Raw genomic sequence first — 224,725 nt, forward strand, 5'->3', positions numbered from 1 at the left:
GCGCGGTGGGCTCAGATGGTCGGATCGGCCGCAGGATTTTCGCGTCGAGGTTCTCGGTCTCGTCAAGGCACAGCAGGTGAAGAACGCGGTTATCGTGCCGGTTGGAGCGAAAGGTGGCTTCTTTCCAAGGTTGCTGCCCTCGGAGGGTAGCCGTGAGGAAATCTTCGAAGCGGGGCGCGACGCTTATGTCGCCTTCGTCGATCGGATGCTTGCGCTCACCGACGATCTTGAGGGTGACGAGGTCATTCCGCCCGAAGACGTCGTGCGTCATGACGAGGACGATCCCTATCTTGTCGTTGCCGCCGACAAGGGCACGGCAACCTTCTCGGACACCGCCAATGCCGTCTCCGAAGCGCATGGCTTTTGGCTCGGCGATGCCTTTGCCTCAGGCGGTTCGGCTGGTTACGATCACAAGGAAATGGGGATTACCGCCCGCGGCGCGTGGGAGGCGGTGAAGCGACATTTCCGCGAGATTGACCACGATATCCAGAGCGAGCCTTTCACGGTTGCGGGCGTTGGCGACATGTCGGGGGATGTCTTCGGCAATGGCATGCTTTTGTCGCCGGCAATTCGCCTCGTTGCCGCTTTCGACCACCGTGACATCTTCATCGATCCCGATCCGGACCTTGAGGTGAGCTTCAAGGAGCGTCAACGGCTGTTCGAAATGCCGCGTTCTTCTTGGAAGGATTACAACGAGAGCCTTATCTCCAAGGGGGGTGGCGTTTTCTCGCGCCACGACAAAACTGTGCCGCTATCCCCTGAGATCTGCGCACTTCTTGGGCTTTCGGGCACATCCGCAAGGCCCAACGAGGTGATCCGGGCGATCTTGAAGGCTCCGGTGGATCTTCTCTGGTTCGGCGGCATTGGCACTTATGTGCGGGCGCCGCACGAGAGCGATGCCGACGTGGGCGACAAGGCGAACGATCAGATTCGTGTCACCTCCGCAGAGCTTGGTGCAAGGGCCGTCGGGGAAGGTGCCAATCTCGGTATGACACCGCAGGCGCGTGTCGATTACGGCCTGCGTGGCGGACGCTGCAATTCCGACGCGATCGACAATTCCGGCGGCGTCAACTCCTCCGACCTTGAGGTCAATATCAAGATCGCGCTGGCACCCTCACTGAGGTCGGGCAAGCTGGAGCTGGAGGAGCGCAACCGCTGCCTTTCCGCGATGACCGACCAGGTCGCCGACCTCGTCCTGCGCAACAATATCCAACAGACACTGGCCATCAGTCTAGAACAGATGCGTGGCCTCGACGCCCTCGCCAATCAGGCGCGTTTCATGAACGAACTTGAAGCGGCGGGTCGGCTCGACCGGGCGGTGGAAGTCTTGCCGGACAATTCCACGCTGTCGGAGCGGCAGGCACAGCGCCAGCCGCTGACCCGGGCGGAGATTGGCGTCCTCTTGTCCTATGCTAAGATCGTTCTCTTCGATGAGCTCGTGGCAAGCGACATCCCCGACGATGAATATCTTGCGCGCGAACTCTTTCGGTATTTCCCGGAGAACATGCAGGAGCGGTTCGGCGATGAGATTGCCGGCCATCGACTGAGGCGGGAGATCATCGCCACCCAGCTCGCCAATTCGCTCATCAACCGCGGCGGGCCCACCGCGATCGTTCGGCTGCGTGACCGCACCGGCGCGACGCCAGCGGACATCACCCGCGCTTACACGGCCGTTCGCGATGCCTTCTCCATGCAGCGTCTGCATGCGGAGCTCGAAGCCCTCGATAATAAGATCGGCGGCCAGCTGCAGCTTGAGCTCTATCTGCGGGTGCAGGATGTTCTTCTCGACCGCATCGGCTGGTTCCTGCGCAATGTCGATCTCCGGTCCGGCATTGGTGCAGTGGTCGAGCGTTTTCAGGAGACGCTGGAGGCGCTGCGGCAATTGCTGCCCGACCTCCTGCCGGAATTCGCCGCAAATGCGGTCAAATCGCGCAAAGCCTGGCTCGTCGAGGCGCAGGTCCCCGACGAGCTTGCCGAGGAGCTCGCCATCCTTCCCGAACTTGCCAATGCGATCGATGTGGCACTTATCGCGGAGCGCTGCGGACGGCCGATCGAGGCGGCCGCGGCGGCCTATTTCGAGGTTGCCGATCGCTTCTGCTTCTCCAGGCTTGAGGCGATGATCCTCGCTGTCGAAAGCCCTGATTATTACGAGAATCTGGCGACTGAGAAGGCGCGCGATCAGCTCGCCTCTGCGCATCGGGTGCTCGCCCTCGACGTTCTCTCCTATGCTAATGGCGGGTTCCCGGACGTCTCCGCCTGGGAAGAGGAATATGGCCGCAATGTCAGCGCGACCGCAAACCGTGTTGCCGCGATCCTCGCCGATGGCCGTGCGACGACGGCCAAGGCCACCGTCGCGGCGAGCCTCCTTGCCGAGCTTGCGGAACAACAGATGTCGAAGACATCAGGTTTTGCCGAAAGCCACTGATGGGGGGCAGCGCGGCACGTCTTGCCGCGCTGCCTCCGCTAATTTCAGATTGAGGCTACACCGTTTCCGACAGAGCGAGCTGCGCGACCGCGAGGTCCTGAACCGCAATTCCGGTGCTGTCGAAAATCGTCCGCTCGTCTTCGCTTTCGCGTCCCACGGCCTTGCCGGCCAGGACGTCGAGAAGTGATGAGGCAGTGCCGGATTTCAGGTCGATACGCTGGAACTCGCCGAGCGTTGCAGACTGAACGAGGTCGTCGTAGAAGAGGCGCGATCGAGCGAGCAAGGACACGGGAAGCTCCTGCTTGCCGGCCGTGTCGGCGCCCATGGCGTTGATATGCTGACCGGCGGGTGACCAGTCTTCTGGAAACAGCTCGGCTTGTGACGGCGTGACGGTGATCAAAATGTCGGAGCTGCGCACGGTGTCTTCGCGTTCAGCAACGATGATCTCGATTTGCGGATGAGCCTCGGAAAGAACCTCTGCGAGGGCGTTTGCCTGACGATCTTCGGGTCCCCAGATGCGCACCTTTTTGATGTTGCGTACCGTCATGGCGGCTTCGATCTGGCTTCGGGCCTGCATGCCGGTGCCGAGAATGCCAAGATCCGTGCTGTTGGGGCGTGACAAGGCCCGGATCGCTACAGCGCCGGCTGCGGCGGTGCGAGCCTCCGTCAGCCAATTGGCTTCCACGCAGGCGAGGGCTTTGCCGCTTGCAGCATCGAACAAGAGTGTCGTCGATTGATGGTTCGTCAAATCGCTCTTGGCTGCGTTGCCCGGCCAATAGCCGCCGGCCTTTAGCCCCACCAGCGCGAACCTGTCGATCTCGCCGGATTTTACGCCGAAGGTGCCGAGCCCACTCGCCAGTCGCTCCCGCACGACAGGCAGATTTCGCGCAGAGCCCTCCGCCACATCACGGAAGGCCGCTGCGACGGCTTCAATGGCGTTCTCCAGGGTGACGCAGGTGCGCGCCTGCGTTTCGTTGACGAGACGCATGTGTCTTCCTTGCTTGTTTGGTTTGCCAGTCAGGCGACGAGGGCGAGCTTTCGGAGGCGTTCGAAGAGGAGTTCGCGCTCGTTGTTGTATCTCTCCATGATGGAGAAGTGATTTGCGCCCGGCTCGACGTGGAATTCGGCGCTGGCACCAGCCTTCTGACAATGTTCGGCGAACAGTGCCGATTGTGCGATCCAGCCCGGGCTCTCAGCGCTTCCGACGATGATGTCGAGGGCGACATCTGTCCTTGGCCGCATTCTTAGCGGGCTGACCGATGCGACCTGTTCGGGGCGCAGCCGGATCGCCTCGTTGACGGTGATCTCAAGTACCGGTTGGAGTTCATAGATGCCGCTTATCAGCGCCGCCGCCGCAAGACCTCCGGGCGTAGGGCCTTCCGATGTGGCCAGCGCGCAGGCGAGAAGGTGGGCTCCGGCGCTGTGGCCTGAGGCGGTGATGCGGGTCTTGTCGGCGTCGACCTTCTCGGCAAGGGACGGCAGAGCCGCGAGGCATCTCGTCGTTTGTTCGACGATCTCCCGCAGCTCCACCCTTGGGCAGAGGCTGTAATTGGCGATGACGAGGGAGATGCCAGAGCGAACAAAGGGCTGTGCGAGAAAGCTGTAGTCGCGCTTGTCACGTCCGCGCCAATAGCCGCCGTGCAGGAAGAGGTGAAGAGGAGTACCTGGACCGGCCGGGAAGATGTCGACCGTTTCGTCATTCCCCTCGCCATAGGAAACGTCGGCGAGATAATCGGGCTGGCTGCTACGTGCCTCTTCGCTCAGAACTTCGGCGCGCGAATGGTAAGCCTCCACGTCCTCTGTCGAGACGCGGGGGTTGTATTGCCATTCGTGGTCTCGAACGATTGCGCTCTCCTGGGCTGTCGGCATCAGGCGGCTTCTTTCTTTTCCATGAGCAGATCCCAGAGCACACGTCTGTATTCAGCGAATTTGCGGCTTTCGCGGATCTCTTCGGCGCGTCCGGCACGCGGCCGTTCGATGTCGACGTGGATGACGTTTTCGATGCGACCCGGACGCGCCGACATGACGACGACCCTGTCAGCGAGCATGATTGCCTCGTCGATCGAATGCGTGACGAAGAGAACGGTCTTCTGCATCGTCTCAGACAAGGTCAGCATCTCTTCCTGAAGGACTTCGCGTGTCAGAGCATCCAGGGCGCCGAACGGTTCGTCGAGGAGGAGGATGTCGGGGTCGATCGCCAGCGCTCGGGCGATTCCGACGCGCTGCTGCATGCCTCCAGACATCTGACGAGGATAGTGATTGCGGAACTTCGAAAGGCCGACCGTTTGCAACGTGTTGGCGATCCGATCCTCGTGTTCATTGCGGGGAACGCCACGTGCGTCCAGGGCGAAGGCGATGTTCTGGCTTGCGGTCATCCACGGCAGGAGACCGTATTGCTGGAAGACAAAGCCGCGCTCCGGCCCCGGTCCGGTGATTTCGCGCTCGTCCAGCTTGATCGAGCCGCCGGAGCGGTCTTCCAGCCCCTGTACGATGCGCAGCATCGTCGTCTTTCCGCAGCCACTGGGGCCCACGACGGTGATGAACTCGCCAGGCTGTACGGTCAGATCGAAGCCGGACAGGGCTTCCACCTCGTTGCCGCGGCGGTCGAGAAAGGTTTTGGAGAGGTTCGCGATCGAAAGAACGGCCATTGAGTATATCTCCGTAGTCCCCGAAGGGCGGCTTGTTCCGCCCTTCGGGTATTCGGTGTTCAGCGCTCGTAGCGCCCAATGTCCTCGAGGACCTCTTGCGTCACCGATTGGTCGACGACGCGATCGGCCGGCAGCACTTCGGCTTGCAGGCCCGTGTCGACGTTCAGCTGCTGCATGTATTCGGCCGCATTGTCGCTGATCAGGCCGTTCGGATCCCAGATGCCCCCTTCAGTGTAGAATTTGTAGAAGGCATCAAGGTCTTCGTCGGAATAGTCAAAATGCTGCTTGGCGACGGCGAGCGCCTCATCCTTGTTGTCGAAGACGAAGCGGGCCGCGAGCAGTTCCGCCTTGATGAAGCGTTTGAGGACGTCGCGTCTGTTCTCGATCATGTCGTCGCTGGTGTCCCAAGGGATCATGACGTAATCGGGCAGATCTTTGCCGACGATGGAGAGAAGCTCGGCCTTGCCACTGCGTTCGACCTCGGGCGAAAACGAGGCGACGGTGGCGTCGACGGAGCCGGAAATCACGGCATTAAGTCGTGCGCTCGACCCTTTGAACGAGACCCAGTTGATGGTGTCGATCTGCTCATCGGTCACTCCTGCTTTGTGCAGCAAAGCGAGGGTCACGACGTGCGGCAGTGATCCGGGGCTCGAAATAGCAACGTTCTTGCCCGGAAGGTCTTTGATGCTCTCCACCCCGGCTCCCGGCCGGACCCAGAAGGCATAGTGAAGGCCATTGTGAACGCCCCCGACGGTTTTGACTTTGGCGCCCTTGGCCGCCGCAACGAGGGTCTCCGACATGCCGGCCTCGATGATGTCGGTCGATCCGGCGATCAGCGTGCGGATGGGGACGGAGCTGTCGGCGATATGTGTGAATTCCACATCGAGATCCTGGTCCGTGTAGAAGCCTTTATCCTGAGCGACGAATTCGACCAGGTTCAAGAACATCTTGGCGGGGAGGGTCAGCCGAACCGTGTCTGCTGCGTTTGCCGCCGTGGCTCCCATAAATCCCGCCGCGAGCGTTGCGGACAAGGCGAGTGACCTTGCCCAACCGAGCGTATATTTCATGCTGTCTGTTCCTCTTGTTGCTTGTGGCGCATTCGGCCCGGGCGCTACCGCCACGAGCCGAGACGCTCCTCCAGCCATTTGACGGCGAAGGTCAGGATGTTGCCGATAATGGCCAGGAGGAAGACCGGGACGAACGCCTTCGCCGTCTCGAACTGGTTGGTGTAGTTGATGATCAGACCGCCGAGCCCGGCGATCGACGTCAGAAACTCCGCAATGACCATCGCGATGATGCCGCGACTCACAGCGAGGCGCATTCCTGAGGCGATGTAGGGCACCGCGGAGGGCATGATGATTCGACGGAAGGTCATCCAGCGCCCCGCTCCAAACGCCTTGCCGATGTCGAGGTAACTCTTCTCGACGTTGCGCACGCCCGACAAGGTGTTGATGATCACGGGAAAAATCGAGAAGAGCGCGACGATCACCACTTTCGACAGAAAGCCGACGCCGACCCAGAGCATGAGCAAAGGAACGAGCGCGATGAGTGGCATCGAGTAGAGCGCGTTGATGTAAGGATCGAGGACGATCTCCGTCGTCCGATTCAGTCCCATTGCGACGCCAATCATCACGCCAAGCACAGCTGCGATCGTGAAGCCAACGGCAAAACTCGACATGGATTGCGCCGTGGCGGTGAATAGTTCGCCATCGGCTGCGAGTGCGTAGGTGGCGGCAAGAACGTCGCTGGGCACGGCGACCAAGAGGGGGTTGCCGTAGCGACCGAAAATTTCCCACGCACCAATCAGGATCACCGCGGTGATGATCCTGATCATCGTGTCCCGTGACAGCACCGATTTGCGCTGCCCGGACTTCGGCCGCGACTGCGTCGCTGCCGTTGAGGGGCTTGAGGGAGCCGAGCTCATCCTGTCATCCTCTAAGACGAGTTTTGTATCTTTTGTGCAAATGGAGACGATCTCAAATTGATTGTCAAACTGTTTGTCAGACAAGATGACATAACGTTCGATGACGTGTACTTTGCTGCACAGATTGCAAGCGAGGTGATGAAGTCGTGAGCAGAATCCAGCGCGTCGTCGCTCCCGTTCGGGGACAGGCGGAGGAGTTTCTCCGTCGAGCGATCGAAAAGGGTGACTTGCTGCCAGGTCATCGGCTGATCGAACGAGAGATCTGTGAAACCCTCGAAGTGAGCCGTCCGTTGGTTCGCGAAGCGCTCCGAGCGCTGGAGTCAGATGGACTTGTGCGCCCGCTCCCGCGCGGCGGGATTGCCGTAACCGTGCTGACGGCGGAAGAGGCGATGCAGATCTACGTGGTTCGACGAGAGGTCGAGGGGTTGGCGGCCTCGCTTTTTGCTTCAACTGCGGGCGAGAAAGAGCGCGTGGAACTGCAGCGCATCATCTCAGACCTGCACACCACATTCGCTGCGGACGATACCGAAGGGCTTCTCGACGCCAAGAACCGCTTCTATGCGGCACTCTCTGTAGGATCTGGAAACAAGGTGTTGCAGGAAATGCTACGCAACCTGCACGGCCGCATCCGGCTCTTGCGCGGGACGTCGCTGTCACGTCCGGGACGGACGGCACAGATGGTGGGCGAGCTTTCCGAAATTGCCGATGCGCTTTTGCAGAAGGATGCCGTGAGAGCCCGGCACCTTACGGAAGCGCATATCGACAACGCCTTGAGGGCGGCGCAAGAGGCACTCCAGGATACCGTCGCCGCCGCCGGATAGCATCAACTTGCCGTGCGGCGAGCCTGAGGCGGAGTCGATTTTCGCCGTTGCAGGCGGCTCGCGGGACCCGCCTGCTTTCTTTACGTTCTGCCTGCCGTTGTCGGTGATCAATGCCGGAAGTGGCGCAGCCCCGTGAACACCATAGCAAGGCCTGCCTCGTCGGCGGCGTCGATCACCTCCTGGTCGCGCAGTGATCCGCCCGGCTGAATCACGGCCGTTGCACCGGCTTCCGCGGCTGCGAGAAGGCCGTCAGCAAATGGGAAAAATGCATCCGAGGCGACGACGGAGCCGCGCGTCAAGGCATCTTCGAGCCCGGCGGCGCGGGTCGCTTCCTGCGCCTTCCAGGCGGCAATGCGGGCAGAATCGACGCGGCTCATCTGGCCGGCGCCGATGCCGACCGCGGCTCCGTCCTTCGCATAGACAATCGCATTCGACTTCACATGCTTGCAGATGCGGAAGGCGAAGATGAGATCGGCGAGTTCCTGTTCGGTCGGTTCGCGTTTCGTCACCACTTTGAGATCCGCCAGCTTGACCTGCGCGGCGTCGATCTCCTGGACCAAAAGACCGCCGGCAATCGACTTCACCATCATGCCTGTCGCCGGCATGGCGGAGCCCGTCAGGAGGACCCGGAGATTGGCCTTCGCCTTGAGGACTTTGAGCGCCTCCTCGTCGGCGTCAGGCGCGATGACAACCTCTGTAAAGAGAGCTGTGATGGCCTTGGCTGCCGCCTCGTCGAGCTGCCGGTTCGCGGCTACGACGCCGCCATAGGCGGAGACTGGGTCGCACATCAGCGCTTTGGCATGAGCTTCCGCCAGCGTGTCGGCGATGGCGACGCCACAGGGATTGGCGTGCTTGATGATGGCGATCGCCGGCCTTTCCGGGTCGAGATCGGCGGCGAGCTGGAAGGCAGCGTCAGCGTCGCTCAAATTGTTGTAGGAAAGCGGCTTGCCGTTGACGAGGCAGGCATTCGCAGCACCTGGCTTGCTCTTGTCGGTCGAATAAAGCGCCGCCTTCTGATGCGGGTTTTCGCCGTAGCGGAGCTCCGATGCGCGCGTCCCAGCAAACACCATCCGTTCCGGGAACTGCGTTTCCGACTGCTCGGCGAACCAGCTGGAGATGGCCGCGTCATAGGCGCCGGTGCGCGCAAAGGCTTTTGCGGCAAGCTCGCGGCGTAGTGTCTTGTCAACGCCGCCGGCGGCAACGGCTTCTGCGACGCGCCGATAATCGGCCGGGTCGGTCACGACAGCGACGAAAGCGGCGTTCTTGGCCGCGGCGCGGATCATTGCGGGTCCGCCGATGTCGATATTTTCGATGATCTCGAGCGGGTCGCTGCTCTTGGCAGCCGTCTCTTCGAACGGATAAAGGTTGATCGCGACGAGATCGATCGGCCCAATCCCATGTTCCTGCATTGCGGCCTGGTGCTCGGCGTCGTCGCGGATCGCAAGAATGCCGCCGTGGACTGCGGGATGCAGCGTCTTTACGCGCCCATCCATGATTTCCGGAAAACCGGTCACCTCGCTCACGTCCTTGACCGGCAGTCCAGCCTCTTTGAGCGCCCGGGCCGTGCCGCCGGTCGACAAGATTTCCGCGCCGGCTGCAACGAGCGCCTTGGCGAACTCGACCGCTCCGGTCTTATCGGACAGGGAAATAAGGGCGCGCTTGACGACAACGCGTTCAGGACCGGAAGAGCCCTTTTTGGAAGAAACCGACATGGTGAGCCTCGGGGACGTCGCGAAGAATGGAAGAGCGTCCGGTCTTAATCCCTCAGGCGAGGCGCGCAAGTCTCCAGGCAACGGCGCGTGCATCGCCCACCTCGCCGCTCACCACAATCTGCAGACTGCGGCCCGACCCTCTCGAAAGAGAAAAAATCGTGCTTTCTTCAAGAGCCAGCGGTTGATCGGCCGTGAAGCGCCACACGGCCCCATCGGAGAGGACGAGATCGATATGCGGCGGCATGTCCGAGTCTTCGGGCACTTCGACCCCGACGCTCGGCTCCAAATGAAAGCGGATGTCGAAGGGCGTTCGCTCCGAACCGTTGCCCTCAAAGAGGTCACGCCCTTCCAGAACAAGACCGCCGCCGGCCAAGACAAGTTGACGGCGATGCACGAAACCCAGCGTCTTTACGTAGCCGTCATGGGATAGTTCGAGAAGAATCGTGCCGTCTTTTTCCTGCCGACGGTTCCGCTCTACGCGCTTCGGACCGCTGACGAGGAGGACACGCTCGCCTTCAGCCTCTAGACGGCTCGAGGACATATCGGCGAGCGTTGCGGTGGAATGCGCCGCCGTCAGCCGTGCGGCGCGTCTCAGGGCCTCGTAGCGGGCGCGGGGTGCTCCGCAATTGATGATGAGGCGCTGGCCATTGTGGGAAAATTCGAAGGCGAGGGTGCCGGCATGTGCTTCGGCACTGAAGGCGAGCGGCGGTGGCGGACCCGCATCAACGATCAATGCCGCCTCGCCCGCTTCCAGACGTTCGAAGGCCGAATAGGGGGCGGAGGCGACGGGTTTGCCGAGCGCCTCGTCATAGGCGAGCACGGTGGAGAGCTGATCGCGACCGCCCGCCGAGGCGCCGTTGAACTGGGCAAAGGCACCGTCGGCATGGCGGAAGAAGCGCAGCATCGGCATGGCGCGGTCGATCGCGCCCAAGATCGCTTCTGGGGGGTGCTGGCCGCGCGCGACCACCGTCTGACGGAGTGGCAGAAGGTCGAGAAGCGCTTCAAGAATAGCGGCCGGAGAGCGGGAGATATGGCCGCCATCGGGCAGGAACTGCGCGCCAATCTCATGACTGACCCGCTCCAGGCCGCGTTTGGCGAGACGTTCCTGGCGCGACAGGCAAAGCCCGGCCATGGCAAGCGCAATCGCCACCTGCAGGCGCGGCAGGCCTGGCTCGGCGGCATAGAAGGATTTGCGCAGGAAATGCGCGTGGCGCAGCATGGAACGCACGTAAAGGCGGTAGAAATCGTGGTCCGCGCCTTCCAGAACCAATGCCGATTGCGACAGAAGCGACATGGTGCGCCGTGCTGCCACCGGAGGTTCCCAGGCGACGGCATGATGGCGCCTTTCGGCACTCATCCAATCATGCACGATGACTTGCGCATTGGAGCGGGCAACCGGCGTCGCGGCCGCCTTCAGGTGCCGCAGCCAGCCGAAACCGTGCAGCTCTTCGGCCCAGTCCGAACTTGGCGGGATCATTTCGAAGGGCGATTTCCCCTTCGTCTCAACCCATTGCCCTGCAAATGAAAATCGGCCTGAATAGACCTCCTCCGCGATCGTCGGATCGGCGGTTCTGAGGTCGGGCGGGGCAATCAAAAGCTGTGATCTGCCGCCGCCGCCAATGAAAGCGGGTGTTCCGATGAGCGTGCCCAAGCGGAGACGGCGGCTCACGCGTTCGGCGCGTGAGAGCGTCAGCCTCCATCGGTCGCTCGAGGCCAGGGGTGCCATATTATTGGCGCGTAACGGGGTTTGCGATTCTTGGCAAGCGAGGCGAGAGGCCCGGAAACCGCGCGCCCACTGCTTTTTCGCTCAATTTAGCCGCCGCCAGCGGGCGGCGAAGAAGCCGTCGACGCCGCGAGAATCGCCACCAAAGGCCATGCCGGGCAGTGAGCGGAAGAAACCCTCAGGCGTGCAAAAGTCCTGAAGCTCGGGGAATTCCGCGGCGTGAAGCGGCATCGGCTCGAACATGTCGTGGCTCTTGGTGAAGATGTGGGCCTGTTCCTCGCCTTCCTCGGGCTCCAGCGAGCACGTGGCGTAGACGAGAATCCCGCCTGGTTTCAGCCAGTTGGCGGCGCGCGCGAGCATATCTTGCTGCACCTTGCGCAGCATCACGATCTCGTCTTCGCGCTTCGTCCAAGGCAGATCCGGATGCCGGCGAATGGTGCCGGTCGCCGAGCATGGCGCGTCGAGAAGGATAAAATCGAAGGATTCCGCGGGCTGGAAGGAAAAAACGTCAGCCTCGGCGAATTCCGCCGAGAGACGCAATCTTTCAAGGTTGCCTTTGAGACGACGCATACGTGAGGAGGATTTCTCAACCGCGGTGACGATGGCACCGCCTGCGACAAGCTGCGCTGTCTTGCCGCCGGGGGCGGCACAGAGATCGGCGACGCGTTTGCCGGAGATATCCCCGAGGAGACGCGCGGGGATTGCGGCGGCGGCATCCTGCACCCACCAATCCCCGGTCTCATAGCCGGGGAGCTTGGAGACGGTGTGCAGGCGATCGAGACGCACGCTGCCATTCGGCAAAAGATCGCCTGACAGACGTTCGGCAAGTTCGGCGGGATCGGATTTCGGCGTCAGATCGAGCGGTGGCGCGTCGGCATGGGCGGCAAGGATCGCGGCGGTTCGCTCCGGACCCCAGTTTTTCTCCCAGCGCGCGATCAGCCAGTCGGGCGCGCCGTTCACTGAAGCCGCAGAGGCCAAAATCTCGCTGCGCTCGCGGGCGATGCGCCGGAGCACTGAATTGACGAGCCCCTTGGTCTTGGCGGTGCGCCGGTCGCGGCCGGCCGCCGTCACGGCGAGATTGATCGCCGCGTGATCGGGAACGTCGAGATAGAGGACCTGCGTGGCGCCGAGATGCAGAAGCGCGGACAGGCGGTGGGCTTTCTCGTCGAGGGGGCGTTCCAGACGCTTTCTGATCGCATCCTCGATGGCGCCGCGGTGGCGCAGCGCCGCATCGAGGATCGCCCGCACCAGCCCCTTGTCCTGCGCCGACAGGGCGCGGAAGCCCGGCGCGCCGCCGGCCTCCAGAAGCGGACCGAGAGGGCTGCCGTCGCGCACGACTTTGAGGAGAATGGCGGTTGCGGCGTCGCGTGCGGCAAGGCCCGGCGGGCCCGGCTGGGCCGTGCCCCTTCCACTCGCCTTGCCGCCCGTCTTGGGGCCGCCCGTCTTGGGGCCGCCCTTGCTTGGGCCCTTGCCGGCGCCTGAGCGATGCGGCCGCGCCCCTGAAGCGGCACGGCTTTCCTGCGTGTTGTGCGGTTCGCGAACATCGCGCCGCGCGCCTTCGTCAGCGCTCATGAGCGGCTCGCCGATTCTCTGTCGTCATTCTGTCTTCCTAACGGCGCGACCACCACTTGACCATCGCCGCATCGCAGCTCTGCGGCAAGGAGGCCGCAAAGCGACGGCGCCACCCTGGGATGGCGCCGTTCAAATCTTCATGCCGCATGTCGCATGCAGGAATGGTCAAAAGATGGTGGGAAGCGGCGTCCAGGCATCCGTCGCTACCGCTTCTCCTGCAAGCCGGTGCCATGACGCCCGCGTGGCTTCGGCGCCGGACGGACGCGGCACCTGAAGAACTCGGTGCTTGAAGAGCTCAGCTCCCGGGAGAAGCTCGGCCTGCCGGAAGAATTCAGCCCCAAGGGCCGCCGCGTTTGCGGCCGGTCTGCGGCACCGTGCCGGAGCTCGAGCGGCCGGTCCCAGCCGAGCCCCAGGGACCGGAAACGCCGCGTGCGGCCGGCGCCGGCTCCACCGCGGGGCGGGAGGATTGCCGCGAAATGGCCGGCCCGCTGCCGCCGGAGGCCATCTCCTGCAAGGCCGCGATACGGTTTTCGGTCGACGGGTGCGTGGAGAAGAGGTTGTCCATGCGTGCACCCGACAGGGGATTGATGATGAAGAGATGTGCGGAAGCGGGATTTTGCTCCGCGCTCATCATCGGGCGACGCTTGGCGGCACCGGCGATCTTGCCGAGCGCGGAGGCGAGCCAGAGCGGGTTGCCGGCGATCGCCGCCCCGTCGCGGTCGGCGGAATATTCGCGCGTACGCGAGATCGCCATTTGCACGAGCATCGCGGCGAAAGGCGCCGTCAGGGCGGCGAGAAGCACGCCCACGAAACCGAAAGGCGAGTTGTTGTCGCGCGAGCCGCCGAAGAAGAGGGCGAAATTGCCGAGCATCGAAATGGCACCGGCGAGCGTCGCCGTGATCGTCATCGTCAAGGTGTCACGGTTCTTCACATGGGCGAGCTCATGCGCCATCACGCCCGCCACCTCTTCGTGGCTGAGCTGCTGCAACAGCCCGGTCGTCGCCGCGACGGCCGCATTTTCGGGATTGCGGCCGGTGGCGAAGGCGTTCGGCTGGTCGCTGTCGATGAGATAGACTTTCGGCATGGGCAGGTTCGCGCGCTCCGCAAGCTGGCGGATCATGCCGAAGAAATCGGGCGCCGAACGCTCGTCGACCTCATGCGCATTGTGCATTTTGAGGACGAGCTTGTCGGCGTTCCAATAAGAAAAGAGGTTCATGCCGGCGGCGAAGAGAAAGGCGATGAAGGCACCTCCGGAACCGCCGACGAGATAGCCGACGCCCATGAAAAGGGCGGTCAGGGCGGCCAGCAACATGGCCGTCTTCATCATGTTCATCGTCTTGTTTGCTCCGACCCACAAATAGCGTCCGTGCATATTTTGGGTGCCGATGAGCCGGCTTCAATCCGCAACTCGACCAAGACCGAGAAAGCTCAATGGAATCCGGCGCTTGAGCGGTTGGCATGCGACCACTCGGTCGCCAGGTCGCGGATCCTGCAGATTTTCTGGGCAGTTTTTCAGCTTTCGACGAGCGCCCGATACGCTTCCGAGCCCCTGCGGCAAGATCTCTGACACGACACCATGCAAGCCCGGCACCAGTTAGCTTTCGAAGTTTGCCGGCGTTGCAATGTCGGTTTGGGGAAATTGGCAGGACGGGGCAGGTCTATCGGCGGATAGGCTGCAAGCGGACCTGACCCCGAAATCTTACGGACCGGCTCAATAGAGGCCTGCCGCTTCAACTGGATGGGGGTTACATGTCGAAGTTTCGGTCGATCGGGTTACGTCTCGCGCTGGCGAGCGTCGGCCTGATCGCTTTTCTTCTGATCGTCGGGATCGCCACGATCTCCACTTTCGTCACGAATTCCGTCAGCGAACTGGCGACGGAAAAGCTGGAGCAGACCGGCCTTGCTCAGGCCAAGAATGTGCGGGGGCTTTTGGGCGGGCTGATGCAGACGGCCAAGACCCTCGACAGCACCGTCGAGGGATTGATGGAGACGGGCTATCGCGCACGCCCCGGCGTGACGCGGCTTTTGCAGCAGATGATGACGAAGGATACGGGTCTCGCTGGCGCCTGGGTGGCCTTTGAGCCCAACGCCTTCGACGGTCGCGACGCGGAACTTGCCGGGCGCGCGGATATTCGGACGCAGACGGAGGGCGGCCGCTTCGTGCCGTTCTATTACAATTACGGCGACGGGGTGAGCGAGACCCATGCCACCGATATGGCTCTGCCCTGGTATCAGGTTCCGTTCAAGAGCGGCGAACCCTTCATGACGGATCCGACGATCTACACGATCGACGGCAGCGATATCATGCTGACTTCGGCCGCTTTTCCGCTCGAGTTGGATGGGAAGACGATCGGTGTCGCCGGCGTCGACATCGAGCTTTCGAGCCTCTCCAAGGAATTCGCCCAGATCCGCCCCTATGATGTCGGCCATGTTCGCCTCGTCTCGCATGGTGGGTTGTGGACGGCGACGGATGATGCGGAAAATCTCGGAAAGCCGGTCAGTGAGACGGCTCCGGAGTTGTTCCCCGCTGTCGAAAAGGCGCTGAGCGCGGGAACCCGCCAGCTCGTGCGCGACGAGGCCGGGGTGCTCAATGTCATCGTGCCGACCGGGATCCAGGATATCGACGGCAATTGGGCGGTCATCGTTTCCGTGCCTGAGGCCGTGATCTTGAGCCCGGCCCACCGGCTTTCGAGCTGGCTGGTGATCGGCGGCCTGGTTTTGCTCGCGCTTCTGGCGGCGGTGCTCGCCGTGCTCACGCATCGTATGATCCGACGCCCGCTGGCGCGCAGCGTCGGCACGATCCGCGCGCTGCAGGAGGGGCACCTCGATACGCCGATCGTCGATACCGATCGCGGCGATGAGATCGGCGACATCAACCGCGCCCTTTCCGATTTCAAGGCGAGCATGATCAAAGCCGAGGAGCTTGCCGCCGCGCAGGCCCGCGAGCGGGAGCTGCGCGAACAGCGGGCGAGCCGCATCGAGGCGCTCAACGGACGGTTCGATCAGGCGATTTCCGGGATTCTCGAAACGGTCGGCGCGTCCGCCACCACGCTCAAGCTGACCGCAGAGAGCATGTCGGCGATCGCCGAGGAGACGAGCAGCCAGGCGACGACCGTCGCCGCCGCCTCCGAACAAGCCTCGACGAATGTGCAGACCGTTTCGGCTGCGGCCGAGGAATTGTCGTCCTCCGTTCAGGAGATCGCCCGTCAGGTGCAGCAATCGACCGATATGGCGAAGACGGTGAGCGAAAGCGCCGAGCAGAGCCGCGGCGTGGTGCAGGGTCTTGCCGCCTCGGTGAAGAAGATCGACGAGGTCGTGCATCTGATCGCCGATATCGCCAACCAGACGAACCTGCTGGCGCTCAATGCGACGATCGAGGCGGCGAGAGCCGGCGAATCCGGCAAGGGCTTTGCGGTCGTTGCCGCCGAGGTGAAAAGCCTCGCCACGCAGACGGCGAAAGCGACCGAGGACATCAGCCGGCAGATCGGCGACGTGCAGATGGGAACGGGCAGCGCCGTGGAGGCGATCGAGAACATCGTGACCGCGATCCGGGAGGTGAGCCAGGTCACCGTCGCGATCGCCGGATCGGTGGAAGAGCAGAACGTCGCCACCCAGGAGATCGCCCGCAACGTCCATGAGGCGGCGTCCGGCACATCGGAAGTGTCGAGCACCATCGTCGGCGTGACGCAGGCGGCCGGCGAGACGGGCTCCGCCTCGGGCCAGGTGCTGTCGGCGGCCGAGGAACTCAACCAGCACGCAGGCGCGTTGCGCGCCATGGTGCGCGAATTCCTGGAGGATGTGCGCGCCGCCTGAGGGGCGGCGCGTCGTGCGCACGAAAAGATCTCCGAAGCTCTTCCGGTCGGTCGAAATGACCGGCCGGGATTGCTAGATATCGCTCAGTGACGAGGCGATCAGCCAGGGAGACGAGGATGAACGAGGCTTCGAACAAATCCTCCGAAGAGGACATTCAGGCCGAAACGGCGGTGACGCCGCGGCGCGAGCTTCCGGAGGCCGCCAAGCGCGCTCTCGCCGAGGCCGAAGAGCGCCGCAGACAAGAGGCCGAGGCACGTGCCGCCGCGGAGGCGGCCCGGGCAAAAGAGTTCAATGGGGTCGAAGGCCCCGAGCCGGTGCGCTTCGGCGATTGGGAGCGCAAAGGCCGCGCGATCGATTTTTGACGGGCTGATCAGGGGGAAGGCGGACCGGCGCGTTTGCCGGCTTCAAGGCCGCGACAGGCGAGCAGGCGTAATGAGGTTGATAGGGGAGGCATCTCTACGTTGCTCCCCCGGATTTCATTGCCTCATATCGATCAAGAATTTCTGGACTATCCAGATCGACTGTATATCTTAGATGGTGCCAAGTCGCTCCTGCGATCCGAACTGTCGCCGGATGGTGTGCGTGCCAGTCCCAAGGGATTGGATAGGACGCAGGAGCGCGAATTCACCTGAACTCCCATACGTTCTGCAGCTGACCATTGTCGTGGAGCATGTCGCGCCACCGGCTGGCTTCTTTGCGATCGTGTCGGTAGGACCGCGCGATCGCGCCGGCTGACATATCGGCAAGTTGTATCAAGGGGTCCCGGGTCGAGTCTTTCAGGTCCCATTTTCTGACAGAACCTGTTTCGATGTGTTGTCTCAGGTAAGCCCGCAATTGTTTCTTGAACAGCCGGTCGCCGGATCCATCGATCACGACTTTGGCGTCTCTCAGGACGCCGCCGTCGTTTTGCATCATCATTCTAACGAAGAACTTGTAAAAGCTCTCTTTGACAGTCCGAAGGGCCTCAGAGTGTATGAGGTGCTTCTGTACAACCACTGCCCGAACCGAAAATTCTTGCTTAGAAAGACCTTCAAAGAATGCGTCTCGTACCGACCCGCTGCACTTGTTGAACTTGAATTCAGGCTGGATCCTCAGCCGACTTCGTAGTGCCGCAATATGAAGGCCCGTCTCTTGCGCGTCAGAAGAGTTCTGAAACACAACCATTGATGTGACGAATATCGGTGTCGAGCCCCGTTCAAGCTTAAACCCTGGGTCGCCCGATTCGTCTATAAATACATACATGCCCGAATTTATAAAATTTTGCCGCTCCTAAGAAGAGGTGACGGCCTGTCGCTTATTCTGAAAAAGGATTGTGACGGCGACAGTCTGCCTTGTCACTTCCAATGCTTGAATAACTGCGTCCGTGCACCGAGACCCCTCGAGGCTTTGCCGTGCCTGCAGTGATCCGATCGAAATCGATCGTCTGACCGACCGGCGACTGAGCCAGCTGTTTTCACATTGTCAATTAACCGGCATCCGCTATTATAGGAACATGTTCCTATATCGATTCGCTCTCTCTCTTCTCACCTTCGCCGTGCCGGCTCTGCCGGCTGCGGCGGGTTCTGAGCTGCCGGGGCTCTACCGGGCGGTGGTTGAGCGCGTCGTCGACGGCGATACGCTGGCGGTGCGGGCGACGATCTGGCTCGACCAGGAGGTGCGGGTGCTGGTGCGGCTGCGTGGCATCGACGCGCCGGAGCTGCGTGCGCGTTGCCTGGCGGAAAAGTTGCAGGCTCTGGCGGCGACAGATGCGCTCGCCGCGCTCGTCACCGATCCGGCCGTCACCTTGAGCGAGGTGGAGGGCGACAAATATGGCGGGCGGGTCGTCGCCGATGTGCGCGATGCGAAGGGCCGCGATCTCGGCGCCCTGCTGCTGCAGGAGGGGCTGGTGCGGGCCTATGCCGGCGGCCACCGGGACGGATGGTGCGGAAAGCTGTCGCTCAAGGCGGATTGAAGACGTTTCAGCGCGGGTGTGCGATGGGGCGGCGGCCTGGGCCGGCCGCCCCGATCTCTGGCGTCGGGCTCAGACTTCGACGAGCTTGTCCGGCAATTCGTTCGGGTTTTCCTGGCCCGCCGGAATATGCTCTTCGAGGATTTTTCCGCAGGCGGTGATCGCCTTCACCAGGCCGTCGGCCAGGGCACCCTTGCGGCTGTCCTCGATGAGCTCGGCCACGATCTCGTCCCAGACGCTCTGGTCGACATGGGCGTCGATGCCCTGATCAGCGATGATCGCCGCATAGCGCTCCGCCAGCGACACGAAGATCAGGATGCCGGTGCGGCCTGCGGTTCCGTGGAGATTGTGCGCCATGAATTGCTGCATGGCATGACGCTCGGCGCGCTGGCGGCGGACGAATTCCGGCACCAGGAGGGGCCGGAGCGACGGCAGCGAGGCGAGGAGCCCGAGCAGGATCAGGAGCACGATCTCGCCGGCTGCCACGACGCGGGCATCGAGGGCGTCGCCCCAGAGGTCGTGCGATTGCGCGAGCCATTCATTGCCGGGCGCAGGCGCCGTGAGCCAGGCTTCGGCGAGCGGGTAGAGGAAGGCGACGGCAATGCCCGCAAAGAGCGTGGCAAGCGCCGCCCAGAGAAGCGGAATGAAGCGATAGCTGTCGCTGGTTTCCGCAGCGACGGCGAAAATCTCGCCGGAGGTGCCGCTTTCGGCCGTCCGGATCGCTTCGGCGATGCGGGCGTGTTCGGTGGGGTCGAGAATGGCCATGTCCGTCTCCTACCAGCTGCCCGACGAGCCGCCGCCGCCGAAGGAGCCGCCGCCACCGGAAAATCCGCCGCCGCCGCCACCGAAGCCGCCGCCGTAATTGTTGAGGCCCCCGACAAAGCCGCCGGTGCGGCGGCGGCCCTTTCCGCGCGGGCCGAAGAGGCCGGAGAACATGATGATGAAAAACACGGCCAGGAAGATCATCGTGAAGATGGTGGGACCGATGTCGCCTTCCGGCACGCGTTCCTTGGCGCGCTTGACCCAGGCTTCGCGGTCGCCGCCGAGGACGGCGACGATGTCTTCGACGCCGCGGGTGATGCCGCCTGGAAAATCGCCCGCCTTGAAGCGGGGGATGATGGAGCCTTCGATGATGAGTTTGGAGATCGCGTCGGTGAGCGTGGGCTCGAGCCCGTAGCCGACCTCGATCCTCACCTGACGCTCGTTGGGGGCGACGAGGAGAAGGACGCCGTTGTCCTTGTCCTTCTGGCCGATCTGCCAGGCGCGGCCGAGATCGACGCCGTATTCTTCGATGGAGCGGCCGCCGAGCGAGGGGACAGTCGCGACGACGAGCTGGTCGGAGGTCTTCTTTTCCAGATCGTCGGAGAGGGCGACGAGCTCCGCCTCTTCGGTGGGCGAGAGGAGATCGGCCGCATCGACGACGCGGCCGGTGAGTTTCGGGAAATCCTGGGCGGCGGCCGGCGCGATGAAGGCCGGCGCGACGAGGATCAGAACAGCAGCAAAAAGGGCGCGCAAAACGTCTCTCGTCTCAGATCAATTGCCGGTGCCGGTGGCGGGCTGGTCCGCCGGCTGGTTCTCGTTGGCCGGGGCGGTCTCGTTGGCGGGGGCATTGAAATTCACCCCCGGCGCATTGCTGCCGCCGAAATCGACCTGCGGGGCGTTGGCGTTTTCAGGTGCGGTTTCGAAATTCGCCATCGGCTCGTAGCCGGAATAAAGCGTCATCGCCCAGAGCCGGCCCGGGAAGGTCTTGAGCTCGGTGTTGTATTTGCGGACCGCCTCGATGTAGTCGCGACGTGCCACGGCGATGCGGTTTTCCGTGCCTTCGAGCTGCGATTGCAGCGCCAGGAAATTCTGGTTGGATTTGAGATCGGGATAATTCTCGGTGATGGCGAGAAGCCGGCCGAGGGCGGCGCCGAGCTCGCCTTGCGCTTCCTGGTAGCGGCGCATGGCTTCGGGATCCGTCGGATCGACGTTGAGATTGGTCTGCGTCGCCTTGGAGCGGGCCTCTACGACGGAGGTCAGGACGTCTTTTTCCTGACGGGCGAAGCCCTTCACGGTCTCCACGAGGTTCGGCACGAGATCGGCACGGCGCTGATACTGGTTCTCGACCTGGCTCCAGGCGGCCTTCGCCTGTTCTTCGTAGGTCGGAATGGTGTTGACGCCGCAAGAGGCGAGAAAGATGGCCACGAAGCCGATGAGAGCGACGCGAAGGCCGGTGAGCGGGCGCATGAAAACCTCCGGTGAATGCGGGCGAAAGGTAGTGCCGCGCGTTTGACGCGCAAGCGACAATCGTAGGCGATGTGGCCCGAAAGTGGGAATTTGCCGCGGATCGAACATGCCTAACCGCCGGCGTGGCGTCCTGCGAGAAGCCAATAGACGAAGGCTCCGACCGTGCCTGCGGCGGAGAAGATCGCGATGTCGGAAAATTCCGAGGCCGGCGGGCCGGCAATGCCGAGGATGGTCGCGGCCGAGCCGACCACCGCGCCGAAGACGAGATGCAGGATGAGCGAGCGCCAGCCGAAGCTTTCGGCAAACAGGATCATCAGGAAGGCCGGGATGCCGGCGACGGCGCCGACGACGAAGGCGGCGAAGAAGGACACGAGCGCCGCCTTGACGGCGTAATCCTGAAGCGCCTCACCTGGATGAAGCTCCGGCGGCACGGAAAAATAGAGAACCGCCGCCGCCGCCCAGCAGGCGGCGATGAAAGCGATCGGTATGAGGAGGATAATCCGCCAGACCCGGGCCATGCCGGTGGAGCTCAGCCTTCCGCTGCGAGCGCCGGCGCTGCTTCGCGCTCACGCTTCTTCATGCGCTCGCTGGCGCTCTTCAGCTGGCCGCAGGCGGCGAAGATGTCACGCCCGCGCGGCGTGCGAATCGGCGAGGCGTAGCCGGCACGGTTCACGACCTCGGCGAAGCGCTCGATCTGATCCCAGTCGGAGCATTGATAGGGGCTGCCGGGCCAGGGATTGAACGGGATGAGATTGATTTTCGCCGGAATGCCTTTGAGGAGCCGCACGAGCTCCTTCGCCTCTGCAAGCGAATCGTTGATGCCCTCGAGCATGACGTATTCGAAGGTGATGCGGCGGGCGTTCGACAGGCCCGGATAGGCCCGGCACGCATCGAGAAGCTCGGCGATCGGCCATTTGCGGTTGATCGGCACGATCTCGTCGCGAAGATCGTCGCGCACGGCGTGCAGCGAAATGGCCAACATGCAGCCGATTTCCCCGCCGGTGCGGAAAATGCCCGGAACGACGCCCGAGGTCGACAAGGTGATGCGCCGCTTCGACAAGGACAGGCCCTCGCCATCGGAGGCGATTAGAAGCGCGTCGCGCACATTCTCGAAATTATAAAGCGGCTCGCCCATGCCCATCATGACGATGTTGGAGACGAGGCGGCCTTCCGTCGGCACGATCGCGCCCTGCGGCGTGGCGAGATCGGGAAAATCGCCGATGCGCTCGCGCGCCACCAGGATCTGCGAGACGATCTCGCCGGGCGTCAGGTTGCGCACGAGCTTCTGCGTGCCGGTGTGGCAGAAGGTGCAGTTCAAGGTGCAGCCGACCTGGCTCGAGACGCAGAGCGTGCCGCGGCCCTCTTCGGGAATATAGACGGTCTCCACATCGACCGGGCGACCGGCGGTCGGGCCGGGACGGTCGGCGCCCTGCGCGGGAAACCGCATCAGCCATTTGCGCGTGCCGTCGACGGAGATCTGCTCGGAGATGATTTCCGGGCGGGCAATGGCGAAGTGGCCGTCGAGAGCGGCACGCAGCTCCTTGCCCATATTGGTCATGGCGTCGAAGGAGGTGGCGCCGCGCAGATAGAGCCAGTGCCAGAGCTGATTGACGCGCATACGGCGCTGCCGCTCCGGCACGCCGATCTCCCCCAGCGCATCGGCGAGCTCATCACGGCTCAGGCCGACGAGGGAGCGGCGGACGGCAGAAGCATTCGTGGAAAGCGGGTGCGCGGACGCGTCGAAGCGCGGCACAGCCGCGTGGTTGGCAAGGCTCATATCGTTCATGGCGGTATCGAAGGTGGGTCTTAGCACAGGCTCATGCAAACGAAAACGGACCGCCCGTAGGACGGTCCGCTTCGAAAATCGCGGCCTTTGGCCGTTATTTACATTCGGAAGCGACCTTGCTGCTCGCCGCCGTCACTCCTGAAAGGGAGAATTGATAGCTCGTCTCGTTGCCGCGGCGCGACGTCCCGGTCACCGTCATCTGGCGCCCGCTCTTCATCGCGGCATAGAGCTGCGGCTCCTCGGCTTCGTTCAGAAGCCAGGCGCTGTCGCCCTTGGTAAACATCGTGAACTTCTTGCCGTCGATGTCGACGGTCACCGTCGACTTGTCCTCAAAGGCGTAGCCGACAACGAAGTTCGCCTCATGGCCGATGTTTTCCGCCGGGCTTGAACGCACGAAGAAGGCGACTTTGCCGTGATTGAGATTCGCCGGCATCTCCTTCTTCGGAGTGGAGTGAATGAAGCAGACGGTGCCCTTGTCGCCGGGATAGCTCCAGGCCGTCCAATCGTTGAACTGACCCAGCGAATTCGGCGTCTGAGCAAAGGCTGCGGTCGCGACGATCAAGAATAGGCTCGTCAGAAATGTCCTTAGCATGCCTGTCCCGCAATCGATGGTTTCTACGAAGCCAAGCCGCATCGGCGAGGCGTCGGTCGTGATGGTCGCTCTAGAGATGCGTCATCGTGGTTACTAAATCATGAACCGAGCATGGGTCACAGGCGAAGCCTGCCGGCATCCGTTTGATCGGTTCGATGCCGGGCCATGGTTGTTTGGGAAAAAACGGCCAGATTTTGACGGAGGAGCGTTTCCTCAGGCTCCGGCGCCTATTTCTTCCTCGAGAGCCCGGCTTGCGGCGGTGCGATGTTCCTCGCGAATGGAGGAGGAGACGGCGGCAAGCGCTGCAGCCAGAACCGAGGCGTCATCGAGAAAACCGAGGCCGACGATGAAATCCGGCACGAGGTCGAAGGGGGACACGAAATAGGCGAGGGCTGCGACCACCGTCAGCTTGGCGCGCGTCGGCGTGCGCGGATCGAGCATGGCGTAATAGGCGGACACCACTTCGTGCATGAAGGGAATCGTGCGCAGCGCCTTCCTGACCGTCGGCCAGAACCGGTGCTTGATTTCCGCTTCCTTGTCGGCCGCATCCTCCGGGCCGAGAATCTCAATATCAGGTACCGTACGTGGCATCTGGCGCTCCCATCTGATGGTGTTCAATTGGGGCGCGAGTGGTCCTTTCGCAAGACGCGGGGCTTGGCTAAGAGGGAGCAGAGCGAGGGTCAGGGGCCCGCCTGGCGGGCTTTCAAGGGGAGGACAGAATGCAGCTCAATTCCGATATCGCAGCGATCGTGACCGGCGGGGCTTCAGGTCTCGGCGAGGCGACGGCACGCATGCTCGCCCATCAGGGCGTGCGGGTGACGATCTTCGACATGAACGAAGAGCGCGGACGGGTGACGGCCGGCGACATCGGCGGCACGTTCGTTCCGGTCGACGTCACCGATGCCGCGAGCGTTGAAGCGGGGGTCGAAAAAGCGCGCGCGGCGCATGGCGTGGAGCGCATCCTGGTCAATTGCGCCGGCATCGCGCTCGGGCGCAAGACGCTCGGCACCGACCGGAAGACGGGCGAGCTCAAAGCCCATGACATGGCCTCGTTCCGCAAGGTGGTGGAGGTCAACCTCATCGGCACCTATCAGATGATCGCGCAATCGGTTCCGGAGATGTCGCAGTTGAAGCCGATCACGTCGGACGGCTGCCGCGGCGTCATCGTCGTGACCTCGTCGGTGGCGGCGACCGACGGACAGATCGGCCAGGCGGCCTATGCCGCCTCCAAGGGGGGCGTCCTCGGCATGACGCTGCCGGTCGCGCGCGACCTCACCGAATACGGCATTCGCGTCTGCGCCATTCAGCCGGGCGTGTTCGAGACGCCGATGGTTTCCGGAATGCCGGAAAAAGTGCGCGAGAGCCTCGCCGCCGGCGTGCCGTTTCCGAAGCGCCTCGGCCAGGCGCACGAATACGCGCATGTCGTGAAGTTCATCTGCGAGAACGATTATATGAACGGCGAATCGATCCGCCTCGACGGGGCGATCCGTCTCGCGCCGCGGTGAGGGAGTGAGCGGCGATCTCGACAGGCCGGGCTCGGCCTGTCGGGAGCTTCTCAGTTTGCGGACTGATCTTCCTCGATGTGCTCGAGGATAACGTTCTTGTTGTCGTCGATCCTGAATATGACGACAAGAGGAGGTGCAAGAGGTGTGCGCTTGGTGCGAGCGTATCTGAATGAAACGAAGTCGCTCTCAAAATGCGGGAACCCATAAGGATTCCTATAGAGTCCTTCGACAATACCCTCCATCGCCTCGTCAACAGCGCGATATCCGCCAATCTCCTGGATAGCCTCCTCGAACGCGTCCGAAGCGATTATCTCGCGCATCAGGCAGAGCGCCAGCCCAGTCGCTCACCCATAGCGGCAAAGTGCTTGAGCCCTTCCGGTGGCAACGGCGCGTCTTCGAACAGAGCAGATTGGTACGGCATCGGGTCCCCGTTGTATCGGGTCTTCCAAGCAATCCCATGCGAAAGGTCACTCGATTCCGTGCCCGTCATATTCCAATAGTGCCATATTGACTCGTCGATGTAGTCGAGATCGTCTGGGCTGAAGAATTTTAACACCGGCTCGGATAAAGCTTTATGCCGGCGCTCCATGAATTGACCTGCACCCCTGCTTTCGATTTCGAGCAAGTTATCTCGTAGCATCTCTGCAATCAGTGGCGGCATCTCGACAGGTGCTGGTCCGAGTTCGAGACGTTGATATTGTCTGCCTGTGACCGGGATCCGACGTTCATAGAACGAACGGAAGTCCGCACGCCAAAGTATTTTGTTGAGCTTGATCGCGCCGAAACGAGGCATGTCCTCCGATTTTTGGCACACGTACAGGATTGCCTCTTTCAGTCGGCGCTGACCGCCCGGAAGAGGCACAACGTAAGCCACATTTCGTGCCGCTCGGTCTTTCCAATCCACGGCTGCTGCCCATCAATTCGCGCTGATGAAAGTTAGGTTATATCTATTGGGCGTTCAAGCAGTGAGAGCAAGCGGCGTGGCTACCTAAAAGTTGTTCGCTTTAGAAAATCTTCTTGGGTGAGTAGCTTTGGTTGTGCCTGAACGTTGATCATGTTGATTGATGCACAGCAGCGGGGATCCGGCGCCATCAATAAAAAAGGGGCGCCGGAGCGCCCCTGTCGTGAACTTTGATGTCGGCCGGCGTCAGTAGACGCGCTTCTTCGGCTCGATATAGGGCACGTCGTTCGACATCGTGTAGGTGTGCACCGGCCGGTCTTCGAGGCGCACCGTATGGGCGGCCTCGTCGATGAAGGCGAGGCTGTGCTTCATCCAGTTCTGGTCGTCGCGATCCGGGAAATCCTCGCGCGCATGGGCGCCGCGGCTTTCGTGCCGGTTGGCGGCCGCTTCCATCGTCACCACCGCCTGGGTGATGAGGTTCTGGAATTCCAGCGTCTCGACGAGATCGCTGTTCCAGATCAGGGAGCGGTCGGTGACGCCGATGTCTTCGGCGCCGCGCCAGACTTCGTCGATCAGCTTGCGGCCTTCTTCGAGCACCGGCCCGTCGCGGAAGACGGCGCAGTTCGACTGCATCACCTTCTGCATGCGGTCGCGCAGCGCCGCCGTCGGCGTGCCGCCCTTGGCGTAGCGGGCACGGTCGAGGCGGGAGAGCGCGAAATCGTCGGAGCCCGCCGGAAGATCCGGATGGCGCTCGCCGGGGCTCACCGTTTCGGCGCAGCGATCGCCGACGGCACGGCCGAAGACGACGAGGTCGATGAGCGAGTTGGAGCCGAGGCGGTTGGCGCCGTGAACGGAGACGCAGGCGGCCTCGCCGACAGCCATCAGGCCCGGAACGACGGTATCGGGATCGCCGCCGACCTTGGTCAAAACCTCGCCGTGATAATTCGTCGGCACGCCGCCCATATTGTAGTGGACGGTCGGCAGGACCGGGATCGGCTCCTTGGTGACGTCGACGCCGGCGAAGATTTTTGCGGTTTCCGAGATGCCCGGCAGGCGCTCGTGCAGGACGGCCGGATCGAGATGCTCAAGATGCAGCTCGATATGGTCCTTTTCCTTGCCGACGCCGCGGCCTTCGCGGATCTCGATGGTCATGGCGCGCGAGACGACGTCGCGGGAGGCGAGATCCTTCGCGGACGGGGCATAACGCTCCATGAAGCGCTCGCCTTCGGAGTTCGTCAGATAGCCGCCCTCGCCGCGCGAGCCCTCGGTGATGAGGCAGCCGGCGCCATAGATGCCGGTCGGGTGGAACTGCACGAATTCCATGTCCTGCAGGGGGAGGCCGGCACGCAGCACCATGCCGTTGCCGTCGCCGGTGCAGATATGCGCCGAGGTGCAGGAGAAATAGGCGCGGCCGTAACCGCCGGTCGCCAGAATCGTCTTATGGGCGCGGAAGCGGTGAATGGAGCCGTCTTCCAAGCAGAGCGCGATGACGCCGCGGCACTGACCCTCGTCCATGATCAGATCGATGGCGAAATATTCGATGTAGAATTCCGCCGAATGCTTCAGCGCCTGGCCGTACATGGTGTGCAGCATGGCGTGGCCGGTGCGGTCGGCGGCGGCGCAGGTGCGCTGCGCGGTGCCTTCGCCGAAGCGGGTGGTCATGCCGCCGAAGGGGCGCTGATAGATCTTGCCCTCCTCGGTGCGCGAGAAGGGCACGCCCCAATGTTCGAGCTCGTAGACGGCTTTGGGCGCGTTGCGGCAGAGATATTCGATGGCGTCCTGGTCGCCGAGCCAGTCCGACCCCTTGACGGTGTCGTACATGTGCCAGCGCCAGTCGTCCTCGCCCATATTGCCGAGGGCGGCCGAGATGCCGCCCTGGGCGGCCACCGTGTGGGAGCGGGTCGGGAAGACCTTGCTGATGCAGGCGGTCTTGAGGCCGGCCTGGGAGGCGCCGAGCGCCGCTCGGAGACCCGCGCCGCCCGCGCCGATGACGACCACGTCGAAGGCGTGGTCGATGATCGGATAGGCTTTGCCGTTTTGGTTGGGGGCGCCGGTCGCGCCGTTCGATTGTCCGTTCTGGCCGTTGGTCGCCAAGTCAGCCTCCAAGGGCGATGATCAGGATGGAAAGGATGCCGAGGATGGCCAGCGCGTAGGTGAAGAGCGTGTTGGCGAGATAGCTCAACACCTTCACACCTTCGTGGTGGATGTAATCCTCGATCACCGATTCCATGCCGATGCGCATGTGCAAAGAGAGATTGAAGGTGAAGCCGATGAGGATCGCCGCGATGAAGGGATTGGCGATGCGGTCATGGGCCGTCTGGTAATCCGCGCCGATGAGCGAGGCGAGGATCAAGAGGAAGGCGAGAACCAGCGGGATGTTGGCGAAGGCCGTGACCCGCTGCTGGATGAAATGGCCGGTGCCCTCCTTGGCGGAGCCGCGGCCGCGGGCTTTTGCAAGCGGTGTGCGCATGACGGGGCCTTTCTAGAGGGCGAGGAGGATGACGATCCACAAAAGCAGGGTGAGGCCGACGGAGCCGGCGAGCGAGGCCCAGGCGAGCTTCTGCGTCACCGGCTTTTCGTAGCCTGCGCCCGTATCCCAGATGAAGTGGCGGATGGCGCCCATCAGATGCTGCATGAGCACCCAGGTGTAGCCGAAGAGGACCAGCCAGCCGAGCGGCGAGCCGAAAAACCAGGTCGCCCAACCATAGGCTTCCGGCCCCGAAGCGAGGGCGACGATCCAGCCAATGAAGAAAAGCGAGCCGATATAAAGGCCGATGCCAGTGATGCGGTGCAAGATCGAGGTGACCATGGTGATCGGCCAGCGGTAGATCTGCGTGAAGGGCGACAGCGGTCGCTGTCGTTCAGTCAAATCTTTCATCGAACGCTCCTTGGCCCCTTCATAACGTGCCGATCGGGTGTTGCAAACGCGTCGGTTGGATAATGCTCATGCATGCCATGCATGCGACGATTGGCTTTGCACCGGCGCGCGCAAGCAAAGCGCCGGCGCGGAGAAAGCTGTGCTCTTTGTGCGGCGGTTCATCAATAGTCGCTCAAGCGAAAATTCTCAGCCGCACTTTCGACCTGCCAGTCGCCGTCGGCCTCCTTGACGATCGCCTGGGCGCAGACCGTGCGCTTCGCCTCCGTGTCGAAGGTGAGGGCGGGCGAGCCGTGCAATTGCCAGCCGGCGTTGAGGGCGGCGGAGACGCGCTTGCAGAAGGTGGCGTCGTCGGGGCCGGTGAGAAGACGGTAGAGCTTCATGCTTGATCTCTGTCGGCGATTGCACGTGCTCTGGCAAGCAGGCTTTCGGCGACATGTAAATGCAGCCTTTCGACCATGCGCCCCTCGATGCCGATCGCACCCTTGCCGGCATTTTCCGGGCGGGCGAAGGCTTCGACGATCGTCTCGGCTTCGGCGATCTCTTCAGCGCTCGGTGCAAAGATGCGGTTCGCCGTGTCGATCTGGCGGGGATGGATGAGGCTCTTGCCGTCGAAGCCGAGGGCGCGCGCGTGCTCGCATTCCGCTTCAAGGCGGGCGTCGTCGCCGAAATCGTTCAGGACGCCGTCGATGGCGACGAGCCCATAGGCGCGGGCGGCGGCGATGACGCTCATCATCCAGGGCAGGAAGGCGCCGCGGTCATGGGCCGGGCGCACGCCCGTCTCCTTGGCGAGATCGTTGAGGCCGAGGACGAAGCCTTTCAGCGGCAGTTTTTCGGAGGAGGCGGCGATTTCGGCGAGGTTGAGGAGCGCCTTCGGCGTCTCGATCATCGCCCAGAGCGAGATGCGGTCGAGTGCATCGGCCTGGTCGAGGGCGTCGGCGACGCGCTCCAGATCGGCCGCGCTTTCGACTTTCGGGACCAGCAGGCCCTCGGGGCGCGCGGCAAGCGCGGCGAGAAGATCCTCCGTCGCCCATTCGCTCGAAAGACCGTTGATGCGCACGAGGACGGGCGCGGAAAAAGGCTCGGCGAGAGCCTCGCGCAGCGCCTCGCGGGCGTCTTCCTTGCGGTCGGGGGCGACGGCGTCTTCGAGATCGACGATGATGGCGTCGGCGACAAGGCCGCGCGCCTTGGCGAGTGCCCGCGGCTTGTCGGCCGGAACGTAAATGAGCGAGCGGAAGACTGGCGGCATGGGTCGTCTCCGGGAAACTTGTCCGGTTCGGGTGGAGGCAGCAGTCCTGGCCAGGCGCGGCCCGCGATCAGTCCCGAGGCGAAAGCGAGATGACGGGCGTCAGCGGGTCGGGACCGGCTCGTCGCTGCGGTAATCGTAGAAGCCGCGGCCCGCTTTGCGGCCGAGCCAGCCGGCCTCGACATATTTCACCAGGAGCGGGCAGGGGCGGTATTTGGAATCGGCGAGACCCTCGTAGAGCATCTGCATGATCGACAGGCAGGTATCGAGACCGATGAAATCGGCGAGCTGCAAGGGGCCCATCGGATGGTGCGCGCCGAGCCGCATCGCCGTGTCGATCGCCTCCACATTGCCGACGCCCTCATAGAGCGTATAGATCGCCTCGTTGATCATCGGCATCAGGATGCGGTTGACCATGAAGGCGGGAAAATCTTCCGCCACGGCGATCTTCTTGCCGAGCGAGGTGACGAAGCGCTTCGCCTCTTCGAAGGTGGAATCTTCCGTCGCGATGCCGCGGACGAGCTCGGCGAGCTCCATCACCGGCACCGGATTCATGAAATGCATGCCGATGAAGCGTTCGGCGCGGTCGGTGGCGGCGGCGAGCCGGGTGATCGAAATCGACGAGGTGTTGGTGGCGATCATCGCCTCGGGATCGAGGATCGGGCAGACCTCTGCGAAGACCTTGCGTTTCACCGCCTCGTCTTCCGTCGCCGCCTCGATGAGAAGATCGGCCGGGGCCAATCCTTCGACGCCCTTGGCGGGCCGCACGCGGGCGAGCGCCGCCTGACGCTCTTCCTCGCTGATACGGCCGGAGGAGCGCTGGCGGGCGAGCGTGCCTTCCAGGGTGGCAAGCCCCGCCTGCAGCCGATCCGGGGAAATGTCGTGCAGGATCACATCGTAACCGGCCAAAGCGCAGACATGGGCAATGCCTGCGCCCATCTGGCCTGCCCCGACTATGGCGACCGTTTTGATCTCATCCGCCATGGATCATCTCTGTTGCTGGCGCTTGCGTTGAATATTGAACAAGCTTCGGGAAAGGGGAAGTGTGCGTCGCAACATTTTCCGCATTGCAACGGGCCCTTCTCGACGCAGGGAAGAGCCCGTCACTGAAGTTTACGCGGCGACGATTTAGATCACGCGCCGGCCTTGTCGAGCTCGGCGGTGAGTTCCGGCAGGGCCGTGAACAGATCTGCGACGAGGCCGTAATCGGCGACCTGGAAAATCGGCGCCTCCTCGTCCTTGTTGATCGCCACGATGACTTTGGAATCCTTCATGCCGGCCAGGTGCTGGATGGCACCGGAGATGCCGCAGGCGATGTAAAGATCCGGCGCCACGATCTTGCCGGTCTGGCCGACCTGCCAGTCGTTGGGGGCGTAGCCGGCATCGACCGCGGCACGGCTTGCGCCGACCGCCGCGCCGAGCTTGTCGGCGAAGGGGAGCATGACCTCGTCAAACTTTTCCTTGGAGCCGAGGGCACGTCCGCCGGAGACGATGATCTTGGCGGCGGCGAGTTCCGGGCGTTCGCTTTCCTGGATCTTGGCACTGACATAGCGCGATTTTCCGGGATCGGCCGGGGCCGACACCGTCTCGATCGGCGCTTCGCCGCCGGCTTCGGCCGCCTGGAAGGCGGATGTGCGCACCGTCACGACTTTCTTGGCGTCTTTCGCCTTCACCGTCTGGATGGCGTTGCCGGCATAGATCGGGCGCTTGAACGTGTCGGGCGCCACGACCTCGACGATGTCGGAGACCTGCATCACGTCGAGGAGGGCTGCGACGCGCGGCATGACGTTCTTGCCGCCGGTGGTGGCCGGCGCGAGGACGGCGTCGTAATCGCCGGCAAGGCCCTTGATCAGATCCGCCATCGGCTCGGCGAGATGATGGGCAAGCGCCTCGTCTTCAACGAGGAGCACCTTGGCCACGCCCGCAAGCTTCGCGGCCTCTTCGGCCGCCGGGCGCGCATCCTTGCCGGCCACGAGAATGTGAACGTCTCCGCCCATCTCCCTGGCGGCGGTGAGCGCCTTGGCGGTCGCCTCGTTGAGGCTCTGATTGTCGTGTTCTGCGACGAGTAGAATGGTCATTTCGCGATCCCTCAGAGTACGCCCGCTTCGTTTTTGAGTTTTTCGACGAGTTCGGCCGGGGAACCCACCATGACGCCGGCCTGGCGCTTCGCCGGCTCGCGCGTCTCCACGACTTCGAGGCGCGGCGTCAGGTCGACGCCGTAATCGTCGGCCGTCTTCGTCTCGATCGGCTTCTTCTTCGCTTTCATGATGTTGGGAAGCGAGGCGTAACGCGGCTGGTTGAGGCGCAGATCGGCCGTCACCACCGCCGGCAGAGAGATCGAGAGGGTTTCCAGACCGCCGTCGATTTCGCGGGTGACTTCCGCTTCCTCGCCCTTGATTTGAAGCTCCTTCAGGAAGGTGCCCTGCGACCAGCCGAGAAGGGCCGAGAGCATCTGGCCCGTCTGATTGCAATCGTCGTCGATCGCCTGTTTGCCCATGATGACGAGGCCGGGCGCCTCGGCCTCGACGATCGCCTTCAGAATCTTGGCGACGGCAAGCGGTTCGACGGTGCCGTCAGCCTGGACGAGAATGCCGCGATCGGCACCCATGGCGAGCGCCGTACGGATCGTCTCCTGCGACTGCGAGGGGCCGACGGAGACGATGACGATCTCCTCCGCGCTGCCCGCCTCCTTGAGGCGAATGGCTTCTTCGACCGCGATCTCGTCGAAGGGGTTCATCGACATCTTCACATTGGCGAGGTCGACGCCGGAGCCGTCGGCCTTGACGCGCGCCTTTACGTTGTAATCGAGCACCCGCTTAACCGGGACGAGAACTTTCATCAGGCAACCTCCGTTGTTTGCCTTCGGTTAGCGTTGCTCACCCACGGTGGCAAGAGAGCGCACCCCAAAGTTTCCGTTAACGTCAGCCGGTCGTTCTCGCGTCAAAGCCGCGTGAGGCGCCTCGTCGCAGGCATCGAGTTGCACCATATCGGTGCGAAGACGCTCGTGAGGTTCTGCCATGAAAGCCATTCTTGCTGCAGCCGCAGCTTTCGCCATGCTCGCCCTCGCAAGCGCCGCCGGGGCGCAAGAGAAGGCGGGCCAGGCGCCGGGGGGCCAAGACACCGCCATTTTCGCCGGTGGCTGTTTCTGGTGTGTGGAGGCTGACTTCGACAAGGTGCCGGGGGTCAAGGAGACGATTTCCGGCTTCACCGGCGGTGAGCTGCGCAACCCGACCTATCATCAAGTCTCGGCCGGCGGGACGGGCCACAAAGAGGCGGTGAAGATCACCTACGATCCAAGTGTCGTCAGCTACGAAAAGCTTCTCGACGTCTTCTGGCATTCCGTCGACCCGACCGATGCGGGCGGGCAGTTCTGCGACCGCGGCGACAGCTACACGACGGCGATCTTTGCGCTTAACGACAAACAGCTTGCCGCGGCAAAGGCCTCTAAGACGGCGACCGAAAAAGAGCTCGGCCAGAAAATCGTGACGGAGATCGAGAAGGCCGGAGAGTTCTGGCCGGCCGAGGCGTATCACCAGAATTATTATCGAAGTGAGGATCGCATCCTGTCGCGCTTCGGCTATGTCACCAAGGCCTATGCCTATAAGGGCTATCGGGAAGGCTGCGGCCGCGACCAGCGGCTGAAGCAATTGTGGGGCTCAGACTATCTGCGCGGGATCAAGCAGAGCTGACGGACGCAGGCCAGTTCTTCGCAGGGCGTCTTCTGGTGGGTTTAGGGCGTCCGGGGACCGAGTAGGATGACGGCCGTGCCGAGAAGGCAGATCGCGGCCCCCGTCACATCCCAACGGTCGGGTCTCAACCCTTCGACGCTCCACAGCCAGAGGAGCGAGGCGGCGATATAGACGCCGCCATAGGCGGCATAAGCGCGCCCGGCCGCATCCGTCTCAACAAAGGTCAGCGCCGAGGCGAAGACGAGCAAAGCGACGAGGCCCGGCGCCAGCCACCAGACCGATCGGTCGAGCCGAAGCCAGGCCCAGAAGGCGAAGCAGCCGGCTATCTCGGCAATCGCCGCGACGACATAGGCGAGAGCGGTTTGCAAACGGGGCTCCATTGCGAATGGCTGTCGCTGTGCCATAGCCGATCGCGGCGGACAGGCCCAACACTCGGATAAGATGGGCGTGATCGACGGTGCCCGGGCGCCGCGGTTCTGCTCAGCGCGGCAGGTCGCGGTCGAAGAGGGGGACGCCGCGGCGGCGGAGCGGCACGACGAGAAGGGCGCCGAGGGCGAAGCCGCCGATATGCGCCCACCAGCCGATATTGCTCGATTCCGGTGTCGACATTGCGAGATTGGCGATCTGAAAGACGAGCCAGGCGCCGAGCACGAGGAAAGCGGGAAGGCGAAGGGGAATGCGGCCGAAGGCCAGGACCCAGAGTTTGACCTTCGGATGCAGGATCAGATAGCCGCCGACGATGGCCGCCACCGCGCCCGATGCGCCGATGAGGGGCGCCTCAGAGGCGGGATTGGCGAGGGTGTAGATGTAGCCCGAGCCCGCCGCGCCGAGGAGATAGAAGACGAGATAGCGCAGATGGCCGAGCGCATCCTCGATGTTGTCGCCGAAGATCCACAAGAACAGCATGTTGCCGCCGAGGTGGATGATGTTGCCGTGCAGGAAGGCATAGGTGAGGAAGCTCAGCTCTTCCGGGATCAGCACGAAGCTCGGCGGCAATTCGGCGATGTCGTTGACGACGGAGGGGATGAGGCCGAGCGAGATCGCGGCCATCAGCACGCGCGCCGCATCAAAGCCGCCGGTCAGGACAAAGCATGCCGCCGTGACCGCGATGATCGACCAGTTGACATAGGGCCGACGGATATAGCCGAGTGGATTGGCGTCGTGGAGCGGCAGGAACATCGTTTACGTCAAGCCTTCCGCGTCACGCTTTCTGTGCCGGGTCGTCTATGTCGGGTCGGGCGGCGATGCCGTCAGCGGTTCTTCCCCGGCACCCAGAGGATGTCGGTCTCGCCCTTGCCGTTCACCCAGCGGCTCGCCACGAAGAGAAAATCGGACAGCCGGTTCAGATATTCGATCACCGGGGCGCCGACCTTTTGCGGCTCGTGGCTCGCCAGGGAGACGGCGAGGCGTTCGGCGCGTCTGACGACGGTGCGGGCGAGATGGAGATGCGCGCCCGCCGTCGTGCCGCCCGGCAGGATGAAGGAACGCAGCGGCGACAGCTCCTTGTTGAGCCGGTCGATATCGTGTTCCAGGCGCTCCACCTGGGAGTGGAGGATGCGCAGCGGCTCGTATTCAAGCGGCGTGCCATCATCCGGGCAGGCGAGATCGGCGCCGAGATCGAAGAGGTCGTTCTGGATGCGCGCGAGCATACCGTCGACGGCCTCGATCGGCTCGCCGAGCGCGAGATCGAGGCTCGAGCGCACGACGCCCAAAATGGCGTTCGCCTCGTCGACGGTGCCGTAGGCTTCGACGCGCAGATCGTATTTCGGGCGCCGCTCGCCGGTGCCGAGCGCGGTGGTACCGTCATCGCCCTGGCGCGTGTAAATTTTGTTCAGGACGACCATCGGCTTCTCCGTTTTTCAGGCGAAGCCAAAGACTAGGGCAATTCGGAGAAGTTTGAAGCGCTTTCGACGGGAGAGTGCCGCAGCGTTTCGCCGGGCGAAATCACACTCCCGTCCCACTGTTTTTCCGAATGCCTTTCCGCGGACGTCTATTTGCCCATGCTTCCGACGGTCTTTGCAGGCCGCCGGGCACCGGCGCGGCCATGGCGGCCGCGGCCCGGGAAGAGGCTAGAACTTGTATCCCACCATCACGCCGGCATGGGTGAGGCCGTCATTGTCGTCGCAGAGGCCGGCATTCGAGGAATGGTCGATGCGGGCGATGACGCGCAGATGCTGGGTGACGTTGACGCCGATGCCGGCGCTTTCACGAAACAGCGCCGAGCAGCCGAGGCGGGCGCCGGTTTCCACGTGATCGGTGTTGCCGTCGTGGATGGTGCCGCCGAAGGTGCCTTCCAGGAAAATCCGGTTGGTCAGATTGTAGTCCCAGGTGAGGCCGGCATAGACCTGATTGGTGCCGCCCGAGGTGGTGACGGTGCCGCCGATATGCGGGCGCGGGCGCAACAGGAAATCGACGAAACGGTTGTCGAAGGGCGTCATCGGATTGCCGAAGAGGACTTCGCCGTTGAGGAAGACGCCTTCTTCCTCGTCGGTGAGGCGATGGCGATCATCGAGGAAACCGGTGGCGCCGATGCGCACTTCGTCGAAGAAATGATAGGTGCTGACCGGCTCGGCCGCATAATAGACGGGGTCGGCAGGCGCGGCCGGCAGATCCGCTGCCAGTGCCGCAGATGTTCCGAAGAGCGCAACCAATCCTGCGCCAAAGCTCAATAACCGCATCACAGCCCCGTGAAATTATCCCTTCGGCTTTAGCTTTGCCGAGCGGGCGCGGCAACGCCCTTTGCCGGAAAGGCGGCGAAACGCGGCCAAAGCTTCAGCGATTGTTGCCCCAAAGGCACGCTCGTCTCAGCTGGTGCTCGGCCAGATTTCAGCGGGTGCTGAGCCAGAGGCCCGCCATCAAAACGATGACGGCGAGAAGCTGCAAGCCGACGCGCCAGCGCATCAGGCTTTGCGAGCGATTGGGGCTGCCGCCGCGCAGCATGTTCCACAATCCGAGTACAAGCACGACGAGAACGGCAAGGACGGCGACCGGACCAAGATATTCCATGGTTTTCCTGCCTTGGCTGAGGACAAGTCATCCGCATTAAGCCAGCCACAGACGAGACGCAAATCTGAGAGGTGGCGGAAGCGGGCTGTCGTTTTTCCTAATTGGTGGCGCGCGTCGCGGCTTTGTGCAGCAACCGGCGCGGCAGAAGCCTCCGGCCGAAGGCGGCGATCCTGGTCTGGCGGGTGACGGCATAATGGGTTGCCGGATTGGGCGCCTCGCAGGCCTCGATCAGAACTTCGAGGACCGCTTCGGGCCCGAGCTGACCAAAGGTGTTGCCGCCCTTTTCCATGGAGGCGAGGCGGCGGCGGTAATAGGCGGCATGGACGGAGGCGTCGATGTCGACGTTGCGATGAAAGGCGGCGACAGCGTTTTCCGTCATGCGGCTTTCAATGGGGCCGGGCTCGATCGCCACGACCTCGATGCCGGTGTGGGCAAGTTCGATGCGCAAGGTGTCGGTGTAGCCTTCGAGTGCGAATTTCGAGGCGTTGTAGGCGCCGCGGAAGCCGAGCGCGACGAGGCCGAGGACGGAGGAATTCATGACGATGCGGCCGGTGTTCTGGCGGCGCATCACCGGGATCACCTGCCGGGTCAGCTCGTGCCAGCCGAAGAAATTGGCATCGAACTGGGCGCGCAGGACGGCAGAGGAGAGGTCTTCAAGGGCGCCCGGCTGCGAATAGGCGCCGTTGTTGAAGAGGGCGTCGAGGCGGCCCTCCGTGGCGGCGAGCACGGAGTTCAGGGCGGCTTCAATCGAGGCCTCGTCGGCATAGTCGAGATAGATGGCTTCGAGACCGTAGCGGGCGCCGGCTCCGCGCAGGGCCGCGAGATCCGCCTCATTGCGCGCCGTGGCGAAGACGCGCCAGCCGCGCCGCGCCATGCCGAGAGCGCAATGGCGGCCGATGCCGGAAGAGCAACCGGTGATCAAGATGCTGCGGGCCATGTGCGCCTGTCCTTTGGTCCCCCATGTCCGGGGTTCGTGAAATCGGGCTTTTCTCGGTCCTTGTCCGCGCTTCCTCCTAGGCAATCAAGTGGCGGCGGCTTAAGGCGGGAGGAGATCCGAAATCCGCCGCCCACAGCCGCCCACAGTGGCCGAAGCCGCCGCAACCGCCGCCAACGCCGATGTCCGACACCGCCAGCATCGTCCTCACCATTTTCGGCCTCATCGGGATCGGCTATCTCGCGGCGCGCTTCAAGCTCCTGAAGATGGAGACCGGCGGGGCGCTCGCCGATTTCGTCTTCACCATCGCCATTCCGCTCCTTCTGTTTCGCACGCTGGCGCATGCCGATTTCCACGGCCTGTCGCCGTGGCGGATCTGGATTGCGTATTTTGCGGGCGTGCTCGTCACCTGGACGGTGGCGCATGTGCTGGTGCGGCGGCTGTTCAAGCGCGACACGCGCTCAGGCGTCGTCGCGGGCGTGTCGGCGGCCTTCGCCAATACGGTTCTGATCGGCATTCCGCTGGCGCGCGCCACCTATGGCGATCCCGGCACGGTGGTCGTCCTCATTCTCGTCTCGGTGCATCTGCCGGTGATGATGGCGGCAAGCCTCGCCCTCAACAGCTGGGCGCGGCGGCGCGACGGGCTGGTCGCCGAGGTGGAGAGCAGCCGCGCCATGTGGGGGGCGTTCGCGCTCGAACTCATCCGCCATCCGCTCATCATCGGCATCATTCTGGGCGGCATCTGGCACGTTTTCCATCTGCCGATCCCGGGGCTCGCCGAAAAACTGATCGACAGCCTCGCCGACGTGGCGGGACCGGTGGCGCTTTTCGCCTGCGGCATGGGGCTCGCCCGCTACGGCATCGCCCGCAACATTCCGGCGGGTGCGGTTCTTGCCGGCATCAAACTTTTCTTCATGCCGCTCGTGGTTCTGCCGGTGGCGCTTCTCGTCGGGCTCGGCCCGGTGCCGACCTCCGCCCTGGTGCTGGTGGCGGCCTGTCCGACCGGCGTCAACGCCTTCCTCATCGCCACCCGCTTCGGCACGGGCGAGGCACTCGCCTCCAATACGACCCTGATCTCGACGGCCTTCGGGGTCGGCGGTGTCGCCTTCTGGCTGATGGTTTTGCGCGCCTTGACGTGAAGATCAGGCAACGGACGCGGCCGCCGGTGGGGCAAAGCCCAGGCTAAGGCGAATCTCGTCCGGGGTGGCGCCGGCCTCGCGCAGGTCGCCCAGCGCGGTCGAGCCGGCGGATTTTGCGAGCTTGCGGCCCTCCTTGTCGAGGATCAGCCGGTGATGGTGGTAGAGGGGCGCGGGCAGGCCGAGCAGCACCTGCAGGAGGCGGTGGACCGAGGTCGCCGCTTCGAGATCGGCCCCGCGCACGACATGGGTGACGCCCTGATAGGCGTCGTCGAGGGTGACGGCGAGATGATAGCTCGCCGGCACGTCCTTGCGCGCCAGAATGACGTCGCCCCAAGTGCTCGGATGGGCGCTCACGCGTGTCGTTTCTCCGGTCTCAAGATCGAGCTCCTGCCAGGCGAGCGGCTCAAGGCCGGCGAGAGCCCGGCGCATATCGAGGCGGAGCGCATAGGGGGCGCCGGTCGCGATCCTGTCGGCGCGCATTTGGCTCGACCAGTCGCGTTCGAGGCCCGGATAATGCGGGGCGCCATCGGGATCGCGCGGCCAGGTGTGGCCGGTCTTTTCCTTTTCAGAGATGGCGCCACGGATTTCCGAGCGGCTCAAAAACGCCGGGTAGAGAAGGCCGAGCCGATCCAAGGCGGCCAGCGCGCCGGCATAGGCCGGAAAGCGGTGGCTCTGGCACAGAACCGGCTGTTCGAAGGCGATGCCGAGCCAGGAGAGATCATCGAAGATCGCCTGGGTGAATTCCAGACGGGCGCGGGTGTAATCGATGTCCTCCATGCGCAGGAGGAGGCGGCCGTCTGCGGCCCCGGCGGCGCGCTCGTTGAGGAGCGCGCTATAGGCATGGCCGAGATGCAGATAGCCGTTCGGGCTCGGCGCGAACCGGAAGACGGGTTTTTCAGGCGCGCGGTTCAATCGAGGGAGGCGTCCTGGTGCGCCGTTCGCGATAGAGAATGAAAAGGCCGCTCAAGATGATAATCGCACCTCCCAGAACCGTCGAACGCGGCGGGATATCGCCGAATATGACGAAGCCGAGAGCGGTGATCCAGAGAATCTCGCTGTAGACGAAAGGCGCAAGCAGGGTGGCGGGCGCGAGCTCGTGCGCCTTGATCAACAGCCAGTGGCCGAGGCCGCCGAAAAAGCCGGTGGCGATGAGGAGACCCCAGAGAAAGGTGCTGGGAACGGTCTCCCATTGGGCGATGCCGAGCGGCGCGATGGCGAAGCTTGCAAGGATCGCCGGCATGACGATCATGCTCTGCGCGGTTTCGCGCCCGGCCATCTGGCGCGTCAGGATGACGTAGAGCGCGTTCGAGGTCGCAGCCCCGACCGAGAGAAGCATCGCCGGCTCAAACGCCCCCGGCACCGGCTGGATGATGATGAGCGCGCCGAGGAAGCCGACGACGACCGCCGCCCAACGCTGCGGCCCCGCCCATTCGCCGAGCATCGGCCCGGCAAGGGCCGTGACGATGAAGGGGCCGATGAAGAAGATGCTGACCGTCTGGGCGAGCTGAAGATGGCGCACGGCCAGGAAGTTGAACAAGGTCGAGCCGACGAGGCAGCAGGCGCGCGCCACCTGGAGCTTCTTGTTGCGCGGCAGACAGAGCGCCATGTCGCGCCAGGGCCGGAAGATGAGGAGCGTCAGGAGAAAATGCGTGAGAAAGCGCACCCAGACGATCTGCATCGCCGGCAGCCACTGACCGAGATATTTCGCCGTCGTGTCGAGACAGGCGAAGCAGAGAAAGGCGAGCATGATGAGAAGAAGCGCACGCAGGCGCGCCGCGGCGGCGCCTGCGCCGGCGCCTGCGCCGGCGTCTTCGGAGAGAGAGACCATTTCGCATGCAAAGGGCCTTCCAGGCCGGAAAGCAAGCTCTCATCGTTCTCTCACCTCTGGCCCTCATCTCTCGCCCTCATCGGTGGCGGCAGCGCTCCCTTGCGCAAAAGGCGTTGCAGAGCGGGCGTATTTGCTTTTCACATGGATGTGAGACGCGTTGGAGAGGCTTCCCATGTTGCGCCTTTGGCAGGATCTGACGAGCCCCGAACTCGCCCGATGCGATCCGGCGCGCACCGTGGCGATCCTGCCGATCGCGGCCACCGAGCAGCACGGGCCGCATCTGCCGCTCGGCACCGATTGTCACATCGCCGAAGGGCTTGCGGGGGAGCTCGCGAAGACACTCGATCACGACGTCGAAGCGCTGCTTCTTCCGACGATCGGCGTTGGCGCCTCGCTCGAACACATGTCCTTTGCCGGTACGCTGTCGCTTTCGGCGGCGCAGATGACGCAGATGATCGTGGCCATGGGCGAAGGGGTGGCGACGGCCGGCCTCAAGAAGCTCATTCTGATCAGCTCGCATGGTGGCAACAGCCCCTCGGCGGCGGCGGCCGTGCTCGAGCTTCGGGCGCGCCATGGGCTTCTCGCGGTGACGACGAGCTGGCGGCGTTTCGGCCTGCCGGCAGAGTTTGCCGACGATTCGGAGCGCGCCGTCGGCATTCACGGCGGCTTCGTGGAGACCGCGCTGATGCTGCATTTCAAGCCCGATCTCGTCCGGCATCTTTCGCTCGCCGATTTCCCGTCCCGGCAAAGCGGGCTCGCCGAGCGCTTTCGCCGTCTTCGCGCCTATGGCGATGTCGGCTATGGCTGGCTCGCAGAGGATCTCAATGCCGAGGGCGTCGTCGGCAATGCCGCTGCGGCGAGCGCCGAAGCGGGAGCCGCGATCGCCCGGCATCAGGCGCGGGGCATGGCCGAACTCGTTCATGAGGTGGTGGCTGTCGACATGCGAGAGTGTCTTGCCGAAGGCTGAGGCGCGACAGGGCTTTACGGCGGCCCGCAGCTTTGATTCAACCAGCGCCGGGCGCGTTTAGAGACGCTTTGAGAGAGGCGACGAGGAGGACATTTGAAGGACGCATCGATCGCCATCATCGGAGCCGGTCTCGCCGGTCTCGCCGCTGCCAGGCGTCTGCGCGAGGCGGGGCTCGACCCCATCCTGTTCGAAGCGGCCGGAAAATCCGGAGGGCGGCTTTCTTCAGAAGAGGTCGCCGGCGTGCCGGTCGATGCGGGCGCGGTCTATGTGACGGCCCGCGAAGAGCCGTTCAAATCGTTCATGCAGGAGGCGGTCTTCGCCGGCAAGGCGACCGGCTGGGCGCCGACCGGACGCGAGAGCGACGAGCCCTGGCTCATCGGCCTTCCGAGCATGGACGGCCTCACCGATTTCGCCGGAAAAGGGCTCGATATCCGCACGCATACCGCGGTTGAACGGATCGGCCGGGCGAGCGAAGGCTATCTCCTGCAAAGCAATGCCGCGCCGATCGGGCCGTTCGATGCGGTGATCGTGGCGCTTCCCGCCTCGGCCGCCGAACCATTGCTTCATGCCCACGGCAAGCCTTTCGACCGCCTGTCGGAGGTGGTGATGCGCCCGGCGATCGCCGGGCTCTTCGTCTTCGACGGCGCCGTGCCGATCACGGCCGATTGGACGTCGCGGCGCGGCGATTTGAGCGCCGCCATCCGCAACAGCTCGAAAGCCGGCCGCGGCGACACGGAAAGTTTTGTCGTGCATGCGGCGGCGGATTTTTCCGATGCGCATTTCGGCGAGCGCGAAGACGAGCTGTCGGAGCGGCTGCTCGAGCTTCTCGGCGCCGAGGCCGACGGACCTCTGCCGCCCTTGATGGCCCGCAAAATCCGGCGCTGGCGCCAGGCGCTCGTCGCGGTGCCCGCCGGCGAAACCTGTCTCGTCGGGGCGAAAGGGCGGCTTGTCGCCTGCGGCGACTGGTGCATTGCCGCACGTTCGGAGGCGGCGTTCATCTCCGGCACCGCTGCGGCGGAAGCCGTCATCGCGTCATTGTCGGATTAGGGTTCCGACACCTCCCGCCGCGTCGGTGCGTCAGGCGGCCTGAGAGCGCCGCTTGACGGCGGTCAGCCGCTCTTCGGCAAGCCGATCGGCGATCGCGGCCGTCGTCGTCTTCTCTTCCGCGGCAAGCGCAAAGATCGCTGCAAGCGTTGCGCCGATCGCTTCCACCTTGTCGCGCATCTCCGTCTGCGAGCGGCCGGCGCCGGCCAGGGCAAGCGCCACGACGCCGCCGGCATTGATGGCGTAATCCGGCGCATAGAGAATGCCGCGCTCACGCAGGCGCCCGGCATCGTCCGACTCGGCGAGCTGGTTGTTGGCGGCGCCCGCCACGATGGCGGCGCGGATCTGCGGAATGGTGATGGCGTTGAGCCCGGCGCCGAGGGCGCAGGGGGCGAAGAGATCGACCGGCGCAGCATGGATTTCCGCCACTGGCACGGCAAGCGCGCCCCAGGCCTCTTCGGCGCGCGCCAGGGCTTTCGCATCAATGTCGGAGACGAGAAGATCGGCACCGGCCTCGTGCAGCTTTTCCGCGAGGTGCCAGCCGACATGGCCGAGCCCCTGGACCGCGACGCGGATGCCTTCCAGCGAGCTCGAGCCGAAACGGTATTCGACAGCGGCGAGAATGCCGTGAAAGACGCCGAGCGCCGTATAGGGCGAGGGATCGGCCACGCCCGAGGCCGGCGTGCCGCGGACATGCTTCGTCGCGCGCGCCACATCGGCCATGTCGGCGGGGGTGGTGCCGACATCTTCCGCCGTGATGTAGCGGCCGGCGAGCTCTTCGATCGCGGCGCCGAAGGCCTGAAAAAGCGCCGGGGTCTTGGGCGCGCCGGGGGCGAGAATGATGACGGCCTTGCCGCCGCCGAGATTGAGCCCCGCGAGCGCGTTCTTGTAGGTCATGCCGCGCGACAGGCGCAGAACATCCTCAAGGGCCGCGCCTTCGTCGGCGTAACGCCAGACGCGGCAGCCGCCGAGAGAGGGGCCGAGCGTGGTGTCGTGAATGGCGATGTAGCCGGCAAGGCCCGTCGCCTCGTCTTCTATGCGCACCACTTCTTCGTGTCCTTCGAAGGCGGGATGGCTTGCGAGCTCGGCTTCCGACAAGGCGATGACGGGCATGGCTCAGGTCCTCTTCCTCTTTGGGGTGTTTCCTCTTCGGGCAGAGATAGGCCGGAGGCGCGAAAGCTTCTGGCTGGAGGAGCGCTGAAAAGCCGCATCAGGAGGGGCAAATGACTTTCTGCCGCGACGTCGTGCGAAAGATTATTCCGCCGTGCTGTCGCCGCACTTGTGGGAGAAAGCGCCTTTGCGTCCGCCGAATCGGCCGGATGCGATGACCGGAGACTGCCCGATGGCGCGCCGATTGCTTCCGCTCTTCGTTCTGGCCCTCGCGCTCTTGCCAGGGGCGGCGCTGGCACATCCGCATGTGTGGGTGGATGTCGCCTCCGAAGTCTCCTTCGACAAAAGCGGGCGCATCGTCGGCATCCGCCACCATTGGCGCTTCGACGAGGCGTTTTCCGCCTATGCGACGCAGGGGCTCGACGCCGACGGCGACGGCAAATTGTCGGCCGAAGAGCTGAGGCCGCTCGCCGAGATCAACGTCACATCGCTTGCGGATTATGGCTTCTTCACTGAGCTCACGGCCGGCGGCGAGCCGGTCGCACTCGGCGATCCCGTCGATTACTGGCTGCAGCCGAGCGGCAAGCGGCTCATTCTGCACTTCACCCTGCCGCTCAAGGAGCCGATCGCGGCAACGGCGCCTGTCGAGCTCGTCGTCTCCGATCCGGAATATTTCGTCGCCTTTTCGCTGCCGTCGAAAGAGGCCGTGCGGCTTGCCGATGCGCCGGCCTCGTGCAAGCTCGAGGTAACGCTCGGCGAGGAACCGGACGCGACGGCGGCGGCGATGCTGGCGACGATCGGCGCGGATCAGCGCGAGCTTCCCGCGGAATTCAAGAGCCTGACGGCCGGCACCGAGAATGCCGCCATGATCACATGTCCCTGATGCGGCGGGAGGGGGGCGTTCGGCTTTGGACGCTTGTCGCGCTTCCGCTGCTTGCCGCCTTGTTTGTTCTCCTCGCTTGCGGTGCCGAGGCCGCGACATCGCCCTTCGGCGTCGGTCTGCCGGGCGAGGGCGGCGGGGCGGGGCTCGTGCCGATGATCGCCGCCTTGCAGAAGGGGTTCTACCGCGAATTGACGGCGACCTTGTCGCGGCTCGCCTCCGACGGGTCGGCCTTCTGGTGGCTCGGCAGCGTCTCCTTCATCTACGGCATCGTGCATGCGGCCGGACCCGGCCACGGCAAGGTGGTGATCTCGTCCTATATCCTCGCCAACGAGAAGACGGCGCGGCGCGGGGTTCTGATCGCCTTCCTGGCGGCGTTCCTGCAGGCGGTCGTGGCGGTGGCGCTGATCGGCGCGCTTGCGGCAGTTCTGGGGCTGACGAGCTTTGCCATCACCGATACGGCGCGCGCCTTTGAGATCGGCAGCTATGGGCTCGTTCTGGCGCTCGGTCTCTTCCTGCTGTGGCGCAAATCACGGCGGCTTTTCGCGCGGCTGCGGTTGCGTCCGGGCCTTCGTCACGCGGGCGCCGACCTCGCGCCGGCTGCGGCCGGGGCGCATGGGCATGACGTGCATCTGAGCGAGACGCATGTTCATGACGGGCATACGCATGCGCACGGGCACGATCATCATCATGACCATGGCGCGTGTTGCGGGCATGTGCCGGATGCGGCGCTGGTGGAGAAGAGCCGGGGACTTGCAGGCGCTGCCGCGGCAGTCGTCTCCGTCGGCCTCAGACCGTGTTCGGGCGCCCTCATCGTCCTCGTCTTCGCCCTGTCGCAGAAGATCTTCTGGGCCGGGGTCGCGGCGACGTTTTTGATGGCGCTCGGGACCGGGCTCACGGTCGCGGTCCTTGCTGCGCTCGCCGTCGGCGCCAAGGGCGTGGCGGCCAGGCTTCTTCGGACGCGGCCCGGCGCCGGCGCGGCCTTCGTCTCGCTGCTCGAATGGGGCGGGGCGCTCGCGATCACCGCGCTCGGCGGACTTCTGCTGGCGGGGGCTCTCGCCTAGGCTTCTGCCGCCGCCCGGTCAGGTATCCTGTTCGGCGGCGATTTTCGCCTTGGCTTCCTGATGCTGGCGGATCGCCTCCGAGAACGCGGCAAAGATCGCCCGCGAGGGCGGATCGCTCTCCGCCCAGTATTCCGGATGCCATTGCACACCGAAGGCGAAGCTCGCCGCATCGGAGACGCGCACGGCCTCGATGGTGCCGTCATCGGCGGTCGCTTCCACGACGAGGCCGCGGCCGAGCCGGTCGACGCCCTGGCGGTGGACGGAATTCACGCGGATGCGGTGGTTTCCGACGATCGCGGCGAGACGGCTGTCCTGCGCGAAGGTGACGTCGTGGGCGAGCGCGAAACGCTGATCCGGTTCGTCCGCCTGCGAGCGATGGTCGAAGCGGCCCTCGATCTCCTGGATTTCCGACAAGAGCGCTCCGCCGAGCGCGACATTCAGCTCCTGAAAACCGCGGCAGACGGCGAGAAGCGGCAGGCCGCGCTGCAGGACGAGGCGGATCAGGGGGAGCGTCGTCGCATCGCGCGAGGGATCGAACGGTCCGTGCTTCTCCTCCGGCGTCACGCCATAGCGATCCGGATGCACGTTGGAACGCGAGCCGGTGACGAGGACGCCGTCGGCCATCTCCACGGCGGCATCGAGATCGATGCGGTCGGCCATGGAGGGAAGGATGAGCGGCACCGCGCCGATGCTGGTGATGGCTCTCAGATAGGTTTCGGCCACGGAATGCCAGACATAGCCGTCGGCGGGACGGACATCGGCGGTGACGAGAATGATGGGGGTGTTTCTGCTGCGCATCGTGGCAGGCATCCTAATGCGGTCGGCGGGCAAAAGTCAGCCCGTCTTGTCGCGTCACGTGCAGCCTTTCTCAATCGGTTGATTGCCGCTTCGCCGCAGAGGGCCGCGCTGGACAGAGTTTGGCGAAAATGCAAGTTTTCCCGCCCGCTTAAGAAGACGACCCCAGGGAGGAAACAGAGCATGGATCGTCGCTCGTTTTTGAAGACGGCCGGGCTTGGCACCGGTGCGGCCGCGGCCACCAGCCTTGCCACGCCAGCGCTGTCGCAAAACCGTATCCAGATCACGTGCGTCACTTCCTGGCCGAAGAATTTTCCGGGCATCGGCGAGGCGCCGGAACGGTTCGCCACCCTGATCGAGGGGGCAACCGACGGGCGCATCACCATGAAGGTCTATGGCGGCGGCGAGCTCGTCCCGCCCTTGAAGTGCAACGACGCCGTGCAGGAAGGTACGGCGCAGATGTACCATTCGGCCGATTATTACTATCAAGGCAAGCTCACCGGCTATTCCTTCTTCTGCGCCGTGCCCTTCGGCTTCATGCCGGCGGAGATCGACGCCTGGATCCAGAAGGGCGGCGGCCAGGAATTGTGGGACGAGGTCGGCGGCCAGTTCGGCATCAAGCATCTGCCGGGCGGCAATTCCGGCTCCCAGATGGGCGGCTGGTTCAACAAAAAGATGCAGACCGTCGACGATTTCAAAGGCCTGAAGATGCGCATTCCGGGCTTCGGCGGCGACGTCATCACGGCGCTCGGCGGGACCTCGGTGACGCTTGCGGGCTCGGAAATCCTGCCGGCGCTGCAATCGGGCACGATCGACGCGACGGAATGGGTGGGGCCGTGGAACGACCTCGCCTTCGGGCTCTACAAGGTCGCCAAGAACTATCATTACCCGGGCTTCCACGAGCCGGGCTCGCTTTTGAGCTTCGGGATTTCGCGTCCGTTCTGGGACGGGCTTTCGGAAAGCGACCAGACGCTGATGACGGCGATCGCCTATGCCGTCAACAACGAGACTTTGTCCTCTTACAACACCAATAACGGCCAGGCGCTGAAGACGCTCGTCAACGATCACGGCGTGGAACTCGTCGAGTTCTCCGACGACATCTACCGCGAATTCGGCAAGGCGGCGAAAGACGTTCTCGACAAGGCCGGCAATTCCGACCCGCTGACCAAGAAGGTCTACGAGGCGTTCCTGGATTTCCGTGCCAAGGCGATCGACTGGACGAAGATTTCCGACCAGAGTTACGCCAACAAGCGGGCGCTGACGCCTTTCGTGTAAGTCTTCTGTCGCAAATGATGCGACCTGACGCCGAAGCGCGTTCGAACGCGTGATTTCTGGGGCGGGGTCACCCGCCCCTTTTCGGTTTTATGCGCAGGGCTTAGACGGATGCGGCGGCGCGCTTGCGGCGCCGATAGGGGAGAGAGCGTGAAAGCCATTATCGCCGTGATCGACGGTCTCAACTACCGCATCGGCCGCGCCGTCATGTGGCTCGCCGTCCTGACGGCGCTCGTGCAATTTGCGACCGTCATCCTGCGCTACGTCTTCTCCATCGGCTTCATCCCGATGCAGGAATCGATCTGGTACATGCATGCGATCCTGTTCATGACCGGAGCCGGCTTCACGCTCCTGCAGGACGGGCATGTGCGCGTCGACGTCCTCTACCGCGAGGCATCACCCCGCAAAAAGGCGCTCGTCGATCTCTTCGGCGCGCTGTTTCTGCTCCTGCCGGTGTGCGTGGCGGCCTTCTGGCTGTCGCTCGGCTATGTCAGCAATTCCTGGCGCATCCTGGAACGTTCGACCGAAGTGAGCGGCCTGCCGCTCATCTTCGCCTTGAAGACGTTTATCTGGGTTTTCGCCGTTCTCGTCGGGCTGCAGGGCGTGGCGATGGCGCTGCGGGCCGTCATCGCGCTCAAGGAGCATGACGACAACTATACGGCGGCCGGAATTGTGCGCGACAGCGTCCATTAATTCACGCAACCAAACGGGCCTCGTCCGCAGAACGGGCGATCGGCAAAGTTCATGATCGACCCGCTCCTTCTTTGTCTCTTGATGTTCGTGGCGGCCTGCGGGCTTTTGACGGCGGGCTTTCCCGTCGCCTTCACGCTCGCCGGAACGGCTCTCGGATTCGCCCTCATCGGCTCCGCCTTCGACGTCTTTTCGCTGTCGCTTCTGACGGCCTTCCCGCAGTCGATCTTCGGTACGATGACCAACGAAACCCTCGTTGCCGTGCCGCTCTTCGTCTTCATGGGGGTGATGCTGGAGCGATCGCGGATCGCGGAAGAGCTCCTCGACAATATGGGGCGGCTGTTCGGGTCGGTGCCGGGCGGTCTCGCATTTTCGGTGTGTATCGTCGGCGCGCTTCTCGCCGCCTCCACCGGCATCGTCGGCGCGACCGTCGTCACGATGGGGCTGATGTCGCTGCCGACGATGGTGAAGCGCGGCTACAACAAGCGCCTCGCCTGCGGCACGATCGCGGCGTCGGGCACGCTCGGGCAGATCATCCCGCCCTCGATCGTGCTCGTGCTTTTGGGCGACCAGCTCTCCGTCGCCTATCAGAACGCGCAGTTCTCGATGGGGATCTTCGCGCCCGACACGGTGTCGGTGAACGATCTCTTCGCCGGGGCGCTGCTGCCGGGGTTTATGCTCGTCGGCCTTTATATCGTCTATCAGATCATCTACGTCATTCTCCATCCGGCCGAAGCTCCTGCGATCCCGCATGAGGAGCTCGGCGAGCTTTCCGGCTTCGCCTTCTGGGGGCAGGTCATCCATGCGCTCGCCCCGCCGGTCCTGTTGATCGTCGCCGTGCTCGGCTCGATCCTGATCGGCCTTGCGTCTCCGACGGAGGCGGCGGGCGTCGGCGCGATCGGCGCGACGATGCTGGCCGGCTACAAGCGCGACGAGCGGCGCGCCGGGCCGATCCTGATCGGCGTTGTGTGCATGGCCGGACTTCTCATGCTCACCTTTCTCTACGATCTGCGCTCGCAAAGAAGCGTCGTCTCGGTGGAGGAATGGGTGGCGATCGGCGCGGCCGTCGTCCTCACCCTCGGCCTTGCCTGGGGCGTGGCGGTGGCGCTCTGGCGCACCTTCACCTGGCGCGATCAAAACCGCGAACGGGTGCTCGCGGCCGTGTGCCAGTCGACGATGGCGATTTCCGCGATGGTCTTCACCATCATCATCGGCGCGCGCATGTTCTCGATCGTCTTCATCGGTCTCGGCGGGGCCGATTTCATCGAGGAGTTCTTGACCGCGCTGCCGGGCGGCACGCTCGCGGCGATCCTTCTCGTCATGCTCGTCATGTTCCTGATGGGCTTCTTTCTGGATTTCCTGGAAATCGTCTTCATCGTCGTGCCGATCGTGGCGCCGATCCTCCTGCAGATGGAGATGCCGGGCGGCGGCACGATGAACCCGGTCTGGCTCGGCATCATGATGGCGGTCAATCTGCAGACATCGTTCCTGACGCCGCCCTTCGGCTTCGCGCTCTTCTATCTCAGAGGCGTGGCACCGCCCGATATCCGCACCACCGACATCTATCGCGGGATCGTGCCCTTCGTGATCATCCAGGTCTTCGCGCTCGTTCTGTTGTGGTTCCTGCCGGATGTGGCAACCTGGCTGCCGCTCAAGCTCTACGGGAATTAGAGCGCTCCATCGCTCAAGGGGGAACAGATGCGCGCGGCCGAGCTCTTCGATCTCAACGGACAGGTGGCGCTCGTCACCGGCGCCTCCTCAGGGCTTGGTCGGCGCTTTGCGCATGTGCTCGCGGCAAACGGCGCAAAGGTGGTGCTGGCGGCGCGGCGCAGGGAGAAGCTCGAAGAGCTGGTGCGTGAGATCGAAGGCGAGGGCGGCTCGGCGCTCGCCGTCGCCTCTGACGTCACGGATAAGGCGAGCGTGGCGGCCGCCTTCGATGCGGCCGAGGCGCGCTTCGGGACCGTCACGATCCTCATCAACAATGCCGGCATCGCGCCGGCGGGTCCCGCCATCTCGCTTCAGGACGATCTCTGGCGGCAGGTGATGGCGACCAATCTCGACGCGGCGTTCTTCGTGGCGCAGGCGGCCGCAGAGCGCATGGCGAAGGCGGAGACCGGCGGCGCCATCGTCAACATCGCCTCCGTCCTCGGCTTTGCCGTCTCGAAAGGGACGGCGCCTTATGCGACCTCGAAAGCAGCGCTCATCCATCTCACCAAGGCGCTGGCGCTCGAATGGGCGCGCTATCGGATTCGCGTCAATGCGATCGCGCCGGGCTGGTTTCTGACGGAGATCAACCGGGATTTCCTGGAGAGCACGGCGGGCGAGGCGATCGTCAAACACAATCCGATGCGCCGCTTCGGCGAGGAGGGCGATCTCGACGGGGCGCTGCTTTATCTCGCGTCACGGGCCAGCGCCTATGTGAGCGGCACGACGGTGACGGTCGATGGCGGGCAAGTGCTTGCGGGCGGAGGATAATTCGGTTTCGGCTGGGTGAACCATCGAGCCCGCATGAACGTTTCCTGGACAGCCTCGTCAGGAGATGCAGCCATGCCAGCCAAATCGAAAGCCCAGCAAAAGGCCGCCGGGGCGGCGCTTTCCGCCAAGCGCGGCGAGACCAGGAAATCCGATCTCAAAGGCGCCTCGAAGTCGATGTACGAGTCCATGGATGAAAAGGAGCTCGAGGATTTCGCCAAAGGCGGCCGCAAGGGCAAGCCGGAGCACGCATCCAAGAGCTGAGCGCCCGCGCCGGCCTGGCGCGGCGCCGATCACCGCCGTGCGGGTGCCGCGGGGTCGTGAGCCTGCGACGCGCGCAAGATTCAGAAGCGGCAAAGCTTTTTATGCGATATACACGCATAGATTGAAGAATCTGTGGCGGGGCTTGATTGTTGTTGGAAAAGCGCAACTTTGAGGTCTTATGCAGCGTATCAAGTTTCGCTCCGAGCAAAGGCCAACCCCCACCGATTCTCAGGAGCTACACCGGAGCAGGGTCGTGATCCGAACCCTTCTGATCATCGCTGCGGCTGCGGTTGTCGGCTATGCCTTCAGCCTCAGTCTGGATTTCTTCGAGGCGCTGTACGATTTCAGTCGCCACCACGAATCCTGGCAGCTCGACGAAATTTTCGGGACGGCCGTCATCATGACGGTCATCCTGCTCGGCGTTGCGATCTGGCGGGTCGTCCAGCTGCGCCAGGAGATGGCGGCCAAGGATACGGCCCAGCGCGAGGCGCAGCGCCTTGCACGGCACGACGTCTTGACCGGGCTCCCCAACCGCCGGCGGCTGTTTGAGATTTTCGACAATCATGTGATCACCGCGCGGGATGCAGGGCGGCGGCTGGCCGTGCTGATCATCGATCTCGATCGGTTCAAGCCCGTCAACGACCTGCATGGGCACCAGATGGGCGACGAGGTTCTGTGCGTCGTCGCCGACCGGCTGACGCGGCTTGCGGCCGGCAGGGGTGTGGTGGCACGCTTCGGCGGCGACGAATTCGCCGCCCTTCTGGAGTATCAGGAGGACACCGACGAGCTCTTGCGGATCGTCCACAAGATCGTCCACGAACTGGCTCTGCCGATCCGCGTCAGGGGCCTACATCTGCGCATCGGGGCGAGCGTCGGCGTGGCGCTCTATCCCGACGACGGAGAAGCCGCTGACGTGCTCCTACGCAACGCCGACATCGCCATGTACCACGTCAAAGCGGAAGACCGCGGCAGCTTCCATTTCTTCAAGGCGGGGATGGATTCCGCCCTCCTGGAGCGCATCGAGCTCGAGCAGCAAATGGACGAGGCGCTGGTGAAGCGCGAGATCGTCCCCTACCTGCAGCCCGTCGTCGATCTCAAAACGGGCGGGATCGTCGGTTTCGAGATGCTGGCACGGTGGCTGCATCCGCAGAAGGGCGTGCTGTTGCCGGACCGGTTCATCGCCATGGCGGAGGACAGCGGCAAGCTGACCCGCATGACGCTTGCGCTTTTGGAGCAGGCGATGGAAGCGGCGGCCTCCTGGCCGTCGAGCTTCACCTTATCGATCAACCTTGCCCCCGTGCAGCTTGTGGATCCGGCCCTGCCGAGTCAGCTTCTCGACGTCCTGGCGCGCGCCGGCTTTGCGCCGCACCGGCTGGAGGTGGAGCTGACGGAAACGGCGCTGGTGGAGCGCATGGACGAGTTGAAGGTCGTGCTTGCAGCGCTGCGCAAGGCCGGGATCCGCGTCGCGCTCGACGATTTCGGCACGGGCTATTCCGGCCTCTATCATCTGCGCGAATTGCATCTCGACACGCTCAAGATCGACCGCTCCTTCATCGCCGGCATGCTGGAGAGCGAAGACCGGCAGGCGATCGTGGAAGCGGTTCTGCATCTCAGCCAGGCGCTCGGCATCGACACCACGGCAGAGGGCATAGAGGACCTGGCGCTCGGCGAGAAGCTCGCCGAGCTCGGATGCCAACTCGGTCAGGGGTTCTATTACAGCGAGCCGCTGCCGTTGGAGGCTGTCGACGACCTCATCGGCCGCCACTGGCCGGTGCGCGCAAGCGCCTGAGGGCTAATGCCATCGAGGAGTGTCGGCCGCGAGGAACGTTGCCCGGGAGGATTGTTGCCCCTGGCGGACGGTCGCAGGCGCGCGCTTTCGGCTCAGCTGTAGAAGATGCCCAGGATCTGGAGGAAGGCGCCGAGAACGAGGATCACGATGCCGAATTCGCCGGCGCGGCGAATGTTCTGCAGGATCGCACGCTCTTCGTCGTTTTGCGGCGGGCGAGGCTCCGGCATGCCGGGCTTCTGCGCCTGAAAGCCGACGCCGTAGCGCATGACGAGAAGAATACCGACCAGGTTGAAGATCACCCCGAAAAAGGTGAGGACCATCTCAATCTCCCATGTTCCAGGCGACCCGCGGTGTCGCTGGATTGCCAACCGAGGCTCCGGGCCGCAAGCAGGGCTCGCGACCGGCAGCAGAAAGGGGGCGCATCCCTTAGGCATCGGTTGCTGCAGAGACGATCTCTCGCTCTGCAAACGCAGCGACGCCGTATCGGCGAGCCCCCTCATGGCCATGCGACAGCCCCATGGCCGGAGTGTCAACCTAGCCTGACTCGTAAGGCGGTGGCAGCGGACAGTTTGTCTCTGCCTTTTGCGCTCGGTCTTCGTCTCTCGCCCGGCGAGCCGATAGGCCGATCTTAACGGCCGGCCCGCATAAGGGCCACGCGCGCTTCACGGCGCGTTCTGGGGGATTGAGGGTTTCGGAGGGGCGGGATGAACGGCGGTCAGAGGCCGGCATGGCGCGAGATCAGCGCTCGCTATCGTCGCTACCAGCCTGTCATTCTCGGGCTGCTTGCCGCGGCGACGCTCGGAAGGGCCTATCGGTTTTCTGTTGCCGCAGAGGCGGATGGACCGGCTCGCCTCGTCGATTTCGACATGTTCCACATGGTCGCACGCCTGATCTGGGCGGGCCGGCTGGAAGACGCGTACCGTTTCGACAGCCTCTGGCCGCTTCTCAAAGCACGCGGCGGGCTCGATTTCATGACCTGGGCCTATCCGCCGCCCTTCGACATCGTCGTGGCGCCGCTCGGGCTCTTGCCGGCCGGCGCCGCCTATCTCGTCTTCGTGGGCGGCACGCTCGCGCTCTATCTCTTCGCGCTCAAGCGGCTGGCGGGCGAAAACTTCGCTCTGGTGGCGATCGCGATCTTTCCGGCCTTTGCGATCGGTATCAGCGGCGGCCAGAACGGCTTTCTGACGGGGGCGCTGATTGCTCTCGCCTGCCTCGGCTTTGAAAAGCGGCGATGGCAGGCGGGGGTGCCGCTGGGGCTGATGATCATCAAGCCGCATCTTGCCGCGGGCCTTGCGGTCCGGACGCTTCTTGCCCGCCGCTTCGGGGCGGTGGTCGCCGCAGCTTGCACCGTCGTTGCGGCCTGTCTTGCCGCCACGCTTTGTTTCGGTGTCGGTATCTGGGCGGCTTTTCTGGAGGCGACAAAGGAGACCGGGGTCTTTCTCAAAGAGGGGTTCTTTCCCCTGCACCGGATGGTGTCGATCTATGCGACGTTGCGCAGTTTCGGGCTCGGTGTCGTGCCGGCCTTTGCGGCGCAGGGAGCGGTGGCGCTCGTCGCGCTTGCCGCGATCGTGCGCGTGACGTTCGGGGCCTTCACCTTGCGCCAGAGCCTCGGTGTGACGGCGGTCGCCTCGCTCCTCATCACCCCTTACGCCTATGATTACGATCTCAGCCTGCTCGGGGTCGGCCTGGCGCTGCTTCTGCCCGATCTCCTGAGCAAAGCGGGGAAGACCGCCCTCGGCGCGCTGTTTTCGCTCAGCTTCATCACCTGCGGTTACTGGCTCGTCGAGGCGGTCCCGCAATTGCTGGCGACGGAGGCTGACTTTGCGGATGCCGGCACGCTTCCGGCCTTGGCCGGCCTCACGCTGCTGGCGCTCTTTGCGTTGATCTGGTGGCTGACGGAGCGTTCACGCGCGGCAGAGGCGGCGCACCAAGCCGCTGCGGCCAATCCGGCGGCGGGGGCAGAGGCTTGAATTTTCGGCTTGAGTTTTTCGATGGAATGGTGGGCGCGACAGGGATTGAACCTGTGACCCCTACGATGTCAACGTAGTGCTCTCCCGCTGAGCTACGCGCCCTTCCAAAGGGGTGCCGCCCGAAGGCGACTCGCGGGGATATATCCTCTGCGTTTCGGCCGTGCAAGGCCCCGTGGGCAGAGTTCTTGACCGCGGTTCAAGATATTGTTTGCCGCGGCACGCAAAAGCGGCTGCCGCCCGGCACCGATCGGATGGCGATCAGAGGGCGATGAGGAATCGATCAGGCGGCGATCAGACGATCGACCTCGTTGACGAGATCGCGCAGATGGAACGGCTTCGAAAGAATTTTCGCATCCTGAGGCGCGGCCATGTCGGGATTGAGGGCGACGGCCGCAAAGCCCGTGATGAACATGATTCGAAGATCGGGATCGAGCGCGGACGCCTTGCGCGCCAGCTCGATGCCGTCCATCTCCGGCATGACGATGTCGGTCAAGAGCAGATTGAAAGGCTCGTCGAGCAATCGATTGTAAGCCGACAGACCATTGTCGAACGCGAGAACGTCATAACCCGCATGTTCGAGAGCTTTGGTCAAAAAACGACGCATGTCCTCGTCGTCTTCGGCGAGCAGGATTCGACCTCGCATGCTTCTCCAGCGCCTTCTGTCTTGAACCCGTCCGTTGTGAGCCCGCTCGGTAAATATCGGGTAAGCGGCCGGGAGACAATGACGGGACGGGTTCGTTATGGACAGGGGCGCGGCAGATCGGCAACATATCCGCATATGAGAAGAGGATTTTGATGGACGAGCGCGTGGGAGAAGAGCTGCCGCCCCTGCGGCCTTTCAGCCTGCTGGGGCCATCTGACCCGGTCTCGCCCTTCCTGTTCAACTCGCCGCATAGCGGACGCTTCTATCCGAAGAGCTTTCTCGCCCAGTCGCAGCTCGATGCGACGGAGATCCGGCGTTCGGAAGATTTCATGATCGACATGCTGTTTGCGGGCGTCGCCGAACGCGGGGCGCCGCTTCTTTCCGCCGTCTATCCGCGGGCTTATGTCGATGTGAACCGCGAGCCCTACGAGCTCGAGGCGAAAATGTTTCGCGAGCCGCTTCCGGGCTATGCCAACAGTCGCTCGATCCGCGCGGCCGGCGGGCTCGGCACGGTGCCGCGCATCGTCTCCGAAGGTCGGGCGATCTATGCCGGGCCGATCGCGCTCGCCGAAGCGTTTCAGCGCATCGACAGGGTCTATGTGCCCTATCACGAAGCGCTCAGGCAGCGGCTTGCGGCCATTCATGCGCGGTTCGGCTTCGCCGTTCTGGTCGATTGCCATTCGATGCCGTCGTCGGCGCGCAACGCCGCGCCGGGCTTGCGACCCGATTTCGTCATCGGCGATCGTTTCGGGGCAAGCTGCGCACCGGAACTCACCGACCGGGCCGTGGAGCTCTTGCGACGCCGCGGCTATTGCGTGGCGCGCAACAAGCCTTATGCCGGGGGCTTCATCACCGAGCATTACGGTCGTCCGCAGGCCGGGCTGCATGTGATGCAGGTGGAAGTGAACCGGGGGCTCTACATGGATGAAGAGGCGATCCGCCTCAACGACGGCTTCGAGAGCGTGCAAGTCCTCGTGGAGGATCTGGCGGCGGCCCTGATGGGCGTCGCGATCACTCCGCCGATCGCCTTCGACGAGGCGGCGGAATAGCGCGTGCGACACGCGTCAGCGGGGACGAGGCTGTGAAAGGATCTGCCTCCCATCGCGCCACGCCTTCCAAAAAGGCATGGGCAGAAAGAAAAATGGCCGCACCGAAGTGCGGCCAAGTCTAGGGAGGAAACGCCCAATGAGGGCTGCGATACAACGTATCGCAACGCACAATCTATGCTGCTTTGCACAAGATGCAAGAGGCTTACGACATCGATTGTCCGTCGGGTTCCGATATAGTCACCCTGAACGGCAATGCAAACGTTTTGGGTAATTCGTCAAACCCCTGATAAAAAACGACTTTTCCTATACAGTGGCAAAACGGCAACCCTGCTATGCATCCCATGGAAAGCTTTTTTCCCTTCCTGCACCGTCTCGCCGATGTGGCGGCCGATGCGATCCTGCCGCGTTTCCGCGCCGCGATCGCCGTCGACAACAAGCTTGCGTCGGGCTTCGACCCGGTGACGGAGGCCGATCGCGGCGCCGAACGCGCCATGCGCAAACTCATCCGCGAAACCTATCCCGACCACGGCATCATCGGCGAGGAATACGGCTCAGAAGGCGAGGATCGCTCGCATGTGTGGATCCTCGATCCCGTCGACGGCACACGCGCCTTCATCTGCGGCCTGCCGCTGTGGGGTTGTCTCACGGGTCTTCTGATCGACGGCAAGCCCGCCGCCGGGATGATGTCGCAGCCTTATATCGGCGAGCGCTTCTTCGGCTCTGCCGAGACCGGCAGCTTTCTGGCACGTGGCGGGGAGACGCGACCGATCAAGGTGCGCGCCTGCGCGGCGCTTGACCACGCACATATCTCCACGACCGACCCCAATCTCTTCAGCGAGACGGAAAGACCGGCGTTCGAGAGGCTGTCGGCGCGCGCGCGGCTGACGCGCTACGGCTATGATTGCTACGCTTATGCGATGGTGGCGATGGGCGGCATGGATTGCGTCGTCGAATCCGGGCTGAAGCCCTACGATATCGCACCGCTCATTCCGATCATCGAAGGCGCCGGCGGCGCGGTGACGAGCTGGGACGGCGGATCGGCTGCAAACGGCGGAAAAATCCTGGCCCTCGGCGACACATGTCTCACGCCTGAGGTGGAGGCGCTCCTGGCGACGTGAACGGGGTGCGCCACGCTTCGTCGGGCTCGCCGATGAAAGCATCGAAGGCGGCCCAGAAGATCTCGCGATAGCGGTCGTCCTCCTGGAGGATCTCGTGCATGGCGCCGGCGATGCGGACATTGCCGACGGTTTTGAGCCGAAGGGTGAATTCCTCGATCGCACGATTGGAGATGATGCTCTCCTGGCCGGCCATGGCGATGAGGACGGGGATCGGCACGCGTTCGGCAAATTCCGGCAAAGCGAGAAATTCAGCAGCACGCAGCGCCGAATGCACCCAGGCGAAGGTCGGGCCGGAGAGGCCGAGCTCGGGATGCTCTTCGATGAACTGGCGGGTGCGCTCGTAGCGTCGTTTGTCGGAGGTGACGCGGTTGCCCTCGAAGGGGCGGAGCTGAACGAGGTTGCCGCGGAAGGGGCCGGCGTACATCTCGCCGAGCCCGAGATAGTTCAGGATGCCGGTGACGACGCGCAGAAAATGCGTGCGCCCGCCCGCAAGGCCCAGAAGCGGCGCGGTCAGCACCATGCGCTCCACCTGGGTGCGGGCCCGCGCGGCATAAAGGAGGGCGACGGCGCCCCCGGTCGAATGGGCAAGAATGTTGTAAGGCGGATGGCAGCGGGCGAGCGCCACCTCGCGCATCACCGTTTCGAGATCGACGAGATATTCGGAGAAATCGTCGACATGACCCTTGCGCGGATCGCCCAGGCTCCGTGACGAACCGCCCTGGCCGCGCCAGTCGAAGGTGACGACGGAATAGCCGCGACGGCGCAATTCTCCCACCGTCTCGAAATATTTCTCGATGGATTCCGCCCGCCCGTGGAGGAGGAGGATCGTGCCCCGCTTCGCCGAAGGCGCCGGATGCCACCAGGCGGTGCGCAGCTTGCGGCCATCCGGGGTGATCACGAATTCCGCGTTCGCGCCTTCCGGGATCGGGTTTTGCTCGGTTTCAAACAGAATGGCCAAGGCTGCGCCTCCCGCAGCGCTGATACTGGGAAGTGGGTCGGGCGGCAAGCAGTGGCGTTCGAGCCTCGATGCCGTCCCACCCAAAAAGGGGAGCCGACGACCCGAAGGCCGCCGGCTCCGTCACCGGACGCTGGAGGGGGCAGGTGCAGCGCCCGATCTCTGAGGCTCCGTCGAGGGTGCCGGAGCGGTTTGAGGCTTAGCGACGCCAGCCGCCGTGATGACCGCCATTGTGACCACCGTTATGACCACCGTTATGACCGCGGGGGCCGGGGCCGAGGCGGCTCACGCTGATGACCTGGCCGTTATAGGCGTTGACCCGGAGCATCACCGGGGCGCCGCGACGGCCGCGGGCGGCGAGCGAATAGACGCGACCACGGGTGTCGAAATAGCGGACCGGGGTGAAACCCTGGCGGCGCAGCTTGCGGGAGATGCGGTGCGTGCTGAGCTTCTGGTTCCAGTGGCGGCGGTTGTCATGGCGCCAGCCGCGACCGCGATAATCGATCTTGGTGACGGCGTCGCTGCGCTCGACTGTGATGCCGGCCTGGCTGGCGGCTGTGATCGGCGCCGCATTGGCGGCGGCTGCGAGCGGCAGGAACGAGAGCGTCGCAAGACCGGCGGCGGCGAGAATGTTGAGTTTCATGGCTTCGTCTCCTCAGTGATGCGGAGGGGCTGCCCTCCATCGATGTTTGGAGATTAGGCGGAGCTCACTGAACTCGTTCAGAACCGGCCGTTCATCTGGCGTTCAGCGGCAAAAGCCCGGGAAACTGCGATTTTCACGCGCTGCACGAAAAGGCTTGAAAGGGATTTTGGGAGTTCCCATTTTTCAATCGGGACGCCGCAAGGGTCCCGCGGAAAGGGCGGATCGGCTTTTCGAAGAGGCCGTCTTTTCCTTCCCAGAATGTCGCTTCAATGGAGGACTTCAGATGCGTCAGTATGATTTGAGCCCGCTTTACCGTTCGACCGTCGGCTTCGACCGGTTGTTCAACATGCTCGATTCCATGGCAGGCTCGGAAAACGGCGGCCAGAGCTACCCGCCCTACAACATCGAGCGGACCGGCGAGAACGCCTACCGCATCACGATGGCCGTGGCCGGCTTCGGCGAGCGCGATATCGACATTGAATCGAAAGAGAACATTCTCACGATCAAGGCACTGCGCAACGAGGACGAAAACGAGCGCGAACGCGAAATTCTCTATCGCGGGATCGCTGCACGTTCCTTCGAGCGCCGCTTCCAGCTCGCCGACCATGTCGAGGTGACCGGCGCGACCCTGGAGAATGGCCTTCTGCACATCGATCTCGTGCGCGAGATCCCGGAGGCCATGAAGCCGCGCAAGATCGCGATCAGCGGCTCGGAGAAATCCGAAAAGCAGATCGACGCCTCAATCGCGACCAGCAAGGCCGCCTGACACCCCGACCCGACCTCCAGTCATCGGTCGAAGGCGCCCCGCGAGGGGCGCCTTTTTTGTGTCCGGTTTTTTGGGGAGCCGCGGACGTGCCGCTTTGCGCTTGGGCCTTAAAGCCTGGCGCCGAGGAGCTCGACGAAGCGGTCGACCTCGTCTTCGCTGGTCTGGAAATTGGTGATGAGGCGCACGAGGATTTCGTCTTCGCCTTCCTGAAGCTTCACGCCATGCGGACGCGGCCATTCCAGGAAGACGGCGCCGGCCTTGCGCAGGAAGGTCGCCTGTTCGCGCCGCAAAAAGGCAAAGCTCTCATTGGTCTCGCTCGGCCAGGCGAGGCGGGCCTTGTCGGAGCTTTCGATGCCGGCGCGCAGGCGCTCGGCCATGGCATTGGCGTGGGCGGCGAGCCGCAGCCACAGATCGTCGGCGAGATAGGCCTGGAACTGGGCGGCGATGAAGCGGGTCTTGGAGAAGAGATGGCCGGCGCGCTTTCTGAGATAGGGAAGCTCGGCCGCCATCTTCGGATCGAAGAAGACGAGGGCTTCGGCGGAGACGCAACCGTTCTTGGTGCCGCCGAAGGATAGGATGTCGACGCCCTGGCGCCAGGTGATGTCGGCCGGGCTCTCGCCGAGCCGGACGAGGGCATTGGCAAAACGCGCCCCGTCCATGTGCACGGGAAGGTCGCGGCTATGGGCGATGGCGGTCAGCGTCTCGACTTCCTGGCGGGTATAGATGGTGCCGACCTCGCTCGCCTGCGTCAGCGAGAGCGCCATCGGCTGGCCGGCATGAACGAAATCCGGTGAAAAGCGCGATACGGCATCCGTGAACTCGCCCGGATCGATCTTGCCGAGCGGGCCGTCGAGCTGCATCAGGCGGGCGCCGCCCGTCTGGAATTCCACCGCGCCGCATTCGTCGACGACGATATGGCTTTCGCGGTGGCAGAAGACGGCCCCGCCCGGCTTGTTGACGGCGGCGAGCGCGAGTGCGTTCGAGGAGGTGCCGGTGCCGACGAAGAAGACGGCCACTTCACGCTCAAAAAGCGCGTTGAAGCGGTCTTCGACGGCGCGGTCGAGGGCGCTCACCCCATAGGCGTCGGCATGGCCGGCTGCCTGGTGGGCGATCGCTTCCACGATTTCCGGCGCGGCGCCGGACCAATTGTCGCTGGCAAACTGCATATTCGCGGCTTAGGGCCGGCGCGCCTCTTGCGCAAGGGGGCGTGGCGGCCTGCGACGTCGGACCGGGTCTTCAGATCTTGTCTGTTGAAGGTTTTCTCGGCGCGCGGGGCGCCGGCCGCGAAGTTCCATCGGCCAGGACGAGGTTTGTCTTTTTCGTTTCTGCGTCCTTCTGGGTCCCTTCCTCAAGGTGATGTGCGAAAGCCCGGCCTCGGGCTGCAGGCTCGCTTGCCGCCCGACAAGTCTCCGCCTTCGCCTTTCACAGACGAGCCCGCGTGCAACGGGACGAAAAAAGTCATTCAGGGTAGAGGAGTTTTGCGCCCGTCCCATCTCTCCTTTGACGAGGCGGGAAATTCTGGCATAGACGGTTGGCGAAAGCTGCCCAGCCGCAGCCGTGAAGCTTCTCTCCATGTCGGCGAAGCTTGCCACGGATTTCACCGCGCGGCGCCGGCGACGACGCAACAGCTCCGTTCGGCCTTCGAGCGGTGCGGAGAGTCGACTTGTCGTCTCTTGCAAAATTTGAGATGGTGAATGAATAGGACAGGTCTTCTGTCCTAGTTGGTGTAGGGCGCCGGTCCCGGGATCGCCGACAACGACGACGGGGCATTAAAGGGCAGAGCGAAGAGCATTCCGCTCAACCCGAATGTGCCCAACCAGTTAAGTGTGAGCTACGGCGTTAAGCCGATTGCTCGAGCCGCATGTCCTGAACGAGGCATGCGACCCGAACGGAAGAGGTGCCCCGAGACGAAGGGTTTCGGTGCGGGGCGAGATGGCGGAGGCAGGCCGTGACGATGGAACCTCACCTCAAGAGCGAGCGGATGCGCGCAGCCGCGCAGGCGTTTGAGCGCGCGGAGCGCGTGCGCGGGGAGCGAAAAACGCCGGCCGCCGGCAAAGGCCTTCTCGATCCGCGCGGCGAGCGCGATGCCTGCGGCGTCGGCTTCATCGCCGATCTGAAGGCGCGGCCCTCGCATACGATCGTCGAGCACGGCCTCAAGATCCTCAACAACCTGACGCATCGCGGCGCGGTCGGCGCCGACCCCGAGGTCGGCGACGGGGCGGGCATGCTGATCCAGCTTCCCGACGAATTCTTCCGCGGCGAGGCGGAGGCGGCGGGCTTTTCGCTGCCGCCGCTCGGCCGCTACGCCGTCGGCGTCATCTTCATGCCGCAGGACGCAGAGCTGCGCCGGCATCTGGAAGGCGTCGTGGAGCAGGTGGTGGCCGAGGAAGGCCAGACGGTTCTCGGCTGGCGCGACGTGCCGGTCGACAATTCCTGCCTGTCGAAGGCGCAGAAGATCCGTGCGGCGGAGCCCGTGCACCGGCAGGTGTTCATCGCCGCGGCCGACGGGCTCGAGGGCGACGATTTCGAGCGCCGCCTGTACATTCTGCGCAAGGTCATCTCCAACCGGGTCTTCCACGAGAGCGACGGCCGCGACAAGGGCTTCTACATCGTCTCGATGTCGAGCCGCACCGCGGTCTACAAGGGCATGTTCCTCGCCCATCAGCTCGGCGAATATTACAAGGATCTGTCGGATCCGCGCTTCGCCTCGGCGCTCGCGCTCGTGCATCAGCGCTTTTCGACGAACACGTTTCCGTCCTGGAAGCTCGCCCATCCCTACCGGATGGTCGCCCATAACGGCGAGATCAACACGCTCAGAGGCAACGTCAACTGGATGGCGGCTCGCCAGGCGTCGATCTCCTCGCCGCTTCTCGGCTCCGACATCGATAAATTGTGGCCGATCTCCTATGAGGGGCAGTCGGATACGGCCTGCTTCGACAATGCGCTCGAATTCCTGACCATCGGCGGCTACGAACTCGCCCATGCGGCGATGATGCTGGTGCCGGAGGCCTGGGCCGGCAATCCGCTGATGGACGAGAAGCGGCGGGCTTTCTACCAGTACCATGCGGCGCTGATGGAGCCGTGGGACGGGCCGGCGGCGATCGCCTTCACCGACGGGCGCCAGATCGGCGCCACGCTCGACCGCAACGGGCTTCGGCCGGCGCGCTATGTCGTGACCGAGGACGGCTTCGTCATCATGGCGTCCGAAGCCGGCGTCCTGCCGGTCGACGAAAGCTCGATCGTGCGCAAATGGCGCCTGCAGCCGGGTCGGATGCTGCTGATCGACCTACAGGAAGGCCGTATCATCGACGACGGCGAACTGAAGGCACGCCTTTCGGAAGGCAATCCCTATCGCCAGTGGCTCGCCCGCACGCAGATCGTTCTGGAAGACATGCCGGAGGTCGCCTCGCGCGCGCCGACGACGGCCGCCTCGCTGCTCGATCGCCAGCAGGCCTTCGGCTACACCCAGGAAGACCTGAAGATCCTGATGGCGCCGATGGCGGTGACCGGCCAGGAGGCGATCGGCTCCATGGGCTCGGATACGCCGGTCTCCGTGCTCTCCGACAAGCCGAAGCTGCTCTACACCTATTTCAAGCAGAACTTCGCCCAGGTGACGAACCCGCCGATCGATCCGATCCGCGAGGAAATCGTCATGAGCCTCGTCTCCTTCATCGGGCCGAGGCCGAACCTCTTCGATCTCGAAGGCCTGTCGGAGCGCAAGCGCCTGGAAGTGCGGCAGCCGATCCTGACCAATGCCGATCTCGAAAAGATCCGCGGCATCGGCGACATCGCCGACAACCATTTCCAGACCAAGACGCTCGACATCACCTACAATGCGAGCCTCGGCGCCGACGGCATGGAAGACGCCGTCGATCGGCTGTGCCAGCGCGCCGAGAAGGCGGTGCTGGAAGGCTACAACATCATCATCCTGTCGGACCGCCTGGTCGGGCCGCAGCGCATCGCCATGCCGGCGCTTCTGGCGACGGCGGCCGTGCACCATCACCTGATCCGCAAGGGGCTCAGGACCTCGGTCGGTCTCGTCGTGGAGACGGGCGAGGCCCGCGAAGTGCATCATTTCGCGGTGCTCGCCGGCTATGGGGCCGAGGCGATCAACCCCTATCTCGCCTTCGAGACTTTGGCGCAGATGCATGAGCGCGGCGACTTCCCGGACGTCGTCGATGCGCGCGAAGTGGTGGAACGCTTCATCAAATCCGTCGGCAAGGGGATTTTGAAGGTGATGTCCAAGATGGGCATCTCCACCTACCAATCCTATTGCGGCGCGCAGATCTTCGATGCCGTCGGGCTGTCGACCGCCTTCGTCGACCGCTTCTTCTTCGGCACGGCGACGATGATCGAAGGCGTCGGTCTCACAGAGATCGCCGAGGAGACGGCACGGCGCCACCGCCTTGCCTTCGGCGACGATCCGGTTCTCCGGCGCACGCTCGAAGTCGGCGGCGAATACGGCTTCCGGATGCGCGGCGAAGACCATGTGTGGACGCCGGACGCCGTGGCACATCTGCAGCATGCGGTGCGCGGCGAAGGTTTCGAGCGTTTTCGGACCTTCTCCGAGATGGTGAACGGCGAAGCGGCGAAGCGGCTGACGATCCGCTCCTTGTTCCGCATCCGCGAGGCGGAGGCCATGGATCTCGAACCGGTGCCGCTGGACGAGGTCGAGCCGGCAGTGGAGATCGTCAAGCGGTTTGCGACCGGCGCGATGAGCTTCGGCTCCATTTCGCGCGAGGCGCATACGACGCTCGCAGTCGCCATGAACCGCATCGGCGGCAAGTCGAACACCGGCGAGGGCGGCGAGGAGCCGGAACGCTTCGTGCCGAAGCCGAACGGGGATTCGGAGCGTTCCGCGATCAAACAGGTCGCCTCCGGCCGCTTCGGCGTGACGACGGAATATCTCGTCAATTCCGACATGATGCAGATCAAGGTGGCGCAGGGTGCAAAGCCCGGCGAGGGCGGTCAGCTGCCCGGCCACAAGGTCGATGCGGTGATTGCGAAAGTCCGGCATTCGACGCCGGGCGTCGGCCTCATTTCACCGCCGCCACATCACGACATCTATTCGATCGAGGACCTGGCGCAGCTCATCTTCGATTTGAAGAACGTCAATCCGGCGGCCGATGTGTCGGTGAAGCTCGTCGCGGAAGTGGGCGTCGGCACGGTGGCGGCCGGTGTCGCCAAGGCGCGCGCCGACCACATCACCATTTCCGGCTATGACGGCGGAACGGGCGCTTCGCCGCTCACCTCGATCAAGCATGCGGGTCTGCCCTGGGAGATCGGCCTTGCCGAGACCCACCAGACGCTCGTGCATGAGGGGCTGCGCTCGCGCGTGGCACTGCAGGTCGACGGCGGTCTCAGGACCGGCCGCGACGTGATCGTGGGTGCATTGTTGGGCGCCGATGAATTCGGCTTCTCGACCGCGCCTTTGATCGCGGCCGGCTGCATCATGATGCGCAAATGCCATCTCAACACCTGCCCGGTCGGCGTCGCCACCCAGGACCCGGTGTTGCGCAAGCGCTTCCGCGGTGCGCCGGAGCATGTGATCAACTACTTCTTCTTCGTGGCCGAAGAGGTGCGCGAGATCATGGCGGCGATGGGCGTGCGCAAGCTCGAAGAGCTCGTCGGACGCTCCGACCGGCTCGACACGATGCCGCTCATCAAGCACTGGAAGGCGAAGGGGCTCGATTTCTCCAAGCTCTTCTATCGCCAGGACGCGCCGGACGACGAGGTGCGCTGGACGAGGCGTCAGGAACACCCGATCGAGACGGTGCTCGACCGCAAGCTGATCAAGGAAGCGGCGCCGGCTCTCGAACGCGGCGAACCGGTGCAGATCGATGTGAAGGTCGCCAATCTCGACCGTTCCGTCGGCGCCATGCTGTCGGGCGAGATCGCTAAGCGCTATGGCCATGAGGGCCTGCCCGACGATACGATCGTGGTGAAGATGAAGGGAACCGCCGGCCAGTCCTTCGGGGCGTTTTTGGCCCGCGGCGTGACCTTCGACCTCGAAGGCGACGCCAACGATTACGTCGGCAAGGGGCTGTGCGGCGGGCGCATCGTGGTGCGGCCGGCGGAGAGCTTCCAGCTTCCGGCGGAGCAGGCGATCATCGTGGGCAACACGCTGCTTTACGGCGCCATCGAGGGCGAGTGCTATTTCTCCGGCGTCGCCGGCGAGCGCTTCGCCGTCAGGAATTCCGGGGCCATCGCGGTCGTGGAAGGCTGTGGCGATCATGGCTGCGAATACATGACCGGCGGCATCGTCGTCGTCATCGGCGAGACGGGCCGCAACTTCGCGGCCGGCATGTCGGGCGGCATCGCCTATGTGCTCGACGAGGATGGCTCGTTCGAGCGGCGCTGCAACCTCGCCATGGTCGAACTCGAACCGGTGCCAGAGGAAGAGGCGCTTCTGGAAGAGCTGCACCACCATGGCGGCGACATGGAATGGCACGGCCGCGTCAACGTCTCCTCCAACATGAACACGCATGACGAAGAGCGGCTTTTGACGCTCATCACCAACCATCACCATTACACGGGCTCCAAGCGCGCCAAGCACATCCTGGAGAACTGGGCGGACTTCCGGCCGAAATTCGTGAAGGTGATGCCGGTCGAATATCGTCGTGCTCTCGTCGAGATGGAAGAACGGCGCATGGGCGGCGGACGGCGCATCGCGGCGGAGTGAGGCAAAGGTCGGGGCCGGCGACAGGCCGGCCCGTCAAGACAGATGCGGGACGCGCGACGAGAGACACGCGATCAGAAGCATGGGGCCGATCTGCGGGCATTTGCCCGCCAGGCGGAACTGGAAATCCAAAAAAGGCTGCGGCATTAAGCCTGACCGGATCGGGATCTCCGGCGGCGGGCTTTCGGCACGACGATTGCGGGCGCGGCAGCGGGAATGACGGGTGAAGCGTAGTTATGGCTAAAGTCACAGGCTTTCTGGAGATCGATCGGCAGGAACAGCGCTACCAGCCGGCGTCCGACCGCATCCGGCATTTCAAGGAATTCGTCCTGCCCTTGCCGGAGCCGGAAGTGCGCCGACAGGCGTCGCGCTGCATGGATTGCGGCATTCCCTATTGCCACGGGCCGACGGGTTGCCCGGTGCACAATCAGATCCCCGACTGGAACGATCTCGTCTGGCAGGGCGATTGGGAGGAGGCCGCACGCAACCTCCATTCCACCAACAACTTTCCCGAATGGACCGGCCGCATCTGCCCCGCGCCCTGCGAAGAGGCGTGCACGCTCAATCTCGAAGACGTGCCCGTCACCATCAAGACGGTGGAGCAGGCGATCGCCGACAAGGCCTTCGAGCAAGGCTGGATCCGCCCGCAGCCGGCGGAGAGAAAGACCGGCAAGCGCATCGCCATCATCGGCTCGGGCCCGGCCGGCATGGCGGCGGCCCAGCAGCTCGCGCGCGTCGGCCACGACGTGCATGTCTATGAGCGCGAGCCCAAGGCCGGCGGGCTCTGCCGCTACGGCATTCCTGACTTCAAGATGGAAAAATACCATATCGACCGGCGCGTGACGCAGATGGAAGGCGAGGGCGTCATCTTCCATTACGGCGTCAATATCGGCGTGACGAAGCCGATGAAGGAGCTCGTCGACGAGCATGATGCCGTCTTGATCGCCACCGGTTCTGAGCGGCCACGCGATCCGGGCATCGGCGGCATGGAATTGACCGGCGTGCATTACGCCATGCCCTATCTCATCCAGTCGAACCGCCGCGTGAACGGCGAGCCGGTGCCGGAGATCGATCATCCCGACGACATCTGGGCCGGACGCCGGCATGTCGTGGTGGTCGGTGGCGGCGACACGGCTTCGGACTGCGTCGGCACGGCTTTCCGCCAGGGCGCGATTTCCGTCACGCAGCTCGATATCCGCGCCTGCCCGCCGGAGAAGGAGAACAAGGCGCTCGTCTGGCCGTATTGGCCGACGAAGCTTCGTACCTCCTCCAGCCAGGCGGAGGGCGCGGAGCGCGAATTCCAGGCGGCGACGCTCGAATTCGTCGGCAAGAACGGCGTTCTGACCGGGGTGAAATGCGCCCGCGTCGATGAAAAGCGCCAGCCGCTCGAAGGCACGGAATTCATCCTCAAGGCCGATCTCGCCTTCATCGCCATCGGTTTTGCCGGGCCGCTCGAAGACACCTTCGTCAAGGAATTCGGCGGCGCGATGAAACAGGACCGGCGCACCAATATCCTCGCCGACGAAAAGAGCTACCGCACCTCGATCGACAAGGTGTTTGCGGCCGGCGATGTGCGGCGCGGGCAGTCGCTGGTGGTGTGGGCGATCCGCGAGGGCCGGCAGGCGGCGCGCTCGATCGACCAGTTTCTGATGGGCGAGACCTCGCTGCCGCTGTGACGGCAGATCTAAGCGGCGATGTGAGTTCAAATATAACGAGGGCCGGGGCCTCTGCGCGTTTCGACACGTGAGGTCTATTCGGCGCGTGCCGCTGACGCTGCGCGTTCTGCCGCTTCCGGTTCTGGATTTCCGGCCTCGGCGTCAGGCGAGGTGTCGGCCGAGGCGTTTTGGTCGCTTTCGGCCGGCTTTTCGGATGACGTCTCAGACGCCTTGTCGGCGGCTTTGACTTGCGGCGTGCGACGCTCCGGCGGCCAGCGGTAATCGTCGATGCGGCCAGCCGGCGGCTGTGCGCCGGCGATCATTTTGGCGAGCAGGGCTTCCGCCTCGGGCTCGACGCCCGTCTCTTCGGCCATCTGCGGCGCCGCCTCGGCGGGTGAGGAGGGCGGCACGGCTTTCTCTGCAGACGATTCGTCCGACGCAGCCGTCTTGGCGCCGGTGCCGGTCTCCGCCTCGGCGCTCTTTCGGGGCGTGTAGGTGGAGAGGCTGCCGGAGCTGCCCAAAATCAGCTTGTCGATCGGGATCATGGCGCTGATCGCGGGCCGGGCTTCCTTCTCCGCCGGGGCCTCGCCCTCTTCGAGCGAGGCGAGGAACGGCGAGCCGGTCTTCAAGATTTCCTGCAGGTCGCGCTCGATGAAGAAGGCGAGCTTGCGCTGGCCGGCGCGGGTGAAATTGAGCCCGTCGCCGACGCGCAACTGCCGGTTCTGGCCGTTCATGTCCGGTCCGGAGGAGACGTATTTGCCTTCGTCGTCGGCAAAGCCGTTCCACACATCGACGAACTTCACCGGCGAATCTTCCAGCGTCTCGCGGTAGATGGAATTGAAGGCGCTGTAATCGCGCGACATGACGGAGGAGGCGACCGGCACGAGGCCCACCCAGACGCCCGGCTCGCCGCTTTCGGCGATGACATTGGCGAGTTTTGCGACGCGGTCGCCATAGGCCTCGTTCCATTCGTCGCCGCGCACCGCGAGCTTGCCGATCTCCTGGCGGTCGTTGCCGCCGAGCATGACGACGACGGCATCCGGCTTGTGCTCTTCGATGAGCTCGGGAAGCCGCGCCGGCCAGTCGTAGAAATCGTCGCGCACCAGGCCCGAAGAGCCGTTGGCGGCCTGGATGATCATGACTTTCGGGTTTTCGGCGAAGGCCTCGTCGAGGCCCTTGGCAAGGCTGCGGGCGAAGAAATCGCCGACGACGAGGACGCGCTTTGCGTCTTCCGCCTTCTCCACGATCTCGAGCTGTGGCTCCACGGGTGCACGGGGCGTGCTGCGGCGCGAGGAACGGCTCGGGGCAGAGCGCTGCGGGGCGCGCTGACGCGTCTGCGGCTCCTGGCGCTGCGGCTGGGCATTGCGCTTCGGCCCGAACAGGAAGCGGAAGAGGGACGGCTGGCGGTCGTTCTGGGCGACGACGATCGCCTCCGCCGCTGCGGCACGCGAGGCGACAAATTCCGTCTCCGCGCCGAGAAAGGCGAGAGCGGCGAGCGCCACCATGAAGCCTGCAAAGAAACTGCGCATCTCAAGCTCCCGCGCCTGGCCGGTTCGTCCGGTCGATCACCGAGATCGACGATGACGGCGCCTTCCGGTCGCGCGCCGAGGCTTTGTCGTGGCGCAAGCACATGGCGCGAACCGGCGCGGCGTTCAAGCCGCTCATTTCACGGCACATGTTAGCGTGGCTTCAGGCGCGGCAAAAGCGGCCGTGCAACGCCGGCGTGAGAAACCGGCCGTGAGAGGGGCGGCGATTGCGTCTCAGGCGGCGCGCATGGCCGCGCGGGCCTCCCAGGCGAGCGCGTGTTCCAGGATCGTTTCGAGATGGGAGAAGCGCGGCTGCCAGGCGAGCGTCTTCAGGATGCGGCGCGGATCGGCGACGAGGCTGACGATATCGTCGGCCCGGCGGGCGCGGGCGCGCACATCGAGCACTTTTCCGGCGATCCTTTGCACCGCGTCGATCACTTCAAGCACGCTGTGGCCCTGGCCATAACCGCAATTGACGGTGAGGCTGTCGCCGCCGGCTCGGAGATAAGCGAGGGCGGCCAGATGCGCATCGGCGGCGTCGGCGACATGCACGTAATCGCGAATGCCGGTGCCGTCGGGCGTGTCGTAATCGGTGCCGAAGACGGGCACGTATTCGCGCCGGCCGAGGGCCGCTTCGAGCACGATCTTGACGAGATCGGTGGCGCCGACGATCGCATGGCCGACACGGCCCGACGGGTCGGCGCCGGCGATATGCCCTGTGCGCAGGCTGACGCTCTTGAGACCATAGGAAGCGCCGGCTTCAGCGAGCATGCGTTCCGCCGAAGCCTTGAAGACGGCATAGGGCGTCAGCGGCTCAAGTGGCGCGGTCTCCGTGACGGGGTTTTCGGCGGGGTGGCCGTAGACGGCCGTCGATGACGAGAGGACGATGTGTTCGACGCCGTTGGCGACGGCGGCGGCGATCAATTCGCGCGTCTTGATCGAGTGGTTCAGATAATAGCCGAGCGGATCGGCGACCGAATCGGCGACGACGAGGGCGCCTGCGAGATGCAGGACGGCATCGACGCGGCGCGTGCGCATGAGATGGTTGAGGAGAAGGCGGTCGCCGACATCGCCGATGACGAGTTCGGCGCCGCGCGGCACGGCCCATTCATAGCCTGTGGAAAGGTTGTCGAGGACGACGACATTCTCGCCCTCGTCGCGAAGCGCGAGCACGAGCTGGCTGCCAAGATAACCGGCGCCTCCCGTTACCAGAACGCTCATACGCGCCCGTCCTCTCTCTTCCTGGCCTTCACTTTTTGCGGGCGTCGCCTAGGTTTTGAGCCTGCGCGCGCCGCCCCGACCCGCCTGGACTCGTGCGGGAAGCTTACTCTAAACGGGTGTCGCGCTTGTCCGTACCCGAAGAGGTTCCCGTGGTTAACCGGATCAGAAAAGCCGTCCTGCCTGTCGCAGGCCTCGGCACACGATTTCTTCCCGCTACCAAAGCCGTGCCGAAGGAGATGCTGACGATCGTCGACCGGCCCGTGCTGCAATATGTGGTCGACGAGGCGAAGGCGGCCGGCATCGAGCATTTCGTCTTCGTCACCGGGCGCGGCAAGGGCGTCATCGAAGACCATTTCGACATCCAGCCGGAGCTCGAAGACACGTTGAAGGCGCGCGGCAAGACCGCCGAGCTCGACGTGTTGAAGGCCGAATTGCCGCCGGCGGGCGGCACGAGCTTTACCCGCCAGCAGGCGCCGCTCGGGCTCGGCCATGCGATCTGGTGCGCGCGCGAGATCGTCGGCGACGAGCCGTTTGCCGTGCTTCTGCCCGACATGCTGATGCGCTCCGAGCCCGGCTGTCTGGCGCAGATGATGACGGCCTACGAAAAGCACGGCGGCAACGTCATCGCTCTCGAAGAGACGGTGCCGGAACAGGTGCACAAATACGGCATCGTGGCGCTCGGCGAGGACGACGATGTCGGCGTCGAAATCACCGGCATGGTGGAGAAGCCGAAGAAGGAAGAGGCGCCCTCGACCTTCTACATTTCCGGCCGCTACATCCTGCAGCCGGAGATCTTCAAGCTTCTGGAGACGACGAAGCCCGGCGCCGGCGGCGAGATCCAGTTGACCGACGGCATGAAGGCCTTGTCCGAGAAGCAGCGTTTCACCGGCGTGCGCTTCCGCGGCGTGACCTTCGATTGCGGCGCCAAATCCGGATTCCTTGCCGCCAATGTCGCCTATGCGCTCGACCGCGAGGACATCGCGGACGATTTCAAGGCGGAGCTGAAGAAGCTCGGCAAGGATTGGCTGAAGGGGCTCGTCGGCTAGTTTGGCCGATCACGGCGGCATTGCCGCATAAGGGGGCCGTATAAGGGGCACCGAAAGGTCGGAGGCGATTTCGTCTCTGACCTCGCGTCCCTCGTGCGCCGCTCACCAGGGCGGCGACCTCTCGCCCGCGGCGCTCGCAGGGCTCCTTCAAGCCTGAGGATGACGCAAGCGGCGGAGACCGGACGGGCGCGATGCGCATTCCCAGAACCACGATGGAACAATGGGCCGTCCTGCAGGCCGTCGTCGAGAACGGCGGCTTCGCCCAGGCCGCGGAACGGCTCAACCGCAGCCAGTCCTCGGTCAGCTATGCCATCAGCCGCCTGCAGGAGCGCCTCGGCGTCGCGCTCTTTCAGATCGAAGGCCGCAAGGCCCGGCTGACACCGGCCGGACGCAGCCTGTTGGCGGAGGCCAATCCGCTCATCGACGATCTCACCCGGCTGGAGGATCGCGCACGGTCGCTCGGCACCGAGGAGAGCCAGTTGCGGCTTCGGGTGGACAGCATCTTTCCCCGTCAGAGGTTGTTCGGCGCGCTGCAGGTGTTTGCCGAGCACCATCCGCATGTGGAGGTGGCGCTGCGCGAGAGTGTGCGCGTGCCCGAGCCGGATCGGGCCTCCGACGATTTCGATCTCGCCATCTCGCTCTGGCAGCCGGGACGAGCCGACCAGCATCCGCTCATCGACATCCCGATGCTGGCCGTGGCCGACCCCGGGCATCCGCTGGTGCGCAGGTCGGGCGGTGCGATCACGCCGGCGACGCTGGCGCGCCATCTGCGTGTGGCCATCAGCGGCGACGGTGCGGTGATGGCGAGCGAGGGGCTGTCGCCGTCTGATGGCCGCACCTGGGACGTGAACAGCCTGGAAGCCGGCGTGGAGGCAGTTCTCAGCGGTTTGTGCTGGGGCTGGCTGCCGGAACATCTCGTTGCCGCGCATCTGGCGGCCCGACGCCTGGTGGAGCTCGATCTCGTCAGCGGCAGCCGGAGGGTCATCCCGCTCGCGCTGAGCTGGGCCGACGAGACGCGGGCCGGCAAGGCGGCCCTGGCACTGGGCCGCCTGTTGCTCGACGGACCGGATCAGGTCCGGCTGGCATAGCCTTCGGGCAATTCCTCAGGCGCCACCGCGACGACGGTTTCGTCGTCGACCGCGCAGGTCTCCAGGAACGTCACTTTGGCGAATTCGTCGATGACGAGCTTAGGATAGGTCGGGCCGGCATCGCGGAAGGCGCGCATCTCGTCGAGATGCTCGTTCTGGAAGCACACCGTCTTCTTCGGATCGCGGGCGATCCATTGGGGGAAGAAGATGACGCCGTGCAGCTGGCGCTCGGCAAAGTTCACCGAGACGCTGACGGAGGTGCCCGTCGGCTCGTCCCAGGACACCTTGAGCACGTCGTCGGAGAGACGCGCCAGATGCACCTTCTGATCGCGCACCCAGCGACCGCCGACCATGCCGCTGTGGATGCGGTAGTCGATGGTGTCGGCGTTCTTGATATACATCTCGTACTGCCAGCCATTGTCATAGGTGTAGATGAAATGGCGGCCGAGGAACGGCTTCAGTTCCTCGGGTCTGGTGGAGGCGTAATCTTCGCTCATAGCTGAAATCCCGTTGCTGTACGGGAGGGAGGTAGGTCCGTGAAATCCGAATAAAAAGTTCGAAATTCGCGGCGATATGATCGGAAAATCCGATGGGTCGAGTTTTGCTCGGACCTGGGACGGGATGGGCGCGGATGCGGGGCATGAAGGGGTGACGAGTTTCAAGCCGGGATTTTCTGGCGGCGCGGAAATCGGAGACACCCTACCCCTGGCGCCTCCCCGCAAGGGGGAGGGGAAGAGGGCGTGTCATGAGCTTCTTCCGTCAATCCTTGGATTCTGATGCTAAATTCTGGCCCCGGAGTCTGGTGCGAGATTCTGGGGTGCCTCGGACCCTAGCGCTTCAGGCGGAGGCGGACGGAGACGGTGTTGGTTTCGACCGTCTCGCCCGGGTCGAGGATCTTGCGCTCATAGGTGTAGCGGCCGACGAGGGCGGCGTAGCGGTTGAGGTCGTAGACGAGGCCACCGAAAGCGGTCCAGGTCGTCTCCGTGAGATCGACGCCGTGGTAATCGCGGTAATCGAGGCCGAGGCCCGCCTCCGCGAAGAGATTGTGGCGCATGCGCCGCTCAAGCGTCAGATCGGCGGAATGGATGACGGAGCCCGAGGCGCCCTCGATCGTCGTTCCCTCCGTCGTCGTGGCGAGGTCGAGGCGGACATTGGTGAGGCGGCGGGGCGACCATAAGAGCGCGGCCGTCGCGAGCGGCGCGTTGAGGTCTTCGAAGCGGGGATCGTCGTAGTTTTCGTGGCGATAGCCGATGCCGATCTCGCCGGCGAGCTTCGGCGACAGATTGACGATGACGCCGCCGGTCAATTCGCCCCAGCGGCTGTCGCGGCGATAGCCGGCCGAATCCGTGCTCTCGTCGTAGCGGGTGGTGCCGAGACGCGCCTCGACGAAAGGCTCAAGCGCCGGCGAGATGAGATAGCTCGCACGCCCGGTCAGGGCATAATCGTTGTTGTTGCGGTCTTCCTGGCTGATCGTGGCGCCGGAGGCCGTCGTCACGTCCTCATAGGTTTCGCGCTCGAAGGAGCCGCGCAACGACATGCCAAGACGGTTGAAGCGCTGGGTGACGCCGAGAGCGGCGTTGTAATTCTGTTCGGCCGGACGTTCGACGGCGGCCGACGGCGTGTCGGGATCGGTGAAGGATTCCAGCGTGTAGAGATAGCCCGCCTCGACATTCACTTCCGTGTCGGAGCTGATGTCGTAGCGGCCGGTGAATTTCGCCTCCGCCTCGCGGTCGTCGTTGGCATGGTCGTCGTAGAAGCTCGCCGTACCGCGGAGATCGAGTTCGACGGCGTGACGGTCCCAGTCGGATTGCAGATTGAGGATCGGAGCGACGAGACCGCCCGCCTCCCAGGATTGCTGTTCGTCGCCGTCGGGATTGTCGGAGGCGATGACGCCCAGATCGAGCGTCGGGCGAAGGACGAAGGTGCCGACGTGCACGCCGACCTGTGCGTAGGGATCTTCCGCCTCTTCCTCCTCCACGACGCGGCGGATGAGACGGCGGCCGTCGAGCTGCGGCTTGGGCGTGACACGGCGTTCGCGCGGTTCCGGCTGAGGCGGGGGCGGGGGCCCGGCGAGAGGAGGGCCGATCGGTTCATCCGCTTGCGGCCCGAAAGGTGGCGGGCCGATGGGGGCGTCGGGCGTGGGATAGGGCTGGCCGGGCGGCGGAGGCGGCGGTGCGGCTGTCGCCCTCTGCCCGGCCTCGTCGCCCGTGTCGCCGGCGTCTGCCTCTCCGTCTCCCGCTTCTCCGGTGTCCTGAAACAGCGCGTCTTCGTCGGCGGCATCGGTGCCGCGCAAGGTGAAGTCGACGGGGGCTGAGGTTTCCTGCGCGCGAACGGGGCCCGCCTGCACGGCGAGGAGTGCGGGAACCAGGACGCCGATCAGTGCGGCGGAAGCAATGATGGCCGGCAGGCGCACGCGCATAGGCTTTCCCGTCCCGCGACGCGCGGGACATGCCTGCCAAGCGGTAAACGCTTATAGTTAACGCAAGGTTTGCGGACGTTTCGGCCTAGTCGTGGCTGAGCGGGACTTCGGGTTCGACCAGCAAGAGCGCGCCGTCCGCGCCGACGATGCGGATGCGCGTGCCCGCCGGCGTATCGGGGCCGCTCACCCGCCAGACGCTGTCGTCGATGCGGATGCGGCCGGAGCCTTCCGCGATCGGCTCGGTGAGCGTGAAGGTGCGGCCGTGGAGACGGGCGGTGCGCAGGTTGAGATGTGGATCGCTCGACGGCGCGTCGCGATAGCCGAAGAAGCGGCGGCCGGCGAGCGCGGCGACCACCGACAGAACGGCAAAGCCCAGGATCTGCAGCTGCCACGGCCAGGAGATGGTGACGGCGCTCACCCCGATGATGAGCGCGGCGACGCCGAACCACAGAAAGAAGAAGCCGGGCGCAAGAATTTCCACGCCGAGAAGGACGAGCCCGAGGATCCACCAGGTCCAGCCGCCGAGGCTTTCGATCGCGCTGACGATCATGAGATGTCACCGGAAGGCTCGGGCCGCTGACCGGTGAAGGGCACGCTGCCGCCACTGCCGCTGCCCGCGCGCACCGGACGCTCGTCCTTGTCGGCAAAGGCCTCGCGGGCGATTTCGGTGATGCCGCCGAGCGCGCCGATGACGGCGGAGGCCTCGACCGGCATGAGAAGCGTCTTCTGGTTGGGCGAGGTGGCAAAGGCCTTGAGCGCGCCGATATATTCCTGCGCCACGAAGTAGTTGATCGCCTGCACGCCGCCCTTGGAGATGGCCTCCGAGACATAGGCCGTCGCCTTCGCCTCGGCCTCCGCCTCGCGCTCGCGGGCCTCCGCGTCGCGGAAGGCGGCCTCGCGGCGGCCCTCGGCCTCCAGGATCTGCGACTGCTTCTCGCCCTCGGCCTTCAGGATCGCCGATTCGCGCATGCCCTGGGCCGTCAAGATCGAGGCGCGCTTTTCCCGCTCCGCCATCATCTGACGGTTCATGGAATCGATGAGGTTGCGCGGCGGATCGATGTCCTTGATCTCGATGCGGGTGATTTTCACGCCCCAGGGGCCGGCGGCGGCATCGACCACTTTCAGAAGCTTGTCGTTGATCTCGTCGCGGTTCGAAAGGAGCTCATCGAGATCCATCGAGCCCATGACGGAGCGGATATTGGTCATCGTCAGATTGACGATGGCGTTCTCCAGGAAATTCACCTCGTAGGCGGCGCGCGGCGCATCCATGACCTGGAAGAAGGTGATGCCGTTCACCGTCACCGTGGCGTTGTCGCGGGTGATGACTTCCTGGCTCGGCACGTCGAGCACCGTCTCCATCATGTTCATCTTGGCGCCGACGCGGTCGATGAAGGGAACGATGATGTTGAGGCCGGGCGACAGCGTCTTGGTGTAACGGCCGAAGCGCTCGATCGTGTAATTGTGGCCTTGCGGCACCGTCTTGACGCTCGCGAAGAGAACGAGCGCGATCAAGACGACAAGGGCGATGACGACGATATCGAATCCACCGAGCATGGGTGTTACTTCTCCTTGGGCCTGCTGCGAGGCCGTCTTCCTCTACATGGGAATCGCGTGCCTTCAGCGCCAATCTTCGTGGGCAATCTTGCCGGCTAAGGGCGGTAGCAGATTTCCGTTAATCGAACACGACGGGGATGATCACATCGCCGAGCTGCGGCCGAACGCGCAGGTCGCGCTCTTCTGGCACGCCCTTCGATAGGGCGTGGGCAAGAAGATGGCTGCGATCCGGCTTGGAGATCGCGGCGGGGGCGCGGTGGTTCAGCCTAGTCGGGCCACTTCTCCACCTGCCAGTCCCGCGACGTGTGGATGATGCGCAAGATCACGACACTTTCGAGGCCCGCTGTCTCCCGAAGCTCGTAGGCGATGACGTAAGGCAGACGCGGAGCCGACTTCTCATAGGTTCCTGTCACGCGCCCGGGCCGGCCTGTCGCCATCTGCCCAAGGGCCTTGCCCGCGTCTTCAATCCGTTCGGCAACCCGCGTAGCGGCTTTCGGGTTATCTCTGGCGATGTGCCTGACCTGTACCTTTATATCGTCCAGCGCTTCGCGGGACCATGTGATCGGCCGTTTCAAGCCTTGCCCGTTTGCTTTTCGGCTTTGGCTTCCGCGATGACGGCGTAGATTTCCGCCATCGCCTCATCATGGGGGATCACGCGACCGGCCGCGGCGTCGGCCTGGCCGCGCTTGATGCCGTCGATGATTTCAAGCTCACGCTCGACATAGGCGGCGACCGCTTCGCCGGCGAGGAAGGACTTGCTCCGCTGTGTCTCGGTTGCAATGCGCGTGAGCTTGTCTTTCACATCGGGGCGAACCCGAATCGTCATGGTGGTGCTGGCGGTCATGGATACGCCTATGTGCTAGGATGTGTACACGTTAATACGCCGACGCAGACGATGCCATCCCCTTTGGTGGCGACGTTCAACTCGGACGATAATTCCCTAAAGCCAGCCCTGCAATTCGCGCATCACGACCGTCTTGATGACGTGCATGCCGTGTTTGGAATCGTTGAGGCAGGGGATGTGGCTGAAGTTTTCGCCGCCATGCTCCTCGAACGTCTCGCCGACGCCGATGGCGATCTCTTCGAGTGTCTCCAGACAGTCCGAGACGAAGCCCGGATTCATGATGGCGAGCGATTTCACGCCCTCGTTCGCAAGCCTGGCCGTCGTCTCGTCGGTGTAGGGCTGCAGCCATTCCTCCGGGCCGAAGCGCGACTGGAAGGTGGTGAGAAGCCGCTCTTTCGGCCAGCCGAGGCGTTCCGCCAGGAGCCGCGTCGTCTTGTGGCAATGGCAGTGATAGGGATCGCCCTTCTCGAAATAGGATTTCGGCAGGCCGTGATAGGAGGTGATGACGACCTCCGGCGTGAAGTCGAGCCCGGCGATGTGCTCTTCGACCGACTGGGCGAGGGCGTCGATATAGGCCGGCTCGTCATGCCAGGGCGGCGCCGTGCGGATCGCCGGCTGCCAGCGCATCTCCTTCAAGGCATCGAAGGTCTTGTCGTTCACCGTCGCCGTCGTGGTGGCGCTGTATTGCGGATAGAGCGGAACGATCAGGACCTTCTCGCAGCCCTTTTCCTGCAGGGCGTTCAGCTTTTCGGCGATCGACGGATTGCCGTAGCGCATTGCCCAATCGACCTCGATGCGCTCCTCGGCGGCAAAATCGGCGGCAAGCTTTTCGCCCTGGCTGCGGGTGAAGGTGCGCAGGGGCGATTCATTGCGCTCCTTGTTCCAAATCGTGGCATAGGCCTCGCCGCTCTTTTGCGGGCGGGTCGACAGAACCATGCCGTTGAGGATCGGCCACCACAAAAGGCGGGGCGTTTCGATGACGCGGCGATCCGACAGGAATTCCTTCAGATAGCGGCGCATCGGCCAGTAATCGGTGCCGTCGGGCGTGCCGAGATTGACGAGCAGGACACCGATGCGCCCGGCGCGCACGGGCGGATGGTCCGACGGAAGGACCATCTCCTTCATGTCGTTTCGTCTGGAATCGGAAAAACTGGAAAAAATGGGCCGGTCCAGCACTACGGCTTCCCTCGTTCTGGCATCAGGGCCAAGATAAGACTCTACGGCGCACCTTCCACCTGTCTGCGCATGGCGTCACCGAGTTGTGCAAGATAGGTCGTAGCACAAGCGGAGCCAATGGAGCAGCGGGTCGAAGCACGCATAATCCTGGAAACTCTGTAAAGTGATTGTCCGAACAGAGGAATGAAGCCATGGCTTCAACGCTGCGGTGGTTTGCCGCGTTCGTCATCGCGGTCTCGCTTCAACCGTCCTTTGCGGCGGCCGAGGACGTCTCCGTCACCTTTCTTCTCGTCAACGATGCCGACCAGATGGCCGGGTCGAGCGAGACGCGCGGCGGCTATGCCCGCATCGGCGCCGTGGTGGCGCGCGAACGCGCGGAACGCGATCACGTCGTCTTCGCGCATGCGGGCGATGCGATCTCGCCCTCGCTGATGGCGGGCTTCGACGAGGGGGCGCATATCGTCACGCTCCTCAACATCATCAAGCCGGACGTCTTCGTGCCGGGAAATCACGAATTCGATTTCGGCCCCGAGGTTTTTGCACGGCGCATGGGCGAGGCGAAATTTCCCGTGCTCGCCGCCAATCTGCGAGATGAGGCCGGCAACAGGATCGGCGCGATCGCCGATACGCGCATGATCGATGCGGAGGGCGTCAAGATCGGCATCGTCGGCCTCACGGCGGAGGATTCCTATCAGAAGTCGAGCCCCGGCACGCTGAAGATCGCGCCGGCGCTGGCGACCGGCGAAGACGCGGCCGAGGGGCTGCGTGCCAAGGGTGCCGATTTCGTCGTCGCCGTCGCCCATGCCGGCCGTGAGGTCGATCGGGCGCTTTTCCAAAGCCGCGCCTTCGATCTCATCCTCTCCGGCGACGACCACGATCTGATGATCTTCTTCGACGGCAAGACGGCGATGGCGGAATCGAAGGAACAGGGCGAGTACGTCACCGCCGTCGATATACGCATGGGGGTCGAGGAGAAGGACGGCACACGCAGGCTTTCGTGGTGGCCGGAATTTCGCCCGATCGATACGGCCGGCGTCATCGGCGACAGCGCCGTGCAGGCGAAGATCGACGAGTTTCAGGCGGATCTTTCCAAGGAGCTCGATGTCGGGGTCGGCACGACGAAGACGGCGCTCGACAGCCGCCGCGCCACCTTGCGCACCGAAGAGGCGGCGATCGGCAATCTCGTCGCCGACGCGATGCGGGCCGGCACCGCGGCCGATGTCGCGATCACCAATGGCGGCGGCATTCGCGGCAATCGGATTTATGAACCGGGCGCCACGATCACGCGGCGCGATATCCTGACCGAGCTGCCTTTCGGCAATGTCACGGTGAAGCTCGAGATTTCCGGCGCGGCGATCCTGGAGGCGCTGGAGCACGGATTTGGCGATGTGGAGAATGCCAGCGGTCGCTTCCCGCAGATTTCCGGCATGCGCGTGACGGTCGATCTTCAAAAGCCTGCGGGGGAACGCGTCGAGGCCGTCGAGATCGACGGCAAGCCGCTCGATCGGGGCGCTATCTATACGCTCGCCACCAACGACTTCATGGCGGACGGCGGCGACGGTTACGTGGCGTTGACGAAGGGGCGGGCCCTCATCAACGGGCGCGACGGACTGCTGATCGCCAACGACGTCATGGCGTTCGTGCGGTCTGCCCGCGAGGTGGCGCCTCGCCCGGAGGGGCGGATCACGTTCCTCAAGGACGATGAGACGCGTGCCGCCAAAGATTAGCGCGCCGAACGGCCCGCCATGTTGAAGTCCGCTTGACACCCTCCGGGGGCACACCCTAAATGCGCGTCGCTTGCGACCGTTTTCGGATCGCGGCGGGGCCGTAGCTCAGATGGGAGAGCGCTGCAATCGCACTGCAGAGGTCAGGGGTTCGATTCCCCTCGGCTCCACCAATTTTCTTCCCATGTTTTCGTCGTTTCTCGCCTCCTGGCGCGGGTCTTTTGCGTGCCGTTTCGCGCAGTTGGCGACGGCCGTGAGGGCGCGATGAGGAAGAAGCCCGCGAGCATGCGGGCGCTCGAAGAGCTCGGGCGGGTGCGGCTGTCGCAGAATTTCTTCCTGCGCGATTTTCTCTATTCGGAAATCTCCGGCTTTTACGGCCTGCCGAACGTGCCCGACGATCCCGATCTGATGATCGCGGCGGGGCGGCGGCTCTGCGAGGAGCTTCTGGAACCGATCGAGGCGACGTTCGGGCGGATCGCCATCCGCTCGGCCTATCGGGCGCCTGCGCTCAACGCCTTCGGCAACGAGAACAAGCTCAATTGCGCACGCAACGAGACGAGCTATGCCGGGCATATCTGGGATCGGCGCGGGCCTGAGGGCGAGATGGGGGCGACGGCCTGCATCGTCATCCCGTGGTTTGCCGACCTTTATGCCGACGGGGCCGACTGGCGCGCCATGGCGTGGTGGGTGCACGACCATCTGCCCTATTCGGCGATGGAATTCTTTCCGAAACTCGCGGCCTTCAACCTGACCTGGTCGGAGCGGCCGGCGCGCACGATCTCAAGCTACATTCCGCCGAGGGGCTATCTGACGCGGCCCGGCATGGACAATCACGAGGGCCGTCATGGGGAATGGTACGAGGGCTTTCCGCCGCTGAAGATGCGGGGATAAAGTCCGTTCCTGGCGGACGGCATGTCCGGAAATGAATACGCCCGGGGCGATGCCCCGGGCGGTGTGTCTCAAAGGCGCGGGCGCCTATTGCTGCGGCCCCTTATTGCTGGGGTAGGGCGTAGGCCACGAGGGCGTCGCCGATCGGCGTTTCCATGAAGTGGTGGCCGCCCGCCATGATGACGAGATATTGCCGGCCGTTCGCCTCATAGGTCATCGGCGTCGCCTGGCCGCCTGCCGGCAGCACGTCGCTCCACAAGGTTTCGCCCGTCTCCATATCGATGGCACGGATGAGATTGTCGGTCGCCGCGGCGACGAAGATGACGCCGCCGGCGGTCACCACCGCGCCGCCATTGTTCGGCGTGCCGATGGTGATCGGCAGCATGGAGGGGATGCCGAAAGGCCCGTTGGTGCGCGCCTCGCCGAACGGGCGGTCCCAGAGGGTCTTGCCCGTCTCCATGTCGATGGCGCGAATGCCGCCATAGGGAGGCTCCTTGCACAGGAGCCCGGTGACGGGCAGGCGCCAGCCGGCATTGACGTTGATGGCGTAGGGCGTGCCGGCCTGCGGATCGCCGGCGCCTTCCGCACCGCCGATGGCGCCGCGCTGCTGGCTGCGCGGGGCCCAGCCCTTGCGGTCGGCTTCGGCGCGCGGGACGAGGCGGTTGTAGTTCGGCATGTCGTTGTAATTGGCGACGATGACGCCGCGCGAGGGATCGACGGCGATGCCGCCCCAATCGGTGCCGCCATTGTAGCCCGGATATTCGATCCAGTGCTGGTCGGAGGTCGGCGCCGTATAAAAGCCCTCATAGGAGGAGCGGCGGAACTCGATCCGGCAGACCATCTGATCGATCGGCGACATGCCCCACATGGAGGCTTCCGTCAGCTCGGGCTTTCGGAGCGTGTGATAGAGCGAGAAGGGCTGGGTCGGCGAGCGCTGATCCGGCTCGACGCCGCCCGTCGGCACGGGGCGCTCTTCGACGCCCGTGATCGGCTCGCCGGTCTCGCGGTTGAGGACGTACATGTCGCCCTGCTTGGAGGGCAGAATGAGCGCCGGCACCGTGCCGTCGCCGACCGGGAAATCGACGAGCGTCGCCTGGGCGCCGAGATCGTAATCCCACACATCCTTGTGCACCGTCTGGAAGTGCCAGGCAGGCTTGCCGGTCTCCACATCGATGGCGACGAGCGATGTCGAATATTCGTTCTCCGCGTCGGTGCGGGCGCCCGACCAGTAATCGACGGCGGAATTGCCCATCGGCAGATAGACGAGGCCGAGCTCTTCATCGCCGCTCGCCGTCGTCCACATATTGGGCGTGCCGCGGGTGTAGGTCTTGCCTTCCGGCGGCTGGCCGGTGATCTCCGGCTGCGTCATGTCCCAGGCCCAGCGCTGCTCGCCCGTGACGGCATCGAAGCCCTGGATGACGCCCGAGGGGGCTGAACGCTTCTGGCCGTCGAGCACCTGGTGGCCGGTGACGATGACCCCGCGCACGATGGTGGGCGCGGAGGTCATCGAGACCATGCCGGGCACGACCTCTCCCATGCCGCGCTTGAAGTCGACGGAGCCGTTGTCGCCGAAATCGGAGCAGGGCTCTCCGGTCTTGGCGTCGACGGCGATGAGGCGGCCGTCGAGCGTGCCTTCGATGACACGCGTCGGGCAGACCTGATCGGGGCCGGCGTCAGGCACCTCGAAATAGGTCACGCCGCGACAGGCGGCGGTGTACGGGATCCAATCGTCGGACACCTTCGGGTCGTAGCGCCAGCGCTCCTTGCCGGTCTGCGGATCGACGGCGATCATGATGTTCATCGCCGAGCAGAGATAGAGCGTGTCGCCGACCTTGAGCGGCGTCGTTTCCGCGCCGTATTTGCCCTTGGCGAGCTCGCTGTCGGGCAAATCGCCCGTGTGGTAGACCCAGGCGCGCTGCAATTTGCCGACATTGTCGCGGTTGATTTCGGCAAGCGGGGAATAGCGCCTTGCCGAATAGGTGCCACCATAGGCCGGCCAGTCGCTGCCGACATCCTTCAAGGAGGGATCGGCCATGGCGAGACGCCCGGCGGCCGGCAGAGGACCCTGGACCTCCGGGGCGTTGACGACGGCGATATAGACCCCGCCGCCCACCATCAGAACGAGGACGGCGGCGATGCCGGCAAAGGCCGAGCGCCAGGAATAATCCCAGGGCGCGAGCGGCGGCATTGCGGCAATGACGAGGACAAGAAGCACGGCAGGTGCCACGACGCGGGGCACGAGGGCCCAGCCGTGGAGGCCGACTTCCCAATAGGCCCAGAGAAGCGTGGCGAAGAACACGAAGATGTAGAGCCAGGCGCCGCTGGCGCGGCCCGCCATGATCAAGATGCCGGACGCCAAAAGGCCGAGACCGGCGAGAACGTAATAGAAGGAGCCGCCGAGGCTCGCGAGCCAGCCCCCGCCGCCGACCAGAACCAGCCCGATGAGAGCCAGAACGAGACCGAGAAGCCGGGCCAGCCAAAGACCGACCATGTTTCTGTTTTCGGATTGTGTGTTCAACGCACGCCCCCTTTTTCTCTTGCTGCCGGCAGGGTGCCGGCTCCGTTCGATCGGCTGCCGAGCTTTGCGCTTCTGGCGCCGGCCGTGCGAGCGATGTGGCGAATGGTAGCGCGTCAGGGGCCCTTCGCCAGGGTGAAGTGTGCATCATTGATGTGAAAGTCCGATGATCTTGCAACACTCGACAAAGCCGGGACGGTCGGGCAAGGCCGGCGGCATCGAGTTTCAGGAGCGCAGTGTGACGAGTGACGGGAAGGAGCCAGTGCCGGGCCCAGTGGCCGACAGCGTCGAGGACGGCAGCGGTGAGGTGAGCCGCAATGATCTGGCTCGAAACGTCACGCTCGTCACCGTCGCCTACAACTCGGCCGAGGCGCTGCGCTGGCAGGGCGCGCATACGGCGAAGCTGCCGGGCATCGTCGTCGACAATGGCAGCTCGGACGCAACGCGGGCGGTGGCCCGAGAGCGGGGCCTCGGCATTTTGGCGTTCGAGGTGAATTGCGGCTTCGGCCGCGGCGTGATGGCGGGGCTTGCCGCCGTCACGACGGAGTTCGCGCTCGTCATCAATCCGGATGCGGCGATGGCGGAGGGGGCCGTCGCGGCGCTTCTTGCCGCGGCGGAACGCTATCCGGACTGCGCGCTCTTCGTGCCGCGCATCGTCAATGAGGCGGGAAAGGTGTTCTTCCGGGTCTCCTCCGCGCTGGAGCCGCGCCAGAAGCATCGTCGGCCGCCCGAGGGCGATGCGTGTATCGCCATGCTGTCGGGGGCGGTGATGCTCGTCCGGGTGAAGCCGTTCCTCGCCTTCGGTGGCTTCGATCCATCGATCTTTCTCTATTTCGAAGACGATGAGCTCGCCTTTCGCTACCGGGCGGCGCGGCGACCGATCATCTATGTGGCAGAGGCGGAGGCCGTGCATCTCGGCAACCGGTCTTCGGGGCATTCCTCCCGCCCGGCGGCGAAATCGAACCGCGTCAAAGACGTCTCTTTCGGCTGGTCGCGCGCCTATGTGATGGAGAAGATCGGGCGGGGCAATCGGGCGCTCACCGGTCTGCGGATGGCAGGCAGTATGGCGGTCTGTCTGGTGAGCGGACGCTTCGGCAAGCTGCGGCGGGAGGCCTATCGGCTTGAAGGTTTTCTGATGCGGCTGCAGGGGCGATCGGCGCCGTTTCTGCCGCCGGGCGAGCCGGAATGCGTGGCACGCGACCTTCCTCACACAATGGTGTCAGAAGAAAATTAGACGGCAAAACAGGTTTCTGCCGACTGTCGCAGAAATTGTGAAGACCGTGCCGGGGAGGCTTTTCGGCGACGGCGATCCTGTTGCGTCTTATTTTAGCTAATTTGTACAGATTAAAGACAAGGCGGTGAAGATGTGCGCTCTTTGCTGGCGTCGGCGAGGCGCCTGGAGCGTCACTGTTGTCGCCTAAGCATTTTCAACCTTCGGTGATTTCTTATTGCTGGAATTCCCCGGCAAGTTTTATAATTGAGTCGACAATGGACGAAATGCACATATTTGTGCAATGTGATGCGGTGTTTATAGGGGCCGGCACAGATCGCGGTGCGCAAGGACGCGGCTGCGAAAATACTGGGGGCGGGCGACATATCTGTCGCGATTAGGTGAGACTTACGTGCCGGTTACTGCGTCCAACGGTGAATTGCCGTTGAACGCCGAAGCGTTTACCCAAATCTATCGAAGCAGAGGTCACAGGGGGAGACGAATGCGCGCCAGACGAGAGGAAACCAACGGGCAACGCGGTTCCAGGAGCCAATATGCTCTCGCCAACCAAATCCTGGATATCGTGCGAGATCGGCGGCTCGAAGAGGGAGATCGCCTGGCGGAGGTGGCGCTGGCGACGCAGCTCGGCGTGTCGCGGACGCCTGTGCGTGCGGCCCTCAGTCTTCTCGCCCAGGAAGAGATCGTGCGGGCGCGCCCGAACCAGGGATATGTCCTCCTCAAGGGCTGGACGGCCCTGAAGAGCACGATCCTGGCGGCGCCGAGCAGCAGCGACGACGAGCTTTATCTCGACCTCATTCGCGAGCGCCTGCAGGGCGAGATTCCCAACACCGTCACCCAGACGATGCTGCTCGACCGCTTCAAGACGAGCCGGGCCGTGCTTTTGCGCACTTTGTCGCGCATGGCTGAAGAAGGCATCGTCACCAAGAACAAGGGGCGCGGCTGGACCTTCCAGCCGGCGATCGACACCTCGGTGGCGCTGCGCAACAGCTATGATTTCCGCATCATGGTGGAGCCCGCCGCGTTGATGCTGGAGACCTTCGAGATCGACATGGTGGCGCTCGATCGCGCTCGCGCCCGGCATCTGTGGCTCCTGGAGCAGGGCGAGACGCTGGCGCCGAGCAGCCTGGAACTGTTCGCCATCGACGCGCAGTTCCACGAGATGATGGCGGGTTTCTCCAACAACAGCTTCTTCGTGCAGGCGATCCAGCACCAGAACCGGATGCGCCGGCTTCTGGAATATCAAGGCATTCAGCCCGTTCAACGAATTGTGACCTGGGTGAAGGAGCATATGGAGATCATGGACGCGCTGTGCGCCAACGACCGCGAGCTTGCGGCGCGGCGGATGCGGGCGCATCTGGAAAACGCCTATGTGTCGACCATGAAACTGACCGCGGAAGCCCAGAAAACCGCGGCCGCCGCGCGCGCCAAGGCGAAGACCCGCGACCGGCAGAGCGCGCCGAGGCGGCGCGATCGCAGCGACATTTCGGCGGAGAACGATATCGCCGGATAAGAGGGGCGGCGCTCCTCGTTCGGCGATTTTTTCACTGACCCTGCGGAACGCGCGACAAATGCGCGTTTCCTGCAAGCTGGAGCGGAACCAGCCACCGACTGCCGTGTTTCCTGCCACCGAATGCACTGACGCGCTTGAAGAAATCGGCGCGTCAACGAGGAGGAAGGGATACGCTCTTGGTCCAGGACACACTGCTTTACAAACTCTCGCAGGCCGGGAAGGCCCAGCGCGTTTTCGTGGCGGCGAAATTGCGCGAGATCGATCTGCATCCGGGCCAGGACGGCGTGTTGATGCTGCTCAAGGAAAAAGGTGCGATGTGCCTTTCCGATGTCGGGCTCCTGCTCGCCATCCAGCCGCCGACGGTCACGAAGATGACGGTGCGTCTGGAGCGAAACGGCTATATCTGCCGGCGGACGGCTCCGCAGGATCAGCGCAAATGCATGATCGAACTCACGGAGAAGGGTGAGGAGAAGGTCGCCGAGATCGAGGCGCTGTGGCAGCGCGCCGACGCGGACGTGATGCAGTCCGTCTCGCCGACGATGCGGGCGTTCCTCGATGAAGCGCTCGCCGATCTGGAGGCGAGCCTTTACCGCAAGGCCGGGCGCTGGAAGGCGCCGAACAATCCGGTTCGCAAAACCGCTGCCAACACGACCTCTTCGGGGGCGGGAGCGGGCGTGCGCGGCGATTCAAATGTCGTTTCCGTGCGGTAGTCGCCCGTTTGACAGAGGACCAGCGGTCGAGCAAACATCGCCGGCCAAGCGCTGGTTCAAGGCAGTTGAGATGATCAGACCGCGAGCTCAATCCGGCGGCAAGCCCATGGAATCTTCGCCCAACCTCGTGCAGGACGACAGCGACCTGCAAAGGCAGCTCGCGAAGCTCGGCGAGGAAGTCTTGACCGAGGACGTGCCGGAGCGCCTGCTTCAGGCGCTCACCGGCGCGGTGCAGACGCCGGAAGAGCTTTCTGGCGCGGCAGCCGGAGAGCGGACGGCTGTTTCATCCGAGCTTTCTCCTTTCACGAAGACGAAACGCGACGATTGAACGCCTGAGGCGCGTTGTCGGCGGCTGTTCGGCGGAGAGGCCACGTGACGGCCGTGTGCCGACGTCTCCTGCCCGGGTTCTGCGGCTCGCTCGAGACGGGCTCACCCGCCTTTCAGGCGGTTTGCGGCCTCGGTGCCGCCAGTTTCCTCGGTTGCCGTCAATCCCGCGTCGTCCGTGTTTGCCTGGCCCAGGAGCTCCGTGAGACGGGCGCGGGCACGCGAAACGCGCGAGCGCACCGTGCCGATCGGGATATCGAGCATCTCGCCCGCTTCCTCGTAGCCGACACCTTCGACGGCGGTCAAAAGCAGGATCTCGCGATGCTCCGGCGAGAGGTGGGCGAAGGCATGGCGCACCTCCTGGAGAGCGACGGCCGCTTCCTGGCCGGGCTTGCTGTGCGTGCTCGCCTCATGCGTCAGATCCTCTTCCACTCGCCGCCGGTTGGCGCTCTTGCGCAGATCGTTCTTGTAGATGTTGCGCAGGATGGTGAAGAGCCAGGCTTTCAGATTGGTGCCGTCTTCGTAACGGTCCAGGGAGGCGACGGCGCGCACCAGACATTCCTGCACGAGATCGTCCGCCCATTCCGGGTTCTGAACGAGATACCTGGCAAAACGGCGCAGATGCGGGATGAACGCGGCGATCTCGCGACGGACCGCATCCTTCCGGTCGTCACCGGTCGTCATCGCAGCGTTTGCCTGCTCTCTTCCCCGACGGGCCATTTTGCGCAAGAATCACCCCTCGGCCGCGAAGCCTGCCATATTTTGCCGGGCTTTCACGTCTAAGGTCGTTAGGCGGCTACAAGCTTTTGATGCCTGAAACCGCGTTTGGATACTAAGTTCGCTCAGGTTAATGCTGGCGCGGCTAGGTTCGTATAGGCTGATCCTTCGGGTTTCGGTTGGACGGACAGCTTTCGTCCGGATCGGGGGAAGATGATGAACACGCAGGTCTCCGATGACGTGAAACACGCGGTGGCTCGTCTTCGCCGCTACGCCTTCTGCCTGTTCGGCTCGTTGCCGCAGGCCGATGAGGTGATCGAACGCTGTCTGCGGCGGTTCGATCCGGTGCGCCTTGCGGGAAACCGAGATCCGCTCATCACCCTCTTCCGACATTTCCACGAAGTCGGCGCCTCCGAGATCTCGCCGATGTGGGTGAGCAACGGCCGTGCCATCGGACAGGAAGTGCTGCATGGCGGTCTCCTGCGTTTGCCGCTCAAAGAACGCGAAGCCGTCGCCTTGCGGGCCGTGTGCGGCTTTCGTGCTGACGAGGTGGCGACGATCCTCGGCGTCAGCCCGGAGAGGGCGCAAAGTCTCGTCGACGACGGCTACCGGATGCTCGCCTCGCCGACCTTGTCGGCGCTGATCATCGAGGATGAGCCGCTTCTTGCGAGCGACATTTCCGGGATCGTCTCGGGCATGGGCATCGAGGTCATCGGCATGGCGAGCAGGGAGAGCGAGGCGGTCTTCAAGGCTGCGGAGAAGCGGCCGCATCTCATCCTCGCCGATGTCCGTCTCGCCGAGGGCAACGGGCTCAACGCCGTCAATACCATCCGCCGCTTTCACGAAGCGCGGGTCATGTACCTGACGGCTTTCCCGGGCGAAGTCCTGCGCTCGGTCGGGGAGCGCGATGCTCTGATCGTGCGCAAGCCGTTCGAGCGTGTCGCCGTCGAAGCCGCCGTGCGTCAGCTCGCCGGACTTGAAATGGTGTCCTGAGGCTGCGGCCCGAGAGCCGCCGCGCGCTCCGGGCTCTGGTCGGTGTTCGCCGGGCATCGGCCGCTCACGCCGGTGCGAAGCGTTCGAGCGGGCTCGACATCAACAGCCGCACGATTTCCACGAGTGCTCTCTGGTCGATCGGCTTCGGCAGATAAGGCGCATCGGCCAATTCCGGCTCAAGAAGATCCTGAGGCCTGTAGGCACTGGCGATGACATAGGGCACGCCCTTGCGGCGCAGGTCGCGCGCCACTTCGGTTGAAATCTCGTCCTGAAGATTGAGATCAAGGAGGGCGACCGCGAAGGTCTTCTCCGCCACCATGCGGCGCGCCTCCGCGACATCGGCGGCTATCCCGACGACCGGCCAGCCGGCCGCTTCCACGGCTTCCTGCATGACGGAGGCGAGGAGGGGGGAATCCTCCACGATCAAGACCGCGCCTTTCGGCAGCGCCGGATCTGCTTTCGGCTTGCCGTTCTGTCGCCCGCGGGCCGCAGCCGGCAGGTCGTGCCGCGGCGCCTCCTTCATCTGCGGTATGCGGAAGGCACACAGAACCCCTTGCGAGCGAAATTCCAAGCGCACCTTTTCGTGCAGCTCTGTCTCCATCATGGAGCGGATCACGAACGTGCCGAAGCCCTCATTGGCGGGAGGCTGCAGTGCCTCCGGGGCGGTCTCGTCCCACGTGAACAGATGACCATCGCGCAGGTCGTCGCGTTCCCAGGTAATCTTCAGATGCCCTCCCGGCGCCGAGAGCGCCCCGAAGCGGGCGGCATTGGCCGCGAGTTCGTGCAGGCTCAAGGCGAGGCTTTGCGTGAGCCGCGGGGGCAGCATCACATCGGGTCCGTCGATCTGGAGGCGGACGTTGGCGCGCCCACCCACCGCCCGCAATGCGCCCTCGACAAGATCGCGCAAAAGCGTCCCGCTCCAGCCGGAGCGGCTCAAGAGTTCATGCGCATCTGCGAGCGCCTGGATGCGCCCCCGCAGGGAGCGAATGAAGGAATCGATGGAATGCGTCTCGCTGCGGCTTTGCGTGGCGATGGCGCTGATATTGGCGAGCATGTTCTTCACTCGGTGGTCGAGCTCGGCCAGAAGCACGGTCTGGCGCCGCTGCACCTCGAGGAGCTCGCTCACATCAGAGGCGAAACCGAAGAGGCGGCTGGGGCGCCTGTCCTTGTCGAAGATGAGATAGGCGCGGTCCCAGACATCGATCCAATGACCGTCCGCATGGCGGACGCGATAGGTCGCTTCGAAGCTGTCGCGTTCGCCTTCTTGCAGCTCGGCGTCGAGGCGACGCAGCCTGTCGCGATCGTCGGGATGGACGCGCTCGAGCCACCAGGGCAGGAACGAATTCCCGCCATGGCTCTCGCCCACGAGCCTTTCCAGGCCCTCGCTCGCCGTCACAAGGCCGGTCGTCATGTCGCGCTCGTAGACGACGCCGGCGACGGCGCGCAGCGAGAGGCGATAACGAGCGGCATTGTCGGCCAGCTCGGCCTGGGCCTTCTTGGGGGCGCTGATGTCGTAATTGACGCCGTAGGCGCGGGTGCCCTGATCGCTGCGATGACATTCGGCGGCGGCCGCGAGCCAGCGGATCTCGCCATCCGGGCGGGTGATGCGGAATTCGATCGATAGCGGTCGGCCATCCTCGATCAGGGCCGAAAGCTCGCGAGACACGCGCTCGCGATCGGCGGGATGAACGAAGCCGATGGCTTCCTCATGGGGGAGCGGGCGGTCTCGTTCCTGAACGCCGAAGATCTCGAAGGTGGTTTCGTCCCAATAGGAAAGACCCTCTTCCTTGTGCCAGACCCAGGTGCCGATATGGGCGCTGTCGAGCGCCAGACGAAGCCGCCGTTCCTGCGCCTGCAATCTGGTTTCGGCGCGCTGCCGCTCGATCGCCACGGCCAGGATGTTGGCGACGGCCTGCACGAAGCCGATATCCTCGGCGACGAAGCGCTCGATCTCGCAGGCATGCACGCCGAGCGCGCCCCAGGGATTGTCCTTCTTGCCGATGAGGACGGTCACGCCGCTCTTGATGCCGTGTTCGAGAAAAACGCCGTCCTGGGCGAAACGTGGTTCTTGGGCGATATCGCCCGTGACCACGGGCTGTCCTGAGCTCAAAGCGAAGGACGCCTTGGAGCCGGCGCGTGCGCTGACGAGATGCGTTCCGACGAGGCCCGCACGCCAGCCGGAGCCGGCGGTCAGAAGGAAGTTCTCGCCATCGGGAAGAAGTCGCAAAATTGCGGTATGGTCGCAGCCGAGCGCCTTGCCGACACCGGCGACCGCCTCGTCCAACAGCTGGTCGATCGGAGCGCCGGCGAGCGCGTGATTGCTGAGGGCGGCGACGAGGGCCTGCTGCTCTTCACGACGCAACAGGCGGGCTCCGGCGTCTTCCTCATCCGCCTGGGAGGGGCGCCGGCCTTCGCCCAGAGCCGCGAGGCGCGCCTTCAATTCGGCGTTCTCTCGCTTCAGGTCTTCAAGACGATCCGCCGCCGGCGATCTCAGGTTTTCTTTGTGCATTCCCAACCGCTTCTGACGGCGGAGCATCCGCTGCCTTCCTGCGGTGAACGGCCGATCCCCGTCGAGGGTTGCGGCGGGTCGGCGGAGATCTTCGCCGACCCGGAATTTCATCTGGCAGCCGGGGCGTCAGCCGCCGATGCTTTCCTTTACGGCAGGCAGGCCATCCTCGCCGGAGAAGGTCTTCACCCCCTCAAGCCATGTGTCGAGGGTGTCGGGATGGGCCTGAAGCCACTCCTTGGCGGCCGTCCGGCCTTCCTTGTTGTCGTTTAGGATCGCGCCCATGATTTCGTTTTCCATCGGCAGCGTGAACTTCAGGTTCTTCAGGAGCTGGCCGACATTCGGGCATTCGTCGAGATAGCCTTGGCGGACATTCGTGTAGATGGTCGCGCCGCCGTAATCGGGGCCGAAGACATCATCACCGCCCGAGAGATATTTCATCTCGTAATTGGCGTTCATCGGATGCGGCTCCCAACCGAGGAAGACGATCGGCTTGTCGCGTTTGATGGCGCGGCCGACCTGGGCGAGCATGCCCTGCTCGGAGGATTCCACGAGCTCGAAATCGCCGAGGCCGAACTGGTCGTCCTCGATCATGCCGAGGATGAGGCGGTTGCCGTCATTGCCGGGTTCAATGCCGTAGATCTTGCCGTCGAGCTCGTCCTTGAACTTGGCGATGTCGTCAAAGCTCTTCAGGCCTTTGTCATAGGTGTAGGCGGGCACTGCGAGCGTGTATTTGGCGCCCGTGAGGTTGGCGGGCTCCAGCGTCTCCACCGAACCGTCCTCGCGATAGGGCGCGATGTCGGCCTCCATCGTCGGCATCCAATTGCCGAGAAAGACGTCGATGTCCTTGTTCTTCAGCGACGCATAGGTGACCGGCACGGACAGGACTTTCACGTCCGGCTTGTAGCCGAGGCCTTCCAGCACCACCGAGGCAAGCGCCGTCGTCGCCGTGATATCGGTCCAGCCGACATCGGAAAAGCGCACCGTCTTGCAGGTATCGGGGGCGCCTTGCGAAAGCGCCGGGCCTGCAAGCGACAGGGCGAAGACGCCGCCGGATAGGGCGGCAAGAAGCTGTCGGGCGATGGGCGTCATTCGGTGTCTCCGTCTTGGTTTTTAATGTCGTGCCGCGTGGCGCAAGGCGCCATGTCCCGCCGCTGCGGCGGGGCTGTCAGGCTGCCGGCGACGCGGCGGCGGCATCGAAACATCATCGCTGCGGAATGGCAATGTTTGCTTGATTGACTGATCAATCAAAAACCAGCAGAAGGGTGCCAGGAGACGACAATGCCCCGCATCGGAATGGAACCCGTGCGCCGCAAGGCGCTGATCGACGCCGCCATCGAGGCCATCCATCAGGAAGGCATGGCGCATATCACCATGGGCACGATCGCCAAGCGGGCCGGCGTGTCGGCCGGGCTCGCGCATCATTATTTCGGCGGCAAGGACAAGCTCCTGCTCGCCACCATGCGCCATCTCCTCTCCGAACTCGGCGAGGAGATGCAGAGATGCCTGAAAAACGCGGCGACGCCGCGAGCCCGCATCAGCGCCATCATCGCCGGAAATTTTTCGGCGGCCCAGTTTCGTCCGGCCGTCATTTCCGCCTGGCTCGCCTTCTACGAAGCGGCGCAGACGGAGCCCGAAGCGCGGCGTCTCCTGCGCGTCTATACGCGGCGGCTTGAAAGCAATCTCCTGCACGCGCTGCAGGAATTGGTGGCGCGCGAGGAGGCCGTGCGGATCGCGGAGACAGTCGCCTCGCTCATCGATGGGGTGTGGATCCGCCGTTCGCTGGCCGGCCCCGCCGATCCGGACGGCGCGGCCGCGCTCCTCGAAGACGCCGTCGATGCTCTTTTGTTGCGGAAACACCCTCATGCGTGAAGTCGACTTCATCATCATCGGCGCCGGCTCCGCCGGCTGCGTGCTCGCCAACCGGCTGTCAGAGGACGGGCAGAACAGCGTGCTCGTGGTGGAATATGGCGGCAGCGATGTCTCGCCCTTCATCCAGATGCCGGCGGCCTTCTCGATCCCGATGAATACGAGCCGCTACGATTGGGGCTATCGCAGCGAGCCCGAGCCGCATCTTGGCGGCCGGTCGCTCGCCTGCCCGCGCGGCAAGGTGATCGGCGGCTCCTCATCGATCAACGGCATGGTCTATGTGCGCGGCCATCCTCAGGATTTCGATACCTGGCAGGAGATGGGAGCAGGCGGCTGGGGCTATGCCGACGTCGCGCCGTATTTCCAGCGGCTGGAGACCAGCCATGGCGGCGAGGCCGGCTGGCGCGGCAGCGACGGGCCGATGCATGTGACGCGCGGCATGATGCGCAATCCACTTTATTCGGCCTTCATCCGGGCGGGTTCTGAGGCGGGTTATCCGCTCACCTTCGATTACAACGGCTCGGCTCAGGAAGGCTTCGGGCCGATGGAGATGACGGTGTGGCGCGGCCAGCGCTGGTCGTCGGCCCAGGCCTATCTGCGCCCGGCCTTGAAGCGGGCGAATGTCGAGCTCATGAGCAATACGCTGGCGGAGCGCATCCTGTTTGAGGATCGTCGGGCCGTCGGGCTCGTCGTCTCCCGCGGCGGTGCGCGCGAGACGATCCGGGCAAGGCGGGAAATCATCGTCTCCGCCTCGTCGATCAATTCGCCGAAGCTCTTGATGCTCTCCGGCATCGGGCCGGCCGAGCATTTGCGGGAGCAGGGCATCGATGTCGTTGCCGACAGGCCGGGCGTCGGCGGCAATCTGCAGGACCATCTCGAAGTCTATGTGCAGCAGGAATGCCGCAAGCCGGTCACGCTCAACCCGCATCTCGGGCTCGTCGGTCGCGGGCGGATCGGTACGCGCTGGCTTTTGACGCGCACCGGTTTCGGCGCCACCAACCATTTCGAGGCCTGCGCCTTCATTCGCTCCGCGCCGGGTGTCGAATATCCCGACCTGCAGATGCATTTCCTGCCGGCGGCGGTGCGCTATGACGGCAGCGCGGCGGCGAGCGCGCATGGCTACCAGATCCATATCGGGCCGATGCGTTCACCCTCGCGCGGCTATGTGCGGCTGAAGGGGCCGGACGCTGCGACGGCGCCTGCGATCCGCTTCAATTACATGAGCCACGAGCAGGATTGGCGGGATTTCCGGGCGGCGATCCGGCTTACCCGCGAGATCTTTGCGCAGCCGGCCTTCGGCGAGTTCTCAGGCGAAGAGCTTGCGCCCGGGCCGGAGGTGATGAGCGATGCGGCACTCGACGATTTCGTACGAAGCGAGGTCGAAAGCGCCTATCACCCTTGCGGCACCTGTCGCATGGGGGCCGCCGATGATGTCGGCGCCGTCGTCGATCCGCAATGCCGGGTGATCGGGGTCGATGGGCTCCGAGTGGCCGATTCCTCCATCTTCCCGCAGATCACCAACGGCAATCTCAACGCGCCCTCGCTGATGGTGGGCGAGAAGGCCGCCGACCATATTCTGGGGCGCAGCCTTCTGCCGCGTTTCGAGCGCGAGCCGGTGACCGTCTCCGGCTGGGCGGTGAGCCAGCGCAGCAAGCTGCCGCATCACGATCTCGCCGCCTGACGGGCGTGGCGCGGTGGCGCGCAAAGCGGCGATGAACGAAGAGATGCTGCCCTGCATTTCGAAGCATCGTCGGCGCAAGCTTGAGCCGGTAAAGGAGAGTTCGCAGGCGCTTTCCACAGGTGGGACCGCGCCCGTTGCGCGGGGGCGTAACCAACGGTTAAGCATAACGCGCACTTACTGTCGCACAGTTGAAACGCTTTTGAATCAAAGGGCGTTGTCATCTGCGAAGGAGGACTTTGCCATGGGCGAAGATGCCAAGATCATACTCCTGATGCAGGAAGTCTATCAGCCGGGAGATCCGGCGCGCAGCCGCGCCGCCCATGCCCTCATCCGTGCGCTGCGAGCCAAGCGCGATCTTTGCCGCGAGGAAGAGCGGATTGCCCGCGAAGTCGCCCTCAGCGCCGGCGATCACGGGGCCGAAGAGGTGCGGCGGCTCTGCCGGCTCGTCGCGTGAGGTTGACGTAGAGGCGGACCGATTTTCGCGATGGCGGGTTGACGGGGACGCTTTGATTGCCGGGGCGCGGCGGGATCACGCCTTGTAAGGCGCTGGCTTGGCCGCTACATGGGCGAGCGTCCTGCCACCACAGACATCCCGGACCTCCATGCGCGCCATCCTCGACGTTATCCTTCTGATCCTCAATCTTTATACCTGGGTGATCATCGCCAGCGCGATCTTCTCGTGGCTTTACGCCTTCAACGTCGTCAATCCGCGCAATCAGGTGGTCTCGACGATCGGGCGCATGCTCTATCAGCTGACGGAGCCGGTGCTGCGGCCGATCCGGCGCTTCGTGCCGGCCTTCGGCGGTCTCGACATTTCGCCGATCATCGCGATCCTTCTCATCTTTCTGCTGCAGCGGATCATCATCTACTACATCTATCCCATCGTCTTTTGAGCGAGCCTTATAAGGTCACCTCCGAGGGGCTCCTGCTTTCGGTGCGCCTGACGCCGAAGGCCGCCAAGGATGCGCTCGAAGGGGTGGAAGAGCTTGCCGACGGGCGCGCCGTCATAAAGGCGCGCGTGCGGGCCGTGCCGGAAAAGGGCGCGGCCAACAAGGCGCTCGAAAATCTGGTGGCGAAGGTGTTGGGTGTTCCGAAGAGCGCGGTGTCGGTTGCAAGCGGCGGGACGAGCCGCGTGAAAGTGCTCCGCCTCGCGGGCGATCCGGACGAACTCACAAAGAAGGTTCAGAGCGTCGTCTGACCGTTCCGGCAGCTTTCAGAGCTTGAACGAAAAGACCGCAACGGGCATGCGCCGCTCGCCGAAAAGCGTCTGCGCCATGGAGCGGATTTCGCCGCCGCGGTGCTCGTAGAATTCGAGGGCGCGCTGGTTTTCCGTCAAAGCGCGGACGATGAGGCGGGTGAAGCCGCGCTCCTTCAAGGTGCGGCAGGTCTCTTCGAAGAGCAGGCGTCCGCCGCCGATGCCCTGGTATTCCGGCAGCAGATAGATCTCGTAGATTTCGGCGGTACGCGAATGCGGGCGCTGTCTTGCGATGCCGAAGGTGGCATAGCCGGCGACCACACCACCGACTTCCAGAACGAGGACATTGCGCCTGCGGCCGATCACCTCCACCCAGTGGCGGGGTCCGTGGCGGGCGACCATCTGGCGAAGCGCGACGGCCGGAAGGATGCCGGCATAGGCCTCGCTCCAGGAACGCTCATGCACATCCGCGATGGCGGTTGCATCGGAATGTTCCGCATAGCGGATATCGATAACGACAGCGCTCATGGGCGAAGCGTAAGCCGCTTCGCCCCTTTCGAGCAATCACTCTCGATACGTCAAGCGGCATCTTTTTTGCTGCGCTCGGCCCGCTTACGATCGTTCGGGTCGAGGATCGCCTTGCGCAGACGAATGGATTGCGGCGTGATTTCAACCAGTTCGTCTTCGGCGATGTAGGACAGCGCCTGCTCCAGGCTGAGCTTCAAAGGCGGCGTCAAAAGCACGGCATCGTCTTTGCCCGCGGAGCGGATGTTGGTGAGCTGCTTGCCCTTCAACACGTTCACCTCGAGATCGTTGCCGCGCGAATGCTCGCCCACGATCATGCCCGGATAGACGGCTTCGCCCGGCCCGATCATCATCGAACCGCGGTCCTGGAGATTGAACAGCGCGTAAGGCACGGCCGCGCCGGTGCCGTTGGAAATCAGGACACCACGCTGGCGGCTCGGAATCTCGCCGCGCCAGGGCTGCCATTCGTGGAAGACGCGGTTCATGATCGCCGTGCCGCGCGTGTCGGAGAGAAGCTCCGGCTGATAGCCGATGAGGCCACGGGTCGGGACATAGAAGACGATGCGCGTGCGTCCGCCGCCCGAAGGCTGCATCTGCACCATCTCGCCGCGGCGGGTGGACAATTTGTCGATGACGACGCCGGAGAACTCGTCGTCGACGTCGACCGTGACCTCTTCGATCGGTTCCAGCGCTTCGCCGTTCTCGTCCGTCCTGTTGACGACGCGCGGCTTGCCGATCGTCAGCTCGAAGCCTTCGCGGCGCATGGTCTCGATCAAGATCGCGAGCTGCAATTCACCGCGACCGGCGACCTCGAAAGCGTCCTTGTCGGTCGATTCCGTGATCTTCAGGGCGACGTTGCCTTCCGCTTCGCGCAACAGGCGCTCGCGGATCACGCGGCTCTGCACCTTGGAGCCCTCGCGCCCGGCCAGCGGCCCGTCATTGATGCGAAACGACATGGAGAGGGTCGGCGGATCGATCGGGTGGGCGGCGATCGGTGTCGTCACCTCCGGATCGGCGAGCGTATCGGCGACGGTCGCCTCGCTCATGCCGGCGAGAGCGACGATGTCGCCGGCCTCGCCCTTGTCGATCGGCTGACGCTCCAGGCCGCGGAAGGCGAGAACCTTCGAGACGCGGAAATTCTCGACGACGTCGCCCTTGCGCGACAGCGCCTTCACCGTCTGGCCGGGCTTTATCTCGCCGGAGCGCACGCGGCCGGTAAGGATGCGGCCCAGGAAGGGATCCGCTTCCAGCGTCGTCGCCAGCATGCGGAACGGGCCTTCCTCGGTGGTCGGCGCGTTGACGTGGCGCACGACGAGGTCGAGGAGTGCGTCGATGCCTTGATGCTGGCCTTGCGGCGTGTCCGCCATCCAGCCCTGCTTGGCGGAGCCATAGAGGACGGGGAAGTCGAGCTGCTCTTCGGAGGCGCCGAGGGCGGCGAAGAGATCGAAGACCTCGTTGAGGACATAGTCGGGGCGGGCGTCGCCCTTATCGACCTTGTTGATGACGACAATCGGCTTCAGCCCGGCGGCGAGCGCCTTGGTGAGCACGAATTTCGTCTGCGGCATCGGGCCTTCGGCCGCGTCGACGAGGAGAAGAGCGCCGTCGACCATATTGAGGATGCGCTCCACCTCGCCGCCGAAATCGGCATGGCCTGGCGTATCCACAATGTTGATGCGCGCGTCGTTCCAGACGAGCGACGTCACCTTGGCGAGAATGGTGATACCACGCTCGCGCTCCAGCGCGTTGGAATCCATGGCGCGCTCGGCGACACGCAGCCCCTCGCGAAAGGAGCCCGAGCTCCTGAGGAGCACGTCGATGAGCGTCGTCTTGCCATGATCGACATGCGCGATGATGGCGATGTTACGAAGAGTCTTTGTCATGAGGGCCTTTATATGTGCGCCGCCCATACTCCATTCCAGTCATGGAAGACAGGGGTTGTGGCGCAAACATCGTCCGAAGCGCTGAAAAGGCGCCTCAGAAAGGCCCTTTGACACATTTTTTCGGATTTTTCACGCGCCGCTTAACACCTCATTGAGGCTTCTTGCAGGTTTCCCGCGAAATGCAGCGCATTTTAATCGCTTCGTGCTTTTTTGGGGCGAAGATGCAAGCCACATGACGGCTCGAAGAGACAAAAGAAAACGTCATCGTAAGGCGTTAACCATGCTCGGACGATATCGGACAAGATGTTCGCGGTGGCGTCGCGACGAAGACGGCGCGACGGCGGTGGAATTCGCGCTGATTTCGCCGGTTCTCATTTTCATGATGATGGGGATTGTCGAGCTCGGGCTTTATCTCTCCGCCGAGAGCGTGCTGGAGCATGCGAGCTATACCGCGACCCGGCTCGGGCGCACGGGTTACACCGACAAAGACAACAAGCTCTCCCGCGAGCAGACGATCCGCGCGGCGCTCGAGGGGGATGCGAGTGTTCTGATCGATCCGGCCAGGATCCAAATCAGCAGCCGCTCCTATACCGACTTCGACGAAATGACCGCAGGCCCTGAGCCCTTCATCGACGCCAATGGCAATGGCGTGCGCGACGATGGCGAGAACTACACCGACTCCAACGGCAACGGCGAATACGACGACAATGCCGGTACGGCCGGCTATGGCGGGAAGAAAGAGGTCGTCGTCTACACGATCACCTATCCGTGGAAATTCTTCACGCCGATGATCGGTTCAATCCTCGGCGGCAGCGACGACACTCTCGATATCACCGTGCATGCGGTGGTGAAGAACGAGCCCTTCTGATGCGACCGATCCTGAATCTGGCATGGGGAATATCACGGTGGGTATCACGCCGGGTATTTGCGCGATTGCGCGCTTTCCGGCGCAACGAGGCGGGTGTGGCCGCGCTCGAATTCGCGCTTTCGGCGCCCTTTCTCGTGGTTCTGACGCTCGGGGGCTTTGAAATGAGCCGCTACATCCTGGTGCTGCAGAAGGCCGACAAGATGGCCTTCACAGTTGCCGACGCCGTGGCTCGCGACAAGACCCTCACCTATTCGATGGCCGATCAGCTGTTTCAGGCGTCGGCCGAATTGATGAAGCCACTCGATTTCAGCGAGAACGGCCTCATCATCCTGAGCGCCGTCGCCCGCGACAGCGATGAGACCAAGATCCGCGTCAAATGGCAATGCAAGGGCGGCGGGACGCTCGATGTGGCGAGCCGCATCGGTGATATCGGCGACATCGCCAAGGTGCCTGGCGACCTTACCCTCGATCCCAAGGATTATCTCATCATCACTGAGGTGTTTTACGAGTGGACGCCGACCTTCGGTAGCTACTTCGTAGGAGACCACGGTATCTACAAATACGCCATGTTCCGCCCCCGTCTGGGGCAGCTGACGACGACAGCGGGATGTTCGTGATGTTGTGTTCTCTCCGTCGCCTGTTTCACCGCTATCTGCGCCGGGAAGACGGCTCCGTTGCACCACTGATCGGTTTCTCGGCGCTCGGGCTGATCGCGCTCATGGGCTTTGCCGTCGATGTCGGGCGCGCGCAGTTCGTTCAGGCGAAGCTCTTGAATGCCGCCGATGCCGGCGGGCTTGCGGCCGGATCACGGATCAATTCGACCAATGTGCAGGAAGAGGTGGAGCAGTTCGTCCGAGCGAACTTCCCCGACGGCTATGCGAATGCCCATATCACCAACGTCGAGGCCAAGGTGAATGCAGCACAGACCACGATCACTGTGAATGCCTCAGCGAAGGTGCCGACCACCTTTATGCGTCTTCTCGGCTTCAGGACGCTGACGGTGAGCGCGTATTCGGAGGTTACGCGCGAGATGGGCGGTCTCGAAGTCGTCATGGTGCTCGACAATACGGGGTCGATGCGATCGAGCCTCGGGTCTTTGAAAACGGCAGCCAAGACCCTGGTCGATATCCTGTTCGGAGACGATGCCGTCGCTGAGAACCTCTATGTGGGCCTGGTGCCGTTCTCGCAGGGCGTAAATATCGGGGGAGCAAACAAGGGCTGGATCATAGAGAATGTCACAGATCCAAGTGACCCCCATTACGCCGATTACGGTCAGTCAGCCGGCGGAGCGTGGGGCGGCTGCGTGGAGGCGCGCACCGGTGGCCAGGACGTCACCGACACGCCGCCCATGCACGACGACACGGTCAAGCCTCCTATCGAATCCCGTTTTCATGTGTATCTATGGCCGGACTCCGATAGCAATAACTGGAACAATTCGACTAGATACTGCACGGGTTTCGAAATTTGGGGTGATTGCTATTACGGTGAATGGAAAGTGACTAAGCCGACTGCATATTATACGCCGTATAATAATTCGTGGCGGAGTCCAAACAAATATTGTTCTGAGGCCGTGACGCCAATGACGCCCGTCAAGTCGACGATCGAGGCCGGTATCAACAGGATGACGACAGACGGCAATACCCACATCAATCTCGGTGCGGTCTGGGGCTGGCGAATGTTGTCACCGCGTTGGCGCGGCTACTGGGGCGGAGATATGGGCACAAACGGTTTGCCACTCGACTACAACAATGAGCTGATGGATAAGGCGGCCATCATTATGACAGATGGTGAAAACACTTGGGGCGAAGAATATTCTGCTTATGGCCCTGAGTCCGATCAACGTCTGGGGTACAGCAATCCCAAGGGCGAGTTGAATAAACGTCTCGAGCAGGTCTGTACCTCGATGAAAAATGCCGGGATTCTCGTCTACACGATCGCCTTCAACAAGCCGGGTTATTCGACCGAGCAGATGATGCGGCGCTGTGCGTCGCAGGACAGCTTCTATTTCGATTCCCCGGATACTTCGGCGCTGCAGACAGCCTTCAAACAGATCGGCGATTCGCTTTCCAATCTGCGCGTCAGCCGCTGATCGGGGTTTGTTCGGCTCCGCCCGCGGGATTTCGGAGCGCTGCTGGCCGGGCGGTTGGGCGCGCCCCGGTGACCGCGTTCGCGACCGGCTATTGCGGCACGACGGGGCCGGTGCCGCGGCGGGGTGGTGAGGCGGGCCCGGTGGCACCGCGGATCATCATCAGCTCGTCGATGTTGTCGACGGTGATGTAGCCGATGAAGCGGCCGCCTTCGGTGCGGCCGGCCAGGCTGATGCCGCCTTCCACGACGCCGACCGCCGGCGCCATGCCGGCCTGGAGGCGCTTCAGCGCATCGCTCAGGCGGGCGCGCGCGGCAATCACCGGAATATCGGTCGTCATGACATGCAGGACGGGGGCGTCCGGCCCCTCGGCTGCCAGCTTTTCGATCAGCGTCGCGCGGGTGAGGATGCCGCGCAGGCGGCCGCTGCCATCGACGACCGGAAATTCATGCTGTGTGGTGCGCAGAAGGAGCTCGGCGGCCTCGCCCAGGGTCGCGGAGGGGGCGAGGGATTCGAACTCGCTGATCATCGCATCGCGCACCCTGAGACCGCGCGCGGCATCTTCGAGGCCGACGGAGCGTGCCTCCGCGTTGCCTGCGAGGAAGATGAAGGCGGCGATGAGGAGGAGGATCGGATTGCCGTAAAGGGCGAGAAAGCCGAAGCCGACCGCAATGCCCTGGCCGATGCGCGCCGCCACCGTGGTGGCGGCCGGGCGGCTCAGCTTGAAGGAGAGGGCCGCGCGCAGGACGCGCCCGCCATCCATCGGGAAGGCCGGAATGAGGTTGAAGAGGGCGAGGAAGAGATTGACGCCGGCAAGGCGGGCCAGAAAGCTCACCTGCGGGTTGTCGAGGGAGGCGAGCGAGGCCGTATCGACGGCGCCGCCGAGGATGACAATCAGAATGGCGGCGATGACGATGTTCACGGCCGGGCCGGCAAGCGCGACGAGGATCTCCTCGCGCGGATTTTCCGGCATGCGTTCGAGACGGGCGAGCCCGCCGATCGGCAGAAGCGTGATGTCGGGCGTTTTGATGCCGTAGCGCCGCGCCGTCAGCGCATGGCCGAATTCATGCGCTACGACGCAGGCGAAGATCGCCAGGATGAAGAGAACGCCATCGATGGCGGCTGCGGCCCCGCCCATCTGGTAATGCGCGAACCCGATCCACGCCAGGAGAAGAAAGAAGGTGGCGTGGATGCGGATTTCAGAGCCGAAGAGCCGGCCGATGGGAAAGGACCAGGACATGAGAAATAAATGGTCCCGGTCCCCTCAAATTGCAAAGAAATGCAGCCGTCCCGTCAGCCTTTCAGGCGGTCGCGCATGCCGAGCGTCCTGAGGCGCAGGGCGTTCAGGCGGATGAAGCCCGCCGCATCGCGCTGATCGTAGGCGCCGCGATCGTCCTCGAAGGTGACGAGTTCGTCATTGTAGAGCGATTGCGGGCTCGCCCGGCCGATGACGATGACATTGCCCTTGTAGAGTTTCAGGCGGACGGTGCCTTCGACCTTCTCCTGGCTCTTGTCGGCGAGCGCCTGGATCATCTCGCGCTCCGGTGCGTACCAGAAGCCGTTGTAGACGAGCTCGGCGTATTTCGGCATCAGCTCGTCCTTGAGATGGGCGGCGCCGCGGTCGAGCGTGATCGATTCCATCGCCCGGTGCGCTTCCAGAAGGATGGTGCCGCCCGGCGTCTCGTAGATGCCGCGGCTCTTCATGCCGACGAAGCGGTTTTCGACGAGATCGACGCGGCCGATGCCGTTGTCGCGGCCGAGATCGTTGAGGGCCGCCAGAAGCTCATGCGGCTTCATGGCCTTGCCGTCGATCGCAACGGCGTCGCCGTTCTTGAAGGCGATCTCGATGATGGTCGCCTTGTCGGGTGCCTCTTCCGGGGAGACGGAGCGCTGGAAGACATAGGCCGGCGGCTCCTCGTTCGGATCTTCCAGGACTTTGCCTTCCGAGGAGGAATGCAGGAGGTTCGCATCGACGGAGAAGGGCGCCTCGCCGCGCTTGTCCTTCGGCACGGGGATCTGGTTCTTCTCGGCGAAATCGATCAAGTCGGTGCGCGATTTGAAGTCCCATTCGCGCCAGGGGGCGATCACCTTGATGTCGGGATCGAGCGCATAGGCGCTGAGCTCGAAGCGGACCTGGTCGTTGCCCTTGCCGGTGGCGCCATGGGCGATCGCATCGGCGCCGGTCTCGTGGGCGATCTCGACGAGCCGCTTGGAGATGAGCGGGCGGGCGATCGAGGTGCCGAGGAGATAGACGCCTTCATAGACGGCGTTCATGCGGAACATCGGGAAGACGAAGTCGCGGACGAATTCTTCGCGCAGGTCCTCGATGTAGATTTCCTTGATGCCGAGCATCTCCGCCTTCTTGCGGGCCGGCTCGAGTTCGTCGCCCTGACCGAGATCGGCGGTGAAGGTCACCACCTCGCAGTCATAGGTGACTTTCAGCCATTTCAGGATGATGGAGGTGTCGAGGCCGCCGGAATAGGCGAGCACCACTTTCTTGACGTCGGAAGCCATGGAAATCCGCTTGTTGCGCAGGGTTATGATCGGCCGCGCACTATAGGCCGGGTGTGGTGCGGTGCAAGACGTGAGGCCCGGCTTGATGGCGATGAGACGCCGGCCTGTGACCTTACGCGCGGGTTGAGAACACGAACCGCCCCGCCGCACGCAGCCGGCGCCCGAGAGTGGTGAGGGCGGCGGTGACGCCGCGATCGATCTCGGGCTGAAAACGGTAGAGCACCGGCAAGCGCAGAACGATCATGACAAGGAAGGTGACGAGCCAGGCGACCAGGACGTCGCTCAAGAAATGCCCGCCCATGGCGAGGCGCGTCCACGAGACGATGAGGAGAAGCCCGAAGGTCGCGAGAAAGACGGGCAGGCGCCAGGCCTTCGGCACGACAAAGACGAGCGCGATCAGCCAGAAGGCGGAGGCCGCTTCGCCCGAGGCGAACGAGCAGTTCGAATGGCAGGTGCCGGAGAGATCGCCGACACGGGCGAAGACCTCTTCGCCGCCGAATTCGAAAAGGTGGCGCGGGCGCGGCCGGCCCGAAAACGTCTTGAGAAGGCCGTTGACGAGAAGCCCAGGCCCGATCGCCAGAACGAGATAGAGGAAGAGCGGCTTGTGCGGGCGCACGAGCATCCGCCTGTCCGGCCAGAGAAGCCTGGCGAGCAAGGGCAGGCCGATGGCGATGCCGATAAAGATTTCGAGGCCGCGGCCGACATTGCGCCAGAAGGGCGGCGCCCCTGTCACGGTGAAACCGCCGGCCGGGTCGAAGAAAAGCCTGGCGACGGCGAGATCGATGGCGGGGAAGGCTGCAAAGACCAGAAGAATCGCAAGAAGTGCGGTGAGGGCCGTCATGGTGGGGCGTGTCACCACGAGGTTCATGGCGCGCGCCACGGGCCGATTGAGACGCGAAGACGGCGGCAGGCGCACGGGAAGATCCGCAAATCGTCCCGGTTCGGCCGTGCGGGCCGCGGGCATCAGCCGCAAAATCGGGACAAGAAACGGGTGGCGCACGACATCGGCAAGAGGCATGAATGTGGTCCTCAGGAGACGCGAATGGACTTTCTTCCCTCGCTGGCGGTTATCGCCACCTTCACCTTCGCGGCCGGCGTGCTCATCATTACGCCCGGCCCCGATATGACGCTGTTTCTCAGCCGCACGTTGACGCAGGGACGCGCGGCCGGACTTGCCGCCATGCTGGGCGCGACCTCGGGCCTCGTGGTGCACACGATGCTCGCGGCCTTCGGGTTGTCGGCGCTCCTCGCCGCCTCGCCAAAGGCCTTCCTCGCGGTGAAGATTGTCGGAGCGCTCTATCTTCTCTTCCTCGCGTTCCAGGCGATCCGCCGTGGTTCGGCTCTGACACTCGATACGACCCTGCGCTCCAGACAGCCGCTCATGAAGAGCTGGCTTGCAGGCTTCGGCATCAATCTCCTCAATCCGAAGATCGTTTTGTTCTTCGTGACCTTCCTGCCGCAGTTCATTTCGGTAAACGACCCGCACGCCTCTGCCAAGCTGGCGTTTCTCGGATCTTATTTCATCTGTCTCGGCGTCCCCTCCTGTGCAGCAATGGTGCTCGCCGCCGACCGAGTTTCTGCCACGCTGCGTCGCTCGCGCAAGATCTCGCGTGCGATCGATTGGCTCTGTGCCAGCATTTTCGGCGCCTTCGCTTTCCGGATCCTGCTCGCACGCGGGCAATAAGGCGGTCTTGTCTGGGGCCATGAGGGACATTCCAGAGATCTCGACGCCGCGCCTAACCTTGCGACCATTGCGGATCGATGACGCTGCCGCCATTCAGCGCAGGTTTCCGCAGTTCGAGATCGTCCGCTATCTGAACGCGGTGGTGCCGTGGCCCTATCCCGAGGACGGGGCGCTCACCTTTATTCGCGACGTGGCGCTGCCGGCGATCGAGGCCGGGCGCGAATGGCACTGGACGCTCCGCCCAAAGGCTGGGCCCGACGAGGCGATCGGCGTGATCAGCCTGAAGCGGGACAGCGACGACGACCAGCGCGGCTTCTGGCTGGCGCGCCAATGGCAGGGGCAGGGGCTGATGAGCGAGGCCGCCGAGGCCGTCAGCGCATTCTGGTTCGAGACGCTCGGCGAGCCGGTGCTGCGCGTTTCCAAGGCGGTCGCGAACGACCGCTCCAGGCGCGTCTCCGAGCGTGGCGGCATGCGGCTCGTCGCCGTGACGGAGCGCAACTTCGTCGGTGGCCGGCTGCCGTCGGAAATTTGGGAAATCACGCGGGAAGAATGGCGCGCGCAACGCTGGAGGGCGATGCGTGCGGAAGGTGGCGAGACAGGCTAGTCCCGCTTGCCGGCATCCTTTGCCGCGAGCGCGCCCATCGCCGACCAGTCGAGGTTTTCTCCGCCATGGGCGAGAAGCCGCAGGAAGCGGTCGTGCAGGAGGCTTGCAATCGGCAGCGGCACGTTGAGGGCATCGCCCGCCTGCATGGCGAGATCGACGTCCTTCTTGCCGAGGGGTGCTGGGAAGCCGGCCGGCTCGAAATTCTCCTCCACGATGAGGCCGCCATAGGTCTTGTAGACGGGGGCGCCGAAAATCGTCGAGGTGAGAAGCTCCAGATAGGCTTTCTTGTCGATGCCGCCTTTGTCGACGAGGGCGATCGCTTCGCCGAGGGATTCGATCACCGAGGCGATGAGGAAATTGCCGGAGAGTTTCACGAGGCTCGCGCCCTTCGGCTCCTCGGATATGGCGAAGGTGCGCTGGCCGATCGCGTCAAAGAGCGGTTTCGCCGTCTCGATGGCGGCCTCGGCGCCGCCGGCGACGACGAAAAGCTTGCCGGCGGCGGCCATTTCGGGCCGGCCGAAGACGGGGGCTGCGAGAAACGCCTGGCCTTTTTCAGAATGAGCCGCGGCGAGACGCTCCGCCATCGCGACGCTGATCGTGCTCGAGGAGATGTGGAGCGCGCCCTTTGGCAGGTTTTCCAGGATGCCGTCGGGGCCGTCGACGATTCCTGCGAGTGCCCTGTCGTCCGGCAGCATGGTGAAGACGGCCTCGCCGCTGCAGGCGTCGGCGATCGTCTCAGCGACGGTTGCGCCGTCTCCGGCAAGGGCTTCCGCCTTGGAACGCGTGCGATTGTAAAGCTTGACCTGGTGTCCGGCGGCGATGAGGTTTTTCGCCATGCCGGTGCCCATCTGGCCCAATCCGATGAAGCCGATTTTCATGTTCGAGCCTTCCGTGCGTCGCTGATGGGGGATGATGCCGAGACGTCGGTTGGTGCACCTTTGTCTGGCCTTGCGCCTTTATCTGGAGCGGAGGGGCGAGCTGCCAACGCTGCTAATGACTGCCGCCGCCTGACGGCATCGCCATCTCAGCGTATGCGGGGATCTGCCGCCTCTGCGGCCGCCCTGTCCGGGCGGAGCGCCGCCTCTTCCTGCAGACGGCTCACGATCCAATCGCGAAAGACGCGCACTTTGCGCGGCAGCCGGTGGGTTTCGGGATAGACGAGGTAATAGCCCCAATCGGAGGACGCGAGGAGCGGGAAGGGCTGGACGAGGCGTCCATCCGCAAGCTCTTCATGGAAGAAGGCCGGTTCGAGAATCGCGACACCCTGGCCGGCAATAGCGGCACGAGCGGCAAGGTGCTGGGACAGAAGATGCAGGCCCGAGCGCTCTTCGATATTGCCGGTCTCGACATCGGCGAGGCGGAACCAGTCGTCCCACCAGGAATCCGACGGATCGATCAAGGGGAGGTCGAGAAGGTCGGAGGGCTGCGGCGCGGGCCCGAGGCGCGCGGCAAGTGCCGGGCTCATCATCGGCGAGAAGGCGATGTCGCGCAGCTTGTGGATCGCGAGGCCCGGCCAGTCGCCGCGGCCTGCCCGGAGCCCGAGATCGATGGAATCGCGCGCGAAATCCGTCAATTGGTTGCTGGTGTCGAGACGCACGGCGATTTCCGGATGGGCGAGCTGGAAGAAGCCAAGCCTTGGAACGAGCCAGGTGGTCGCGAAGGTGGGGACGGCGCTCACCGAGAGGATGTGTTCGCTGGTGACGGCAAAGGCGGCGAAACTCTCCCGCAACCCTTCAAAGGCGCGCAGCACGGCCGGGGCAAGGCGGGCGCCCGCCTCGGTCAGCTCGACGCCGCGCGCCCGGCGCACGAAGAGGCGCGTGCCGAGGCGCTCTTCCAGAAGCTTGATCTGGTAGCTGACGGCCGCCTGCGTCATGGCGAGCTCTTCGGCGGCCGCCGTGAAGTTCAGATGCCGCGCAGCGGCCTCGAAAACGCGGATCGCCGCCACTGGCGGAAGCGAAGAAGGCATAAGCGCCCCTTATTGCAAGGCGCGGATTATTGGTTGGATTGGAGCCCTCTGCAAGGCTTAGGAACGAACATCACTCAGATGATACTTGTTCAGGAGATGGGCGATGTTCGCAGAAACATGCGCGTCCGGACGCCCAGTCCGGCGCATCCAATGGTTTGCGGTTTTCATGGCAAAATTTATGGCTTGGCGGGGCAGGTCGAGCTTGCTCGATCCCGACGAGATGCCCGAAGCGCGGTTGCGCGATATCGGACTTCTCGACGGGCGGCCGCATGCGTCGCGCAATCCGATGCGGGATTGAGGCTTTAAGCCTGGGTTGCACAGGCTGGAGCTCAGGCTGCGAGCGGATAGGCCTCTTCCATGATGTAGGGGCCGCCGCCTCTGGAATCGCGCGAGGAGAGAAGCACGAAACGTCCGACCTCGAAGGGCGGCGTGCGGAAATCGCCGCGCAGCGTGAGATAGGCGGCGACATCGGCCTGGCTCGCCGTCTTGAGGCGGGCGAGCGTCACATGCGGACTGAATTTGCGCCGGTCGGGCTCGAGGCCGAGGCGCTGCAGACGGCGTTCCAGATCAGCCTGCAATTCGCGAAGCTTGTCGCCGGCAGAGACGCCCGCCCAGACGGAATGGGGCTTGCGTCCGCCAAAGGTGCCGAGCCCCGACAAGGCGATTTCGAAGCCCGGACGGCTTACCTGCGCCAGCGTGGCGGCGACCTCGTTCGCCGTGCGGTGGTCGACGTCGCCGATAAAGCGGAGCGTGATGTGGTAATTCTCCGGATCGATCCAGCGCGCCCCGGGCAGGCCGCCGCGCAACAGGGAGAGCGAGAAGGCGATGTCGGAGGGAAGCTCGAGCGCCGTGAAGAGGCGGGGCATGGTGCTCTCCCATTCGGAGCCTTGCGGCCGGTCCGGCGGCGCGGCGAATCACGCACGGCGCCACCACTGCCCCTTATTGTAGGGTCAGTGACGAGAAGGGAAGAAGGGGCGAAAAGGAAAGACGGCGAGGAGCGGCCGGACAAGAAAAAGGCCGGACTGACCGGCCTTGAAGGTGTTACCTCTGGGGGATTGAACCTACTCGGAACAATATTCGGCGGAACCGGAGTTCGGGGGCTGGGGGCGAACCGTCGCCCCGGCTCCGTCGAATTATCTGAGGCAGTATCGTTTTCGCTTTCCAGCGTGGCGTGCGAAGGGCCGAATTCCGGCGACAATAAGAATTTTCTTTCGCGCGACAGGGCGTTCAACCATTCTAGCCTTGCCTGACTGCCGCGATTGCCGCTTTAATGAACGGCCATCAGGAGGCTTGCTTGAGCGAGACAGAAGACGGGTCTAGGGCCGCGCTGCGGACGGGTTTCGCAGCGCATTCGCGGGATAAAACGAGCGGGAATTCTGCCGCGCATTCGTCGATGCATTCTGGCACGCATTCCGGCGGGAAGTCGAACGCCCACAAGGCACTCGTCGCCTTTCACCGCACCGAACTCGACGTCATCCTCAGAGTTTACGGGCGGCGCGTGGCCGAAGGCGAATGGCGCGATTATGCCATCGACCATATGACGGATCGGGCGATTTTTTCGATCTTCCGGCGTGCCAGCGAAATGCCGCTCTACAAGGTCGAAAAGGTCCCGGCGCTGGCGCGCAAACAGGGCGCCTACCGCGTCGTGGCAACCGGTGGCACGATCCTGAAGCGTGGCCACGATCTGGCGCAGGTTCTGAAGATTCTCGATCGGCCGAAGCTGAAGCTCGTTTCCGGCTGAGCTGCCGGCGCTGCCTGGCGGCCGATCCTAAGACGCCGGAAGCCCCGGATCGCGATCGGGCAGTGTGCTGCCGCCCTCGCCGAGTTCTTTCTGCATCCACACGGTGTCGAGCCAACGGCCGAATTTGTAGCCCGATGCGGTGATCGTCCCGGCATGGCGGAAGCCCAAGGCCGCATGCAGGCCGACGGAGGCGACATGGCGGCTGCCATCGCCGATGACGGCGACCATCTGACGGAAGCCGCGCCGTTCCGATTCTGCGATGAGCGCTTCAAGGAGCCGGCGGCCGATGCCCTGGCGATGGGCTTCGGGGTGAATGTAGATCGCGTCCTCGACCATGTAGCGATAGGCGCGGCGGGCGCGAAAGGCACCGGCATAGGCGTAGCCCAGGATCTCGTCGCCTCTGAGCGCCACGAGGTAGGGATGGCCGCCTGCCGTGACCGTTTCGAAGCGCGACAGCATCTCCGTCTCGTCGGGTGCATCGAGCTCGTAGCTTGCCGTGCCGTGAAGGACGGCATGCGCGTAGATCTGCGTGATGGCGGGGATATCGGCCGCTTCGGCGGGACGAATTGTGAGAGAGGCTGGCGTGTCCATGGTTTCGCCATAGCGCTTTGCGCGATCAGCGTCGATGGGAGAAAGCGCACACAAAAACGGCGCCCGAAGGCGCCGTTCGAAGCTTTCTCAAAAACCTCTGTCCGCTTAGTTGCGGTTGCCCATGAACTGCAGCAGGAACATGAAGAGGTTGATGAAGTCGAGGTAGAGCTGCAGGGCGCCCATGATGGAGGCGCGGCCCGCGGCCACACTGTCACCCGACACGTAATCATACGTGTTCTTCAGCCGCTGCGTGTCGTAGGCGGTGAGGCCTGCGAAGAGCAGCACACCGATCGCCGAGACGGCGAATTGCAGCGCCGACGAGGCGAGGAAGATGTTCACGACCGAGGCGATGATGATGCCGATCAGGCCCATCACCAGGAACGATCCCCAGCCCGACAGATCTTTCTTCGTGGTGTAACCCCACAAAGAGAGGCCACCGAAGGCCGCCGCCGTGACGAAGAACGTCTGCACGATCGACTGGCCGGTGAAGACCAGGAAGATCGTGGACAGCGACAGACCCATCACCGCCGCGAAGGCAAGAAACACGATCCGCGCCGTTCCCGGCTGCATACGGTTGATGCCGGCCGAAAAGCCGAACACGAAGGCGAGCGGGGCGAGCATGACAAGCCACTTCAGCGGGCTCGCATAAATCGCCTGACCGAAAGGCGTCAGCATCGCGCCGCCCGCCGTCTGATCGACGGCGAAATAGAACGTCGCGAAGGCGGCAACGCCGGTCACGGCGAGGCCCATCGCCATGTTGTTGTAGATGCCGAGCATGAAGGCGCGCAGGCCCTCATCGATGCCAGCGCGGGCGCCGGCCCGGGATACTGTGCTCGAGCGATCGACAGTCTGGTACTGCCGGTCGAATTCAGCCATCGAATTCCTCCTGTTAGGGTGCTCCGCCTAAGCTAGAAACGGGCGTCGCTCCGCATATGGCGATGGGACAAGACCATCACAAGACCTGTCCGTCCGGGAAGAAATTAACATCACGCAAGGTTAAGCGAAACATTATCCCCGATCACAGATTGCGGAGGAAGGGCGCGGGGCGCACCGAGAGGATGCGCCAGGTGCCGGCAAGGCCGAGCCCGATCGTCACGACGAGGGCGATGACGGCCGCTGCCGCGGCGACCCAGGGGAAGAGCGTGAAGCGGAAATCCATGAGGGCGGAGACGACGAGCCAGGCGGCGCCGGCACCTGCCAGAAGCGCGAAAAAGCCGGTGGCGAGGCCGAGAAGCCCGTATTCGACCGCGAAGGCCGTCATCAGCTGACGCCTGGTCGCCCCGAGCGCCTTCAAAATGACGGCGTCCTGGCGGCGCTGACGGTGACCGGCGGCGAGCGCGCCGGCGAGAACCAGCATGGAGACGACGAGCGCCAGCGATGCTGCGATCCTGACGGCGAGTGCCAATTGCCGCACCACGGAATTGACCGCCTCGATCGCGTCCTTGACGCGCACGGAGGTGACGCCCGGAAAGGCGTTGGTGACCTCGCGCAGGACGTTTCCGGAGATTTTCTCCGGGCTTCCTTCGGGCAGAGCGAGGGTCGCGAGATGGGTGTGCGGCGCGCCCGCAAACGTGTTGGGCGAAAACACCATGACGAAGTTGATGGCGAGCGATTCCCATTCCACGGAACGGAAATTGGCGATTTTCGCGGTGATGGAGCGGCCGAGCACATTGACGGTGACGGTGTCTCCGAGCTTCAGGCCCAAGCCTCGGGCGAGATCTCCATCAAAGGAAACGAGGGGCTCGCCGGTATAATTTTCAGGCCACCATTTGCCCTCTTCGATGCGCGAGTTTTCCGGAAGCTCGCTCGAATAGGTGATGCCGCGGTCGCCGCGCAGCACCCAGCCGGAGCCTTCTTCCGGCTCGATCTCGGAGGCCGGCGTGCCGTGAACTTCGGTGATGCGGCCGCGCAGCATCGGCACGGTCTGGATGGTGCCGTCGGGCGCGACCTGGCGCAGGAGGGCGACGAAGGGCTCGCGCTCGGCGTTCTGGATGTCGACGAAGAAGAAATCCGGCGCCTCGTCGGCGATGCGGCCCGTCAATTGCGCCCGCATATTGCTGTCGATGAGGGCGAGCGTGACGAGGAGCGTCAGGCCGAGGCCCAGCGAGAGGACGACGCTGCCGGTGAGCGCCCCCGGGCGCTGGATGTTGCGAATGGCGAGCCGCAAGGTGGTGTTGCGGATGGTGCCGGCATGGGCGGCCGCCCAGACGATGGCCAAGGCCATGAGGCGCAGGATGAAGAAGACGACGATGACGCCCGCCACGAACCAGGCGGCGATATGCCAGTCGGCCGACAGGAGGATGGCGATGGCGGCGAGGCCGGCGAGGAGGCCGAGCTGCAGGAGGCGGATCGACAAAGCGGGTTTTGCGGCGAAATGGGCGGAACGGTCGGCAAAGAGGCTCGAAGCTTTGAGATCGCGCGCTCGGCCGAGCGGCCAGAGCGAGAACGACAGAGCGACGAGAAGCCCGTAGAGGGCGGCAAGCGCCAGTTCGCGCGGATAAAGCGCCGGCACGGCGGAGAGCGGAAGGATGTTGGAGAGGGCGGCAAGCGCCACGAAGGGAAGGATGGCGCCGACGGCGAGGCCGATCGCGATTCCGAGGGCCGCGAGAATGAGGATCTGCGTCAGATAAGTGCGGAAGACGAAGCTGCGCGAGGCGCCGAGGCATTTGAGCGTGGCGATCGACGGCCGTTTCAGATCGACGAAGCTTGCGACCGCATTGCCGACGCCGACGCCGCCGACGACGAGCGCGGTCAAGCCGACGAGGGTCAGGAACTGGGCGAACCGGTCGATGTTGTCGGAAAGCCGCGGCGAGGCGTTGTCGCGCGAACGCATGCGCCAGCCGGCTTCGGGGAAGCGCTCGTCGGCGGTGTCGCGGATCGCGGTGAGGCGCTCATCGGAAGCGCCGGGCAGGATCAGGCGGTATTCGTAGGTGATCAGGCTGCCCGGCCGCACGAGGCCCGTGGCCTCAAGCGTTTCTTCGGAGACGAGAAGGCGGGGGCCGAAGCCGATGCCGTCGGAGAGGCGATCGGGCTCGGTCTCAGCGATGCCGCGGATGGCGACTGTGGTCGCGCCGAGTGCCACTTCGTCGCCGACGGTGAGATTGAGGCGCTCCATCAGCTCTGGTGCCGCGACGGCGCCGGAAACCCCGTTCTGGGGGCTGAGTGCCTCCTGGACGTCGCCGCCGCCGGCAAGCGCGAAGGTGCCGAGCTGCGGATAGAGCGGCCCGACCGCTTTCAGTTCGATGAGCGTCTGATCGGAGCCGTCGAGGCGGCGGGCCATCGCCCGCATATTCGAGACGAGCGTGAGCTCCCCCCGGGCATCGTCGGCCGTCTTTGTGAGGAAGGCGTATTCCTCGGGGTTCGCCTGACGGTGGATGAGCGAGAAGGAGATGTCGCCGCCGAGGATCGTGCGGCCCTCATGGGCGATGCCTTCCGTCAGTGCGCGCGAGACGGAATTGACGCCGGCGATCGCCGCGACGCCGAGCGCGATGCAAGCGAGGAAGACGTAAAAGCCGGCAAGACCGCCTCTCAATTCGCGGAGCGCAAAGCGCAGCGACGTGACGGCGGGGGCGCGGCGAGGGGCGGGGGACGAAGGCGTTGCCATCGGCCGCTCAGGCCGGGCTTGCCGCGGCGCGTTCGCGCGCCGGCGGTGCTTTATCGTCGCTCACCGGCTCGATATGGCCGCTCGCGATCCGCACGGTCCGGTCGCAGCGCTCGGCGAGCGTCCGGTCATGGGTGACGAGGAGGAGGGTCGTGGCATGCTCGCGCACCGTCTCGAAGAGCAGGTCGGCGATCTCGCGGCCGGTGTCTTCGTCGAGATTGCCGGTCGGCTCGTCGGCGATCAGGATCGCAGGCTCGGTGACGAGGGCGCGGGCGATCGCCACGCGCTGCTGCTCGCCGCCCGACAGCGCCGCCGGATAATGGGAGAGGCGCTCGCCGAGGCCGACGCGCGCCAGCATCTTTTCGGCGCGGGCGAAGGCGTCCGCCTTGCCGGCGAGCTCGAGCGGCACGGCGACGTTTTCGAGCGCCGTCATCGTCTGCATCAGATGAAAGGCCTGAAAGACGAAGCCGATCTTGTCGCCGCGGAAGGCGGCGAGCGCGTCTTCGTCCATGTCCGAATAATCGCGCCCGGCGACGACGACACGGCCGCGATCGACGCGCTCAAGCCCCGCGACCACCATCAAAAGCGTCGATTTGCCGGAGCCCGACGGGCCGATGAGCCCGATCATCTCGCCGGGGGCGGCGACGAGGCTCGCCTGCCTCAGAACATGGACTTGGGAGCGGCCGGTGCCGAGCGTCAGCTCTGCACCGTCGATCAGAATGGCCGGTTCACGCACGCTTATGAAAACCTATATCCGTCTTCGGGCACGGCTGCGCATATGGGGCTTCGCATATGACATTCAAAGTTTCTTGGGGCGAAGACCGGCGGGGGAAGGTTGGCCCGGGTCACGTTCCTTTGAGGAAAGCTGGTGTGAACACAATCTGGCCGGCGCTGGCGATCGGGCTCGCTCTCGTCATCAGTGCTGGGATCATGGGCGGCGGACTTATGACCGGGCGGGCGCAGGCAGCCGAGCCCGTCGAGCTCGTCGCCTTCGGCGACAGCCTGACGGCGGGCTATGGCCTTGCCTCCGGCGCGGGCTTTGCCGATCAGCTGCAGGCGCGCCTCGACGAAGAGGGGATCGCGGCCAAGGTGATCAATGCCGGCGTCTCGGGCGACACGGCGACCGGCGGGCAGCAGCGGCTCGAATGGTCGGTGCCGGAGAGTGCCGATGCCGTCATCGTCGAGCTCGGCGCCAATGATGCGCTGAGGGGTGTCGACCCCAAAGTGACGCGCGCTGCGCTGACGAAGATCGTCACGCGCTTACAAGAGCGCGGCCAGAAGGTGCTTCTCGCCGGCATGTACGCGCCGCCCAATCTCGGCGACGAATATGGCGAGGCTTTCAATGCGATCTATCCCGATCTCGCGAAAGAGACGGGCGTTCTCTTCTATCCGTTCTTCCTCGACGGCGTGGCGCTCGACGACAGTCTCAAACAGCCGGACGGGCTGCATCCGACGAAAGAGGGCGTGACGGTCATCGTCGACAATATTCTGCCGAAGGTGAAGGAGCTGATCGCAGAGGTGCGAGAGGAACGGGCGCAGGAGTGAGGGCGGGCGCTGGAGGCACGGTACGCGGCGTCAGTCGGCGGGCTTTCCCTCGTCTTTCGCGCTGCCCTTCGAGGAATCTCAGCCCTGCGCCTCGGCGCGCAGCGTGCCGGCGCCGAGGATGCGGCCTGGGCCTTTGTCGCTTTCGATCTGCAGGATGATGGCGCAGCCTCGGCCGGGGCCTTCCATGACGGCATCCGTCGGAAGGACGAGCTGCATTGCCTTGCCGTCCCACATGCCAATCGGTTCGTTGTCGAGGACGACATTGCGGTAGGTGAGGGTGCGGCCGTGGTTTGCGCCGGAGCGGATCGGCACCTCGGCCTTCTTCAGGAAGGTGACGAGGCGCACGGTCACCATGCCGTCTTGCGGAGGCGTGCCGGCGCCGATGTCGACGTTGAGGCGCTTGTGGGTGCGGGAGAGAGAGACCGAGACCGGGAGATGGGCCGTGGCGAGGAGCGAGGTGATCTTGTGGCGGTTGCTGCCGACATAATGGCCGTGGCCGTTGACGACCATCTGCGGGGTATAGACCTTGCCGTCGCCGCGCACCGCCGCATAGGCGCGCTGGCGTGCGGTGTTTTCGGGCTGAGCGAGCGTGTCCTTCCAGCCGAGATAATCCCAGTAATCGACCGGCAGCGACAGGATGACGACGTCGTCGCGGCTCGACAATTCGTTGAGAAAGGCGTCGGCCGGCGGGCAGGCGGAACAGCCCTGGCTCGTGAAGAGCTCGATCACGGCCTTCGTTTCTGAGCGGTGTGTGGCGGCCTCTGCGCTTTCGGCCTGGGCCGGGGCGGGCGCCATGGCGAGCGCAACGCCGAGCATGACAGCAAGCGTTGCGGGCAGGGCGAAAGGAAGCAGGCGGAAATAGCGATGCATGACGCGGCGCACTATGCCTGCTCCTCCCCCAAAAGAGTGTCACAAGGGGGTGAGCGCACACCCTTGTGACATGTCTTGAACCGGTCGGACCGGAAGGTCCTTACGCGGCTTCTTTGTCGCTCACGAGGTTGCGCAGCACGTAGTGCAGAATTCCCCCGTTGCGGTAGTAATCGAGCTCGTCTTCGGTGTCGATGCGCACCATGAGCGGCACCTCCTCGGTGCGGCCGTCGGCGAAGGTGATCTTGGCCGTCACCTCGCTGCGCGGCCGGATCTCCTTGAGGCCCGAAATCGACACTTCCTCGTCGCCCTTGATGCCGAGCGACTGCCAGGTCGTGTCGTCCTTGAAGACGAGCGGCAGGACACCCATGCCGATCAGGTTCGAGCGGTGGATGCGCTCGAAGCTCTCCGCGATCACGGCACGCACGCCGAGAAGACGGGTGCCTTTGGCCGCCCAGTCGCGCGACGAGCCGGTGCCGTATTCCTTGCCGGCAAAGACGACGAGCGGCACGCCCTCTTCCTCGTAGCGCATCGCGGCCGTGTAGATCGGCAGCTCCTCGCCGGAGGGATAATGGCGCGTCATGCCACCCTCGACGCCTTCCAGCATCTGGTTCTTGATGCGGATGTTGGCGAAGGTGCCGCGCATCATCACCTGGTGGTTGCCGCGTCTGGAGCCATAGGAGTTGAACTCGATCGGCCGCACCTGGTGTGACACCAGATAGTCACCGGCAGGGCTGTCGCGCTTGATGGCACCCGCGGGCGAGATGTGGTCGGTGGTGATGGAATCGAGGAAGAGGCCCAGAATGCGCGCCTTTTCCACGTCCTCCACCGGCTTCGGCGTCTTGTCCATGCCTTCGAAGAAGGGCGGGTTCTGGACATAGGTGGACGAGGACGGCCAGGCATAGGTCATGCCGCCTTCGACCTTGATCCCCTGCCAGCGCTTGTCTCCGCGGAAGACATCGCCGTAGCGGGTGCGGAACATCTCTTCCGAAATCACCCGGCGAACGATTTCGGCAACTTCCTGCGAGCTCGGCCAGATGTCCTTCAGGTAGACCGGGTTGCCTTGCTTGTCCTCGCCGAGCGGCTCCTCGGTGACGTTGAGGCGGAGCGAGCCGGCAAGCGCATAGGCGACGACGAGCGGCGGCGACGCGAGGTAATTCGCCCGCACATCCGGATTGACGCGGCCTTCGAAGTTGCGGTTGCCCGACAGGACGGAGCAGGCGACGAGGTCGTTTTCGGCAATGGTCGCGGAAATCGCCTCCGGCAGCGGCCCGGAATTGCCGATGCAGGTGGTGCAGCCATAGCCGACGAGATCGAAGCCAAGGGCGTTGAGATCCTCCTGCAGCCCCGATTTCTCGAGATAATCGGTGACGACCTGCGAACCCGGCGCGAGCGAGGTTTTCACCCAGGGCTTCACGTCGAGGCCCTTCTCGCGCGCCTTGCGGGCGAGAAGCCCGGCGGCGATCAGAACGCTCGGATTGGAGGTGTTGGTGCACGAGGTGATCGCGGCAATGACCACGTCGCCGTCACGCAGGTGATATTCCATGCCCTCGACGGGATAGGCGGGGACGTCCATGACGCCTTCGGCGCCCTCGTCCATGTAGCGGGCCTCAGCGCGGCTTTCCGGCGGTTCCTGCGAGCTCTTCTTGCCGCCGCGCAGATCATGGAGCGCGGCCTCGAAGGTGCTCGCCGCCTCCGTCAGCGGCACCCGATCCTGCGGCCGCTTCGGACCGGCGAGCGAGGGAACCACCGTGGAGAGGTCGAGCGTCAAGGTGTCGGTGAAATGGGGATCGGGCGTGTCGTCGAAACGGAACATGCCCTGCGCCTTGGCATAGGCCTCCACCAGCGCCACGCGATGCGGATCGCGCCCGGTCGCCTTCAGATATTTGAGCGTGTCCTTGTCGATCGGGAAGAAGCCGCAGGTGGCACCATATTCCGGCGCCATGTTGCCGATCGTAGCCTGGTCTTCGAGCGAGAGGTTGGACAGGCCCTCACCGAAGAATTCCACGAACTTGCCGACGACACCCTTCTTTCTGAGCATCTGGGTGACGGTCAAAACGAGATCGGTCGCGGTCGTGCCCTCCGGCAGGCGGCCGGTGAGGCCGAAGCCGATGACTTCCGGGATGAGCATGGAGATCGGCTGGCCGAGCATGGCGGCCTCCGCCTCGATGCCGCCGACGCCCCAGCCGAGAACGGAGAGGCCGTTGACCATCGTCGTATGGGAATCGGTGCCGACGAGCGTGTCCGGGAAGGCGTAGGTTTCGCCGTCTTCCTCACGCGTCCACACCGTCTGGGCGAGATATTCGAGGTTCACCTGGTGGCAGATGCCGGTGCCGGGAGGAACGACGCGGAAATTCTCGAAGGCTTCCTGGCCCCAGCGCAGGAACTGATAGCGCTCGCCATTGCGCTCGTATTCCATCTCGACGTTTTTCTCGAAGGATTCCGGCGTGCCGAAATAATCGACCATCACCGAATGGTCGATGACGAGGTCGACGGGAACGAGCGGGTTGATGACTTTCGGATCGCCGCCGAGATGCGTCGTGGCGTCGCGCATGGCAGCGAGATCGACGACGGCGGGCACGCCGGTGAAGTCCTGCATGAGGACGCGCGCCGGACGATAGGCGATCTCACGCGAGGAGCGACGCTCCTTCAACCATTCGGCGACGGCCTTGATGTCGTCGGCGGTGACGCTGCGCCCGTCTTCGAAGCGCAGGAGGTTTTCCAAGAGGACTTTGAGCGAGAAGGGCAGGCGGGAAACGCCGTCGAGCCCGTTCTTTTCCGCTTCAGTCAGAGAGAAATAGGTATAGGTCCGCCCGTCGACTTCGAGCTGTTTTCGGGCCTTGAAACTGTCGAGAGATTTGGTCACGCGAGGCTCCTTTGATCGCACAATGAGGCCGGCCGCTTCTGGGCCAATGCCTCTCCTCCGGTGCGGTTCCGGCTGATTTTTTGGAGGCCGGCGGAGAGGAGCGCCTGCCGCCGCCGGTTGCCGGGGATATAGAATATTCTTAAAGCGGAGACCAGCCGCGCAAGCGGCCGATGCCGCAGAGAACGACACTTGGTCCAAAATTCCTTTCCCAGCCCGATTTCCGTGAACGCCGAAGAGCTCGCCTGCGAACGCGGGGGGCGGCCGATTTTCGAGGGCATCAGCTTTTCGCTTTCAGGCGGTGAAGTGCTCGCCATCGTCGGCCCCAACGGCACCGGCAAGTCGAGCCTGTTGCGCATGATCGCCGGGCTGCTCTTTCCGGTGGCCGGCTCCGTGACCATCAAGGCCGGCACGCTGGAGGAGGGGTTCTTGCATTTCCTCGCCTATGGCGACGGGCTCAGAAGCGTCTTCACGGTGGAAGAAAACCTCAAACTCTGGTCGCGCATCTACGGGGGCGACGTCGGCGGCGAGGCGATTTACGACGCGCTCGAAGAGGTGGGCCTCGCACATGCCATGCATCTGCCGGCGCGGGCGCTCTCCACCGGGCAGCGCCGGCGCGCCGGGCTTGCGCGGCTCGTTTTGTCGAAGCGCCCGGTCTGGCTTCTCGACGAGCCGACGTCCGGCCTCGACCGCGACGGCGAGGCGGTGCTCGGCGGGCTGATGCGGACGCATCTCGATGCCGGCGGCGCCATTATCGCGGCCACCCATCTCACCCTTCCCGTGCCGCCGACCCGCACGCTCGAGCTGCAATGAGAAAGCCTTCATGAGCGCCTTTTCCGCCATCATCGGACAGACGGTCAAAGCGAGCTTCCGCGCCGGCGGCGGGGCGCTCACCGGCCTCCTCTTCTTTCTGACCGTCGTCACCGTCTTCCCCTTCGGCGTCGGCCCGGATCTCAATCTTCTCGCCCGCATCGGACCGGCGGTCTTATGGATCGGGGTGCTCCTGTCCCTGCTTCTCGGGCTCGACCGGCTTTTCGGCCAGGATCGCGAGGACGGGGCGCTCGAACTCATCATGGTGTCGGGCGAACCCCTGGCGCTCTTCGTTTTCGCGCGGGCCGCCGGTTACTGGCTGGCGCACGGGCTGCCGATCGTCGTCGTGGCGCCGATCCTCGGGCTCATCCTCAATCTCGACGTGGTGTCACTCGCAGCCGTCACGGCGACGCTCGTCGTCGGTTCGCCGGCGCTTGCCATGATCGGCGCGGTGGGCGGGGCGCTGACCGCCGGGCTCGCGCGCGGCGGCATGCTCGCCGCGATCCTGGTTCTGCCGTTGTCGATTCCGGTGCTGATTTTCGGGGTGGCGGCCGTCAACGGGGCGATCGCCGACCCGGACCCGTTCCTCGCGCCCTTCCTGATTTTGTGCGCGTTCACGATGTTTTCAGCGGTGCTGGCGCCGATTGCGGGCGCAGCGGCACTTCGTCTCGGTCTCGATTGATCTAGCTCATGGCTGGTTGAGCCCGGACGTGAAAGCAAGTGGTGTTTGCTGTCACTCTAGAATGGTCCTAAAGTCTTCTCATGGGTACCATCTCCAGCCTCGCCAATCCGACACGATTTTTGTCGTGGTCGGCACGCATCCTGCCCATCGTCACCGTCCTTGCGGTGGTGACACTCGCCATCGGCCTCTACCTGTCGCTGGTGGCTTCGCCGCCGGATTACCAGCAGGGCGACAGCGTGCGCATCATGTATGTGCATGTGCCGGCCTCCTGGCTTGCGATGTTCTGTTATCTGGTGATGGCGGGGGCGGCCCTCGGCACGCTCGTCTGGCGCCATCCGCTGGCCGATGTGTCGGCGCGGGCGGCGGCGCCGATCGGTGCGGCCTTCACCTTTCTCGCGCTCTTTACCGGCTCCGTCTGGGGCAAGCCGATGTGGGGCACCTGGTGGGTGTGGGATGCACGGCTCACCTCGGTGCTCGTGCTCTTCATCATGTATCTCGGGCTTCTGGCGCTTTGGCGCGCCTTCGATGATCCGACACGGGCGGCGAAGGTCGCGGCCGTCCTCATCCTCGTCGGCTTCATCAATATCCCGATCATCAAGTTCTCGGTCGATTGGTGGAACACGCTGCATCAATCGGCGAGCGTGATACGCCTCGACGGGCCGGCGATCGCGCCCTCGATGCTGTGGCCGCTCGTGGTGATGGCCGTCGCCTACACACTTATTTTTGTCGCCCTGCATCTTGCGGCGATGCGTGCGGAGATCTATCGGCGCAGGGCGCGCACGACGGAGATCCTGATCGCGGCCCGCCGCCCGAGCACGGCCGCCAGACCCGCCGCCGCGCATTAGAGGTCGCCATGACGCATCTGCCTTTCATCCTCGCCGCCTATGGTGCGAGCGCGCTCGTTCTCATCGGCCTCATTGTCTGGGTCGTGGCCGATACGCGCATTCAGAAGCGTCGGCTCACTGAACTGGAAAAGGCCGGCCCCAGGCGCCGCCATTCGACGACACAAGGCCTATGAAACCTCCCATCAAGACGACGAGCAAAAACCGCAACTCGCCCGCGATGAAGCGCGTCTGGCTTGTCTTGCTGCTGGTTCTGTTCATGGCTCTCGCGGCCATTTTCTGGAAGCAGCTCGGCCAGGACGCGTCGCAGGTCCCCTCCGCCCTCATCGGCAAGGAAGTGCCCGATTTCGATCTTCCGCCGCTGTACGAAGACGGCAAGGGCCTCAAGACCGCCGATCTCGAAGAGGGCGTGCACCTCGTCAATATCTGGGCGTCCTGGTGCGGCCCGTGCCGCGGCGAGCATCCGGTGCTGATGCAATTGTCGGAAGACGATCGCTTCGACGTCACCAGCATCAATTACAAGGACGAGGGCGAGAACGCCCGCCGCTTCCTCGGCACGCTCGGCAATCCCTTCGATCGCATCGCGACCGATTCCACCGGGCGCACGGCGATCGATTGGGGCGTCTACGGGGTGCCGGAGACGTTCATCGTGCGCGACGGCATCATCGTCTACAAGAATGTCGGCCCGCTCAACACCAAGGCCTTCCAGACGGATTTCATGCCGGCGCTTGAGAAGGCGATCTCCGAGGAAGCGGCCGAAAAGAGCGGCGGCCAGCAGCCGACGAGCTGAGACGGGGCTGAGCCGGGGCCTGGCCCCGGCGCTCTTCGCTCCTGTGCCCGCCCTCTTTGCTTCTATGCCGGCACGGCGTCTTCCTGCATCTCATCCGTGGCGCGCCTGACTTCCTGCGTCAGCGCTTCCGGCAGGCCGAGCCTTGCCGCCAGCATGTCGAGATAGGCTTTCTCCGCCGGATGGTCGGGATCGATCGCGAGAAGCGAGGCGGCGTAGACCTCTGTCGCCACTTCCTGGTTCGGCGTTCGCTCCACGAGGTCGTCGATGGAGAGCGGGCGGCGCATCTCGTCGAAGAGAAGGCCCTTGTCTTCGCTGTCGAGATCGAGCGCCTCGATGCGCCCGTAGATCGCCTCCTGCTCGTCCTGATCGATGTAGCCGTCGGCCTTCGCCGCGGCGATCATGGCGGAGAGGATGAGGCGGGCGCGGTCTTCCGCCTCGCGACCTTCCGGTTGAAAGGCGGTGCCTTCGGGCGAGGGGAGCTCCTGGGCCGGCTGATGGGCGATCTGCGGCTGTTGCTGCTGCGGGGGCAGGCTGCCGTCGTTTTTCGCCTGGTGGTTCTGCCAAGCCTTGTAGGCGAGGCCGGCGACGAGGGCCATGCCGCCATATTTGACGGCCTTGCCGCCGAGTTTCCGGCCGCGTTTGGAGCCGAGAAGATAGGTGGCGAGACCACCGGCGAGCGCACCCTTCAGAGCCGAATTGCCCTGGCCGCCGAGAAACCCGCCGATCTGATCCTGGATCGACCCGCCGGAGGTTTGCCGCTGGCTTGCCGGCGTACCGGCGCCCTGTTGTGCGCCCCCGCCCGTGCCGAGAAACTGGTCGAGAAGCTTCTGCGCGTCGATCATCAACGGTCCCTTTCGTTCTGGTCGTCGGCGAAGGCCGACCGGGACCGATATCGTCATCGCCTTTCCGCGTCGCAACGGCGATGACGTATGCGTGATCTTGAGGCTTACGAGAGTGCGCGAGGGGCGCCCTACTTGTCGCCGCCGAGCGGCTCCAGCGAGTGCCTGGTGATGAGCGGCATCTGCGTCAGCGTGAAAACGATGGTGAGCGGCATGATGCCGAAGACCTTGAAGCTCACCCAGAAGTCGGTGGAGAAATTGCGCCACACCACCTCGTTCAAAATGGCGAGCGCGAAGAAGAAGAGGCCCCAGCGGAAGGTCAATTTGCGCCAGCCCTCGGCATCGAGGCGGAAGACGCTGTCGAAGACATAGCCGAGGAAAGAGCGTCCGAAGGCGAGGCCGCCCAAAAGGATGGCGCCGAAGAGCGCGTTGACGATCGTCGGCTTCATTTTGATGAAGACTTCGTCATGCAGAATGAGCGTCAAGGTGCCGAAGACGAGGACGACGATGCCGGTGACGAGCGGCATGATGGCGAGCTTCTTCGTCAGCCAATAGGAGGCACCGAGCGAGATCGCGATCGCTACCATGAAGGAGGCGGTGGCGACAAAAATGTCGAAGCGGGCATTGGCGAAAAAGAAGACGACCAGCGGGCCGAGCTCCAAGAGGAGCTTGACGAGCGGCGGCAGATGATCGCGGCCGGGATCGCCCGGTTCGCGCTCGAAGATCGACATGGCGGTCCTTCGTCAGCGTTGGGCTTCTATGTGCGGAGGGCGTCGCAATGTGTCAATCGCGCCCTCCTTGCGGCGTTTACATGCCGGCAATGGCACGGGCGAAATCTTCCGCCTTGAAGGGCTGCAGATCGTCGATGCCTTCGCCGACGCCGATGAAATGCACCGGCAGAGCGTGTTTTGCGGCGATCGCGACGAGAATGCCGCCGCGGGCGGTGCCGTCGAGCTTGGTCATGACGAGGCCGGTGACGCCGGCGCGCTGGCCGAAAATCTCCACCTGCGAGAGCGCGTTCTGCCCGGTCGTCGCGTCGAGCGTCAGAAGCGTCGTGTGCGGTGCGCTCGGATCGTGCTTCTTGATGACACGCACGACCTTTTCGAGTTCGTCCATCAATTCGGCGCGGTTCTGCAGACGCCCGGCCGTATCGATGATGAGGACGTCGCTTCCCTCTTTCTTCGCCGCCTGCATGGCGTCAAAAACGAGGCCCGCCGCATCGGCACCCTGATCGCGGGAAATCACGGTGCTCCTGGTGCGCTCGCCCCAGATTTTCAGCTGCTCGATGGCCGCGGCGCGGAACGTGTCGCCGGCGGCGAGCATGACGCTGCGGCCCTCGGCGTGAAGCTTGGCGGCGAGCTTGCCGATGGTCGTCGTCTTGCCGGAGCCGTTGACGCCGACGACGAGGATGACGAAGGGCTTTTTGGCAGCATCAATGGCAAGCGGCTCGGTGACCGGGCCCAGAACTTTAGCCACTTCCTCTGCCAGGATCTTTCGGATCTCGTCTTCGCCGACCGTCTTGTCGTAGCGCTCGCGGGCGAGGCGCTCGGTGATGGCGGTCGCCGTCGCCACACCGAGATCGGCCTGGATCAGAATGTCTTCCAGATCCTCCAGCGTCTCGTCATCGAGCCGGCGTTTGGTGAAGGTGCCGGTGAGCCGCGAGGTGATGGTGTTGGAGGATTTCGACAGGCCGGCGCGCAGGCGCTGCAGCCAGTTCTGGCGCGGCAGCTCGGTGGCGACGGATACGGTTTCGGCTTCTGCGGGTTCTTCGACCGGTTCGACCTCGGCGGCTTGCGGCTCGTTGGCCGCGTCATCCGGCGCAAGGTCGGTCGCAGGCTTTGCCGTCTCTTCGAGCGTCGCTTCGGTCGTTTCGGCTTCGGTCGTTTCGGCTTTGGCGGCGCTTTCGGGGAGAGCGCCTATGTCTGCAGGGCGCTTCTCCTCCGGCTCGAGCTCGTCTTCGGCAGGTTCCGAACGCGCCGGCGCGTCTTCGATCGCAGCTTCCTCTGCCGGCTCCTGCGGGCGCGCGGGCGCTTCGGGTTCCGGGGCGCGTGCGCGGGCCGCGAGATCTTCGTCAGCTTCTTTTTCAGGCTGCGGCTCTGGCTCTTTGACGGGATGCTCGGCGAAAGAGGTCGCTTCCGCGTCGGCATCGGCGGGTGCGGCGGCGGGGCGGTGGAGGTCGGCGTCCGGCGCCTCCGCCTCTTCGACGATGCCGATATCGGTCTCAGTCGTCTGGGCGCCGCGATCCTCCGTATCGAGCTGATGGCCGGCGAGGCGCTCTTCGTCGTCTGTTTCTTCGGGAGGTGTGTCTTCGGAAGCGGCCTCTTCGGGGGCCTTCTCTTCCAAGGCGGCTTCGCTTTCTTCCGCGGCCTCCGCGTCAGTCAGCTGCGTCTCGTCGCGCTCGGCCTCTTTTTCGGCGACATCGTTTCCTTCGCCAAACAGGATGCGCTTGAAGAAGCCACGCTTCTCTTTTGCCATTATGCGGCCTCCGCCAGATGCTGGCCTTGCAGCATGCCGGCTTCGATGCCGGCGATGCGCACGTTCAAAATGTCTCCGGCCGTTCCCCCGGAACCGAGACGCACGGGCGCGAACTGCTCCGTGCGGGCGGAGCCTTCCTTCTCGACCAGGACGCGGCGCTCATGCCCGAGCTCGCCTTCGAGGAACCGCCGCTCGGCGACTTCGCCCGCTTCCCGGAGCCGCCGTGCGCGGTCCTTGATCTCCTGGCGCTCGAGCATCGGCATGCGTGCGGCCGGCGTGCCTTTGCGTGGCGAGAAGGGGAAGACGTGCAGGAAGGTGAGGCCGCAATCCTCGATGAGGCGGAGAGAGTTCTGAAACATCTCCTCCGTCTCGGTCGGGAAGCCGGCGATCAGATCGGCGCCAAAGACGATATCGGGGCGCAGCTGCCGCGCCTCCTCGCAGAAGCGGATCGCATCGTCGCGAAGATGCCGGCGCTTCATGCGCTTCAGGATCATGTCGTCGCCGGCCTGCAGCGACAGATGCAGATGCGGCATCAGCCGCTCTTCTTCGGCGATTGCGCGCATGAGGTCGGGATCGGCCTCAATGGAATCGATGGAGGAGAGGCGCAGGCGGGCCAGTTCCGGCACGTGGCGCAGGATGGTGCGCACGAGACGGCCGAGGCGCGGCGCGCCCGGCAGATCGGCGCCCCAGGAGGTGAGATCGACACCGGTCAGAACGATTTCGGGATAGCCCGCGGCGACGAGCCGGCGGACTTCCTCCACGACCGGCCCCATGGCGACGGAGCGGGAATTGCCGCGGCCATAAGGGATGATGCAGAACGTGCAGCGATGGTCGCAACCGTTCTGGACCTGCACGAAAGCGCGGGTGCGGCCCTCGAAGGCGTCGACGAATTGCGGTGCGGTTTCGCGGATCGCCATGATGTCGGAGACGACGATCTTTTCCGGCGGCGGCAGATCCATGGGCGAGCGCGCGACGCGGGCCCAGGCGGAGCGTTCGGTCTTTTCGGCATTGCCGAGGACGAGATCGACCTCGGCCATCTCGGCGAACATTTCCGGATCGGTCTGAGCGGCGCAGCCGGTGACGATGATGCGACGGCCGGGGTTCTCGCGCCTTGCCTTGCGGATCGCCTGGCGCGCCTGGCGCACGGCCTCGGCCGTGACGGCGCAGGTGTTGACGATGATGGCGTCGGAGAGCTCTTCGCCCGCCTCGCGGCGCATGACCTCGGATTCGTAGGTGTTGAGCCGGCAGCCGAAGGTGAGGATGTCGAGGCTCATTCGGCCGCCTCCTCGGCGCGCTGCCAGGCGCCCGTCTCAGGATCGAAAGTGCCGGCAAATTCCGTCTCAGTCGGGCCGGTCATCCAGATATGGTCGCGCTCGTCCCAGCGGATCGTGAGTTCTCCGCCCGGCATGACGATCACCGCCTCGCGGGCCGAACGGCCGGTGCGGGCGGCGGAGACGAGCGTGGCGCAGGCGCCGGTGCCGCAGGCGCGTGTCAGGCCGGCGCCGCGCTCCCAGGTGCGGATGCGGATGCGGTTCGGCGTCTCCACATGGGCGACGGAGATGTTGGCGCGTTCTGGGAAGATCGGATGGTTTTCCAGAAGCGGGCCGAAACGCTCGATTTGATGCGCGTCGACGTCATCGACGAAGAAGACGGCGTGCGGATTGCCGACATTGACGACAGCCGGCGAATGCAGAACCGGCGCATCGACCGGGCCGATCTGCAATTCGATCGCACGCGTGTCATGGAATTCCTCGGCGAGCGGGATCGATTGCCAGTCGAATTTCGGCACGCCCATATCGACGGAAATCGTCTCGCTGGTCCTTTGGCCGAGGAGAAGGCCGGCACGCGTCTCGATCGAGGCATGGGGCTTGCCCGTCTCCGCCATGACGAGCGAGGCGACACAGCGCGTGGCATTGCCGCAGGCCGCGACTTCGCCGCCATCTGCATTGTCGATGCGCATGAAGACATCGGCGCCGGACGGCGAGCGCTCCAAAGTGATGAACTGGTCGAAGCCGACCCCCGTCGTCCTGTCGGCGAGCTGCCTGATGACCTCAGGCGCCGGACGCACGCCGCCCGCACGCGCGTCGACGACCATGAAGTCGTTGGCGAGACCATTCATTTTCAAAAAGGGCGTGTTCATGGGCGCCTATATGGGCGAAACCAGGACAGAACGCCAGACGAGGCGAAAACTGGCAAAGCGCCATTTTGTCTTGGGGGCTTTTCGGGATGCTGGCCGGCCCGCCGATTTGTGGCGCCGATATGGCGCCCGCGGTGCATGTAGCGGCCCATTGGGCGGAACCAACGCCCCAGCCGCCGATTATTCGGCCAAGGGATTCATGACCACCAACAGACCACACAGCCAGCATGCCCGCGATCCGCGCGGCCGCGACGCCCGCCAGCCGACGCAGATACCGTTTCTGGGCTGGAAAGACATTTTCTGGCGCGTGAGCCAGGAGATCGGCGAGGACCGCGTCTCGCTCGTGGCGGGCGGCGTCACCTTCTACCTGCTCCTCGCCGCCTTTCCGGCGCTCGGCGCGCTCGTCTCCATCTACGGGCTCTACAACGACCCCGCCAATCTCGCCTCGCAGCTGCAGTCGCTGCAGGCGGTGATGCCGCAGGCGGGTATGGATATCCTGCAGCAGGAGCTGTCGCGGCTGGTGACGGCGAAATCCTCCTCGCTCAGCTTTGCCTTCCTGACGACGCTCGCTTTGTCGCTGTGGAGTGCCAATAAGGGCGTTAAGTCACTGTTTCAGGCGCTCAACGTCGCCTATGAGGAGAAGGAGAAGAGGAACTTCTTCGTCCTCAACGTCGTGTCGCTCGCCTTCACGCTCGGCTTTTTGATCCTCATCATTCTGTTTCTGAGCGCCACCATCGTGGTGCCGGCCGTGCTGACCTATCTCGGTCTCAATCAGGGATGGGTGATCGCTTCGATCCGGTGGCCGATCCTGCTTCTGGTGGCGGCGGTCGCGATCGGCATTCTCTATCGCTACGGGCCGAGCCGGCGTCCGTCGCGCTGGCGCTGGGTGACCTGGGGCGGCACGATCACGGCGGTGGTGTGGATCGCGGCCTCGATCCTCTTCTCCTGGTACATTGCGAATTTCGCCGATTACAACGCCACCTACGGATCGCTCGGGGCGGTGATCGGCATCATGATGTGGATTTGGGTGTCGGTCTTCGTGCTTCTGGCGGGCGCCGAGCTCAACGCCGAGATGGAGCATCAGACCGCCCGCGACACGACCTTGTCGCCGGAAAAACCGATCGGGCTCCGCGGCGCGCATATGGCCGATACGGTCGGCAAGGGGCTCGACGGGTCGGGCGGCGGTGCCGGCATCGACCTCTTCGGCACGCGTCAGCCGCTCGGACGCGACCGGCCGTTCAGCTTCGGCGAATTGATCACCCTCGGGATCCCGTTCGTGCTGATCGCCATCCTTCTCACACCGCCGAAGCGACGGGCGGCGAAGAGTGGACGGCATTCGACGAATCCGGATGCGCGCGGGGGTGAGAAGCGGAGCCGGAGCGAGAAAAAGGCCGGCAAGAGCGCCAAGGACGCCAAAAGCGGGCGGCGATCGGCGTCCGGGAGCGTTCTCGCGTCGGTTCTGCGTCTGGTCGCGGCGCAGGCCGCCAAGCGCTGAGCGAAGACGCATTTCTCGGAGGAAGGAAGGGAGCGGCCGGCTGAGCCGCTCGGGGTTCCCGCCGGGGGAAGGCGAGAACCCGTCGCAAACGTGCCGCAGGTTGCCGGCGACACGCGTCGTCAGGTTTTTTGGTTTACTTCGCCGCGGAGACGACGACCTCGATCAGCGTGCCCTTGCCGAGTTCGGCGACGCCGATCGTGGCACGGGTCGGCAGATGCTCGGCCGGCAGCCAGGCGAGCCAAGCCTCGTTCATGCCGTCCTTCTGGGAAAAGTCGGAAATGTAGATCATCGCGGTCAGGAGCTTCTCCTTGGAGGAGCCGACCTTGGCCAGAAGATCGTCGATCTTCTTGCAGATCTCTTCCGTCTGACCCTTCATGTCCTTGCTCATATCGTCGGCGACGAGGCCGCCGAAATAGAGGACGCCGTTGTGCTCCACGACGCGGTGGTTGATCTTCGTCTGGATGTGACGCTGGATCATTGTCTGTCCTTGCTTGGTTTTGGAGGGGGTGAGGCCCGCTTCAGGAATGGGCGAAGCGGGTGATGGAGAAAGGTGCGATCGGGGCGTTGGTATGACCGGTCGCGATCAATTCCGCCATGAGCTCGCCGACGGCCGGGCCGAGCTGGAAGCCATGGGCGGAAAAGCCGAAAGCGTGGAAGGCGTTTTCGTGGGTCGATGAGGGGCCGATGACCGGAATGTCGTCGGGCATGCGGCCTTCGATGCCGGCCCAGGAGCGGACGATGGTGGCGCTCTTCATGATCGGAAAAATGCCGATCGCCGTCTCCGCCGAATAGCGCAGCTGCGAGAAGCGCATCTCGGATTTGTTGGTCTTCGGATCGGGATAGCCGCGGCGTCCGCCGCCGATGATGACGGTGCCGTTTTCCGCCTGCTTGAACGACAGCGGGCGGCCACAGCCGCCGACGACGGCATCGCAGAAACGCTTCATGCGGGCCGTCACGATCATCATCGGCGCAATCGCCTCAATGGGGGCATGCTCGCCGAGCTGTCTGGCGATTTCGCCCGCCCAGGCGCCAGCGCAATTGAGGAGATTGCGTCCTATAAACGTGCCGGCCGAGGTGTCGACGTGCCAGTCGTTCCCGTCGCGACGCACTTTCTCGACGCGCGTTTTCTCGAAGAACTGGACGCCGAGCGTCCGCGCCTTGCGCTGAAAGGCGAAGGTCGTGTTGTAGGGGATGGCGAAGCCGTCATCGAGGCTTGCGAGCCCGCCGACGCAATGCGGGGCAACGGCGGGGAGGAGACGCCGCAATTCCTGCTGATCGACGATGACTTCGTGGGTGAAGCCGAGTTCACGGAGATCGGCAGCCCGCTTTTCGAGCGTCTCGAGCTCCGCTTCCGTCTCCGCCACCTTGATCTGCGGGCAGCGCTGAAAGCCACAATCGTCGTCGACGAGATCCCCGATCCGGTGCCAGATCTCCATCGAGCGCACCGAGATCGGCACCTCGGCATAATTCCGGCCGAGGCGGCGCACGCCGCCGGCATTGACGCCGGAGGCATGGCGGCCGGCATTGTCCTTTTCGATGACGATCACCGACAGGCCGCGTTTGGCGGCGTGCAGTGCGGCCGAGCAGCCGTGCAGGCCGCCGCCGACGACGATGAGATCCGCCATAGGCGTGCCGTTCACGGTCGTGTCCTCAGTGTACGGCTGCGGATTCGTCGGCGAGATCGGCCGGAACGGCTTCCTCGCTTTCGAGGGCTGCGAGCTCCGACAGGAGGAGCGGCTTCAGGGGCGGACGGATGCGGTAATAGCCGATCTCCGAGATCGGTTCGCCGCGCCGGCTGGCGATGATCTCGCTGACGGCGAGCCCGCACATGCGGCCCTGACAGGGGCCCATGCCGCTGCGCAGGAAGGATTTCACCTGGTTTGGACCCGGCGCGCCGAGATCGACGGCCTTGCGGATGTCGCCGGCCGTCACCTCCTCGCAGCGGCAGACGAGCGTCTCGTCGGCGGGGGCGAGAATTTCCGGCGAGGGCGCGTAAAGGGTTTCCAGAAGCGGCCGGATCTTCGCCTCGCGCATGAGCGCATCGGTGACGGAGCGCCGCTCCTGGGCGTTGCCGCGACCGGCCTTTTCCGCAATCCTGAGGCCGACGAGGCGGCCACGCAGCTTTGCGGCAACCGCGCCGCCGATGCCCGCGCCGTCGCCTGCCACATAGACGTCGGCCATGGTCGTCTCGAAACTCTCGTCGACCTTCGGCACGAAGCAATGCTGGCTCTTGTTCCATTCGTGCTCGCAGCGCAGGAGGCGCGTGACCTGCTGGTTCGGCACGATGCCCTGATGGAGCGCGACGGAGGTGGTTTCGAGACGGTGGGAGGTGCCGCCGCTCGTGAAGGTCACGGCTTCCGCCTTGCCGGCGCCCTCGATGCGGATCGCGGTCGCATCGCGGTAGATCGGCACGCCGGCACGGCGCAGCGACAGCATCATCGCCATCCCCTTCATGAGATAGGATGAGGCGCCGAGGGCGGCTGGAACATGTTTGAGAGCTGCAAGATAGCGGCTGCGCGGCACCGTCTCCACGATGGCGCGCGGCTTGACGCCGGCCTTCAGCATCTGTGCGGCGATCAGCGAGAGAAGAGGTCCGGAGCCGACGAAGACGACATCGTCGGAGACGACGCCGTTCGCCTTCAGGAGAATCTGCAGAGCGCCGGCTGTGGTGACGCCCGGGAGCGTCCAGCCCGGCATCGGGGTCGGCCGCTCGATGGCGCCCGTCGCCACCACGATGGCGCCGGCCTGGATGTGCTTGGAGCCGTTGCCGAGCGACACGTCGATCCCGAGTGCGCTGTCGATGTTCCAGACGGTGGCGCCGGGAAGATATTCGGCGCGGCTTTCGCGGAAGGCTTTGGCGATGTCGCGGCCGGCCGCATAATCGGGCCCGAGGATTTTCGTGCGTTTGTCGTCGTTCGTCTCGATGCCGCGATAGATCTGTCCGCCGGGTGCCGGCTGTTCGTCGAGAACGATGGCGGAAAGCCCGGCCTTGGTGACTTCCACCGCCGCGGCCATGCCGGCGGGACCGGCGCCGATGATGGCGACGTCGTAGCGGGTTTGGGTCGTCGCGCTCATCAGGAGATCACCTCCGCGCTGCCGGACTGGCGGCGCACCTGCATGCCCTCTTCGACCTGCACCATGCAGGCCTGGCGGTTCGGCACGCCGTCGATCTCGACGAGGCAGTCGAAGCACACGCCCATGAGGCAGAACGGGCCGCGCGGCGTGTCGGTGACCGGGGTGGTGCGGAAAATGCGTTCGTCGGCCGCGAGAAGAGCCGCCGCGATCGTGTCGCCGTTGCGGGCCTTCAGGGGCTTGCCTTCGAAAGTGAAGGAGAGGGCGGGAGCGCCCGTCTCCTCAGCGCGCTTGAACATTGAATCTCCTTGAAGAAAAGGCGGCCATTTCGTCGTCGAGCCGTCCGCGGGCGATCATCGGCGCGAGCGCCATCGCATGGGCGCCGGCGAGCGTGACGCCGGAATGGCAATTGACGCTGAAGGCGCCGGGATGGGTTTCGGATTGCTGATAGATCGGATGGCCGTCGGGGCTCATCACCCGCAACGCCGCCCAAGAGCGCACGACGCGCAGATCTTTCAAAAACGGGAAGGCGCGCAGGGCGCGGGCGGCGATGTCGGCCATGATGCGCGGCTTCGAAGTGGTGTCGAAGCCTTCATCCTCATGGCTGTCGCCGATCATGATGGAGCCTTCGTCGGTCTGGCGCACGACATGCGTCGGCATGGTGAAGAGAGGCGCGGTGCGCTCCGTTACGAGGATCTGGCCCTTGAGCGGTTCGACGGGAATGTCGAGGCCGACCATTTCGCCGAGCGCGCGATTGCCGAGGCCGGCGGCAAGGACGACCTTGGCGCCGGTGAAGGTGCCGGCAGGCGTGCGCACGGCAAAGTGGGCGCCGTCCCGCTCGATCTCGATGCCGCGGGCATTCGGATGATAGCGGCCGTCGTGTTTTAGGAGGCCCGCATGCAAAGCGCGCATCAGATAGAGCGGGCTTGTGTGGCCGTCATGCGGCGAATAGGTGCCGCCGACGACATCGGGGCCGAGGCCCGGCAGCATCTCGTCGAGCTCGGCGCGGCTCAGGACCCGGGCGCCGTAATATTCCGCGCCATGCTCCTGGTTCATGCGGTTGAGGATCTTAACCTGTTCCTCAAGCTCCTCCTCGCCGACGCAGACATGGACGCCGCCCGGCTTGTGATAGGCGGTGGAGACGCCTGTCTCTTCCAGGAGGTTGTCGGAAAATTCCGGCCACACATCCGCCGAACGGCGTGTCCAGCGCGCATATTCGGGCATTTTGAGGCCCTTGGTCTGCACCCAGACGAGGCCGAAATTGCCGCGCGATGCCCGAAAGGCGAGATCGCCCTCGTCGAGGAGATCGACCTTTTCACCCACGCGGGCGAGGCCATAGGCGACGGCGGCGCCGACGAGGCCGCCGCCGATGACGATGGTGTCCGCCTTCATCGTGCGCCCTCGCCGATGAGGAGGCGATCGAGGCCGTAGATTCGGTCGACGAGGAACATGAGACCCACGGTGAAGAGGATGGCGACCGTGGAGATGGAGGCGACGAGAGGATCCGTCGTCTGCGTGATGTGGGAGAAGAGACGCACTGGCAATGTCGTTGTGGTGGGGCTGACGATGAACACCGTCACGGTGAGTTCGTCGAAGCTGGTGATGAAGGCAAGGACCCAGCCGCCGATGACGCCCGGCATGATGGCCGGAAGCGTGACGCGACGAAAGACGGTCCAGTCGGAGGCACCGAGCGACACCGCCGCCTGTTCCTGCGACCGGTCGAGGCCGGTCACCGAGGCGAGAACGAGGCGCAGGATGAAGGGCATGATGATGATCGCATGACAGAGCATCAGCCCGACGAAAGTGCCGTTGGCGTTGAGAAAGCTGAGGAAGCGCAGAAAGGCGATGCCGAGAACCACGGTCGGCACCGTCAAAGGCGACAGGAAGAAGGCCTGCAGCACGTCACGGCCGGGAAAGCGGCCGCGGCCGATGGCGAGCGCCGCCGGCACGGCGAAGATGGAGGAGACGGTCGCGGAGGCGACGCCGAGCTGGAGGCTGATCCAGGCCGCTTCGATGAAGTCGGGATTGTCGAGAATCGCCCGGAACCAGCGCAGCGACAGGCCGCTCGGCGGAAATTCCAGAAAGCCTTCCGGCGTGAAGGAGACGCCGATGACGACGACGAGCGGCGCCAGCATGAAGGTCGCGAAAAGAACGCTGAAGGCTTTGGCGAAGAGGCCGTTGTGTCTCATTCGAAGACCCCCGCGAAACGGCGTTCGACGAGCCGGTTCCAGCCGACCATGATGGCGAGCACCGAGACCAGAAGAAGGATCGCGATCGTCGCGCCGAGCGGCCAGTTCAAGGTGTTCAGGAACTCGTCATAGACGGTGGTGGAAACGACCTTGACGCGGCGGCCGCCGAGGATGGCCGGCGTGGCGAAGGCGCTCGCCGACAGCGAAAAGACGATGAGGGAGCCCGACAGGATGCCCGGCATCGCCTGCGGCAGGACGATCCTGCGGAAGATGGTCCAGGGCCGGGCGCCGAGCGATTCCGCGGCACTTTCCGTCGCCGGATCGGTGCGCTGAAGTGCGGCCCAGATGGCGAGGATCATGAACGGCACCATGACATGGACGAGGGCGAGCACGATGCCTCCGGACGTGTACATCATGCGGATCGGCGAGGTGATGAGGCCGAGGTCACGCAGCGCGTCGTTGATGACGCCCTTGTTGCCGAGAAGGATCGCCCAGCCGAGCGTGCGCACCACGACGGAGATGAGGAGCGGGCCGAGCACGACGAGGAGCATCACGGAGCGCCAGAACGGGTGCATGCGCGACAGGAAATAAGCCTGCGGCAGACCGATCGCGGCGCAGATGAGCGTGGTGGCGAGCGCGATCGCGAAAGTGCGCCCGAAAATCTCGTAGAAATAGCCGTCGCTCAGGACCTCGACGTAATTCTCCAGAGAGAAGGTCGGGGCGATGCCGCCATAGAAAGAGAAGCTGTGAAAGCTGAGGATGAAGGTCATCGCCAGCGGCACGAGGAGCAGCACGAGAAAGAGGAGGAGCGCAGGGGCGCTCAAGATCCAGGGTCTGGATTTCGATTGAAGTGTCATGCCGCGCCATCCTCCTTCGGCAGAAGGCGCAGATGATGGGGCGTCCAGGCGAGATGCACGGTCTCGCCGTGTTCCGGCTCGCGCTGGCCGCGGTTGCGGCGCACGACGAGGAGAGGCCCGAGCGGCGTTTCGATGCGGAAAAGCCACTGATCGCCGAGGAAGATGCGCTCGATCACCGGACCGGAGACGACGGCCTCGCCCGCCTCGACGATCTCGATGCGTTCCGGACGCAGGGAGACGGTGATCGGGCCGGGTCTCAGATGGGCTGGCGGGCCGGCAAGCTCCATGCCGTTGCAGTCGAGAGCGGAGCCTTCATCATTCGTCGTCTTCAGCGTGGCGGCAAGGCTGTTGGTCTTGCCGAGAAAGGTCGAGATGAAGGAGGATTTCGGGTTTTCGTAGACGTGGAAGGGCGTTTCTTCCTGCATCAAGCGGCCGTGATGCATGACGGCGACGCGGTCGGAGAGCGCCATCGCCTCATTCTGATCATGGGTGACGAGAAGCGTCGTCACGCCCGCCTCCTGCTGGATGCGGCGGAGTTCGAGCTGCATTTCCTCGCGCAGCTTGGCGTCGAGATTGGAGAGCGGCTCGTCGAGGAGGAGAAGCTCCGGCTCGATGACGAGGGCACGGGCGAGCGCCACGCGCTGGCGCTGGCCGCCGGACATCGCCCGGGGATAGCGCTTGGCGAGATGGGCAAGCTGCACGAGCTCGAGCGCTCCGGCGACCTTGCGCGCACGCTCCTTCTTGTCGATGCCGCGCATCTCCAGGCCGAAGGCGACGTTTTCTTCCACCGTCATATGCGGGAAGAGCGCATAGGTCTGGAAGACGATGCCGAGGCCGCGGTTGCGCGCCGGCACCTCTTCGAGATGGCGACCATTGAGCATGATGTGCCCGGAGGTCGGCTGCTCGAAGCCGGCGATCATCTGCAGCGTCGTGGTCTTGCCGCAGCCGGAGGGACCGAGGAGGGAGACGAACTCGCCTTTCTCGACGGCGAGCGAAAAATCTTCGACGGCCACGACCTCGCCGAAGCGTTTGGTCAGACCGCTAAGCTGAAGGAAAGGCATCTGTGAACTCGCAAAGCCGGCAGGTAGGGGCGAAGGCGGGAGTGCCGAGCACTCCCGCAGTGCCGTTCAACTCAGCGCTCGACCTCGCGCGCCCAGCGCTTGGTCCACTCTTCGCGGTTCGGGTTGATCGTATCCCAGTCGACGGCGACGAGGCTTTCGATCTGCTCGGGCCCGTAGGGCAGGAAGGAGGCCTGCTCTTCGGTCAGTTCCGCTTTGCGGTTGACCGGGCCGGAGCCCATGACGTCGGCGAGCTTCACCTGGATCTCCGGCGTCAGGAGATATTGGATGAACTCGTTGGCGACTTCAGGAACGTTGCTTTCCACGACCGGGCAGGCCGCGAGCATGAGGGCGACGGCGCCTTCCTTCGGATAGGCGAATTTCGCCGGGAAGCCGGTATCGGCAAGCGACTTGGTGCGGCCCGAGCCCCAGATCGACAGGGCGATTTCCTGCGACTGGAAGAGCTCCGACATCTTGCCGGAGGACGGCTCGAAGACGAGCACGTTCGGGGCGACGTCATCGGCCATCGCCTCAAAGCCCGGATCGATGTCCTTCTCACCACCACCGTTGAGGCGCGCCATCATGATGAGGGTGTGGAGGCCATAGGTGTTGGTGATCGGCGGGATCGACAGGATGCCTTCGTATTTCGGATCCTTCAGGTCTTCCCAGCTTGCAGGAGGATCCCAGCCTTCGCGCTCGAACCATTCGGTGTTGTAGGTGAAGCCGGTCGCCACGAAGCCGACGCCGATGGAATTGGGGCCGAGCTTGGCGAGATCGTAGACGTCGTCAAAGACCGCCGCCTTGCTCATCGGGGCGCAGAAGCCGAGGGCGTCCGCCTGATACATCGGGCCGTCGTCGAGAATGACGACGTCGAGTTCCTGATTGCCCTTCTGCGCCTGGAGGCGTGCGAGGTTTTCGGTGGAATTGCCGGCGACGAACTGGATCGTCACGTCGTGCGTCTTCTCAAATTCGGGGAAGACGACTTCCTTCATCAAGGTTTCGAAGGAGCCGCCATAACCGCCGACGACGAGGGTATCCTGCGCCTTTGCAGTTTGAACGGCTAGGAGGGAGCCTGCGGCCGCAAGCGCCATGATGACCGGTTTCATTGAGAACCCCTCTGTATTCTTTTGAGACATGATCATTGAATGGGCGTTTTGTGGGTGTTTCAAATGAGATTATATGTACACCTCATTCCCAAAGGTTATGAGGTGCGCCTTGGCGAAGCCCAATATCCGGCAGGTCGAAGCCTTCAACGCCGTCATGAAAGCCGGGTCCGTGACCAAAGCGGCGGAAGGATTGTTCGTCAGCCAGCCGGCCGTGAGCAAATTGCTGCACGCCTTCGAAGTGGCCTGCGATCTGCCGCTCTTCACCCGCACCAAGGGTCGCGTCGTGCCGACGCCGGAGGCACGGCAATTGTTCGTCGAAACCTCCAAGCTCGAGCAGGGGCTGACGCGCGTGCACGAGGCGGCGCGTGCCATCCGCGAATTGCAGCGCGGCGAGATCTCCATCGTCGCCTTTCCGGCGATGAGCATGCGGCTCATTCCGCGCAAGGTGGGCGAGCTTCTGTGCGACCGCCCCGACGTGGCGTTGTCCCTCTTCACGCGCACCTCGCGCAGCGTCGAGAACTCGATGATCACGCGCGCGGCGGATTTCGGCATCTCGCTCGTGCCGACGAGCAATCCGGCGCTGCATTGCGAGCCGTTTACGAGCGTCTCGATGATCTGCGCGCTGCGTCGCGACCATCCGATGGCCCGCCAGGCGGCGATCTCGCTTGAAATGATCGCCGAGGAGCGTCTCGTGGCACTCGGGCGGGACGATCTATCCTATCCGATCATCGACGAGGCGTTTCAGCGTGCGGGGCTGGCGATGCGTCCGGCCGCGGAAGTGCAAATGGCCGATGCGGCCTGCTGCATGGTGGCATCCGGTTGCGGGGTGGCGATCGTGCCTTCGCTCGTGTCTTTCGAAGCGGGCTATCCGGAGGTCGTGTTCCGCCCGCTCACCGAGCCGATCGCCATGACGACCTGGCTCTTGACCTCCACCTATCAGGAGCTGTCTCAGCTGGCGCTCGAGCTGATGGACGAGATCCGGGGTGCGGTGGAAGAGCTGGAGGCGGGGCTGCACGGCACGCTCAGCCGGGATCGGGCGTCCGATTCGCGGTTTGCCGGGCCGGTGCATCCTTGACTTGTGGCGCGCTGCCGCTTAGGTGAGCGACACTCTATAAAAGAGCCAGATTTACGACCCGCCGACCGGAACGGGATTCCGGAGGTCACCATCCGCCAGCGAAGGTTCGCCCGCGGATGCAATTTGCATTGAACGCTCGAGACGCGCCATGTTCGATACCCTATCAGATCGCCTTTCAGGCATCTTCGACAAGATCACCGGCCGCGGAGCACTTTCCGAGAAGGACGTCTCGGAAGCGCTGCGGGAAGTGCGGCGTGCGCTTTTGGAAGCGGACGTTGCGCTCGAAGTGGTGCGCGCCTTCACCGAGAAGGTGCGCGAGCGTGCCGTCGGCGCCGAAGTCGTGCGCTCCGTCAAGCCGGGGCAGATGGTCGTCAAGATCGTGCACGACCAGCTCGTCGAGATGCTGGGCGAGGAAGCCTCCGAGATCAATCTTCACGCCGCGCCGCCTGTCGCCATCATGATGGTCGGCCTGCAGGGCTCGGGTAAGACGACCTCGACGGCGAAAATCGCCAAGCGCCTGTCGGAGCGCGAGAAGAAGAAGGTCTTGATGGCCTCGCTCGATACCCGCCGGCCGGCGGCGCAGGAGCAGCTCAAGGTGCTCGGCGAACAGATCGGCGTCGCGACCTTGCCGATCATCGAAGGGCAGGGGCCGGTCGATATCGCCAAGCGGGCGCAGAACGCGGCACGGCTCGGCGGCTACGACGTGGTCATGCTCGATACGGCGGGCCGTACGCATATCGACGAGCCTTTGATGATCGAGATGGAGGAGGTGAAGCGGGCCACCAACCCGCATGAAATCCTCCTCGTCGCCGATGCGCTCACCGGCCAGGACGCCGTCAATGTGGCGCGCTCCTTCAACGAGCGCTGCGCGGTCACGGGCATCGTCCTCACCCGTATCGACGGTGACGGGCGCGGCGGTGCGGCGCTTTCCATGCGTGCCGTCACCGGCAAGCCGATCAAACTCATCGGCACCGGCGAAAAGATCGACGCCGTCGAAGCCTTCCATCCCTCGCGCATCGCCGACCGCATTCTCGGCATGGGCGACATCGTCTCGCTCGTCGAAAAGGCGTCGGAGCAGATCGATCAGGAGAAGGCTCTCAAGACCGCCCAGAAGATGAAGAAGGGCGAGTTCGACCTTGAGGATTTCGCCGAACAGCTTCGCCAGATGGAAAAGATCGGCGGCATGTCGGGCATCATGAGCATGATGCCGGGCATCGGCAAAATGAAGAAGCAGGTGGCCGCAGCCGGCATCGACGACAGCGTCGTGAAACGCCAGCTCGCCATCATCTCGTCGATGACGCGCCAGGAGCGGCAGAAGCCGGCGGTGATGAATGCGAGCCGCAAGAAGCGCGTGGCGGCGGGCTCCGGCGTCGAGGTGCAGGACGTCAACAAGCTCCTCAAGATGCACCGGCAGATGTCGGACATGATGAAGAAGCTCGGCCGCAACAAGAAGATGGCCGGTCTCTTCGGGGGCGCGCAGCCCGATCCGGCGATGCTGGAAGAGATGCAGAAGGGCGGTTTGCCGGGCGGCATGCCTGGCGGGCTCTCGGGCGGTCTCGGCGGTATGCCGGGCGGCCTGCCCAAAGGATTGCCGGGCCTTCCTGGAATGGGAGGCGGGATGGGCGGTCTGCCGGGGCTTCCCGGTCTCGGCCGCGGCAAGAAGAAATAAGGTTCAAACGCAAGGAAGACTGAAATGACTGTGAAACTGAGATTGTCCCGCGGCGGCAGCAAGAAGCGCCCGTTCTACCGGGTCGTGGCTGCCGACGAGCGCGCCCCGCGCGACGGCCGCTACATCGAGCGTGTCGGCACCTACAATCCGCTTCTGCCGAAGGATCATGCCGAGCGCATCGTGCTCAACACCGAGCGCGTCGAATACTGGCTGTCGCAGGGTGCAAAGCCGACCGATCGCGTGCTGCGCTTCCTCGACGCGGCCGGCCTTGCCAAGCGTCCGGCGCGCAACAACCCGAAGAAGGCCGAGCTCGGCGCCAAGGCCAAGGAGCGCCTCGAATTGCGCCGCCAGGCCGAAGAAGAGGCGAAGGCTGCCGCCGAGGCGCCTGCCGAGGAAGCGGCGGAGTAATCCGCCGCTTTGCCGGTGCGGCAGGACAGGCCGATGGCGGTTTCGCAAGATCGTGCGGCGGGAGACCGCCTCATCGTCGCAAAAATCGGCCGGGCGCATGGCGTCAGAGGCGAAGTGCGGGTGAAGACCTTCACCGCCGATCCCCTGGCGCTCGCCGATTATTCGCCGCTTCTCACGTCGGACGGGCGTAGCTTTTCCGTCAAGGAGCTGCGTGCCGACAAGGGCGACATGGTGGTCGCCCGCTTCAAGGGCGTGTCGGACCGCAACGCGGCCGAGACGCTCAACGGCACGATGCTCTTCGTTGCGCGTACGGCGCTGCCGGAGCCTGACGAAGACGAATTCTATTATGCCGATCTCATCGGCCTTGCGGCCGAGGCGCCCGACGGTTCGCCGCTCGGGCGGGTCGTCGCCGTGCACGATTTCGGCGGCGGCGATATTCTCGAAGTGAAGCCCGAGCAGGGCGAGACCCTGCTTCTCTCCTTCACGCGCGAGGTGGTTCCCTCTATCGATCTTGCCGGCGGCCGCATCGTCGTCGACCTGCCCACCGAAATCGAAGTGCGGGAAGACGATGCGGCGAGCGAAGACGCGCAGGAAGAGGCCGCAGGCGAAGGCCCGGCCGAAAAGGAGAGACCATGATCATCGTTGCCGGCGAATTTCGTATTCCCGAGGACCAGCGCGACGCCTTTCTGCCGGCGGCGCAAAAGGTGATGGCCGCGACGCGGCAGGAAACGGGCTGCCTCCTCTATACCTTCGCTTTCGATCTCGACGTGGCGGGGCTGGTGCGCGTTTTCGAGAAATGGGAAAGCCGCGAGGCGCTCGCAGCCCATTTCAAGACCCCGCATATGGCCGAGTGGCGCCAGGCGCTGTCTGCGATCGGCGTGAGCGGGCGAAGCGTCAAAGCCTATGCCGCCGATGACGGCGAGCCGGTCTAGGACCGGTCCGGAATGAGCTTCAAGGCGAGCGTTCTCACGCTCTTTCCCGAAATGTTTCCGGGGCCGCTCGGCATTTCGCTGGCCGGGCGGGCGCTCGAAGCCGGCCGCTTCGTACTCGAGGCGCGGCAGATCCGCGAGCACGGTATCGGCACGCATCGCATGGTCGACGACACGCCGGCCGGCGGCGGGCCGGGTATGGTGATGCGCGCCGACGTGATGGCGGCGGCGATCGATGCGGCTGCGCCCGAAGGCGATCCGCGGCCGCGCCTTCTGATGAGCCCGCGCGGACGCCCACTGACACAGAAAATGGTGAAGGATTGGGCCGCGGGCCCAGGCCTCGTCATCGTCTGCGGGCGGTTCGAGGGCATCGACGAGCGTGTCATCGAGGCGCGAGGCCTTGAAGAGGTGTCGATCGGCGATTTCGTGCTGTCGGGCGGCGAGATTGCCGCGCTCGCCCTTCTCGACGCGGTCGTGCGGCTTCTACCCGGCGTCATGGGCAAGGCGGAATCCGCCTCTGAAGAGAGCTTCGAAAACGGGCTTTTGGAATATCCGCAATATACGCGGCCGCAGGAATTCGAGGGTCGCGAGATCCCGGAGGTTCTGACCTCGGGCCATCACGGCAAGGTCGCCGAATGGCGGCGGGCGGAGGCGCTCAGGCTGACGCGCGAGAGGCGGCCGGATCTTTTGGAAGCGTCCGCTCAGCCCGCGACGAAATAATAGACGGTGAGGACGAGGCCGACGGCGATGACGAAGCCGCGGACATAGGTCTGCGGGAATTTCCGTGCTGCGGCGACGCCGAGATAGCCGCCGAGCGCGACGGCGACCAGCATCACCGAGCCGGCACTCCAATCGACGATGCCGCCCTGCACGAAGACGACGATGGCGATGATGGCGATCACCACCGACAAAAGCGTCTTGATGGCGTTGATGCGGTGGAAATCGTCACCCTCGGTGAGGCCGAGCGAGGCGAGCATCATGATGCCCATGCCGGCGCCGAAGAAGCCGCCATAGATCGCCACGACAAACTGGATCGTCCAGGCGAGCCAGGGCGGGGAATGGAGATCACGAGCCCGCAGCGCGCGCGTGACGCGCGGACCGGCCGCGAAGAGCGAGGTGGCGGCGATCAAAAGCCAGGGCACCATGGCGCGGAATTGCGGATTGTCGAGCGCCAGAAGCACGAGCGCGCCGATGAGCCCACCGAAGACGGAGACGACGAGATAGGGAAGGGAGGCCCGACCGATCTTCCGCAATTCGCGCCGATAGGCGAGCGTCGAGGTCACATAACCCGGGAACTGGGTGATGGAGGTCGTGGCGTTGGCCGTGATCGGCGGAACGCCGACGAGGGTGAGCGCGCCAAAAGCAATGAAGGTGCCGCCACCGGCAACGGCGTTGACGGCGCCGGAGACGAAGCCGGCGAGGACGAGTAGAAGAATGTCGAGAAGAGACATGGTGAAGGTTTCGTCCTGACCGTTCGGGCGCGTTCCGGGGCCGTTTGTGGTGGTTCATGGCCGTTTGTCGGCGGCGCACGTCCTAAACCTGTCTTCGCCGGAGCGCAAAAGGCAAGTCCGCCGATTGTGACATGAGATGAAAGGTGTCGGCGAGGCGGCCGAGGCCGGGCAGAGTTGCTGCAGCGTCGTTTTTGCATGCCGGGGGCGTCGACATGAGGCCGCAGAGCGTGTATATGGCCGCCAACTTCCGATCCGATGTGCGAAACAAAGCCGCGCAACGGTCGTTTCGTCGTGAAACGATACGTCGAAACCAGCCAGCGCGCGACGAAGAGGTTTGAGAGATGAACGCGATCCAAGAGATCGAGCAGGCGGAGATGGCGACGATCATCGATCGGCGTGTCATTCCGGAGTTCGAGGCGGGCGACACGGTCCGCGTACATGTGCGTGTGACGGACGGCAACCGCACCCGTCTGCAGGCCTATGAGGGCGTCGTTATCGCGCGCTCCGGCGGCGGTCTTCACGAGAGCTTCACGGTGCGGAAGATCTCCTACGGCGAAGGCGTCGAGCGCGTCTTCCCGGTCTATTCTCCGCTGATCGAGAAGCTCGAAGTTGTGCGGCGCGGCAAGGTGCGGCGCGCAAAGCTCTATTATCTGCGCGGCCGTCGCGGCAAGTCTGCACGTATCGCCGAAGATGCGCGCGTGCGCGCAAAGCGCTTGAACGACGAGGCGCGAGAAATCGCTGCCGCCGAGCGCGCAGCCGTCAAAGAAGCGAAGGAAGCAGCCAAGGCAGAAAACGCCGAAGGCTGACGCTGAGCTTTATTCCCGCCCGTTTGGGCGGGCTCAAATGTTTTAAAGGCGCCCTGCGGGGCGCCTTTTTATTTGCGCGTTTGCGCCTTTGTCCTTCAGAAAATTTCGCGGCAGTGCAACCTCGCCTTGTTGAAGGGGCGCGGACCATCGAAAGTAGTATTGCGGTGGGTGCATGGGACCTATACCGAAACGCATGGCGAACCAGCGTCGCCCGAATGCGGTCCGCCGCCAACGAATTGAAAAATATACTGGAGGAAATGAACGCTCATGAGCACCAACGATAGGACGAGTCTGTCTCGCCGCAGCCTCCTCAAGGCCTCCGCCGCCGGCGCGACCGTTCTCGCGGCCCCGCATTTCTTCATCAAGGGTGCGTATGCGGCCGAATACTGCAACATGCCGACGGGCGACACAGTCACGCTCGGTTTCAACGTGCCGCAAACGGGGCCTTATGCCGATGAAGGCCTCGATGAACTCAAGGCCTTCCAGCTCGCCGTCAAACATCTGAACGGTGAAGGCGATGGCGGCGCGCTCAACACTTTCAAGCCGTCGAACCTCAAGGGCAACGGCATCCTCGGCAAGAAGGTCGCCTATGTATCGGGCGACACGCAGACGAAGTCCGACGCCGCCCGCGCTTCAGCCAAGCGCATGATCGAGAAGGACGGCGCCCTGATGATCTCCGGTGGCTCCTCGTCGGGCGTGGCGGTCGCGGTCCAGTCGCTGTGCCAGGAGACCGGCGTGATCTTCATGGCCGGTCTCACGCATTCCAACGACACGACCGGCAAAGACAAGCGCCGCTACGGCTTCCGCCACTTCTTCAACGCCTATATGTCCGGCCAGGCGCTCGGCCCGATCCTCGCCCAGGAATATGGCAAGGACCGCAAGGCCTATCATCTGACGGCCGACTACACCTGGGGCTGGACGCAGGAAGAATCGATCAAGGACGCCACCGAAAAGCTCGGCTGGGAGACGGTTCAGACCGTCCGCACGCCGCTCGGTGCCGGCGACTTCTCGCAGTATCTGACGCCGGTCCTGAATTCCGGTGCGGACGTCCTGATCCTCAACCATTACGGCTCCGACATGGTGAACTCGCTGCGCCAGGCGGTGCAGTTCGGCATGCGCGAGAAGCAGGTGAACGGCAAAGACTTCCAGATCGTCGTGCCGCTCTATTCCGAGCTGATGGCGATGGGCGCCGGCGAGGCGGTGAAGGGCATCCTCGGCACCGCCAACTGGAACTGGCAGCTCGACAACGACGGCACCAAGGCCTTTGCGAAGTCGTTCGGTCAGGAATACGGCCAGCCGCCGTCGCAGGCTGCGCAGACCTGCTACGCCCAGACGATCCTCTACGCCAATGCCTGCGAAACGGCGGGCGAGTTCACGCCGCCGGCGGTGATCAAGGCGCTCGAAGGCTTCGAATTCGAAGGCCTCGGCAACGGCAAGACGCTCTATCGCGCCGAAGACCACCAGTGCTTCAAGCCGGTCCTCGTCGTGAAGGGCAAGGAGAACCCCTCCAACCAGTTCGACATCCTGGAAGTCGTCGAAGTGGTGCCGACCGAACAGGTGACCTACGACCCGTCGATCTTCGGCGGCGAGCTCGGCCCCTACGAGGTCCAGGGCTGCTAAAGCCCAATCAACCGGTGCCGACCGCCTGCGTGCGGTCGGCTTCCTCCCCCCGTGATGCCTGATCGACCCGCTTTGTGAGTGGGTTGGAGGGGATATGGACGCGCTTATTCTTCAAATTTTGAACGGTCTCGACAAAGGCGCCGCCTATGCGCTCATCGCGCTCGGGCTGACGCTCGTCTTCGGGACGCTCGGTGTCGTCAACTTCGCCCATGGGGCGCTTTTCATGCTCGGCGCCTTCTGCGCCGTGACCATGCAGAAGCTTCTGACCCTGTCGACGCGGGTTCGCGACGAGAGCATCACCTTCTTCGAGGCTTATAAGGAAGTCCCGTATCTGGAGAGCTGGCTCGGCGATACGGGGCGGATGATCATCGATTATTCGGTGCCTCTCTCCATCCTCCTGACGATCCCCTTTATGCTCCTCGTCGGCGTCGTCATGGAGCGCGGCCTCATCCGGCATTTCTACAAGCGCAGCCATGCGGAGCAGATCCTCGTCACCTTCGGGCTCGCGATCGTGCTGCAGGAGATCATCAAGGCGATCTTCGGCGCCAATCCGGTGCCGGTGCCGGCACCGCCGGCCGTTGCCGGCTCCGCGTCGATCGGCGAATGGTTCGGCCTCGGCCCGGCGATCTCCTATCCGTGGTGGCGTCTCGTCTATCTCGCCTTCTCTGTCGTCATTCTCGCCGCCGTCTTCGCCTTTCTGCAGCTCACCACCTTCGGCATGACGGTTCGGGCGGGCATGCGCGACCGCGAGACGGTCGGGCTTCTCGGCATCGACATCGAAAAGCGCTTCATCATCGTGTTTGCGCTGGCGGCGATCGTCGCAGGCCTTGCCGGCGCGATGTACGCGCCGATTCTCGCACCCAACTACCATCTCGGCATGGACTTTCTGGTGATCTCCTTCGTCGTCGTCGTGGTCGGCGGCATGGGTTCGCTCGGCGGCGCTGTCGCGGCAGGATTCCTTCTCGGCATCCTGCAATCCTTCGCCTCCATGACGGAGGTGAAATCGATCCTGCCGGGCATCGATCAGATCATCATCTATCTCGTCGCCGTCGTGATCCTCTTGGTGCGCCCGCGCGGTTTGATGGGCCGCTCCGGGATCATGGAGACCTAAGCATGGTCAAGAAAGTCATCCAAAAAATCCGCAAGGCCGCAATTTCCGATCCGGATTTCGAAGTCTCCACCCGGCAATTGCCGCCGCGGGGGCCCGAAACGAAGCCGATGACGCCGGTCGACAAGGACTGGATCGCCATCGTCGCCTTCACCGTCGTCGTCCTTGCCATGCCCTGGTGGTTGCAGCCGCTCGGTGCCGCCTATCCGGACCTCATGCAGAAGTTCGCGATCTACGGCATCTTCGCGCTCGGCTTCAATCTTCTGTTCGGCCTGACGGGCTACCTCTCCTTCGGCCACGCCGCCTTTCTCGGCGTCGGCTCCTATGCGGCGGTGTGGTCGTTCAAGCTCTTCACGATGAACATCATCCCGGCGGTCATCTTCGCGATGCTCGTCGCCGGTGTTCTCGCCGTCGTCATCGGCTTCATCAGCCTCAGACGGTCGGGCATCTACTTCTCGATCCTGACGCTCGCGCTCGCCCAGATGTGCTACAATCTCGCCTATTCGGTGCTGACGCCGATCACCAATGGCGAGACCGGTCTGCGAGTGCTGCGCGACGATCCGCGGTATCTCGACGCCGCCTTCGGCGCCGAGCACCAGGGTGTGCTTCTCGGCAATCTCTTCGGCGAGAGCATGGTCGGCTATCCGGGCTTTTATCTGTGCGCCGGGCTTCTCATCATCGCCTTCTACATCGCGCTTCGGATCATGCGCTCGCCCTACGGCATGATGCTGCGGGCCATCAAATCGAACCAGAACCGCATGATCTATACGGGCTTCAACCCCCGTCCCTATATGCTGACGATCTTCATCATCTCCGGCATGTATGCGGGGCTGGCGGGGGCGCTCCTTGCCATCACCGATCCGCTTGCCGGGGCGGAGCGCATGCAGTGGACGGCGTCGGGCGAGGTCGTGCTGATGACCATCCTCGGCGGTGCCGGCACCATTTCGGGGCCGATCCTCGGGGCTGCCATCATCAAATATTTCGAGAACATCTTCTCGGCCTTGAACGACAGCGCGCTCGCCTCGGCCTTCTCGTTCCTGCCGCACAGTGTCCAGGAATTCGTCGTCACTATTCTGAGCCCCTTCGTCGGCGAGGGATGGCATCTGACGCTCGGCCTCCTCTTCATGATCATCGTCATCTTTCTGCCCGGCGGCATCATGGAAGGCATCCGGCGGACCTACCGCTTCCTGCGTGGCCATGGGCGCGGATCGAAGACGCAGACCGATCTGCAGGCTGCAGAGTGAAAGGCTGACAGATGAACAACGCAGTCCTGCATGTGTCGGACGTGCAAAAGAGCTTTGGGGGCCTTCGTGCCCTCACCGACATCGAGCTCCAGGTGGAGAAGGGCAAAACCCACGCCATCATCGGGCCGAACGGCGCCGGAAAATCGACGCTTCTCAATGTGTGCATCGGGCGCTTGCCGCCCGATTCCGGCACCGTCACCTTCGATGGCCATCTCATCACCGGGCGGCCGCCCTATGAGATCAACCAGCTCGGCGTGGCGCGCGTGTTCCAGACGCCGGAGATCTTTCCCGATCTCTCGCTTCTGCAGAACGTCATGGTGCCGGCCTTCGCCAAGCGCGACGGCACGTTCCGCATGAGCGCACTCTCCTCGCTCGAAAAGGAGACTGATCTGCGCGATGAGGCGGAGAAGCTTCTGGAGGATGTCGGGCTTCTGCAGTTCTACGCCAAGCTCGCCTCCAGCCTGTCGCGCGGCGACAAGCGTCGGCTGGAACTCGCCATGTGCCTCATCCAACATCCGAAGCTTCTGCTTCTCGACGAGCCGACGGCCGGCATGTCGCGGCACGACACCAACCGCACCATCGATCTTCTCAAGCAGATCAAGGAGCGCGGCATGACCAAGGTGATCATCGAGCACGACATGCATGTCGTGTTCTCGCTCGCCGACCGCATTTCGGTTTTGGCGCAAGGCAAGATCATCGCCGAGGGAACGCCCGACGAAGTGCGCGGCAGCCCGCGCGTGCAGGAAGCCTATCTGGGAGGAGCGCATTGATGAACGCCATGATGACCGGGACAAGCGAGGCGACCCCGATCGATCCCAAGGCATCGACGGCGGCAAACCCGCAGACGCCGGACTCCGCCCAGTCCGGCTCGATGATCGACAGGACGGGTCACGAGGAAGGTGCCTTCTTCTCCTGCCGGAACCTGCATGCCTATTACGGCGAGAGCTATATCGTGCAGGGCGTCAGCTTCTCCATTCAGGAGAAGGAAGTGCTCGCCCTTCTCGGGCGCAACGGCGCCGGCAAGACCTCGACATTGCGCACCATCGCCCGCGCCAGCAATCCGGAGCTCAGGCAAGGCGAGATCTGGCTCGGCGACCAGGCGCTGCACAAGATGGTCGATTATCAGGCGGCGCGTGCCGGCGTCGTTCTGGTGCCTGAGGATCGGCGCATCATTCCGGGGCTGACGGTGGAAGAAAACCTCGTTCTCGCCCGTATCGAGGAGCCGCGCGGCTGGGAAATCGAAGAGGTCTACGAGCGCTTTCCGAGGCTTGCCGAACGGCGCAACCAGGAAGCCACGACGATGTCGGGCGGCGAACAGCAGATGCTGGCGGTCGCCCGCGCGCTGGTGCGCGATCTGAAGCTCCTGCTCCTCGACGAGCCTTATGAGGGGCTGGCGCCTGTCATCGTGCGGGAGATCGAAAAGATCGTGGCCGAGATCAAGGAGATCGGCATCACCACGGTGATCGTGGAACAGAACGCCGTCGCCGCCCTGCAGCTCGCCGACCGGGCGATGATCCTCGACATGGGCGAGGTGGTCTATGAGGGGACGGCGAAGGAAGTGCTCGAAAACGAGGATTTGCGGCACGAATATCTGGCGGTGTGATCCGTCTGACGAGCCCGGCGGCCGCGGGTTGTCACCGGCGGCCGCTTATTTCTCCGCCGGCGCCTTTTCTGCGGTTGCCTTTTCTGCCGGCGTCTATTTTGCCGTCACTGCGATGATCGGACCGAGCGGGAAGAAACCGTCGGCGCGGCGCAGCTCGGGGGCGTAGAGGCTCGAAATCGAGCCGTCGAGAAACAGGGCGTTGTCGCAGCCGATCCTGTCTTTGAAGAAGCCGGAAAACTCCCAGAACGTGACCGGGCCTTCGGAGACGGCGAAAACGATCTCGCCTTTTTTGGTGACGCAGACGCCGTTTCTTTTCTTGGCGCTGTCGCTGTCCTTCAGGAAGCGCGGATGGCGCTTGCCGTCGATCAGGAGCATCGGGCCCGATTGGGTGGCGAAATCCGCCGGCGGCTTGCGGCGCAGATAGGCCTGCGTTTCCAGAACGCCCGCCTTGCCGCCGCCGATCCAAAAGATGCCGTTCGGCAGCATGTGAAAATTGCCGGGGCCCTTGTTGGTGTTGGCGCTCTTCAGAGTGCGGCCGTCTTCGACATAAAGGCCGACCGGCGAGAAATCCTCATGGTACATGCCGCCGTTCATGGCGAAGGCGAGGCGCTTTCCCTCGCTTTCGAGCGCCGATTTCAGCGCCCGGAACGAGCCGTAGGGCTTGCCAGTCGCGTCGTTGAGATAAAGCCGGACGTCGTCGGTTGCCGGATCGAAGCGGCAGACGGCATAGGAGCGCGCGCCGTCGCGCGTGATCTCGCAATTCTGGCCGGCGGCGAAAGCGGGGCCGAGAAGGGCGGAGGGAATGGTGAGGCCCGCAAGAAGCAGGGACATAAATCTGCGCATTCCTCCGGTTAGCCCGGACCGGCGGCGAAGTCATCCCGACACGTTGCGAAGAAGGGCCGGCACGGCGCGACGGCGCCCTCACGGGACCGGGCGCACGCGATCGGCGGGCATGTTTCTGCACCTCATCAGCGAACTTACGCAATTCGACGGGATGAAAGAATTGAGAGGAGCGGGCCAAGTTGCTATATGCAGCGCCATGTCGTCGAACGAAAACCCCAAGGCCGGGTCGCGCGGAGCGGTCGGGGCCATCTTCCATTCCACGCACGCTTTTGCGGCGATCGACGACCATGCGCGTCTGCCCTGGCGGTTTTTTGCGCGTCTCTTCGCCTCCGATGGATCGCTTACGAGCGCCTGACGGCGCCCTTTCCCCTTTTTGCGATCACAACCGAGTAGACCCATGAAACCGAGAACGCTTTACGACAAAATCTGGGACGACCATCTGGTCGACCGCCAACCCGACGGCACCTGCCTCCTCTATATCGACCGTCATCTCGTGCACGAAGTGACGAGCCCGCAGGCCTTCGAGGGCCTCCGGATCGCCGGACGCAAGGTGCATGCGCCCGACAAGACGCTCGCCGTCGTCGATCACAACGTGCCGACGACCGACCGCTCGAAAGGCATCGACGATCCGGAATCGGCGCTGCAGGTCGACACGCTCGCCACGAACGCGGCCGATTTCGGCATCGAGTATTACAACGAACTCGATATGCGGCAGGGCATTGTCCACATCATCGGGCCGGAGCAGGGCTTTACGCTGCCTGGCATGACGATCGTGTGCGGCGACAGCCACACCTCGACGCATGGCGCCTTCGGAGCGCTTGCGCACGGCATCGGCACGTCCGAAGTGGAGCATGTGCTTGCCACCCAGACGCTCATCCAGTCGAAGGCGAAGAACATGCGCGTCACCGTCGACGGCAAGCTGCCGGACGGGGTGACGGCGAAAGACATCATCCTGGCGATCATCGGCGAGATCGGCACGGCCGGCGGCACCGGCCATGTCATCGAATATGCCGGCGAGGCGATCCGCTCGCTGTCGATGGAAGGCCGCATGACGGTGTGCAACATGTCGATCGAGGGCGGTGCCCGCGCCGGCATGATTGCGCCCGACGAGATCACTTATGCCTATATCGCCGACCGGCCGCGGGCTCCGAAGGGGTCGGCCTGGGACATGGCGCGGGCCTATTGGGAGAGCCTGCCCTCCGACGAGGGCGCGCATTTCGACCGGGAAGTCCGGCTCGATGCCGCCAATCTGCCGCCGATCGTGACCTGGGGCTCATCGCCCGAAGACGTCATCTCGGTCACCGGCACGGTGCCGAACCCGGACGACATCGCCGATGAGAACAAACGTGCCTCGAAGTGGCGGGCGCTCAAATATATGGGCCTGACGCCGGGCACGAAGATGACCGACGTCACACTCGATCGTGTCTTTATCGGCTCGTGCACCAACGGCCGCATCGAGGATCTCCGGGCCGCCGCCAAGGTCGCGGAAGGCCGCAAGGTCGCCGACAGCGTCAATGCCATGGTGGTGCCGGGATCGGGCCTCGTGAAGGCGCAGGCGGAAGCGGAAGGTCTCGACAAGATCTTCCTCGCCGCGGGCTTCGAATGGCGCGAGCCGGGCTGCTCCATGTGCCTTGCCATGAATGCCGACAAGCTCGCGCCGGAAGAGCGCTGCGCCTCCACCTCGAACCGCAATTTCGAGGGGCGTCAGGGCTTCAAGGGCCGCACGCATCTCGTGTCTCCGGCGATGGCGGCCGCGGCGGCGATCGCCGGGCGCTTCGTCGATATCCGCGACTGGGGTCATTGAGAGCTGGGGTCATTGAGAGCTGGGGGCATTGAGAGCTGGGGGCATTGCGGGCTCGGGCGATTGAGGACCCGGCACGCTGAACCCGCAGGGATCTGAACGCGAAAAGGGCCGTCCTTCGGGCGGCCCTTTTTTGATGGAGGCCTTTTCGCCTCAGCGATGCACGATCTTGTTGAAGCGGCTGGTGCGGCCGCCGGCCGTCTCGTTCTGAACGAGAAGCGCCAGATTGCCGTCCTCGAAGGTTTCGAACCAGGTCTCCCAGGTGATCGATTCCAGGCCCTCGTCAGCGTCGCCGAAATCGATGCGAAGCACGCCGACGCCGTCGCCCTCTGTGGCCGTCGCGGAGACCATCGCGGGTTTGCCGCCGCGCTCTTCGACCCACTTCTTGATGTCTTCGTGGCGTATCAGTTTGTGCGCTTCACTCATCGCTGTCTCCTCTTGTTTCACTGAGAAAACAGGTGCCATTTGGTCCGGTTCCCCCTCGCTCTCGACGGTTTGGTAACCGGCAAATCATCGGCTGGACGGCGACGCGGTCCGAAGTGAGCGACCACGCCGAAGGCTCATCCGGCTTCGCTGCGTGTTTTTCCGCGCAGGCCACGCATGCGCGCGTTTGGAACAAGCGCACGAAACCGCGCGAAACGCAAAGGATGTCTCTCCCGCAAAAAAACAGGCGGGACCACGGTCCCGCCTGTGAAGAGCCCGCAAAATGCGGGAATCTTGTCAAAGACTTAGTTGTTGGTGCCTTCGGTGCCCGGAGCATACGGCTCCAGCGGCTCGTCCTGGCTCTCCTTGCTGGCCATGTTGCCGTCCGAAGAGGCTGAATGCATGGGCGAGGAGTACATCGTCTTGTCATCGTCGCAGGACACGTAGACCTCACGGTCGTTGTCCGTCATCATGTAGAAGCCACCGGTTTCGCAGGTCTCCGGACGCTCGCCGGAGGTCTCGCCGTTGCCGTAAATGCGGGCTTCCTGCTCGGTGTCGGTGTTGACGATCACCTTGTTGTCTTCGGCGTCCTTGCGCAGGATCATGCCGGCGTTGGCAGCGCTCACGCCCACCATCATGGCGGTCACGGACACGGCGGTCAGCTTTGTAAAAGTCATGGAGTATCTCCTTACAGATTTGCCTCTCGTGGCGAATTCCCCGCCCGATCGATCACATGAGAGACCAGACGGCGCGGGAGAGGCTGTGTTGGCGTTGCCTCGCTGAAACAACGTGGAGGGCGGGAGACGGTTCGCTGAAATAATTGTGATCGGTGAGGCGGCTAAGTGTTTGGAACTTAAAGGGTAAATGTAGATTCGTGCGCGCCTCGAGCGGGCGCGGAAGAGGGGTGTGGGGCTTGCGGGCGGCGGTGCTTTTCGGGCTTCTCCGGAGCAAGGACGGCGCCGACAGGCCGCCTGCCGGAGGTGCGGGCCGCAAGACATTTGGAGGTCATGGGTGAGTGAGGATCGGGAGGCGAGAAGAAGCCGCGAGGCGCGCGAGGCGCTCGAACGCGTTCACCGTGACAGCGAGGCTGTCGGCACGTCGTCCTTCGCCCGAGCCGCCGGCCGGGCGAAGGATCATCTTGCCGGCGCCGACGCGCCTGCCAACGACCGCGTCGAGGTGTGGGGCCGCAGGGTCGGGCGCGGGTTCTCCATCGTCTTCGTGATGTGGCTTTTATGGTATCTCGTCAGCACCTATCTGACGCCCTGACGTCCATTTCGCCGGTGCCATGTCATGTCCGCCTTTGCCGCGATCCCCGACCTTCAAGAGTTCGAGCGCATTGCGCTTGCCGCCTATGACGGATTGCCGGAGGAGTTCCGGGCGCTGACGGGCGACATCCAGATCCGCGTCGCCGAGCGCGCCGACCGGGAATCGCTGGCAGCCGTCGGGCTCACGCATCCCCTGGAACTTCTCGGGCTCTTCGAAGGCATCGGTCTCGCGCATGCGCCGGCCACGCCCTATTCCGGGCTGATGCCGAACCGGGTGTGGCTCTATCGTCAGGCGATCCTTGCTTATTGGCAGGATCACGACGAGCGATTGGACGACATCATCGCGCATGTCCTCGTGCACGAGATCGGCCACCATTTCGGTCTTTCCGACGACGATATGGAAGAGATCGAGGCGACCGATTGAGGATCGCCCGCGAGGGGGCGGGCAAGATCGGAACGCTAAGATCTTGACCGGAACGCGCCGGCAAAGCATTGAAGGGGACTTCGAAAGGAACCTGCGAATGGAAAAGTTCACGACCCTCACTGGCGTCGCCGCGCCGCTGCCGATCATCAATATCGACACCGACATGATCATTCCGAAGCAGTTTCTGAAGACGATCAAGCGGACTGGGCTCGGCGCGTCGCTCTTCTATGAGATGCGCTTCAACGACGACGGCTCGGAGAACGAGGATTTCGTCCTCAACAAGCCGGCCTATCGCAACGCCAAGATTCTTGTCGCGGGCGACAATTTCGGCTGCGGCTCGTCGCGCGAACATGCGCCCTGGGCGCTCAAGGATTTCGGTATCACCTGCGTGATCTCCACCTCGTTCGCCGACATTTTCTACAACAATTGCTTCAAGAACGGCATTTTGCCGATCATCGTCTCGCCGGACGATCTCGACAAATTGCTCGACGACGCCTCGCGCGGCGCCAATGCGACGCTGACGGTCGATCTGGAGAAGCAGGAAGTGCGCGGCCCGGATGGCGGCAAGATCGAGTTCGAAATCGATGCCTTCCGCAAACACTGCCTGCTGAACGGCCTCGACGATATCGGCCTGACGCTGGAGAAATCCGGAAAGATCACCGGTTTCGAAGGCGAGATGACGGAAGACCGTCCCTGGGTGTGAGGCCTCTCTGAAGGCTCTTAGGATCGCTTTTTTGGCACCTCTGAGGCGGCGCTTCCTGCGCCGCCGGGTTCTTTCAAGTTGCCGTGCTAACGAAGATTTCACCGGCAATTTCGATTTCGTTTACCATTTCCAAACTGCGGCGAGCGAGGCTCCCGGGACGTGCACGCGGATTCTCATCCGCGTTGAGACCGCGTACAATTTTTCTGCGACCACTGAGGAGTGCAGATGCGGACCGCAATCCCCGGACTGGCTGCGCGCGCTCTTGTCGGAGCGACGCTCGCTTTCGGTCTTTCCTTCGCCCCGATGCCCGCATCGGCCGCGAGCTTTTCTTCCTGCGTTCAGAGCCTGAAGCAGGCGGCGGTTGCCGCCGGCGTCAGCCCGCGGCTTGCCGCACGGGCGCTCGACGGGGCTCGCGTCGACGACGAGGTTTTGCGCAAATCGCGGGCGCAACCGGAATTCAAGACCCCGATCTGGGATTATCTCGGCTTCCTTGTCGACGAGGAGCGTATCGCCGACGGCAAGACGATGATGCGGCGCTACGATCGGGTGCTGCGCGCGGCCGAGGAACGCTTCGGCGTCAACCGCTACGTCATTGCGGCGATCTGGGGTGTGGAGAGCAATTTCGGCCAGGATGCGGGCAAAGATTTCCTGCCGCATGCGCTCGCCAATGTCGCCTGTCACGGCAGCCGGACGAAGTTCTTCCGCGGCGAGCTCATCGCCGCCTTGAAGCTCGTTCAGCGCGGCGATCTCGACCTCGACGAGCTCTATGGGTCCTGGGCCGGGGCTTTCGGGCAGACCCAGTTCATTCCTTCCACCTATGAGCGGCTTGCCGTCGATTTCGACGGCGACGGGCGGCGCGACCTGGTGAAATCGGTGCCCGATGCCCTGGGCTCGACGGCGAATTACCTGCGCCGGGCCGGCTGGCGGCCGGGCGAGGCCTATATGATCGAGGTGAAGGTGCCGGCGAGCTATAAGGGGCCGACGGGCCGCAGTCGCAAGGCGTCCCTGTCGACCTGGGCGAAACGCGGCGTGATACGGGCCGATGGCGCGCATCTGTCGGGCGGCAGCCAGGCGGGCCTGCTTCTGCCGTCTGGGCCGCGCGGGCCGGGCTTTCTCGTCTTCCGCAACTTCGATGCGATCTATTCCTACAACCAGGCGGAATCCTACGCGCTCGCCATCTCCCATCTCGCCGACCGCATGGCCGGCTATCCGGGGCTCCGCACGGCCTGGCCGACGGACGATCCGCCCCTGTCGCGTGCCGAGCGCTTCGAGTTGCAGCGGCTTCTTCTCGCGCAGGGCTATGACGTCGGCGAAGTCGACGGGAAGGTCGGGCCGATGACGCGCGATGCGATCAAGAAGGCGGAGCAGCGCTTCGGCATGGAGCCGACGGGGCGGCCGGGCGGCAAGATTTACCGCAAGCTCGGGGGGCGCTGAGCGCGTTTCGCGCTCTCTGGCGGGCGTTGAGCGTGTTGTGTGTTCTCTGGCGGGCGTCGAGAGCGTTTCGCACCCTCGGGCATAAGCGCCTTCTTCCCGATGAGGCCGGGCAGTTACCGTGAGGTGACCTTGAGAATTGTCACTGCGCCTCTTCGATGCTAGGCGAATAGCCCGGCCAAGGGGAGAGGCCATGTTTTCCATCCGCAGTGTTCTGGCGCTGTCGCTTGCGGGCCTGCAATTCGTTGCGGTCGTCGCCGTCCTCTTCCTTTCCTACGTCACCTCCGAGACAGTGCTGCTGCAGCATGCGCGCGATCTCATGGGCGATGTCGCACGCAGCACCATCAACCATACGGTCGCCTTTCTCGCGCCTGCCGAGGCGGCGGCCGACCTGTCGCAGCGCCTGGCGCGCCAGGAGGTGGTCAGCAGCGAAAACGAAGGCGCCATGGAGCGCTATTTTTTCGAACAGCTGCGATCGCACAGCCAGTTCGCCGGCATCTTCTACGGCAACACCAACGGCGATTTCGTCTATGTGAACCGCGACGCCAGCGTGGTGGGCGCGCCCTTCCGTATCAAGACCATCGCCAACCGGCCGCAGCGCCGCGACGTGGAGCTCTATTGGCGCGACGGCGATTATACCGTCGCCGCCCATCGCAGCGATCCGGGCGACGGATACGACCCGCGCACGCGCCCCTGGTATGGCCGGGCGGTGAAAGCCGGCGGCGTCACCTGGACCGATCCCTATATATTCTTTTCCTCGCAGGAGCCCGGCATCACGGTCGCGACGCCGGTGACGGGCACGGGCGGCGAACTGCGGGGCGTCGTCGGTATCGATATCGAGATTTCGGCCCTGTCGACCTTTCTCGCCGATCTTCAGATCGGCCAGCATGGCAGCGCCTTCATTCTCAGCGACAGCGGCGACGTGATCGCCCATCCTGAGCCTGCGAAGATCAAGACGCGCGGCACGGCGGGCGACATTTTGCGCTTCACCCGCATCGACGAGCTCGACGATCCGCTGGCGAAGGCGGCGGCCGCCTCGTTCAAGACGCCGGTGACGGGGAGGGACGCGCCGACGGAGCGCGCGGCGAGCTTCGCCTTCGGCGGCGAGACCTATCACGCCGTCGCATCGTCTCTGCCCGGCACGCGCTGGCCCTGGACGGTGATCACCTATGTGCCGGAAAACGACTTCCTCGGCGCCATCAAGGACAATCGCCGCAATGGCGTTCTGCTGGCGGCGCTTGTTGCCGCGGTGACGGCGATGATCGGTCTTTTCATCGCCCGCTCCATCACGCGGCCCGTCGGGGCGCTGGCGCGGCAGGCGGACCTGATCAGTGGCGGTGACATTTCGCCGATGCCGCCGTTGCGCACGCATTATCGCGAGCTGCAGCGAACCGGTTTCGCCTTCGGCCGCATGACGGAATGGCTGAACCGACGCAATGCGGAAAACCAGACGCTGACCGACGAGCTGCGCGCGGCCTCTCGCGAGCTCGAGGCGCGGGTCGAGGACCGCACGCGGGAGCTCAATCATGCCAATGCGCAGCTGCGCGAGGAGGCGGAGCTCCGAGCTCAGCAGGCGGAGAAGCTCGAACGTGCAAACCAGCAGGCAGAGCTTTTGACGCGCGAACTCAACCACCGGGTCAAGAATGTCTTCGCCGTCGTCTCCGCCGTCCTGTCGCTCGGCGCGCGGTCGGCGCAATCGGTGGAGGATCTTGCCAGCACCACACGCCGGCGCATCGACGCGCTGTCGAAGGCGCATTCGGCAACGCAGGGACATCCGGGGCGCATGGGCAATGTCGCCGATCTCACGCGCCTCGCCGAACTCGTCCTGGCGCCTTATGCGGGCGAAGGCGAGGCGAGGATCGAGGTCTCCGGGGTGCGCGTGCGGATGGGCGGCGAAGTCGCCACCGCCCTCGGTCTGATCCTGCATGAACTCGCCACCAATGCCGCCAAATACGGCGCGCTCAGCGCAGAGACCGGGCGGGTCGCATTGAGCTGGAGCCTCGAAGAGGAGGGCGAGAGGCTGCTTCATCTCATCTGGCAGGAAACCGGCGGACCGGTGCCGCAGAAGCCGGCAGATGACAAGCGCGGCTTCGGCACCAAGATGGTGGAACAGATCATCGCCCAGTATCATGCGACCTATCACATCGACTGGCGCGCGGAGGGTGTGGTGGTGACGCTCAGCATGGTCTTGCCGGCCGAAGAGGAGGCGGATGACGTTGCGTGAGCCGGCATGGCTTGCGCCGCGGCCGGTGAGCGGCTAGCTGACAGACCTCATCACGACGGATCTTCAAATGACGCACAAGCTCCTGCTTCTCGCCGGTGACGGCATCGGCCCGGAAATCATGGCCGAGGTGAAGGCTCTCATCGATTGGATGAACGCCGAAGGCATCGGCTCTTTCGAATGCGAGGAAGGCCTGGTGGGCGGTGCAGCCTACGATGCCGACGGTGTCGCGGTCAGCGACGCCACGATGGACAAGGCGCTCGCCAGCGACGCGGTTCTCTTCGGCGCGGTCGGCGGGCCGAAATGGGACGGGGTTCCCTATGAGGTGCGGCCGGAAGCGGGACTTCTGCGTCTGCGCAAGGATCTCGGCCTCTTCGCCAATCTGCGGCCGGCGATCTGCTATCCGGCGCTCGCCGATGCTTCCTCGCTGAAGCGCGACGTGGTGGAAGGCCTCGACGTTCTCATCGTGCGCGAGCTCACCGGCGGCGTCTATTTCGGCGAGCCGAAGGAGATCAAGGATCTCGGCAACGGCCAGAAGCGGGCGATCGATACGCAGATCTACGACACCTACGAGATCGAGCGCATCGTGCGCGTCGCCTGCGATCTCGCCCGGACACGACAGAAGCGCGTCACCTCGATGGAAAAGCGCAATGTCATGAAGTCCGGTCTGTTGTGGAACGAGGTCGCGACCCGGATCGCCGGCGAATATCCGGATATCACCTTGGATCATGTGCTCGCCGATGCCGGTGGCATGCAGCTCGTGCGCTGGCCGAAGCAGTTCGATGTGATCGTCACCGACAACCTCTTCGGCGACATGCTGTCGGATGTCGCGGCCATGCTGACCGGCTCGCTCGGGATGTTGCCGTCGGCTTCGCTCGGCGCGCCCGACAAGGAAACCGGACGCCGCAAGGCCATGTACGAGCCGGTGCACGGCTCCGCCCCGGACATCGCCGGCACCGAGGTCGCCAATCCGATCGCGATGTTCGCATCCTTCGGCATGGCGCTCAGATATTCCTTCGGCATGATCAGCGAGGCCGACAAGCTCGATCAGGCGATCGCCGATGTCCTCGATGAAGGGCTGAGGACGCGGGATATCCTGCCGCGCGGCGGCGGCAACGGTCTCACCGAGGTCGGCACCAAGGGCATGGGTCAGGCGATCCGCGAGCGGTTCTTGAAGCTGATGCACGGCGCCTGAACGAAGGACCTTCGTCAGAGATCTTTTCTGGTTACCCCTCAGTTAACTGCAATCGGACGGGGAATTTGCATCGGCGTTTCCCGTCCGACACTGTAAGTCTGGCCAAGCTGGGGGATAAGATGTCGATCGGTCAGAGAATTCGGCGCAAAGATGATTGTCCGCGAGGTCGTGCGGCATGAGCAGCGTCGACTTGTCTTCCCGCGGGTCGACCGCGGAGCTGGCCGTGCCGGACACATTGAAGATGTTTACTGCGGAAAGTGCCTCTTCAGCCGTCGAGGTGATCGGCGACGTCCGTCAGGCGGTGACGGAGGAATTCCGGCGCGATTGGCGGAAGCTGGCCGCCGAGGCCGGCACGCCCAACGCCTTCTCCGAGCCTTTTGTGGTCGAAGCGGCGCTTCAGCGCCTCGTCCGACCAGGCAAGGTCAAGCTCGTCGCGTTTGCCGATGACGATGGGTTGATCGGTCTTCTGCCCCTGACCGTTTCGCCGCCGATTCCGGGCATCGGCCGTGTGGCCAATCGATTTATGCACATTCACGATTTCGACGGCACGCCGCTGGTGCGCCGCGGCAGCGAGGCTCTGTTTCGCGCGAAACTCGGTGCGTGGCTGAGAAACGAAAGCATCGCATTCCTGCGTTTCCGCGACGTCGAAGAGGCAAGTCCCGTCATCGACGGGCTTCTCAACGGAGAGGATGAGACCCTCAGGGCCGCCGTCGTCGCCCGGCTGGCGCGCTCCTCTTGCCGTCTCGGATCCGGGCCCTGCGGGCTGGAGGCTCTGCAATCGGGCAAGAAGCGGCGCAGCCTGCAGCGGCGCAAACGCCGGCTCGAGGAACTCGGAAAGCTCTCCTTCGTCGATCTGAGCGCGCAGCCGCCTTCGGCCTGGGCGGAGGATTTCCTGACGCTCGAGGCGTCCGGCTGGAAGGGCCAGATGGGAACGGCGATCGGCTGCCGGCCGCAAGAGCGGGCCTTCTTCGAAGAGATGGTGGAGCGAGGAAGCGCCAACGGAAATCTGATCGTCCATGCCTTGGAGCTCGACGGGCGGCGCATTTCGATCGCGCTTTATCTGCGGGCCGGGGAGGTCGCCTGGGGCTTCAAGAAAGCTTATGCCGGCGATCTCGCGCAGTGTTCTCCCGGTTTCGTCCTGGAGGCCGAGAGCGTCGCTGCCCTTAAGACACAGGGCGATATTGCCTTTGTCGACACGTGCAGCATCGATGCCTCGACGCTTGTTCCGGGTCTGTGGCCGCAAGAGCGGGGGATGGCCGACATCGTCGTCGCCGTCGGCCCCGCGCGCAAATGGCTCATGAGTGCGGTGTGGCTGGAGAAGGTTTATCGGGCAAGGCGGCGCGATCTGCGCAGCCTCTATGTGCGGCTGAAGCGCCTGCCCGCGCAGGCGCGCCGGGACCGGCCGGCTGCGACACACAATTGACATTGTGCGCACCTGCGATAAAACCGCCGCCACCATGATGAGCACAGCCAAGACGAAGACGACCGGCTAATCGCTCCGCCCCGATCTCTCCCCGGGGCGGGGGAGAGATGCTTTGTTTTCGGGGAGAGAGGAGCTAAACATGGGTTACAGGATCGCTGTCGTAGGTGCGACCGGCAATGTCGGGCGGGAAATGCTCGACATTCTCGATGAACGCGGTTTCCCCGCCGACGAAGTCGTGGCACTCGCCTCCCGGCGCAGCCAGGGGACGGAAGTTTCCTTTGGCGACAAGACGCTGAAGGTACAGGCCCTCGAACATTTCGATTTCGCCAATGCCGATATCGCGCTGATGTCGGCGGGCGGCTCGGTATCCCTGGAATGGGCGCCGAAGATCGCGGCCAAGGGATGCGTCGTCATCGACAATTCTTCCGCCTGGCGCACCGATCCGGACGTGCCGCTGATCGTGCCGGAAGTGAATGCCGATGCGGTTGCGGGCTTCGCCAAAAAGAACATCATCGCCAATCCGAACTGTTCCACCATCCAGCTCGTCGTGGCGCTGAAGCCCCTGCATGAGCGCGCCAAGATCAAGCGCGTCGTCGTCGCGACCTATCAATCTGTTTCCGGCGCCGGCAAGGACGCCATGGACGAGCTCTTCAACCAGACGCGCGCGGTCTTCGTCGCCGATCCGATCGAGACGAAGAAGTTCCCCAAGCGCATCGCCTTCAACTGCATTCCCCATATCGACGTCTTCATGGAAGACGGCACGACCAAGGAGGAATGGAAGATGGTGGCAGAGACGAAGAAGATCCTCGATCCGAAGATCAAGCTTTCGGCCACCTGCGTGCGCGTGCCGGTCTTCGTCAGCCATTCCGAAGCCGTCAATATCGAGTTCGAGGAAGAGTTGTCCGCCGAAGAGGCGCGCAACATCCTGCGCGAAGCGCCGGGTTGCCTCGTCATCGACAAGCATGAGCCGGGCGGCTACATGACGCCTTATGAGTGTGCCGGCGAGGATGCGACCTACATCTCCCGCATCCGCGAGGATCCGACGGTCGATTCCGGCCTTTCCATGTGGGTCGTGGCCGACAATCTTCGCAAGGGTGCGGCTCTCAACACCGTGCAGATCGCCGAGCTTCTGGTAAACCGCAAGCTCCTGGAGAACCGCAAGGCCGCCTGATGGCGGGCTTCACGGGGAGAGGGGAGGCCGGCGGCGCCAAAGCGGGCCGGCCGCGTCTCCTGGTGACGGGCTTCGGCCCGTTTCCGGGCGTTGAGGCCAATCCGAGCGCCTGGCTCGTGGAGCGGCTGGCCGACGAGGCGGACGGGCCTGGCCTCGACGCCGATTTGCGCACCGCCGTTCTGGCGACCGACTGGCAGGAGGGGCCGCGCGCGCTCGACCTCCTCTGGCAGGCGCATCACCCGGATGTCGTCGTGCATTTCGGTGTGGCGGCCGAGGCCCGCGGCTTTCGGCTCGAACGTATGGCACGCAATGCGAGGCTGGCGCGTCCCGATGTGCGGGGCGCCCTGCCGCAATCGGCGGAGCTGGACGAGGCTGGGCCTTCTTCCTGGCGCGGCTCGCTGCCGCTGCGGCGCATCCATGCGGCGCTGGCGAGCGCCGGAATTCCCGCGGATTTCTCCGACGATGCGGGCGATTATCTCTGCAACGCCATCTTCTATCGCTCCGGCCGATATGCGGCGGAGGCTGGCCGCCTCGTCATGGCGGGGTTCATCCATCTGCCGTTCTGCGATTCTGCACCGGCTTCCCCGGTTCGTGACGGCGTCGCAGACGATGGCGTGGCGGGGCCGACCTGCCTTGCCGACGAGATGATGCTGGCCGGCGCGCGGCTCGTTCTTGCGAGCGCCATCGCGGCGTGGCGGGAGCGCGCCGGCTCGAGCTTTGAGGGCGACTAGCGCCGCTGCCAGTTCTGCGTCTTGCAGAAGATGCCGAGCGCGCAGCCCTTGAGTTTCAGGCTGTTCGCGGAGGTGAGGGTGGCGGAGCCGGAATAGGTCTTGTCGTCTTCCGGATTGACGACCGTTCCTTTGTACTTGCCGTCCGAGCCCTGCATGCGGCCGATCTCTTTGCCCTTGTTGGGGCCGCTCGTCACCTTCATGCAAAAGGCGTTGCCGCAGGAGCTGATGCGCACCGTGTTGCCGGTGGCGGCGACCCAATTGCCTTCCAGAGGATCGGCGACGGCGAAGGCCGGCCATGTGACAAGGGCCGCGATCAGCGCGATGGTTTTGGTCTTCATGAGGTCTCCTCCCAAGTTTTTTGCCACTATGGGGAGGAGTTGAGACAAAGAAAACCGCGATTTTCGCGTGCCGCTGGGCTGCCGTTGCGGAACTCGTCGAGGTTATGAACAGGTTTCAGACCGGACTTATTGGGCCTTTCGCTTCGGCGATGCGGCGCAACGCGATGCGACCGAGATTGGGCCGGAGCATCACTTCCTGCCCTTCGGCAAAGGCAAGTTCATCGCGGCCGAGCTGTGCGGTGACGGCGAAGAGGTCGGCCGTGCCGGCCGCCGCGAAGGCGAGCGCTTCTTCCGACGAGGCGCCCAGCATCTTGCGGCCGAGATAAAGCGCCGAAAACAGATCGCCCGCGCCCTTTGCCGGATTTTCGACAAGGGGGTGTTCGGCAAGGATCGTCTCGTTCGGTTTGACGAGCACGGCGGCCATGCGCCCGCGCATCAGGGCCGGAGCCGAGGTGACGATGACTTCGGCCGGACCGAGGCGGCGTGCGTCGCTGACGAGAGCCGTGGGATCGAGCGCGGGCGTCGTCCCCGTCAGCCAGCCGAATTCGAAGACGTTCGGGGTGGCGATGTCGGCGAGCGGCAGAAGATGGTCGCGGATCGCCTGGGCCACCGGCTCCGGCACATAGAGGCGGTTGGAATCGCCCATTACCGGATCGCAGAGATAAACGAGACCCGGAAAGCGATCTTTCAAGCCGGCGATGAAGATGGCCGTCTCGTGCACGTGTTCGGCGCGCCCGAAATAGCCGGTGGCGACGGCAAGCGGCGGGCGCTCGGAAAAGCGCGTGGCGACACCGGCGAGAAGTGCTGCGAAATCGGCGGCGCTCGCCAGGATCGGGCGGCCGAGGCCGAAGCCCGGATGATGCGGCAGAATAACGGTCGGAATATCGACCGTCTCCATACCGAGCCGCTCCAGCGTGAAACCCATGATGCGGTTGCCGACGGCGCCGGCGGCGACATGGCTGGAAATCAAAATAATCCGGCCGGAGGAAGCCATTGCATTCCTTCAAGATGAGGCTGGGAGAATCAGGGCCATCTGAGCCGAGGCGACCCATAAGAGCAAGGAGCCCGCCGCATTGCGACGGGCTCCTAGAGCTCAATCGGGGATTTTTTGGGTTGAGGCGAGCGCCTCAAATCAGCGCGTGCGAACACCGCGGCGACGCTGGCTTGCAATCCGATCGGCGCGACGGCGGACCAATTCCGCGTTCGGATCCGAAGTCAGCGGCATGGCAAGCGCGCTCTCGACCTCAAAACGCGTCAGGCCGATATCCTGCAGCATCTGGTCGTCGAGGGTGGCGAGCCGATAGGCGGCACGGCGTCCCTTAATGGCGCGGACGATGCGCAGAAGGGAACTTGCAACCGGCTGCAGGAAGGCGCCGGCGCGGGCGGCGAAATCGCCTGATCCGGCGGTTCGGACCGCAGGATTGTGAGAGAGATTGTCGAGCATTGCTGCCTCCAAACGAAAAATCGGGTCGCTCGAACCCGGTTCAGGGAATGGCGGCGGGACACCGTGTCGTACCGTCCATGGCCCTCATTTCGTCTTTCCCTATTGATCAATCAAACGAAAAGGTTTTACATCTTGGTTCAGTTTCATTGAACCACGAGGCGCGCCATGCAGCCGATCCTTGATGCCGATCTCCTGCGTACATTTGTCGCGATTGCCGACACGGGGAGTTTCTCCGTCGCCGCCGAACGGGCCGGGCGGACGCCGTCGGCCGTGTCCATGCAGGTGAAGAAGCTTGAAGACCTTGTCGGGCGCCGGCTTTTCGACCGCGATTCAAGGCGCGTCGTGCTGACCGCTTTCGGCGAATCGATGCTGCCGGACGCGCGCCGCATCCTGCAGATGCACTCGGAGCTCTGGGGTCGTCTGAAGCAGCCCGATCTCGAGGGCTCGATCACCGTCGGCACGCCGGACGAATATGCGAGCGCCTTCCTGCCGCGTGTTCTCAGAAGTTTCGCCCGCACGCATCCGCGCGTGCAGGTCAACGTCATTTGTGACGTCTCGTCGAAAGTGCGCGTCTATCTGGAGCGGGGCGACATCGACAGCGGGCTCGTCACCAATGCGGACATTTCCGACGCGCAGTTTCTCCGCCGGCAAGTGCATGAGGAGCCGCTCGCCTGGCTGGGGGCGCACGGAGGCACCGCCTATCGGCGCGAGCCCTTACCGGTCGCCGTCGCCAATCCCGATTGCTGCTGGCGCAAGCGCTCCGTCGCGGCCTTGAACAAAGCGGGCTTCCGGCACCGTGTCGCCTATCAAAGCGCCTCGGCCGCCGGTCAGATTGCCGCCGTTGCCGGCGACCTCGCAATCGCGCCGCTGCCGGCGTCGCTGGCGCGCGGCGATCTCGTGCTTCTGGGGCCCGATACGGGGCTGCCGGATCTCGGCACCTATGCGATTTCCTTCATTGCGCGCGATGAGAACGACCCCCTCGTCATGGCGCTGTCGGACCATGTGGCGGAGAGTTTCGCTCCGGCGAGCGTGCCCGCCTCCAGCATGGGCCTCGACAAGGCGGCGTAAGGTTTCGCCGGCCGGTGGTCAGGAACCCGCGGGCGCTTCTGCGGAAGGGGCGTCGCGGGTCGTGGCTGCGGTTTCGTCGAGCGCCGCCTTGATCAGCCTCGTTCCGTCGTCGGAATTCCATTCCGCCGGGCCGTTCATATGGCCTACGAGACAGCCATTGCCGTCGACGAGCGCCGTCACCGGCAGGCCGACGGCGAGCCCCATCGCTTTCATCTTGTTGAAGATGTCCATGGATTTGTCGGTGAGAAGCGGCAGATGCTCGACGCCGATTTCGTTCAGAAACTGGCGTGGCCGCTCCGGCCCGGAGGTATCGATGTTGATCGGCACGACGGAGAAGTCGTCGCTGCCGAGATCGCCCTCGAGCGCGTCGAGCGCCGGCATTTCCTCACGGCAGGGCGCGCACCAGGTGGCCCAGAGGTTGACGAGCTTCAAACGGCCGGAAAGGTCGGCGAGGCGTTTTTCCGAGCCGTCCGCGCCGGTGAAAGTGAGGGCGCTCAGATCCTGCGGCTGGCTTGCCGGGATGAAGGCCGCCACTTCGCCGCCGATCACCGGGTCGAGGCTCGCGCCGGCCGCAACGGCCGCCTGGCAATTGGCGGCCACTTCGCCGGCCGCATCATTGCCATTGCCGGAAATCCCGTATAGGGCGAGTCCAAAGCCGAGGACGATCACTGCGAACGTACCGAAGGCCAGATAAGTGCGTTTCACTGTAATCTGCTCCGAATCTTCATCTTCAAAAGACTGCGATCAGCTGATGTCCAACCGCATGTGGGGCGGCCGCTTTTCCGAAAGCCCGGACGCCATCATGGAAGAGATCAACGCTTCCATCGATTTCGACCGGGCTCTGGCGAGCCAGGATATTGCCGGCTCCAAAGCCCATGCCGAGATGCTGGCGAAAGCCGGCATTATTTCGACGGAGGATGCCCGCAAGATCATCGACGGTCTCGACCAGATCGCGGCCGAGATCGAGGAAGGCCGCTTCACCTTCTCGCGGAACCTGGAAGACATTCATATGAATGTCGAGGCACGTCTCGCGGAATTGATCGGCGATGCGGCAGGGCGCCTGCATACGGCGCGCTCGCGCAACGATCAGGTGGCGACCGATTTCCGTCTCTGGGTGCGCGATGCGCTCGACGACCTCGATCGCCAGATCCTCGCTTTGATGAACGCGCTCGTGGCGAAGGCCGCAAAGCATGCCGGCACCGTGATGCCGGGTTTCACGCATCTGCAAAGTGCGCAGCCGGTCACCTTCGGCCACCACATGCTCGCCTATGTGGAAATGTTTGCACGCGACCGGAGCCGCTTTCGTGACTGCCGCGTCCGCCTCAACGAATGTCCGCTCGGCGCCGCAGCCCTTGCCGGAACGGCCTTTCCGATCGACCGGAAGATGACGGCCGCCGCGCTCGGTTTCGATCGGCCAGCGGCCAATTCGCTCGATGCCGTCTCCGATCGCGATTTCGCCATGGAGGCGCTTTCGGCCGCCTCGATCTGCGCGATCCATCTGTCGCGCTTTGCCGAAGAGATCGTCATCTGGTCGTCGGCGCAGTTCCGTTTCGTCAAGCTCTCCGACAAGTTCACCACCGGCTCGTCGATCATGCCGCAAAAGCGCAATCCGGATGCGGCGGAGCTGGTGCGAGCCAAGGCCGGACGCATCATCGGGGCGCTCAATGCGCTGATGGTGGTGATGAAGGGTCTGCCGCTCGCCTATTCCAAGGACATGCAGGAAGACAAAGAGCAGGTTTTCGACGCCCTGCCGTCGCTGTCCCTGTCGCTTGCCGCGATGGCCGGCATGGTCGCCGATCTTCAGCCGAACGAAGCCCGTTTGCGCGAGGCCGCAGGCATCGGCTTTTCGACGGCGACCGATCTCGCCGATTGGCTGGTGCGCGAGGCGGGGCTGCCGTTCCGCGAGGCGCATCACATCACCGGCCGGATCGTGGCCGAGGCGGAAGCGCTGGAGGTCGATCTGGGCGAGATGCCGCTCGAGGCGCTGCGAAAAGTCTATCCGAAGCTCGATGCGACCGTGTTCGACGTTCTTTCCGTCGATGCCTCGGTCGCCAGTCGTGTCAGCGAAGGCGGAACAGCCCCCGACAATGTGCGCCAGCGTGCCAGCGAATGGCAGGCCCGGCTCGCGCAGGAAGAAGCGGCGGCTGCGAAAGGCACTCCGCTTTCGCCCGAGGGCTCGCTATAGTCCGCCCAAGGAAGAGGTTCGCGATGACCTGGCTGCGCTTAGCTGTGGTTTTGATGGTAACGGCGACGCTGGTTGCCGGCTGCGGGCGCCGCGGCGCGCTGCAGCCGCCTCCCGGTGCGCCCGAAGCGGTGACGCCGCGCGGCGACATCGGCAATCCAGGCTCGAGCGACCGCAATTTCGACGATCTGACCAAGCTCGATGAGCCGACGGTGACCGACAAGGATGGCGACATCGCCACACGTCGTGCCGAGGAAGCGGAGAAGACCCATGGCGGTCGCCGCTTCATCCTCGATCCGTTGATTTAAGCAGGGCGCCAGGGAAGGGCGAAGCTTTGCATCATTTTTCCTATCGCGGCGGGGTGCTTCACGCCGAAGACGTGCCGGTTCCGGAGATCGCTGCGGCGGTCGGCACGCCGTTCTATTGCTATTCGACGGCGACCTTGACCCGGCATTATCAGGTCTTCGAGGAAGCCTTCGCCGACCTGCCTCACCGCATCTGTTACGCCCTGAAGGCGAATTCCAATCAGGCGGTGATCGCCACGCTGGCGCGTCTCGGCGCCGGGGCCGATGTGGTTTCGGAAGGGGAATTGCGGCGGGCACTCGCAGCCGGCGTGCCGGCTGAAAAAATCATGTTCTCCGGCGTTGGCAAGACCGCCCACGAGCTGCGTTTCGCGCTTCAGGCGGGCATCCATTGCTTCAACGTGGAATCGGAGCCGGAGCTTGCTCTTCTCTCCAGCCTTGCCGTGGAAGCCGGGCAGGTGGCGCCGGTGAGTCTGCGCATCAATCCCGACGTCGATGCCGGCACGCACGACAAGATCGCGACCGGGCGCAAGGAGAACAAGTTCGGCATTCCGGCGGAACGGGCGCGTGCCGTTTATGCGGAAGCTGCCAAGATGCCGGGGCTCAAGATCATCGGCATCGATATGCATATTGGCAGCCAGATCACCGAGCTTCAGCCTTTCGACGCGGCCTTTCGCAGGCTTGCAGAACTCGTCGTGGCGCTGCGCGAGGACGGTCACGAGATCGAGCATGTCGATCTCGGCGGTGGGCTCGGCATACCCTATGACGAGGACAAGGCGGCTCCGCCGCTGCCGTCGAACTATGCCGAGATCGTGCGCCGCCACATGAATGCGCTCGGCGCCACCGTCATCTTCGAGCCCGGCCGCCTTATCGCCGGAAATGCCGGGATCCTGGTCGCCGAAGTCATCTATGTGAAGGAGGGCGAGGGGAAGAATTTCGTCATCGTCGATGCGGCGATGAACGATCTCATACGTCCGACCCTTTATGAGGCCTATCATCGGATCGCGCCGGTGCGCGAAAGCGATGCAGAGACGATCGTCTGCGACGTCGTCGGTCCGGTCTGCGAGACGGGCGATTTTCTCGGCAAGGACGTGCGCCTGCCGCGGCCGGAAGCGGGCGACCTTGTCGCCGTCTTCTCCGCAGGCGCTTATGGCGCGGTGCAAGCCGGCACCTACAATACGCGCCGGCTGGTGCCGGAAGTGCTGGTGCATGGACATGAATATGCGCTGGTGCGGGCGCGGCACAGCTACGAGGAGCTCATCGGTCTCGACCGTGTGCCGTCCTGGCTCATGCCGGAAGACGCCTGAGCGAGATCACGAAGCCGTCAAATCTCGCGCAAGGCCTTGATGTGGCCATGCTTCCCCCTTGTCCTTTCCGCTCATTCGTTGTCCGCTATACTTGTGACGATCGGACGCAATCTGTCCTTGCGACGCGGCCTCTGACGCCGGTCGCAGGCGTGGCGGCCGGGGGTGCCGAGAAGGCCGGCAAGATGAGGAACTGGCCGTGAGCGATGCGCCGAAGACGATGCCAGGCAAAGACGTCCCCGGCGCTGAGATGGGCGCTGGCGAGATGAGCGCTGGCGAGAGGACGCCTGAAGAGGCGCGGGCGCAATTCGCCGAAGAGCGCCTCTCCCGCCTCACGCGCCGTGCCAGGCTCGCCCTCTTCTGGGAGGCCGCCTGGCCGCGGCTTGTCCCCCTCCTGTCGATCGTCGCCTTGTTCTTCGCCCTCTCCTGGCTCGGCGTCTGGAGCCTTGTCGGCGATTGGGTGCGCGGCGGCATTCTTCTTGGCTTGGGCCTTGCTGCCGTCGTCGCGTCCGTCTGGATCTTGCGCACGCCCTGGCCGAGCCAGGCCGCCGCCTTGAAGCGAGTGGAGCGGAATTCGCCTGTTGCCCATCGGCCGGCGAGCGGCTTGCGGGACACGCTTTCAACCGTCTCCGAAGGGCCGGCGGCGGAGGCTCTATGGGCGGCGCATCGCCGGAGATTGATGGCGTCTCTGGCCGCAATGCGCGCCGGGCCGCCGCGTCCCGATATGGTGCGGCGCGATCCGAATGCTCTCCGCTTTGTCGTTCCGGTCCTTCTCTTCGTCGCGTTCTTCGTCGGCTGGGGCGAGCACTGGCCACGGCTTGCCGATGCCTTCCGGCCCGTTTCGACGCCTCTTTCGACCGGCGTGCCGGCCCGCATCGACGCCTGGGTCGATCCGCCGACCTATACCCGGGCGGCCCCCGTCTATCTGTCGCGCCGCGGCGCGAGCCAAAGCGAGAGCGCGGGGAAGAGCACCGGGGAGGTGGTGCGGGTGCCGCAGGGAAGCCGGCTCACCGTGCGCGTTGCCTCAAGCGAACCCGCCGTCGTCACGCTCGACGGGCCTGGCGGTCCGATGGCGCTTGCGGCCGATGACGACGGCGACGCCTCGCAACCCGGCGCGCAGCCGCAGGCGGCCGCTCCGGCAGCGGGTGCAAACAAGGCAGGCTCGCGGAACGAACAGGCGATCCGCAGCTACACGACGACGCTCGAGAGCGATGGCTCCGTCTCCGTCGAGGCCGGGCGGGCAAGCGAACACTACGCCTTCCGCATCATTCCAGACCGGCCGCCGACGATCCGGCGCGGCGAGGTGACGGTCAATCGGTCCGGCTCCTTCACCATGGCTTTCACGGTGGAGGACGATTACGGGGTGACTGACGGCAATGTCACGTTCCGGCCGCAGACGCCGCCTGAGGAGGGCGCGCATCCTCTGGTCGAGCCGCCGTCGATCGCGATCCGCACGGGTCGCGGGCGCAAGGAGGAGAACGGGGCCAAGGCGTCGGGGCGCCTGGAAGAGCATCCTTATGCCGGCATGCCGGTCGTTGCCGATGCCGTGGTGCGGGATGCCGCCGGCCAGGAAGGGCGGCCTGCCGATGACGGCGCCATGACGCTGCCGGCGCGGCCGTTCCGCAACCCGATCGCCAAGGCGCTCATCGAGCAAAGGCGCGAGCTTGCCCTCGATGCGCGCAGCAAGGACCGCGTCGTGCAGGTGCTCGACGCGATGACCATCCGGCCGGGCGATTTCGTCAAGGATTCCGGCATCTATCTCGGCCTGACCGTTGCCTATCAGAGAATGCGCCAGGCCGAGAGCGACGACGAGCTGCGCGCGATGCTCGATTATCTCTGGGAGATGGCCGTCCTCATCGAGGACGGGGAATTGTCGGAGGCGCAGGAGCGGCTTGCGGCGGCGCGCGAGGCGCTCGAACAGGCACTCGCCGAAGGGGCCTCGGAGGAAGAGATTTCGCGGCTCACCGAAGAGCTGCGCCAGGCCATGAACGACGTCATGCGCAGCATGGCCGAACAGATGGCGCGCTCCGATCCGCAGAAATTGATGCCGATCGATCCGAACGCGCAGGTTCTGTCGCAGCAGGATCTCGAACGCATGCTCGACCGCATCGAAGATCTGGCGCGGCTCGGCGACAAGGAGGCGGCGCAGGAGCTTTTGAGCCAGCTCCAGGAAATGCTCGACAACATGCAGATGGCCCAGCGCATGCAGCAACAGATGCAGAGCGGCGAAATGGGCCAGATGATGCAGCAGATGGAGGAACTCGGCCGGCTGATGCGCGAGCAGCAGCGGTTGATGGACGATACGTTCAGCCTCGATCAGGGCCAGCGGCCCGGGCAGAGACCCGGCGAAGGCGAGATGTCGCCCTCGGAGATGGCGGAAATGATGCGCCAGCTGCAACAGAACCAGGGCAATCTGCAGGAGCAGCTGCAGGCGCTCCTCGACAAGCTGCGTCAGCAGCAGGGCCAGGGCGAGCAGCCGGGCGACGCGCCGGGGCAGGGCGGCGAAGGCCAGATGGGGCAGGGCGAACGCGCCCTCGATCGCGCCGGGCGGGCGATGGGAGAAGCCACCGGCTCACTCGGAGACGGCGAGCCCGGTCAGGCCATCGGCCCGCAGGGCGAGGCGCTGCAGGCGATGCGCGAAGGCATGCAGCAGATGATGAGCGAGATGATGGGTCAACAGGGCCAGGGCGGCCAGCAGCGCGTCGGGCGCGGCGGCAACCCACAGGGCCAGACGGATCCGCTCGGACGTCCACAGCGGGCGCAAGGGCCGCAGCTCGGCGAGGATGTGCGCATCCCCGACGAATTCGATGTGGAGCGCGCGAGACGCATCCTCAATGCCATCCGCGAACGCCTCGGCGAGCGCTTTCGGCCGAGCTACGAACTCGATTACCTGGAGCGGCTCCTGCAGCGCGATTGAGCGCGTGCGGGCTGCGAAAGGACGGCAGAGAACGCGCGGCTGAGAAAGCGGGTCGCCTTGAAGCGAACCGGGAAGGCCGCGCGTCGTCGTCGGGGATGAAGGAAGGTCGGCGGCTTTCGCCGTGGCAGATCAGGCGACCTGCTGCTTTTCCGCCCCCGCGACGCTGACGGCGGTGCGGATTTCCTGAAGCGTGAAGGGCTTGGTGAGGACGTCGCGAATGACCTTCTGAAGGTCATCGGCGCGCTCGCGCTGGTCGGCGAAGCCGGTCATCAGAAGGATCGGGAGGCCCGGCCATTTGCGCGCGGCGCTGTGGGCGAGATCGATGCCATCCATGAGCGGCATCTTCACGTCGCTGACGAGGAGATCGAATTCGCCATCGTTGGCGAGAAGTCGATCCATAGCATCCAGACCGTCACACGCCGTCTCGACGCTATGGCCGTCCAGTTCCAGCGCGCGGCTGACGAAAGCTCGGACGGAATCATCGTCTTCCGTCAGGAGAATACGCATTACCCTTCCCCGCTAATTGGCTCCCTCCTCGTCGCTTTCGACCACGCCGACAAAAGGGAGTTCTCGATGGGCATGGCCTGCATCCATGCCGTAACCGACTACAAAATAGTCGGGACAGGTAAACCCAACGTAATCAGCTTCAATTTCTGCCTTGCGGCCTTCGGGCTTGTCGATCATCACCGCCACCTGGACGCGGCGGGCGCCGCGGGTCGCCATCAATTCGCGCGCGAAACGTACGGTGAGCCCGGAATCGAGCACATCGTCGATGATGAGGACGTCGCGTCCGGCGACGGGGCAGCCGATGTCGCGCAGGATGCGCACTTCGCCGCTCGTCTTCAGGCTGGCGCCATAGGAGGAGAGCGAGATGAACTCGATCTCCATGGTGACACCGCGGCGCGACATGGCGCGGACGAGATCGGCACCGAAGACGAAGCCGCCTTTCAAGACGACGATCGCGAGAAGCTCTTCCGGCTCGGTCGCGCAGATCGCCTCGGCAAGCTCATCGATGCGGCGATCGATCTCTTCGGCGGAAAAAAGCGGGCGGATATGCGCCGTCGTCACCTTATTCATGAACCGGCAACGGCGGTTTGGATGAAGGGGTCGGCGAAGCGAAGCTCGATTCTCGCGGCATTGGCCGGGGTGTCGGTCAAGGTATAGGCGAAGGACAGCCGCTCGCGCGGTGCGATTTCCGGGGCGGGGGCTTCCATGGCGCGGTTTTCCAGTTTCTCGCCTGAGGCGCTGTAGATCTCCATGGAGACCGGTTGCAACGCCTGCGGGCGATGGTCAAGGCTGACGAGCCGGCCGGTGACAAGAAGGGCGTTTTGTCCCGCCATTTCGGCACGATAGACATTGACCGCTTCAAAGGCGACGGGATCGGCGCTGACATGGAGCCCGGCCAGGCCGTAGAGGCTGGCGAGATCCGGTGCGGCCTTGACGATTGCAGGTCGTGCAAGGACGAAGAGAACCAGAAAGGCGAGCGACAGCGCGCTCAGAACGGGAAGGGCCATGCCTTTCCGTTCGGGTCTTTGCAGCGGCGCCTCGTCATTGACGAAGCGCGAGCGGCCAGTTGCCGGCTGCGGTTCTTGCTCCCAGATCTTCGCGTTTCCGGCCGACGGCAGCGGGGAGGCCGCGATCGGTTTTCCGGCGAAGGCCGGGAAGGCGGGAAGGAGGGCCCGGTGCAGGTCGTGGTGGGCCTTCCAAGTCTCGCCGCAATGGCCGCAGACGATGAGCTTTGTTGCGGCATCGAGCGATGCCGTCTGCAGGTGCTCGCGCGCGCCGCAGCCAGGGCATTCAAGATCTTGTTCCCTGGCGGGTCGCTTGTCGCCCGCGTGGCATTCGGGCATGCAGGACTCCGTTTACCATGCCCGACGACTTGTTGCCGAACATCGTTAACGTCGGCTTAACGGGCGGCGAGGCAGATGGGGCGAAGATGGTGGTGTGCTTCGGCGGCCACAGCCTGGCTTGTGAAAGGACGCATGGAAGAACGATCGGCGCACGGGTATCAGCCCCTGATTCGCTTCGACAATGTCGGGCTACGCTACGGGCTCGGGCCGGAGATCCTGCGCGACGTGACCTTTGCGATCGAGCCCGGCTCCTTCCAATATGTCACCGGGCCGTCGGGTGCCGGCAAGAGCTCGCTTCTGCGGCTCCTCTTCCTGTCGCTGAAGCCGACGCGCGGCATGGTGGAGATTTTCGGCCAGGACGCGGCGACGGCGAGCCGGACGACGGTGCCGGTGCTGCGGCGGCGGATCGGGATCGTCTTCCAGGATTTCCGACTTTTGGAACATCTCACCACGTATGAGAATGTCGCTCTGCCGTTGCGCGTGCTCGGACATCCGGATTCGAGCTACCGCCACGACGTCACCGAACTGCTGGAATGGGTGGGGCTCGGCGACAAGATGTGGGTGCATCCGCCGGTCCTCTCGGGTGGCGAAAAGCAACGTGCCGCCATCGCTAGGGCCGTCATCACGCGCCCGGAAATTCTCCTGGCCGACGAACCGACCGGCAATGTCGATCCGCCGCTGGCGCGGCGCCTGTTGCGGCTCTTCATCGAGCTCAACCGGCTCGGCACCTCGATCGTGATCGCCACCCACGATCTCGCTTTGATGGACCAGTACGATGCGCGCCGCCTCATCCTCAATTCAGGCTTGATGGAAATCCACGATGTCGTCTGAGCCCGGCCGGCAGAAGCGCCGCTTGAAGCGGCCAAGGCTCGCGCGCCGACGCGCGCCGCAGGCGGCCGCGCCGCTCGATGATCTCGATGCGGGCCTGCGCCGCCCCGGCGTTTCGGTGAGCTCCGGGCCGATCGAAGAACCGCGCGAAGAAAACCCGATCGTGCCGCCGCGCTCCGTCGCCGGGCGCGCGCTTCTCGTGCTCGTGGCGATCATGAGCTTTCTGTCGTGCCTTTCGGTCGCCTCCGTCTCCGTCGTTTCCGATCGGGCGCGCGGCTGGCAACGCCAGATCGCGGCCGAAGTCACCATCCAGGTGAGCGTCACGGGCGGTCACGACGTGGCGCAATCGATGGCGCGCGCCGAAGAGATCGCCGAAGCGACGCCGGGCGTCCTCTCGGCCGAGCCGGTCAGCGAAAGCGATTCGAAGGCGCTTCTGGAGCCGTGGCTCGGCAGCGATTTCGATCCGGTCGAATTGCCGGTGCCGCGGCTCATCGCGGTGCGGCTCGACGGCAATGTCGATCTTTCGAGCCTGGCGCGGCAATTGCGCGACGAAGTGCCGGGGGCGAGCCTCGACGATCACGGCGTCTGGCTCAAACGATTGGCGCACATGGCGCAGGCGATCACCTTCGCCGGGCTCGGCATCGTCGCGCTGGTGATGACGGCAACGGCGCTTTGCGTGGTCTTCGCCACGCGCGGCGCCATGGCCGGCAACAAAGATGTGATCGAGGTTCTGCATTTCGTCGGCGCCGAGGATTCCTATGTGGCAGGTGAGTTCCAGCGGCATTTCCTGGTGCTCGGACTGAAAGGGGCCGGTCTCGGCGGCATCGCCGCCATCGCGCTCTTTGCGCTTTTGTCGCTCATCGGGGGCGTCGAAGGACCGACGCCGGAAGAGGCGCAGCTCAGAAGCCTCCTCGGCGGGCTCACGATCGGGCCGCCGGCCTATATCGGCTCCGTGATCACGGTGGTGGCGATCGCGGTGATCATCGCCGCCACGGCACGCTCGACCGTGCGGCGAACGCTGTCACAAATCGGATAGGCGTTGCCAATGCGCGCGAAGCAGACCAGGAAGCCCCGATCAAAAATTGGCAGCAAAGGTCGTTGATGTCCCGCGAGACGCTGGCTGAGAAGATCGAGGCGAAATCTGCCCGCCCGCGCCGCTCGATCGGGCGGCGGCTGATACGCGTCGTGGTCTTTGCCGTCTTTCTCATCGGCCTGTTCTTCGTCGGCGGGTTCCTCATCTTCGCGCAGCAGGTGGCTTCTGCCCGCCCGCCGGCCGCGCCCCAGGCCGACGCGATCGTGGCGCTCACCGGCGGTTCGGCGCGCGTGGAGGGGGGCGTCGAGCTTCTGCGTGCGGGAGCGGGCCAGCGGCTTTTGATCTCAGGCGTCTATGCGGACAACAGCAAGCAATCGATCGCCAATGCGGTGGCGGCGGAAAGCTCCGATCTCTTTCGCTGCTGCGTCGATCTCGGCAAAGCCGCCCGTGACACGCGCGGCAATGCGGAGGAGACGCGCGACTGGGTGCGCCATCACGGCTACCGCTCGCTGATCGTCGTCACCAGCGCCTATCACATGCCGCGCTCGATTGCGGAATTGCGGCGCGAGATCCCCGATGTGCGGCTCATTCCCTATCCGGTGCGCCGGCCGGGCCTCGATCTCGGCGACTGGGCGCAGCGCAAGGAGATCTTCGTCATCCTGTTCCGCGAATATCTCAAATACATCGTCGTGAAACTGCGCTGAGCGGGCGTTCTTCGAAGGCCCGCAGAGCCTCACCGCCGCGGTGCAAATTGTCACAGCAGCTTAGAAGCGATTGATCCAACACAGCTCTGCGGCGACTTTTGCCGGGGTCGGGACTGAGGTCATCACTTCCAATGCCGCGGGGTGGCATTCGATGAGCGATATCTCTTTGCCTGAGCATACGAGGCTCGGCCAGTTTCCGATCAGCTTCTTTGCCATCGTGATGGGGCTTTCAGGCCTCACATTAACCTTGCGCGCCTGCGAGCATGCGCTTGCCCTCGACGGGCGGGTTTCCTCATGGGCGCTCTATGGAACGGTCGCGGTCTTCGCCGTGATCGCGCTGCAATACGCGCTGAAACTCAGCTTTCATCCGCGCGACGTGGTGGAGGAATGGGCGCATCCGGTGCGCATCGCCTTCTTCCCGACGATCTCGATCTCGCTGCTGTTGATGGCGACGGCCGCCGCCCCGGTCTGGCCGGAGGTTGCAAGGCCGGTGTGGATCGCGGGGGCTGCGGCACAGGCCGTCCTGTCGCTCAGCGTCATCGCCAATTGGATCGGCCACCGCCCTTTCGAACATGTGCATCTCAATCCGGCCTGGTTCATTCCGGCCGTCGGCAACATCATCGTGCCCCTGGCGGGTGTGGAATTCGGCTTCGTGGAGGTGAGCTGGCTGTTCTTTTCCGCCGGGCTGATCTTCTGGCTGGTGCTTCTGACCCTGGTCGTCAACCGGCTGATCTTCCACGACCCGCTGCCCGGAAGGCTGGTGCCGACGCTCGTCATCCTGATCGCGCCGCCGGCGGTCGCCTTCATCGCCTATCTTCGGCTCGAGGGTGAGGTCGACGGCTTCGCGCGCATTCTGATCAATGTGGGCTATGTCTTCGCGCTCGTCGTTCTGACGCAGGTGCCAAAGCTTGCCAGGCTCCCGTTCGCGCTCTCCTGGTGGGCGCTGTCGTTTCCGGTTGCGGCCCTAGCCGTCGCCTCGCTTCTTTTTGCAGAGACGGCCGGGTCGGTTTTTCATCTGTGGATCGGATTTCTGCTCGCGGGTCTTCTCTGCCTAATCGTGGCCGTGCTTGCGTTGCGGACGGCCTTGGCGATCCAGGGAAAGGAAATCTGCCGGCCGGAATAGGCGTGGGTGCGATTTTGCGGTGTCGGCTTGCCGACCCCATGACTTGACGTCCCGACGACTTGACGTGGAGGCCGGGGCGCGCCACTCCGGTTGCGCCCCGCTTGGGCGAGGCTTCAGAGGCTGGCCATGTACGCGCGCTCCATCCTATTCAACGTTGTTTTCTATGTGAATTTCGCCGTCCAGGCGATCGTGTTCTCGCCGATGCTGCTGTTTCCGCAGCGCTACGGCGTCTGGGTGACGAAGTTCTGGACCGCCTCCTCGCTCTTCTGGCACCGGCTCATCTGCGGCGTGAAGGAAGACGTGCGCGGGCTGGAGAACATTCCGAAGGGCGGCTGCATCGTCGCGGCCAAGCATCAATCGACCTGGGAGACGATGCGGCTCGTCTATATGCTGGACAAGCCCGCCTATATTCTGAAGCGCGAGCTCATGTGGATCCCGCTTCTCGGCTGGTACATGAAGAAGTACGGCCATATTCCCGTCGACCGGGGCAGCCGCTCCAAGGCGCTTTTATCGATCACCGAACACGCCAAAGATCGGGTCGCCAAAGGTTTTCAGGTCATCATCTTTCCAGAAGGGACGAGGCGACCGCCCCTTGCGCCGCCGAACTACCGTTACGGCGTCGTGCATCTTTACAAGGAACTCAAGGTTCCCGTGGTGCCGGTGGCACTGAATGCCGGCCTTTACTGGCCCAGGCGGTCCATCGCGCATATCCCCGGTACAGTTCGGGTCGAAGTTCTGCCGCCGATCGAGCCTGGCCTTGATTCTGCCACCTTCGCCGCAAAACTTCAGCAATGTATTGAAGATAAAACCAACGAGTTGATGCAAGAAGCTCGCGAACGCGATCCCGCGACGCGGCGCATCGTTGTCGAAGAGCATGTCGCAGAGGTGACTTGAACCGACGCGGCAACGAGGTGGAAGGTTTTCGTGACCGTTAAGTCATCACTGCCGCATGTGGTGCGGGAGCAGGGTGTTTCCGACCGTTACCTCTATTGGTCGGGGGCTTCGGGTCGACGCTATCTCTTCAGCAGACTCGATTTGGAACACGTCCTCAGTCTGAAAGACGCCGTGGTTCTCTGCGTCAAGGACGGGGCGCTCTGGTGGGTCGGAAGCGACGAGGCTCTCGATCCTGCCGATATTTTGCGATTCGCCGCCGATGGCGCGATCTTCTACGCGCATTTTCTTGCCGGAACGGGCCGCTCCAGACAATTGGTGAGCGAAGATCTGAGCTGTGCGGAAAGCCCGTCAGAACAACGCCGCAGCGGCGGCGGTTATTGCGTCGCCGCCTGATTGCCGCCGCTTTCGCCCGTCACCGCGGGGCGATGATGCTCCAATTCTCCGGCCAGCCAGAAGAGATGGCGGTCGACGACGCCCATGTCGCGCAGATGCTGCGCCGTGCTGACGACGTAGTCGGTGTTCGGCCCGGATTGCCCGTGCGCGTGACGGACGATCTCAAGCTGGTGGGGGGCATCGAGAACGCCGGCATATTGCTGGTGCGTGCGATCGACGAGGTAGACGAGGGCATGGCCGCGCCCCTCCGCGAAGACGACCGGCCGGACGGCTTCCTTGTAGACCCGCGTGACCTGTTCGCGGGCGCGAAGATATTCGACAACGGCTTCGCGGTCCGTTGCCTGCACCTTGAAGGCGAGGCCCCGGCAACTGCCGCCGCGATCGAGACCGAGCACCAGGCCCGGCCGTTCTTCGGTGCCGCGGTGCACGTAGGAATAGACGCAGAGCGAGCGGTGGGCGCCGATGAGACGCGCCGGTTTGACCTCGATATGCGGAAAGCCCGGGTTCCACATGAGGGACCCGTAGCCGAAAACCCAGAAATCTTCGTGTGAAGGAACTTGCGTCATCGCGGGCTGGAGCTATCAGTTGCGCCGGCCGACCGCAACGGCCGTGAGGGAGAAGCCCGAATGCGACGCATCATGACCGTCCTGGCGATCACCGCCGTCATCCTGGCGGGTCTCTGGTCGGCGGGGTGGTACGCGCTTGCGACCTATGCCGATCGGCAGGTCGATACCTTTCTCGCCGATCAGGCGCGGCGCGGCGTCGTCATGTCCTGCCCGGGCCGGCAAATCGGCGGCTTTCCCTTCCGTCTGAGGCTCAGCTGCTCGCAGCCCGTCGAATTCACCTCCGCCGGGACTGAGGCGGCGACGCCGGCACTTGCGGCCACCGTACGGGCGGAACGCCCGCAGCAGGTCGAAACGGAGTTGACGAGCCCGCTCACAATCAAGGCGCCCTATCTCGCCGAGCCTTTGAAACTCGAATTCGCCGATGCCACGCTGATGACCGGGTTCGGAGGAGGCGGGCTCAAGCGCGCCACGGTCGATGTCATGGGCGGGCGCACGACGCAGGGCGCAGTGACGGCCGGCCTCGATCGCGGACAGGCGCTGGTGAAGCCTACGGAGGCGCAGGACGGCACCTCGGTGCAGGTGGCGTTGCGCGGCCTCAGCGTCACCAAAGACGATCTCACCCTGCCCGCGAGCGATCTGGCGCTTGCCGCCGATGTTGCGGCCGCGCCGGAGGCTGTGTTGAGCGGACTTCCGGGCCTGCGCGAGACCGGGCTCGAATTGCGGCAGATGAGTGCGGAGCTCAAGACCGGAGGTGCCCGGGTGTTGGCTTCAGGGCCCTTGCGGATCGGCCCCGACGGGCTCGTTTCCGGTCAGCTCGATGTCACCATCACCGGCATCGAAGCCCTGTCGCGCACGATCAATGAGATGCCGGACGGCATCCGCGAGCCGGGTCAGCTGGTGCTGGCAGCGATTTCCGGCATCGGCGTGCCGGCGGAAGTGGACGGGCTTCCGGCGAGACGCCTCACGATCAGCTTCGACCGTGGCGCGGCGCGCATCGCCTTCATCAACCTCGGGCGCGTGCCGCCGCTCTTTTGACGCTCAGACTTTTTTCTGGCGGCCGAAATCCGGATCGGCCGTTTCCTGCCCGGCCTCGATGATGCCGCGGCGGATTGCACGGGTGCGCGTGAAGAGATCGAAGAGCGTGTCGCCGTCGCCCCAGCGGATCGCCCGCTGCAGGGCCGTCAGATCCTCGTTGAAGCGCGCGAGCATCTCCAGAACCGCTTCGCGATTGGTGAGGAAGATGTCGCGCCACATGGTCGGATCGGAGGCGGCGATGCGGGTGAAATCGCGAAAGCCGCCGGCGGCGAATTTCATCACCTCCGATTCCGTGACCGTTTCCAGATCGGCGGCGGTGCCGACGATGTTGTAGGCGATGAGATGCGGCACATGGCTGGTGATGGCGAGGACCATGTCGTGATGGCTGGGCTCCATCGTCTCGACATGCGAGCCGAGCCGTTCCCAGAAGGCTTTGAGCTTCTCAACGGCCTCCGGATTGGTCCCGGCGGGCGGGGTCAGAACGCACCAGCGCCCGTCGAAGAGTTCCGGAAAGCCCGCATCCGGTCCGGAATGCTCGGTGCCGGCAATCGGATGGGCGGGCACGAAATCGACGTGGTCGGGCAGGTGCGGCTGCATCGCGGTAACGACCGCGCCTTTGACGGAGCCGACGTCGGAGACGATCGCACCCGGCTCAAGATGCGGGGCAATGGCCTCTGTGATGTTGCCCACGGCACCGACCGGCACGCACAAAATGACGAGATCGGCGCCTTTGACCGCCTCCGCGGGGTCGGTCGTATAGGTGTCGCCAAGACCGCGGCGCGCCGCCGCGTCGACGGTTTCCTGGCGCCGGCTCTGGATGGCGATCTCCTCGACCAGGCCCTCCTTGCGCGCCCGCAGGGCGATCGACGAGCCGATGAGACCGATACCGATGAGACAAAGACGTTTGAACATGATGGGAAATGGATCAGGCAAAGAAGCGGGTGAGCACGTCCACCACCTTGCGGTTGGCCGCTTCCGTGCCGATGCTCATGCGCAATGCGTTGGGAAGACCATAGCCCGCCACCCGGCGCAGAATGCAGCCTTCGGCCCGCAGAGCCTTATCGGCGGCTTCGGCATTCTTTTCCGCAGTGTCAGGGAAGTGGATGAGGATGAAATTGCCGGCGCTCGGCGTCACTGACAGGCCCAGCTTTTCAAGCTCTTCGCTCACCCAGGGCAGCCATTTTTCGTTGTGGGCGATCGCCGTCTCGACATGGGCGCGGTCGGCCATCGCCGCCGCACCGGCGGCAAGCGAGGGCGCCGACACGTTGAAGGGGCCGCGCGTGCGGTTGAGGAGCTCGATGACCGGGGCCGGACCATAGGCCCAGCCGATCCTGAGCGCGGCGAGCCCGTAGATCTTGGAGAAGGTGCGCGTCATCAGGACGTTCGGCGCTTCGCCGGCCAGCTCGATGCCGCTCTCGTAATCGTTGCGCCGGACATATTCGGCATAGGCAGCATCGAGGACGAGAAGGACGTTCGCCGGGAGGCCGCGCTGCAGGCGGCGGATCTCCGAGAAGGGCAGATAGGTGCCCGTCGGGTTGCTCGGATTGGCGAGATAGACGAGCCGCGTCTTCTCCGTGACGCAGGCGAGGATCGCATCGACGTCGACGGTGAGGTCTTTTTCCGGCGCCACGACCGGCGTTGCGCCGGCCGACAGGATGGCGATGCGGTAGACGAGAAATCCGTACTGCGGATAGATCGCCTCGTCGCCCGGCGAGAGGAATGTCTGGGCGGCAAGCGTCAGGATCTCGTCGGAGCCGTTGCCGCAGAGGATGCGGTCGGGATTGAGACCATGAGTGGCGGCGATCGCCTCGCGCAGCTTGCGGGCCGAGCCGTCGGGATAAAGATGCAGGTCGCCGGCGAGCGAACGAAACGCTTCCACCGCCGCCGGGCTCGGGCCAAGCGGGGTTTCGTTGGAGGAGAGTTTGAACGTCTCCCGGCCGCCATCCCCGCTATCGCCCGGCACATAGGCGGCGATATCGAGGACGCCTTTGCGGGGCGTGAGAGCCTTGGTGCTCATACCTGGTCTTCTTCCGTCTGTTCTTCCTCCTGGCCGACGAAATGGATCGGTGCGGCGAAGGAGCCGAGCTCCACGGGCTCGGAAAAGGTCGCGCCGCGTTTTGCAGCTTCCGCGCACAAAGCGGCGTGGGAGATCGCGCCCGAAATTTCGACGAGGATCTCGTCGTCTTCGCGCGTGACGATGCGGGCGTTGAACGCGGACAGAGTTTTTTCGAAAGCCCCCGTCGCCTCCATGCGCCAAAGCCGAATATCGGCCTCCGGCGGCACGGAAAGCTTGGGGCCGGCGACATAGGCTTCGGCCTGGACGGGATGGTTCGGAGCGATGATGAAGGGCAGACGCGCGAAGATCTGCAGATCCTCGCCGTCGAAATCTCGCCACCAGCGTCCGGGCGAGTGGGGAGACAAGATCGCGATGAGATCGCCGTCGCGGCGCAAAGCGGCAAGGGCGTCGGCGTCGCTCGCGGCCGCCTCTGCCGGCACGGAAAAGCCGAACTGAAAGCGCACGAGATCCTGCAGGGCGGCGGGGTCCGTCGACTGGCCGATCAAGATGCGGAAGGGTGCCTGCATCGCGGTGAAGGTGGAGATCACCTCGCGCCAGATGTGCTCGACGGTCGCAAGCGGCAGAATGCCTTCGTGACGCATGACGAGCGCCCGCATCATGTGCGCTTCCCGGTCGGGGCGGAAGGCCGCTCCCGGCGCGCTCGTTCCCTTGATATGGATGAGTTCGTCGATCACGGCGCTGCGTTCGATCAGGAGGCGATGGACCTCTTCGTCGATGTCGTCGATACGCTGGCGGATTTTGGCAAGCGCGTCGGGTGCCATGGCGCTCATGGGTGGTATCCGGTCTCAATAAGCGGCGGGTTTCTTCGCTTCGCTGCATAGCGAGCCGGCCGGCCGGACGCAAAGAAAAGATTGACAGGCGCGAAGCTCGCTTCCTAAGCCGCTCAACCACCGAAGGAACGTCGCTATGGATGCCGGTGTGCCAAATCACGCCACCGCCGCTGCCCGGCAGGTGGATTGCCCTTCAAGCCTCTGCATGGCTTTTGCGGAGACCCTTGCGCTCGACGGCGGCGATGCGCTGCCGAGCTTTCAGATCGCCTATCAGGTCTACGGGACGCTCAACGCCGACAAATCGAACGCCATTCTGGTCTGCCATGCGCTGACCGGCGATCAGCATGTCGCCAACGAGCATCCGGTGACCGGCAAGGCCGGCTGGTGGTCCTTGATGGTGGGGCCGGGCCGGCCGATCGACACGGACCGCTATTTCGTCATCTGCGCAAATGTGCTCGGCGGCTGCATGGGTTCGACGGGACCCGCCTCGTCGAATCCTGCGAACGGCGAGCCCTATGCGCTCGATCTGCCGGTCATCACCGTGCGCGACATGGTGCGGGCGCAGGCGCGGCTCGTCGACGAGCTCGGCATCGAGAAATTGTTTGCGGTGGTCGGCGGCTCGATGGGCGGCATGCAGGTCCTGCAATGGGCCGTCAGCTATCCCGAGCGCGTCTTCGCCGCGATCCCGATCGCGACCGCGCCGCGCCACACCTCGCAGAATATCGGTTTCAACGAAGTCGGCCGGCAGGCGGTGATGGCCGATCCCGATTGGTGCGGCGGCAAATATCTGACGCTCGGCAAGCGGCCGGCGAAGGGACTCGCCGTGGCGCGCATGGCGGCGCACATCACCTATCTGTCGGAGAGCGCGCTGCACCACAAATTCGGCCGGCATCTGCAGGACCGCGAGGCGCTGACTTTCGGCTTCGATGCCGATTTCCAGATCGAATCCTATCTGCGCCACCAGGGGATGACCTTCGTCGAGCGCTTCGACGCGAACTCCTATCTCTATCTGACGCGGGCGATGGATTATTTCGACCTGGCCAAGGATTATCGCGGGCGGCTGGCGGATGCTTTCCGGGGGGCCACGTCGCGCTTTTGCGTGATCTCCTTCAGCAGCGACTGGCTGTTTCCGACGGCCGAGAACCGTTCGATCGTGCATTCGCTCAATGCGTCGGGTGCCAATGTCTCCTTCGTGGAGGTGGAGACGGATCGCGGCCACGACGCCTTCCTGCTCGACGAGCCGGAGCTGTTTCGCACCGTCTCCGGCTTTCTGCGCGGTGCAGCACGGGTCAGGGGGCTGGCGGAATGAGCGAGATGCAATTGGCGACCATGGCGGCGGATCCGGACCGCGTCGATCTGCGTGTCATCGCCGGCTTCGTCAGTCCCGGTTCGCGGGTTCTCGATGTCGGCTGCGGCGACGGGGCGCTTCTGAAGCTCCTCGCCCAGGAAAAGGGCGTCGACGGACGCGGCATCGAATTGTCGCAAAGGGGCGTGAACCAGGCGGTGGCCGAGGGGCTTTCCGTGATCCAGGGCGATGCGGACCGTGATCTCGAAACCTATCCGGACGGCGCCTTCGATTTTGCCATTCTGAGCCAGACGCTGCAGGCAACGCGCAATCCGCGCACGGTCGTGGAAAATCTTCTGCGCATCGGCCGGCGGGCGATCGTGTCGTTCCCGAATTTCGGCAATTGGCGCATCCGCAGCCAATTCATGGTCTGGGGACGCATGCCGATCACCTCCAACCTGCCCTACAGCTGGTACGACACGCCGAATATCCATTTCTGCACGATCAAGGATTTTCTCACCCTGACGGGCGAGATCGATGCCACGATCGAGGACGCGGTCTGTCTCTATGGGGAGGGCAAGCGGATGACGCAGACGGCTCCCTGGACGATCTGGAACCTGTTCGGCGAACAGGCCGTCTTCGTTTTGAGCCGCGGCTAGCGCGCCGTAGCCCTGTTCAGGTCGCGTCGATCATCCCGACGCCCGGTTGAAGCGCCGGCTTCAGCGCCGGGCGGAACGCCCGTTTCGCCTTCACCGTGGTGGCCGGCATCACCACCTTTTGCGCATAGACGCAGGTGACGCCGGAAAAAGCCGGCCAGAGATTGCGGCCGAGTTTTTCGATGGCGGGCGACAGGCTGAGAAGCGAGCGGCTCTGCGTCGGCCACATATGGAGCGCAGTCGTCCAGGCGGTGACGTTGAAGCCGGTCTCCTGCAGAAGAGATTTCAGCTGGCCGCGCGAATAGGGGCGGCCATAACCGAAGGGTGAGGTCTCGACGCGCGCCCAGGCGCCCTGGCGATTGGGAACGACGATGAAGACGCGACCGTTGTTGGTGAGAACACGGCGCATCTCCGCCATCAATTCCGGCGGTTGCGACGACGTTTCGAGCGCATGGACGAGAATCGCAAGATCGATGGCGGCATCGGGCAGAGGCAGGCAGGTCTCTTCCACGAGGGCCGTCGCCGAACGGCTGGCGCAGGGCCATTCCATGACGCCCTGCGGCGCCGGCATGAAGGCGAAGACGCGTTCGGCACGGCCGAGCTGGGGGCCGAGATAGGGGGTGGCGAAGCCGAGGCCGAGGACACGGTCGCTCGGCCCGACATTGATCAGCCGGTGCATACTTTCACGCACATGCCGCGTCACCATTCTGCCGAGAAGGCTTGCGTAGAATTCGCGCAGATCGACGACGTCAAGATGCATCACGAGAACCTGCCAGACCTTCCTCCGTCAGCGCCGCGGCGCTGGGACCCAACTGCGCCCCATCGTCTAGCATGCCTTGCTCACGGCTTCATGGCGGGAAATATCGCCCTATACTGGCCGCACGCCAACACCTAACGCCAACACCGAGCGTCCAGCGCAACCCAATCGAGAAGGAGAACGCCTTGGCGGCACTCGAAATCGTTCAGTTTCCGGCCCGTTCGGACAATTACGCCGTTCTGGTGCATGACCCTGATTCCGGCGCGACGGCGGCCATCGATGCGCCCGAAGCCGATCCCATCATCGAGGCGCTTCAGGCGCGGGGCTGGGTTCTCACTGATATTTTCGTGACCCACAAGCATTTCGACCATATCGAGGGCGTGCCGGCGCTTCGCGAGACTTTTTCGGCACGCACCATCGGTCCGCGCAAGAGCGCGGTCGCGACCGCGCTCTACGACAAGACGGTGGAGGACGGCGAGACCTTCCAATGGGCGGGCCGCACGATCCAGGTGCTGGGGACGCCCGGACATACGCTCGACCATCTCGCCTATTATTTCTCCGAAGACGGCGTCGCCTTCGTCGGCGATACGCTGTTTGCGCTCGGTTGCGGCCGGGTTTTCGAGGGCTCGGCGGAGCAGATGTGGAATTCGCTGCAGAAGCTGCGCGCGCTGCCGGACGAGACTGTCGTCTATTGCGGGCACGAATATACGCTCGCCAATGCGGAATTCGCCGTCAGCGTCGATCCCGACAATGAAAAGCTCGCCGAACGCAAGAAGGAAGTCGAAGCGTTGCGCCAGGACGGGCATGCGACGCTGCCGACGACGATCGCGCTCGAAAAGGCGACGAACCCGTTCCTGCGCGCCGATGATCCGGCATTTCAGCAGGTGCTCGGCATGGAAGGCGAGGAGCCCGTCGCCGTCTTTGCCGAGACGCGCAAGCGCAAGGACAATTTTTGAGCGACGGGCGGAAAATGATGCCGGGAGAACGCCGGACCGAGCACCGGATGGAGAGCCTGAGCGCGGAGGAGGTGATTGCCCTCCTGAAGCTCATGCCGCATCCGGAGGGCGGGCATTTTCTGGAGACGTTTCGCGATGAGCGGGAGGCCGGCGGACGGGCCGCCGGCACGCTCATCTATTTCCTTCTGGCTGCAGGCGAGCGCTCGCACTGGCATCGCATCGATGCGAGCGAGGCCTGGCATTTTTATGCCGGAGCGCCGCTCGCTCTCGAGATCGCCGAAGAGGGGATGGCGCGGCGCCGGCATCTCCTCGGGCCCGATCTTCTCGCCGGCGAACGGCCGCAATGCGTGGTCCCGGCCTTTGCCTGGCAGGCGGCGGAAAGTCTCGGCGCCTGGACGCTCGTCGGTTGCAGCGTGGCGCCGGGCTTTCAGTTCGAGGCGTTCGAGCTGGCGGAAGCAGGCTTCGAGCCCGGTCTCTGACGCGAGAAGCGGCCGCCCCTTGCGGCAAGAACGGCGCCGCCGGTGATGAGAAGCGCGGCGATGGCGATCTGCGGCGTCAGCACGCCGTAGCCGGCGGCAATCAGGATGATCGTGGAAAGAAGCGGTGCGGCGTAGCTCGTCACGCCGAGGAGCTGGATGTCGCCGCGTTTGACGCCGATGTCCCAGACATAGAAGGCCGCGCCGACGGGCATCAGGCCGAGGCCGAGGACGGCGAGCCATTCGCCGCCGTCTGCCGGCCACACTGTGGTTTCGAAGAGAAGATGCGCGATCGCCGCGCCGATCGCCGTCGTCAGGCAATAGCCGGCGACGATGCCAGTCGGTACCGAGGCGAGGCGGCGCGAGAGCACGGAATAGCTCGACCAGGTGAGGGCGCAGCCGAGCGCTGCGACATAGCCCAGAGTGTAGCGCGCATCGAAGCTCAGGCTCTCGCCCCTCGTGACGATGAGAACCGTGCCGGAGAGGCCGAGAAGCGCGCCCACGAGATGGTACCAGCGCAGTTTTTCGCCCGGCAGAAGCGCCGAAAAGACGACGATCAGAAGCGGCCAGAGATAGGCGATGAGACCCGCTTCCACCGGCGGGGCGTTTCTGAGTGCGGTGAAATAGAGGGCGTGATAGCCGAAGAGGCCGACCGTACCGAAGACCCAGACCGACAGCGGCTGACGCAGTTCATGAAACCGGCCCTTGGCCCAAAGCCAGATGAAGCCGATCGCGGTGCCGATTGTGAAGGTGAGGGCGGCAAGCTGGAAGGGCGGAACATCGCCGCTCGCGGCGGTGAAAAGAGCGAGCAACGCCCACATCAAGACGGCGGTCGTGCCGAGCGCGGTGGCGAGAGAACGGCTCATGCGGAAGCTCCTCAGCGCCGACCGAAGGGCAGACGGAGTTGGTGGCGCATCATCCAGGTTTCCTTGCGATTGGTGATCTCGTCGTCGATGGCGCGGTTGAGCTCCGCACCGTACTGGAAGATGAGCGCCTGGATATAGAGGAAGAACATCAGCGCCACGATGCCGCCGAGCCCGGCATAGGTGGCGGAATAATTGGCGAAGACGGAGATGTAGAAGGAGAAGATCCGCCCCGCCACCCACCACAGCGCGACGGTCAGGATGACGCCTGAGGCAAGGACGCGCACGCGGCGGTGGTTTGCCGGCAGGAAGACGTGCACCGAGGTCAACATGGCGACCATGACGAGGAAGAGGATCACGCGGCCGCCGACGGAGATCATCTCCTGATAGAGCGCCTGGTCGGGGAAATAGGCGCGCACCACGGCAAGCCAGATCGGCAGGGCGACGCCGAGAGCCGAAACGACGATCAAAAATGCCATGCCGAGAAAGACGAAGATGACGCTGCCGCCGTAGCGGTGCAGGAAGTTGCGCTGGTCAGAGCAGCGATAGGCCTTGTTGAGCGCTTCGCGCACGGCCTCCACGGCGCCGGTGATGGAGACGAGCGTCACGAGAAGGCCGATGGTGATCAGGCCGCCATTGCGGCTGTCGAGCACCCGATTCACTTCCGGTTCGATGGTTTTCACCATGTGTTCCGGCATCACCTGGAAGGCTTCCCGGGTGAGATAATCGGCGAGTTCCTGGCCGCCGAAGACGCCGGCGAGCGCGATCAGGAACAGGAGAAACGGAAACAGCGCGAAGATCAGCGAAAAGGCGATGGCGCTCGCCAGCATGATGCCGTCATGACGCAAAAGCCCGGAGATGGCGTTGATATTGACGCGCCAGAGGAAGCGCAAGGCGCGCCAGATCAGCCGGACCAGACGAACGGGCCAGATCTCCTCGCTGTCGCCAAATGCCATGATCGCCTATCAGCAAGGGCGGGTCGTTAAAAGGAAGCGACCGCATGCCCTTGCCGTCTGCAGCCGATCTATCAGGGCATGTACTGGCCGCCGTTGGCCGTCAAGGTGGAGCCGGTGATGAAGCCGGCGTCATCGGATGCCAGAAAGACGACGACGCGGGCGACTTCCTCCGGTTCTCCGAGGCGGCCGACGGGAATCTGCGGCAAAATCTGCTTGTTCATCACCTCTTCTGGGACGCCCTTGATCATCTCGGTGGCGATGTAGCCCGGGGAGATGGCGTTGACGGTGATGCCCTTGCGGGCGCCTTCCTGGGCGAGCGCCTTGGTGAAGCCGAGCTCGCCCGCCTTCGAGGCCGAATAATTCACCTGGCCGATCTGGCCGCGCTGGCCGTTGATCGACGAGATGTTGATGATGCGGCCGAAGCCGCGCTCGCGCATGCCTTCCCAGACCGGCCGGCACATGTTGAAGAGTGATCCAAGATTGGTCTCGATCACCTTGTGCCACTGCTCGCCCGTCATCTTGTGAAACATGGAATCGCGGGTGATGCCGGCATTGTTGACGAGAATCTCGACGGGGCCGAGCTCTTCTTCGACCTGGCGCACGCCCTGGGCGCAGGCCTCCTCGTTGGACACGTCCCATTTGTAGACGGGAATGCCCGTCTCTTCCTTGAAGGCGGCGGCCTTTTCGTCGTTGCCGCAATAACTCGCCGCAACTTGATAGCCGGCCTCCTTCAGTGCCTTCGCAATGGCGGCGCCGATGCCGCGGGTTCCACCTGTGACCAACGCAGTCCGTGCCATGTATTTCCCCCCGTTAGTGGCTCCTCAAAGAGCTCGTTACCGTCCTGGTATGTGACCAGGATGACGAAAACCTTGAGCTGAGCAAGGGCATTCATGCATATCGCGCGTGAAAATTTCTCTGTGGGAAGAATAGCTCAGGCCATAGGCTGTCGGCGGAGGCGCCGAAGCGGCGCCTCCGTCACTGAAGGATTGGTGGGACCGCCCCCGGCGAATGCACGGTGGGCGTGATGGGGCTTAGGGGCGCTCCACGCACATGGCGACGCCCATGCCGCCGCCGATGCACAACGTGGCGAGCCCCTTTTTGACGCCGCGGCGCTGCATCTCGAAGAGAAGCGTCGTCAAAACCCGCGCCCCGGAGGCGCCGACCGGGTGACCGATGGCGATGGCGCCGCCATTGACGTTGACGATCTCCGTGTTCCAGCCGAGATCCTTGTTGACCGCACAGGCCTGCGCGGCAAAGGCCTCGTTGGCCTCGATGAGCTCGAGGTCGTCGATCGTCCAGCCGGCCTTCTCAAGTGCCCGGCGCGAGGCGGGGATCGGCCCCGTTCCCATCACGGCCGGATCGACGCCGGCGGTGGCCCAGGAGACGATACGGGCGAGCGGCTCTATGCCCCGCTTTTCGGCCATCTCGGCCGTCATGATGACAGCGGCTGCCGCGCCGTCATTGATGCCGGAGGCGTTGCCGGCGGTGACGGAGCCTTCCTTGTCGAAGGCCGGACGCAGAGCGGAAACCTTGTCGATCGTGGTGCCGGCGCGGATATATTCGTCGTCTTCGACCACCGTGTCGCCCTTGCGGCCCTTCACGGTGACGGGAACGATCTCGTCCTTGAAGCGGCCGGCCTTTTGTGCGGCTTCGGCCTTGTTCTGCGAGGCGACGGCGAAACTGTCCTGCTGTTCGCGGGTGATCTGCCACTGACGGGCAACGTTCTCGGCCGTCACGCCCATGTGGTAGCCGTTGAAGGCATCCAGGAGCCCGTCCCTCAGCATGGTGTCGACCATCTTGTAGTCGCCCATCTTCACGCCCTGCCGGAGATAGGCCGCATGCGGGGCCATCGACATGGATTCCTGGCCGCCGGCGACGATGATGTCGGCATCCCCCTGGGCGATCTGCTGCATGCCGAGCGCGACCGCGCGCAGGCCGGAGCCGCAGAGCTGATTGATACCCCAGGCGGTCGTCTCTTTCGGGCAGCCGGCTGCCATGGCAGCCTGGCGGGCCGGATTTTGTCCCTGAGCTGCGGTGAGGATCTGGCCGAGGATGACTTCCGTCACTTCATCCGGCGACACACCTGCACGTTCCAACGCGCCCTTGATGGCAACCGCGCCGAGATCGTGCGCCGGCACGCTGGCGAAGGCGCCGTTGAATGATCCGACTGGTGTGCGTGCGGCACTCGCAATAACGATATTGGGCAAAAGCTCCTCCTCTTTCGGGCCTGTCCATGGGGCGATTGTCGATCGCTAAGGCAAAAAAAGCAGCATTCGTCGGCCCGCCAATACAAAGTTAAAGAGCGCGGCTGCCATGGCTGTCAACGAGGGGTAGAGCCGGAATTGCGCGCAAAAGTGCGGGGATTTCAGACAAAGCCGGACGTCTGCGCTGTTGGGCGCTGCAAAAAGAATTGGCAACGACTGCCTATTTCCCGTTATCCTGCCCGCATGAGGCGAATGAGTTCCAAAGCGGAAACCAGCACTGCATGAGCCAAGAGACCCCAACCGTTATCAAGAAATACGCCAATCGGCGTCTCTACCACACGGGCACCTCGACCTATGTGACGTTGGAAGATCTCGCCGAGATGGTAAAAGCCGGCGAAGATTTTACTGTCACAGATGCCAAGACCGGAGAGGACATTACACGTGGTGTCCTCGGCCAGATCATCTTCGAGCAGGAAAACAAGGGGCAACATCTTCTGCCAATTGCCTTTTTGCGTCAGCTGATCCGGTATTACGGGGACAGCATGCAAACCTTCCTGCCCACCTATCTTGAAACCTCGCTATCGGCCTTCAGCCGCAACCAGGACAAGCTGCGCGACCAGATGAGCCGTGCGCTCAAGGGCGACGCTTTCGGTGCGATGGAGGAGCAGGCGCGGCGCAACATGGACATGTTCACCGAGGCGATGCGCATGTTCACACCCTTCCCGCAGGCGGGTTCTGCAGCGGGCACGCGTTCGGCACCGCGAACGGCCGAAGGCCAGGCGGAGGAGATCGAGGCGCTGCGCGAGCAGCTTCGCGAGATGCAGCGCACGATCGAGACGATCGCGAGCGAGCGCAAGCAATAGGAGATTGTTGCGGCGCGAGATCCTGATCGAATTGGACTTGCGACCGCAGCCGGCTCTTTGGAGACCGCCCGACAAAATCAAACGGGCGAGATCAGCCCGCCCATATCAGCGCGGCGGGCGGATTAACGCGGCGAAATCAACGTGGCGAAATCAGGCCGGCTTCTTTTCGATGAGAGGGAAGCCGGCTTTTGCCAGGCGCGCCTCTTCCTCGGCGGATGCGGCCCCCGAAACGAGCGCCCTCAGACCCATCGCGGCGACAAGGTCGGCCGTGCTTGCCCAGGCACGGTCCTCGGCCTCTGCCTCGTCCATACGCAATTGCGCAAGCTCAAGCTCCAGGAATTCCAGGCCCATCTTCGCTAAGGGCCGGGTCTCCCAGAATCGGCCGTCGAAGCGGCGTGCCGCAAGCGTCGCGCCGAGGGCGCGCACCCCCTCCACGAGTTCGGCGGCCTCTGCGCCGCGGGCCAGCAGCGTGTCGAAGGGCACGGCGACGATGAGGCGGTTCGGGGCGCCCGATGTCTCGCGCAGGATGCGCTCCAGATTGGCGAGCCACACTTCGTTCAAGAGCGCTCCGGTGGAGACGCCGAGACAGAAACGCTGCTTCGGTGCGGCTGCGAGGCGCTCACGCGCGAGATAGAGAAGTCGCATATCGACGAGCTGAGCGAAGCCCAGCCCTTCGGCGCGATCGACGGCCTTGCCGGCGGGGATGAGCTCTCCGTTCTCGTTCAAGAGATGCGGTGCGAGATGCAGAAAGACCGTCTTGCCGGTCGCAGCATCGCGCACGGGGATCTGCGACAGGATGAGGCGGCCTTCGCGCAGGGTGCGCAAGAGCTCGTCGACATCGTCTTCGCGGGCTTTCTGGGGCTCGCCGATGCCGGGTTCGTCGGCTCTGTCGAGGACGAGGTGGCCGCCGCCGGCCTTCTGGGCACGCATGAGCGCACGGCGCACGGCATCGAGGCAATCGCGCATACCGTCGGCTTCGGTGCCGGAAACGACGAGCGCGCCGACCGAGACGACCGGCACGACGACGCGGTCGCGCAACGGGACGGAGACCGTGTTCATCCGCTCGGCGATGCGCTGGACGGCCGTCTCCGCCTCCTGCGGGTCGATGCGGTTCAAGATGATGCCGATCTCGCCCTCGGCGAGTTCGCCGACCACATCGGTGTCGCGCACGGTCTTCTCGAGGGTGGTGGCGAATTCCTGCAGGATCGGATCGATGATCTGCGGCCCGTATGTCTCGGCCGCCAGCTTCAAATTGTCGATTGAGACGACGGCGAGGATGAAGGGAACGGCATAGTGCTGAGAGACGGCGAGTGTGTCTTCCAATAGCCGTAGAAGATGCGCGCGTTCTTTGAAGAACCGGGGTCTTTCGGTTCCTTGCTGATCGCCGGGCCCGTTCGGTTGTACGCGCACCGCGCCACGGGCGAGAACCGGCTCGCCTTCGTGATTGCCGTACCAGCGACCGCGATCGCGGACCCAGATCTTGCGCTTGTTGCCTTCTTTGCCGACGCGCAAAGCGTAGGTGACCTCGTAAGGCACCCCGTCGCCGTAATCGACGGCGATCGCGTGGCGCACCGCCTGGGTGCGGTTCATCAGACTGTCGGAATCGACGAGGGAATCGAAATCGCGCCCGTGCTCGATCTTGCGAAGATTGGGAATGCCGAGGGCGCCGGCCGCATTGCTCGCCCAGCGCAGCTTGTCCGTCACAAGATCCCACTCGTAGACGGTTTCGCCGATTTCGGTCAGGATTGCTTGTGCGGTGGCGCCGGCGGCGGGGTGCTGAGACGCGGCCGCCGCGGCCACGACCGGTGTTAAATCCGGCACGTAGTCGCTACGCGAACCCGCGACTTTCTTCGTGCTGCGTTTTGCCAATCCCGCCGGCCCTTTTCCCCACGACCAGAGGCAATTGTGGCAGAGCGGGATAAATCGCCGGTTAAGAAACGTAACCGGATTCTTCGCCGCCCTTTCCCGGCATGAGACCGAGAGTCGCGGGGGGCGGATAAGTCTGAAGCCTGTGTCTGGGCAAGAGGTGCGCCCGACGCGAAAAGGCCGGCGCGAGGCCGGCCTTTACAAAACTCCCGAGCTCTTAAGCCCGAAATCGAACCTTAGACGGATGCCTTCGGCTCGAGGATCTGACGTCCGCGATACTTGCCGGACTTCAGGTCGATGTGATGCGGACGGCGAAGCTCGCCGGAATCCTTGTCCTCGACATAGGCGGGCTGCTTCAGCCCGTCAGCGGAACGCCGGAAGCCGCGCTTCATCGGCGTGGTTTTTCTTTTCGGAACAGCCATTTCAAGCTCCGTGAATGGATTTAGCGGGCAACGCCCATAGCCGGACGGCCCGCGACATGCAGGCTCGACGTTTGGCCGCCATATAACCTCTCAAAGGCGTTTTGGCCAGCGGTTCGATAAAAATAGCGGGCAACTACTTCTTCAGGCAGTCGACATGCGGCCCGGCCGCTGCGGCGCGGCGGGAGAAGAGCCTGGCGAGATCGCGCGTCACCGGGCCGGGATTGGCCGGGTTGCGCAGGTCCGGGGCCGGCAAGGTCGCGGCGAGACGTGCCCCCTCGGTGCGCGTGAGGCTCGCCGCGGAGCGTTTGAAATAATGCCGGGCGGCCGCCTCGGCGCCATAGATGCCACGGTCCCATTCCACGACATTCAGGTAGATTTCCAGAATGCGCCGCTTCGACAGGACGAGGTCGGCGTAGAGCGCGAGCGGAAATTCGACCGCCTTGCGGACGTAAGAGCGGCTCGGCCACAAGAACAGGTTCTTGACCGTCTGCATGGTGATGGTGCTTGCGCCGCGCATTTCGCCGCCCTTCTGCGCTTCGCGCCAGGCGGCCCGCAATTCGCCGAGATCGATGCCGTGATGGCGGCAGAATTTCGCGTCCTCGGCCATCACCACAGCGTTGACGAGGTTGGGGGAGATGTCGTCGAGGGTGACCCAACTGCGTTCAATTGGCGCGCCGCCCAGGCGCTTGATCAGCATCAGTGTCGTCACCGGCGGGTTGACGATGGAATAGATCGGAATGAGAAGCAGCGGCAGTATAAGAACAAGGAGGAACGTCAGGACGAGACGGCGAAACCATGATCGGCGCCGCTTGCGCGGTCGCTCCTCCTCCGGCTCAGGGCCGCGAGGTGCTGTCGCGTTGCTTTCTTCCGCCATTGCCTGCAACTGATCTCTCCGCCGTCCTCACCGTCCTGCTTGCTGCAAAATCATGACAATCACAACATCAGCAAATCCAAGCCGCTTTCTTCCGCTCCACACGGCGTTTGTCGAGCGCCTCAACGGAGAGCTCGACGCCGTGCTTCAGCCTGAGCGCCTCGACGCCGTCGGGGCGGCGCCGGAGCGCCTCGTTGCCGCCATGCGCCATGCGCTACTTGCCGGCGGCAAGCGGCTCAGACCTTTTCTGCTTGCCGAAACGGCGCGCCTTTTCGGCCGCGACGACGAGTTTCTCAGGGCCGGTGCGGCCGTCGAATGCCTGCACACCTATTCGCTCATCCACGACGATCTGCCGGCGATGGACAATGACGACCTTCGTCGCGGTCTGCCGACCGTGCACCGCGCCTTCGACGAGGCGACGGCCATTCTCGCCGGCGACACGCTCCTGACTTTGTCGTTCCAGCTTCTCGCCGAGCCCGACACGCATCCTGACGCCAAGGTGCGTTCCGAACTCGTTCTGATGCTCGCAAAGGCGACCGGGGCGGGCGGCATGGCGGGTGGTCAAATGCTCGATCTCGCCGCCGAGCATGCGACGCTCACCGCCGATCAGGTGCGCAATCTGCAGGCCATGAAGACCGGAGCGCTCATTGCCGTCTCCTGCGAAATGGGTGCCTGCCTTGCCGGTGCGGGCGAGGAGGATCGCGCCGTAGCGCGCGATTTCGGTGCGGCACTCGGTCTCGCCTTCCAGATCGCCGACGATCTCATCGACAAGCAATCGACGAGCGAGGAGGCGGGGAAGGCGACGGGCAAGGACGAGGCGGCCGGCAAGGCGACGCTCGTGCATCTTCTGGGCGCGGAGGAAGCCCGCCGGCTTCTCGACGCCACCATCGCCGAGGCGGAGACGATGATGGGCCGCTACGGCGAACGCGGCGAAACGCTGGTGGCGGCGGCCCGCTTCATCGCCCAGCGCAGCCACTGAGCCGCTTCTCGTTCCGCGTCCAAGGCGGTTTCTTTCGGTCGGCCGGGCCCCGGTTGCGCGCGCCCGGCCGAGGGCGTTTTGCGGGTTTTGCGAAGAGCGTTTTTTCCAGACTTATTTTGTGGGGCGGTCGGTTCCGTAAATGCGGAGGCGGGCTATCTCTCTTGCCATCGGACATTTTGCGGCCGCATCGATCAGGTCGATGTCGGCCACCAGCAATGGAGTTTTAGATGGACAAGCGGCTTTTGGGACGGACCGGCCTCGAGATCTCTCCCGTCGTCTTCGGCGGCAACGTTTTCGGCTGGACGGCCGACGAGGCGACGAGCTTCGATCTCCTCGATCAGATGCTCGATCTTGGCCTCGACACGATCGATACTGCGGACGTCTATTCGGCCTGGGTCGACGGCAACAAGGGCGGTGAATCGGAAACGATCATCGGCAAATGGCTGAAGGCGGATCCTTCACGGCGCGACAAGATCGTACTCTTCACCAAGGTCGGCTCGGAAATGGGTGAGGGCAAGAAGGGCCTCTCGGAGCGCTGGATCATGCGGGCGGTGGAGGATTCGCTCGCACGCCTCAACACCGATTATATCGACCTTTATTTCTCGCACTGGCCGGATGCCGACACGCCCTATGAGGAGACGCTCGGCGCTTATGACAAGCTTCTGAAAGCGGGCAAGATCCGCGCCGTCGGAGCCTCCAACCTCGACGCCGCGCAGCTCGGCGAGGCGCTGAAAGTGGCCGAAGACAAGGGCCTGCCGCGCTACGAGGTGCTGCAACCGGAATACAATCTCTACGACCGCTCGAAATTCGACGGGGCTTTGCGCGATCTCGTCATGCGCGAGGAGATCGGCGTCGTGACCTATTACAGCCTCGCTTCCGGTTTCCTCTCCGGCAAGTACCGCTCGAAAGAGGATCTCTCGAAGAGCAAGCGCGGCGCCGGCGTCGCCAAATATCTCGATGATCGCGGCATGCGCATACTCGATGCGCTCGACAAAGTGGGCGCAGCGCATGAGGCGAAGCCGGCCGAGGTGGCGCTCGCCTGGGTGATCGCGCGAAAGGGCGTGACGGCGCCGATCGCCAGTGCAACGAGCCGCGAGCAGCTGCAAAGCCTAGCCAAGGCGGCGGAGCTGCAGCTTTCAGCCGACGATGTCCGCATGCTCGACGAGGCGAGCCGCTGAGGCCGGGCCCTCTCGGCCTGCCTTTCGCGAGATGACCGGGATCAGAGAACCGAGGGTGGTTCTCTGATCCTCAAAAGTGCCAGAGAGCCGCTTCAGGCGAGGATCGGCGGCTTGCCGCCGTGCTCGTCTTCGACATGGGCGCGCACGATGCCCGCGAAATCGCTCTCGGCCTCGAAGCCGTGATCGCGGGCGCGGCGGGCCGCAACATTTGCCGGCCAGTTGTGGACGAAGCCCGCGATCGTCGCGTCCGGCTCCTTGCGAATGAGGGCGACGGCCTTGTCGCCGCCGATTTCCCGGAGTGCGGCGATCTCCTCGCCTACGCTGGCGCTGACGCCGGGCATGGCGAGCGCGCGGTGGCCTTTGAGCGCGTCGGTGTCCATCGTTGCCGCGTGGAGGAAGAAGTTCACGGCCGAGCGCGGACTGGCGAAAAAGTGCCGGACATCCTCGCCGACCGGCAGGACGGTCTCTTCGCCCTTCAGCGGCTCACGGATGATGGAGGAGAAGAAGCCGGATGCGGCGCGGTTCGGTTTGCCGGGCCGCACGCAGATCGTCGGCAGGCGCAGGGCAATCCCGTCCAGGATGCCGCGGCGGCTGTAATCGCAGACGAGCAATTCGCCCATCGCCTTCGCGGTGCCGTAGCTTGTCAGCGGGCGCAACTCGACATCGTCCGGGATCGGATCGGCAAAGGGCGGTCCGTAGACGGCAATCGACGAGGCGAAGACGAAGCGGGGCGTATAATTGGCGCGGCGGATCGCTTCCAGAAGCGCCCGCGTGCCATCGAGATTGATGCGGTAGCCTTTGTCGAGGTCGGCCTCCGCCTCGCCGGAGACGACGGCTGCGAGATGGAACACGACGTCCGGGCGTTCAGCCATCACATGCTCGATCAGGGCATGATCGGTCATGTCCCCGACGACGGGAAAGATCGCTGTTTCTTCGGAGCCGTAAGTGTGCGGCTCGACGATGTCCTGAAGCGTGATCTTGGTCACCGGCCTGCCACCGAGCGAGCCCGTCGTGACCAGGTTCTCGGCAATCTTGCGCCCGATCATGCCGGCGGCACCTGTGATGAGAATGTGCATGGCGGCTCCTTGTTTTTCTGGGCCGCCCGGGCGGGCAGCCTTCCTCACGCCGTCTTGCGGAAATCCTGAAGGCGGCGAAGTTGTTTCCCGTCTTCGTCAAAATTCTTCGGATCGAGCCAGGAAGTGAGCGCGGCGCGGCGCGCCGGCCATTCGCTGTCGATGATGGAGAACCAGGCCGTGTCGCGGTTGCGGCCCTTCATCACCAGATCCTGGCGGAAGATGCCTTCGAAGGTGAAGCCGAGCCGTTCGGCGGCACTTCTGGAGGCGGCATTCGCCGCGTCACATTTCCATTCGTAGCGGCGATAGCGCAGATCGTCGAAGACGTGGCTCGCCATCAGTGCCATCGCCTCCGTCCCGCCGGCGCTGTTTTGCAGAAGCGGCGAATAGGCGATGGAGCCGACTTCGGTCGAGCCATGGTCGGGACGGTTGCGCATATAACTCGCCATGCCGACAATCTTGCCGTCGGAGAGGCGGCGGATGACGAGCGTGCGCCAGCCGCCTTCGGTGATCGCCTCGGAGACGGTGCGCTCCATGATGTCGGCCGACGCGAAGGGGCCGATCGCCATATAGCGCCAGATGGCGGCATGGGCGGCGCCGCCGAGCGCGGAAAAGAGACCTTGGCGGTGCGCCGACCAGGCGAGCGGCTCGAGCCGAACGCGTCGACCCTCCAGCACCTTGTTGCCCGGAAGGGCGCGGGGAGACCAGGAAGTGAGATCAGTCATCATCGTCGAGAGGGTGTGTGAAAGCGCCGTCGAGGGTGGAGGATTTTGCCGCCCCGGAGAAGGCGAAGCGGCGGTGGGTGAGGGCATTGGCGGCGTCGAGAAAGGCCCCGAGCGCGACTTTATTGAGGCCGGAGCCGATCGACACGCGGTGCACGCCGAGCCTTTCGAGGGCTGCGATGTCGTCGGAGATGCCGCCGACGCCGCCCAGCACGTTGACGGGAACGGAGATGGCGCCGGCAATGGCTTCCACCTCCTCGCGCGTGGTGATGCCCGGCGCATAGACGACATCGGCCCCGGCAGCCTCGAAGGCGCGCAGACGCTTCACCGCTTCGTTGACGGGATCGGAATGGCGGACGAGGAAGGTCTCGGTGCGGCCGGTCAGGACGAAATCGGGATTGGCCTTCGCAGCCGCCTCTTTGGCGGCTTCGAAGCGGCGGAGCGCCTCGTCGAGCGGATAAAGCGCGCCTTGACCCAGATCTTCGATCGAACAGCCGGCGAGGCCGCAATCGATCGCCTGACGGATGGTTTCACCAACCTCCTCCGGCGTCTCGCCGTAGCCCGATTCGAGGTCGCCGTTGACCGGCAGAGAGGTCGCCGAAACGATCGATTTCGCATGGGCGAGCGCCTCCTGCCGGCTCACACGGCCGGCAGCGTCCGGGCGCCCGAGCGACCAGGCAAGGGCTGCCGAAGAGGTGGCGAGCGCCTCAAAGCCGAGATCGGCGAGGAGCTTGGCGGTCCCCGCATCCCAGGGATTGGGCATGATGAAGAGCTTGTCGCGGGCGTGCAGAGCACGGAACGTGGCGGCTTTGTCGCTCATCAGGTCCCCTTGGGTCACATCCCGGCCAGGGGTACCATTTCCTCACCGGCGGCAGCAATGAGGTCCGTGTCGAATGTCGCGAGTGGCAGGCTGCGGAGAAGGGGTTCGGCAGGCGGAAGCTGTGTCGGAGGAAGAGTTTCGACGGCGCATGGCCGCCTGGGACGACATCATGGAACTTGCGCCGCCGCGCGACCCCGATCTTCGCTGGGAAGATGTCGAGCGGGAGATGGACAGCCTCTTTGAGGGCATGGACGACGAGGAGCGCCCCCCTTCTCTGTGAGCGGAGGGACTTTATAAGGGGAGCGACTTTTCGCACACCGATATCGAAAGCGCATTTCCATGACCCTCACGACCATTTCCGGCTTCGATCGCATCGGCGAAGAAAATGCCTTTGCCGTCCTGGCGCGTGCCGGGGCGCTCGCCGCTGAAGGCCGCGACATCGTCAATCTCGGCATCGGCCAGCCGGATTTCAAAACGCCCGAACATATCGTCGAGGCGGCGGTGAAGGCGCTCAAGGACGGGGCGCATGGCTATACGGATGCGACCGGCATTCTGCCGCTGCGCGAGGCCGTGGCGCGGCGCATGCGTGCCACCACCGGCGTCGAGGTCTCTCCCGGCAATGTCATGATCGTGCCGGGCGGCAAGGTGACAATGTTCGCCGCGATCTTGATGTTCGGCGAGCCGGGCGCAGATATCCTCTATCCCGATCCGGGCTTTCCGATCTATCGCTCGATGATCGAGTTTACGGGCGCGCGGCCGGTGCCTGTGCCGATCCGCGAGGAGAATGGTTTTGCCTTTTCAGCCGAGGAGACTTTGTCGCTCCTGACGCCTGAAACACGGCTCGTGATCTTGAATTCACCGGCCAATCCGACCGGCGGCGTGACCCCGAAGGCGGAGATCGACAAGCTGGTGGCAGGGCTTGCCGAGAGGCCCGACATCGCCATCCTCTCCGACGAGATCTACGATCAAATGGTCTATGACGGCGAACGCCATGTCTCGCTTCTCGGCTATCCGGAGATCGCCGACCGCCTCATTCTCCTCAACGGCTGGTCGAAGACCTGGGCGATGACCGGCTGGCGCATGGGTTGGTCGATCTGGCCGGACGCGCTTTACGACAAGGTGAGGAAGCTCGCCGTCAACGCCTGGTCCTGCGTCAACGCCCCGGCGCAATATGCCGGGATCGCCGCGATCGACGGGCCGCAGGATGCGGCGGACGAGATGATCGCCGCTTTCGACCGCCGGCGCGGCGTCGTCACCGAACTCCTCAACGAACTGCCGGGCGTCTCATGCATCACGCCGAAAGGCGCGTTCTATGCCTTCCCGAATATTTCGAAGACGGGCTTCAAGGCGAAGCCGCTCGCCTCAGCACTTCTCGAAGAGGCGGGTGTCGCGCTGATCGGCGGCCCGGATTTCGGCGTGCACGGCGAAGGCTATGTGCGCGTCTCCTACGCCAATTCGGAGGAGAACATCCGCCGTGCGGTCGATCGGATCGGGGATTTTCTGACGGGCGCAAAGGCCCGCCAGGTCAGCGCGTAACGAGTTCCGGTCCCATCAGGATGGTCGGCAGGAAGGTCGAGATCCACGGCACGTAGGTCACGATCACCAGGAAGATCATCAAGATGCCGGTGAAGGGGAGTGCCGCCTTCACCACGCGCACGAGATTCATGCCGGTTATGCCGGAGGTCACGAAGAGGTTGAGCCCGATCGGAGGGGTGATCATGCCGATCTCCATGTTGACGATCATGATGATGCCGAGATGGATCGGGTCGACGCCGAGCTGGATGGCGATCGGGAAGACCACGGGCGCCACGATCAGCAGCAGGCCCGACGGCTCCATGAACTGACCGCCGAGGAGAAGCAGCAGGTTGACCGCGATGAGGAAGGTGAACCAGTTGAAGCCGGCTCCGAGCATCCAGTCGGTGATCGTCTGCGGAATGCGTTCCGACGTCAGCACATGCGCGAAGAGGAGCGCGTTGACGATGATGAACATCAGCATGATCGTCGTCTTGCCGCTGTCGACGAGCACCTTGCGCGTGTCGCGATGGAAGCAGGCGGCCGGAAAGCCCAGGACGATGTCTTTGATGCCACGTGCCCATAGAGGCAGGCTCGCCACCAGCGCCTTCGGCGCGCCCGTCCCCTCGCGCCAGGCGAGATAGGCGACGAGCGCCACCAGAGAGACGACGATCGCCAGCATCTGGCGCGTCTGGAGCGTGGAATCGGGCACCAGGAAGAAGCCGAAAATCAGAATCGTGACATAGAGTGTGAAGGCATAGACGAGGCCGAGGAAGCCGTTGCGTGCGGCATGTCCGTCCTCCTCGCGCACCCATTTGCGACCCTTGAGGGGGCCCATGTCACGATAGATGAAAAGGGCCACCAGGAACGCATAGACGGCGGCAACGGCTGCGGCCTCCGTCGGGGTGAAGGCGCCGCCATAGATGCCGCCCAGGATGACGACGATCAGGAAGAGGCCGGCCGCCGCATCCTTGCCGGCGGAGACGATTTCGCCGAAGCCCGGAAAAGGTTGCGGCTTCAGCCCACGGATGCGGGCATTGATGTAGATGCCGACCATGAGCATGACGCCGGCGAGGAGACCCGGAATGACGCCGGCGAGGAACATGCGCCCGACCGAAACATCGGTCGCCGCCGCATAGACCACCATGACGATCGAGGGCGGGATCAGGATGCCGAGCGTACCAGCATTGGCGATGATGCCGGCTGCGAATTCCTTCGAATAACCGGTCTGACGCATGGCGGCGATGGCGATCGTGCCGATCGCCACCACGGTTGCGGGCGATGAACCCGAGAGAGCCGCAAACAGCATACAGGCGAGGACCGACGCCATGGCGAGGCCGCCGCGCATATGCCCGACCGAGGCGATGGCGAAACGGATGATGCGCTGCGCAACGCCGCCGGTGGAGAGAAATGCCGACGCCAGGATGAAGAACGGAATGGCGAGAAGCGTGTAGTTCTGCGAGGCGGTGAAAAGCTGCAGAGCCACCGAGGACATGGAATCGGTGGAGAAGAACGCGATGACGATGACGCTCGACAGGCCGAGCGCGATGGCGATCGGCACGCCCAGAAACAGAAGGGCGAGGACGAGCACAAAAAGGATCGAGGATTCCATATCGGCGCGGCTCTAGCGAGGATCGTGGGGGCGTCGGCCGTAGCCGTGCGGATGCGTATGGGTGATGGAGCCTTCGAACGGCTCTTCCTCGTCTTCGTCGTCGTCGAGAAGGCCTTCGTTTTCGGCGACGAGCTCTTCGGCTTCATGGGCGGCGACGATGAGTTCGCGACGCCCGGCGATGATGGCGACCGTCGCCTGCAGCGACCGCAGGGCGAGAAGGAAGAGGCCGATCGGCAGCATGAGATAGGCGACCCAGCGCTGCACGCGCTCCGGCGCGCCAAAAGTCTCCTGAGCCCAGACGGGATAACGAAGATCGTCGAGACCGAGGGGCAGATGGTAGAAACGTGTCCAATAGGCGATCGCGCCGCCCTTCGAATTGGCGCCCAAATATTGCAGCCAGTCGGAATAGAGCAGGATCACAGCATAGAGCAGCACCGTGAGGGCGCCGAAGATCGCCGCAATTTTGAACAGCGGCCGCGGCAATGCCCGGATCATGACGTCGACGCCCAGATGCGCGCCGATCTTCACGCCATAGGCCATTCCGAAGAGGATGAGCCAGGCGAAGAGGATGCGGGTGAATTCAAGCGCGCCGGTCCAGCCGGAATGGAAAACGTAGCGGGCGACCACCTGGGTAAACTGGGTGAGCGTCATCGCCGCCAGGAGAAGCGCGATGAAGTTCTCTTCCAGGTGGGTGACAAAGCGCTTGGCCCTCGTGCGCATGGGCTGTCCCTCCGGGGCAGGCGGTCGCCTCAGACAGCGACCGGTGCCGGCCAGCGTGTGCCGGCCGGACGGAAGTCTGCGCCCCGGCGGGGCGGGGCGCAGAGAGGCTCAGATCAGTTGTTGCCGGCCGCGACGGCGGCGTCGATCACGTCCTGACCGACATCGTCGCGGAACTGATCCCAGACCGGCTTCATGGCGTCGACCCAGGCCTGGCGCTCTTCAGGCGTCAGCTCGCGCACGGTGCCACCGGCATCGATGATCTTCTGCTTGGCCTCTTCGTTGATCTCCTCGGCGCGCGCATTGTACTCCGCGCTCACCTCTTTGAAGATCGACAGGAATTGGTCGCGCACGTCGGGCTCGAGACCGTCGAGCCATTCCGTGGATGTGACTGCCAGATACGTCAGAAGCTGATGGTTGGTCTCGGTGATGCCGTCCTGCACCTCGAAGAACTTCTGGGTGTAGATGTTGGACCAGGAATTCTCCTGACCGTCGACGACACCCGTCTGCAACGCACCGTAGACTTCCGAGAAGGCGAGCTTCTGGGCATTGGCGCCGAGCGCTTCGATCATCGCCTCGGCGACGTCGGAGGTCTGGATACGGAACTTCAGGCCCTTGGCGTCTTCCGGCTTGACCAGCGGCTTGTTCGCCGAGAACTGCTTCAGGCCGTTGTAGATGTAGCCGAGGCCGATGAAGCCCTTGTCCTCAATGGCGTGGAGCAGCTTCTCGCCCTCTTCGGAATTGGAGAAGGTGTTCACCGCCGTCATGTTCGGGAACAGGAACGGAAAGTCCCAGATGCGATATTTCTTGGTGTAGGCTTCGAACTTCGCCAGGGACGGCGCGGCCAGCTGCACATCGCCGAGAAGCAGCGCTTCCATCACCTTGTCGTCGTCGAAAAGCTGGGAGTTCGGGAAGACCTGCATGCAGGCCGTGCCGTCCATCTCCTTGTTGACGCGCTCGGCCAAGGCGGCCGCCATTTCACCCTTCGGGTGACCCTGGGCGGCAACGACATGGCTGAACTTGATGACCATTTCACCATCGTCGCAGCCGTCCTGCGCGAAGGCGGGGCTGGCAGCCGCCAGCATTGCTACTGCGGCGAGACCGCCGAGGAGCTTATTCATTGGAGTTCCTCCCTGAACTTCTGACTTTTGAAGACAAGCGCAAGAGCAAGGCCCGGCGCAAGTCTCCTGCTGCCGGGCCGTTACGTTGCCCCGGACCTTATACGATTGGCTCTTGTGGATTGGCTAGAGCAATTGTCCTAGCCACAAAGTCGAAGACGCGGCCGGAAATGAAACGCTTTCAGGCATTAAGGCACAAACTGGAGATAGCGTCGCAGGCAGTCTAAGCCGCGCCCGATATACGTTTGCCGGGCCCTAAAAGCACTTATGGGCCTTGAGGAATGACCTCAAGACCCACCTATGTGCCTGCGACAGTTCGCCTGTAGAGCGCGTTAAAGCACGCGGCTTCCGAGATAAGGGAAGGGGCGTTTGGGTTCATCGGCGTGCGGCCGTGCGCCCTTCGGGAGCTTCGGGAAACTCTCCTCGGCGCGGGCCCGTTTCGGCTCCACCGCATTCGGCCTTTTGCCGGAGGCGGTCGGTGCGGAGCGAACCTGCACCTTCTTGTCGGCGCGCTCTTCAAGGGCCTTCAGGATGGCGTCGCACCAGGCCTGAGCGGTGCCCTTGCTGATGCGGTCGAACATCGCCTGCCAGCGCTCCTTGCGCTCTTCGCGCGACATGTTGAGCGCTTGCTGCAGGGCCCGGGCGAGGGAGGCGGTGTCGTATGGATTGACGATCAGCGCTTCCGGCATCTCCTTCACCGCGCCGGCAAAGCGCGACAGGACGAGAACGCCCGGATCGTCGGGATTTTGGGCCGCGACATATTCCTTGGCGACAAGATTCATGCCGTCACGCAAGGGGGTGACGAGGCCGACGCGGCTTGCGCGGTAGATGCCGGCGAGAGCGCGCCTCGTGAAGCCGCGGGTCATGATGCGGATCGGCACCCAATCGAGCGCCGAGAAGGCGCCGTTGATGTGCCCGGCGAGCTCTTCAAGCTCGCTCCTGAGATCGGAATAGGCTTCCAGATCGGAGCGCGACAGCGGCGCCACCTGCATCAGGCTGACGCGGCCGCGGTTTTCCGGGTATTCCTGGAGAAGCCGCTCAAAGCCGCGGAAGCGTTCCGGGATGCCCTTGGAATAATCGAGGCGATCGACGCCGATGATCTGGTGGCGGTCGCGGAGAAGCACTTTCAGCTGCGCCTCGTGCTCCTCGGCTTCGTCGCTGACGGCGAATTCCGCAAAGCTCTGCGTATCGATGCCGATCGGGAAGGTGGAGGCGCGGAAGGTGCGGCCATAGGCTTCCAGCTCGTCATTGGGGAGTTCCCGTCCGCCAAGCTCTTCCACCACATAGCGGGCGAAATTCCGCCGATCGGAATCGGTCTGGAAGCCGATCACGTCATAGGCGGTGAGGGAGCGGACGATGCTCTGCGAGTTCGGCAGAGCGGTCATGATCTCCGGGCTCGGGAAGGGAACGTGCAGGAAGAAGGCGAGAGGCCCGCTGAAGCCCGATTCGCGCAGGCGCTCGCCCAGGACGATGTAATGGTAATCGTGAACCCAGACCATGTCGCCCGGCTGAAGCTGCGGCGTCAGCCGCGCAGCCATGCGCTCGTTCACACGCCGATAGGCGTTTTCATAGCGCTGATCGAAATTCGCGAGATCGAGGCGGTAATGGAGGAGCGGCCACAGGGTCTGGTTGGCATAGCCGCCATAAAATTCTTCGGCGTCTTCGGCTGTGAGGTCGATGGTGGAGAGGCGTACCTTGCCATGCTCTTCGATCTTGAGCGGGCCGAATGTGCCCTCATCGCTCTTTTCGCCCGACCAACCGAACCAGATGCCGCCGCGGGTGCGCAGAGCATCTCCCAGACCCACCGCCAAACCGCCAGCTTTGCCGCCGTCATGCAACGGCCCTACCCGATTCGACACGACTACGAGACGTCTCATGAGCCTGCTTTCGCCTCCGTCATTGCGCGTTTCGTGATTATCTTCATGTTTTCGGCAGAACCCCCGAACTGCGTCTTAAGTTCCTTTTGTCACGCACTTTTCATTGGCGTGCGACGGCGTCGAGCCAGCGATGAACCGCGGCGACGTCGTCCAGGCGATATTTGGCGGCCGTCTCTCCCGAACCGACCTTGATGCCGAAGCCTCCGGCCGATGCGACCCATTCAAAGCCGTCCTCGTCGGTGGTGTCATCGCCGATGAAAACCGCCTTGCGGCCGGAGAAGGGATCGCGCTGCATCAGCTTTGCGATCGCCTTGCCCTTGTCGACGCCCGAGGGGCGGATTTCGACGATCGCATGGCCTTTGACGAGCCGCAGATCCGAACAGCCCGCCACCGCCTCCTCGCCGAGCCTCTCGGCGCGGTCCGCCTCTTCCGGCGCGGTGCGGTAATGCACGACGAGCGCCGTCTCCTTGTCTTCGATGCGGAGCTTGTCGCCCGGGCCGATCTCCGCCTGGAGCCGCTCACGGGCCGTGGCGAGATCTTCAGGCGGCGGGGCCGTGACGACTTCGCCGCCGGCCGTGTAGCGCACTTCCTGACCGTGCACGCCGGCCGCCGGAAAGGCGAGCGGAGAGAGAAAACGGTCGATGGAGGAAAGAGCCCGCCCGCTGATGAGGGCGACGGCGCCGCCCTGGCGTTCTTCCAACGCGCTCAGGCGCTCAAGCGTGCCGGGTTCCAGAGTAATCCCGTCGGGATCGTCTGCAAAACCGACGAGCGTACCGTCGAAATCGAGGAAGAGTGCGTGGAGGGTCTTGTCGAGAAAGGGTGGTTTCGAAAGATCGCCCATGGCCAATGGGTAGCGTGTTTGGGCAACTGCGTCAAATTTGGTTGCGCTGCAGCAAAGGATTGACTGTGCTCCGGCCACGAAAAAACCCGCGGCCAGGAAGGCCGCGGGTCGATTTCTTGAACCGGTCTTAAAACCGGCAAGTAGTTGTCGACAAAGGGCTTATTCGGCGCCCTTAATTTTTTTCCTCGGCGTTGCGCTTCTTCAGCGCGGCACCCAGGATGTCGCCGAGCGAAGCACCGGAATCGGTCGAACCGTACTGGGCCACCGCTTCCTTCTCTTCGGCGATCTCCAGCGCCTTGATCGACAGCGCGATGCGACGCGCCTTCTTGTCGATGTTGGTGACGCGGGCATCGACCTTCTCGCCGGTGGCGAAACGCTCCGGCCGCTGCTCGGAGCGGTCACGCGACAGCTCGGCGCGACGGATGAAGGCGGTCATCTCGGTATCGGCGATCTTCACCTCGATACCGGAATCCTTCACCTCGACGATCTCGCCGGTGACGATGGCGCCCTTGCGGATGCCCTCGACGGCCTCGGCGAACGGATCGCCCTCGACCTGCTTGATGCCGAGCGAGATGCGCTCCTTGTCGACGTCGACTTCCAGGACGACGGCCTTGACCATCTCGCCCTTCTTGTACTCCTCCATCGCCTCTTCGCCCTGGCGGTCCCAGGAGAGGTCGGAGAGGTGCACCATGCCGTCGACGTCGTTGTCGAGGCCGAGGAACAGGCCGAACTCGGTCTTGTTCTTGACTTCGCCTTCGACGAGCGTGCCAACCGGATGGTTGTCGGCGAACTCTTCCCAAGGATTGCCCATGGCCTGCTTGAGGCCGAGCGAGATGCGACGCTTCTGAGGATCGACCTCGAGCACCATCACCTCGACCTCCTGAGAGGTGGAGACGATCTTGCCCGGATGGACGTTCTTCTTGGTCCAGCTCATCTCGGAGACGTGGATCAGGCCTTCGATGCCCGGCTCCAGCTCCACGAAGGCGCCGTAATCGGTGATGTTGGTGACGCGGCCGGTGAACTTGGCGTTGACCGGATACTTCACCTCGATGCCTTCCCAGGGATCCGCCTCGAGCTGCTTCATGCCGAGCGAGATACGGAAGGTCTCCGGATTGATGCGGATGATCTGCACCTTCACCGTCTCGCCGATCGCCAGGATCTCGGAGGGGTGATTGACGCGCCGCCATGCCATGTCGGTGACATGCAGGAGGCCGTCGATGCCGCCGAGATCGACGAAGGCACCGTATTCGGTGATGTTCTTGACCACGCCGTCGACGACCTGGCCTTCCTTCAGCTTGGCGACGAGCTCCGAGCGTTGCTCGGCGAGCGTGTCCTCAAGCACGGACCGGCGGGAGACGACGATGTTGCCGCGCCGCTTGTCCATCTTCAGGATGCGGAAGGGCTGCGGCGTCTGCATCAAGGGGCCGACATCCTTCACCGGGCGCACATCGACCTGGGAGCGCGGCAGGAACGCCACGGCACCGTCGAGATCGACGGTGAAGCCGCCCTTCACCTGGTTGAAGATCTGTCCCGTAACGGTGTCGTTCTTCTCGAAGCTCTCTTCAAGACGAACCCAGCTCTCCTCGCGACGCGCCTTCTCGCGCGACAGCATGGCCTCGCCGAGCGCGTTTTCCACGCGCTCCAGATAGACCTCGACCCGGTCGCCCGGCTTCAGCTCTCCGTCGCGACCACGCACGCCGAATTCCTTCAGCGGCACCCGGCCTTCAACTTTCAGGCCGACATCGATAACGGCCATGTCCTTTTCGATGGCGACCACAGTCCCATCGACAACCGTGCCCTCCTGGACATCGGCATCGGCAAAGGATTGTTCGAGTAGGGCCGCAAAATCTTCACGGCTCGGCTGCGGGACAGCCTGTTGCATACTGGCCATTCATGCTCCTGTTAGGGCCCGCATCTTCGGGCGGCTCTTCGGCTCGCCTGCGGGTCACAGCGCCATCGGTTCGTGTTGCTCTGGCCGTTTCTTCCCCCGCATCGAAGCGGTTGGCGCATAGGGACGAAACGGCGCGGTTCGCCGCGCGCCGTCTTAACGATCCCCCAGATAGCCCGAAAGGCACACCCTCAAGAAGGGCATGCCTCGTTACGGGCCGAAACGGCTCGATCAATAATCGCGACAGCTGCGCGGAATGCCGCTTCTATAGTCATTGCGCTGGTATCGATCAAGTGGGCGTCGTCTGCTGGGCGAAGCGGCGAATCAGCTCGCTGCATATCGCGCGCGTCGCGCCGCTTCAGATCTTCAAGCACGGCTTCGAAGTCGACATCCTGTCCGCGGCCGCGCAATTCCTCGGTGCGGCGACGCGCCCGTTCCTCGGGCTTCGCCGTCACGAAAAGCTTGGCGACGGCATCGGGACAGACGACCGTGCCGATGTCGCGCCCGTCGAGCACGGCGCCGGGCAGCTCGGCCGCGAAGCGCCGCTGACGGTCCACGAGGGCGCGGCGGAGCTCGCCCATGACGGCGATTTTCGAGGCTGCCTCGCCGATATCGTGCGCGGCAAGGCGGTCGCGCTCCATCGTCGAAAGATCGAGCCGCGAGGCCGCGGCGACCGCTGCGGCGACATCCGGCTCGTCTTCGCCCGAAGCCAGAAGCTCAGCCGCCACGGCGCGATAGGTGAGGCCAGTGTCGAGATGGCGCAGGCCATAATGGGCGGCGAGCCTGCGGGCGAGAGTTCCCTTGCCGGAGGCGGCGGGACCGTCGATGGCGATGATGAGGGGCTCGCTCATGACAGGACGGCCTCCGCATCGATGAGATCGGCGCCGAGCTTTCTCAAAATATTCTCAAAACTCGGGAAGCTCGTGGCGATCATGTTGGCGTCGTCGACGGTCACCGGCTTTTCCGCCACGAGGCCCAGAACGAGGAAGCTCATGGCGATGCGGTGATCGAGATGGGTGGTGACGGTGGCGCCGCCCGGCACCTTTCCGCCGGTGACGACGAGGCTTGCCTCGCCCTCTTCGCAGACGACGCCGTTCGCCGCGAGGCCGGCGGCGACGGCGGCGAGACGATCGGATTCCTTGACGCGCAGTTCCTCAAGCCCGTGCATGATCGTCTTTCCTTCGGCACAGGCGGCGGCGATGGCAAGGATCGGATATTCGTCGATCATCGACGGGGCGCGTTCGGCCGGGACCGTGATGCCTTTGAGGCGCGAGGTGCGCGCCCGCACATCGCCTAAGCGCTCGCCCCCGGTCTCGCGCTCGTTCTCGATCGAAATATCGGCGCCCATTTCCTGAAGCACATTCAAGAGGCCGGTGCGGCGCTCGTTGAGAAGAACGCCTTCCACGACGAGATCGGAATCGGGGCAGATGAGGCCGGCGACGATCAGGAAGGCGGCGGAGCTCGGGTCCGACGGGACTTCGATCGGCTGCGCCTCGAGCTCGGGCAGGCCCTCGAGGCGGATCACCGCTTCGCCCGACGCCGTCATGTTCACCTCGATATCGGCGCCAAATCCTTTGAGCATCTTTTCGGTGTGGTCGCGCGTCGGCACGGGTTCGATCACCGTCGTGGTGCCGGCGATGTTGAGGCCGGCGAGAAGGACGGCCGATTTCACCTGAGCCGAGGGGACGGGAACGCGGTATTCGATGGGTGCCATCGGCGCGGCGCCCTTGATCGTCAAAGGCAGACGGTCGCCCGAGCGCGCGATCACTTCTGCACCCATCTCACGCAGCGGGTCGAGGATGCGGCCCATCGGCCGGCGCGACAACGAGGCATCGCCGAGGAAGGTCGTGGCGAAGGGGTGGGCGCCGGCAAGAGCCATGGTGAGGCGTACGCCCGTGCCGGCATTGCCGAAGTCGAGAGCGGTCTCAGGCTCCAAAAAACCGCCGGTGCCGAGGCCGTTTACGCTCCATTCGCCGTTGGAATGCCGCTCGACCTTGGCGCCGAAGCCGCGCATCGCCGCAGCCGTGGCGAGGACATCGGCCGCTTCCAGCAGGCCCGTGATCCTGGTCTCGCCGAGAGCGAGCGCCCCGAACATCAAGGCGCGGTGCGAGATGGACTTGTCGCCGGGCACTGTGACGCGGCCTGAAAGGCCGGACGAGGCGCACGCCGTCGACGGGCGTGGAACGGCTTCCGACATGGACGATGTCCTCACGTGATGCTGCAACAAGGGTGCTCTCTGGGGTGCTTTTAGGGCATGCCCAGGCGCCCTCCCGTTAGCATCCTCCCCGGCGGGGGTCATCCCCGCCAGCGCCCCACGCGATACAGATGCACAGAGAAGGCGTTTGACAGGGGCAGCACCGGCCGTTAGTGGGACCGCGATTTTCTGACATTCGAGGATTAGCCGACGTGGCCAAGCCAGAACTTGGAACCAAACGCGTTTGCCAGGAATGCGGCACCAAGTATTACGACCTCAATCGTGATCCTATTGTGTGCCCGCATTGCGGCACCGTCTATGAGCTGTCCGCCCGCGAAAAGGCGGCAGAAGCGGCCGCGGCCGAGCAGGAAGAAGAGGTCGAGGACGTCGTCGAAGCGGAAGACGACGAGGAGGAGGACGTGGATGTCGTCTCCCTCGAAGAGGCCGAGGACGAGGAAGAAGGCGAGACCGCCAAGTCGACATCTTCCGATGACGACAGCGATGACGAGGACGTTCCGGAGATCGACGACGACGGGTTGGAGATCGACGGCGACGACGATGACACCTTCCTCGACGACGATGAGGACGGCGATGAGGACGTCTCCGACATCCTCGGTGACGTCGACGAAGACGAGGAGCGCTGAGGCGCTTCAAAATTCGCGTTTTTCGGGACTTGCAAAACGTCAAAGTCGCGCATAGTTTCCGCCCGCTTCGGTCGGAGGGGTTTTCCTCCCCGGCCGGACAAGGCTCCCGCCTCCGAGGCGGAAGTCTGAAGGCCGATCTTTTCGTTTGATCGGTCGTTCCCAAAGAATGGGGCCGTAGCTCAGTTGGGAGAGCGCGTGAATGGCATTCACGAGGTCAGGGGTTCGATTCCCCTCGGCTCCACCATTTTTCGATGTGATTCTCTTGTGAGCGCTTCGTCGCCTCCGCTCTTGCCGAATCGGCCGCGCGGGAGGCGGCTTTGAGAATCCCCCCGAACGTTTTCGGGGAACCTGGATCGCGGGCATCGCCGGTTTTGCCTGCCTGATCTCGACAGGATAGGAGCTGCTTCGACATGGACAAAAATCTCGCTGTTTTCGCCCTTCCGGTCTCGCTGCGAGAAGTCCGTTTCCATGTCCGTTTTCCTCACCCTTTCCAATCTCTCCTGGTCCAGGCCTGACGGCGCGCCGCTTCTCTGTGACCTGAATCTGCGACTTGGCCGTGAGCGCGTCGGCATCGTCGGGCGCAACGGCATCGGCAAGACGACCCTCCTGCGGCTCGTTGCCGGCGAATTGCGCCCCGTCTCGGGTCATGTCGACGTCCACGGCACGATCGGTCTGATGCGCCAGGAGATGGCGGTCGCTGCCGGTGAGACGATCGCGGATTTTTTCGGGCAGGGCGCGGCCGTGGACCTGGTCGATCGCGCCGAAGCCGGCTTTGCCGAGCTCGACGAGCTCGTTCAGGCCGATTGGACGATTGCCGAGCGCATCAGAAACGCACTCTCCCGCTGCGGTCTCGATGCCGATCCGCGCACGCCTCTCATGGCGCTTTCGGGAGGCGAGCGGACGCGCGTCGCTCTTGCCGCTCTGGTGTTCGAGACGCCGGATCTCCTGCTTCTCGACGAGCCGACGAACAATCTCGACCGGGCGGGACGGCAGGCGGTGATCGAGCTCATCCGAAGCTGGGGGAGCGGCGCCATCATCGTCAGCCATGACCGCGAGCTTCTCGGGGAGATGGATGCGATCGTGGAGCTGTCGCAGTTCGGAGCGGTGCGCTACGGCGGAAATTACAGCGCCTTCAGGGCGCAGAAGGCTACTGAGACGGAGGCCGCCGAGCGCGAGCTGGCGGATGCGGAGAAAGGTCTTGCCGAGACGAGGCGACGTGCGCAGCAGGCGGCGGAGCGCAAGGCCCGCACGGACAGCCGGGGACGAAAGTCCCGCGCCAGGGGAGATCAGCCCAAGATCTTGATGGATGCAGCAAAGGAGCGGGCCGAGGCGACAGGCGGGGCAAATGCGCGCCTGCGCGATGCACGGCTTCAGACGGCGAAGGACGCGCTTGCCGAGGCGCGGGCGTCCGTCGAGATCCTGCGGCCCTTGTCCATGGAGCTTGCGCCGACTGGTTTGCCCCGCGGCAAGACGGTCTTGCGGGTCGATGCGGTGACGGGCGGGTATGATCCGGCAAGGCCGGTCATCTGCGATTTTTCCATGACGATCACCGGGCCTGAGCGTGTCGCGATCGCCGGGCCGAACGGTTCTGGCAAAACCACACTGGTCAAATTGATTACCGGGCGGCTAGAGCCGCAAAAGGGACATGTCGATCTTGCGGTGCCGTTCGCGTTTCTCGACCAGCATGTGAGCCTGCTGCGTCCCGGCCTCTCGTTGCGGGAGAATTTCCGTCGCCTGAACCCGGAGGCGGACGAGAACCAATGTCGCGCGGCCCTGGCGCGGTTTCGGTTTCGGGCGGAAGATGCGCTGCAGGAGGCGGGGAGCCTGAGCGGGGGCGAGCGCCTGCGCGCCGGTCTCGCCTGCACCATCGGCCAGGCCGAGCCGCCCGGCCTTCTCGTTCTGGACGAGCCGACGAACCATCTCGATTTCGATGCGCTTCAAGCCCTCGAGAGCGCGCTTGAGGCTTATGACGGCGCGCTCATCGTCGTCAGCCACGACACGACATTTCTTGCGCGGCTCGGCCTCGACCGGACCGTCGAACTCGGCGGGGAATGAGCGATCTCACGCTGGTTTCGAACCCGATGACAATTGGACAGGATGAGAGAGACTTTGGCTCTTTGCGATCATATGTTCGTCGTGACCGGCGGCCCTGGCTCCGGAAAAACCGCCTTGATTGAAGCCCTCGCGGCCGCGGGGCCGCGGACCATGCCGGAGGCGGGACGCGCGATTATCCGCGATCAGGTTCAAATCGGCGGTTCCGCTCTGCCCTGGGCGGACCGGAGCTCCTTTGCGGAGCTTATGCTCTCTTGGGAATTGCGCTCGCATCGCGAGGCGCTCGCCCTTTCCGGCCCGGTCGTGATGGATCGGGGCGTGCCGGATGTGATGGGCTATCTGCGCCTGTGCGGCCTCAGCGTGCCGCAGCATGTGCAACACGCTGCTGAGCTCTTCCGGTACAATCGCCGTGTGTTTCTTGCGCCCTGGTGGCCCGAGATCTTCGCTCAGGACGAGGAGCGCAAGCAGGACCCCGCAGAAGCGCGGGAAACGGGCGCGGTGATGGAACGAACCTATTCAGACCTCGGCTACGAGATCGTGCGCCTGCCTTACGCCAGCATCGAGGACCGTGCGGCCTTCGTGCTCGAATGCATCGCCACGTGAGGGCGGTGTGTTTTCGGAAGCGCGCCGGCCTTTGAGGCGCGCAGCGTTCGAGCCGAAGGGTCGTTCCCGCTTTCGTGCGATCGTCTTGGCTGGGTTTTCTCGCTCGGGTCCGCTCTCCGTGTCGCGCCGACATGCTTTTCTGGCGTCTCCCGGGCACAAGAAGAATGACCAGTTTTGAAATCACGCGGAAAGGCTGGGGAGTTCTGTAAGAAGGATTTCTGAGACTATTAGAAGTTTTGCGCGTGCGCGTGATGCAAGCTGTGCGCAAGGTATTCGATATATTCGCTGTCGATCTTCTACATCTTTATGCGCGCCTTGGTCGGAAGCGCTGAGGGGGGTCTTGGGGAGACTATGCTGCGTTCTGCCAAAGCCAAGAATGCCGAACTGATCGTGGAGGCTCTCGATCGTTCGCTCGCCATCATCGAATTTACGCCGAGTGGGGAGATCCTCACGGCCAATCGAAACTTCCTCGATTGTGTCGGCTACGAACTCAGCGAGATCGTCGGGAGACATCATTCGATGTTTGTCGATTCGATCTATCGGCAGAGTGAGGCGTACGAGCAGTTCTGGCGCGATCTGGCGGCCGGCAAGTTCATTCAGTCGGAGTTCAAGCGTGTCGGCAAGTCGGGCGCGCGTATCTGGTTGCAGGCGACCTACAATCCCGTCGTGGCGAAGGGAAAGGTCGTCAAGATCGTCAAACTTGCGACCGACATCACCGAAAAGAAGCTGCAGACGGAGACCGATGCGGCGTGGCTTTCCGCCCTCAACCGCTCACAAGCGGTCATTCAATTCGATCTCTTCGGGACGATCGTCCACGCCAATGCGAATTTCCTGGAGGCGACCGGTTATTCTCTTGAGGAGCTCGTCGGCAAACATCACTCGATGTTCCTGGAAGCCCAGGAGCGCGAGAGCGCGGATTATCGCCAGTTCTGGAAAGCGCTGCGCAAGGGTGAATTTCAGGCGGCCGAATACCGCCGCTTCGGCAAGGGCGGCCGAGAGATCTGGATCCAGGCGACCTACAATCCGATTTTCGACGAGAATGGCGAGGTCTGCGGCGTGGTGAAATTCGCCACCGAGACCAACCGGGTCAAGGAGCGTCTGGAGCGGGAAGCCATTCAGAAGTCAATCGACGTCGATCTGGAGGCGATCCTCAAGGAGATCACTGACGCCAGCCACCAGGCGACATCGGCGGCCAGTGCGTCCACACAGACCTCCACCAACGTGCAGGCCGTCGCTTCGGGTGCCGAGGAGTTCGCCGCCTCGATCGAGGACATCGGTCGGCAGGTAGGTCATGCGCTGGAGATCACGGCAGCCGCCGTCGGCAAGGGCGATCGCGCCAATTCCATCGTCGGCGGGTTGTCGGAAGTGACCCAGAGGATCGGCGACTTCGTCGGTCTCATCAACAGCATCGCCGCCCAGACGAACCTTCTTGCCCTCAATGCGACGATCGAGGCCGCGCGTGCCGGCGAGGCCGGAAAGGGCTTTGCCGTCGTCGCCTCCGAGGTGAAGCATCTCGCGGGTCAGACCGCCAAGGCGACGGACGACATCACCACGCAGATCGCGGCCGTTCAGGCGGTTACGGGCGAGGCGGCGGATGCGTTGAAGGAGATCACGGCGCTGGTCAGTGAGATCAACACCATCTCCATCAGCATCTCTTCGTCGATGGAGGAGCAGTCCGCCGTGACCCGCGACATGGCCTCGAATATGGAGACGGCGTCCTTCGGCGTTACCACGATCACGGACAACATGGCCGCGATCGCGGCGGCGACGCAAGGCGTGCGAAACTCCACCTATCAGGTCCGCGAAGCCTCCCGGAAGATCGCCTGAAGATTGCCCTAGGCTCCCTGGCGGAAGCGACCGGATAAGATGTGGCTGGAGCCCGGATAGACGAAATTTGCAAACGTGATCATGGTCGTGCCGCGCCAGGTGCGGCGCTCGACGCTGAGGCAGGGCTCGTCGGCTGCGACATGAAGCAGACCACCCGCCGTGCTGCCGGCGCGGATGGCGGCGATGCGGTGCTCGCCTTCGGTGTAGGAGACGTTTTCCAGAAGCCAGGGGCCCGGCGGAATATCCTCGAACGGGATGCCGCGGGCTTCCGGTACGATGGTGAGATTGATCCAGCGGTCTTCGAGCGCGGCAGGCTTTGAACTCGCGAAATGCCGGCAGTGGAGATGCAGGATCGGCGTTTCCGCCGCCACGCCCGTGGCAAGGCTCATCGCCGCGGAGACGCGCGCTTCCTGGCGCTGCATCAATTCGTAACCGTAATCTTCGCCGCGGGCTTCGATTTCGTGGCGGATGTCGCCGATCGAGGTGACCGCGTGTTCGCCGGCGCGCGGAGCGACGAAGCTGCCGACGCGACGTCGGCGGGCGATCAGCCCCTGATCGGCAAGGGCCCGAAGCGCCCGGTTCACCGTCATGCGCGAGGCGCCGAAGGTTTCCATCAGGCTGATTTCCGGAGGAATGCGCTTTCCCGGCTGCCAGCTGCCTGAAAGGATCGGATCGGCGATCGCCCGGCGGATCTGGTCGTGCAGCGGTCCCTCTCCGTCGAGCTTCAACTCCGCCGTCATGCGACGAGCTGGCGCATCGTGGCGGCAAAACGCTGCCGGATTTCGGTGCGGGCGATATGGCGGCCGGCTTCGACCTTTTTCTCGCCACCGACATAGACATCGGCGATACCGGCCGGGCCGCCGGCAAAAATGTAGCTGTCGAGAAGCTGATCGTCCTCACGCCCGACGAGTGTCGGATGGTCCTGATCAAGAACCACGATATCGGCGCGGCATCCGACTTCGAGACGCCCGATCGGACGGGCAAGCGCCTGGGCGCCGCCTGTCGCAGCGCCCTCGTAGAGCCGGCGGCCGGTGGAGAGGGCGGGCTCGCCGAGCACGTTTCTCGCGCGCTCCTTGAGGCGCTGCGAATATTCCAGCATGCGCAGTTCCTCTGCCGCGCTGATGAGGACATTGCTGTCGCTGCCGACGCCGAAGGCGCCCGAGGCAGACAGAAAACGGGTGCCGTCGAAAATGCCGTCGCCGAGGCTCGCTTCGGTGATCGGGCAGAGGCCCGCCACCGCCCCCGATCGCGCCAAGCCTTCGGTTTCTTCCGGCAGCATATGCGTGGCGTGGATGAGGCACCAGCGGCGGTCGAGCGCCACATTGTCGAGGAGCCATTCGACCGGACGTGCGCCAAGGGCCGCCACGCATTCCTCGACCTCTTTCGTCTGTTCGGCGGCGTGGATGTGGAACGGGCCGTCGGAAGAAAGTGTCAGAACGTCGTTGAAGATCTCCGGCCTGATGGCGCGCAGCGAATGCGGGGCGATGCCGATACGCGCATCGGGGACCCTCTCAAGATGGGCGCGGGAGGCTTCGAGAAGGCGGGCGAAGCGTTCCGGGTCGTTGCCGAAGCGAAGCTGCGCCGGGCTCAGCGGCTCGCCGGCAAAGCCGTTCTCGCCATAAAAGACGGGGAGGAGCGTCAGGCCGATGCCGGTTGCCCGCGCCGCTTCGACGATGCGGCCGGCCATTTCGGCGATGTCGTTATAGGCGGACCCGCCCGGCGCATGGTGGAGATAGTGAAATTCGCCGAGCGCCGTGAAGCCGCCTTCGAGCATTTCCACGCAGGCCTGAGCGGCGATCGCCTCAACGTCGTCCGGCGTCAGGCGCTCCAGGAAGGAATACATCACCTCGCGCCAGGTCCAGAAGGAATCGGCCCTCTCGCCGCGCCGTTCGGCAAGCCCCGCCATGCCGCGCTGGAAGCAATGGCTGTGCAGGTTCGGCAGGCCGGGGAGGGCGACGCCGAGGGCCACGCCGCCATCTCGTTGACCCGTCTCGATTTTTGCGATGGCGCCATCGTCGGCGACGTCGATCACAACATTCTCGGCCCAACCGGTCGGCAACAGAGCCTTATCGAAACGGAGCTTGATCATCGGCATTATCCTCGCTAGTCCTTATTTGTATAGACAAATGATGAGAGCGAGGGAAGAGCTTGGCTGAACCTGTCGATCGTCTCTGGCGCAACGCGCGCATCGCCACGCTGGAACCCGGATCGGGCGCCGAATCTGGTGATGGCGCGCTTGGCATCATCGAAGGTGGCGCGCTCGCCGCGAAAGACGGCAAGATCGTCTTCGTCGGCCGCGAGAGCGAGATGCCCACCGTCGCCGCCCAAGAAACGTTCGATTGCGAGGGGCGGTTCATTCTTCCGGGCCTCATCGACTGTCACACGCATCTCGTTCATGGCGGCAACCGCGCCGCGGAATGGGAAATGCGGCTGAAGGGCGAGAGCTATGAGGCGATCGCCAAGGCCGGCGGCGGTATCGTCTCAACCGTGTCCGCGACGCGGGCCGCTTCGGAAGACGATCTCGTCCAATCGGCGCTGCCGCGCCTCGACACGCTCCTTGCCGAGGGCGTGACCACGATCGAGGTGAAATCCGGCTACGGCCTCAATCCGGACGACGAAGTGAAGATGCTGCGGGCCGCAGGCCGGCTCGCAGAGCTCCGGGACGTCGATGTGGTGCGCACATTCTTGGGTGCGCATGCGCTGCCGCCGGAAGCGGAAGGCGACAAGGACGCCTATATCTCGCAAGTCTGCGAGCAGCAGCTGCCGCAGGTGGCGGCGGAAAAGCTCGCCGATGCGGTCGACGGCTTCTGCGAGGGGATCGCCTTCTCGCCGGAGCAGATCGCCAAAGTCTTTGCTGCCGCCAAAGGCTTCGGCCTGCCGCTGCGCCTCCATGCCGAACAGCTTTCCGATCTCGGCGGGGCGGCACTTGCCGCAAGCTATGGTGCGCTGTCGGCCGACCATCTTGAATATCTGGGCGATGACGGCATTGCCGCGATGGCCAAGGCGGGCACGGTCGCCGTGCTCTTGCCCGGCGCCTATTACTTCCTGCGCGAAAAACAATCGCCGCCGGTTGCGGCCTTGCGCAAGGCGGGCGTGCCGATCGCGATCGCGACCGATTGCAATCCCGGCACCTCGCCGATGACTTCGTTGACCCTCACCATGAACATGGCCTGCACGCTCTTCCGTCTCACTCCGGAAGAGGCGATCGCCGGCGTTACCCGCGAAGCCGCAAAGGCGCTTGGGCGCGCGGCGCGGATCGGCACACTGGCCGAAGGAAAGGATTGCGATCTTGCGATTTTCGACATCGAGCATCCGGCGGAGCTTGCCTACCGCATCGGCTTCAATCCGCTCTGGCAGCGTGTGAGGCAGGGACGATGACACAGCTCACTTTGACGCCCGGCGCCGTCACGCTCGCCGAACTTGAACGCCTTTACCGCGACGGTCTCGATGCGGAGCTCGACCGCGCCTGCCGTCCGGCCGTCGAAGCCTCGCAGGCCCAAGTCGAAGCGGCTGCTGCCGGCGAGGCCGCCGTCTATGGCATCAATACGGGCTTCGGGAAGCTCGCCTCGACGCGTATTGCCCCCGCCGACACGGCGCAGCTGCAGCGCAATCTCATCCTGTCGCATTGTTGCGGCGTGGGCGAGGCGCTGCCCGCGCCGATCGTGCGGCTGATGATGGCGCTGAAGCTTCTGTCGCTCGGACGCGGCGCGTCCGGCGTGCGCTGGGAGATCATCGCCTGCCTGGAAGCGATGATGGCGAAGAACGTCGTTCCCGTCGTGCCGCGGCAGGGCTCGGTCGGCGCCTCCGGCGATCTTGCGCCGCTCGCCCATATGACGGCCGTGATGATCGGCGAGGGCGAAGCCATTTATGACGGAACGCGCATGGAAGGCGGCGCGGCCATGCGGGCGGCCGGGCTTCAGCCCGTCGTGCTCGGCCCGAAGGAAGGCCTCGCGCTCATCAACGGCACGCAATGTTCGACCGCGATGGCGCTTGCGGGTCTCTTTGGCGCCTGGCGGGCGGGCCTCACCTCGCTCGTGACGGGCGCGCTTTCCACCGATGCGGCGATGGGCTCTGCCGCGCCCTTCCGCGAAGAAATGCACACGCTGCGCGGCCAGCCGGGGCAGATCGCGGCGGCGGCGACGCTGCGGGCGCTGATGGCCGATTCGGAAATCCGGGAATCGCACCGCGAGGGTGATGAACGCGTGCAGGATCCTTATTGCCTCAGATGTCAGCCGCAGGTTGCCGGCGCTTGTCTCGACCTCCTGCGCCAGGCCGGAAACACGCTCAGGATCGAGGCGAATGCGGCCACCGACAATCCGCTCGTTTTGACCGAGAGCGGCGACATCGTGTCGGGCGGCAATTTCCACGCCGAACCGGTGGCGTTCGCCGCCGATCAGATCGCGCTTGCCATCGCCGAGCTTGGTTCGATCGCACAGCGGCGCATCGCCATGCTGGTCAATCCGACGCTCTCCTTCGGACTGCCGGCGTTCCTGACGCCGAAGCCGGGTTTGAACTCGGGCTTCATGATCGCCGAGGTCACGGCGGCGGCGCTGATGAGCGAGAACAAGCAGCGTGCCAATCCCTGCTCCACCGATTCCACGCCGACGAGTGCCGACCAGGAAGACCATGTCTCCATGGCCGCCCACGGGGCGCGGCGGCTCGGCCCCATGAACCATAACCTTTCGCGTATCATCGGCATCGAATGGCTGGTGGCGGCGCAGGGCGTGGAGCTGCGTGCGCCGCTTCAAACCTCGCGCGCTTTGCAAAAGGCGTTGGCGCGGCTGCGTGATGCGGTGCCGGCGCTCGAGGATGATCGCTATCTTGCGCCCGATCTCGGTGCGGCGGCGGGCCTCGTGGAAGCGGGTGCGGCGCTTGAGGCATGCCGGGACGTGGCATTTCCCGATCTGGAGGGTTGATCCTTGCGCGATTTCATCACCGTCGGACGCGGCGGCTCACCGCTCATCCTGTCTTTTCCGCATACCGGTACGGCGATCCCGCCGGAGCTCGAGACGCGTCTCGTCAGCCGCGAGCGGGCCATCCTCGACACCGATTGGTGGATCGACCGGCTCTATGGCCCGATCGCCAAGCAGCTCGATGCAAGCATCGTCCACACCGTGATGTCGCGCAGCGTCATCGACGTCAATCGCGACCCGTCGGGCGCCTCGCTCTATCCCGGGCAGGCGACGACGGGGCTGGTGCCGAGCGAAACCTTTGACGGCGAGCCGCTTTATCGGCCCGGCGAAGAACCGGACGCGGCGGAGATCGACGTGCGGCGCGAAACCTGGTTCGCACCCTATCACGCAGCGCTCGAAGCAGAGATCGCCCGCGTGAAGAGCCGGCACGGCTTTGCCGTTCTCTATGATTGCCATTCCATCCGTTCCGTCATTCCGCGCCTCTTCGAAGGCGAATTGCCGGTCTTCAATATCGGCACCAATGAAGGGGCGAGCTGCGCGCCGGAAATGCAGGCGGCCGTCGCCGATATCTGCGCCGCCTCGGACTTTCCGAGCATCGTCAACGGCCGCTTCAAGGGCGGCTGGATCACGCGCCATTACGGCCAGCCGGACGAGCACGTGCACGCGCTGCAGATGGAGATCGCCTGCCGAGGCTACATGGACGAAGACCCCGTCGCCTGGAACGAGGAGAAGGCCGAGGCCTTGCGGTCCGTTCTGACGAAAGCCCTGACCGCCTTCCTCGTGGCGGCCAAAACCAAGGAACAGAGCTGAGCACATGAACCGTCTCGACAATGCCCGCAAGATTTCGAGCCCGCGGGGAACCGAGCTCACGGCCAAATCCTGGCTGACCGAAGCGCCGATGCGCATGCTGATGAACAATCTCGACCAGGAGGTTGCCGAAAAGCCGGAAAGCCTCGTCGTCTATGGCGGCATCGGGCGTGCGGCGCGCGACTGGGAGTCGTTTGACCGCATCGTGTCGACGCTGAAGGAGCTCGAAGCCGACG

The 224,725-nt window shown here is 64.2% G+C and carries 221 protein-coding genes, 3 tRNA genes and 1 pseudogene (2 of these 225 only partly in view); 105 read left to right on the forward strand and 120 right to left on the reverse strand.

All coding sequences use genetic code 11. The annotated features are described in order from the left end of the window. Positions 1–2,425: the 3' portion of an NAD-glutamate dehydrogenase gene (locus J2R99_RS07040; RefSeq protein ID WP_307153731.1), read on the forward strand. 2,459 nt of this gene lie to the left of the window's left edge; the window shows 2,425 of its 4,884 coding nt (coding positions 2,460–4,884); its start codon lies off the left edge, out of view; the stop codon is at positions 2,423–2,425. Positions 2,426–2,480: 55 nt separating this feature from the next. On the opposite strand, the gene J2R99_RS07045 is transcribed toward J2R99_RS07040, so the two are convergent. From J2R99_RS07045 to J2R99_RS07065, 5 genes are read right to left on the reverse strand one after another with little or no spacing between them, the layout of a single operon-like run. Beyond that, positions 2,481–3,413 (reverse strand): ornithine cyclodeaminase family protein, encoded by a 933-nt coding sequence (locus tag J2R99_RS07045; RefSeq protein ID WP_307153732.1) that lies wholly within the window; start codon positions 3,411–3,413, stop codon positions 2,481–2,483. A gap of 29 nt (positions 3,414–3,442) precedes the next feature. Further along, positions 3,443–4,294, reverse strand: a complete 852-nt coding sequence (locus tag J2R99_RS07050) for an alpha/beta hydrolase (RefSeq protein ID WP_307153733.1) — start codon at positions 4,292–4,294, stop codon at positions 3,443–3,445. Then, positions 4,294–5,073, reverse strand: a complete 780-nt coding sequence (locus J2R99_RS07055) for an ABC transporter ATP-binding protein (RefSeq protein WP_307153734.1) — start codon at positions 5,071–5,073, stop codon at positions 4,294–4,296. The genes J2R99_RS07050 and J2R99_RS07055 overlap by 1 nt, the downstream gene beginning before the upstream one ends. A gap of 59 nt (positions 5,074–5,132) precedes the next feature. Beyond that, entirely contained in the window at positions 5,133–6,140 is a 1,008-nt protein-coding gene (locus J2R99_RS07060) for an ABC transporter substrate-binding protein (RefSeq protein WP_307153735.1), read from the reverse strand. 44 nt (positions 6,141–6,184) lie between these two features. After that, positions 6,185–6,997, reverse strand: a complete 813-nt coding sequence (locus tag J2R99_RS07065; RefSeq protein ID WP_307153736.1) for an ABC transporter permease — start codon at positions 6,995–6,997, stop codon at positions 6,185–6,187. A 146-nt stretch (positions 6,998–7,143) separates the two neighbouring features. On the opposite strand from J2R99_RS07065, the gene J2R99_RS07070 reads away from it, so the two are divergent. Next, the gene (locus J2R99_RS07070) at positions 7,144–7,818 is read left to right on the forward strand and encodes a GntR family transcriptional regulator (protein WP_307153737.1); all 675 of its coding nucleotides are present in this window, start codon (positions 7,144–7,146) and stop codon (positions 7,816–7,818) included. A gap of 107 nt (positions 7,819–7,925) precedes the next feature. Here J2R99_RS07070 and purH read toward each other — a convergent pair whose 3' ends face one another. From purH to htpX, 4 genes are all read right to left on the reverse strand, one after another. Beyond that, positions 7,926–9,530 (reverse strand): bifunctional phosphoribosylaminoimidazolecarboxamide formyltransferase/IMP cyclohydrolase, encoded by a 1,605-nt coding sequence (gene purH / locus J2R99_RS07075; protein WP_307153738.1) that lies wholly within the window; start codon positions 9,528–9,530, stop codon positions 7,926–7,928. Between the two features lie 52 nt (positions 9,531–9,582). Next, positions 9,583–11,199, reverse strand: coding sequence for a heparinase II/III family protein (locus J2R99_RS07080; protein ID WP_307153739.1), 1,617 nt, complete (start codon positions 11,197–11,199; stop codon positions 9,583–9,585). A gap of 138 nt (positions 11,200–11,337) precedes the next feature. After that, the gene (locus tag J2R99_RS07085) at positions 11,338–12,825 is read right to left on the reverse strand and encodes an RsmB/NOP family class I SAM-dependent RNA methyltransferase (protein WP_307153740.1); all 1,488 of its coding nucleotides are present in this window, start codon (positions 12,823–12,825) and stop codon (positions 11,338–11,340) included. Between the two features lie 331 nt (positions 12,826–13,156). Continuing rightward, positions 13,157–14,158, reverse strand: a complete 1,002-nt coding sequence (htpX, locus tag J2R99_RS07090; protein WP_307153741.1) for a zinc metalloprotease HtpX — start codon at positions 14,156–14,158, stop codon at positions 13,157–13,159. Positions 14,159–14,574: 416 nt separating this feature from the next. Here htpX and J2R99_RS07095 point away from each other — a divergent pair, with 416 nt between their 5' ends. Continuing rightward, complete coding sequence (locus tag J2R99_RS07095) at positions 14,575–16,638, forward strand: methyl-accepting chemotaxis protein (protein ID WP_307153742.1); 2,064 nt, start codon at positions 14,575–14,577, stop codon at positions 16,636–16,638. 116 nt (positions 16,639–16,754) lie between these two features. Beyond that, positions 16,755–17,000: a DUF1674 domain-containing protein gene (locus J2R99_RS07100; protein WP_307153743.1), complete on the forward strand. Its 246-nt coding sequence runs from the start codon at positions 16,755–16,757 to the stop codon at positions 16,998–17,000. A gap of 262 nt (positions 17,001–17,262) precedes the next feature. Here the strand turns inward: J2R99_RS07100 and J2R99_RS07105 are convergent, their stop codons facing one another. Then, positions 17,263–17,880: a DUF3800 domain-containing protein gene (locus J2R99_RS07105; protein ID WP_307153744.1), complete on the reverse strand. Its 618-nt coding sequence runs from the start codon at positions 17,878–17,880 to the stop codon at positions 17,263–17,265. Positions 17,881–18,130: 250 nt separating this feature from the next. Here J2R99_RS07105 and J2R99_RS07110 point away from each other — a divergent pair, with 250 nt between their 5' ends. After that, a complete protein-coding gene (locus J2R99_RS07110) occupies positions 18,131–18,589 on the forward strand; it encodes a thermonuclease family protein (RefSeq protein WP_307153745.1) in 459 nt (152 codons plus the stop codon). Between the two features lie 69 nt (positions 18,590–18,658). Here the strand turns inward: J2R99_RS07110 and J2R99_RS07115 are convergent, their stop codons facing one another. The 7 genes and pseudogenes from J2R99_RS07115 to J2R99_RS07145 all read right to left on the reverse strand — a co-directional run bounded on the left by J2R99_RS07115 (position 18,659) and on the right by J2R99_RS07145 (position 23,784). Next, entirely contained in the window at positions 18,659–19,351 is a 693-nt protein-coding gene (locus tag J2R99_RS07115) for a TPM domain-containing protein (RefSeq protein WP_307153746.1), read from the reverse strand. 9 nt (positions 19,352–19,360) lie between these two features. After that, positions 19,361–20,101: a TPM domain-containing protein gene (locus J2R99_RS07120; protein WP_307153747.1), complete on the reverse strand. Its 741-nt coding sequence runs from the start codon at positions 20,099–20,101 to the stop codon at positions 19,361–19,363. A 126-nt stretch (positions 20,102–20,227) separates the two neighbouring features. Continuing rightward, positions 20,228–20,815 (reverse strand): annotated as a pseudogene (locus J2R99_RS07125) (LemA family protein); the annotation flags it as partial. A gap of 110 nt (positions 20,816–20,925) precedes the next feature. Continuing rightward, the gene (locus tag J2R99_RS07130; protein WP_307153749.1) at positions 20,926–21,333 is read right to left on the reverse strand and encodes a hypothetical protein; all 408 of its coding nucleotides are present in this window, start codon (positions 21,331–21,333) and stop codon (positions 20,926–20,928) included. 11 nt (positions 21,334–21,344) lie between these two features. Beyond that, a complete protein-coding gene (rlmN, locus tag J2R99_RS07135; protein WP_370872330.1) occupies positions 21,345–22,592 on the reverse strand; it encodes a dual-specificity RNA methyltransferase RlmN in 1,248 nt (415 codons plus the stop codon). A 103-nt stretch (positions 22,593–22,695) separates the two neighbouring features. Continuing rightward, positions 22,696–23,163 (reverse strand): invasion associated locus B family protein, encoded by a 468-nt coding sequence (locus J2R99_RS07140; RefSeq protein WP_307153751.1) that lies wholly within the window; start codon positions 23,161–23,163, stop codon positions 22,696–22,698. A 243-nt stretch (positions 23,164–23,406) separates the two neighbouring features. After that, complete coding sequence (locus J2R99_RS07145) at positions 23,407–23,784, reverse strand: YkvA family protein (protein WP_307153752.1); 378 nt, start codon at positions 23,782–23,784, stop codon at positions 23,407–23,409. Positions 23,785–23,912: 128 nt separating this feature from the next. Here J2R99_RS07145 and J2R99_RS07150 point away from each other — a divergent pair, with 128 nt between their 5' ends. Continuing rightward, positions 23,913–24,698, forward strand: coding sequence for an SDR family NAD(P)-dependent oxidoreductase (locus J2R99_RS07150; RefSeq protein ID WP_307153753.1), 786 nt, complete (start codon positions 23,913–23,915; stop codon positions 24,696–24,698). Positions 24,699–24,748: 50 nt separating this feature from the next. On the opposite strand, the gene J2R99_RS07155 is transcribed toward J2R99_RS07150, so the two are convergent. The 10 genes from J2R99_RS07155 to J2R99_RS07200 all read right to left on the reverse strand — a co-directional run bounded on the left by J2R99_RS07155 (position 24,749) and on the right by J2R99_RS07200 (position 32,559). After that, complete coding sequence (locus J2R99_RS07155; protein WP_307153754.1) at positions 24,749–25,018, reverse strand: hypothetical protein; 270 nt, start codon at positions 25,016–25,018, stop codon at positions 24,749–24,751. Then, the gene (locus J2R99_RS07160) at positions 25,018–25,602 is read right to left on the reverse strand and encodes a Panacea domain-containing protein (RefSeq protein WP_307153755.1); all 585 of its coding nucleotides are present in this window, start codon (positions 25,600–25,602) and stop codon (positions 25,018–25,020) included. Before J2R99_RS07160 ends, J2R99_RS07155 begins: the two co-directional genes overlap by 1 nt. A 243-nt stretch (positions 25,603–25,845) precedes the next feature. Beyond that, the gene (gene sdhA / locus J2R99_RS07165; protein WP_370872289.1) at positions 25,846–27,693 is read right to left on the reverse strand and encodes a succinate dehydrogenase flavoprotein subunit; all 1,848 of its coding nucleotides are present in this window, start codon (positions 27,691–27,693) and stop codon (positions 25,846–25,848) included. Between the two features lies 1 nt (position 27,694). Beyond that, positions 27,695–28,069, reverse strand: coding sequence for a succinate dehydrogenase, hydrophobic membrane anchor protein (sdhD, locus tag J2R99_RS07170; protein WP_307153756.1), 375 nt, complete (start codon positions 28,067–28,069; stop codon positions 27,695–27,697). Positions 28,070–28,081: 12 nt separating this feature from the next. Continuing rightward, positions 28,082–28,477 carry a succinate dehydrogenase, cytochrome b556 subunit gene (sdhC, locus tag J2R99_RS07175; RefSeq protein ID WP_307153757.1) on the reverse strand — a complete coding sequence of 132 codons (396 nt, stop codon included), beginning with the start codon at positions 28,475–28,477 and terminating at the stop codon, positions 28,082–28,084. 161 nt (positions 28,478–28,638) lie between these two features. Next, the gene (locus J2R99_RS07180; protein WP_307153758.1) at positions 28,639–28,857 is read right to left on the reverse strand and encodes a DUF1737 domain-containing protein; all 219 of its coding nucleotides are present in this window, start codon (positions 28,855–28,857) and stop codon (positions 28,639–28,641) included. Then, complete coding sequence (locus J2R99_RS07185; RefSeq protein ID WP_307153759.1) at positions 28,854–29,723, reverse strand: HpcH/HpaI aldolase/citrate lyase family protein; 870 nt, start codon at positions 29,721–29,723, stop codon at positions 28,854–28,856. The genes J2R99_RS07180 and J2R99_RS07185 overlap by 4 nt, the downstream gene beginning before the upstream one ends. A gap of 99 nt (positions 29,724–29,822) precedes the next feature. Continuing rightward, positions 29,823–30,704 carry a 3-hydroxybutyryl-CoA dehydrogenase gene (locus J2R99_RS07190; RefSeq protein WP_307153760.1) on the reverse strand — a complete coding sequence of 294 codons (882 nt, stop codon included), beginning with the start codon at positions 30,702–30,704 and terminating at the stop codon, positions 29,823–29,825. A gap of 149 nt (positions 30,705–30,853) precedes the next feature. Further along, entirely contained in the window at positions 30,854–31,798 is a 945-nt protein-coding gene (locus tag J2R99_RS07195) for an electron transfer flavoprotein subunit alpha/FixB family protein (protein WP_307153761.1), read from the reverse strand. Positions 31,799–31,809: 11 nt separating this feature from the next. Next, entirely contained in the window at positions 31,810–32,559 is a 750-nt protein-coding gene (locus J2R99_RS07200; protein WP_307153762.1) for an electron transfer flavoprotein subunit beta/FixA family protein, read from the reverse strand. A 178-nt stretch (positions 32,560–32,737) separates the two neighbouring features. Here J2R99_RS07200 and msrA point away from each other — a divergent pair, with 178 nt between their 5' ends. After that, entirely contained in the window at positions 32,738–33,409 is a 672-nt protein-coding gene (msrA, locus tag J2R99_RS07205; RefSeq protein WP_307153763.1) for a peptide-methionine (S)-S-oxide reductase MsrA, read from the forward strand. Between the two features lie 41 nt (positions 33,410–33,450). On the opposite strand, the gene J2R99_RS07210 is transcribed toward msrA, so the two are convergent. The 6 genes from J2R99_RS07210 to J2R99_RS07235 form a co-directional block, all read right to left on the reverse strand. Continuing rightward, positions 33,451–33,777 carry a YnfA family protein gene (locus J2R99_RS07210; RefSeq protein WP_370872290.1) on the reverse strand — a complete coding sequence of 109 codons (327 nt, stop codon included), beginning with the start codon at positions 33,775–33,777 and terminating at the stop codon, positions 33,451–33,453. Between the two features lie 112 nt (positions 33,778–33,889). Next, positions 33,890–34,588, reverse strand: a complete 699-nt coding sequence (locus tag J2R99_RS07215; protein WP_307153765.1) for a rhomboid family intramembrane serine protease — start codon at positions 34,586–34,588, stop codon at positions 33,890–33,892. 71 nt (positions 34,589–34,659) lie between these two features. Further along, positions 34,660–35,253 (reverse strand): cob(I)yrinic acid a,c-diamide adenosyltransferase, encoded by a 594-nt coding sequence (locus J2R99_RS07220; RefSeq protein ID WP_307153766.1) that lies wholly within the window; start codon positions 35,251–35,253, stop codon positions 34,660–34,662. Positions 35,254–35,478: 225 nt separating this feature from the next. Further along, complete coding sequence (locus J2R99_RS07225; RefSeq protein ID WP_307153767.1) at positions 35,479–36,087, reverse strand: acyloxyacyl hydrolase; 609 nt, start codon at positions 36,085–36,087, stop codon at positions 35,479–35,481. Between the two features lie 148 nt (positions 36,088–36,235). Continuing rightward, complete coding sequence (locus J2R99_RS07230) at positions 36,236–36,415, reverse strand: twin transmembrane helix small protein (RefSeq protein WP_307153768.1); 180 nt, start codon at positions 36,413–36,415, stop codon at positions 36,236–36,238. A gap of 97 nt (positions 36,416–36,512) precedes the next feature. Then, on the reverse strand, positions 36,513–37,352 hold the full coding sequence (locus J2R99_RS07235; protein WP_307153769.1) for an SDR family NAD(P)-dependent oxidoreductase: 840 nt from the start codon (positions 37,350–37,352) through the stop codon (positions 36,513–36,515). Positions 37,353–37,531: 179 nt separating this feature from the next. Between J2R99_RS07235 and J2R99_RS07240 the strand changes: the two genes are divergently transcribed. Then, positions 37,532–38,488: an AEC family transporter gene (locus J2R99_RS07240; RefSeq protein ID WP_307153770.1), complete on the forward strand. Its 957-nt coding sequence runs from the start codon at positions 37,532–37,534 to the stop codon at positions 38,486–38,488. A gap of 3 nt (positions 38,489–38,491) precedes the next feature. Here J2R99_RS07240 and gluQRS read toward each other — a convergent pair whose 3' ends face one another. Further along, on the reverse strand, positions 38,492–39,400 hold the full coding sequence (gene gluQRS, locus J2R99_RS07245; protein WP_307153771.1) for a tRNA glutamyl-Q(34) synthetase GluQRS: 909 nt from the start codon (positions 39,398–39,400) through the stop codon (positions 38,492–38,494). Next, positions 39,384–40,316: a DMT family transporter gene (locus tag J2R99_RS07250; RefSeq protein ID WP_307153772.1), complete on the reverse strand. Its 933-nt coding sequence runs from the start codon at positions 40,314–40,316 to the stop codon at positions 39,384–39,386. The genes gluQRS and J2R99_RS07250 overlap by 17 nt, the downstream gene beginning before the upstream one ends. 172 nt (positions 40,317–40,488) lie before the next feature. On the opposite strand from J2R99_RS07250, the gene J2R99_RS07255 reads away from it, so the two are divergent. Together J2R99_RS07255 and J2R99_RS07260 are read left to right on the forward strand one after the other, a co-directional pair. Then, the gene (locus tag J2R99_RS07255) at positions 40,489–41,283 is read left to right on the forward strand and encodes a creatininase family protein (RefSeq protein ID WP_307153773.1); all 795 of its coding nucleotides are present in this window, start codon (positions 40,489–40,491) and stop codon (positions 41,281–41,283) included. Positions 41,284–41,376: 93 nt separating this feature from the next. Continuing rightward, the gene (locus tag J2R99_RS07260; RefSeq protein ID WP_307153774.1) at positions 41,377–42,330 is read left to right on the forward strand and encodes an NAD(P)/FAD-dependent oxidoreductase; all 954 of its coding nucleotides are present in this window, start codon (positions 41,377–41,379) and stop codon (positions 42,328–42,330) included. A 30-nt stretch (positions 42,331–42,360) separates the two neighbouring features. Here J2R99_RS07260 and J2R99_RS07265 read toward each other — a convergent pair whose 3' ends face one another. Beyond that, positions 42,361–43,440 (reverse strand): Glu/Leu/Phe/Val family dehydrogenase, encoded by a 1,080-nt coding sequence (locus J2R99_RS07265; protein WP_307153775.1) that lies wholly within the window; start codon positions 43,438–43,440, stop codon positions 42,361–42,363. A 229-nt stretch (positions 43,441–43,669) separates the two neighbouring features. On the opposite strand from J2R99_RS07265, the gene J2R99_RS07270 reads away from it, so the two are divergent. Beyond that, entirely contained in the window at positions 43,670–44,320 is a 651-nt protein-coding gene (locus J2R99_RS07270; RefSeq protein ID WP_307153776.1) for a DUF1007 family protein, read from the forward strand. Next, entirely contained in the window at positions 44,311–45,381 is a 1,071-nt protein-coding gene (locus J2R99_RS07275; RefSeq protein WP_307153777.1) for a nickel/cobalt transporter, read from the forward strand. The genes J2R99_RS07270 and J2R99_RS07275 overlap by 10 nt, the downstream gene beginning before the upstream one ends. An 18-nt stretch (positions 45,382–45,399) precedes the next feature. On the opposite strand, the gene J2R99_RS07280 is transcribed toward J2R99_RS07275, so the two are convergent. Further along, complete coding sequence (locus J2R99_RS07280) at positions 45,400–46,179, reverse strand: gamma-glutamyl-gamma-aminobutyrate hydrolase family protein (protein WP_307153778.1); 780 nt, start codon at positions 46,177–46,179, stop codon at positions 45,400–45,402. Positions 46,180–46,359: 180 nt separating this feature from the next. Here J2R99_RS07280 and J2R99_RS07285 point away from each other — a divergent pair, with 180 nt between their 5' ends. The 6 genes from J2R99_RS07285 to J2R99_RS07310 all read left to right on the forward strand — a co-directional run bounded on the left by J2R99_RS07285 (position 46,360) and on the right by J2R99_RS07310 (position 52,663). After that, on the forward strand, positions 46,360–47,451 hold the full coding sequence (locus tag J2R99_RS07285; protein WP_307153779.1) for a TRAP transporter substrate-binding protein: 1,092 nt from the start codon (positions 46,360–46,362) through the stop codon (positions 47,449–47,451). 147 nt (positions 47,452–47,598) lie between these two features. Continuing rightward, on the forward strand, positions 47,599–48,141 hold the full coding sequence (locus tag J2R99_RS07290) for a TRAP transporter small permease subunit (protein ID WP_307153780.1): 543 nt from the start codon (positions 47,599–47,601) through the stop codon (positions 48,139–48,141). A 51-nt stretch (positions 48,142–48,192) separates the two neighbouring features. After that, complete coding sequence (locus tag J2R99_RS07295) at positions 48,193–49,809, forward strand: TRAP transporter large permease (RefSeq protein ID WP_307153781.1); 1,617 nt, start codon at positions 48,193–48,195, stop codon at positions 49,807–49,809. A 27-nt stretch (positions 49,810–49,836) separates the two neighbouring features. Next, positions 49,837–50,613, forward strand: coding sequence for an SDR family NAD(P)-dependent oxidoreductase (locus J2R99_RS07300; protein ID WP_307153782.1), 777 nt, complete (start codon positions 49,837–49,839; stop codon positions 50,611–50,613). 72 nt (positions 50,614–50,685) lie between these two features. Further along, a complete protein-coding gene (locus J2R99_RS07305) occupies positions 50,686–50,874 on the forward strand; it encodes a DUF3008 family protein (protein ID WP_307153783.1) in 189 nt (62 codons plus the stop codon). Between the two features lie 253 nt (positions 50,875–51,127). Then, positions 51,128–52,663: a putative bifunctional diguanylate cyclase/phosphodiesterase gene (locus tag J2R99_RS07310; protein WP_307153784.1), complete on the forward strand. Its 1,536-nt coding sequence runs from the start codon at positions 51,128–51,130 to the stop codon at positions 52,661–52,663. A gap of 92 nt (positions 52,664–52,755) precedes the next feature. Here the strand turns inward: J2R99_RS07310 and J2R99_RS07315 are convergent, their stop codons facing one another. Continuing rightward, positions 52,756–52,983 carry a hypothetical protein gene (locus tag J2R99_RS07315; RefSeq protein ID WP_307153785.1) on the reverse strand — a complete coding sequence of 76 codons (228 nt, stop codon included), beginning with the start codon at positions 52,981–52,983 and terminating at the stop codon, positions 52,756–52,758. Between the two features lie 384 nt (positions 52,984–53,367). On the opposite strand from J2R99_RS07315, the gene J2R99_RS07320 reads away from it, so the two are divergent. Further along, the gene (locus J2R99_RS07320; RefSeq protein WP_307153786.1) at positions 53,368–54,633 is read left to right on the forward strand and encodes a glycosyltransferase family 87 protein; all 1,266 of its coding nucleotides are present in this window, start codon (positions 53,368–53,370) and stop codon (positions 54,631–54,633) included. Positions 54,634–54,660: 27 nt separating this feature from the next. On the opposite strand, the gene J2R99_RS07325 is transcribed toward J2R99_RS07320, so the two are convergent. Together J2R99_RS07325 and cpdR are read right to left on the reverse strand one after the other, a co-directional pair. Then, a tRNA-Val gene (locus J2R99_RS07325) sits at positions 54,661–54,735 on the reverse strand. 178 nt (positions 54,736–54,913) lie between these two features. Beyond that, the gene (gene cpdR, locus J2R99_RS07330) at positions 54,914–55,276 is read right to left on the reverse strand and encodes a cell cycle two-component system response regulator CpdR (protein ID WP_092813218.1); all 363 of its coding nucleotides are present in this window, start codon (positions 55,274–55,276) and stop codon (positions 54,914–54,916) included. Positions 55,277–55,428: 152 nt separating this feature from the next. On the opposite strand from cpdR, the gene J2R99_RS07335 reads away from it, so the two are divergent. Continuing rightward, a complete protein-coding gene (locus J2R99_RS07335) occupies positions 55,429–56,325 on the forward strand; it encodes an N-formylglutamate amidohydrolase (RefSeq protein ID WP_307153787.1) in 897 nt (298 codons plus the stop codon). A 341-nt stretch (positions 56,326–56,666) separates the two neighbouring features. Then, the gene (gene hisN / locus J2R99_RS07340; RefSeq protein ID WP_307153788.1) at positions 56,667–57,443 is read left to right on the forward strand and encodes a histidinol-phosphatase; all 777 of its coding nucleotides are present in this window, start codon (positions 56,667–56,669) and stop codon (positions 57,441–57,443) included. Here hisN and J2R99_RS07345 read toward each other — a convergent pair. Both J2R99_RS07345 and J2R99_RS07350 read right to left on the reverse strand, forming a co-directional pair. Then, positions 57,409–58,401, reverse strand: a complete 993-nt coding sequence (locus J2R99_RS07345) for an alpha/beta fold hydrolase (protein ID WP_307153789.1) — start codon at positions 58,399–58,401, stop codon at positions 57,409–57,411. The genes hisN and J2R99_RS07345 overlap by 35 nt on opposite strands. 196 nt (positions 58,402–58,597) lie before the next feature. Next, positions 58,598–59,041, reverse strand: coding sequence for a hypothetical protein (locus tag J2R99_RS07350; protein WP_307153790.1), 444 nt, complete (start codon positions 59,039–59,041; stop codon positions 58,598–58,600). Between the two features lie 283 nt (positions 59,042–59,324). Here J2R99_RS07350 and J2R99_RS07355 point away from each other — a divergent pair, with 283 nt between their 5' ends. Next, positions 59,325–59,807: an Hsp20 family protein gene (locus tag J2R99_RS07355; RefSeq protein WP_307153791.1), complete on the forward strand. Its 483-nt coding sequence runs from the start codon at positions 59,325–59,327 to the stop codon at positions 59,805–59,807. 107 nt (positions 59,808–59,914) lie between these two features. Here the strand turns inward: J2R99_RS07355 and J2R99_RS07360 are convergent, their stop codons facing one another. Next, positions 59,915–60,973, reverse strand: coding sequence for a threonine aldolase family protein (locus J2R99_RS07360; protein ID WP_307153792.1), 1,059 nt, complete (start codon positions 60,971–60,973; stop codon positions 59,915–59,917). Between the two features lie 788 nt (positions 60,974–61,761). Here J2R99_RS07360 and gltB point away from each other — a divergent pair. Then, positions 61,762–66,489, forward strand: a complete 4,728-nt coding sequence (gene gltB, locus J2R99_RS07365) for a glutamate synthase large subunit (RefSeq protein ID WP_370872331.1) — start codon at positions 61,762–61,764, stop codon at positions 66,487–66,489. Positions 66,490–66,722: 233 nt separating this feature from the next. Beyond that, positions 66,723–68,162, forward strand: coding sequence for a glutamate synthase subunit beta (locus J2R99_RS07370; RefSeq protein WP_307153793.1), 1,440 nt, complete (start codon positions 66,723–66,725; stop codon positions 68,160–68,162). Between the two features lie 74 nt (positions 68,163–68,236). On the opposite strand, the gene J2R99_RS07375 is transcribed toward J2R99_RS07370, so the two are convergent. Both J2R99_RS07375 and galE read right to left on the reverse strand, forming a co-directional pair. Beyond that, positions 68,237–69,670, reverse strand: coding sequence for a DUF459 domain-containing protein (locus J2R99_RS07375; protein ID WP_307153794.1), 1,434 nt, complete (start codon positions 69,668–69,670; stop codon positions 68,237–68,239). Positions 69,671–69,901: 231 nt separating this feature from the next. Beyond that, positions 69,902–70,888: a UDP-glucose 4-epimerase GalE gene (galE, locus tag J2R99_RS07380; RefSeq protein WP_307153795.1), complete on the reverse strand. Its 987-nt coding sequence runs from the start codon at positions 70,886–70,888 to the stop codon at positions 69,902–69,904. 149 nt (positions 70,889–71,037) lie between these two features. On the opposite strand from galE, the gene galU reads away from it, so the two are divergent. Further along, positions 71,038–71,934, forward strand: coding sequence for a UTP--glucose-1-phosphate uridylyltransferase GalU (gene galU / locus J2R99_RS07385; protein ID WP_128290626.1), 897 nt, complete (start codon positions 71,038–71,040; stop codon positions 71,932–71,934). Between the two features lie 191 nt (positions 71,935–72,125). Next, positions 72,126–73,022 (forward strand): LysR family transcriptional regulator, encoded by an 897-nt coding sequence (locus J2R99_RS07390; RefSeq protein WP_307153796.1) that lies wholly within the window; start codon positions 72,126–72,128, stop codon positions 73,020–73,022. Here the strand turns inward: J2R99_RS07390 and J2R99_RS07395 are convergent. From J2R99_RS07395 to hemH, 7 genes are all read right to left on the reverse strand, one after another. Continuing rightward, a complete protein-coding gene (locus J2R99_RS07395) occupies positions 73,004–73,519 on the reverse strand; it encodes a phenolic acid decarboxylase (protein ID WP_307153797.1) in 516 nt (171 codons plus the stop codon). The genes J2R99_RS07390 and J2R99_RS07395 overlap by 19 nt on opposite strands. A gap of 332 nt (positions 73,520–73,851) precedes the next feature. Then, positions 73,852–75,441, reverse strand: coding sequence for an outer membrane beta-barrel protein (locus J2R99_RS07400; protein ID WP_307153798.1), 1,590 nt, complete (start codon positions 75,439–75,441; stop codon positions 73,852–73,854). Between the two features lie 85 nt (positions 75,442–75,526). Continuing rightward, the gene (locus J2R99_RS07405; protein WP_307153799.1) at positions 75,527–75,991 is read right to left on the reverse strand and encodes an NfeD family protein; all 465 of its coding nucleotides are present in this window, start codon (positions 75,989–75,991) and stop codon (positions 75,527–75,529) included. Then, a complete protein-coding gene (locus J2R99_RS07410) occupies positions 75,988–76,995 on the reverse strand; it encodes an SPFH domain-containing protein (protein WP_307153800.1) in 1,008 nt (335 codons plus the stop codon). The genes J2R99_RS07405 and J2R99_RS07410 overlap by 4 nt, the downstream gene beginning before the upstream one ends. A 266-nt stretch (positions 76,996–77,261) precedes the next feature. Further along, positions 77,262–77,570 (reverse strand): type II toxin-antitoxin system RelE/ParE family toxin, encoded by a 309-nt coding sequence (locus J2R99_RS07415; protein WP_307153801.1) that lies wholly within the window; start codon positions 77,568–77,570, stop codon positions 77,262–77,264. Beyond that, positions 77,567–77,839, reverse strand: coding sequence for a CopG family ribbon-helix-helix protein (locus J2R99_RS07420; protein ID WP_307153802.1), 273 nt, complete (start codon positions 77,837–77,839; stop codon positions 77,567–77,569). Before J2R99_RS07420 ends, J2R99_RS07415 begins: the two co-directional genes overlap by 4 nt. A 96-nt stretch (positions 77,840–77,935) precedes the next feature. Continuing rightward, a complete protein-coding gene (hemH, locus tag J2R99_RS07425; protein ID WP_307153803.1) occupies positions 77,936–78,964 on the reverse strand; it encodes a ferrochelatase in 1,029 nt (342 codons plus the stop codon). 242 nt (positions 78,965–79,206) lie between these two features. On the opposite strand from hemH, the gene J2R99_RS07430 reads away from it, so the two are divergent. The 3 genes from J2R99_RS07430 (at position 79,207) to J2R99_RS07440 (ending at position 81,630) form a co-directional block, all read left to right on the forward strand. Beyond that, positions 79,207–80,742: a bifunctional metallophosphatase/5'-nucleotidase gene (locus J2R99_RS07430; protein ID WP_307153804.1), complete on the forward strand. Its 1,536-nt coding sequence runs from the start codon at positions 79,207–79,209 to the stop codon at positions 80,740–80,742. Between the two features lie 94 nt (positions 80,743–80,836). Then, positions 80,837–80,912: transfer RNA gene (locus tag J2R99_RS07435), tRNA-Ala, on the forward strand. Positions 80,913–81,003: 91 nt separating this feature from the next. Next, the gene (locus tag J2R99_RS07440) at positions 81,004–81,630 is read left to right on the forward strand and encodes a hypothetical protein (protein ID WP_307153805.1); all 627 of its coding nucleotides are present in this window, start codon (positions 81,004–81,006) and stop codon (positions 81,628–81,630) included. Positions 81,631–81,730: 100 nt separating this feature from the next. Here the strand turns inward: J2R99_RS07440 and J2R99_RS07445 are convergent, their stop codons facing one another. After that, the gene (locus tag J2R99_RS07445; RefSeq protein ID WP_307153806.1) at positions 81,731–84,118 is read right to left on the reverse strand and encodes a membrane-bound PQQ-dependent dehydrogenase, glucose/quinate/shikimate family; all 2,388 of its coding nucleotides are present in this window, start codon (positions 84,116–84,118) and stop codon (positions 81,731–81,733) included. Positions 84,119–84,308: 190 nt separating this feature from the next. Here J2R99_RS07445 and J2R99_RS07450 point away from each other — a divergent pair, with 190 nt between their 5' ends. The 4 genes from J2R99_RS07450 to J2R99_RS07465 all read left to right on the forward strand — a co-directional run bounded on the left by J2R99_RS07450 (position 84,309) and on the right by J2R99_RS07465 (position 87,921). Then, positions 84,309–85,376: a glycosyltransferase family 2 protein gene (locus J2R99_RS07450; RefSeq protein ID WP_307153807.1), complete on the forward strand. Its 1,068-nt coding sequence runs from the start codon at positions 84,309–84,311 to the stop codon at positions 85,374–85,376. A 478-nt stretch (positions 85,377–85,854) separates the two neighbouring features. After that, positions 85,855–86,883 (forward strand): GntR family transcriptional regulator, encoded by a 1,029-nt coding sequence (locus J2R99_RS07455; protein WP_307153808.1) that lies wholly within the window; start codon positions 85,855–85,857, stop codon positions 86,881–86,883. Between the two features lie 176 nt (positions 86,884–87,059). Beyond that, complete coding sequence (locus J2R99_RS07460) at positions 87,060–87,593, forward strand: MarR family winged helix-turn-helix transcriptional regulator (protein ID WP_307153809.1); 534 nt, start codon at positions 87,060–87,062, stop codon at positions 87,591–87,593. Positions 87,594–87,699: 106 nt separating this feature from the next. Then, positions 87,700–87,921, forward strand: a complete 222-nt coding sequence (locus tag J2R99_RS07465) for a hypothetical protein (RefSeq protein ID WP_307153810.1) — start codon at positions 87,700–87,702, stop codon at positions 87,919–87,921. A 101-nt stretch (positions 87,922–88,022) separates the two neighbouring features. Here the strand turns inward: J2R99_RS07465 and J2R99_RS07470 are convergent, their stop codons facing one another. After that, on the reverse strand, positions 88,023–88,601 hold the full coding sequence (locus tag J2R99_RS07470; protein WP_307153811.1) for a sigma-70 family RNA polymerase sigma factor: 579 nt from the start codon (positions 88,599–88,601) through the stop codon (positions 88,023–88,025). Positions 88,602–88,847: 246 nt separating this feature from the next. On the opposite strand from J2R99_RS07470, the gene J2R99_RS07475 reads away from it, so the two are divergent. Continuing rightward, a complete protein-coding gene (locus tag J2R99_RS07475; RefSeq protein WP_307153812.1) occupies positions 88,848–89,627 on the forward strand; it encodes a response regulator in 780 nt (259 codons plus the stop codon). A gap of 64 nt (positions 89,628–89,691) precedes the next feature. Here the strand turns inward: J2R99_RS07475 and J2R99_RS07480 are convergent, their stop codons facing one another. Together J2R99_RS07480 and J2R99_RS07485 are read right to left on the reverse strand one after the other, a co-directional pair. Continuing rightward, on the reverse strand, positions 89,692–92,136 hold the full coding sequence (locus J2R99_RS07480) for a PAS domain-containing protein (protein ID WP_307153813.1): 2,445 nt from the start codon (positions 92,134–92,136) through the stop codon (positions 89,692–89,694). A gap of 126 nt (positions 92,137–92,262) precedes the next feature. Continuing rightward, positions 92,263–93,225, reverse strand: coding sequence for a choline ABC transporter substrate-binding protein (locus tag J2R99_RS07485; protein ID WP_307153814.1), 963 nt, complete (start codon positions 93,223–93,225; stop codon positions 92,263–92,265). A 189-nt stretch (positions 93,226–93,414) separates the two neighbouring features. Here J2R99_RS07485 and betI point away from each other — a divergent pair, with 189 nt between their 5' ends. From betI to J2R99_RS07510, 5 genes are all read left to right on the forward strand, one after another. Then, positions 93,415–94,005 (forward strand): transcriptional regulator BetI, encoded by a 591-nt coding sequence (gene betI, locus J2R99_RS07490; RefSeq protein WP_092813297.1) that lies wholly within the window; start codon positions 93,415–93,417, stop codon positions 94,003–94,005. Beyond that, positions 93,998–95,683, forward strand: a complete 1,686-nt coding sequence (gene betA / locus J2R99_RS07495; RefSeq protein ID WP_307153815.1) for a choline dehydrogenase — start codon at positions 93,998–94,000, stop codon at positions 95,681–95,683. Before betI ends, betA begins: the two co-directional genes overlap by 8 nt. 241 nt (positions 95,684–95,924) lie before the next feature. After that, on the forward strand, positions 95,925–96,137 hold the full coding sequence (locus tag J2R99_RS07500; RefSeq protein ID WP_307153816.1) for a hypothetical protein: 213 nt from the start codon (positions 95,925–95,927) through the stop codon (positions 96,135–96,137). 148 nt (positions 96,138–96,285) lie between these two features. Further along, positions 96,286–96,576, forward strand: coding sequence for a YggT family protein (locus J2R99_RS07505; RefSeq protein WP_307154174.1), 291 nt, complete (start codon positions 96,286–96,288; stop codon positions 96,574–96,576). After that, on the forward strand, positions 96,573–96,881 hold the full coding sequence (locus tag J2R99_RS07510) for a DUF167 family protein (RefSeq protein ID WP_307153817.1): 309 nt from the start codon (positions 96,573–96,575) through the stop codon (positions 96,879–96,881). Before J2R99_RS07505 ends, J2R99_RS07510 begins: the two co-directional genes overlap by 4 nt. 15 nt (positions 96,882–96,896) lie before the next feature. Here the strand turns inward: J2R99_RS07510 and J2R99_RS07515 are convergent, their stop codons facing one another. Next, positions 96,897–97,406 carry a GNAT family N-acetyltransferase gene (locus J2R99_RS07515; RefSeq protein WP_307153818.1) on the reverse strand — a complete coding sequence of 170 codons (510 nt, stop codon included), beginning with the start codon at positions 97,404–97,406 and terminating at the stop codon, positions 96,897–96,899. Between the two features lie 50 nt (positions 97,407–97,456). After that, positions 97,457–99,283, reverse strand: coding sequence for a translational GTPase TypA (typA, locus tag J2R99_RS07520; protein ID WP_307153819.1), 1,827 nt, complete (start codon positions 99,281–99,283; stop codon positions 97,457–97,459). 280 nt (positions 99,284–99,563) lie between these two features. Between typA and J2R99_RS07525 the strand changes: the two genes are divergently transcribed. The 3 genes from J2R99_RS07525 to J2R99_RS07535 all read left to right on the forward strand — a co-directional run bounded on the left by J2R99_RS07525 (position 99,564) and on the right by J2R99_RS07535 (position 102,240). Further along, positions 99,564–100,151: a TadE/TadG family type IV pilus assembly protein gene (locus J2R99_RS07525; RefSeq protein WP_307153820.1), complete on the forward strand. Its 588-nt coding sequence runs from the start codon at positions 99,564–99,566 to the stop codon at positions 100,149–100,151. A 95-nt stretch (positions 100,152–100,246) separates the two neighbouring features. Then, positions 100,247–100,768: a TadE/TadG family type IV pilus assembly protein gene (locus tag J2R99_RS07530; RefSeq protein WP_307153821.1), complete on the forward strand. Its 522-nt coding sequence runs from the start codon at positions 100,247–100,249 to the stop codon at positions 100,766–100,768. Then, the gene (locus tag J2R99_RS07535) at positions 100,759–102,240 is read left to right on the forward strand and encodes a pilus assembly protein TadG-related protein (RefSeq protein ID WP_307153822.1); all 1,482 of its coding nucleotides are present in this window, start codon (positions 100,759–100,761) and stop codon (positions 102,238–102,240) included. The genes J2R99_RS07530 and J2R99_RS07535 overlap by 10 nt, the downstream gene beginning before the upstream one ends. An 88-nt stretch (positions 102,241–102,328) precedes the next feature. Here the strand turns inward: J2R99_RS07535 and J2R99_RS07540 are convergent, their stop codons facing one another. From J2R99_RS07540 to J2R99_RS07550, 3 genes are all read right to left on the reverse strand, one after another. Further along, positions 102,329–103,477: a site-2 protease family protein gene (locus J2R99_RS07540; protein WP_307153823.1), complete on the reverse strand. Its 1,149-nt coding sequence runs from the start codon at positions 103,475–103,477 to the stop codon at positions 102,329–102,331. Positions 103,478–103,530: 53 nt separating this feature from the next. Continuing rightward, a complete protein-coding gene (locus tag J2R99_RS07545; protein ID WP_307153824.1) occupies positions 103,531–104,751 on the reverse strand; it encodes an argininosuccinate synthase in 1,221 nt (406 codons plus the stop codon). 112 nt (positions 104,752–104,863) lie between these two features. Next, a complete protein-coding gene (locus J2R99_RS07550) occupies positions 104,864–105,769 on the reverse strand; it encodes a phosphatase PAP2 family protein (protein WP_307153825.1) in 906 nt (301 codons plus the stop codon). A 24-nt stretch (positions 105,770–105,793) separates the two neighbouring features. On the opposite strand from J2R99_RS07550, the gene J2R99_RS07555 reads away from it, so the two are divergent. Both J2R99_RS07555 and J2R99_RS07560 read left to right on the forward strand, forming a co-directional pair. Beyond that, the gene (locus tag J2R99_RS07555; protein WP_307153826.1) at positions 105,794–106,435 is read left to right on the forward strand and encodes a LysE family translocator; all 642 of its coding nucleotides are present in this window, start codon (positions 105,794–105,796) and stop codon (positions 106,433–106,435) included. Between the two features lie 19 nt (positions 106,436–106,454). Then, a complete protein-coding gene (locus J2R99_RS07560) occupies positions 106,455–107,039 on the forward strand; it encodes a GNAT family N-acetyltransferase (RefSeq protein WP_307153827.1) in 585 nt (194 codons plus the stop codon). On the opposite strand, the gene J2R99_RS07565 is transcribed toward J2R99_RS07560, so the two are convergent. The 3 genes from J2R99_RS07565 to thpR form a co-directional block, all read right to left on the reverse strand. Further along, positions 107,036–107,917, reverse strand: coding sequence for an NAD(P)-dependent oxidoreductase (locus J2R99_RS07565; protein WP_307153828.1), 882 nt, complete (start codon positions 107,915–107,917; stop codon positions 107,036–107,038). The genes J2R99_RS07560 and J2R99_RS07565 overlap by 4 nt on opposite strands. Positions 107,918–108,063: 146 nt before the next feature. After that, positions 108,064–109,005 carry a transcriptional regulator GcvA gene (gene gcvA / locus J2R99_RS07570; protein WP_307153829.1) on the reverse strand — a complete coding sequence of 314 codons (942 nt, stop codon included), beginning with the start codon at positions 109,003–109,005 and terminating at the stop codon, positions 108,064–108,066. Between the two features lie 329 nt (positions 109,006–109,334). Continuing rightward, complete coding sequence (gene thpR / locus J2R99_RS07575; protein WP_307153830.1) at positions 109,335–109,871, reverse strand: RNA 2',3'-cyclic phosphodiesterase; 537 nt, start codon at positions 109,869–109,871, stop codon at positions 109,335–109,337. A gap of 527 nt (positions 109,872–110,398) precedes the next feature. On the opposite strand from thpR, the gene J2R99_RS07580 reads away from it, so the two are divergent. Beyond that, positions 110,399–110,746: a DUF2794 domain-containing protein gene (locus tag J2R99_RS07580; protein ID WP_307154175.1), complete on the forward strand. Its 348-nt coding sequence runs from the start codon at positions 110,399–110,401 to the stop codon at positions 110,744–110,746. Between the two features lie 27 nt (positions 110,747–110,773). Here the strand turns inward: J2R99_RS07580 and J2R99_RS07585 are convergent, their stop codons facing one another. The 4 genes from J2R99_RS07585 to J2R99_RS07600 all read right to left on the reverse strand — a co-directional run bounded on the left by J2R99_RS07585 (position 110,774) and on the right by J2R99_RS07600 (position 115,674). Next, positions 110,774–111,337 carry a GNAT family N-acetyltransferase gene (locus J2R99_RS07585; RefSeq protein WP_307153831.1) on the reverse strand — a complete coding sequence of 188 codons (564 nt, stop codon included), beginning with the start codon at positions 111,335–111,337 and terminating at the stop codon, positions 110,774–110,776. 105 nt (positions 111,338–111,442) lie between these two features. Next, positions 111,443–112,213, reverse strand: coding sequence for a Bax inhibitor-1/YccA family protein (locus J2R99_RS07590; protein ID WP_307153832.1), 771 nt, complete (start codon positions 112,211–112,213; stop codon positions 111,443–111,445). Between the two features lie 142 nt (positions 112,214–112,355). Then, positions 112,356–114,941, reverse strand: coding sequence for an ABC transporter permease (locus J2R99_RS07595; protein WP_307153833.1), 2,586 nt, complete (start codon positions 114,939–114,941; stop codon positions 112,356–112,358). Positions 114,942–114,948: 7 nt separating this feature from the next. Beyond that, positions 114,949–115,674: an ABC transporter ATP-binding protein gene (locus tag J2R99_RS07600; RefSeq protein WP_307153834.1), complete on the reverse strand. Its 726-nt coding sequence runs from the start codon at positions 115,672–115,674 to the stop codon at positions 114,949–114,951. A gap of 194 nt (positions 115,675–115,868) precedes the next feature. Between J2R99_RS07600 and J2R99_RS07605 the strand changes: the two genes are divergently transcribed. Continuing rightward, on the forward strand, positions 115,869–116,483 hold the full coding sequence (locus tag J2R99_RS07605; protein ID WP_307154176.1) for an arylesterase: 615 nt from the start codon (positions 115,869–115,871) through the stop codon (positions 116,481–116,483). Between the two features lie 78 nt (positions 116,484–116,561). Here J2R99_RS07605 and J2R99_RS07610 read toward each other — a convergent pair whose 3' ends face one another. Both J2R99_RS07610 and acnA read right to left on the reverse strand, forming a co-directional pair. Beyond that, a complete protein-coding gene (locus tag J2R99_RS07610) occupies positions 116,562–117,365 on the reverse strand; it encodes a DUF1223 domain-containing protein (RefSeq protein WP_307153835.1) in 804 nt (267 codons plus the stop codon). Positions 117,366–117,453: 88 nt separating this feature from the next. Then, positions 117,454–120,216: an aconitate hydratase AcnA gene (acnA, locus tag J2R99_RS07615; protein ID WP_307153836.1), complete on the reverse strand. Its 2,763-nt coding sequence runs from the start codon at positions 120,214–120,216 to the stop codon at positions 117,454–117,456. A 216-nt stretch (positions 120,217–120,432) separates the two neighbouring features. Here acnA and ccmA point away from each other — a divergent pair, with 216 nt between their 5' ends. The 5 genes from ccmA (at position 120,433) to J2R99_RS07640 (ending at position 123,337) form a co-directional block, all read left to right on the forward strand. Then, positions 120,433–121,026 carry a heme ABC exporter ATP-binding protein CcmA gene (gene ccmA, locus J2R99_RS07620; protein ID WP_370872332.1) on the forward strand — a complete coding sequence of 198 codons (594 nt, stop codon included), beginning with the start codon at positions 120,433–120,435 and terminating at the stop codon, positions 121,024–121,026. 10 nt (positions 121,027–121,036) lie between these two features. Further along, a complete protein-coding gene (gene ccmB / locus J2R99_RS07625) occupies positions 121,037–121,705 on the forward strand; it encodes a heme exporter protein CcmB (protein WP_307153838.1) in 669 nt (222 codons plus the stop codon). 80 nt (positions 121,706–121,785) lie between these two features. Then, a complete protein-coding gene (locus J2R99_RS07630; RefSeq protein ID WP_307153839.1) occupies positions 121,786–122,550 on the forward strand; it encodes a heme ABC transporter permease in 765 nt (254 codons plus the stop codon). Positions 122,551–122,558: 8 nt separating this feature from the next. Then, complete coding sequence (ccmD, locus tag J2R99_RS07635) at positions 122,559–122,723, forward strand: heme exporter protein CcmD (RefSeq protein WP_307153840.1); 165 nt, start codon at positions 122,559–122,561, stop codon at positions 122,721–122,723. Then, positions 122,720–123,337 carry a DsbE family thiol:disulfide interchange protein gene (locus tag J2R99_RS07640; RefSeq protein ID WP_307153841.1) on the forward strand — a complete coding sequence of 206 codons (618 nt, stop codon included), beginning with the start codon at positions 122,720–122,722 and terminating at the stop codon, positions 123,335–123,337. The genes ccmD and J2R99_RS07640 overlap by 4 nt, the downstream gene beginning before the upstream one ends. Positions 123,338–123,399: 62 nt before the next feature. Here the strand turns inward: J2R99_RS07640 and J2R99_RS07645 are convergent, their stop codons facing one another. The 5 genes from J2R99_RS07645 to dapF all read right to left on the reverse strand — a co-directional run bounded on the left by J2R99_RS07645 (position 123,400) and on the right by dapF (position 128,791). Next, complete coding sequence (locus J2R99_RS07645) at positions 123,400–124,236, reverse strand: tellurite resistance TerB family protein (protein WP_307153842.1); 837 nt, start codon at positions 124,234–124,236, stop codon at positions 123,400–123,402. A 71-nt stretch (positions 124,237–124,307) separates the two neighbouring features. Further along, a complete protein-coding gene (locus J2R99_RS07650) occupies positions 124,308–124,907 on the reverse strand; it encodes a septation protein A (protein ID WP_307153843.1) in 600 nt (199 codons plus the stop codon). Between the two features lie 76 nt (positions 124,908–124,983). After that, complete coding sequence (ftsY, locus tag J2R99_RS07655; RefSeq protein WP_307153844.1) at positions 124,984–126,651, reverse strand: signal recognition particle-docking protein FtsY; 1,668 nt, start codon at positions 126,649–126,651, stop codon at positions 124,984–124,986. Next, on the reverse strand, positions 126,651–127,925 hold the full coding sequence (gene mtaB, locus J2R99_RS07660) for a tRNA (N(6)-L-threonylcarbamoyladenosine(37)-C(2))-methylthiotransferase MtaB (RefSeq protein WP_307153845.1): 1,275 nt from the start codon (positions 127,923–127,925) through the stop codon (positions 126,651–126,653). Before mtaB ends, ftsY begins: the two co-directional genes overlap by 1 nt. After that, the gene (gene dapF, locus J2R99_RS07665; protein WP_307153846.1) at positions 127,922–128,791 is read right to left on the reverse strand and encodes a diaminopimelate epimerase; all 870 of its coding nucleotides are present in this window, start codon (positions 128,789–128,791) and stop codon (positions 127,922–127,924) included. The genes mtaB and dapF overlap by 4 nt, the downstream gene beginning before the upstream one ends. Before the next feature lie 196 nt (positions 128,792–128,987). Between dapF and J2R99_RS07670 the strand changes: the two genes are divergently transcribed. Further along, the gene (locus tag J2R99_RS07670; RefSeq protein ID WP_307153847.1) at positions 128,988–130,283 is read left to right on the forward strand and encodes a YihY/virulence factor BrkB family protein; all 1,296 of its coding nucleotides are present in this window, start codon (positions 128,988–128,990) and stop codon (positions 130,281–130,283) included. 133 nt (positions 130,284–130,416) lie between these two features. Here J2R99_RS07670 and J2R99_RS07675 read toward each other — a convergent pair whose 3' ends face one another. The 9 genes from J2R99_RS07675 to J2R99_RS07715 all read right to left on the reverse strand — a co-directional run bounded on the left by J2R99_RS07675 (position 130,417) and on the right by J2R99_RS07715 (position 138,565). Continuing rightward, a complete protein-coding gene (locus J2R99_RS07675; protein ID WP_092813456.1) occupies positions 130,417–130,761 on the reverse strand; it encodes a RidA family protein in 345 nt (114 codons plus the stop codon). A gap of 40 nt (positions 130,762–130,801) precedes the next feature. Continuing rightward, on the reverse strand, positions 130,802–131,923 hold the full coding sequence (locus J2R99_RS07680; RefSeq protein ID WP_307153848.1) for an NAD(P)/FAD-dependent oxidoreductase: 1,122 nt from the start codon (positions 131,921–131,923) through the stop codon (positions 130,802–130,804). Between the two features lie 10 nt (positions 131,924–131,933). Then, positions 131,934–133,358, reverse strand: a complete 1,425-nt coding sequence (locus tag J2R99_RS07685) for an FAD/NAD(P)-dependent oxidoreductase (protein WP_307153849.1) — start codon at positions 133,356–133,358, stop codon at positions 131,934–131,936. Further along, positions 133,358–133,654 carry a (2Fe-2S)-binding protein gene (locus tag J2R99_RS07690; protein ID WP_307153850.1) on the reverse strand — a complete coding sequence of 99 codons (297 nt, stop codon included), beginning with the start codon at positions 133,652–133,654 and terminating at the stop codon, positions 133,358–133,360. The genes J2R99_RS07685 and J2R99_RS07690 overlap by 1 nt, the downstream gene beginning before the upstream one ends. Beyond that, positions 133,638–134,747: an NAD(P)/FAD-dependent oxidoreductase gene (locus tag J2R99_RS07695; protein WP_307153851.1), complete on the reverse strand. Its 1,110-nt coding sequence runs from the start codon at positions 134,745–134,747 to the stop codon at positions 133,638–133,640. The genes J2R99_RS07690 and J2R99_RS07695 overlap by 17 nt, the downstream gene beginning before the upstream one ends. Then, entirely contained in the window at positions 134,744–135,544 is an 801-nt protein-coding gene (locus J2R99_RS07700) for an ABC transporter permease (RefSeq protein ID WP_307153852.1), read from the reverse strand. The genes J2R99_RS07695 and J2R99_RS07700 overlap by 4 nt, the downstream gene beginning before the upstream one ends. Beyond that, on the reverse strand, positions 135,541–136,401 hold the full coding sequence (locus J2R99_RS07705; RefSeq protein WP_307153853.1) for an ABC transporter permease: 861 nt from the start codon (positions 136,399–136,401) through the stop codon (positions 135,541–135,543). Before J2R99_RS07705 ends, J2R99_RS07700 begins: the two co-directional genes overlap by 4 nt. Beyond that, on the reverse strand, positions 136,398–137,462 hold the full coding sequence (locus tag J2R99_RS07710; protein WP_307153854.1) for an ABC transporter ATP-binding protein: 1,065 nt from the start codon (positions 137,460–137,462) through the stop codon (positions 136,398–136,400). The genes J2R99_RS07705 and J2R99_RS07710 overlap by 4 nt, the downstream gene beginning before the upstream one ends. Before the next feature lie 71 nt (positions 137,463–137,533). Then, a complete protein-coding gene (locus tag J2R99_RS07715) occupies positions 137,534–138,565 on the reverse strand; it encodes an ABC transporter substrate-binding protein (protein WP_307153855.1) in 1,032 nt (343 codons plus the stop codon). Between the two features lie 109 nt (positions 138,566–138,674). Here J2R99_RS07715 and J2R99_RS07720 point away from each other — a divergent pair, with 109 nt between their 5' ends. From J2R99_RS07720 to trmD, 6 genes are all read left to right on the forward strand, one after another. Continuing rightward, positions 138,675–139,640 carry a LysR substrate-binding domain-containing protein gene (locus J2R99_RS07720; RefSeq protein ID WP_307153856.1) on the forward strand — a complete coding sequence of 322 codons (966 nt, stop codon included), beginning with the start codon at positions 138,675–138,677 and terminating at the stop codon, positions 139,638–139,640. A 148-nt stretch (positions 139,641–139,788) separates the two neighbouring features. Continuing rightward, positions 139,789–141,309, forward strand: a complete 1,521-nt coding sequence (gene ffh, locus J2R99_RS07725; RefSeq protein ID WP_307153857.1) for a signal recognition particle protein — start codon at positions 139,789–139,791, stop codon at positions 141,307–141,309. 24 nt (positions 141,310–141,333) lie between these two features. Next, a complete protein-coding gene (rpsP, locus tag J2R99_RS07730) occupies positions 141,334–141,717 on the forward strand; it encodes a 30S ribosomal protein S16 (RefSeq protein ID WP_307153858.1) in 384 nt (127 codons plus the stop codon). 33 nt (positions 141,718–141,750) lie between these two features. Further along, complete coding sequence (gene rimM, locus J2R99_RS07735) at positions 141,751–142,353, forward strand: ribosome maturation factor RimM (RefSeq protein WP_307153859.1); 603 nt, start codon at positions 141,751–141,753, stop codon at positions 142,351–142,353. Next, positions 142,350–142,649: a putative quinol monooxygenase gene (locus J2R99_RS07740; protein WP_307153860.1), complete on the forward strand. Its 300-nt coding sequence runs from the start codon at positions 142,350–142,352 to the stop codon at positions 142,647–142,649. Before rimM ends, J2R99_RS07740 begins: the two co-directional genes overlap by 4 nt. Positions 142,650–142,661: 12 nt before the next feature. Then, positions 142,662–143,366 carry a tRNA (guanosine(37)-N1)-methyltransferase TrmD gene (gene trmD, locus J2R99_RS07745; protein ID WP_307153861.1) on the forward strand — a complete coding sequence of 235 codons (705 nt, stop codon included), beginning with the start codon at positions 142,662–142,664 and terminating at the stop codon, positions 143,364–143,366. On the opposite strand, the gene J2R99_RS07750 is transcribed toward trmD, so the two are convergent. Beyond that, positions 143,348–144,097, reverse strand: a complete 750-nt coding sequence (locus tag J2R99_RS07750) for a sulfite exporter TauE/SafE family protein (RefSeq protein ID WP_307153862.1) — start codon at positions 144,095–144,097, stop codon at positions 143,348–143,350. The genes trmD and J2R99_RS07750 overlap by 19 nt on opposite strands. 341 nt (positions 144,098–144,438) lie before the next feature. On the opposite strand from J2R99_RS07750, the gene rplS reads away from it, so the two are divergent. The 6 genes from rplS to J2R99_RS07780 all read left to right on the forward strand — a co-directional run bounded on the left by rplS (position 144,439) and on the right by J2R99_RS07780 (position 150,478). Then, on the forward strand, positions 144,439–144,903 hold the full coding sequence (gene rplS / locus J2R99_RS07755; RefSeq protein WP_307153863.1) for a 50S ribosomal protein L19: 465 nt from the start codon (positions 144,439–144,441) through the stop codon (positions 144,901–144,903). 267 nt (positions 144,904–145,170) lie between these two features. Continuing rightward, on the forward strand, positions 145,171–146,523 hold the full coding sequence (locus J2R99_RS07760; RefSeq protein ID WP_307153864.1) for a substrate-binding protein: 1,353 nt from the start codon (positions 145,171–145,173) through the stop codon (positions 146,521–146,523). Between the two features lie 94 nt (positions 146,524–146,617). Further along, positions 146,618–147,634, forward strand: a complete 1,017-nt coding sequence (locus J2R99_RS07765; RefSeq protein WP_307153865.1) for a branched-chain amino acid ABC transporter permease — start codon at positions 146,618–146,620, stop codon at positions 147,632–147,634. A 107-nt stretch (positions 147,635–147,741) separates the two neighbouring features. Next, positions 147,742–148,875 carry a branched-chain amino acid ABC transporter permease gene (locus J2R99_RS07770; protein ID WP_370872333.1) on the forward strand — a complete coding sequence of 378 codons (1,134 nt, stop codon included), beginning with the start codon at positions 147,742–147,744 and terminating at the stop codon, positions 148,873–148,875. Between the two features lie 11 nt (positions 148,876–148,886). Next, positions 148,887–149,645: an ABC transporter ATP-binding protein gene (locus tag J2R99_RS07775; protein WP_307153866.1), complete on the forward strand. Its 759-nt coding sequence runs from the start codon at positions 148,887–148,889 to the stop codon at positions 149,643–149,645. 101 nt (positions 149,646–149,746) lie between these two features. After that, positions 149,747–150,478, forward strand: a complete 732-nt coding sequence (locus tag J2R99_RS07780) for an ABC transporter ATP-binding protein (RefSeq protein ID WP_307154178.1) — start codon at positions 149,747–149,749, stop codon at positions 150,476–150,478. Positions 150,479–150,571: 93 nt separating this feature from the next. Here J2R99_RS07780 and J2R99_RS07785 read toward each other — a convergent pair whose 3' ends face one another. Then, complete coding sequence (locus tag J2R99_RS07785; RefSeq protein ID WP_370872296.1) at positions 150,572–151,321, reverse strand: phosphodiester glycosidase family protein; 750 nt, start codon at positions 151,319–151,321, stop codon at positions 150,572–150,574. A 196-nt stretch (positions 151,322–151,517) separates the two neighbouring features. On the opposite strand from J2R99_RS07785, the gene J2R99_RS07790 reads away from it, so the two are divergent. Further along, a complete protein-coding gene (locus J2R99_RS07790; protein WP_307153868.1) occupies positions 151,518–151,676 on the forward strand; it encodes a hypothetical protein in 159 nt (52 codons plus the stop codon). A 42-nt stretch (positions 151,677–151,718) separates the two neighbouring features. After that, positions 151,719–153,125, forward strand: a complete 1,407-nt coding sequence (gene leuC / locus J2R99_RS07795; protein WP_307153869.1) for a 3-isopropylmalate dehydratase large subunit — start codon at positions 151,719–151,721, stop codon at positions 153,123–153,125. Between the two features lie 150 nt (positions 153,126–153,275). Here leuC and J2R99_RS07800 read toward each other — a convergent pair whose 3' ends face one another. Continuing rightward, positions 153,276–153,548, reverse strand: a complete 273-nt coding sequence (locus J2R99_RS07800) for a hypothetical protein (RefSeq protein WP_307153870.1) — start codon at positions 153,546–153,548, stop codon at positions 153,276–153,278. 302 nt (positions 153,549–153,850) lie between these two features. Next, entirely contained in the window at positions 153,851–154,222 is a 372-nt protein-coding gene (locus tag J2R99_RS07805) for a hypothetical protein (protein WP_307153871.1), read from the reverse strand. A gap of 334 nt (positions 154,223–154,556) precedes the next feature. On the opposite strand from J2R99_RS07805, the gene J2R99_RS07810 reads away from it, so the two are divergent. The 9 genes from J2R99_RS07810 (at position 154,557) to J2R99_RS07850 (ending at position 164,109) form a co-directional block, all read left to right on the forward strand. Further along, on the forward strand, positions 154,557–154,811 hold the full coding sequence (locus J2R99_RS07810; protein WP_307153872.1) for a hypothetical protein: 255 nt from the start codon (positions 154,557–154,559) through the stop codon (positions 154,809–154,811). Positions 154,812–154,835: 24 nt separating this feature from the next. Then, on the forward strand, positions 154,836–155,234 hold the full coding sequence (locus J2R99_RS07815) for a metallopeptidase family protein (protein WP_307153873.1): 399 nt from the start codon (positions 154,836–154,838) through the stop codon (positions 155,232–155,234). Positions 155,235–155,331: 97 nt separating this feature from the next. Continuing rightward, positions 155,332–155,937 carry a 3-isopropylmalate dehydratase small subunit gene (leuD, locus tag J2R99_RS07820; RefSeq protein WP_307153874.1) on the forward strand — a complete coding sequence of 202 codons (606 nt, stop codon included), beginning with the start codon at positions 155,332–155,334 and terminating at the stop codon, positions 155,935–155,937. A gap of 225 nt (positions 155,938–156,162) precedes the next feature. Continuing rightward, positions 156,163–157,371, forward strand: a complete 1,209-nt coding sequence (locus J2R99_RS07825; protein ID WP_307153875.1) for a lytic murein transglycosylase — start codon at positions 156,163–156,165, stop codon at positions 157,369–157,371. Between the two features lie 190 nt (positions 157,372–157,561). Further along, positions 157,562–159,592: a sensor histidine kinase gene (locus tag J2R99_RS07830; RefSeq protein ID WP_307153876.1), complete on the forward strand. Its 2,031-nt coding sequence runs from the start codon at positions 157,562–157,564 to the stop codon at positions 159,590–159,592. Positions 159,593–159,659: 67 nt separating this feature from the next. Continuing rightward, positions 159,660–160,784 carry a 3-isopropylmalate dehydrogenase gene (gene leuB, locus J2R99_RS07835; protein ID WP_307153877.1) on the forward strand — a complete coding sequence of 375 codons (1,125 nt, stop codon included), beginning with the start codon at positions 159,660–159,662 and terminating at the stop codon, positions 160,782–160,784. Positions 160,785–160,959: 175 nt separating this feature from the next. Continuing rightward, the gene (locus J2R99_RS07840) at positions 160,960–162,207 is read left to right on the forward strand and encodes a GNAT family N-acetyltransferase (RefSeq protein ID WP_307153878.1); all 1,248 of its coding nucleotides are present in this window, start codon (positions 160,960–160,962) and stop codon (positions 162,205–162,207) included. Positions 162,208–162,346: 139 nt separating this feature from the next. Beyond that, positions 162,347–163,378, forward strand: coding sequence for an aspartate-semialdehyde dehydrogenase (locus J2R99_RS07845; protein ID WP_092813543.1), 1,032 nt, complete (start codon positions 162,347–162,349; stop codon positions 163,376–163,378). After that, a complete protein-coding gene (locus J2R99_RS07850; protein ID WP_307153879.1) occupies positions 163,378–164,109 on the forward strand; it encodes a pyroglutamyl-peptidase I in 732 nt (243 codons plus the stop codon). Before J2R99_RS07845 ends, J2R99_RS07850 begins: the two co-directional genes overlap by 1 nt. Here the strand turns inward: J2R99_RS07850 and J2R99_RS07855 are convergent. From J2R99_RS07855 to J2R99_RS07865, 3 genes are all read right to left on the reverse strand, one after another. Next, positions 164,106–164,447: a DUF2147 domain-containing protein gene (locus J2R99_RS07855; protein WP_307153880.1), complete on the reverse strand. Its 342-nt coding sequence runs from the start codon at positions 164,445–164,447 to the stop codon at positions 164,106–164,108. The genes J2R99_RS07850 and J2R99_RS07855 overlap by 4 nt on opposite strands. A 115-nt stretch (positions 164,448–164,562) precedes the next feature. Continuing rightward, positions 164,563–165,441, reverse strand: coding sequence for a bifunctional hydroxymethylpyrimidine kinase/phosphomethylpyrimidine kinase (locus J2R99_RS07860; protein ID WP_307153881.1), 879 nt, complete (start codon positions 165,439–165,441; stop codon positions 164,563–164,565). A gap of 138 nt (positions 165,442–165,579) precedes the next feature. After that, the gene (locus J2R99_RS07865) at positions 165,580–165,891 is read right to left on the reverse strand and encodes a YjiS-like domain-containing protein (RefSeq protein ID WP_307153882.1); all 312 of its coding nucleotides are present in this window, start codon (positions 165,889–165,891) and stop codon (positions 165,580–165,582) included. 165 nt (positions 165,892–166,056) lie between these two features. Between J2R99_RS07865 and J2R99_RS07870 the strand changes: the two genes are divergently transcribed. Beyond that, the gene (locus J2R99_RS07870; RefSeq protein WP_307153883.1) at positions 166,057–166,959 is read left to right on the forward strand and encodes a LysR family transcriptional regulator; all 903 of its coding nucleotides are present in this window, start codon (positions 166,057–166,059) and stop codon (positions 166,957–166,959) included. Positions 166,960–166,977: 18 nt separating this feature from the next. On the opposite strand, the gene tlpA is transcribed toward J2R99_RS07870, so the two are convergent. After that, positions 166,978–167,670 (reverse strand): thiol:disulfide interchange protein TlpA, encoded by a 693-nt coding sequence (gene tlpA / locus J2R99_RS07875; RefSeq protein ID WP_442476018.1) that lies wholly within the window; start codon positions 167,668–167,670, stop codon positions 166,978–166,980. Between the two features lie 40 nt (positions 167,671–167,710). On the opposite strand from tlpA, the gene argH reads away from it, so the two are divergent. From argH to J2R99_RS07895, 4 genes are all read left to right on the forward strand, one after another. After that, positions 167,711–169,144 carry an argininosuccinate lyase gene (gene argH, locus J2R99_RS07880; protein ID WP_307153885.1) on the forward strand — a complete coding sequence of 478 codons (1,434 nt, stop codon included), beginning with the start codon at positions 167,711–167,713 and terminating at the stop codon, positions 169,142–169,144. A 23-nt stretch (positions 169,145–169,167) separates the two neighbouring features. Further along, entirely contained in the window at positions 169,168–169,449 is a 282-nt protein-coding gene (gene lptM / locus J2R99_RS07885; RefSeq protein WP_307153886.1) for an LPS translocon maturation chaperone LptM, read from the forward strand. A 26-nt stretch (positions 169,450–169,475) separates the two neighbouring features. Then, positions 169,476–170,750, forward strand: coding sequence for a diaminopimelate decarboxylase (gene lysA / locus J2R99_RS07890; RefSeq protein ID WP_307153887.1), 1,275 nt, complete (start codon positions 169,476–169,478; stop codon positions 170,748–170,750). A 196-nt stretch (positions 170,751–170,946) separates the two neighbouring features. Next, complete coding sequence (locus J2R99_RS07895; RefSeq protein WP_307153888.1) at positions 170,947–173,664, forward strand: TIGR02302 family protein; 2,718 nt, start codon at positions 170,947–170,949, stop codon at positions 173,662–173,664. Between the two features lie 129 nt (positions 173,665–173,793). Here J2R99_RS07895 and J2R99_RS07900 read toward each other — a convergent pair whose 3' ends face one another. The 3 genes from J2R99_RS07900 to J2R99_RS07910 are packed head-to-tail and all read right to left on the reverse strand — an operon-like array spanning position 173,794 to position 175,514. Then, positions 173,794–174,171: a response regulator gene (locus J2R99_RS07900; protein ID WP_307153889.1), complete on the reverse strand. Its 378-nt coding sequence runs from the start codon at positions 174,169–174,171 to the stop codon at positions 173,794–173,796. A 12-nt stretch (positions 174,172–174,183) separates the two neighbouring features. Beyond that, positions 174,184–174,741, reverse strand: coding sequence for a hypoxanthine phosphoribosyltransferase (hpt, locus tag J2R99_RS07905; protein WP_307153890.1), 558 nt, complete (start codon positions 174,739–174,741; stop codon positions 174,184–174,186). Further along, positions 174,738–175,514, reverse strand: coding sequence for a zinc ribbon domain-containing protein (locus tag J2R99_RS07910; protein ID WP_307153891.1), 777 nt, complete (start codon positions 175,512–175,514; stop codon positions 174,738–174,740). The genes hpt and J2R99_RS07910 overlap by 4 nt, the downstream gene beginning before the upstream one ends. Positions 175,515–175,679: 165 nt before the next feature. Here J2R99_RS07910 and ftsE point away from each other — a divergent pair, with 165 nt between their 5' ends. The 6 genes from ftsE to J2R99_RS07940 all read left to right on the forward strand — a co-directional run bounded on the left by ftsE (position 175,680) and on the right by J2R99_RS07940 (position 180,489). Beyond that, entirely contained in the window at positions 175,680–176,345 is a 666-nt protein-coding gene (ftsE, locus tag J2R99_RS07915) for a cell division ATP-binding protein FtsE (protein ID WP_092813800.1), read from the forward strand. Next, a complete protein-coding gene (locus J2R99_RS07920; protein WP_307153892.1) occupies positions 176,335–177,378 on the forward strand; it encodes a cell division protein FtsX in 1,044 nt (347 codons plus the stop codon). Before ftsE ends, J2R99_RS07920 begins: the two co-directional genes overlap by 11 nt. 65 nt (positions 177,379–177,443) lie before the next feature. Then, positions 177,444–178,079 carry a YdcF family protein gene (locus tag J2R99_RS07925; protein ID WP_307153893.1) on the forward strand — a complete coding sequence of 212 codons (636 nt, stop codon included), beginning with the start codon at positions 177,444–177,446 and terminating at the stop codon, positions 178,077–178,079. A gap of 151 nt (positions 178,080–178,230) precedes the next feature. Next, entirely contained in the window at positions 178,231–179,202 is a 972-nt protein-coding gene (locus J2R99_RS07930) for an SLAC1 anion channel family protein (RefSeq protein ID WP_307153894.1), read from the forward strand. 126 nt (positions 179,203–179,328) lie between these two features. After that, positions 179,329–180,096, forward strand: a complete 768-nt coding sequence (locus J2R99_RS07935; protein ID WP_307153895.1) for a lysophospholipid acyltransferase family protein — start codon at positions 179,329–179,331, stop codon at positions 180,094–180,096. A 30-nt stretch (positions 180,097–180,126) separates the two neighbouring features. Beyond that, positions 180,127–180,489, forward strand: a complete 363-nt coding sequence (locus tag J2R99_RS07940; RefSeq protein WP_307153896.1) for a hypothetical protein — start codon at positions 180,127–180,129, stop codon at positions 180,487–180,489. Here J2R99_RS07940 and J2R99_RS07945 read toward each other — a convergent pair. After that, positions 180,471–181,055, reverse strand: coding sequence for a gamma-glutamylcyclotransferase (locus tag J2R99_RS07945; protein ID WP_307153897.1), 585 nt, complete (start codon positions 181,053–181,055; stop codon positions 180,471–180,473). The two genes, J2R99_RS07940 and J2R99_RS07945, sit on opposite strands and share 19 nt — an antisense overlap. Before the next feature lie 60 nt (positions 181,056–181,115). Between J2R99_RS07945 and J2R99_RS07950 the strand changes: the two genes are divergently transcribed. Beyond that, a complete protein-coding gene (locus J2R99_RS07950) occupies positions 181,116–182,090 on the forward strand; it encodes a DUF2125 domain-containing protein (protein ID WP_307153898.1) in 975 nt (324 codons plus the stop codon). A gap of 3 nt (positions 182,091–182,093) precedes the next feature. Here the strand turns inward: J2R99_RS07950 and J2R99_RS07955 are convergent, their stop codons facing one another. The 3 genes from J2R99_RS07955 to J2R99_RS07965 are packed head-to-tail and all read right to left on the reverse strand — an operon-like array spanning position 182,094 to position 184,937. Continuing rightward, entirely contained in the window at positions 182,094–183,002 is a 909-nt protein-coding gene (locus J2R99_RS07955; RefSeq protein ID WP_307153899.1) for a prephenate/arogenate dehydrogenase family protein, read from the reverse strand. 13 nt (positions 183,003–183,015) lie between these two features. Continuing rightward, positions 183,016–184,107 (reverse strand): histidinol-phosphate transaminase, encoded by a 1,092-nt coding sequence (gene hisC / locus J2R99_RS07960; RefSeq protein WP_092813611.1) that lies wholly within the window; start codon positions 184,105–184,107, stop codon positions 183,016–183,018. Further along, positions 184,104–184,937, reverse strand: a complete 834-nt coding sequence (locus J2R99_RS07965) for a chorismate mutase (protein WP_307153900.1) — start codon at positions 184,935–184,937, stop codon at positions 184,104–184,106. The genes hisC and J2R99_RS07965 overlap by 4 nt, the downstream gene beginning before the upstream one ends. Before the next feature lie 136 nt (positions 184,938–185,073). Here J2R99_RS07965 and metX point away from each other — a divergent pair, with 136 nt between their 5' ends. Together metX and metW are read left to right on the forward strand one after the other, a co-directional pair. Continuing rightward, positions 185,074–186,246, forward strand: a complete 1,173-nt coding sequence (gene metX, locus J2R99_RS07970; RefSeq protein ID WP_092813618.1) for a homoserine O-acetyltransferase MetX — start codon at positions 185,074–185,076, stop codon at positions 186,244–186,246. Then, positions 186,243–186,881 carry a methionine biosynthesis protein MetW gene (gene metW, locus J2R99_RS07975; RefSeq protein WP_370642436.1) on the forward strand — a complete coding sequence of 213 codons (639 nt, stop codon included), beginning with the start codon at positions 186,243–186,245 and terminating at the stop codon, positions 186,879–186,881. The genes metX and metW overlap by 4 nt, the downstream gene beginning before the upstream one ends. A gap of 16 nt (positions 186,882–186,897) precedes the next feature. Here the strand turns inward: metW and J2R99_RS07980 are convergent, their stop codons facing one another. Beyond that, positions 186,898–187,638, reverse strand: coding sequence for a class I SAM-dependent methyltransferase (locus tag J2R99_RS07980; protein ID WP_307154179.1), 741 nt, complete (start codon positions 187,636–187,638; stop codon positions 186,898–186,900). Positions 187,639–187,820: 182 nt separating this feature from the next. Between J2R99_RS07980 and gloB the strand changes: the two genes are divergently transcribed. Then, entirely contained in the window at positions 187,821–188,591 is a 771-nt protein-coding gene (gene gloB / locus J2R99_RS07985; protein ID WP_307153901.1) for a hydroxyacylglutathione hydrolase, read from the forward strand. Between the two features lie 47 nt (positions 188,592–188,638). After that, positions 188,639–189,070 (forward strand): cupin domain-containing protein, encoded by a 432-nt coding sequence (locus J2R99_RS07990; RefSeq protein ID WP_307153902.1) that lies wholly within the window; start codon positions 188,639–188,641, stop codon positions 189,068–189,070. On the opposite strand, the gene yddG is transcribed toward J2R99_RS07990, so the two are convergent. The 4 genes from yddG to J2R99_RS08010 form a co-directional block, all read right to left on the reverse strand. Continuing rightward, complete coding sequence (gene yddG / locus J2R99_RS07995) at positions 189,019–189,933, reverse strand: aromatic amino acid exporter YddG (protein WP_307153903.1); 915 nt, start codon at positions 189,931–189,933, stop codon at positions 189,019–189,021. The two genes, J2R99_RS07990 and yddG, sit on opposite strands and share 52 nt — an antisense overlap. An 11-nt stretch (positions 189,934–189,944) precedes the next feature. Then, positions 189,945–190,886: a YihY/virulence factor BrkB family protein gene (locus J2R99_RS08000; protein WP_307153904.1), complete on the reverse strand. Its 942-nt coding sequence runs from the start codon at positions 190,884–190,886 to the stop codon at positions 189,945–189,947. Positions 190,887–190,957: 71 nt separating this feature from the next. Then, a complete protein-coding gene (gene phbB, locus J2R99_RS08005; RefSeq protein WP_307153905.1) occupies positions 190,958–191,683 on the reverse strand; it encodes an acetoacetyl-CoA reductase in 726 nt (241 codons plus the stop codon). 234 nt (positions 191,684–191,917) lie between these two features. Beyond that, positions 191,918–193,093: an acetyl-CoA C-acetyltransferase gene (locus J2R99_RS08010; RefSeq protein ID WP_307153906.1), complete on the reverse strand. Its 1,176-nt coding sequence runs from the start codon at positions 193,091–193,093 to the stop codon at positions 191,918–191,920. 278 nt (positions 193,094–193,371) lie between these two features. On the opposite strand from J2R99_RS08010, the gene phaR reads away from it, so the two are divergent. Continuing rightward, a complete protein-coding gene (gene phaR / locus J2R99_RS08015) occupies positions 193,372–193,953 on the forward strand; it encodes a polyhydroxyalkanoate synthesis repressor PhaR (protein WP_128290730.1) in 582 nt (193 codons plus the stop codon). 150 nt (positions 193,954–194,103) lie between these two features. Here the strand turns inward: phaR and J2R99_RS08020 are convergent, their stop codons facing one another. The 3 genes from J2R99_RS08020 to mtgA form a co-directional block, all read right to left on the reverse strand. After that, positions 194,104–195,822, reverse strand: coding sequence for a diguanylate cyclase domain-containing protein (locus tag J2R99_RS08020; RefSeq protein ID WP_307153907.1), 1,719 nt, complete (start codon positions 195,820–195,822; stop codon positions 194,104–194,106). Between the two features lie 233 nt (positions 195,823–196,055). Beyond that, complete coding sequence (rpmF, locus tag J2R99_RS08025) at positions 196,056–196,241, reverse strand: 50S ribosomal protein L32 (protein WP_092813648.1); 186 nt, start codon at positions 196,239–196,241, stop codon at positions 196,056–196,058. A gap of 133 nt (positions 196,242–196,374) precedes the next feature. Beyond that, positions 196,375–197,115, reverse strand: a complete 741-nt coding sequence (mtgA, locus tag J2R99_RS08030) for a monofunctional biosynthetic peptidoglycan transglycosylase (protein ID WP_307153908.1) — start codon at positions 197,113–197,115, stop codon at positions 196,375–196,377. A 52-nt stretch (positions 197,116–197,167) separates the two neighbouring features. Here mtgA and J2R99_RS08035 point away from each other — a divergent pair, with 52 nt between their 5' ends. After that, positions 197,168–198,091 (forward strand): polyprenyl synthetase family protein, encoded by a 924-nt coding sequence (locus J2R99_RS08035; protein ID WP_307153909.1) that lies wholly within the window; start codon positions 197,168–197,170, stop codon positions 198,089–198,091. Between the two features lie 227 nt (positions 198,092–198,318). Further along, positions 198,319–199,269 carry an aldo/keto reductase gene (locus tag J2R99_RS08040; RefSeq protein WP_307153910.1) on the forward strand — a complete coding sequence of 317 codons (951 nt, stop codon included), beginning with the start codon at positions 198,319–198,321 and terminating at the stop codon, positions 199,267–199,269. 92 nt (positions 199,270–199,361) lie between these two features. Here J2R99_RS08040 and denD read toward each other — a convergent pair whose 3' ends face one another. Genes denD through J2R99_RS08055 form a run of 3 tightly spaced genes read right to left on the reverse strand, consistent with a single transcriptional unit; the run spans position 199,362 to position 201,884 of the window. Continuing rightward, complete coding sequence (denD, locus tag J2R99_RS08045) at positions 199,362–200,345, reverse strand: D-erythronate dehydrogenase (RefSeq protein WP_307153911.1); 984 nt, start codon at positions 200,343–200,345, stop codon at positions 199,362–199,364. A 44-nt stretch (positions 200,346–200,389) separates the two neighbouring features. Continuing rightward, positions 200,390–201,067 (reverse strand): GNAT family N-acetyltransferase, encoded by a 678-nt coding sequence (locus J2R99_RS08050; protein WP_307153912.1) that lies wholly within the window; start codon positions 201,065–201,067, stop codon positions 200,390–200,392. Continuing rightward, positions 201,060–201,884, reverse strand: a complete 825-nt coding sequence (locus J2R99_RS08055) for an isocitrate lyase/PEP mutase family protein (RefSeq protein ID WP_307153913.1) — start codon at positions 201,882–201,884, stop codon at positions 201,060–201,062. Before J2R99_RS08055 ends, J2R99_RS08050 begins: the two co-directional genes overlap by 8 nt. 73 nt (positions 201,885–201,957) lie before the next feature. On the opposite strand from J2R99_RS08055, the gene J2R99_RS08060 reads away from it, so the two are divergent. Both J2R99_RS08060 and J2R99_RS08065 read left to right on the forward strand, forming a co-directional pair. Then, the gene (locus J2R99_RS08060; RefSeq protein ID WP_307153914.1) at positions 201,958–202,164 is read left to right on the forward strand and encodes a hypothetical protein; all 207 of its coding nucleotides are present in this window, start codon (positions 201,958–201,960) and stop codon (positions 202,162–202,164) included. Positions 202,165–202,223: 59 nt separating this feature from the next. Beyond that, positions 202,224–203,420, forward strand: coding sequence for a pyridoxal phosphate-dependent aminotransferase (locus tag J2R99_RS08065; protein ID WP_307153915.1), 1,197 nt, complete (start codon positions 202,224–202,226; stop codon positions 203,418–203,420). Here the strand turns inward: J2R99_RS08065 and J2R99_RS08070 are convergent. The 8 genes from J2R99_RS08070 to aroA form a co-directional block, all read right to left on the reverse strand. Continuing rightward, positions 203,410–205,008 carry a TRAP transporter large permease gene (locus J2R99_RS08070; RefSeq protein ID WP_307153916.1) on the reverse strand — a complete coding sequence of 533 codons (1,599 nt, stop codon included), beginning with the start codon at positions 205,006–205,008 and terminating at the stop codon, positions 203,410–203,412. The two genes, J2R99_RS08065 and J2R99_RS08070, sit on opposite strands and share 11 nt — an antisense overlap. 12 nt (positions 205,009–205,020) lie before the next feature. Further along, the gene (locus tag J2R99_RS08075; RefSeq protein ID WP_307153917.1) at positions 205,021–205,728 is read right to left on the reverse strand and encodes a TRAP transporter small permease; all 708 of its coding nucleotides are present in this window, start codon (positions 205,726–205,728) and stop codon (positions 205,021–205,023) included. A 113-nt stretch (positions 205,729–205,841) separates the two neighbouring features. After that, positions 205,842–206,846 (reverse strand): DctP family TRAP transporter solute-binding subunit, encoded by a 1,005-nt coding sequence (locus J2R99_RS08080; RefSeq protein ID WP_307153918.1) that lies wholly within the window; start codon positions 206,844–206,846, stop codon positions 205,842–205,844. Positions 206,847–207,175: 329 nt separating this feature from the next. Next, positions 207,176–208,720: an alpha,alpha-trehalose-phosphate synthase (UDP-forming) gene (locus tag J2R99_RS08085; protein WP_307153919.1), complete on the reverse strand. Its 1,545-nt coding sequence runs from the start codon at positions 208,718–208,720 to the stop codon at positions 207,176–207,178. 100 nt (positions 208,721–208,820) lie between these two features. Next, positions 208,821–209,561, reverse strand: coding sequence for a trehalose-phosphatase (gene otsB, locus J2R99_RS08090; RefSeq protein ID WP_307153920.1), 741 nt, complete (start codon positions 209,559–209,561; stop codon positions 208,821–208,823). 172 nt (positions 209,562–209,733) lie between these two features. Then, a complete protein-coding gene (gene rpsA / locus J2R99_RS08095; RefSeq protein WP_307153921.1) occupies positions 209,734–211,452 on the reverse strand; it encodes a 30S ribosomal protein S1 in 1,719 nt (572 codons plus the stop codon). Between the two features lie 188 nt (positions 211,453–211,640). Next, positions 211,641–212,300 (reverse strand): (d)CMP kinase, encoded by a 660-nt coding sequence (cmk, locus tag J2R99_RS08100; protein ID WP_307153922.1) that lies wholly within the window; start codon positions 212,298–212,300, stop codon positions 211,641–211,643. Next, positions 212,297–213,646, reverse strand: a complete 1,350-nt coding sequence (gene aroA, locus J2R99_RS08105) for a 3-phosphoshikimate 1-carboxyvinyltransferase (protein WP_307153923.1) — start codon at positions 213,644–213,646, stop codon at positions 212,297–212,299. The genes cmk and aroA overlap by 4 nt, the downstream gene beginning before the upstream one ends. 209 nt (positions 213,647–213,855) lie before the next feature. Here aroA and J2R99_RS08110 point away from each other — a divergent pair, with 209 nt between their 5' ends. The 5 genes from J2R99_RS08110 (at position 213,856) to J2R99_RS08130 (ending at position 218,769) form a co-directional block, all read left to right on the forward strand. Further along, the gene (locus J2R99_RS08110; RefSeq protein ID WP_307153924.1) at positions 213,856–214,287 is read left to right on the forward strand and encodes a TIGR02300 family protein; all 432 of its coding nucleotides are present in this window, start codon (positions 213,856–213,858) and stop codon (positions 214,285–214,287) included. Positions 214,288–214,455: 168 nt separating this feature from the next. Next, positions 214,456–214,531: transfer RNA gene (locus J2R99_RS08115), tRNA-Ala, on the forward strand. Between the two features lie 224 nt (positions 214,532–214,755). Further along, on the forward strand, positions 214,756–216,342 hold the full coding sequence (locus tag J2R99_RS08120) for an ABC-F family ATP-binding cassette domain-containing protein (protein WP_307153925.1): 1,587 nt from the start codon (positions 214,756–214,758) through the stop codon (positions 216,340–216,342). 42 nt (positions 216,343–216,384) lie between these two features. Next, positions 216,385–216,942 carry an AAA family ATPase gene (locus J2R99_RS08125; protein WP_370872298.1) on the forward strand — a complete coding sequence of 186 codons (558 nt, stop codon included), beginning with the start codon at positions 216,385–216,387 and terminating at the stop codon, positions 216,940–216,942. Positions 216,943–217,293: 351 nt separating this feature from the next. Further along, the gene (locus tag J2R99_RS08130) at positions 217,294–218,769 is read left to right on the forward strand and encodes a methyl-accepting chemotaxis protein (protein WP_307153926.1); all 1,476 of its coding nucleotides are present in this window, start codon (positions 217,294–217,296) and stop codon (positions 218,767–218,769) included. Positions 218,770–218,777: 8 nt separating this feature from the next. Here the strand turns inward: J2R99_RS08130 and hutC are convergent, their stop codons facing one another. After that, a complete protein-coding gene (gene hutC / locus J2R99_RS08135) occupies positions 218,778–219,509 on the reverse strand; it encodes a histidine utilization transcriptional repressor HutC (RefSeq protein WP_307153927.1) in 732 nt (243 codons plus the stop codon). After that, a complete protein-coding gene (locus J2R99_RS08140; RefSeq protein WP_307153928.1) occupies positions 219,506–220,858 on the reverse strand; it encodes a formimidoylglutamate deiminase in 1,353 nt (450 codons plus the stop codon). Before J2R99_RS08140 ends, hutC begins: the two co-directional genes overlap by 4 nt. Positions 220,859–220,917: 59 nt before the next feature. On the opposite strand from J2R99_RS08140, the gene hutI reads away from it, so the two are divergent. The 4 genes in view from hutI to hutU are tightly spaced (at most 4 nt apart) and all read left to right on the forward strand, a layout consistent with a single transcriptional unit that may run on beyond the window. Then, a complete protein-coding gene (hutI, locus tag J2R99_RS08145) occupies positions 220,918–222,147 on the forward strand; it encodes an imidazolonepropionase (protein ID WP_307153929.1) in 1,230 nt (409 codons plus the stop codon). Further along, complete coding sequence (gene hutH / locus J2R99_RS08150) at positions 222,144–223,685, forward strand: histidine ammonia-lyase (protein ID WP_307153930.1); 1,542 nt, start codon at positions 222,144–222,146, stop codon at positions 223,683–223,685. The genes hutI and hutH overlap by 4 nt, the downstream gene beginning before the upstream one ends. A 3-nt stretch (positions 223,686–223,688) precedes the next feature. After that, positions 223,689–224,492, forward strand: coding sequence for an N-formylglutamate deformylase (gene hutG, locus J2R99_RS08155; RefSeq protein ID WP_307153931.1), 804 nt, complete (start codon positions 223,689–223,691; stop codon positions 224,490–224,492). Between the two features lie 4 nt (positions 224,493–224,496). Continuing rightward, on the forward strand, positions 224,497–224,725 hold the 5' portion of the coding sequence (gene hutU / locus J2R99_RS08160; RefSeq protein ID WP_307153932.1) for a urocanate hydratase. Its footprint extends 1,442 nt past the window's final position; 229 of the gene's 1,671 nt are visible here — the first part of the coding sequence; the start codon lies at positions 224,497–224,499; the stop codon falls past the right edge of the window.

This window comes from Rhodopseudomonas julia (assembly GCF_030813515.1).
Lineage (GTDB): Bacteria > Pseudomonadota > Alphaproteobacteria > Rhizobiales > Afifellaceae > Afifella > Afifella julia.

Coding starts and splice junctions, on each gene's coding strand:
- J2R99_RS07315 (WP_307153785.1), bottom strand. CDS start 52,983: ATGGTCCTCACCTTTTTCGGGGTGATCTTCAACCTGGTCGGTATTCTT.
- J2R99_RS07770 (WP_370872333.1), top strand. CDS start 147,742: ATGACGCCGGTCGACAAGGACTGGATCGCCATCGTCGCCTTCACCGTC.
- J2R99_RS07360 (WP_307153792.1), bottom strand. CDS start 60,973: ATGCAGTTTGCCAGCGACAATTGGTCCGGCGCCGCGCCGGAAATCGTG.
- J2R99_RS07695 (WP_307153851.1), bottom strand. CDS start 134,747: ATGAAGGCGGACACCATCGTCATCGGCGGCGGCCTCGTCGGCGCCGCC.
- J2R99_RS07215 (WP_307153765.1), bottom strand. CDS start 34,588: ATGTTCCTGCCGCTCCACGACGCCAATCCACTCGGCTATATCCGTCGG.
- J2R99_RS07650 (WP_307153843.1), bottom strand. CDS start 124,907: ATGTCGATCTTCGAGCGCGAACCGGGCGATCCCGGCCGCGATCATCTG.
- J2R99_RS07585 (WP_307153831.1), bottom strand. CDS start 111,337: ATGGACACGCCAGCCTCTCTCACAATTCGTCCCGCCGAAGCGGCCGAT.
- sdhD (WP_307153756.1), bottom strand. CDS start 28,069: ATGCGCACACCGCTTGCAAAAGCCCGCGGCCGCGGCTCCGCCAAGGAG.
- rimM (WP_307153859.1), top strand. CDS start 141,751: ATGGCGGTTTCGCAAGATCGTGCGGCGGGAGACCGCCTCATCGTCGCA.
- J2R99_RS07350 (WP_307153790.1), bottom strand. CDS start 59,041: ATGAAACTCAACATTCTCGCCGCCGCCGGTCTTGCGACGCTCTCGTTC.
- J2R99_RS07505 (WP_307154174.1), top strand. CDS start 96,286: ATGCGCGCCATCCTCGACGTTATCCTTCTGATCCTCAATCTTTATACC.
- J2R99_RS07235 (WP_307153769.1), bottom strand. CDS start 37,352: ATGGCCCGCAGCATCTTGATCACCGGTTGCTCTTCCGGCATCGGCCGC.
- typA (WP_307153819.1), bottom strand. CDS start 99,283: ATGACAAAGACTCTTCGTAACATCGCCATCATCGCGCATGTCGATCAT.
- J2R99_RS07155 (WP_307153754.1), bottom strand. CDS start 25,018: ATGCGCGAGATAATCGCTTCGGACGCGTTCGAGGAGGCTATCCAGGAG.
- J2R99_RS07865 (WP_307153882.1), bottom strand. CDS start 165,891: ATGCTCGACAATCTCTCTCACAATCCTGCGGTCCGAACCGCCGGATCA.
- J2R99_RS07300 (WP_307153782.1), top strand. CDS start 49,837: ATGCGCGCGGCCGAGCTCTTCGATCTCAACGGACAGGTGGCGCTCGTC.
- J2R99_RS07305 (WP_307153783.1), top strand. CDS start 50,686: ATGCCAGCCAAATCGAAAGCCCAGCAAAAGGCCGCCGGGGCGGCGCTT.
- J2R99_RS08120 (WP_307153925.1), top strand. CDS start 214,756: ATGTCCGTTTTCCTCACCCTTTCCAATCTCTCCTGGTCCAGGCCTGAC.
- J2R99_RS07410 (WP_307153800.1), bottom strand. CDS start 76,995: ATGCTCGGTGGATTCGATATCGTCGTCATCGCCCTTGTCGTCTTGATC.
- hisN (WP_307153788.1), top strand. CDS start 56,667: ATGGAAAGCTTTTTTCCCTTCCTGCACCGTCTCGCCGATGTGGCGGCC.
- J2R99_RS07045 (WP_307153732.1), bottom strand. CDS start 3,413: ATGCGTCTCGTCAACGAAACGCAGGCGCGCACCTGCGTCACCCTGGAG.
- rpsA (WP_307153921.1), bottom strand. CDS start 211,452: ATGGCCAGTATGCAACAGGCTGTCCCGCAGCCGAGCCGTGAAGATTTT.
- J2R99_RS07055 (WP_307153734.1), bottom strand. CDS start 5,073: ATGGCCGTTCTTTCGATCGCGAACCTCTCCAAAACCTTTCTCGACCGC.
- J2R99_RS07830 (WP_307153876.1), top strand. CDS start 157,562: ATGTTTTCCATCCGCAGTGTTCTGGCGCTGTCGCTTGCGGGCCTGCAA.
- J2R99_RS07950 (WP_307153898.1), top strand. CDS start 181,116: ATGCGACGCATCATGACCGTCCTGGCGATCACCGCCGTCATCCTGGCG.
- J2R99_RS07375 (WP_307153794.1), bottom strand. CDS start 69,670: ATGCGCAGTTTCTTTGCAGGCTTCATGGTGGCGCTCGCCGCTCTCGCC.
- dapF (WP_307153846.1), bottom strand. CDS start 128,791: ATGAACACGCCCTTTTTGAAAATGAATGGTCTCGCCAACGACTTCATG.
- leuD (WP_307153874.1), top strand. CDS start 155,332: ATGGAAAAGTTCACGACCCTCACTGGCGTCGCCGCGCCGCTGCCGATC.
- J2R99_RS07445 (WP_307153806.1), bottom strand. CDS start 84,118: ATGGTCGGTCTTTGGCTGGCCCGGCTTCTCGGTCTCGTTCTGGCTCTC.
- J2R99_RS07320 (WP_307153786.1), top strand. CDS start 53,368: ATGAACGGCGGTCAGAGGCCGGCATGGCGCGAGATCAGCGCTCGCTAT.
- J2R99_RS07240 (WP_307153770.1), top strand. CDS start 37,532: ATGTCCGACACCGCCAGCATCGTCCTCACCATTTTCGGCCTCATCGGG.
- J2R99_RS07920 (WP_307153892.1), top strand. CDS start 176,335: ATGTCGTCTGAGCCCGGCCGGCAGAAGCGCCGCTTGAAGCGGCCAAGG.
- ffh (WP_307153857.1), top strand. CDS start 139,789: ATGTTCGATACCCTATCAGATCGCCTTTCAGGCATCTTCGACAAGATC.
- J2R99_RS07065 (WP_307153736.1), bottom strand. CDS start 6,997: ATGAGCTCGGCTCCCTCAAGCCCCTCAACGGCAGCGACGCAGTCGCGG.
- J2R99_RS07405 (WP_307153799.1), bottom strand. CDS start 75,991: ATGATCGTCAGCGCGATCGAAAGCCTCGGCGGCTGGACCTGGTGGATC.
- J2R99_RS08065 (WP_307153915.1), top strand. CDS start 202,224: ATGACCCTCACGACCATTTCCGGCTTCGATCGCATCGGCGAAGAAAAT.
- J2R99_RS07780 (WP_307154178.1), top strand. CDS start 149,747: ATGATCGACAGGACGGGTCACGAGGAAGGTGCCTTCTTCTCCTGCCGG.
- J2R99_RS07685 (WP_307153849.1), bottom strand. CDS start 133,358: ATGAGCGCGACGACCCAAACCCGCTACGACGTCGCCATCATCGGCGCC.
- J2R99_RS08080 (WP_307153918.1), bottom strand. CDS start 206,846: ATGAATAAGCTCCTCGGCGGTCTCGCCGCAGTAGCAATGCTGGCGGCT.
- J2R99_RS07485 (WP_307153814.1), bottom strand. CDS start 93,225: ATGACGCCCATCGCCCGACAGCTTCTTGCCGCCCTATCCGGCGGCGTC.
- J2R99_RS07470 (WP_307153811.1), bottom strand. CDS start 88,601: ATGACGACCGGTGACGACCGGAAGGATGCGGTCCGTCGCGAGATCGCC.
- yddG (WP_307153903.1), bottom strand. CDS start 189,933: ATGAGCCGTTCTCTCGCCACCGCGCTCGGCACGACCGCCGTCTTGATG.
- J2R99_RS07185 (WP_307153759.1), bottom strand. CDS start 29,723: ATGCCGCCAGTCTTCCGCTCGCTCATTTACGTTCCGGCCGACAAGCCG.
- J2R99_RS07785 (WP_370872296.1), bottom strand. CDS start 151,321: ATGCGCAGATTTATGTCCCTGCTTCTTGCGGGCCTCACCATTCCCTCC.
- J2R99_RS07515 (WP_307153818.1), bottom strand. CDS start 97,406: ATGAGCGCTGTCGTTATCGATATCCGCTATGCGGAACATTCCGATGCA.
- denD (WP_307153911.1), bottom strand. CDS start 200,345: ATGCACATTCTCATCACAGGTGCCGCCGGCATGATCGGGCGCAAGATT.
- J2R99_RS07475 (WP_307153812.1), top strand. CDS start 88,848: ATGATGAACACGCAGGTCTCCGATGACGTGAAACACGCGGTGGCTCGT.
- htpX (WP_307153741.1), bottom strand. CDS start 14,158: ATGAACATGATGAAGACGGCCATGTTGCTGGCCGCCCTGACCGCCCTT.
- J2R99_RS07250 (WP_307153772.1), bottom strand. CDS start 40,316: ATGGTCTCTCTCTCCGAAGACGCCGGCGCAGGCGCCGGCGCAGGCGCC.
- J2R99_RS08130 (WP_307153926.1), top strand. CDS start 217,294: ATGCTGCGTTCTGCCAAAGCCAAGAATGCCGAACTGATCGTGGAGGCT.
- J2R99_RS07285 (WP_307153779.1), top strand. CDS start 46,360: ATGGATCGTCGCTCGTTTTTGAAGACGGCCGGGCTTGGCACCGGTGCG.
- J2R99_RS07200 (WP_307153762.1), bottom strand. CDS start 32,559: ATGAAAGTTCTCGTCCCGGTTAAGCGGGTGCTCGATTACAACGTAAAG.
- J2R99_RS07355 (WP_307153791.1), top strand. CDS start 59,325: ATGCGTCAGTATGATTTGAGCCCGCTTTACCGTTCGACCGTCGGCTTC.
- cmk (WP_307153922.1), bottom strand. CDS start 212,300: ATGAGCGAGCCCCTCATCATCGCCATCGACGGTCCCGCCGCCTCCGGC.
- J2R99_RS07595 (WP_307153833.1), bottom strand. CDS start 114,941: ATGGCAACGCCTTCGTCCCCCGCCCCTCGCCGCGCCCCCGCCGTCACG.
- J2R99_RS07990 (WP_307153902.1), top strand. CDS start 188,639: ATGGAGAGCCTGAGCGCGGAGGAGGTGATTGCCCTCCTGAAGCTCATG.
- J2R99_RS08050 (WP_307153912.1), bottom strand. CDS start 201,067: ATGACTGATCTCACTTCCTGGTCTCCCCGCGCCCTTCCGGGCAACAAG.
- J2R99_RS07855 (WP_307153880.1), bottom strand. CDS start 164,447: ATGAAGACCAAAACCATCGCGCTGATCGCGGCCCTTGTCACATGGCCG.
- J2R99_RS08000 (WP_307153904.1), bottom strand. CDS start 190,886: ATGGCATTTGGCGACAGCGAGGAGATCTGGCCCGTTCGTCTGGTCCGG.
- J2R99_RS07900 (WP_307153889.1), bottom strand. CDS start 174,171: ATGCGTATTCTCCTGACGGAAGACGATGATTCCGTCCGAGCTTTCGTC.
- J2R99_RS07640 (WP_307153841.1), top strand. CDS start 122,720: ATGAAACCTCCCATCAAGACGACGAGCAAAAACCGCAACTCGCCCGCG.
- argH (WP_307153885.1), top strand. CDS start 167,711: ATGTCCAACCGCATGTGGGGCGGCCGCTTTTCCGAAAGCCCGGACGCC.
- J2R99_RS07265 (WP_307153775.1), bottom strand. CDS start 43,440: ATGCCCGTCATCGCCTTGTCGGAAGCCGAGCTCGCAAGCCATCCCGCC.
- J2R99_RS07870 (WP_307153883.1), top strand. CDS start 166,057: ATGCAGCCGATCCTTGATGCCGATCTCCTGCGTACATTTGTCGCGATT.
- J2R99_RS07440 (WP_307153805.1), top strand. CDS start 81,004: ATGAGGAAGAAGCCCGCGAGCATGCGGGCGCTCGAAGAGCTCGGGCGG.
- J2R99_RS07715 (WP_307153855.1), bottom strand. CDS start 138,565: ATGAAACCGGTCATCATGGCGCTTGCGGCCGCAGGCTCCCTCCTAGCC.
- mtgA (WP_307153908.1), bottom strand. CDS start 197,115: ATGGCGGAAGAAAGCAACGCGACAGCACCTCGCGGCCCTGAGCCGGAG.
- J2R99_RS08060 (WP_307153914.1), top strand. CDS start 201,958: ATGTCGCGAGTGGCAGGCTGCGGAGAAGGGGTTCGGCAGGCGGAAGCT.
- J2R99_RS07195 (WP_307153761.1), bottom strand. CDS start 31,798: ATGACCATTCTACTCGTCGCAGAACACGACAATCAGAGCCTCAACGAG.
- J2R99_RS07760 (WP_307153864.1), top strand. CDS start 145,171: ATGAGCACCAACGATAGGACGAGTCTGTCTCGCCGCAGCCTCCTCAAG.
- J2R99_RS07255 (WP_307153773.1), top strand. CDS start 40,489: ATGTTGCGCCTTTGGCAGGATCTGACGAGCCCCGAACTCGCCCGATGC.
- J2R99_RS07910 (WP_307153891.1), bottom strand. CDS start 175,514: ATGCCCGAATGCCACGCGGGCGACAAGCGACCCGCCAGGGAACAAGAT.
- msrA (WP_307153763.1), top strand. CDS start 32,738: ATGAAAGCCATTCTTGCTGCAGCCGCAGCTTTCGCCATGCTCGCCCTC.
- J2R99_RS07790 (WP_307153868.1), top strand. CDS start 151,518: ATGTCGTCGAACGAAAACCCCAAGGCCGGGTCGCGCGGAGCGGTCGGG.
- gltB (WP_370872331.1), top strand. CDS start 61,762: ATGGAACCTCACCTCAAGAGCGAGCGGATGCGCGCAGCCGCGCAGGCG.
- J2R99_RS07050 (WP_307153733.1), bottom strand. CDS start 4,294: ATGCCGACAGCCCAGGAGAGCGCAATCGTTCGAGACCACGAATGGCAA.
- J2R99_RS07110 (WP_307153745.1), top strand. CDS start 18,131: ATGTTCCTATATCGATTCGCTCTCTCTCTTCTCACCTTCGCCGTGCCG.
- J2R99_RS07710 (WP_307153854.1), bottom strand. CDS start 137,462: ATGCCTTTCCTTCAGCTTAGCGGTCTGACCAAACGCTTCGGCGAGGTC.
- mtaB (WP_307153845.1), bottom strand. CDS start 127,925: ATGAGCCTCGACATCCTCACCTTCGGCTGCCGGCTCAACACCTACGAA.
- J2R99_RS08055 (WP_307153913.1), bottom strand. CDS start 201,884: ATGAGCGACAAAGCCGCCACGTTCCGTGCTCTGCACGCCCGCGACAAG.
- J2R99_RS07800 (WP_307153870.1), bottom strand. CDS start 153,548: ATGAGTGAAGCGCACAAACTGATACGCCACGAAGACATCAAGAAGTGG.
- J2R99_RS07825 (WP_307153875.1), top strand. CDS start 156,163: ATGCGGACCGCAATCCCCGGACTGGCTGCGCGCGCTCTTGTCGGAGCG.
- J2R99_RS08085 (WP_307153919.1), bottom strand. CDS start 208,720: ATGAGACGTCTCGTAGTCGTGTCGAATCGGGTAGGGCCGTTGCATGAC.
- J2R99_RS07280 (WP_307153778.1), bottom strand. CDS start 46,179: ATGCGCAGCAGAAACACCCCCATCATTCTCGTCACCGCCGATGTCCGT.
- J2R99_RS07450 (WP_307153807.1), top strand. CDS start 84,309: ATGATCTTGCAACACTCGACAAAGCCGGGACGGTCGGGCAAGGCCGGC.
- J2R99_RS07085 (WP_307153740.1), bottom strand. CDS start 12,825: ATGAGCGCTGACGAAGGCGCGCGGCGCGATGTTCGCGAACCGCACAAC.
- rplS (WP_307153863.1), top strand. CDS start 144,439: ATGAACGCGATCCAAGAGATCGAGCAGGCGGAGATGGCGACGATCATC.
- J2R99_RS07700 (WP_307153852.1), bottom strand. CDS start 135,544: ATGAGACACAACGGCCTCTTCGCCAAAGCCTTCAGCGTTCTTTTCGCG.
- galE (WP_307153795.1), bottom strand. CDS start 70,888: ATGAGCGTTCTGGTAACGGGAGGCGCCGGTTATCTTGGCAGCCAGCTC.
- J2R99_RS07225 (WP_307153767.1), bottom strand. CDS start 36,087: ATGCGGTTATTGAGCTTTGGCGCAGGATTGGTTGCGCTCTTCGGAACA.
- J2R99_RS07395 (WP_307153797.1), bottom strand. CDS start 73,519: ATGAGCGAAGATTACGCCTCCACCAGACCCGAGGAACTGAAGCCGTTC.
- J2R99_RS07190 (WP_307153760.1), bottom strand. CDS start 30,704: ATGGCGGATGAGATCAAAACGGTCGCCATAGTCGGGGCAGGCCAGATG.
- J2R99_RS07480 (WP_307153813.1), bottom strand. CDS start 92,136: ATGCACAAAGAAAACCTGAGATCGCCGGCGGCGGATCGTCTTGAAGAC.
- J2R99_RS07540 (WP_307153823.1), bottom strand. CDS start 103,477: ATGTCCTGGTCCTTTCCCATCGGCCGGCTCTTCGGCTCTGAAATCCGC.
- trmD (WP_307153861.1), top strand. CDS start 142,662: ATGAGCTTCAAGGCGAGCGTTCTCACGCTCTTTCCCGAAATGTTTCCG.
- J2R99_RS07220 (WP_307153766.1), bottom strand. CDS start 35,253: ATGGTCGTCCTGAACAAAATTTACACGCGCCAGGGCGATGACGGTACC.
- J2R99_RS08070 (WP_307153916.1), bottom strand. CDS start 205,008: ATGGAATCCTCGATCCTTTTTGTGCTCGTCCTCGCCCTTCTGTTTCTG.
- J2R99_RS07925 (WP_307153893.1), top strand. CDS start 177,444: ATGTCCCGCGAGACGCTGGCTGAGAAGATCGAGGCGAAATCTGCCCGC.
- J2R99_RS07455 (WP_307153808.1), top strand. CDS start 85,855: ATGCGCGCCAGACGAGAGGAAACCAACGGGCAACGCGGTTCCAGGAGC.
- J2R99_RS07115 (WP_307153746.1), bottom strand. CDS start 19,351: ATGGCCATTCTCGACCCCACCGAACACGCCCGCATCGCCGAAGCGATC.
- J2R99_RS07130 (WP_307153749.1), bottom strand. CDS start 21,333: ATGGCCCGGGTCTGGCGGATTATCCTCCTCATACCGATCGCTTTCATC.
- J2R99_RS08075 (WP_307153917.1), bottom strand. CDS start 205,728: ATGCGCACGAGGGCCAAGCGCTTTGTCACCCACCTGGAAGAGAACTTC.
- J2R99_RS07555 (WP_307153826.1), top strand. CDS start 105,794: ATGGACTTTCTTCCCTCGCTGGCGGTTATCGCCACCTTCACCTTCGCG.
- J2R99_RS07955 (WP_307153899.1), bottom strand. CDS start 183,002: ATGTTCAAACGTCTTTGTCTCATCGGTATCGGTCTCATCGGCTCGTCG.
- J2R99_RS08125 (WP_370872298.1), top strand. CDS start 216,385: ATGAGAGAGACTTTGGCTCTTTGCGATCATATGTTCGTCGTGACCGGC.
- J2R99_RS07335 (WP_307153787.1), top strand. CDS start 55,429: ATGGACGAGCGCGTGGGAGAAGAGCTGCCGCCCCTGCGGCCTTTCAGC.
- ftsY (WP_307153844.1), bottom strand. CDS start 126,651: ATGGCAAAAGAGAAGCGTGGCTTCTTCAAGCGCATCCTGTTTGGCGAA.
- lptM (WP_307153886.1), top strand. CDS start 169,168: ATGACCTGGCTGCGCTTAGCTGTGGTTTTGATGGTAACGGCGACGCTG.
- metW (WP_370642436.1), top strand. CDS start 186,243: ATGAGCGAGATGCAATTGGCGACCATGGCGGCGGATCCGGACCGCGTC.
- J2R99_RS07150 (WP_307153753.1), top strand. CDS start 23,913: ATGCAGCTCAATTCCGATATCGCAGCGATCGTGACCGGCGGGGCTTCA.
- J2R99_RS07230 (WP_307153768.1), bottom strand. CDS start 36,415: ATGGAATATCTTGGTCCGGTCGCCGTCCTTGCCGTTCTCGTCGTGCTT.
- rpsP (WP_307153858.1), top strand. CDS start 141,334: ATGACTGTGAAACTGAGATTGTCCCGCGGCGGCAGCAAGAAGCGCCCG.
- J2R99_RS07840 (WP_307153878.1), top strand. CDS start 160,960: ATGAGCAGCGTCGACTTGTCTTCCCGCGGGTCGACCGCGGAGCTGGCC.
- J2R99_RS07370 (WP_307153793.1), top strand. CDS start 66,723: ATGGCTAAAGTCACAGGCTTTCTGGAGATCGATCGGCAGGAACAGCGC.
- J2R99_RS07845 (WP_092813543.1), top strand. CDS start 162,347: ATGGGTTACAGGATCGCTGTCGTAGGTGCGACCGGCAATGTCGGGCGG.
- phbB (WP_307153905.1), bottom strand. CDS start 191,683: ATGGCACGGACTGCGTTGGTCACAGGTGGAACCCGCGGCATCGGCGCC.
- J2R99_RS08040 (WP_307153910.1), top strand. CDS start 198,319: ATGGACAAGCGGCTTTTGGGACGGACCGGCCTCGAGATCTCTCCCGTC.
- gcvA (WP_307153829.1), bottom strand. CDS start 109,005: ATGCCTTCTTCGCTTCCGCCAGTGGCGGCGATCCGCGTTTTCGAGGCC.
- rlmN (WP_370872330.1), bottom strand. CDS start 22,592: ATGAGCCTTGCCAACCACGCGGCTGTGCCGCGCTTCGACGCGTCCGCG.
- J2R99_RS07550 (WP_307153825.1), bottom strand. CDS start 105,769: ATGCCTCTTGCCGATGTCGTGCGCCACCCGTTTCTTGTCCCGATTTTG.
- J2R99_RS07750 (WP_307153862.1), bottom strand. CDS start 144,097: ATGTCTCTTCTCGACATTCTTCTACTCGTCCTCGCCGGCTTCGTCTCC.
- otsB (WP_307153920.1), bottom strand. CDS start 209,561: ATGGGCGATCTTTCGAAACCACCCTTTCTCGACAAGACCCTCCACGCA.
- J2R99_RS07860 (WP_307153881.1), bottom strand. CDS start 165,441: ATGGCTTCCTCCGGCCGGATTATTTTGATTTCCAGCCATGTCGCCGCC.
- J2R99_RS07400 (WP_307153798.1), bottom strand. CDS start 75,441: ATGCGCGTGCGCCTGCCGGCCATCATTGCTTCCGCCGCACTGATCGGC.
- hutC (WP_307153927.1), bottom strand. CDS start 219,509: ATGACGGCGGAGTTGAAGCTCGACGGAGAGGGACCGCTGCACGACCAG.
- J2R99_RS07275 (WP_307153777.1), top strand. CDS start 44,311: ATGTCCCTGATGCGGCGGGAGGGGGGCGTTCGGCTTTGGACGCTTGTC.
- J2R99_RS07945 (WP_307153897.1), bottom strand. CDS start 181,055: ATGACGCAAGTTCCTTCACACGAAGATTTCTGGGTTTTCGGCTACGGG.
- J2R99_RS07670 (WP_307153847.1), top strand. CDS start 128,988: ATGACCACCAACAGACCACACAGCCAGCATGCCCGCGATCCGCGCGGC.
- thpR (WP_307153830.1), bottom strand. CDS start 109,871: ATGCCCCGCCTCTTCACGGCGCTCGAGCTTCCCTCCGACATCGCCTTC.
- sdhC (WP_307153757.1), bottom strand. CDS start 28,477: ATGAAAGATTTGACTGAACGACAGCGACCGCTGTCGCCCTTCACGCAG.
- metX (WP_092813618.1), top strand. CDS start 185,074: ATGGATGCCGGTGTGCCAAATCACGCCACCGCCGCTGCCCGGCAGGTG.
- J2R99_RS07430 (WP_307153804.1), top strand. CDS start 79,207: ATGGCTTCAACGCTGCGGTGGTTTGCCGCGTTCGTCATCGCGGTCTCG.
- hisC (WP_092813611.1), bottom strand. CDS start 184,107: ATGAGCACCAAGGCTCTCACGCCCCGCAAAGGCGTCCTCGATATCGCC.
- rpmF (WP_092813648.1), bottom strand. CDS start 196,241: ATGGCTGTTCCGAAAAGAAAAACCACGCCGATGAAGCGCGGCTTCCGG.
- phaR (WP_128290730.1), top strand. CDS start 193,372: ATGAGCCAAGAGACCCCAACCGTTATCAAGAAATACGCCAATCGGCGT.
- J2R99_RS07965 (WP_307153900.1), bottom strand. CDS start 184,937: ATGAGCGCCATGGCACCCGACGCGCTTGCCAAAATCCGCCAGCGTATC.
- J2R99_RS07705 (WP_307153853.1), bottom strand. CDS start 136,401: ATGACACTTCAATCGAAATCCAGACCCTGGATCTTGAGCGCCCCTGCG.
- J2R99_RS07690 (WP_307153850.1), bottom strand. CDS start 133,654: ATGTTCAAGCGCGCTGAGGAGACGGGCGCTCCCGCCCTCTCCTTCACT.
- hpt (WP_307153890.1), bottom strand. CDS start 174,741: ATGAATAAGGTGACGACGGCGCATATCCGCCCGCTTTTTTCCGCCGAA.
- J2R99_RS07775 (WP_307153866.1), top strand. CDS start 148,887: ATGAACAACGCAGTCCTGCATGTGTCGGACGTGCAAAAGAGCTTTGGG.
- J2R99_RS07525 (WP_307153820.1), top strand. CDS start 99,564: ATGCTCGGACGATATCGGACAAGATGTTCGCGGTGGCGTCGCGACGAA.
- J2R99_RS07095 (WP_307153742.1), top strand. CDS start 14,575: ATGTCGAAGTTTCGGTCGATCGGGTTACGTCTCGCGCTGGCGAGCGTC.
- J2R99_RS07145 (WP_307153752.1), bottom strand. CDS start 23,784: ATGCCACGTACGGTACCTGATATTGAGATTCTCGGCCCGGAGGATGCG.
- hemH (WP_307153803.1), bottom strand. CDS start 78,964: ATGAAGGAGATGGTCCTTCCGTCGGACCATCCGCCCGTGCGCGCCGGG.
- leuB (WP_307153877.1), top strand. CDS start 159,660: ATGACGCACAAGCTCCTGCTTCTCGCCGGTGACGGCATCGGCCCGGAA.
- aroA (WP_307153923.1), bottom strand. CDS start 213,646: ATGTCGGAAGCCGTTCCACGCCCGTCGACGGCGTGCGCCTCGTCCGGC.
- J2R99_RS07765 (WP_307153865.1), top strand. CDS start 146,618: ATGGACGCGCTTATTCTTCAAATTTTGAACGGTCTCGACAAAGGCGCC.
- J2R99_RS07645 (WP_307153842.1), bottom strand. CDS start 124,236: ATGACGATATCGGTCCCGGTCGGCCTTCGCCGACGACCAGAACGAAAG.
- J2R99_RS07060 (WP_307153735.1), bottom strand. CDS start 6,140: ATGAAATATACGCTCGGTTGGGCAAGGTCACTCGCCTTGTCCGCAACG.
- leuC (WP_307153869.1), top strand. CDS start 151,719: ATGAAACCGAGAACGCTTTACGACAAAATCTGGGACGACCATCTGGTC.
- J2R99_RS07605 (WP_307154176.1), top strand. CDS start 115,869: ATGGGCGGCGGACTTATGACCGGGCGGGCGCAGGCAGCCGAGCCCGTC.
- J2R99_RS07805 (WP_307153871.1), bottom strand. CDS start 154,222: ATGACTTTTACAAAGCTGACCGCCGTGTCCGTGACCGCCATGATGGTG.
- J2R99_RS07105 (WP_307153744.1), bottom strand. CDS start 17,880: ATGTATGTATTTATAGACGAATCGGGCGACCCAGGGTTTAAGCTTGAA.
- J2R99_RS07535 (WP_307153822.1), top strand. CDS start 100,759: ATGTTCGTGATGTTGTGTTCTCTCCGTCGCCTGTTTCACCGCTATCTG.
- J2R99_RS07270 (WP_307153776.1), top strand. CDS start 43,670: ATGGCGCGCCGATTGCTTCCGCTCTTCGTTCTGGCCCTCGCGCTCTTG.
- J2R99_RS07295 (WP_307153781.1), top strand. CDS start 48,193: ATGATCGACCCGCTCCTTCTTTGTCTCTTGATGTTCGTGGCGGCCTGC.
- J2R99_RS07465 (WP_307153810.1), top strand. CDS start 87,700: ATGGAATCTTCGCCCAACCTCGTGCAGGACGACAGCGACCTGCAAAGG.
- J2R99_RS07850 (WP_307153879.1), top strand. CDS start 163,378: ATGGCGGGCTTCACGGGGAGAGGGGAGGCCGGCGGCGCCAAAGCGGGC.
- hutH (WP_307153930.1), top strand. CDS start 222,144: ATGACACAGCTCACTTTGACGCCCGGCGCCGTCACGCTCGCCGAACTT.
- J2R99_RS07590 (WP_307153832.1), bottom strand. CDS start 112,213: ATGGCTGAATTCGACCGGCAGTACCAGACTGTCGATCGCTCGAGCACA.
- ccmB (WP_307153838.1), top strand. CDS start 121,037: ATGAGCGCCTTTTCCGCCATCATCGGACAGACGGTCAAAGCGAGCTTC.
- J2R99_RS07545 (WP_307153824.1), bottom strand. CDS start 104,751: ATGGCTTCCGACGTCAAGAAAGTGGTGCTCGCCTATTCCGGCGGCCTC.
- betA (WP_307153815.1), top strand. CDS start 93,998: ATGCGTGAAGTCGACTTCATCATCATCGGCGCCGGCTCCGCCGGCTGC.
- J2R99_RS07930 (WP_307153894.1), top strand. CDS start 178,231: ATGAGCGATATCTCTTTGCCTGAGCATACGAGGCTCGGCCAGTTTCCG.
- purH (WP_307153738.1), bottom strand. CDS start 9,530: ATGTCGGTTTCTTCCAAAAAGGGCTCTTCCGGTCCTGAACGCGTTGTC.
- J2R99_RS07630 (WP_307153839.1), top strand. CDS start 121,786: ATGGGTACCATCTCCAGCCTCGCCAATCCGACACGATTTTTGTCGTGG.
- cpdR (WP_092813218.1), bottom strand. CDS start 55,276: ATGCGAGGTCGAATCCTGCTCGCCGAAGACGACGAGGACATGCGTCGT.
- J2R99_RS07565 (WP_307153828.1), bottom strand. CDS start 107,917: ATGAAAATCGGCTTCATCGGATTGGGCCAGATGGGCACCGGCATGGCG.
- J2R99_RS07935 (WP_307153895.1), top strand. CDS start 179,329: ATGTACGCGCGCTCCATCCTATTCAACGTTGTTTTCTATGTGAATTTC.
- betI (WP_092813297.1), top strand. CDS start 93,415: ATGCCCCGCATCGGAATGGAACCCGTGCGCCGCAAGGCGCTGATCGAC.
- J2R99_RS07500 (WP_307153816.1), top strand. CDS start 95,925: ATGGGCGAAGATGCCAAGATCATACTCCTGATGCAGGAAGTCTATCAG.
- ccmD (WP_307153840.1), top strand. CDS start 122,559: ATGACGCATCTGCCTTTCATCCTCGCCGCCTATGGTGCGAGCGCGCTC.
- J2R99_RS07740 (WP_307153860.1), top strand. CDS start 142,350: ATGATCATCGTTGCCGGCGAATTTCGTATTCCCGAGGACCAGCGCGAC.
- J2R99_RS07100 (WP_307153743.1), top strand. CDS start 16,755: ATGAACGAGGCTTCGAACAAATCCTCCGAAGAGGACATTCAGGCCGAA.
- J2R99_RS07180 (WP_307153758.1), bottom strand. CDS start 28,857: ATGAAGCTCTACCGTCTTCTCACCGGCCCCGACGACGCCACCTTCTGC.
- J2R99_RS07420 (WP_307153802.1), bottom strand. CDS start 77,839: ATGACCGCCAGCACCACCATGACGATTCGGGTTCGCCCCGATGTGAAA.
- J2R99_RS07560 (WP_307153827.1), top strand. CDS start 106,455: ATGAGGGACATTCCAGAGATCTCGACGCCGCGCCTAACCTTGCGACCA.
- J2R99_RS07675 (WP_092813456.1), bottom strand. CDS start 130,761: ATGATCCAGCGTCACATCCAGACGAAGATCAACCACCGCGTCGTGGAG.
- J2R99_RS07815 (WP_307153873.1), top strand. CDS start 154,836: ATGTCCGCCTTTGCCGCGATCCCCGACCTTCAAGAGTTCGAGCGCATT.
- J2R99_RS07980 (WP_307154179.1), bottom strand. CDS start 187,638: ATGCATCTTGACGTCGTCGATCTGCGCGAATTCTACGCAAGCCTTCTC.
- J2R99_RS07580 (WP_307154175.1), top strand. CDS start 110,399: ATGCATTCTGGCACGCATTCCGGCGGGAAGTCGAACGCCCACAAGGCA.
- J2R99_RS08035 (WP_307153909.1), top strand. CDS start 197,168: ATGACAATCACAACATCAGCAAATCCAAGCCGCTTTCTTCCGCTCCAC.
- J2R99_RS07390 (WP_307153796.1), top strand. CDS start 72,126: ATGCGCATTCCCAGAACCACGATGGAACAATGGGCCGTCCTGCAGGCC.
- J2R99_RS08140 (WP_307153928.1), bottom strand. CDS start 220,858: ATGATCAAGCTCCGTTTCGATAAGGCTCTGTTGCCGACCGGTTGGGCC.